The organism is Variovorax sp. PDC80 (assembly GCF_900115375.1).
Classification (GTDB): Bacteria; Pseudomonadota; Gammaproteobacteria; order Burkholderiales; family Burkholderiaceae_C; genus Variovorax.
In genome coordinates, this window is sequence record NZ_FOWG01000003.1 from 109331 (window position 1) to 331532 (window position 222202).

The window sequence follows — 222202 nt, forward strand, 5'->3', positions numbered from 1 at the left end:
CGTAGAACGAGGGCTCGAGTTCGGGAATGGCGGGACGCTCGGCGCGCTTGAGCGGATCGAGGTCGGCCCAGCGGGCGCCGACGTTGCGGTAGGCGGCGATCAGTTGCTGGACGGCGGTGCGCTTGCGGCCGAGTTCGGAATCGGCGCCGCTGGCCTGCACGACCTTGGTCGTGCCCTGCTTCGCCAGTTCGGCAAACGCATTGATGACCGGCTGGTGCGGAACGTCGCGGGTGTTGGTGCCGTCGGCGGCGGGGACGTGCTGCAGCGCGTCGAAGTAGGTGCGCCAGTTGTCGGGCACGCTGCCGGGGTTGGCGAGGTAGTTTTCGTACATCTCCTCGACATAGGGCGCGTTGCCGCCGAAGAGATAGGTGTTGCCTTGGTAGGCGGCATACACCGATGGAGTCGATGAATCGCTCATATTGCGCTGACCTTCGCTTCCCTGTGGGAAGCACGAGCTGGTTTAAGAAACCTTCCGCGACACGGCTGAACCGATTGGCGGATGCGACTGTGGCTGGGGAAGGGCCTGAGTACCGGGCGATTGTGCCACGCCAACCATATGACGGTTGAAAGCGGATGCACAACCCCCAGGCGAGGGCTCAGGCCGGGTTGAGCAACAGCTTGATCTGCTGCAGCGTGGCGGGGTCGTCGATGGTCGTCAGGTCGCCCGGATCGCGGCCCTCGCAGACCGCCTGGATGGCGCGGCGCAGCAATTTGCCGCTGCGGGTCTTGGGCAGCCCGCCCACGAAGCGCACCCGTGCCGGCCGGGCCAGCGCGCCGAGCTGGTCGGCCACGGTCTTCATGATCTCGCCCTCGAGCTTGAGCGCCACCGCCTCGTCGCTCACGGCCTGCCCGTCCTTGGGCACCACGAAGGCCATCGCGACCTGGCCCTTGAGCGCATCGGCCACGCCCACCACCGCCACTTCGGCCACGCCCGCGTGGCCCGAGATGCTCTCCTCGATCTCGCGCGTGCCGAGCCGGTGGCCCGCCACGTTGATCACGTCGTCGGTGCGCCCGAGGATGTAGAAATAGCCGTCCTCGTCGCGGATGCCCCAGTCGAAGGTCGAATAGACCATCTTGCCGGGCACGCTCTTCCAGTAGGTGTTGACGAAACGCGCGTCGTCCTTCCAGATGGTCTGCATGAAGCCCGGCGGCGTCGGGCCCTCGACCACGACCACGCCCTTCTCGTTCGGGGCCGTGAGCTCCTCGCCGGTCGACTCGTGCAGGATCTTCACCTTGTAGCCGTACATCGGCACGCCGGGGCTGCCGAACTTGCTGGGCTTCTTCTCGATGCCGTTGGCGATGGTGATGATCGGCCAGCCCGATTCGGTCTGCCAGTAGTTGTCGATGATCGGCACGCCCAGGCCCTCGGCGATCCAGCGGCCCGTGGGCTCGTCGAGCGGCTCGCCGGCCAGGAACAGCGCGCGCAAGGTGGAGAGGTCGTATGTCTTGAGCAGCGCCGGGTCCTGCTTCTTGAGCACGCGCACCGCGGTCGGCGCGCTGAACATCACCGTCACCTTGTACTTCTCGACCAGCCGCCACCAGATGCCGCCGTCGGGCTGGCCATCGAGTCCCTGCGTGGGCAGCCCCTCGTACATCACCGTCGCCATGCCGGCGATCAGCGGGCCGTAGACGATGTAGCTGTGGCCCACGACCCAGCCGATGTCGCTGGTGGAGAAGTAGGTCTCGCCGGGCCGGCCGTCGAAGATGTGCTTCATGCTCGCGGCCAGCGCCACCGCGTAGCCGCCCACGTCGCGCTGCACGCCCTTGGGCTTGCCGGTGGTGCCGCTGGTGTAGATGGTGTAGCTGATCTCGGTCGATTCGAGCCAGGTGCAGGGCACCTGCGCGTCGAGGTGCTTTTGCCGCAGCTCGCTCGCCAGGTGGTCACGCCCCGCCACCAGCGCCATGGGGGCCAAGCCGCGGTCGGTCAGCAGCACCGCGTCGGGCTTGTGCTTCGACAGGCGGACCGCCTCGTCGAGCAGCGGCTTGTACGCGATCACCTTGCCGCCGCGCGAGCCGGCGTCGGCGCTCACGACCACCTTGGGTTCGGCGTCCTCGATGCGCGTGGCCAACGAGCCGCTCGCGAAACCGCCGAACACCACGCAGTGGATGGCGCCGATGCGCGCGCAGGCCAGCATCGCGAACGCGGCCTCGGGAATCATCGGCATGTAGATCAGCACCCGGTCGCCGCGGCCCACGCCCAGTTCGACCAGGCTGGCAGCGGTGCGCTGCACCTCGGCATGCAGTTCGCGGAAGCTGTAGCTCTTCTCGGTGCCGGTCTCGGTCGAGACGAAGATCAGCGCCGGCTGGTCGCCGCGCTCGGCCAGGTGGCGGTCGACGGCGTTGTGGCACAGGTTGGTGGTGCCGCCGACGAACCAGCGCGCGAACGGCGGCTGGCTGGCGTCGAGGATCTGCTGCGGCGGGCTCTGCCAGTCGATGAGCCGGGCCTGCTCGGCCCAGAAGGCCTCGGGCGCGTCGATCGATTGGCGGTGGAATTCTTCGTAGCGGCTCATCGGTGTTGTCTCCTGATCTTGTGAAATCGGCCCGGCGCCGAACCCGCGAAAGGTTGGCCCCGAAACTGAATTCATAATTATGGAGACCGATCTTGCAGCAGGCTGACGCGCGCCACAAGCGGATGAAACCGGGGCCGGCCGGCTGCCGCCCCTTATTGGATGGAAGGCGGCCCCGCCCTCTCAGCGCACCAGCGCGAGCAGCTCCGGAAAGGCCGGATGCTCGGCCGTGCGCAGCCATTCGAAGCCGACCATCTCGGTCGTCACCAGCTCGGCGCCCGCGCCGGCCAGGCGGTCGAAGGCGGCGTCGCGGTTGCGCTCGGTGCGCGAACCGCAGGCATCGGTGACGACCCAGACCTCGAACTCGTCCTCCAGCAGGTCGAGCGCCGTCTGGAGCAGGCAGACATGGGCTTCGCAGCCGGCGATGACGATGGTGTTGCGCTCCTCGGCGGCCGCGGCCGGCTTCTGCAGGTGCTTGGGCAGGCTGCGCGCATTGCCCTGCGGCGCCTTGGCCGGCACGCGCAGCCATTCGCCCAGTCCCTCTTCAACGCCACTGAAGTGCATCTTCGGCAGCGTGCGGCGGCACAGCGCGCGGATGTCGGGCAGGTTCTCGCCGAGCTTGGACGGGTTGTGCTCGGTGCCGAAGACGGGCACGTCGAACAGCCGGGCCATCTTGCCGAGGCGGACCGCGTTCTGCGCGACCGCCTCCGACTCGAAGATCGCCGGCATCAGTCGAGCCTGATAGTCGACCAGCACGAGTTGGGATTGGGATGCGTCGAGCAGCATGGGCGGGGTTCTTTCTTCTGACGAGGGTTGCGGGGCGGCCGTGCGCCCGAAACCCTGGAAACTAACACCAAAGCACCGGCGCGCGGACCGGCTCAGGCGGCCGGCGCCTCGACGCGGGCCACGAGCTGCCCGATGTAGGCCTCGAACAGCGCATCGGCCGACTGCCCGAACATGCGGATGCGCCCGGTGTGCCGCATCAGCAGCAGGCCCACGCCGTGCGCGAACAGCGCGGTGTTCTCGCGCAGCGCGTCGGCGGCATCGAGGCCCATGGCGCGCAGCGCTTCCTCGCAGGGGTTGAGCGCCTCCTTCAACTGGTCGTTGAGCGCGTGGTCGAGCTCACTGGTCAGGCCGCGCGGCCGCATGCCGTGCACCAGGTAGAAGCCGAGGTCGAGCTCGCGCGGATGGGCCCCGTAGAAGCCGAACCAGGCCCGCGCCTTGGACGCCAGCGTCAGCGCGGGCCGGTCCGCGAAGGCCTCGGCCTCGGCCACCGCGGTGCACAGGCGCAGCAGCGATTCGTCGAGCAGCGCGGCATAGATCGCCTCCTTGCTCTCGAAGTACGAATAGATGGCGCCGGGCGTGTAGCCCGCGCGACGCGCGATCTCGCGAATGCTCGCACCCTCGATGCCGGCCTCGGAGAACACGGCCCGCGCCGCGTCGAGCACCAGCGCGCGGCGCGCGTCGCTCAGGGTCTGTCGTCGTTGGAGCTTGGCCTGCATGGGCTGGACTGTAGCCCTTCTTTTAAGCGTTGCTCATTTTTCTTAACGGTTGATCAATTTTTTGAACAGTGTTTAAATTTAGCTGGGCCGGCGCGTTCCGGCTCCACGACAACCACCGGAGACACCCACGATGAACGCCCCGCTCCCCTCGGCCGCGCTGATGTCCGGCGCCGACTACCGCGAATCGCTGCGCCGCTACAAGCCCACCGTCTACGTCGACGGCCGGCGGGTCGAGAGCGTGGCCGACGAGCCCGCGTTCCGCCCTGGCATCAACGCCATCGCCCTGACCTACGACCATGCGCTGAAGACGCAGTACGAGCCGCTGATGACCGCGATGCAGCACACCAGCGGCAAGCGCGTGAACCGGCTCTCGCACATCAACACCAGCGCCGGCGACCTGCTCAACAAGCTCGAGGCGGTGCGGCTGGTGTGCCAGGAAACCGGCTGCGCGCAGCGCTACCTCACGCACGACGCGCTCAACGCGATCGCCCAGGTGTCGGCGCGCATCGACGACGCGCGCGGCGGCGGCGAGCACACGGCGCGCTTCCTCGAGTACCTGCACCGCGTCCAGGACCAGGACCTGACCCTGGGCGTGGCCATGACCGACGCCAAGGGCGACCGCAGCCGCCGGCCGCACGAGCAGGCCAACGTCGACAGCTACGTGCACGTGGTCGAGCGCAACGCGCGCGGCATCGTGATCTCGGGCACCAAGGCCATCGTGACCGGCGCGCCCTACGTGCACGAGCTGCTGGTCATGCCCTGCCGCAACATGGGCCGCGAGGATGCCGACTTCGCCGTCTGCTGCGCGGTGCCGCTCGACGCGCCGGGCCTGACCATCGTGGCGCGCCCGGCCGGGCGGCCCGGCGAGAAGCTCGAGCATGGCGACGCCCTGTTCAGCCGCAAGTACGGCCAGAGCACCGGCGTGTGCATCTTCGACCGCGTGCTGGTGCCCTGGGAGCGCGTGTTCTACGACGGCTCCGACGGCAGTTGGGAACATTCGGGCCACCTCACCTACAGCTACGCCACCCACCACCGCCACAGCTGCATCGGCGCGCGCGCCGGCTTTGGCGACCTGCTGATCGGCGCCGGCGCGTTGATGTGCGAGGCCAACGGCTTCGACCCGGGCAAGGAGAGCCACCTGCGCGAGCAGATGGTCGAGCTCATCAGCATCACCGAGGGCTTCTTCGCCTGCGGCGTGGCGGCCAGCGTCTACGGCAAGGCCGACGAGCACTGCCCGGTCTTCATGCCCGACCCGGTGTTCAGCAACATCGGCAAGCTGCTGCTGGCGACCAAGATCTACGACATGCACCGCATCGCCCACACCGTGAGCGGCGGCCTGATCGTCACCCTGCCCGGCCCCGACGAGGACCACAACCCCGAGACCGCGGCGCGGCTGTCGGACGTGCTGCGCGCCAATCCGGCCGTGCCCTACGAACAGCGTATCGAGGCGGCCCGCTTCATCGAGGACCTGACGGCCGGCTACCAGGGCGGCTGGTACAGCGTGATCAGCCTGCACGGCGGCGGCTCGCCGGCGGCGATGAAGCAGGAGATCTGGCGCCACTACCCGATGGGCTCGAAGGTGGAACTGGTCGAGCGGCTGCTGGAGCGCGGCATCGCCGCCGATGGCTCGCCCGCGGCCGCGCCGCACGATCCGCAGCGCGCGATCACGCGCAACCGCCAGCCCGGCAAGTGCTGCGACACGGGGTGCACGACGCCCGGGCAGCCGGTGATGGTCGAACTGCCCAAGCCTCATCGCGCCGCCTAGACTCGGCGGGATGAAAGTCCTGACGAAGCGGCTCTGCCTCGCGGCCCTTGGCATCGGTGCCGCGCTGCTGTTGGCCGGCTGCGGCGGCGTGCGCAAGAGCACCGTGCCGCTGGCGACCGTGCTCGAGACCCAGCGCTGCACGCGCCAGGCCGACACCCTGCTCGTGATGCTGCCGGGCGCCTATTCGACGCCCGACGAGTTCGAGCGCGAGGGCTTCGTCGAGGCGGTGCGCGAGAACCGGCTCGCGGTCGACGTAATGCTGGTCGACGCGCACCTGGGCTACTACAACGACAGGACCGTGCTCGAGCGGCTGGACGCCGACGTCATCGCACCCGCGCGGCGCCAGGGCTACCGCCAGATCTGGATCGTCGGCATCTCGCTCGGCGGCTTCGGCGGCCTGCTCTATGCGCAGACGCATCCGGGCGAGCTGGCCGGCGTGGTGGCGATCGCGCCCTACCTGGGCGAACGCACGCTGAGCACCGACATCGCCAACGCGGGCGGCCTCGCGAAGTGGAACGGGCCGCTCGACACGGCCACCGCGCCCCCGCGCACGCCGAACGAAACCCAGCTGTGGCAATGGCTGCGCGGCTACGCGGGCCACACGCAGACGGCGGGCGCGCGGCCGCCGCTGTACCTGGGCTATGGGCTCGACGACCGCTTCGTCTTCAGCCACCGGCTGCTGGCGGGCGTGCTGCCGCCGCAGCGCGTCTTCACCACCGAGGGCGGCCACGACTGGCCCGAATGGCGGCGCCTGTGGCAGCGGCTGCTGCCGACGCTGTCGCTGCCGGGCTGCCCCGGCTGAAGCTCAGTTCGGCCGCAACCGCAGCAGCTTGCCGTTCGACTCGTCGGTCAGCACGTAGAGCAGGCCGTCGGGCCCCTGCTTCACGTCGCGGATGCGCGCGCGTCCGTCCTCGAGCAGCTTGTGCTCGGCCACCACCTTGCCGTTCTTGAGCTCGATGCGGTCGAGGTAGCCGAACTTCAGCGAGCCGACGAAGAGATTGCCCTTCCACGCGGCGCCATAGCGGTCGCTGGTCAGGAAGGCCATGCCCGAGGTCGCGATCGACGGCACCCAGTAGTGCAGCGGCTGCTCCATGCCCTCCTTGGCCGTGATGCCGTCGCCGATCTTGCCGCCGCCGTAGTTCTCGCCGTAGGTGATGACGGGCCAGCCGTAGTTGCGGCCGGCCTGCACGACATTGATCTCGTCGCCGCCCTGCGGGCCGTGCTCGGTCATCCACAGGCGGCCGTCGGGCCCGAGCGCGGCGCCCTGCCCGTTGCGGTGGCCGTAGCTCCAGATCTCGGGCAGCGGACCGGGCCGGCCGGCGAAGGGGTTGTCGTCGGGCACGCTGCCGTCCTTGCGGATGCGCACGATCTTGCCGAGATGGTTGTCGAGCCGCTGCGCGTCCTCCTTGCGGCTGAAGCGGTCGCCGAGCGTGAGGTAGAGCGTGCCGTCGCCGCCGTCGACGATGCGGCAGCCGAAGTGGGCGCGGCTCGCGACCTTGGGCTTCTGGCTGAAGATGATCTGCAGGTTCTCGAGCCGCGTGTCGTCGGGCGACAGCCGCGCCCGCGCGAGCGCGGTGCTGTTGGCGCTGCCACCGGCATCGGGCTCCGAGAAGCAGAAGTACAGCGTGCGGTTGCTGCGGAAGTCCGTGTCGACGACCACGTCGAGCAGGCCGCCCTGCCCGCCCGCCGCAATGGGCGGCAGGCCCGCCAGCGGCGCGCCCAGCTTGCCGTCCTTCGCCACGATGCGGATGCGTCCCGGCTTCTCGGTCACCACGAAACGATCGCCCGGCAGGAAGCCCACGCCCCAGGGACTCTCGAGCCCCGAGGCCACCGTCTCAGATCGCCCCTGTGCCATGGCGGCCGCACCAAAGATCAAACCTGACATGACGAAAACACGGCCGAGGACGCGCCGGGAGGTCTCTGACAGCGATTTCATGTGTTTTCCCCGCAAAACGAATGATCTTGGCGGTTTTTCAAACCCACATGAAGACAGTTGTCGACTTCGAAGGGTCTTGGAGGCCGAACTGTTTATCCGGCATCACCGGTCGACCGTTACATTTTAGTTGTCCGATGATTCAAATTTTTCAAGTAAATCAACGGGTTGGCGGCACAATCTCTAATTCAGATCAAATTGACAGTGCCCGCCGTCATCAATATCCTACGCGCCATGCGTTTTTTCGTCCTACCCGCGTCCCTCCTGATTGCCGTCGCTGCCCACGCAGCTCCCCAACCACCGGACCGGTCCGACGAAGTCGGCCAACTGCTGGCCGAAAAGGGCCTGGTGGGGCAACTGAGGCAAGTCCGCCAGACCGTCACGGAGCGCACCTCCGACCTCGTGATGACTGCCATCGGTTTCCTCGGTGTTCCGTACCGCCGCGGCGGTAATTCGGAAGACACCGGCTTCGATTGCAGCGGCTTCGTGCGCGCCATGTACAACCAGACGGTCGGCCACATGCTGCCGCGCCGCGCGGAAGAACAGGCCGCCGCCACCGAGAAGATCGACCGCAGCGAACTCAAGCCCGGCGACCTCGTGTTCTTCAACACCATGCGCCGCGCCTTCAGCCATGTCGGCATCTACGTCGGCGAAGGCAAGTTCATCCACTCGCCGCGCTCGGGCGCCCAGGTGCGCGTGGAAGACATGAACGGCAGCTACTGGAGCCGCCGCTTCGATGGCGCCCGCCGCGTGCTCGGCGGCGGATCGAACGACGAGATCCGCGCCGCCGCGGCGTCGGCCCGCACCGGCGACTGAATTCCCCTTCTTCGGCCCACTTCGCACTGGGGCCGGGACGAAAAAAATCCCGCAGCCGCGGGATTTTTTCTTTGGGCGAAGGCCGCGAGGCGGCCCCCCCCGATCCCTCAGCGCTTTTGCGGCGGCAAATCGGTGCAGGTGCCGTGCGCCACTTCCGCCGCCATGCCGATGCTCTCGCCCAGCGTGGGATGCGGATGGATGGTCTTGCCGATGTCGATCTCGTCGGCGCCCATCTCGATGGCCAGCGCGATCTCGCCGATCATGTCGCCGGCATGGGTGCCGACGATGCCGCCGCCAAGGATGCGGTGCGTCTCGGCGTCGAACAGCAGCTTGGTGAAGCCCTCGTCGCGGCCGTTGGCGATCGCGCGGCCCGAGGCGGTCCAGGGGAACAGGCCCTTCTTGACCTTCACGCCCTCGGCCTTGGCCTGGTCCTCGGTGAGGCCCACCCACGCCACCTCGGGGTCGGTATAGGCCACGCTCGGGATCACGCGGGCATTGAAGGCCGCGCTCGCCAGTTCCTTGTCGCCCTTGAGCTCGCCCGCGATCACCTCGGCCGCCACATGCGCCTCGTGCACCGCCTTGTGGGCCAGCATCGGCTGGCCGACGATGTCGCCGATGGCGAAGATGTGCGGCACGTTGGTGCGCATCTGGATGTCGACCGGGATGAAGCCGCGCTCGCCCACGGCCACGCCGGCCTTCTCGGCGCCGATCTTCTTGCCGTTGGGGCTGCGGCCCACGGCCTGCAGCACCAGGTCGTAGACCTGCGGTTCCTTGGGCGCGTTCTCGCCCTCGAAGGTGACCTTGATGCCCTCCTTCGTGGCCTCGGCGCCCACCGTCTTGGTCTTGAGCATGAGGTTGTCGAAGCGCGGCGCGTTCATCTTCTGCCAGACCTTCACCAGGTCGCGGTCGGCGCCCTGCATCAGGCCGTCGAGCATCTCGACCACGTCGAGGCGCGCGCCGAGCGAGGAATACACCGTGCCCATCTCGAGGCCGATGATGCCGCCGCCCAGGATCAGCATGCGCTTGGGATCGGTGCCGAGCTCGAGCGCGCCGGTGGAGTCGACCACGCGCGGGTCCTTCGGCATGAAGGGCAGGCTCACGGCCTGCGAACCGGCGGCGATGATGGCGCTGCGGAACTTCACGGTCTGCTTGCTGCCGGTGGTGTCCCAGCTCGTGCCCGAGGTCTCCTCGACCTCGATGTGATGCGGGTCGACGAAGTTGCCGACGCCGCGCAGCACCGTGACCTTGCGCATCTTGGCCATGGCGGTGAGGCCGCCCGTTAGCTTGCTCACCACCTTGTTCTTGTGGCCCAGCAGCTTGGCGCGGTCGACCGTGGGCGCGGCGAAGCTCACGCCGAGGTCGGCGAAGTGCTTGACCTCGTCCATCACCGAGGCCACGTGCAGCAGCGCCTTCGACGGGATGCAGCCCACGTTGAGGCAGACGCCGCCGAGGGTGGCGTAGCGCTCGATCAGCACGACCTTCAGGCCGAGGTCGGCGGCGCGGAAGGCGGCCGAGTAGCCGCCGGGGCCGGCGCCGAGCACGATGACGTCGCATTCGACGTCGACCTTGCCACCGTAGTTCGAGGCCGCGGGTGCCGCAACCGGGGCCGGTGCGGGCGCCGCAGCCTTGGGCGCGGGCGCCGCTGCTGCAGGCGCCGGGGCGGCAGCAGCGGGCGCCGGCGCGGCGGCGGCATCCGCCTCCAGCGTCAGCACCACCGAGCCTTCCTTGACCTTGTCGCCCACCTTCACCGCCAGCGACTTCACCACGCCGGCCGCGGACGACGGGATCTCCATCGAGGCCTTGTCCGATTCGACCGTGATCAGCGATTGCTCGGCCTTCACCGTGTCGCCCACCTTCACCAGCACCTCGATCACCGCCACTTCGTCGAAGTCGCCGATGTCGGGCACCTTGATTTGTTGTTCGCTCATTTGGACACTTTCAGTTTGAGTGTGAGAGAGTCGACCGGTCCGGCCGAATTGCGATCGAATTCGCAGGCGGCGGCGATCCCCGCCTCCGCCACGTCGCGCGCCGAGCGCGACTTCTGGTCGTACACCGCATGCATGGCACCGAGCGCGAAGCTGCGTCCCGAGCCGATGCTCCAGAACTGCTTGAACTCGAACACCTCGCGGTAGCTGTAGATGCCGTAGATCCCGCTCGCGTTGGCCAGCAGCATCGTGAACTGGCTCGACTCGTAGGGCTCGTGGTCGTCTTCCTTGGTCTCCATGAAGAACGAGCTCTTGAGCACCGGATGCAGCATCGTGAAGGTGCGGAACACCTCGTGCTTGCTGCCGAACAGCAGCGACTCGCGCGGCTGCGCGGCCAGCGCATGCTGCAGCACCAGGAAGTGCGCCGCGGCGCCGGCCATCGCGAACAGGCTGTGGCCGGCGGCGTCCTCGATCGAGAAGATCTTCTGGTTCGCCTCCTGCCGATGCGTGAGCCGCGTGTCCCCGAAGGTCACGAGCGCGTCGGCCGCCATGGCGACCTGGCCGTTCTTGCGGACGGCCACGACCGTGGTCATGGGGCCTCGCGCCGGTTCGCCAGGGGCGCCGAGGCCGCCGAAGCAGCCTGGGCGCTCATAGCAGCACGCGGCGGAAGTCGGCGAGCACCTGGCCCAGGTAGGCGTTGAAACGCGCCGCCGAGGCACCGTCGATGACGCGGTGGTCGTAGGACAGCGACAGCGGCAGCGTCAGGCGCGGCACGAACTGCTTGCCGTCCCACACCGGCTTCATCGCGCTCTTCGAGAGGCCGAGGATGGCCACTTCGGGCGCGTTGATGATCGGCGTGAAGTGCGTGCCGCCGATGCCGCCGAGCGAGCTGATCGAGAAGCAGCCGCCCTGCATGTCGGCCGCGCCGAGCTTGCCGTCGCGCGCCTTCTTGGCGAGCTCGCCCATCTCCTGGCTGATCTGCAGGATGCCCTTCTTGTCGGCATCGCGCAGCACCGGCACGACCAGGCCATTGGGCGTGTCGGCCGCGAAGCCGATGTGGAAGTACTGCTTGTAGACCAGCGTGTCGCCGTCGAGGCTGGTGTTGAACTCGGGGAACTTCCTGAGCGCCGAGACCACCGCCTTGATCACGAAGGCCAGCATCGTGACCTTCACGCCCGACTTCTCGTTCTCCTTGTTGGTGGCGACGCGGAAGGCTTCGAGCTCGGTGATGTCGGCATCGTCGTTGTTCGTGACGTGCGGGATCATCACCCAGTTGCGGTGCAGGTTCGCGCCGCTGATCTTCTTGATGCGCGACAGGTCCTTGCGCTCGACCGTGCCGAACTTCGTGAAGTCGACCTTCGGCCAGGGCAGCAGGCCCAGCGCGGCGCCGTCGGCACCGCCACCGGCCGCGGGCTTGGCCGCGGCGGAAGCCTTGGTGGTGGCCTGGCCGCTCATCACGGCCTTGGTGAAGCCCTGGACGTCTTCCTGCGTAATGCGGCCCTTGGGACCGGAACCCTTGACCTCCTCGAGCGGCACGCCGAGTTCGCGCGCGAACTTGCGCACCGAGGGCGAGGCATGCGGCAGGCCGGCCGACGGGCTCTTGGTCGGATCGTGCGGCGCGGCGGCAGCCGGCGCGGGAGCAGCCGGAGCCGGTGCGGGCGCGGAGGCCGAAGCGGTGGCGGGCGCAGCGGCGGCTGCAGCCGCGGGAGCCGGCGCCGGTGCGGGCGCGGCGCCTGCAGCGGGGGCAGCGCCTTCGATCACCGCGATCAGGTCGCCGATGTTGACGACGTCGCCGACCTTGACCTTGAGTTCCTTGAGCGTGCCGGCGGCCGACGACGGGATCTCCATCGAGGCCTTGTCGGATTCGACCGTGATCAGCGACTGCTCGACCTTGATGGTGTCGCCGGGCTTGACCAGCACCTCGATCACCGCGACGTCCTTGAAGTCGCCGATGTCGGGCACCTTCACGTCGACCGGGCCGGCGGCGGCGGCCGGTGCAGCCGCCGCAGCGGGTGCGGGTGCCGCAGCGGCCGGTGCCGGCGCGCTGGCCGCGGGTGCCGGAGCACTGGCCGCGGGCGCCGGCGCGGCGGCCTGGCCGGCCCCTTCGGCCTCGAGCACCAGCACCACCGAACCTTCCTTCACCTTGCTGCCGACCTCGACCTTGAGTTCCTTGACCACGCCGGCGGACGACGACGGAATCTCCATCGAGGCCTTGTCCGACTCCACGGTGATGAGCGACTGCTCGGGCTTGACCGTGTCGCCCACTTTCACCAACACCTCGATCACCGCGACTTCATCGAAATCGCCGATGTCGGGTACCTTGACTTCCACTGCTGCCATATCGTTTGTCTCCCGCCGGAAGGCGCGTCCTGGTTGTGGGGAATCGTGATTACGCGTAGAGCGGGTTCACCTTGTCGGCATTGATGCCGTACTTCTTGATCGCCTCGGCCACCTTGGCGGCCGGCAGCACGCCGTCCTCGGCCAGGGCCTTGAGCGCGGCCACCACGATGTAGTGGCGGTTGACCTCGAAGTGCTCGCGCAGCTTGTTGCGGAAGTCGCTGCGGCCGAAGCCGTCGGTGCCCAGCACCTTGTAGTTGCGGCCCTTGGGGATGAAGGGACGGATCTGCTCGGCGTAGGCCTTCATGTAGTCGGTCGAGGCGACCACCGGACCGGTGCTCGCTGCGAGCTGCTGCGCCACGAAGGGCACGCGGGCTTCCTCGGTCGGGTGCAGCAGGCTCCAGCGGTCGGCATCCTGGCCGTCGCGCGTCAGCTCGTTGAAGCTCGGGCAGCTCCACACCGATGCCGAGACGCCCCAGTCCTGTTCGAGCAGCTCCTGCGCGAAGAAGCTCTCGCGCAGGATGGTGCCGCTGCCGAGCAGTTGCACGGTCGGCGCTTCCTTGCCCTTGGCGGCCTTGATCGCCGGGCCCTGACGCGTCAGGTACATGCCCTTGATGATCTGTTCCTCGGTGCCGGGCTGCAGGCCGGGCATCGGGTAGTTCTCGTTGAGCAGCGTGATGTAGTAGTAGACGTTGTCCTGCTTCTCGACCATGCGCTTCAAGCCATGGTGCAGGATCACGCCCACTTCGTGCGCGAAGGTCGGGTCGTAGCTCACGCAGTTCGGGATGGTGTTGGCCAGGATGTGGCTGTGGCCGTCCTCGTGCTGCAGGCCTTCGCCGTTGAGCGTGGTGCGTCCCGAGGTGCCGCCGAGCAGGAAGCCGCGCGCCTGCATGTCGCCGGCCGCCCAAGCCAGGTCGCCGATGCGCTGGAAGCCGAACATCGAGTAGTACACGTAGAACGGCACCATGATGCGGTTGTTGGTGCTGTACGAGGTCGCCGCCGCGATCCAGCTCGACATGCCGCCGGCTTCGTTGATGCCTTCCTGCAGGATCTGGCCGGCCTTGTCTTCCTTGTAGTACATGACCTGGTCCTTGTCGACCGGGGTGTACTGCTGACCGTGCGGGTTGTAGATGCCGATCTGGCGGAACAGGCCTTCCATGCCGAAGGTGCGCGCCTCGTCCACGAGGATCGGCACCACGCGCGGGCCCAGGGCCTGGTCGCGCAGCAGCTGCGTGAGGAAGCGCACGTAGGCCTGCGTGGTCGAGATCTCGCGGCCTTCGGCGGTGGGTTCGAGCACCGCCTTGAAGGTGTCGAGCGCGGGCACGGTGAAGCTCTCCTCGGCCTTGACGCGGCGGTGCGGCAGGTAGCCGCCCAGCGCCTTGCGACGCTCGTGCAGGTAGCGCATTTCCGGCGTGTCGTCGGCCGGCTTGTAGAACGGCAGCTCGGCGATCTGGCTGTCGGGGATCGGGATGTTGAAGCGGTCGCGGAAGGCGCGGATGTCGTCGTCGTTGAGCTTCTTGGTCTGGTGGACCGTGTTCTTGCCCTCACCGATCTTGCCCATGCCGAAGCCCTTGACGGTCTTGACGAGCAGCACCGTGGGCTGGCCCTTGTGGTTCTGGGCCGAGTGGAAGGCCGCGTAGACCTTCTGCGAGTCGTGGCCGCCGCGCTGCAGGTTCCAGACCTCGTCGTCGCTCAGGTGCTCGACCATCTTCAAGGTGCGCGGATCGCGGCCGAAGAAGTTCTTGCGCACGTAAGCGCCGTCGTTGGCCTTGAACGACTGGTAGTCGCCGTCGTTGCACTCCATCATGATCTTGCGCAGCGCGCCGTCATGGTCCTTCTCGAGCAGGGCGTCCCAGCCCTTGCCCCAGATCAGCTTGACCACGTTCCAGTTGGCGCCGCGGAACTCGCCTTCGAGCTCCTGGATGATCTTGCCGTTGCCGCGCACCGGGCCGTCGAGGCGCTGCAGGTTGCAGTTGATGACGAAGATCAGGTTGTCGAGGTTCTCGCGCGCCGCCAGGCCGATCGCGCCCAGCGATTCGACCTCGTCCATCTCGCCGTCGCCGCAGAACACCCAGACCTTGCGGTTCTCGGTGTTGGCGATGCCGCGGGCATGCAGATACTTGAGGAAGCGCGCCTGGTAGATCGCCATCAGCGGGCCCAGGCCCATCGACACCGTGGGGAACTGCCAGAACTCCGGCATCAGCTTGGGGTGCGGATAGCTCGACAGGCCCTTGCCGTCGACTTCCTGGCGGAAGTTGAGCAGTTGCTCCTCGGTCAGGCGGCCTTCGAGGTAGGCGCGGGCATAGATGCCGGGCGAGACGTGGCCCTGGATGTAGAGCAGGTCGCCGCCGTGGTTCTCGCTCTCGGCGTGCCAGAAGTGGTTGAAGCCGGCGCCGAACATGCTGGCCAGCGAGGCGAAGGAGCCGATGTGGCCGCCGAGGTCGCCGCCTTCGGCCGGGTGGTGCCGGTTGGCCTTGACCACCATCGCCATCGCATTCCAGCGCATGTAGGCACGCAGGCGCTGTTCGATCTCGAGGTTGCCGGGACTGCGGGCTTCCTGCGAGGTTTCGATGGTGTTGACATAGCCCGTGTTGGCAGAGAACGGCATGTCGACCGTGTTCTGGCGGGCGTGTTCCAGAAGCTGTTCGAGCAGGAAGTGCGCACGCTCGGGGCCCTCGCTCTGGATCACGGCGGACAGGGCATCCATCCACTCGCGCGTTTCCTGGGAATCCGCGTCGTTCGCGGCCGGGCCGAATTGCTTCTCGGGATTTGCCGACATGCTTGTCTCTCCTTTTGGGGCTGTGGGCGTAATTTAGGCGCTCTGCGTGTGAGCGCGCGGAGTGTCGCACAGAAATAATGAGATTTCAAATAGTGCGCATAGATTTCTTAATGTGACATTTTGACGATTTTCGGCCAGCCCTAGACCGTGCCGGGACCAGTGCCACCGTCGATAACCCGGGCCTTGGGAAGCCCGCCACCTAATAAACTCCCGCAATGCCTTTTTCCTCCCCGCTGGCCGTGGCCCGCAGTGCTGTCAACGCCTCGCCGCTGTCGTGGTGGCGCCGCTGGTGGCGCCGCCAGACCCCGGTGCTGCAGGACGCCGTCGCGATGCTGGCCCCGATGGCCGCCGTGCTGCTGTTCCTCGCGGCGATCGTCACCGCCTTCTGGTACCTGCGCACCGAGGAGGTCGAGCGCGAGCAGGAATCGGTGCGCCGCGACGTCGAGTACGCCCAGCAGCGCCTGCGGCTGCGGTTGCTGGAACGCCAGGAGCAGCTGATGCGCATCGCGCGCGATGCCTCCAACCGCGAGATCGACCCGATCGAGTTCACCAGCCGTGCCGAATCGCTGGTCAGCCAGTTCCCCGAGCTGCAGACCATCACCTGGATCGACGACCGCCGCCGCTTCAAGGCCGGCTATGCCGCGCCCAGCGTGCATCCGGCGCAGCAGCACCTGATCGGCGACGTGCTGCGCCCCGGCGACATCGAAAGCAACTACGCGCTGGCGCGCGAACTGCGCCAGCCGGTGTTCTCCCAGCCCGCGGCCGGCGGCGATCCGCCGGCCATGCTGCAACTGCACATCCCGCTGTTCGACCAGGGCCTGTTCGCGGGCGTGGTGCTTGGCGAGTTCTCGGTCGATGGCCTGCTGCGCTACGGCATGCCTTCCGAGGTGCAGGCGCGCTACGCGGTGTCGCTGCTCGACGCCAAGGGCAAGGTGATCGCGGGCAACACCGCCAACCTGCGCGAGACCGGCGCGCGCCTCCTGCCCTGGAGCGAACGCACCAACGAATACGAAGTGCCGGTCTCGCCCGTGGGCAACGCACTGGTGCTGCGCGCCCAGGCCTACCGCACCTCGCAGGGCGTGGTCGGCAACGGGCTGTTCTGGCTGGTCTGCGCGCTCAGCGTGCTCACCAGTTGGATGCTGATCGGCACCTGGCGCCACACGCGCCGCAGGCTGCAGGCGCAGCAGCGGCTGGTGGCCGAGACCAACTTCCGCCGCGCGATGGAGAACTCGATGCTGACCGGCATGCGGGTGCTCGACCTGCAGGGCCGCATCACCTACGTCAACGCCGCCTTCTGCGCGATGACCGGCTGGGCCGAGGAGGAACTGGTCGGCCAGACACCGCCCTTCCCCTACTGGCTCGAGTCCGACCGCGAGATCATGAACGAGCGGCTCGAGGAGGAACTGCACGGCCGCGCCCTGCCCGGCGGCTTCCAGGTGCGCGTGAAGCGCAAGAACGGCAGCGTGTTCGACGCGCGGCTGTACGTCTCGCCGCTGATCGACGCGCGCGGCCACCAGACCGGCTGGATGACCTCGATGACCGACATCACCGAGCCCACGCGCATCCGCGAACAGTTGTCGGCCTCGTACGAGCGCTTCACTACCGTGCTCGAGGCGCTCGACGCCGCGGTGTCGGTGGCGCCGATCGGCAGCGAGGAGCTGCTGTTCGCCAACAAGCTCTACCGCCTGTGGTTCGGCTCCGACACCGTCGGCCACCTGGGCATGGTGGCGCAGGCCGGCGTGCCGGCCTCGAACGCGCACGACGAAGGCCTGGACGACGTCGACCCCTACGCGGGCCTGCCGATCGACACGCTGACCGCCGCGCAGGCGGCCAACAACGAGATCTTCGTGCCCGAGCTCGGCAAGTGGCTCGAGGTGCGCTCGCGCTACCTGACCTGGGTCGACGGCCGCCTGGCGCAATTGGTGATCGCCACCGACATCACGCCGCGCCGCGATGCCGAGGAACAGGCCGCCGCGCAGGCCGACCGCGCGCAATCGGCGAGCCGGCTGATCACCATGGGCGAGATGGCCTCGAGCGTGGCGCACGAGCTCAACCAGCCGCTGACCGCGATCAGCAACTACTGCAACGGGATGATGTCGCGCATCAAGAGCCAGTCGATCGACAACGACGCGCTGCTGGCCGCGCTCGAGAAGACCTCGAAGCAGGCCCAGCGCGCGGGCCAGATCATCCAGCGCATCCGTTCCTTCGTGAAGCGCAGCGAACCCAACCGCACGCCGGCCGACGTGGCGACCATGGTCAGCGAAGCGGTGGAGCTGGCCGGCATCGAGCTGCGCCGGCGCAACGTGCGCCTGAACCACTACGTGGCCGCGCGGCTGCCGATGGTGCGCGTCGACCCGATCCTGATCGAGCAGGTGATGGTCAACCTGCTGAAGAACGCAGCCGAGTCGATCGACCTCGCCGAGCGCCCGCTGGCGCGGCGCAGCGTCGAGCTACGCGTGCTGCCGAAGGTGATCGAGGGCCACAACGCGATCGAGTTCTCGGTGCAGGACACCGGCAAGGGCCTCGCGCCCGAGGTCATGGACCGGCTCTACGAGGCCTTCTTCTCGACCAAGCCCGAGGGCATGGGCATCGGGCTGAACCTGTGCCGCACCATCGTCGAGTCGCACCGCGGCCGGATGCAGGCGGAGAACATCTACAATGGCCCGGATGTGATCGGATGCCGTTTCTCCTTCTGGATTCCGGTGTTGGACGCTATCAGTTCCCTAGCAAGTGACGAGGTAAAGGTACCTGCATGAGTTTGATTCCGAAAAAGGGCACTGTGTATGTCGTCGATGACGACGAAGCGGTACGCGATTCGCTCCAATGGCTGCTCGAAGGCAAGGACTACCGGGTCCGCTGTTTCGATTCCGCCGAGTCCTTCCTCTCCCGCTACGACCCCCGCGAGGTGGCCTGCCTGATCGTCGACATCCGCATGGGTGGCATGACGGGTCTGGAGCTGCAGGACCGGTTGATCGAGCGCCGCTCGCCGCTGCCGATCGTGGTCATCACCGGCCACGGCGACGTGCCGATGGCCGTCGACAGCATGAAGAAGGGCGCGATGGATTTCATCCAGAAGCCCTTCAACGACGAGGAACTCGTCGCGCTGGTCGAGCGCATGCTCGAACACGCGCGTGGCGCCTTCACGCAGCACCAGCAGTCGGCCAGCCGCGATGCGCTGCTGTCCAAGCTCACGGGCCGCGAGGCGCAGGTGCTCGAGCGCATCGTCGCCGGCCGCCTCAACAAGCAGATCGCCGACGACCTCGGCATCAGCATCAAGACCGTCGAGGCGCATCGCGCCAACATCATGGAGAAGCTCAACGCCAACACCGTGGCCGATCTGCTGAAGATCGCGCTCGGCCAGGCGGCGCCCGCTGCCAAGGCCTAGAACTCGGCTATCTCTTCGATAGAGATGCATGACTCCCACGCCTGCGCAAGCGGGCGTTTTTACTTGGAAAATCGAAACCGATGACCGCCCAACTGATCGACGGCAACGCCCTCGCCAAAACCATCCGCGCCGAAGTCGCCGGCCGCACCGCGGCGCTCAAGGCCCGCGGCGTGAACCCGGCCCTTTCCATCATCCTCGTGGGCGAGGACCCGGCCAGCCAGGTCTATACCAAGCACAAGGTCAACGACAGCACGCAGACCGGCCTCTCGGCCACGCTCGAGACCTACCCGGCCGACCTGAGCGAGGCCGACCTGCTCGCGCGCATCCGCGTCCTCAACGACGACCCGGCGGTGCACGGCATCCTGGTGCAGCTGCCGCTGCCCAAGCACATGGACAGCCAGAAGGTCATCGAGACCATCTCGCCCGCGAAGGACGTGGACGGCTTCCACGTCGCCAGCGCCGGCGCGCTGATGACCGGCGCGCCGGGCTTCTGGCCCTGCACGCCCTTCGGCTGCATGAAGATGCTCGAGTCCATCGGCTACGACCTGCGCGGCAAGCACGCGGTGGTGATCGGCCGCAGCAACATCGTCGGCAAGCCGATGGCCATGATGCTGCTGGCCAAGAGCGCCACCGTGACCATCTGCCACAGCGCCACGCGGGACCTGGGCGCCATCACGCGCCAGGCCGACGTGATCGTGGCGGCCGTGGGCAAGCTCAACCTTCTCACGGCCGACATGGTCAAGCCCGGCGCGGTGGTCATCGACGTCGGCATGAACCGCAAGGCCGACGGCAAGCTCGCGGGCGACGTCGACTTCGACGGCGTGAAGGAAGTCGCCGGCTGGATCACGCCGGTGCCCGGCGGCGTCGGCCCGATGACGCGCGCCATGCTGCTCGCCAACACCCTTGAAGCGGCCGAACGCGTCGCCAAGTGAACACCATGGCCACCTCGAACAACCCCCTCCTCGATTTCACCGACCTCCCGCTGTTCGACCGCATCCGGCCCGAACACGTCGCCCCCGCGGTCGACGTGCTGCTCGCCGATGCCGAGACCGCGCTGCAGACGGTGACGGCCCCCGACTTCCCCGCGAGCTGGAGCGCGATCTCCAAGGTGCTCGACGTGGCCTCGGAACGCTTCAGCCGCGCCTGGAGCGCGGTCGGCCATCTCAACGCCGTGGCCGACACGCCCGAGCTGCGCGCCGCCTACAACGAGGCGATGCCGCGCGTCACCGCGTTCTGGACCCGCCTGAGCTCCGACGAGCGCCTGTACGCGAAGTACAAGGCGATCGACGTCGCCACGCTCGATGCCGAGCAGCGCCAGGCGCATCGCAACGCGGTGCGCAACTTCGTGCTCGGCGGCGCCGAGCTGCAGGGCGAGGCCAAGCAGCGCTTCGCCGAGATCCAGGAACGCCAGGCCGAGCTGAGCCAGAAGTTCAGCGAGAACGCGCTCGACGCGACCGATGCCTTCGCCTACTACGCGCAGTTCGGCGAGCTCGAGGGCGTGCCCGAGGACGTGGTCAACGCCGCGCGCGCCGCGGCCGAAGCCGAGGCCAAGGACGGCTACAAGCTCACGCTCAAGATGCCCTGCTACCTGCCGGTGATGCAGTTCGCCAAGAGCAGCGCGCTGCGCGAGACGCTCTACCGCGCCTACGTCACGCGCGCCAGCGAACTCGGCGACCCGGCCTTCGACAACACGGCACTGATCAGCGAGATCCTCGCGCTGCGCGAGGAAGAAGCCAAGCTGCTGGGCTACCGAAATTTCGGTGAGCTCTCGGTGGTGCCGAAGATGGCCGAGTCGCCCGAGCAGGTGGTGAAGTTCCTGCGCGACCTGGCCGCCAAGGCCCGCCCCTACGGCGAGCGCGACCTCGCCGACCTGCGCGTTTTCGCGTCCACCCAGCTGGGCCTGGCCGATCCGCAACCCTGGGACTGGAGCTACGTCGGCGAAAAGCTCAAGGAAGCGCGCTACGCCTTCAGCGAACAGGAGGTCAAGCAGTACTTCCCGGCGCCCAAGGTGATGGCGGGCCTGTTCAAGATCGTCGAGACGCTGTTCGAGGTCTCGATCCGCCGCGACAGCGCGCCGACCTGGCATCCGAGCGTCGAGTTCTACCGCATCGAGCGCGCCGGCCAGAAGGTCGGCCAGTTCTACCTCGACCCCTCCGCGCGTGCCGCCAAGCGCGGCGGCGCCTGGATGGACGACGTGCGCGCCCGCTGGCTGCGGCCCGACGACGGCCGGCTGCAGACGCCGATCGCGCAACTGGTCTGCAATTTCGCCGAGGGCGTGGGCGGCAAGCCGCCGCTGCTCACGCACGACGACGTGACCACCCTGTTCCACGAGTTCGGCCATGGCCTGCACCACATGCTCACGCAGGTGAACGAGCGCGACGTCTCGGGCATCAGCGGCGTCGAATGGGACGCGGTCGAACTGCCGAGCCAGTTCATGGAGAACTTCTGCTGGGAGTGGGACGTGCTGAGCCACATGACGGCCCACGTCGACACCGGCGAGCCGCTGCCGCGCGCTCTGTTCGACAAGATGACCGCGGCCAAGAACTTCCAGAGCGGCCTGCAGACGCTGCGCCAGATCGAGTTCTCGCTGTTCGACATGCTGCTGCACACCGAGTACCACGCCGCGGCGGCGAAGCCCGGCGACGTGCTCGCGCTGCTGGCCCAGGTGCGCGCCGAGGTGGCCGTGATGCCCTCGCCGCCCTTCAGCCGCACGCCGAACACCTTCAGCCACATCTTCTCGGGCGGCTACGCGGCCGGCTACTACAGCTACAAGTGGGCCGAGGTGCTGAGCGCCGACGCCTACGCGGCCTTCGAGGAAACCGTGGGCGCCAACGGCGAACCGAGCATCGAGACCGGCCGCAAGTACCGCCAGGCCATCCTCGAGGCCGGCGGCAGCCGCAGCGCGATGGAGTCGTTCAAGGCCTTCCGCGGCCGCGAACCCCAGCTTGATGCGCTGCTGCGACACCAGGGCATGGCCGAGCCGCAGCCGGCTTGATGCGGCGCTGAAGCTTGAGATACTCGGGCCATGCGCCCGATTTACAAATTCTCACCAAGTCGCCTGACCGGTTTCGTCCTCGTGCTCGCCGTCGCGGGCGCGATGGCGCAACCGGTCTACCGGCAGGTCGACAAGAACGGCCGGGTCACCTTCTCGGACCGCGCGCCCACCGCCAGCACCGAACCGGCCGCCAATGCGCAGCCGGCGCCCGGCGCCGCCGCCAACGCGGGCCTGCCCTACGAGTTGCGCCAGATCGCCCAGCGCTATCCCGTCACGCTCTACAGCGGCGACGAATGCAGCCCCTGCGCGATGGCGCGCACCCTGCTCGTCACGCGCGGCATCCCGTTCCAGGAACGCACGGTGAACAGCAACCAGGACGTGGAGGCGCTGCAGAAGCTCAGCGGACAGAACTCGCTGCCGCTGCTGACCATCGGCACGCAGCAGTTGCCCGGCTTCTCCGACACGCAGTGGGCGCAGTACCTCGACGCGGCCGGCTATCCCAGGAGCAACAGCCTGCCCAGCGGCTACCGCAATCCGCCGGCGCAGCCGATGGTCGCGCAGGTCACGCGCGCGCCGGTGCCCGCACCCGCCGCCGCGCGCGCGGCCCCCGACGAGCAGCCGCTGCCCGCGGCACCGCCGAGCGGCCCGACGCCGGAGAACCCGGCCGGCATCAAGTTCTGATCAGGCGAAGTCCAGCGTGCGCACGCCCTCGGGCGTGCCGAGCAGGCACACATGCGCCTTCTGGTGCGCGAACACGCCGACGGTGACCACGCCGGGCCACTGGCTCACCTCGGATTCGAAGGCCAGCGGATCAGCGATCTTCAGGCCCGTCACGTCGATGATGTGCTGGCCGTTGTCGGTCACCAGCGGCAGGCCGTCCTTCTCGCGCACCTGGGCCTGGCCGCCCAGCGCTGCGAACTGCCGCATCACGCGGCGCGCCGCCATCGGGATCACCTCGACCGGCAGCGGAAAGGCACCGAGCGTGTCGACCAGCTTCGAGGCATCGGCGATGCAGACGAAGCGGCGCGACTGGGCCGCGATGATCTTCTCGCGCGTGAGCGCGGCACCGCCGCCCTTCACCATGAAACCCCGCGGGTCGATCTCGTCGGCACCGTCGATGTAGACGCCCAGCTCCTCGACCTCGTTGCTGTCGAACACCTGGATGCCCAGCGCCCGCAGGCGCTCGGTGGAGGCGACCGAGCTCGAGACAACACCGCGGATCTGGTCCTTGATCGTGGCCAGCGCGTCGATGAACTTGTTGACCGTCGAGCCGGTGCCCACGCCCACGATCTCGCCCTTCACCACGTAGGCCAGGGCGGCGCGGCCCACCTGGGCCTTGAGTTCGTCCTGGGAGATGGTGGCGGCTGCGGCGGAAGAAGAAGGAAGGGGTGCGGTCATCGCGGAGAATCCTGGGCTCATTGAAGCCCCGAATTATCCGACGATGTCCCTGCTGCCCTCCTCGCTCTACGGTCTGGCCCGCCCTTTCCTGTTCGGTTTCGACCCGGAGCATGCCCATGAACTGACGCTCGACGGGCTCGCGCGCACGCAGAACACGCCGCTGGCCTGCGCCTACTCGGCACCGCGCGTCGACGATCCCGTCACCCTGGCCGGCCTGCAGTTCCCGAACCGCGTCGGCCTCGCCGCCGGCCTCGACAAGAACGCGCGCTGCATCGACGCCTTCGCCGCCATGGGCTTCGGCTTCGTCGAGGTCGGCACCGTCACGCCCAAGGGCCAGCCCGGCAATCCGCGCCCGCGCATGTTCCGCCTGCCCGAACGCCAGGCGCTGATCAACCGGCTCGGCTTCAACAACGACGGGCTCGCCGCCTTCCTGGCCAACGTGCAGAAGGGGCGCTTCCGCCGCAACGCGGGCCGCGCGAAGGCGCCGATGCTGCTGGGCCTGAACATCGGCAAGAACGCCGCCACGCCGATCGAGCGCGCGGTGGACGACTACATCGCCTGCCTCGACGGCGTGTACCCGCATGCCGACTACGTGACGATCAACATCTCGAGCCCCAACACCGCCAACCTGCGCAGCCTGCAGAGCGACGAAGCGCTCGACGCGCTGCTGGGCGCCGTGGCCGAGCGACGCGAGACGCTGGCGCGCCAGCCCCTCGGCGGCGCGCCGCGCCGCGTGCCGCTGTTCGTGAAGATCGCGCCCGACCTCGACGAGGCCCAGGTGGCGGTGATCGCCGCCACGCTGCGCCGCCACGGCATGGATGGCGTGATCGCCACCAACACCACGCTGGCGCGCGATGCGGTCGAGGGGCTGCAGCATGCGAAGGAAGCCGGTGGCCTGTCGGGTGCACCAGTGCGCGAATCGAGCAACCGCGTGATCGCCCAGCTGCGCGCCGCATTGGGCGCGGACTTCCCGATCGTCGGCGTGGGCGGCATCCTGGGCGCGGCCGATGCCAAGGCCAAGATCGCGGCGGGCGCTGACGTGGTGCAGATCTACACCGGCCTGATCTACCGCGGCCCGGCACTGGTCCATGAAACGGCGCAGGCGCTGCAGCGGGATCGCGGCAGCGCCTGAGTTTTTTCAGCGGGATATCTGGCGAGCGTGGCTCGCCGGCTGTTTCAGCGCATGCGCCAGAGGATCGGCGCGATGAAGGTCGCCCAGCGCAGCAGGCGCTTCGGGCGAACCACCACCAGCGCCGCAGCCACGGCCACACCCGTGGCAACCGGATGCTCGCGCGCGATGCGCAGCGCCGTGGCGGTCGGGGTTTCGTCGGGCGGCGGAGGCGCAGACTGCTCCACACCGTGCGCGGCGGCGGCACCGCCACCCTGCAAGGTCGCGATACGCAGGCGCTGGCGCTCGATGCGTTCGATCAGTTCCTCGCGCGTGGCCGGCCGGCGTGGCGCCGGCTCGTCCTCTTCACCCGGCTCGTCGCCGAGTCCGAAGCGCTCCTGCACCCAGGTCCAGTCGCGCGCCAGTTCCTCGCGGGTCGGCGTGAAGCTGTTCGAGGCACCGCGCAGCTGGGTCCACAGGCCCCAGGCGGCCGCGAGCCACAGCACGATCCAGAGCGCGGCCACCGACCAGGCGGCGGTGGTGCGCTGCGGCGTGTCCCAGAAATGGACCACGACGGCCACGGACAGCAGTGCGACGGCGATCGTCGTCAGGCCCAAGAGCACGATCGCGAGGACCAGCACCAGCTTGAGCCGCTGCTTCTCCTCCTCCCAGGCCATGCGCAGCAGCTGCACACGGTCTTCGGCGGCCATCGCGCCTTCGGCTGCGGCAATGCGCAGCCGGCGCAGGCGCCGGTCCAGTCCGAGCAGGGAGAGCAACCTCATCGGCAGCCCCCCGTCATCATGGTTCGATCAGCGGCGACCAAGCAGCAGGCCCACCAGCACACCGACGGCCAGCGCGCCTGCGGCGATCTGCCAGGGTTCGTCGTGGGCATAGGCGTTGGTGGCCGAGGCGGCTTCGCGGGCCTTCTTGGCGGCGAGGCGGCTCTTCTCGGCGGCGAGCTCGCGGGCGATCGCGAGCTTGGTGTCGATGCGCTGGCGCAGCGCCTTGATGTGGGGAACCGAATCCAGGTCCTTGCTGGCGAGCACGCCACGCACGTCGCTCGCGATGTCCTCGGCTGCCGCCTCGAGATTCTTGGATGCACTCATTGGAAACCTTCCTCCGTGATGACACCGGCACCGCGCCGGCGGCTTCACGCCTACAAATGGCGTGCTGTCATGTTACAGGCTCCATCGGCCACACAGGCCTGCATCCACAAAGAGTTCTGCAAGAGATCGTTCGCCATCGGCTCGGAGTTCAGTCCTCGGCCGCGAGCAGATCCACCACATGGCGGCCGATCGCGAGGCTGCTCGTGAGCCCCGGCGATTCGATGCCGAACAGGTTGACGAGGCCTCGCACGCCATGCGCGCGCGGTCCGTCGATGCGGAAGTCGGCCGCGGGATCGCCAGGGCCCGAGATCTTCGGCCGCATGCCTGCATAGCCCGGGATCAATGCGCCATCGGGCAGCGCGGGCCAGTACTTGCGCACCTCGGCATAGAAGGCATCGCCGCGCGCCGGGTCCACCACCAGGTCGTCGGGCGAGCTCACCCATTGCACGTCGGGTCCGAACTTGGCCTGCCCGCCAAGGTCGATCGTCAGGTGCACGCCGAGGCCGCCGGGCTCGGGCACCGGATAGACCAGCCGGCCGAAGGGCGCGCGGCCCGACAGGGTGAAGTAGTTGCCCTTCGCGAAATGAGCGGTGGGAACGGTCTCGGTGGCGAGTCCTCCGAAGTGGCGCGCCAGATCGGGCGCTCCCAGGCCGGCTGCGTTGACCACGCTGCGGCAGCGCAACCGCGTGCCGTCTTGCGCCGTCAAGACGATGCCGCCCTCCTCCAGGTCAGCCCGCGTTACGGCCGACTTCAACGCCAGCATGCCGCCCGCATTCTCGAGATCGCCAAGCAGGCTCAGCATCAGCGCATGGCTGTCGACGATGCCCGTGCTCGGCGAGACCAACGCGGCCATGCAGCGCAGTTGCGGTTCCAGCGCGACGGCCTGCGCCGCCGAAATCTGTTCGAGGTCGTCGACACCATTGGCCGCGGCCTTGAGACGGATCGCCTCGAGCTCCACCACCTGTTCGACCGAGGTCGCGACGATCAGCTTGCCGCAGCGCCGGTGCGGCACGCCGCGCGCTTCGGCGTAGGCATACAGCAGTTGCTTGCCCTCGACGCACAGCGTCGCCTTCAGCGAGCCTTGCGGGTAGTAGATCCCCGCATGAATGACTTCGCTATTGCGCGAACTCGTGCCGGTGCCGATGGCGCCTTCGGCCTCGAGCACCATCACTTCACGGCCCGCGAGCGCGAGTGCGCGCGCCACGGCCAAACCCACCACACCACCGCCGATGACGGCGCAATCGAGATCGTCCATGCGGCGAGCTTAGCGCGGCCGCCGCGCGTGGGGAGATCAGGTCGCGGTCGGCGGCGGCTCGGGATCGGTGGGCTCGTCGGGCGCCTTGTTCGGCCCCTCGTCGGGCTCCACGGGCAGGCCCGGCGTGGGCGTGATCGGCGTCGGAAGATCGGGTGCGGTCGCCATCATCTTTTCTCCTGGGTTGCGGTCGTGCCATCGGTTCTAGGCGCGAAGGCTTGCGAAACCAGCAGCCCGCGACGGCACTTGGCGTCGGTGCGCGCCGACAGGCCAACGGCAATGCCGTCAGGGCCGATGCGCGCCGACGGAAAAGAGAAATGGAACCGGGAAATTGGTGGGCGGTGGAGGTTTCGAACCTCCGACCCCAGCAGTGTGAATGCTGTGCTCTACCCCTGAGCTAACCGCCCCTGACGCCTCTGCCCGATCTTTTCGATGGGCTTCAGCGCCTGGATGAATCGCGTTCTGCGAAGCCTTAGATTATGCCACAGCTTTTCAAGCGTTTTGGCGAAAGAGTGTGCGACCGTTGCTCGATTTGTCGAGCTGCGACAACACGGCGTCGTGCTCGGCCAGTTCGTGCTCGGTTGCCACCAGCACCGGCAGCTCGATGCTGCGCAGGTCGATGGCAATCACCGTGGTGCCCACTTCGGGCTCGGTGGTGGCCACGTCGATCAGCAGCGCGTCCTGGCCGCGCGTGAGGTTGATGTAGACGTCGGCCAGCAGCTGGGCGTCGAGCTTGGCGCCGTGGAAGGTCCGGTTCGAGCGGTCGACGCCGAAGCGGTCGCACAGCGCGTCGAGCGAGTTGCGCTTGCCCGGGTACACCTGCTTGGCCATGGCCAGCGTGTCGGTCACTTCGCTCACGAAGGTCTTGAGCGGCGGCAGGCCGGCGCGCTCGAATTCCTTGTTGAGGAAGCCCACGTCGAAGGCCGCGTTGTGGATGATCAGCTCGGCGCCGCGCAGGTACTCCACGATGTCGTTGGCCAGGGTGGCGAACTTCGGCTTGTCGCGCAGGAAGTCGGTCGTCAGGCCGTGCACCTTGAGCGCGTCCTCGTGGCTCTCGCGCTCGGGGTTGAAGTAGATGTGCAGGTCGTTGCCGGTGAGCTTGCGGTTGAACAGCTCCACGCAGCCCAGCTCGATGACCCGGTCGCCGTTCTCGGCCGACAGGCCCGTGGTTTCCGTATCGAGAACGATCAGACGACTCATCAGTGGTTTTCCTTCGCGTGGTTGATCGAGTACTTCGGAATCTCGATCGTCACATTTTCCTGCGCCAGGATCGCCTGGCAACTCAGGCGCGATTGCGGCTCCAGGCCCCAGGCGCGGTCGAGCAGGTCTTCCTCGCCCTCCTCGGCCTCGTTGAGCGAACCGCCGCCCACGCGCACGATCACGTGGCAGGTGGTGCAGGCGCAGCTCATCTCGCAGGCGTGCTCGATGTTGATGTCGTTGTCGAGCAGGGCTTCGCAGATCGAGGTGCCCGCGGGCGCGGTGATCTCGGCGCCTTGCGGGCAGTACTCGGGGTGTGGATAAATCTTGATCGTGGGCATGCAGCGCCTGCGTTGTCGTTCTTTGCGGTGTTCTGTCTTAGAGCGATTCGACCTTGCGCCCCGAGAGCGCGCGGGCGATGCCGGCATTCATGCGCTGCGCGGCGAAGGGTTCGGTGATCTCGGCCAGCGCCTTGGTCGCGGCCTCGATCGCGGCCGCGTCGCTGCCCTGGGCGCCCAGGCGCAGCGCGCTCATCGCGGCATCGATGGCCGCGCGCTCCTGCGCGTCGAGCAGGTCGCCGTCGGCATCGAGCGCGCTCTTCGTCGCGAGCAGCATGCGCTCGGCATCGACGCGGGCCTCGACCAGCGCGCGCGCCTGCATGTCCTGCTGCGCGGTCGAGAAGCTCTCCTGCAGCATGGTCGCGATCTGGTCGTCCGAAAGCCCGTAGGAAGGCTTGACGGTGACGCTGGCTTCGACGCCGCTCATCTGCTCCTTGGCGCTCACGCTCAGCAGGCCGTCGGCGTCGACCGTGAAGGTCACGCGGATGCGCGCGGCGCCCGCGGTCATCGGCGGAATGCCGCGCAAGGTGAAGCGCGCGAGGCTGCGGCAATCGGCCACCAGGTCGCGCTCGCCCTGCACCACGTGCAGCGCCAGCGCGGTCTGGCCGTCCTGGTAGGTGGTGAAGTCCTGCGCCATCGCGGTCGGGATGGTCTGGTTGCGCGGCACGATGCGCTCGACCAGCCCGCCCATGGTTTCGAGGCCCAGCGACAGCGGAATCACGTCGAGCAGCAGCAGCTCGCCCGCGCCGTTGTTGCCGGCCAGTTGGTTCGCCTGGATCGCGGCGCCGAGCGCGACGACCTCGTCGGGGTTGAGGTTGACCAGCGGCTCGCGCCCGAAGAACTCGGCAACGGCCTCGCGAACCTGCGGCATGCGCGTCGACCCGCCCACCAGCACGATGCCCTGCAGGTCGTCGGCCTTGAGCCTGGCGTCGCGCAGCGCCTTACGCACGGCGGCCAGGGTGCGGTCGGTGAGCGCCTTGGTGGCCGCGTCGAACTGCGCGCGCTGCAGCGCGAAGCGAAGCGGCTGGCCGCCGACGTCGGCGGCGAAGGTCACGGTGTCGGCATCGGTCAGCGCTTCCTTGGCGGCGCGCGCCGCCACGAGCACGGCGGCCTTGTCGGTCTCGCTCGCGGTCTGGACGCCGCTTTGCGCCAGCACGAAATCGGCCAGCGCATGGTCGTAGTCGTCGCCGCCCAGCGCCGAATCGCCGCCGGTCGCGATGACCTCGAACACGCCCTGCGTGAGCCGCAGGATGGAGATGTCGAAGGTGCCGCCGCCCAAGTCGTAGACGGCATAGACGCCCTCGCTCGCGTTGTCGAGGCCGTAGGCGATGGCGGCCGCGGTGGGCTCGCTGATCAGCCGCAGCACGTTGAGGCCGGCCAGCTGCGCCGCGTCCTTCGTGGCCTGGCGCTGGCCCTCGTCGAAGTAGGCCGGCACGGTGATGACCGCGCCGTAGAGCTCGTCGTCGAAGGTGTCCTCGGCGCGGTAGCGCAGCGTCGCGAGGATCTCGGCGCTGATCTCGACCGGCGACTTGTCGCCGGCCGCGGTGTGCACCTGCACCATGCCGCCGTCGCCACCGCCTATGGCATAGGACATCGCTTCACGATGGGTCACGTCGGCCAGCCCGCGGCCCATGAGCCGCTTGACCGAGGTGATGGTGTTCGAGGGATCCTGCGCGCGCGCGGCGACCGCATCGAAACCGATCTGGCGGCGCTCCTTGTCGAGGTAGCGCACCACCGAGGGCAGCAGCACGCGGCCCTGGTCGTCGGGCAGGCATTCGGCCACGCCGTTGCGCACCGAGGCCACCAGCGAATGCGTGGTGCCGAGGTCGATGCCCACGGCGATGCGGCGCTGATGCGGATCGGGCGCCTGGCCGGGTTCGGAAATCTGAAGAAGAGCCATGCCCTTATTGTCCTAATTGATCCGATTTGGCTTCGACGTCGTGGCCGAAGCGCTCAATGAACATGAGGGCTCTCACCTGCTGCGCGGCGGCGGGGTAGTCGCCCTTCTCGTCGATCAGCCAGTCGAGCGACGAGAGTGCGCGGGCGCGGCCCGCGTCGACCTCGGCTTGCAGGCGATCGAGCGAGGCGATGTCCTCGACCTCGTCGAGCGCCTCGCGCCATTCCATCTGCTGCATCAGGAAGTCGGGCGGCATCGCCGTGTTGTTCTCGGCATTGACCGGGGCACCGTGCAGTTCGCAGATGTAGCTCGCGCGCCGCACCGGGTCCTTGAGCCGCTGGTAGGCCTCGTTGATGCGCACCGACCATTGCATGGCCACGCGCTGGGCTGCTGCACCCTGCGCCGCGAAACGGTCGGGATGGGCTTCGCGCTGCAGCTCTTTCCAGCGCGCGTCCAGCGCCGCGCGGTCCTGCGCGAAAGTCGCGGGGACGGCGAACAGCTCGAAGTCGGTGTCGTTCAGGTTCATGGCAAGAAAAAACCGCCAGCACATGACATGGTGGCGGCTGTTGTCGCGGTCAGCGACTGCGCATCAGATGCGGAAGCTTTCCCCGCAACCGCAGCGGTCGCGCTCGTTCGGGTTGTTGAACTTGAAACCCTCGTTGAGGCCCTCGCGCACGAAGTCCAGCTGCGTGCCGTCGATGTAGGCCAGGCTCTTCGGGTCCACCAGCACCTTCACGCCGTGGTCCTCGAACACCACGTCCTCGGGCGTCAATTCGTCCACGTACTCGAGCTTGTAGGCCAGGCCCGAGCAGCCCGTGGTCTTCACGCCCAGCCGCACGCCCACGCCCTTGCCTCGCTTGCCGAGGTAGCGATTCACATGGCGCGCGGCGGCTTCTGTCAGCGTGACGGCCATCTCAGTGCACTGCCGCGGCTTCGGCGCTCTTCGCGCCGTGCTTGGCCTTGTAGTCGCTCACGGCCGCCTTGATCGCGTCCTCGGCGAGGATCGAGCAGTGGATCTTGACCGGCGGCAGCGCCAGTTCCTCGGCGATCTGCGCGTTCTTGAGCGCGGCGGCTTCGTCGAGCGTCTTGCCCTTGACCCATTCGGTCACGAGCGACGACGAGGCGATCGCCGAGCCGCAGCCGTAGGTCTTGAAGCGCGCGTCTTCGATCACGCCGGTTTCGGGGTTGACCTTGATCTGCAGCTTCATCACGTCGCCGCAGGCCGGCGCGCCGACCATGCCGGTGCCGACCGAATCGTCGCCCTTTTCGAAGGAGCCGACGTTGCGCGGATTTTCGTAGTGGTCGATGACCTTGGAAGAATATGCCATGGTGTACCTCTCAAACTGTGTTCAATCGTGGAGCTTCGGAGCGATCTCGCGTCACTGCCTCAGTGCGCCGACCACTGGATCGTGCTGATGTCGACGCCGTCCTGGAACATTTCCCACAGGGGGCTCAATTCGCGCAGCTTGGCCACGTTGTGCTTGATGGTCGAGATGGCGTAGTCGATCTCTTCCTCGGTCGTGAAACGGCCGATGGTCATGCGCAGGCTGCTGTGGGCCAGTTCGTCGCTGCGGCCCAGGGCGCGCAGCACGTAGCTGGGCTCGAGGCTGGCCGAGGTGCAGGCCGAACCCGACGACACCGCCAGGCCCTTGATGCCCATGATCAGCGACTCGCCTTCGACGTAGTTGAAGCTCATGTTCAGGTTGTGCGGCACGCGGTGCTCGAGGTCGCCGTTGATGAAGACCTGTTCCACGTCCTTCAGGCCGTCGAGCAGGCGCTTCTGCAGCCGCGCGGCCTTGGCGATGTCTTCCTTCATCTCGAGCTTGGCGATGCGGAAGGCCTCGCCCATGCCCACGATCTGGTGCGTGGGCAGCGTGCCCGAACGCATGCCGCGCTCATGGCCGCCGCCGTGCATCTGGGCCTCGAGCCGCACGCGCGGCTTGCGGCGCACGTACAGCGCGCCGATGCCCTTGGGGCCGTAGGTCTTGTGCGACGCCAGGCTCATCAGGTCGATCGGCAGCTTGGCGATGTCGATCTCGACCTTGCCGGTGGCCTGCGCGGCGTCGACGTGGAAGATCACGCCCTTCTCGCGGCAGATGTTGCCGAGCGCCACCACGTCCTGCACCACGCCGATCTCGTTGTTCACGAACATCACGCTCGCGAGGATCGTGTCGGGACGGATCGCGGCCTTGAATTTATCGAGATCGAGCAGGCCGTCTTCCTGCACGTCGAGGTAGGTGACCTCGAAGCCCTGGCGCTCGAGCTCGCGCATGGTGTCGAGCACGGCCTTGTGCTCGGTCTTCACCGTGATCAGGTGCTTGCCCTTGCCCTTGTAGAACTGCGCCGCGCCCTTGAGCGCGAGGTTGTTCGACTCGGTGGCGCCCGAGGTCCAGACGATCTCGCGCGGATCGGCGCCGATCAGTTCGGCCACGTAGCCGCGGGCCTTCTCGACCGCCTCTTCCGCTTCCCAGCCCCAGGCGTGGCTGCGCGACGCCGGGTTGCCGAAGTGCTCACGCAACCAGGGAATCATGGCGTCGACCACACGCGGGTCGACCGGCGTGGTGGCGCCGTAATCGAGATAGATCGGGAAATGAGGAGTTACGTCCATGGCTGGCTCGTGCTGGCGTGGGGGGTTGTTCTTGGTCGCTGTTCGTTCGCTGGCGGCGCCCGGTGGGCGCCGCGTCGGTCTAGGCTCGAGGCTTCGGCGTCGCGCGGTCCTCAGGACTTGGCGAAGACGTTGCCCAGGGCAAACACCGAATTCGGTGCATTGACGCGGATCGGCTTGACCACCGGCTGCGCGGAAATGGCGCGCTTGACGACCGGCTTGTTCTCGATCTGCACGCCCTTGGCGATCTGGTCGTCGACCAGCTTCTGCAGGGTGACCGAATCGAGGAACTCGACCATGCGCTGGTTCAGCGAGGCCCAGAGTTCGTGGGTCATGCAGCGGCCTTGTTCGCCGAGGCAGTTTTCCTTGCCGCCGCACTGGGTGGCGTCGATCGGTTCGTCGACCGACACGATGATGTCGGCCACGGTGATGTCGGCGGCCTTGCGGCCCAGGCTGTAGCCACCGCCCGGACCCCGGGTGGATTCGACGAGTTCGTGACGGCGCAGCTTGCCGAAGAGTTGTTCGAGGTACGACAGCGAAATCTGCTGCCGCTGGCTGATCGCGGCCAGCGTGACCGGACCGGTGTTCTGACGCAGAGCCAGATCGATCATGGCTGTGACCGCAAAACGGCCTTTGGTAGTGAGACGCATCGCAAGCTCCTTTTTAGCGCTTACCGTTGAAATGACACCGTTGCCCGGGAGCCACGGTGATCTCGTCTCCGCCCTGCCCGACTCTTGACACTGGTGAGCCAGTGGTTGTGAGTCGGTCCTTCATCGCGAAGTTTCTTTTTTGTTGAGTGTTTCGCTCAAGTATATCAGAAGCCCCCCGGGTTTGCTCGGGTAAACCCGATTCCGGGCGACCAGGGGCACCGAAGGCGCAAACCTTCGGCCTACTTGGCCGGCGATATCGCGATGTTGTCGCTGCCCGCGGCGCCGAAGGCCTGCTCGCGCAGCAGCGCGAGCTGGTCGCGCACCCGCGCCGCCTTCTCGAACTCGAGGTTGCGGGCGTGCTCGAGCATCTGCTTCTCGAGCCGCTTGATCTCGCGCGCGATGTCCTTCTCGCTCATGTCCTCGACCTTGGCGCGCTCGAGGTCCAGCTTGGCCATTTCCTTGCCAGTCTTCTCGCTGTAGACGCCGTCGATCAGGTCGCGCACCTGCTTCACGATGCTGCGTGGCGTGATGCCGTTGGCTTCGTTGTGGGCGATCTGGCGCGCGCGCCGGCGCTCGGTCTCGCCGATGGCGCGCTTCATCGATTCGGTCATCCGGTCGGCATACAGGATGGCCTTGCCGTTCAGGTTGCGCGCCGCCCGGCCGATGGTCTGGATCAGCGAGCGCTCGGCGCGCAGGAAGCCCTCCTTGTCGGCATCGAGGATCGCCACCAGCGAGACCTCGGGAATGTCCAGCCCCTCGCGCAGCAGGTTGATGCCCACCAGCACGTCGAAGGTGCCCAGGCGCAGGTCGCGCAGGATCTCCACGCGTTCGACCGTGTCGACGTCGCTGTGCAGGTAGCGCACCTTCACGCCGTTGTCGCCCAGGTAGTCGGTGAGCTGCTCGGCCATGCGCTTGGTCAGGGTGGTGATCAGCACGCGCTCGTTCTTCTCGACGCGCACGTGGATCTCCTGCAGCACGTCGTCGACCTGGTGGGTGGCCGGCCGGACCTCCACCTCGGGATCGATCAGGCCGGTGGGCCGCACCAGTTGCTCGACCACCTGCCCGGCGTGCTGCTTCTCGTAGTCGGCCGGCGTGGCCGACACGAAGATGCACTGGCGCATGCGCTTCTCGAATTCCTCGAGCTTCAGCGGCCGGTTGTCGAGCGCGCTCGGCAGCCGGAAGCCGTACTCCACCAGCGTGGTCTTGCGCGCCCGGTCGCCGTTGTACATGCCGCCGAGCTGGCCGATCATCTGATGGCTCTCGTCGAGGAACATCAGGGCGTCCTTCGGCAGGTAGTCGGTCAGCGTGGGTGGCGGGTCGCCGGGTGCCGCGCCCGAGAGGTGGCGCGTGTAGTTCTCGATGCCCTTGCAGTGGCCGATCTCGGCCAGCATCTCGAGGTCGAAACGGGTGCGCTGCTCGAGGCGCTGGGCCTCCACCAGCTTGCCCGCGGCCACCAGCTCCTTGAGCCGCCCGTCGAGCTCGATCTTGATGGTTTCGACGGCGGCCAGCACCTTGTCGCGCGGCGTCACGTAGTGGCTCGAGGGGTAGACCGTGAAGCGCGGCACCTTCTGGCGGATGCGCCCGGTCAGCGGGTCGAACAGCTGCAGCGACTCGATCTCGTCGTCGAACAGCTCGATGCGGATCGCGAGCTCGCTGTGCTCGGCCGGGAACACGTCGATGGTGTCGCCGCGCACGCGGAAGGTGCCGCGCGCGAAGTCCTGCTCGTTGCGCGTGTACTGCATGCGGATCAGCTGGCCGATCAGGTCGCGCTGGCCGACCTTGTCGCCCACGCGCGCGATCAACCGCATCTCCATGTAGTCCTCGGGCGTGCCGATGCCGTAGATCGCGCTCACTGTGGCCACGATCACGGTGTCGCGCCGCTCCAGCACGCTCTTGGTGGCCGACAGTCGCATCTGCTCGATGTGCTCGTTGATCGAGGAGTCCTTCTCGATGAACAGGTCGCGCTGCGGCACGTAGGCCTCGGGCTGGTAGTAGTCGTAGTAGCTGACGAAGTACTCGACAGCGTTCTTCGGGAAGAACTCGCGGAATTCGCTGTAGAGCTGGGCCGCCAGGGTCTTGTTGGGGGCGAACACGATGGCCGGGCGCCCGGTGCGGGCGATCACGTTGGCCATGGTGAAGGTCTTGCCCGAGCCGGTCACGCCCAGCAGGGTCTGGAACACCTCGCCGTCGCTCACGCCCTCGACCAGCTGGTCGATCGCCTTCGGCTGGTCGCCGGCCGGCGGATAGGGCTGGTACAGCTCGAAAGGCGAGCCCGGGAAGCTGATGAATTCGCCCTGGGGAACCGGCCCCACGGGGTCGGCATTGTTCGAGTCTGCTATGGCTTCGTTGATCTCTGGCATGGCTGTACCCGTCAGGTGGCGTGGCGCCGGTAAAATTCAAGGCAACCGCAAAGCTTAAAGCCTCGAGCGGTTGCCAGCGAAGCTTTCATCCCAAAGGACCTTTCCATGTCTATGTTCACCGCGGTCGAGATGGCACCGCGCGATCCGATCCTCGGCCTCAACGAGCAATTTGCCGCCGATACCAACCCCAGCAAGGTCAATCTCGGCGTCGGCGTCTACTACGACGACAACGGCAAGCTGCCCCTGCTCCAGTGCGTGCAGGCGGCCGAGCAGAACATGATGAAAGCGCCCACGGCGCGCGGTTATCTGCCCATCGACGGCATTGCCGCGTACGACAACGCCGTGAAGGTGCTGGTCTTCGGCGCCGACAGCGAACCCGTCACCTCGGGCCGCGTGGCCACGATCCAGGCCATCGGCGGCACCGGCGGCCTCAAGGTCGGCGCCGACTTCCTCAAGAAGCTCAACCCCGCCGCCAAGGTGCTGATCAGCGACCCGAGCTGGGAAAACCACCGCGCGCTGTTCACCAACGCCGGTTTCGAGGTCGAGAGCTACCCCTACTACGACGCCGCCAAGCGCGGCATCGATTTCGACGGCATGCTGGCCGCGCTCAACGCCGCCCCAGCCGGCACCGTGGTCGTGCTGCACGCCTGCTGCCACAACCCGACCGGCTACGACATCACGCCCGCGCAGTGGGACCAGGTCGTCGCCGCCGTCAAGGCCAAGGGCCTGGTGCCCTTCCTCGACATGGCCTACCAGGGCTTCGGCTACGGCCTGCAGGAAGACGGCGCGGCCGTCGCCAAGTTCGTCGACGCCGGCCTGACCTTCTTCGTCTCGACCTCGTTCTCCAAGAGCTTCAGCCTCTACGGCGAACGCGTGGGCGCCCTGTCGGTGCTGTGCGAGAACAAGGAAGAAGCCGCGCGCGTGCTGTCGCAGCTCAAGATCGCGATCCGCACCAACTACAGCAACCCGCCCACGCACGGCGGCGCCGTGGTGGCCGCGGTGCTCGGCAACCCCGAGCTGCGCGCCCTGTGGGAGAAGGAACTGGGCGAGATGCGCGTGCGCATCAAGGCCATGCGCCAGAAGCTGGTCGACGGCCTCAAGGCCGCCGGCGTGAAGGAAGACATGAGCTTCATCACCACCCAGATCGGCATGTTCAGCTACTCGGGCCTGACCAAGGACCAGATGGTGCGCCTGCGCAACGAGTTCGGCGTCTACGGCACCGACACCGGCCGCATGTGCGTGGCCGCCCTCAACAGCAAGAACATCGACCACGTCTGCGCGTCGATCGCCAAGGTCATTTGAGACCCCGCGCCGCGGGCGCGTGAGCGATTGCGGCCGCAGGTGACTCGCTCGAGTCACCTGCGCGACACAACTTGTTCACGGAAGCCCGCGGCCATCTCCGAGGGCCTTCCCGGGCCTAGGGTTAGGCCCCCTGCGCGTGTCGAAATGCGCTGATATATTGCACCGCAACATTCCAACTCGACACAGCGATGCTCTACCAACTCTACGAAGCCCAGCGTTCCCTCATGGAACCGTTCGCGGACTTCGCCCAGGCCGCCTCCAAGCTCTACAGCCCCGGCGCCGTCTGGAGCCAGCTGCCCGGAGCGCAGCGCATGGCGGCGAGCTACGACCTGCTCTACCGCCTCGGCAAGGACTACGAGAAGCCCGAGTTCAACATCAAGTCGGTCAAGGTCGACGGCGACGACGTCGTGATCCAGGAAGTGATCGAGCTGGAAAAGCCGTTCTGCCAGCTGCGGCGCTTCAAGCGCTTCACCGACGAACCGCACATCCTCAAGACGCTCAAGAGCCAGCCCGTGGTGCTGGTGGTGGCGCCGCTGTCGGGCCACTACGCCACCCTGCTGCGCGACACGGTGCGCACCCTTTTGCAGGACCACAAGGTCTACATCACCGACTGGAAGAACGCGCGCCTGGTGCCGCTGTCGGACGGCGAGTTCCACCTCGACGACTACATCAACTACGTGCAGGAGTTCATCCGCCGCCTGCAGGCCGAGTACGGCAACTGCCACGTGGTCAGCGTGTGCCAGCCCACGGTGCCGGTGCTGGCCGCCGTGTCGCTGATGGCCAGCCGCGGCGAGGCGCTGCCGCTCACCATGACGATGATGGGCGGCCCGATCGATGCCCGCAAGTCGCCCACGGCGGTCAACAACCTCGCGATGAACAAAAGCTTCGAGTGGTTCGAGAACAACGTGATCTACCGCGTGCCCCAGGGCTTCCCGGGCGCGGGCCGGCGCGTCTACCCGGGCTTCCTGCAGCACACGGGCTTCGTCGCGATGAACCCCGACCGCCACGCCAGCAGCCACTACGACTACTTCAAGGACCTGATCAAGGGCGACGACGCGAGCGCCGAGGCGCACCGCAAGTTCTACGACGAGTACAACGCCGTGCTCGACATGGACGCCGATTACTACCTCGAGACGATCCGCACCGTGTTCCAGGAATTCGACCTGGTCAACGGCACCTGGGACGTGAAGAGCCCCACGGGAGAGGTCGAGCGCGTGCGCCCGCAGGACATCCGCGCCACCGCGCTGCTCACGGTCGAGGGCGAGCTCGACGACATCTCGGGCTCGGGCCAGACCGAGGCCGCGCACGAGCTGTGCACCGGCATCGCCGATGCGAAGCGCGAGCACTACGAGGTCAAGGGCGCGGGCCATTACGGCATCTTCAGCGGCCGCCGCTGGCGCGAACTGGTCTATCCGAAGATGCAGAAGTTCATCGCCGCCAACGACCAGCCGCAAAGCCGTGCCGGTGAACGCGAGAGCCTGCCGGCCGAGGACAAGGTCAAGCCCGGCCGCAAGCTGGCTACCACCACCGCCAAGGCGCCCGCCAAGAAGTCGGTGCCGGCCAAGAAGGCGGCACCGGCCGCGAAGCGCGCGCCCGCCCCGAAGAAGACCGTGGCGCGCAAGACCGCCGCCGCGGCGCGCTGAGCGCCCTCCTCCTCCCGTGAACGGACTGGCCGCACGCATCCACGACGCACTGCCCCAGACGCAGTGCACCCGTTGCGGCTACCCGGACTGCGAGGGCTATGCGCAGGCCGTGGCCAGCGCCGAGGCCGAGATCAACCAGTGCCCGCCGGGCGGCGCCGAGGGCGTCGAGCGGCTCGCGCGGCTCACCGGCCGCCCCGTGCAGGCGCTCGACCCGGCCTTCGGCACCGAGGGCCCGCGCAGGCTGGCGGTGATCGACGAGGCCTGGTGCATCGGCTGCACGCTGTGCCTCGATGCCTGCCCGACCGACGCCATCCTCGGCATCAACAAGCGCATGCACACCGTGATCGACGCGCACTGCACGGGCTGCGAACTCTGCATCCCGGTCTGCCCGGTCGACTGCATCTCGCTCGAGGACGCCACGCCGGGCCGCACCGGCTGGCAGGCCTGGTCGCCCGCGCAGGCGGCCCATGCCCGCGCGCGCTACGCCCTGCATGGCCAGCATCGGCCCACCGATGCGCGCCAGGGCAAGAAGCGCCCCGAAGTCGAGGTCGCGGCGCCCAGCGCCGAGGCCCGCAAGCGCTCGGTGGTCGAGGCCGCGCTCGCGCGCGCCCGTGCCGCCTCCCAACGTCCTTCCACACCCAAGCCATGAACCTCGACACCCTGCTGGTCTTCGTGCTCGCCTCCCTCGCGCTCGCCGTGATCCCGGGCCCGACCATGCTGCTCGCGCTGTCGAACGGCATCGACGGCGGCATGCGCCGCGCGAGCTGGGGCATCGTCGGCGCCTCGCTCGGCAGCAGCATCGTGATCGCCGTCGTCGCGCTCGGCCTGGGCTCGCTGCTGGCGGCCTCGGAATGGCTGTTCAACGCGATCCGCGTGGCGGGCGTGGCCTACCTCGTGTGGCTCGGCATCAAGCTCTGGCGCAGCGACGCCACCGACCTCGGCGCCGCGCTCGCGAAGTCCTCGCCCGAGAGCCGGCTGCACGGCCGCATCGCGCTGCTGCGCAGCCTCGCGGTGGCGCTGTCGAACCCCAAGTCGCTGCTGTTCTTCGCGGCCTTCCTGCCGCAGTTCGTCGACATCGCGCGGCCGCAGGGCCCGCAGTACCTGCTGCTGGGCGGCATCTTCGTGCTGCTCGACACCTGCGTGATGCTGGCCTATGCCGGCGCCGGCACGCAGGCCGTGCGCTGGCTCTCGAAGCGCGGCCTCAAGGCGCTGAACCGCGGCTGCGCCGTGGGCATGTGGCTGCTGGCGGCCACGCTCGCGGTGTGGCGCCGCCCGGGCGCCTGAGCCACGGGCCCGCTCAGTTCCTGGCCGAGCGCTTGAGCAGCAGCATCAGCACGCCCGCCAGGATCACCGTCACCGCATACCACTCGAAGCGCGTGACCGTCTCGCCCGCGATCCACACGCCCAGCAGCATCGCGATCACCGGATTGACGAAGGTGTAGCTGGCCGCCAGCGCGGCCGGCGCGCGCGCCAGCAGCAGCATGTAGGCGTTGAAGGCGATCAGCGAGCCAAACACCACCAGGTAGAACCAGGCGGCCGTGGCCTGCGGCGCGGGCGGCCACGCGAGGCTCTCGCCCGAGACGGCCGCCAGTATCAGCAGCACCACGCCGCCGCAGATCATCTCGCTCGCGAAGCCCATCGCACCCGGTGCGAGCGGCAGCGCGCGCTGGCTCAGCACGCTGCCGGCCGACCAGCAGACGCAGGCGATGGAGATCGCGGCCAGCCCGGCCGGCGAGGCCTGGAAGCCGCTGCCCTGGGTCAGCATCAGCACGCCGACCAGGCCCAGCGCGATGCCGATCGCCTCGAGCTTCGTCGGCACGATGCCCCAGATCAGGTTGAGCAGCGCGATGATCAGCGGCACCACCGCGATGAAGGCCACCACCAGGCCCGAGCCCACCGAGACCTCGGCATGCGCGGTGCCGCCCATGCCGCCGCCGAGCATCAGCGTGCCGACCACCAGCGCGTTGCGCCACTGCAGCCGGTTCGGCCAGGGCGCGCCGCGCCAGCGCATCCAGGCCGCGAGCAGCAGACCCGCGAACAGGAAGCGCGAGCCCATCTGCAGGAAGGGCGGGAAGCTGATCAGCGCGTACTTGATCGCGAGGTAGGTCGAGCCCCAGACCAGCCAGGTGGCGGCGAGGCAGAGCCAGATGATCGGCGGCAGTCCGCCGCGCGCGGACGGCGTGGAAGTGGCGAGCGAGAGCATGTCGAGGGTGTCTGTTGTTGTGAACCTGGCCGGCTCCATGGTATGAAGGCCGCCGCCGCGCTTCCATGCGCAAATCACGGTTCTGGCGGCTCGCGGCCGTCGATTTGAAGGACTTCGATGGAATCCACCTTGAACCCCACGCTCGATGCCCACGACACCCGCATCCTGGCCGAACTGCAGAAGGATGCGCGCCTCACCATGGCCGAGCTCGGCCGCCGCGTGCACCTGAGCCAGCCGGCGGTGACCGAGCGCGTGAAGAAGCTCGAGGCCGCGGGCGTGATCAGCGGCTACCGCGCCACCGTCAACCTCGGCAAGCTGGGCTACGGCATCCGCGCGATGATCCGCGTCGGCCGCGCCGACTACGACCGCGTCGTGAAGCTGGTGCAGGACACGCCCGAATGCGTGAATGCCTACAACGTGACCGGCGAGGACAGCTGGATCCTCGAGATCGCGGTCATCGACGTGAGCCACCTCGACGCGGTGGTCACCAAGTTCTGCATCCTCACCGAGACCGCGACCTCGATCATCCTGAACCCGGCGCGCGAGCACCAGCCGATGCTGCCGCCGCACCGCTCGGACGTGAAGCCGCCGATACGCAAGGTCGTGAACGCCTGAAGGCGCCCGGGCTCAGCGCCCGGCGAGCGCGTCGAAGGCCTTCACCACCTCGGGCGGCGCCTGCACCATCTCGATCAGCACGCCCTCGCCCGCGATCGGGAACTCGTCGTTCGCCTTCGGATGCAAAAAGCAGATGTCGAAGCCCGCCGCGCCCTTGCGGATGCCGCCGGGCGCGAAGCGCACGCCCTGCGAAGTCAGCCATTCGACCGCCGTCGGCAGGTCGTCGATCCACAGGCCCACGTGGTTGAGCGGCGTGGCATGCACCGCGGGCTTCTTCTCGGGATCGAGCGGCTGCATCAGGTCGACCTCGACCTTGAACGGGCCGGTGCCGATCGCGCAGATGTCCTCGTCGACGTTCTCGCGCTCGCTTCGGAAGGTGCCCGTGACCTCGAGCCCCAGCATGTCGACCCAGAGCTTCTGCAGCCGGGTCTTGTCGGGACCGCCGATCGCGATCTGCTGGATGCCCAGCACGCGGAAGGGACGTTGGATGGCGCTCGTCATTGGCAGGACTCCGGGTTCGTTTCGGTCGAGGTGCGGTGCGAGCGCAGCCCCAGCTTGCGCAGCAGCTGCACGTCGGCCTCCACGTCGGGATTGCCCGTGACCAGCAGCTTGTCGCCGTAGAAGATCGAATTCGCGCCGGCCATGAAACACAGCGCCTGCACCGCCTCGCCCATCTGCTGGCGGCCGGCCGACAGGCGCACGCGCGCGGTCGGCATGGTGATCCGCGCGACCGCGATCATGCGCACGAAGTCGAAGGGATCGATCGGTTCCGAGTCGGCCAGCGGCGTGCCGGGCACGCGCACCAGGCTGTTGATCGGCACCGACTCGGGGTACGGATCGAGGTTGGCCAGCTGCGCGATCAGCCCCGCGCGGTGCACCGGCGCCTCGCCCATGCCCACGATGCCGCCGCAGCACACGCTGATGCCGGCGCCGCGCACATGGGCCAGCGTGTCGAGCCGGTCCTGGTAGCTGCGGGTGTCGACGATGTCGGTGTAGTACTCGGGCGCGGTGTCGAGGTTGTGGTTGTAGTAGTCGAGGCCGGCGGCCTTGAGCTGCTGCGCATGGTGCGGCTCGAGCATGCCGAGCGTGGCGCAGGTCTGCAGGCCCAGGCCCTTCACGGCCTCGACCAGCACCGCCACCTTCTCGACGTCGCGGTCCTTGGGCGCGCGCCAGGCCGCGCCCATGCAGAAGCGCGTGGCGCCCGCGTCCTTGGCGGCCTGCGCGGCGCGCAGCACCTCGTCGACCTCCATCAGCTTCTGCGCCTTCACGCCGGTGTCGAACTCGGCCGACTGCGGGCAGTAGCCGCAGTTCTCGGGGCAGCCGCCGGTCTTCACCGACAGCAGCGTGGCCAGTTCGATGTCGCCCGCGGGAAAGTGCTGGCGGTGCACCGTCTGGGCCTCGAACAGCAGTTCCATCAGCGGCTTGTCGAGCAGCGCCTGGATCGCCTCGACCGACCAGCGGCCCTCGGGCGCCGGCTTCGCGGGCCGGTGCAGCACCACTGCCTGCAGGTCGCTGGCCCCCATCAGTTGAACTCCAGGATGATCTGGTCGACCGCGAGCGACTCGCCCTTGGCCGCGGAGATCTTGCCGACCACGCCGTCCTGCGCGGCGAACAGCACGTTCTCCATCTTCATCGCCTCGATCACCGCGAGCTTCTCGCCGGCCTGCACCTGCTGGCCCGGCTGCACCGCCACCTCGACCAGCAGGCCCGGCATCGGCGACATCAGGAACTTGCTGAGGTCCGGCGGTGCCTTGTGCGGCATCAGCGCGAGCAGGCGTGCGCCCAGCGGCGACAGCACCATGGCCTCGATCTGGCGGCCGTCGTTCGACACCCGCAGCGCCAGCGGATTCTTGCCGGCGCCGCGCTCCACCTGCGCGGTGAAGGGCTTGTCGTTGACGATGCCCTGCACGCGCACCGCGCCCAGCGCGAGGCTGCTGTCGATCTTGTAGGTCTTGCCGTTGACCGTGACCGCGCTCGCGCCGGTCTTGCCGTGGAAGTCGCTCACGGTCACCGGGTGGTGCACGTGCTCGCCCTGCGCGCCGAGCTCGACCACCACGAACTGCTCGCCCACCTTCACGCCGTGGCCTTCGAGCTGGCCGCTGATGCCCGAGGCACGCGCGCGATAGCGGCGGTGCACGTAGGCCGCCAGCGCGACCAGGAAATCGGGCTCGTTGTGCGGCACGTCCTCGGCATGGAAGCCCTTGCCGTAGTGCTCGGCGATGAAGCCGGTGTTGAAGTCGCCGGCCACGAACTTCGGATGCGCGAGCAGCGCCGCCTGGAACGGGATGTTGCTGCTGATGCCGCGGATCACGAAGCCGTTGAGCGCCTCTCGCATGCGGGCGATCGCGTGGTTGCGGTCCTTGCCGTGCACGATGAGCTTGGCGATCATCGAGTCGTAGTACATCGGGATCTCGCCGCCCTCGTACACGCCGGTGTCCACGCGCACGCCCTGCAGGTGCTCGGTGTCGCTCGCAAACATGGTCTCGGCCGGCGGCTGGAACTTCACCAGCCGGCCGGTCGAGGGCAGGAAGTTGCGGAACGGGTCCTCGGCGTTGATGCGGCACTCGATCGCCCAGCCGTCGCGCTTGACCTGCTCCTGCGTCAGCGGCAGTGCCTCGCCGGCCGCCACGCGGATCATCAGCTCCACCAGGTCGAGGCCCGTGATGCACTCGGTCACCGGGTGCTCCACCTGCAGCCGGGTGTTCATCTCGAGGAAGTAGAAGCTCTGGTCCTTGCCGACCACGAACTCCACCGTGCCCGCGCTCTGGTAGTTCACGGCCTTGGCCAGCGCCACCGCCTGCTCACCCATCGCCTTGCGCGTGGCATCGCTGATGAAGGGCGACGGCGCCTCCTCGATCACCTTCTGGTGCCGGCGCTGGATCGAGCATTCGCGCTCGTTGAGGTAGATCACGTGGCCGTGCGAATCGCCGAGCACCTGGATCTCGATGTGGCGCGGCTCCTCGACGAACTTCTCGATGAACACGCGGTCGTCGCCGAAGCTGTTGCGCGCCTCGTTGCGGCAGGAGGTGAAGCCCTCGAAGGCTTCCTTGTCGTTGAAGGCCACGCGCAGGCCCTTGCCGCCGCCGCCGGCCGAGGCCTTGATCATCACCGGGTAGCCGATGTCCTTCGCGATCTCGACCGCGCGCTCGGCGGTCTCGATGGCGTCGTTCCAGCCCGGGATGGTGTTGACCTTGGCCTCGTTGGCGAGCTTCTTCGAGGCGATCTTGTCGCCCATGGCCGCGATCGAGTAGTGCTTGGGGCCGATGAAGGCGATGCCCTCTTCCTCGACCCTCTTCGCGAAGCTTTCGTTCTCCGACAGGAAGCCGTAGCCCGGATGCACGGCCTCGGCGCCGGTCTTCTTGCAGGCCTCGATGATGCGGTCGGCCAGCAGGTAGCTCTCGCGGCTGGGCGCGGCGCCGATGTGCACGGCCTCGTCGGCCAGCTCGACGTGGCGGGCTTCCTTGTCGGCGTCGGAATAGACGGCGACGGTGAGGATGCCCATCTTCTTGGCCGTTTGAATGACGCGGCAGGCGATCTCGCCGCGGTTCGCAATCAGGATCTTCTTGAACATGTTCTTCTCCGTGCGGCTCAAAGCGGAATGTTGCCGTGCTTGCGCCACGGGTTCTCGAGCTTCTTCTCGCGCAGCATCACCAGCGAGCGGCAGATGCGCTTGCGCGTCTCGTGCGGCAGGATCACGTCGTCGATGTAGCCGCGCGCGCTCGCCACGTAGGGGTTGGCGAAGCGGGCCTTGTACTCGGCCTCGCGCGCCGCGAGCTTGGCCGGATCGTTCTTGTCCTCGCGGAAGATGATCTCGACCGCGCCCTTGGCGCCCATCACCGCGATCTCGGCGCGCGGCCAGGCGAGGTTGACGTCGCCGCGCAGGTGCTTGGAGGCCATCACGTCGTAGGCGCCGCCGTAGGCCTTGCGCGTGATGACGGTGATCTTCGGCACCGTGCATTCGGCGTAGGCATAGAGCAGCTTGGCGCCGTGCTTGATGATGCCGCCGTACTCCTGGCCGGTGCCGGGCATGAAGCCGGGCACGTCGACGAAGGTCACGACCGGGATGTTGAAGGCATCGCAGAAGCGCACGAAGCGCGCTGCCTTGATGCTGCTCTTGATGTCGAGGCAGCCCGCCAGCACCAGCGGCTGGTTGGCGACAATGCCCACGGTCTGGCCTTCCATGCGCGCGAAGCCGATCACGATGTTCTTCGCGTAGTCGGGCTGCAGCTCGAAGAAGTCGCCGTCGTCCGCGACCTTGAAGATCAGCTCCTTCATGTCGTAGGGCTTGTTCGCGTTCTCGGGCACCAGCGTGTCGAGCGAATAGTCGGGCCGGTCGGCCGGGTCGCCCTGGCCGTTGTTGCCCAGGCGCACCGGCGGCTTCTCGCGGTTGTTCAGCGGCAGGTAGTTGTAGAGGCGGCGCAGCATCATCAGCGCCTCGACGTCGTTCTCGAACGCCATGTCGGCCACGCCGCTGCGCGTGGTGTGGGTCACGGCGCCGCCCAGTTCCTCGGCCGTCACGCTCTCGTGCGTCACGGTCTTCACCACCTCGGGGCCGGTGACGAACATGTAGCTCGAGTCCTTCACCATGAAGATGAAGTCGGTCATCGCAGGCGAATACACCGCGCCGCCCGCGCACGGGCCCATGATCATGCTGATCTGCGGCACCACGCCCGAGGCCATCACGTTGCGCTGGAACACGTCGGCATAGCCGCCGAGCGAGGCCACGCCTTCCTGGATGCGCGCGCCGCCCGAGTCGTTGAGGCCGATCACCGGGGCGCCGACCTTCATCGCCTGGTCCATCACCTTGCAGATCTTCTCGGCATGCGCTTCGCTGAGCGCGCCGCCGAAGACGGTGAAGTCCTGGCTGAAGACGAACACCAGGCGGCCGTTGATCATGCCGTAGCCCGTGACCACGCCGTCGCCCGGGATCTTGTTGTCGGCCATGCCGAAGTCGGTCGAGCGGTGCTCGACGAACATGTCCCATTCCTCGAAGGTGCCGTCGTCCAGCAGCAGCTCGAGGCGTTCGCGCGCCGTGAGCTTGCCCTTGGCATGCTGCGCGTCGATGCGCTTCTGTCCACCGCCCAGGCGGGCCTGCGCACGGCGCTTTTCGAGTTCGTCGATCAGTTCTTGCATGAGAAAAGCCTCTTTGAAAAATCAGCAGTCATAGGTTTCGCTGTACTGGAACGATGCCCCCGGCATGGTGGCCAGGATGTCCATGAATTGCGCGATCGCGCCGCACCGCTCGCGCGGGCGATAGGGCGACGTGTTGGCGAGCGGGCCGAACGAGAGATCGGTGCTGCCGCCGCCCTTGGCCGGCAGCACCTGCACCCATTGCGCCGCGAGGCTTTCGCCGCGGCGGCAGAAGACGGTGTTGTGGAGATCGGAGACGCCCCAGGCATCGCCCGCGGCCGAGGACCACAGCACCAGCCGGTGGTTGGCGGCGCCATCGCCCTGCAGCAGCTCGAAGCCGGACACGGTGAAGTGCAACGCGGGCATGCGCAGCACGCGCTGCGCCGCACTCCGCGCAAATTCGCGCGCGGGGCCGGCCTCGAGCCTCGCCACCGCATGCGCCCCGCGCAGCATGGCGTCGAGCACCGACTGCTCGCGCTGCCAGGCCTCGGCCCACGGCGCGGCGGCCGCGACCTCGTCGTCCCAGTCGACGAACAGGATGCCGCTGGTCTTCCCGGCCGCCTCGTCGTCGCGCGGCGCGCCGTACCACGAGACGCCCACGCGCACGCCGGCCAGGCGCCACTGGGCGCTGACGGCCACGCTCCAGGCGTTCTCTTCCTTGAAGCGCGCGGGCCGCGCGTCGCCGCGATCGGGCGCGCCGAACCGTTCGACCAGTTGCGCATGCGCCCACAGCGCGAAGTCGACATGCGACTCGCCCGCGGGCAGGTCCAGCCGGTGCCACGCCTGCATCACCGGACGCCCGGGCCGCGGCACCATGAGTTCCATGCGGCTGCTGCGCAGCCCGAGCACGTCCGCGCCCGCCACATGCCAGACATTGACGCCCGCGGCCGCGTACGCGGGCCGCAGCCCGCGTGCCTCCAGCTGCTCGAAGGTCGTGCCCCAGGCAAAGCGTCCCGCCGCGGTGTCGAAACCGCGCGCGAAGCCGTGGTCGTTCAGCTGGCCCATGCGCTCTCGTCGCCTGCATAGAGGCCGAGCAGGCGGCGCGCCGCGGTCGACGGCGCGAGCTCGAGCGCGCCCACCTGGCCCAGCAGCGCCGGCAGCTCTTCCTTCACGCGCGGGTGATGGCGGAAGGCATGGCGCAGGCCGGCTTCGATGCGGTCCCACATCCATGACTTGGCCTGCTGCTGGCGGCGGCCCATGAGACGGCCGTTGGCTGCCTGCAGCGCGCGAAAGCGCTCGACCTGGGTCCAGAACGCGTCGACGCCCTGCCCCAGCAATGCGCTGAGCTGGATCGCCTGCGGATGCCAGAAGCTCTCGTCGTGGCGTGCATGGTCGGGATGGCCATGCTGGCCGAACAGCCGCAGCGCCGAGGTGATCTGCGCCTGCGCGCGCGTGGCGGCGTCCTTGTCGATGTCGGCCTTGTTGATGACGACCAGGTCGGCGATCTCCATCACGCCCTTCTTGATCGCCTGCAGGTCGTCGCCGGCGTTGGGCAACTGCATCAGCACGAACATGTCGGTCATGCCCGACACCGCGGTTTCGCTCTGGCCCACGCCCACGGTCTCGACGATCACCACGTCGTAGCCCGCGGCCTCGCACACCAGCATCGCCTCGCGCGTCTTCTCGGCCACGCCGCCGAGCGTGCCGCTCGAGGGGCTCGGACGGATGTAGGCGCGCTCGTGCACCGAGAGCCGTTCCATGCGCGTCTTGTCGCCGAGGATGGAGCCGCCCGAGACGGTGGACGAGGGGTCGATGGTGAGCACCGCGACGCGGTGGCCCTTGTCGATCAGCAGCAGGCCCAGGGTCTCGATGAAGGTCGACTTGCCCACGCCCGGCACGCCCGAGATGCCGAGCCGGAACGAGTTGCCGGTGCGCGGCAGCAGCGCGGTGAGCAGCTCGTCGGCCTGCGCGCGGTGGTCGGCGCGGGTGGATTCGAGCAGCGTGATGGCCTTCGCGATGGCACGGCGCTGCGCCATGCCGTCCGTCTCGGCGATCGCGCGTTGCAGCGCCTGGGCCGTGTTCAGCACGCGGCCTCCACGGCCAGGCGCCAGCGGTAGTGCAGGTCGACGCCCTCCTCGCCCTCGAGCACGAAGCCGTGCCGCAGGTAGAAGCGGTTGGCATCGCTGCGCACCAGCGCCGTGAGCTTGATGTCGCGCTGCTGCGCGCGCGCCTGCGCCTTGGCCCAGCGCATCACCCATTCGCCGATGCCCAGGCCCTGGAAGCCGGTGCGCAGGTACAGGTGGTCGAGCCGCAGCGCATCGGCGCCCTCGGGCTTGAGCGTGACGAAGCCGATGCGCCCGTCGCCGTCGAGCACGATGTGGTGCATGAACGGAATCACGAAGCCGGCGCTGAGCCGCTCGCGCGAACGCGCGAGGTCGAAGCGGCCGACACGCTCGAGGCTCGGGCGCATCGCGTCGATGCGCAGCGCCAGCATGTCCTCGAAATCGCTGGATTCCACGGGCTGCAGCGACAGCCGCGACAGGAGATCGCCCACGTCGCTCTCGTCAGGCCGCGACCGCCGCGCGGATCTGCTCCAGCACGTCCTTCGCGCTCGCCGGGATCGGCGTGCCCGGTCCGTAGATGCCCTTCACGCCGGCCTCGTAGAGGAAGTCGTAGTCCTGGCGCGGAATCACGCCGCCGACGAACACGATGATGTCGTCCGCGCCCTGCTTGCGCAGTTCCGCGATGATCGCGGGCACCAGCGTCTTGTGGCCGGCCGCGAGCGTGCTCACGCCCACCGCGTGCACGTCGTTCTCGATTGCCTGGCGCGCGCACTCCTCGGGCGTCTGGAACAGCGGCCCCATGTCGACGTCGAAGCCCAGGTCGGCGAAGGCCGTGGCCACCACCTTGGCGCCGCGGTCATGGCCGTCCTGGCCCAGCTTGGAGATCATCACGCGCGGACGGCGGCCCTGCTCCTCGGCGAAGGCGTTGATCTCGGTCTTGAGGTTCTCCCAGCCCTCGGCGGAGTCGTAGGCAGCGGCGTAGACGCCGGTCACCTTCTGGGTGTCGGCGCGGTGGCGGCCGAAGGACTTCTCGAGCGCGTCGGAGATCTCGCCGACGGTGGCGCGCAGGCGCACCGCGTCGATGCTCAGCGCGAGCAGGTTGCCGCTGCCGTTCTCGGCCGCCTCGGTCAGCGCGTCGAGCGCGGCCTGCACCTTGGCGCCGTCGCGCGCGGCGCGGATCTTCTGCAGCCGCGCCACCTGTTGGTCGCGCACCTTCACGTTGTCGATCGAGAGGCTCTCGATCGCGTCCTCGTTCTTGAGCTTGTACTTGTTGACGCCGACGATCACGTCCTTGCCCGAGTCGATGCGGGCCTGCTTCTCGGCGGCCGCGGCCTCGATCTTGAGCTTGGCCCAGCCGCTGTCCACGGCCTTGGTCATGCCGCCCATGGCCTCGACCTCCTCGATGATGGTCCACGCCGCGTCGGCCATGTCCTGCGTGAGCTTCTCCATCATGTAGCTGCCGGCCCAGGGGTCGATCACGTTCGTGATGTGCGTCTCTTCCTGGATGATGAGCTGCGTGTTGCGCGCGATGCGGGCGCTGAACTCGGTCGGCAGCGCGATGGCTTCGTCGAGCGCGTTGGTGTGCAGGCTCTGCGTGCCGCCGAACACCGCGGCCATCGCCTCGATGGTGGTGCGCACCACGTTGTTGTAGGGGTCCTGCTCGGTCAGGCTCCAGCCCGAGGTCTGGCAGTGGGTGCGCAGCATCAGGCTCTTGGGGTTCTTGGGCTCGAACTCCTTCATGATCCGGCACCACAGCAGGCGCGCGGCGCGCATCTTGGCCACTTCGAGGTAGAAGTTCATGCCGATGGCCCAGAAGAAGCTCAGGCGCCCGGCGAAGCCGTCGACGTCGAGGCCCTTGGCCAGCGCGGTCTTCACGTACTCCTTGCCGTCGGCCAGCGTGAAGGCCAGCTCCAGCGCCTGGTTGGCGCCGGCTTCCTGCATGTGGTAGCCGCTGATCGAGATCGAGTTGAACTTCGGCATGTTCTGCGCCGTGTACTCGATGATGTCGCCGATGATCCGCATGCTCGGCGCGGGCGGGAAGATGTAGGTGTTGCGGACCATGAACTCCTTGAGGATGTCGTTCTGGATGGTTCCACTGAGCTGGTCCTGCGCCACGCCCTGTTCCTCCGCCGCCACCACGTAGCCCGCGAGCACCGGCAGCACCGCGCCGTTCATGGTCATCGACACGCTGACCTTGTCGAGCGGGATCTGGTCGAACAAGATCTTCATGTCCTCGACCGAGTCGATCGCCACGCCGGCCTTGCCCACGTCGCCGGTCACGCGCGGATGGTCGCTGTCGTAGCCGCGATGGGTGGCGAGGTCGAAGGCCACGCTCACGCCCTGTCCGCCGGCGGCCAGCGCCTTGCGGTAGAAGGCGTTCGATTCCTCGGCGGTCGAGAAGCCGGCGTACTGGCGGATGGTCCACGGGCGCACCGCGTACATCGTGGCCTGCGGGCCGCGCAGGTAGGGCTCGAAGCCCGGCAGCGTGTCGGTGTATTTCAGGCCCTGCAGGTCGGCCGCGGTGTACAGCGGCTTGACGCTGATGCCGTCGGGCGTGATCCAGTTCAGCGCGGCGACGTCGCCGCCGGGGGCCGACTTGGCGGCGGCCTTGGCCCAGGCCTCGAGAGTGGCGGGCTTGAAGGAGGGTTCGGGTTTGCTGCTCATGGAGGCGCCGCTTCGCAGTGTGTCGTGCAGGGGGTGTGCTGCTGGAGGAAAGGATTCGCTGGAATCGCTGGGGGTCCGCAGGGATTTGCAGGCCGGCCGCGAGTCTAACCGATCCATAATTATTAATTCAAACGCGATTTTTGAAGTACAGTCCCGCCCATGTCCGCCGTCACCCTCACCCCGCGCGCCCTCTATGAAGAGGTGGCCGAGCTGCTGCGCCAGCGGATCTTCCGCCGCGAGCTCGAACCGGGCAGCTGGATCGACGAACTCAAGCTCGCCGAGGAGTACGGCATCAGCCGCACCCCGCTGCGCGAGGCCCTGAAGGTGCTGGCCGCCGAGGGCCTGGTGACGATGAAGGTGCGCCGTGGCGCCTATGTGACCGAGGTGTCGGAGCAGGACCTGGCCGACGTCTACCACCTGCTCTCATTGCTCGAGAGCGATGCCGCCGGCGTGGTGGCCGAGCGCGCCACCGAGGCCCAGCTCGCCGAGCTGCGCGCGCTGCATGCCGAACTCGAGGCCGCGGCCGCGCCCGAAGACCGCGAGCATTTCTTCGCGGTCAACGAGCGCTTCCACATGCGCCTCTTGGCCATCGCCAACAACAAATGGCGCGACCAGATGGTGGCCGACCTGCGCAAGGTGATGAAGCTCAACCGCCACAACTCGCTGCTCAAGGCCGGGCGGATCGGGGAATCGCTGGCCGAGCACCGCTCGGTGATGGCCGCGATCGAGGCGCGCGATGGCGAGGCCGCCATGGCGCGCATGCGCGAGCACTTCAGCAACGGGCTGGAAGCGGCGGCCTAGGGTTCGCCGCGGGGCCGCGCGGCGGCCCGCGCCTCTTCACTCAATCGAGATCGACCGTGCCCGCCTCGGCCGCGATGCGCTGCGCCGTCTCGAGCAGCCGCGGCGCCACGCGCGCGAGCATGGTGTCCTTGGGCAGCAGGTAGGCCGGGCCACCGCAGCTCACCGCGTAGCGCTCGCCGCGCGGACCGCGCAGCGCGAAGCCCAGCGCATGGATGTGCGGATGCCATTCGCCGAACGAGCCGCAGTAGCCCACGCGCGCGTACTCCTCGATGCTGGCGATCAGCCCCGGCTCGATGCGCGGCCAGTTCTCGCCGCTTTCCTGCCGGATCTGCGCCAGCAGCGCCTCCTGCTCGGGCGCCGCGAGCGAGGCCAGGTAGGCCCGTCCGGCGGCCGAGGTGGCGATCGTCATGCGCGAGCCGACCTCGATGCGCGAGCTGATCATCACCGAGCGCGGGCGCAGCGAATCGATGATCAGCATGTCGAGCTCGTCGCGCACGCCCATGTGCACGCTCGCGCCCGCGAAGTCCGACAGCGCCGCGAGATGTGGGCGCGCCACCGTGCGCAGGTCGAAGTGCCGCAGGTAGCGGCTGCTCATGTCGAGCAGCGCCGGCCCCAGGCTGAAACGCTCGCTGTCCTGCGACTGCCGTAGGTAGCCCGCCCCGACCAGGGTGGCCGTGAGCCGCGACACCGTCGCCTTGGGAATGCCCGTCGCATCCGCCAGTTCGCGATTGCCCATCGGCGCCGCCGCCATCCCGATCACCTTCAGCAGGGCCAGTCCCCTGGCGAGCGCGCTCACCTCTTCCCTGCCGCCAATCGCGTCATTCATTTTTAGAAACCTTTGCTTCCCTGATTGATCTTTGTTGCCATTTTTCAGCAAAAACGGGTTGACGCGAGAACTTTGGGAGATCATTATTTCGGAACACAGTTTCAAAATAATGAGATGACGAGACAAAACCCCCACTTCTCCCCGCCGTCGCCGCGCCGCCGCGAGCTCCTTGGCACCGGCCTCGGCCTGCTGGCCGGCGCCGGCCTTCCGGGCTTCGCGCGGGCCGCCGCGCCGGCCGCATTCCCCAAGGGACCGGTGAAGCTCATCGTCCCGTTCGCCCCCGGCGGGCCGACCGACACCGTCGGCCGGCTCATCGCCATGAAGCTGCAGGAGGGCTGGGGCCAGCCGGTCATCGTCGACTACAAGCCCGGCGCCGGCACCGCGATCGGCGCCGACTTCGTCGCCAAGGCGCCGCCCGACGGGCTGACCATCGGCATGGTGAATTCCTCGTTCGCGGTGAACCCCTCGCTGCGCAAGACGCTGCCCTACGACACGCTCAAGGACATCGCGGGCATCACGCAGATCGCCAACCTGCAGCTGGCCATCGTGGCCCGGCCCGACGCGCCCTTCAACACGCTGGCCGAGCTGATCACCTATGCGAAGAAGAACCCGGGCAAGCTGACCTACGGCACGCCCGGTGCCGGCAGCACCACGCACCTGGGGGCCGAGTTGCTCAAGCGCGAGGCCGGCTTCGACATGCTGCACGCGCCCTTCAAGGGCAGTTCGCCCGCGCACACCGAACTCATGGGCGGGCGCATCGACCTCGTGGTCGACCCCTTCCTCTCGGTGCTGCCCTTCGTGAAGGCCGGCCGCATGAAGCTGATCGCCACCCTCGGCGACAAGCCGGTGCCCGGCTTCAGCTATCCGACCGTTGCGCAGACCCTGCCCGGCTTCCACGTCAATGCGCTGCTGGGCTTCATCGCGCCGCACGGCACGCCGCCGGCCGTCATCGAGAAGATCCAGTCGGACACCCGCCGCGTGCTGCTCGATCCCGAGATGCGCAAGCGCGTGGAGGAACAGGGCATGGAGGTGGTCGCCTCCACGCCCGCGCAGTTCGACGCCTACGTGCAGTCGGAGATGAAGCGCTGGGCGCGCGTCATCGCCGACGCGGGCATCCAGCCCGAGTGAGCCCCTCTTCCATCCGGACACCCTTCCCATGCCCCTAGCTCTCACCCCCCTGCATCCGCATTTCGCCGCCGAAGCGCGCGGCATCGACATCGCCCGGCCGCTCTCGAGCGACGAGGTCAGGCAGATCAACGCCGCGATGAACCGCTACGCCGTGCTGGTGTGGCGCGGCCAGCCGCTCACGGGCCAGCAGCAGATCGATTTCGCCAAGGCCTTCGGGCCGCTGGACCTCGGCCTCAAGAAGGTGTTCAAGCGCCCCGAACGGCTCGAGGACGAGCGCCTGATCGACATCTCGAACGTCGATGCGCAAGGCAACGTCGCGCGCCGCGATTCTCCGAAGAACCTCTCGAACTTCGCCAACCAGCTCTGGCACAGCGACAGCTCGTTCCAGAACCCGCGCGCCGCCTATTCGATGCTGCATGCGCTGGTGCTGCCGAGCTGGGGCGGCAACACCGAGTTCACCGACCTGCGCGCCGCCTACGACGCCCTGCCCGCGCGCGACAAGACCGAGCTCGAGGGCCTGAGCGCCGAGCACTACGCGCTGCACACGCGCATCCTGCTAGGCGACGAGGCCTACACCGACGAGCAGAAGAAGACCATCCCGCCGGCCGCCTGGCCGCTGGTGCAGACGCACCCGGGCTCGGGGCGCAAGCTGCTGTTCGTGGGCGTGCATGCGCGCGAGATCGTCGGCTGGCCCGTGGCCGAGGCCCGCATGCGGCTGTCGGACCTGCTCGAGCACGCGACCCAGCGCGAGTTCGTCTACCGCCACGAATGGCAGGTGCACGACCTCGTGATGTGGGACAACCGCAGCACCCTGCACCGCGGCCGGCGCTACGACATCGCCGAGCGCCGCGAGCTGCGCCGCACCACCATCGAGGACGTGCCCGAGGCCACGTTGATGGCGGCCTGAGAAGAAGCAGGAGCGCGGCTCAGGCCGCCTGCGCCACCGGCTCGTGCGCGATCGCCATCACCTCGTGCGGCGATTTGCTCTTCATGCGGTGGTCGCTCCACACCTGGCGCCAGCGGCGCGCGCCCGGCAACCCGTTGCGCAGGCCCAGCATGTGGCGCGCGATGTTCGACCACGGCGTGCCGTGCTCGGCCGCCTCGCGCACCATGTAGTCGCACATCAGGGTCTCGACCTCCTCGCGCGTGCGCTCCAAGGGCGCCGCGCCGAAGAACTCCGCGTCCCATTCGGCCAGCCACCAGGGGTTGTGGTACGCCTCGCGTCCCACCATCACCCCGTCGAGCAGCCGCAGGTGCTCGTGCACCTGTGCATTGAGCGTGATGCCGCCGTTGATCGAGAACTTCAGCGCCGGAAAGTCGTGCTTGAGCCGGTGCACCAGCGCGTAGCGCAGCGGCGGGATCTCGCGGTTCTGCTTCGGGCTCAGGCCCTTGAGCCAGGCATTGCGCGCATGCACGATGAAGGTCTTGCAACCGGCCTCGCTGACCTGGCCCACGAAGTCGCGCACGAACTCGTAGCTCTCGATCTTGTCGATGCCGATGCGGTGCTTCACCGTCACCGGCACGCTGCTCGCGTCGACCATCGCCTTGACGCAGTCGGCCACCAGCTGCGGCTCGTTCATCAGGCAGGCACCGAAGGCGCCGCGCTGCACGCGCTCGCTCGGGCAGCCGCAGTTGAGGTTGATCTCGTCGTAGCCCCATTGCTCGCCGAGCTTCGCGCAGTGCGCGAGATCGGCCGGCTCGCTGCCACCGAGCTGCAGCGCCAGCGGATGCTCCTCGGCATTGAAGCGCAGGTGCCGCGGCACGTCGCCATGCACCAGCGCGCCGGTCGTCACCATCTCGGTGTAGAGCAGCGCGTGGCGGCTCAGCAGGCGGTGCAGGTAGCGGCAGTGGCGGTCGGTCCAGTCCATCATGGGCGCCACGGACAGGCGCATGGCGTCGAGCGCCTGGGCCGCTTCAGGGCCTCGCACTGGATCGGGCCCGGGCCCGGCGTTTTCTGGGTTCTCGTTCGGTGTCATTCGATTTCTTTGGGCGCCGCCGCTTCTCTCGCTCGCGGACGCGCAGGGCGCGAGCGTAGCGCACCCGGCCATTCCGCTCCGTGGCGACGGCGCTTGACCTCAAGCTTGGTTGAGGTTTTACAGTCCGCCGCGCTCACCCGAATACCCGCGTGGGCTTCACCGATGAACCCATGGCGGCAACGAATGTCCCGCCGAAATCAGGAGCTATGTTGATGAGGTCGTGGATCGATGCCGCGTTGGAAAGCCAACTGCTGTGGCTGGCCGCCCGGATACTTCTCGCCGTGGTCTTTGCCGCGTCGGGTCTTGCCAAGGCGCTGAACTTCGCGGGCGGGGTGGGCGAGATGCGCGCGGCGGGCCTCGAGCCGGCCTGGGCCTTCAATGTCGCCACCATCTTCGTGCTGCTGGCCGGCTCGCTGCTGCTGCTGGTCGACCGCGCCGTGTGGCTGGGCGCCGGCGCACTCTCGGTGTTCCTGCTGCTCACGATCGCGATCGTGCACCGCTTCTGGTCGCTGCCTGAACCGCGCGCCACGCTGTCGCTGTACTTCGCGCTCGAGCACGTCTCCATCATCGGCGGGCTGCTCGCGGCGGCGATCGCGAGCCACCTGCGGCGGCAGCTCGGCGGCTGAGCACCACATCGCCTGTATCGCCTATAAGACGCCGATCCGACTCCGAGCCTTTCCTCCATGCCAGAGAACCATCCCGCCGAGCCCGCCAAGGTCCTGACCGTCGGCGAAGTCGCCCGGCGCAGCGGCGTCGCCGTCTCGACGGTGCACTTCTACGAATCGAAGGGGCTGATCAAGGGCTGGCGCAGCGAGGGCAACCAGCGCCGCTATCCGCGCGAGGTGCTGCGCCACATCGCGGTGATCCGCGTGGCGCAGCGCACGGGCATTCCGCTCGAGACCATCCGCGATTCGCTGTCGCGGCTGCCCGAGGGACGCATCCTCAATGCCGCGCAGTGGAAGGCGCTGTCCGCGCACTGGCGCGACGAGCTCGACGCGCGCATCCGCGTGCTGACCCGGTTGCGCGACGACCTCGGCGAATGCATCGGCTGCGGCTGCCTGTCGATGACCGACTGCCCGCTGCGCAATCCCGGCGACAGGCTGGGCGCCACGGGGCCGGGCGCGGTGCTGCTCGACGACCCGCCTTGAGCCCGCGCGCCGCTCGGACATGGCGCGCGCACTAGACTCCCTTCGCGCATGACCCTGCTCGACACCCCCGCCCTCCGCCGGCTCGCCGAAGCCGCCACGCCCACGCGCCCCACCTGCGCCTGCCGCCTGCAGGACGCCAAGGCCTGGGAAAGCATCACCGAGGAACGCTGGCCCAAGGCGCTGATGGAACAGGTCGGCACGCTGCGCGACCCCGAGGCCTACGAACCCACGTTCGAGGAGTTCCATCCCGCCGGCACGCGCTACGACGCGCCCGAGGCGCCGATCTCGGTCGCGCACTTCCCGTACAACCGCTGCGACGTCTACCGCTGCAGGGCCTGCGCGCGGCTGGTGCTGCGCTACACCGAGTTCGGCGGCTACTACATCGACCACCGCGTGCGGGTGGTCGATGCCGCGCTGATCGCCGGCTGATCAGCCCTCGCCCATGAGGTGCGCGGCCAGCGCGCGAAAGGCCGGCATCGAGGTCGGCAGGTGCGCATGGGCCGCCAGCGGATGCGAGGCGAAGCGCGCCACCACCATCTCGGCCACCGGATCGATGTGCAGCGCCTGGCCATGGATGCCCTGCGCGGTGAAGCTGCCATGCGCGTCGTGCGCCACCCACCACATGTTGCGGTAGCTCCAGCCGGCCAGCCGGGTGTAGCCCGCGAGCGCGAAGCGCGCCGGGTCGGCGCCGCGGCGGATATCGGCCACCACGGCCTCGGGCACGATCTGCGCGCCGTTGTAGAAACCGCCCAGGCGCATCGCCTCGCCGAAGCGCGCGAGGTCGCGCAGGCCGGTGCACAAGCCGCCGCCCGCGAATTCGGCGCCCTGGCCGTCGAGCGCGAAGCTGGCGTCCTGCTCGGCGCCCAGGCGCGACCAGATCAGTTCGCCCAGCAGGCTGGCCACCGATTGCCCCGCAGCGCGCGCGATCAGCCAGCCCAGCACATCGGTGTTGACGGTGCGGTAGGCGAAAGCCTGGCCGTGCACGGTGCCGTCGCGCGCCGCGCCCACGCTCTGCAAAAACTGCCGGTAGCCCTCGGCGCCAACATAGCCCGCCGGACGCGGCAGCAGTTCGCCGGCGCGCGCATGCTTCCAAACGCCCGCATCGGGGTCGGCGTACTCCTCCGAATAGTCGATGGCCGTGGTCATGTCCATCACCTGGCGCACCGTCGCGCTGCCGAAGGCGCTGTCGCCCAGCTCGGGGATGTAGTGCGTGACGAAGGCGTTCTCCTCGAGCATGCCGTCGGCCGTGAGCATGGCGCCGAGCGTGCCCACCACCGACTTGGTGACCGACATCGCCATGTGCTCGCCGTGCGCGTCGAGCGCGCCGAAGTAGCGCTCGTAGACGATGCGCCCGCGGTGCAGCACCACGGCGCCGTCGGCATGGATGGCCTCGAGCGCCGCGAGCCAGGTCGTGGGCGCGCCGTCGCCGAAGCGCGCGAAGGGCAGCGCATCGATCTCACTGCGCATCGCGCGCGGCAGCTCGGCCACCGGCGCGTTGCCGCGCCCCACCCTGCGCGTGGGCTGCAGTTCGCGCAGGTGCGAGAAGGCCCAGCGGTTGTGCGGCGGCTGGAACACCGGGCATTCGCGCGGCCTCGTGACGGGCGCGCCGGCCGTGGGGAATCCGTCGCGCCAGCCGGCGGCCAGCGCTGTGTTGTCTTGCGTCATGAGAAGAGAAGAGGAAAAGGGTGGGTTGCGGATTCAGTCAATCGCCGAGCACGCCCATCACCCGCCGCTCCAGCAGGTCGCTGGCGCGGCTCAGGTGCAGCCGCATGCCTTCGGCGGCGCGGGCCAGGTCGCCGTCCTCGACCGCGTCGAGGATCTCGAGGTGCTCGCGGCAGGACTTGTGCAGCAGGTCGACGTTCACGAGCGGATAGTCCGAGAGGTCCGACATGCGGCGCAGCCGGTTCTGCTGCTGCACGGTGTCGAGCACGAAGCGGTTGCCCGAGAAGCTGGCCAGCAGCTCGTGGAACTGCGCGTTGGCCTCGAAGAAGTCCATCCAGTTGTAGCGCGCGGCCTGGGCCAGCAGGCTCTGCTGGCGCTCGCGGCAGGCCAGCAGCCGCTCGTGGTCGATGCGAAAGCCCGGCTCGCGCAGCGCGGCGCACTCCACGATCAGGCGAAAGCGGTAGCTCTCGCGCTCGCTCTCGACCGAGTCGAGGGTCTCGGTGAACTCCCAGCGCTGGTAGTGGCGCCCGCGCAGCACGCCGTCCTGCAGCAGCGTCGTCAGCACGGTGCGCAGCAGGGGCCGCGGCGCGTCGTAGGCCTGCGCCAGCTCGAGCTCGTTGACGCGCGTGGGCAGCTTGCCCGCGAGCCGGTCGCGCAGCAGCCGGTAATAGAGGGTCTTCTCCTCGTCCTCGGGCATCTCGCGCCGCGCGCGGCCCAGCGCCTCGCGGTCGGCCACCAGCGTGTAGCCGCGGTTGGGCACGTGGGCCAGCAAGGCACGCTCGTGCAGGAAGCGCAGCGCGGCGCGCACCGGCGTGCGCGAGATGCCGAGCCGGCTCGCGAGGTCGGCCTCGGTCATGTGCCGGCCGTTCTCGTAGCCGCCGGCCAGGGCCTGGTCGAGGATGTAGCGGCTCACGCGCTGCGCGAGCGGCGCAATCTGCGACGCTGGCGGCGCCGGGGGCGTGTCCATCTGTGCTTCGGCCATCCAAGGTTCTCCGGGGAGGAATCGCGGGATCGGCGCCGATCATCGCGCCGACTTTGTATTTTTGACCGCAAAAAACCATGTACATCTTGCGACAAAAATACAATCCACGCTCCAAGATCGGCCCACGACGACCCGAGCGCCGGGTCGCGTCCCAACGGAGAAAACCCTCGTGGCCGCAGCCGACACCCTTTCGAACCCCGACGCCGCCGCGGCGTCGCCCGCCCTGCCCGCGTCGCTCGACGCGTTCTGGATGCCCTTCACCCCCAACCGCAAGTTCAAGCAATCGCCGCGCCTGATCGTCGGCAGCGAAGGCCTCTACTACGACCTCGCCGACGGCCGCCGCGTGCTCGACGCCATCGCCGGCCTGTGGTGCGTGAACGCCGGCCACCGCAACCCGCGCATCAGCGCCGCGCTGAAGGCGCAGATCGACGTGCTCGACTACGCCTCGAACTTCCAGATCGGCCACCCGGCCGCCTTCACGCTGGCCGAGCGGCTCGCCGGGATGGCGCCCGAGGGCATGAACCACGTGTTCTTCACCAACTCGGGCTCCGAGTCGGTCGACACCGCGCTGAAGATCGCGGTGGCCTACCACCGCGCGCGCGGCGAGGCCGGCCGCTACCGCCTGATCGGCCGCGAGCGCGCCTACCACGGCGTGGGCTTCGGCGGCATCTCGGTCGGCGGCATCGGCCGCCAGCGCAGCACCTTCGGGCCGCTGCTCAACGGCGTCGACCACCTGCCGCACACGCACGACCTGGCGCGCAACGCCTTCTCGCGCGGCGAGCCACCGCACGGCCTCGACAAGGCCGACGCGCTCGAGGCGCTGATCTCGCTGCACGACGCCTCGACCGTGGCCGCCGTCATCGTCGAGCCGGTGGCCGGCTCCACCGGCGTGCTGCCGCCGCCGCGCGGCTACCTGAAGCGCCTGCGCGAGATCTGCGACCGGCACGGCGTGCTGCTGATCTTCGACGAGGTCATCACCGGCTTCGGCCGCCTGGGCACCAACTTCGCGGCCGACCTGTTCGGCGTGAAGCCCGACATCATCACCACCGCCAAGGGCCTGACCAACGGCGCGGTGCCGATGGGCGCGGTGCTGATGCGCGACGCGGTGCACGACGCCTTCATGCAGGGCAGCGTGAGCGCGGTCGAGCTCTCGCACGGCTACACCTACTCGGGCCATCCGCTGGCCTGCGCGGCCGCCATGGCCACGCTCGACGCCTACCTGCACGACGGCCTGATCGCCCAGGCTGCGGCGCTGTCGCCCTATTTCGAGGAAGGCCTGCACGCGCTGCGCGGCCTGCCCGGCGTGATCGACGTGCGCAACGTCGGCCTGCTGGCCGGCATCGAGCTGCAGCCCTGGGCCGCGGGCGCGGGCACGCACGCCCAGGCCGTGGCACAGCACTGCCTCGACGCCGGCGTGCTGGTGCGCTCGGTCGGCGACACGATCGCGCTGTCGCCGCCGTTCACGCTCGAGCGCCGGCACGTCGACCAGATCGTCGACAGCCTGCGCCAGGCCATCGCCCAGACCGCCCAGCCCACCGACACGCCCGCCTGAATCCCCGAGGACCGCACCCCATGGACATCGACTCCTTCCCCCTCTACGACATCGAGGGCGACGCCGCCCAGTGCGGCCGCCAGTACGGCCGCGCGGCCGGCGACCGCATCGACCTGAGCCTGCGCACCTACCGCGCCGCCTTCGAACGCGTGGGCCTGAACTGGGAGCGCACGCGCGCGCTGGCGCGCCGCTTCATGCCGCTGGTCGAGGCCTTCGACGCCGGCATGCTGCGCGAGATCGAGGGCGTGGCCGAGGGCGCGGGCGTGCCGGCCGAGGACATCGTGGCGCTCAACGCGCGCAGCGAGATGCTCTATGCCTTCCAGCAACTCGAGGCCACCGAGCCGCCCGACGGCTGCACCGGCGTGGTGGTCATGCCCTCGGCCGCGCGCGACGGCAGGCTGATCCACGCGCAGAACTGGGACTGGCGCGTCGAGAGCCTCGAGCTCGGCGTGGTGCTGCGCATCCAGCCGGCCCAGGGCCCGGCCATCCTGACCTTCGCCGAGGCGGGCACGCTGGCGCGCGCCGGCCTCAACAGCGCGGGCATCGCGGTCACCGGCAACTTCATCAAGGCCGACAGCGACGGCCGCCAGCAGGGTGTGCCGCTGGCGTTGATCCGCCGCGGCATCCTGCAGTCCGAGCTCTATGCCAATGCGCTCGGCGTGGTCTGCCGCAGCGCGCGCTCGATCTCCAACAACATGATCCTGACCCATGCCGAGGGCGAGGCCGTGAGCCTGGAGACCTGCCCCGAGCAGGTGTTCTGGCAGCAGCCCGAGGACGGCGTGCTGGTGCATGCCAACCACTTCAAGACGCCGGCCGCGCTGGCGCGCGTGGTCGACCGCAGCCTCGAGACCACGCCCGATTCGCTCTACCGCGACCGCCGCGTGACCGAGGCGCTGCGAAAGCGCGCCGGCGACCTCACCGAGCAGGACGTGCTCGACGCGCTGCAGGACCGCTTCGGCGCGCCGCGCGCGGTCTGCCGCAGCCCGAGCGCGGGCCCGGGCGGCGCCTCCTCGGCCACCGTGGCGACCATCGTGATGGACCCGGCGGCACGGAAGATGCGCATCGCGCCCGCGCCCTTCAAGGCCCACCGCTTCACCGAGTATTCCCTCTGAGTTCCTCCCGATCCGATCCCGACCGGCCCAGCCCCCGCCAGGAGTGTTTGCCATGAACCCACCCGTGCCCCCCGCCCGCCCGCCTTCCGTCTCGCGCGCCGCCGCCCTGCTGGCGCTCGGCCTCGCCGCCGGCACCGCCTTCGCCCAGGGCGCGCCCGGCGCCGGCCAGACGCTGCGCATCCAGATCAACTCGGACATCCGCAGCACCGACCCCGGCGGCAACCGCGACGACAACACCGACAACGTGCTGCTGCACGTCGGCGAGGGCCTGGTCGCGCTGCGCGAGGACACCTCGGTCGGCCCCATGCTCGCGAGCAAGGTCGACACCTCGGCCGACGGCCTGAGCTACACCTTCACCCTGCGCGACGGCGTGAAGTTCCAGAACGGCGCCACGCTCACGGCCGACGACGTGGTCTGGAGTTGGCAGCGCTACCTCAAGCCCACCAGCGGCTGGCGCTGTCTCAGCGAGTTCGACGGCAAGGGCATGACCAAGGTGCTCTCGGTGGAGGCGCCGAACCCGAAGACGGTGGTGTTCAAGCTCGACCGCGCGAGCGCGCTGTTCCTCACCATGATGGCGCGGCCCGACTGCGGCGGCGCGGCCATCCTGCACCGCAGCTCGGTCGGTGCCGACGGCCAGTGGAAGGAACCGGTGGGCACCGGCCCCTACAAGCTCAAGGAATGGAAGCGCGGCCAGTACGTGGAGCTGACGCGCTTCGACGGCTACAGCGCGCGCGCCGAGCCGCGCGACGGCCTCACGGGCGGCAAGAAGGCCGAGGTCGAGAACCTGCGCTTCGTCGTCATCCCCGACTCGGCCGCGGCCAAGGCCGCGCTCTACAGCGGCGGCATCGATGCCTTCATCAGCCCCAGCCCGTCGGACGTGATCGAGATGCGCGGCCGCGCCGACGTGCGCGTGGACACCACGCCCGTGATGACCATGGTCGCGCTGCTGCTGCAGACCAACGACCCGGTGCTCAAGGACGTGCGCATCCGCCGCGCGCTGGCGCTGGCGCTCGACACGCCCGAGATCGCGCGCTCGGTCACCGAGGGCCTGTCGGCCGTCAACAACTCGGTCGTGCCCTCGACCAGCCCCTACTACGACGCGGCGCAGGCCGGCGGCTTCAAGCGCGACATCGCCGCCGCGAAGAAGCTGCTGGCCGAGGCCGGCTACCGCGGCCAGCCGATCCGCATGATCGCCAACAAGCGCTACGAGGCGCTCTACTCGGCCGCCGTGCTGGTGCAGGCGATGGCGACCGAGGCCGGCATCAACATCGAGCTCGAGGTGCTCGACTGGGCCACCCAGCTCGACCGCTACACCAAGGGCCAGTACCAGAGCATGGCCTTCGTCTACTCGGCGCGCATCGATCCCGCGCTCAACTACGAGATGGTCTCGGGCGACAAGGCCGCGCAGCCGCGCAAGGTCTGGGACAGCGCCTTCGCCCAGACCCGGCTGGCCGAGACCATGGTCTCGCGCGACAAGGCGCGCCGCCAGGTGCTGTTCGACGAGATGCACCAGCAGATGCTGCAGGACGTGCCGATGATCGTGCTGTTCAACGCCAGCGACGCCACCGCCATGCGCAAGAACGTGGTCGGCTTCAAGGGCTGGGCGCCGGCCAAGCCGCGCTTCTGGAACGTGCGGCTGGCCGCCGCCGGCGGCTGAGCGGAGGCCGCGCCTTCATGCCCGCCTACCTCCTGCGCCGGATCGCGATGACGATCCCGACGCTGCTGCTGGTCTCCATCGCGGTCTTCGCGCTGATGCGGCTGATCCCGGGCGACCCGGTGCTGCTGATGCTCGGCGAAGGGGCCGACCCGGCCCAGCTCGAATCGATGCGCCGCCAGATGGGCCTCGACCAGCCGCTGCCCCTGCAATACCTGGTCTGGCTGCGCCAGGCGCTGGGCGGCGACCTCGGCGTCTCCACCACCAACGGCCTGCCGGTGCTGCCGCTGATCTGGGAACGCTTCCAGGTCAGCGCCGTCATCGTGCTGGTCGCGGTGGCGCTGGCCTCGCTGATCGCCGTGCCCGCGGGCCTGGTCGCCGCCTGGCGCAAGGACCGCCCCACCGACCTCGCCATCATCGGCGCGGCCACGCTGATGCTCTCGGTGCCGAGCTTCTGGCTCGGCCTGCTGCTGCTGATGTTCTTCGGCCAGTACCTGCACTGGCTGCCGGTGGTGGGCTACGTGCCGCTGTCCGAGAGCTTCTCGCAGGGCGTGCTCTACGTGATCCTGCCGATCGTCACGCTGGTGCTGGTCGAGACCGGTGTGCTCACGCGCATGTCGCGCGCCAGCACCATCGAGATCCTGCGGCTCGAGTACGTGACGCATGCGCGCGCCAAGGGCGTGCCCGAGTCGCAGGTGCTGCGCCGCCACGTGCTGCCCAACGCCTTCAATCCCACGCTGACCATGATCGGGCTGATCCTCGGCCACCTGCTCAGCGGCATCGCGGTGCTCGAGACGGTATTCACCCTGCCCGGCCTCGGTCGCCTGATGATCGATTCGATCTTCGCGCGCGACTACCCGGTGCTGCAGGGCTGCCTGCTGTTCACCGCCTGCATCTACGTGGTCATCAACCTGGTCGTGGACATGTGCTATCCCCTGTTCGATCCGCGGGTGTCGGTGCAGTGATGAAGATCAAGACCCATACCCTGGTGGGCGGCGTGCTGATCGCCACGCTGCTGGTGCTGGCCGTGGTGGCGGCCGTCTGGACGCCCTACAACCCGGTCGGCATCGACCTCAAGTCCAAGCTGCAGGCGCCCTCGATGGCGCACTGGCTCGGCACCGACGAGTTCGGCCGCGACGTGGCGAGCCGCGCGATGCGCGCCGCCTCCACCAGCTGCCTGGTGGCGCTGCTCACGGTCGCGCTGGCCACCGCCATCGGGCTGGTGGTGGGCGTGGTCGCGGGCTTCGTGCGCGGCTGGACCGACCGCGTGCTGATGGCCTTCAACGACACGCTGCTGGCCTTCCCGGGCCTGCTGCTGGCGCTGGCCGTGATGGTGATCGTGGGCGCCAACCAGTGGGGCATCGTGCTCGCGCTGAGCCTGGCCTACGCGCCCTCGGTGGTGCGCGTGGTGCGCGGTACCGTGCTGTCGCTGCGCGAGCGCGAATACGTCGAGGCCTCGCGCATGATCGGCAACGGCGAGATCTACACCATGTGGCGCCACATCCTGCCGAACTGCGTGGCGCCGGTCGCCGTGCTGGCCACCAGCATGTTCGGCTGGGTGCTGCTGTCGGAGAGCGCGCTGAGCTTCCTGGGCCTGGGCGTGCCGCCGCCCGCGCCCACCTGGGGCAACATGCTCTCGAGCGCGCGGCCCTACATGGTCTCGGCCGTCTGGCTGTGCGTGGTGCCGGGCCTGTGCATCGCGCTCACGCTGCTGGGCATCAACCTGCTGGGCGAATCGCTGCGCGACCGGCTCGATCCGCGGACGGAGAAGTCATGAGCGCGCCTTCCAACCCCTCTCCCGTTCTTTCGGTCGAGCACCTGAGGATCGCGCTGCGCCACGGCGCCCAGCCGCTGGTGCACGACCTCTCGTTCGAGGTCCGGCCCGGCGAGTTCCTCGCCGTGGTCGGCGAATCGGGCAGCGGCAAGACCATGGCCGCACGCGCCATCCTGCAGCTGCTGCCGCCGGGCATCGCGCAGACCGGCGGGCGCATCGTGTTCGACGGCCAGGACCTGAGCCGGCACGACGCGCAGGCGATGCGGCCGATCCGCGGCCCGGGCATCGGCATGGTGTTCCAGGAGCCGATGGTCTCGCTCAACCCGGTGCACCGCATCGGCGAGCAGATGGCCGAGGGCCTGCGCATGCACCACCGGCTGTCGGCCGCCGAGATCCGCGCGCGCAGCCTCGAGATGCTGCGCCGCGTGCAGATCGCCGACCCCGAGCGCTGCATGCAGGCCTATCCGCACGAGTTCTCGGGCGGCATGCGCCAGCGCATCATGCTCGCGAGCGTGATGCTGTTGAAGCCGCGCCTCCTGATCGCCGACGAGCCCACCACCGCGCTCGACACCCTGAGCCAGCGCGAGGTGCTCGACCTGATGGTCGAGCTCGCGCGCGACAACGGCACGGCCGTGCTGCTGATCACGCACAACCTCGGCCTGGTGGGCCGCTATGCGCAGCGCGCGATCGTGCTCGAGAAGGGCCGGCTGGTCGAGACCGGCGAGGTGCCGTCGATCCTGGTCGCGCCGAAGCAGGCCTACACGCGCAAGCTGGTCGACGCGCTGCCGCGCCGCCAGGCCGCCAAGCCTGCAGCCACCGAAACCCGCCAGCCGCTGCTGCAGGTACGCGGCCTTGGCGTGAGCTACCCCGGCGCGCGCCTGGGCTTCTTCAAGCGCCAGCCGCCGGTGCCCGTCATCGATGCGCTCGACCTCGACATCCACCCCGGCGAGATGGTCGCGCTGGTGGGCGGCAGCGGCTCGGGCAAGACCACGCTGGGCCGCGCCATCCTGCGGCTCGCGCCCTCGAACGCCGGGCAGATCCTGTTCCGCGGCGAGGACGTGCGCACCGCCGGCCGCGCCGCGCTGCACCGCTTCCGGCTGGCCTGCCAGCTCGTGTTCCAGGACCCCTTCTCCTCGCTCGACCCGCGCATGCGCGTGCAGGAGATCGTGGCCGAGCCGCTGCGCCACCTGCCCGAGCTCGATGCCGCGGCACGCCTGCGGCGCGTGGCCGAGACGCTCGACGAGGTCGGCCTCGACGGCCTGGGCGCGCGCTATCCGCACGAGCTCTCGGGCGGCCAGCGCCAGCGCGTGGCGATCGCGCGCGCGCTGGTGCGCCGGCCGGCCTTCGTGGTGGCCGACGAGCCGGTCTCCGCGCTCGACATGACGATCCAGGCCCAGGTGCTGCGCCTGTTCCAGAGCCTGCAGCAGCACCATGGCTTCGCCTGCCTGTTCATCAGCCACGACCTCGCGGCCGTCGAGCAGATCGCCGACCGCGTGATCGTGATGGAGCGCGGCCGCATCGTGGAGCAAGGCGCGCGCGACGCGGTGTTCGACCGGCCGCGCCATGCCTACACCCAGGCGCTGCTGGCAGCCACGCCGCGGCCGCTGCACGAGCTGGCCGAACCCGCCATCGACATCCACCCCGTTCCCGAGAAAGCCTTCGCGTGACCTCCCCCTTGCCCTACAGCTGGCAGCATCCCAGCGCCCCGCCGCCGCTCGATCCGCAGATCGTCGAGTTCATGCGCCTCATGGGCGCCGAGGGCGCGCGCTATCCGAAGCGCCACACCATTCCCATCGCCGAGGGCCGCGCCAATGCCGAGAAGGTGCGCGCGCCGTGGACGCAGGGCGGGCCCGAGATGGCGCGCAGCGTCGACCACCGCGTGCCCACGCGCCACGGCGAGGTGCGCATCCGCGTGCACTATCCCGCGCAGCGCGCGCTGCAGGGTGCGCTGGTCTACATCCACGGCGGCGGCTTCGTGCTGTTCAGCCTCGACACCCACGACCGCGTGATGCGCGAGTACGCGGGCCGCGCCGGCATCGCGGTGATCGGCATCGACTACACGCGCGCGCCCGAAGCGCGCTTTCCGCAGCCGCACGACGAATGCGTGGACGTGATGCGCTGGCTGGCCGCCCATGCGGGCACGCTCGACATCGATCCCGCGCAGCTCTTCATCGGCGGCGACTCGGCCGGCGCCAACCTCTCGGTCGGCGCCTGCCTGGTGCTGCGCGACGAGGGCGACGCGCTGCCGCGCGGCATGCTGCTGAACTACGGCGCCTACAGCACCGAGCTCTACCGCGACTCGGTGGTGCGCTACGGCGCGGGCGAGTACGGCCTGTCGCTGCACATGATGCTGTGGTTCTACGGCCTCTACGCGCGCGGGCCGGCCGACTTCACCGACCCGCGGCTGCACAGCCTCTCGGCCCGGCTCGAGGGCCTGCCGCCGGCCTGCATGGTGGTCACCGAATGCGATCCGCTGTACGACGACAACCGGCTGATGGCCGCGCGGCTGCGCGAGGCCGGCGTCGCGGTCAGCGAGACGCTCTACCCCGGCACCATCCACGGCTTCCTCGAGGCCGTCTCGGTCGCCGACGTGGCCGGCCGCGCCTTCGACGATTCGGTGCGCTGGCTGCGCGACCTCGCCACGCGCTGAGACGCCGCATGTACACGCCCAAGCCCTATGCAGAGGCCGAGCTCGCGACGCTGCACGAAGGCATGCGCGCCTGGAGCTTCGCCACCCTGGTCACGGTCGGTCCGGCCGGCGCCAGTGCCACCCACCTGCCCTTCCTGCTCGATGCGCGGGACGGCGAGGCCGGCCTGCTCACCACCCATCTCGCGCGGAAGAACCCGCAGCTCGAGGACCTGCGCGCGGGCCGCGAGGCGCTGGTGATCTTCCAGGGCCCGCATGCCTTCGTCACGCCGAGCTGGTACGTCAAACAGAGCACCTTTCCGACCTGGAACTACAGCGCGATCCATGCGCGCGGCACGCCGCGCGTGATCGAGGAGCGCATGGCGATCCACGCCGTGCTGCGCCGCACCGTCGCGGTCTACGACACGCCGCTGCGCGCCGAATGCGCGGGCAGCTGGGACTTCGACGCCATGCCCTTCGACTTCGTCGCGCCGCGGCTCGACATGATCGCGGCGGTGGAGATTCCCGTGCAATCGCTCGAGGGCAAGTTCAAGCTCAACCAGGACCGCTCGGAGGAGGACCGGCGCGGCGTGATCGCCGCGCTCGAGCGGCTCGGCGAGCCGCAGGGCGTGGCCGTGGCGCGGATGATGCGCGAGCGGATGGAGACCGCCACGAGCGCGTGAAGCGTCGCGGCACAATGGTCCGCGTGCCGCTTCTTCACCGCCTGTTCGCCGGCCTCGCGCTGGCCTCCCTCTTCGCCACCGCCCACGCGGCCGAGCCGCTGCTGCTCGTCACCGAGCCCGCAGTGCTGCAGGCCGCCGAGAAGTCCGGCGCCGACTTCGCCCACTGGCTGGTCGAAACACCGGCCGCCGACGGCATCGCGAGCAACGAGGTGCTGATGCGCTCGAAGGCGTGGCGCTCCATCGCCGAGCCCCTCGGCGCCAGCCTCGCGGCCATCCAGCGCCGCGACAGGCAGGCCGGCGTCGGCATCGCGAAGTACCCGCACCGCCTGTTCGACGCGCGCTGGCTCGCGAGCCCCGATGCCTTCTTCGAACTGGTGGGCGTGGCCAACCGCATGGACCGCCGCTCGTTCCAGGACGGCGCCTGCGGCGAGACCCGGCTCGTGTACCGCCTCGCCTACCGCACGAGCGCAATGCAGTCCCGCCTGCCGATGACCGTCAACGTCGAACTGCGCGGCGACGCGCCCGATGCCGACGGCGGCTGCGCCTCGGCCGCGAAGCGCTGGCAGCCGCCGCAGGCCGCGATGGCCGACGAGGCGCTGGGCCGCTGGCTGGTGTCGGCCGACGGCCCGCTCGCGCCGCAGCGGCTCGCGCCCGCACGCATCTCCCAACTCACGGTGAACCTGCAGAGCGTGCGCTGGCCCTCGGCCGTGCGGCCCGATCTCGGCGGCCATGCCGAATACATGCTGCGTGCCTTCCGCTGGAATGCCGGCGCGAAGCGCTACGACGTGGGTCCGCTCGAGAACACGCCCGACGTCGCGAAGCTCAAGGCCAGCGCGCCGCTGCGCCAGGAACTCGAGCAATGGCTTCGCCAGCCCGAGAACCTGCGCGCGCTCGACGAAGCCACGCTCAGGATCCCCGAGCGCTTCCTCGCCACCGAGGCCATCTCGGTCGCGCCGCGCGGCCTCGAGCGCCTCGCCAACCGTCCGTTCGAACAGCTCTTCCCCGAAAGCGAATGGCAGGCCGTGCCCGGCAGCCGCACGCTGCAGACGCCGCGCGCCCTGCTGCGCCGGCTCGACGACCTCAGTTGCATGGGCTGCCACCAGAGCCGCGCGGTCGCGGGCTTCCACCTGCTGGGCGTCGATCGCCGCGGTGCCTCGCGCAGCTTCACGCCCGGCAATGCGCTCGCGGTGCCGCACTCGCCGCATCTGCAGGACGAACTCGCGCGCCGTGCGCGCTACCTGCAGGCAGCGTTGACCACGCCGAAGCCCGATCCCTTCCGATCGCTCGCCGAGCCGCTCGATGCAAACACGCAATCCGAGCCGGCGATCGTCGGCGCGCGCTGCGAGCCCACGCGCATCACGGCCTCGGCCAACCCCTGGCTCGACCGCGCCGAGAAGCTGCCGCGCACCGCCTGCGAAGGCGCCGCCTCGGTCTGCGAGAAGACCTCGGTCGGCTTCCCGGGCGGCATGTGCTCGGGCCCCTACGATCCCAGGGACCCGAACGGCACGTGCGGCGGCATCGCGATCCTCAGCGACTTCAACCAGTGCCTGGCGGCCAAGCGCCCGTTCGGCGAATGCCTCGCGAAGCACACGCGCCCCGGCAAGCTGCGCAGCTGCTCGGCCACCGCGCCCTGCCGCGACGACTACATCTGCGCGCAGGCCGAGGGCCAGGCCGAAGGGCGCGGTGCCTGCATCCCGCCCTACTTCCTGTTCCAGATGCGCGTGGACGGCCACTCCTGAACGGCGGGCCCTTCACTCGTTCGCCGCCGGCCGCATCTTCCACGCCGACAGCGCCGCCACCGCCCCCAGCACCGCCACGTACGCCCCCACCGGCACGATGCTGCCGAACTTCGCGACCAGCGTCGCCGCGATGATCGGCGCCAGCCCGCCGCCGAGCGCGGCCGCCATCTGGATGCCGATCGAGATGCCCGAGTAGCGCAGCTCGGCCGGGAACTGCGCCGCGTAGAGGTTCGACTGCGGCGCGAACATCAGCGGGTAGTTGAGCGCGAGCGCCACCACCATCGCCACCGTGTAGGCCGTGAGCGAGCCGCTGCCGATGGCCTGGAACAGCGGCAGTGCCATCAGCGCCAGCAGAGCGCCGCCGAACACGTAGAGCCGCCGCGCGCCGACACGGTCGGCCAGCCAGCCGAACAGCGGGATGGTCAGCACCATCAGCGACGAACCGAGCACCAGCGCATGCAGCGCATCGCCGCGCGAGAAGCCCAGCCGCGTGACCGCATAGGAGATCGAGAACACCAGGAGGGTGTAGATCAGCGTGACCTCGGCCAGCTTGCCGCCGATGGTCAGCAGCAGCGGCCGCCAGTGCGCCAGCACCACTTCGCGCGCGGGCAGCGCGGCGGTCTTGCGGTGCGCCTTCACGGCCTCGAACTCGGGCGACTCGTCGATGCGCGTGCGGATGAAGATGCCCACCGCGATCAAGAGCGCGCTGGCCAGGAACGGCAGCCGCCAGCCCCAGTGCAGGAAGGCGTCCTCGGGCAGCTGCGTGACCAGCGCGAAGGCACCCGAGGACAGCAGCACGCCGATCGGCGCGCCCATCTGCGGCATGCTGCCCACCAGCGAGCGCCAGCGCGGCGGCGCATGCTCGACCGCCATCAGCATCGCGCCGCCGAGCTCGCCGCCGAAGGACAAGCCCTGGCCGATGCGCAGCAGCACCAGCAGCACCGCGGCCCAGAGCCCGATCGACTCGTAGGTCGGCAGCACGCCGATCAGCACCGTGCAGATGCCCATCATCAGCAGGCTCAAGGTGAGCATGGCCTTGCGGCCCAGCCGGTCGCCGTAGTGGCCGAAGACGATGCCGCCGATCGGCCGCGCGAGCATGCCGCTCGCGAAGGTGCCGAAGGCCGCGAGCGTGCCCGTGACCGGATCGAAGTTCGGAAAGAACAGCTTGTTGAAGACCAGCGCGGCCGCCGTGCCATAGGCCAGGAAGTCGAAGCCCTCGATGGCGGTGCCGGCCATGGTGGCGGCGCCGACCTTCCAGACGCTCTGCGGCTTGGCGGCCGCGGGCGCGGCGGCGCCCACCGGGGTGGCGATGGTGTTCATGCCTTGTGCTCCTCGTTGCGGTCCTGAATCGATGCCGGATGGCGCCGGTGCCAGTCGGTCGCGCCCTGGTAGGCGCGGCCGGCGCGCAGCATGGTGGCTTCCTGCAGATGCGCCGCCACGAGCTGGAAGCCGATCGGATGGCCCTCGGGCGTGAAGCCGCAGGGCAAGGTGAGCGTCGGATGGCCGCTCATGTCGTAGGGCGCGGTGAAGCGCAGCAGCTTGAGCAGGTCGCCCTCGTCGGTGCCCAGCGTGGCCATGCGTGCATTGCTGAAGCCCGCGTCGCAGGTGACGGGAATCGCGAGCAGGTCGATGTCGCTGAACAGCTTGGTCAACGCGCCGCGGAAGTTCAGCCGCTGCATCAGCAGCTTCTGCAGCTCGATGCCCGACTGCGCGCGGCCCACCTCGATGAAACCCGAGAGCACCGGGCCGTAGCGCTCCTTCTGCGCCGGATAGGTGGCCTCGTGCGCGGCCGCCATCTCCACGGCCGAGAAGCGCAGCCAGCCCGCGATCACCTCCGATGGATCGGGCAACCGCACCTCGCGCAGCGTGGCGCCCAGCCCGGTGAGCGTGGCCAGCGCCGCCTGCATCGCGGCGCGCGTGGGTGCATCGACGTCGCGTGCGATGTAGTCCGCATCGATGCCGATCCGCAGCCCCGCCGCGCCCTGGGCCGACAGCGCCAGGTAGTCGGGCACGGCATCGGGCAGCGCGGTGGGATCGTCGTCGTCGGCACCGGCCAGTGCGGCGAGCATCGCCGCCGCATCGGCCGCGCTGCGCGTCATCGGCCCCACGTGGTCGAGCGAGGCCGAGTTCTCGAACACGCCGAAGCGCGACACGCGGCCCCAGCTCGGCTTCAGGCCCGTGAGGTTGTTGGCCGCGCAGGGAAAGCGGATCGATCCGCCCGTGTCGGTGCCCAGCGAGCCGAAGCACAGGCCCGCGGCCGTGCCCACGCCCGAGCCGCTCGAGGAGGCGCCGGGCCACTGGTCCGCGTTCCATGGATTGACAGGCGCGACGATGCTGCGGTGGTGCTCGGCGAACGCGCCCTCGGTGTGCTGCAGCTTGCCGAGGATCACGGCGCCGGCCTCGCGCAGCTTGCGCACCACGGTCGAGTCGCGCTCGGGCCTGAAGTCGGCGTAGACCTCGGTGCCGTTGGCGCAGACCACGCCGGCCGCATGGCAGTTGTCCTTGACCGCCACCGGCACGCCGTGCAGCGGGCCGCGCGAGCCGCCACGCGCGATCTCCTCCTCGGCACGGCGCGCCTCGGCGCGCGCGCTCTCGGGCATGGTGCGCGCATAGGCGTGCAGCGCGGGGTCGACGGCCTCGATGCGCGCGAGCATGCGCTCGGTCAGCTCGATGGGCGACAACGCGCGCTCGCGCAGCCGCTGCGCCACCTCGGTGAGTTCCAGGAAATGCAGGTCCTCGCTCATCTCAGATCTCCTTGGCGTCGAGTTGCCGCGCGAACATCGCGAAGCTGGCTTTCACGATGCTGGGCTGCAGCAGGAAGTCGTGCGATTCGCGGGCCAGCGCCGGATCGACCAGCTTGAGCCGCCCGTAGGCACTCTGCGCGATCAGCTGGTTGCGCGCGGCGCGCTCGATCAGCACCGAGAGGTAGAGCGACTCCTCCACGCTCGAGGTGGCGGCCAGGAAGCCATGGTTGGCCAGCAGCACGCAGCGCTTGGCGCCGAGCGCGGCCGAGATGATCTCGCCCTCCACGTCGGCGATCGGCAGGCCCGGCCACTCGGCGAGGAAGGCGCAGTCGTCGAAGAAGGGCGTGGCATCCATGTGCGCGACCTGCAGCGGCTCGCCGGTCATCGACAGCGCCGACACATAGGGCGGGTGGGTGTGGATCACGCAGTTGACGTCGGGCCGGCGCCGGTACACCCAGAGGTGGAAGCGCACGGCCGGGTTCGGCACGCCGTGGCCCTCGAGCACGCGCAGCGAGTCGTCGATGCGCATCACCGAGCCCGCGCGGATCTCGCCGAACGCATGCGCCAGCGGCGTGGTGAGGAAGCTGCCATCGGCCTGGCGCACCGTGATCTGGCCGGCCAGGGTTTCGGAATGGCCCTCCTTCGCGAGGATGCGGCAGCTCAGCGCGAGCTTCTCGGCATCGCTCCAGTGGCCGACGGTGAGGCCGTCGAGCTTCAGGGGCGCGTCGGCGGAGGGGGCGTCTGTGACGGTGGGGTTCACGCGGTTTTCCTTCATCGGTGGTCGATGGCCGCCAATGTAGGAAGCGATGCCGCGCCGGGCCTTGCGCCTGCGCGCACGCGCATTGATCCAGCGCGCCAACGCGACGAGCCCCCGCCCCGCCCGCTAGTGGAAAGTCTCGATGTGCGGCCGCGGCGCGCCCTCCAGACTGCGGGCGCGGACCGCCCTTGGCACGAACCATGCACGCGGCCCGGCTCCCACCCCACCATGCACCACGACCCGACCCCGCACCTGAGCTTCGCGCCGCACCTGCGCCCCTTCTACCCGGGCGACCTGCGCGGCTACTCGACCACGCTCGACGCGCTGGTCTACCCCGGCGAACTCAGCGTGCAGCACAGCCATCCGCGCATGAACCTCGAGGCCTGCCGGCTCGTGGGCGGCGGCATCGCGGTCAGCTTCGATTCCACGCCGATGCAGGTGCGCCATGCGGCGGGCCAGTCCGGCCACGACGGCGCGGGCGAGGTGCTCGCGATGATCGCGGTCGACGGCCAGGGCACGATCGAGCAGGCCGGCCGCCGGCTGCCCTTTCGCAAGGGCGACATCGTGTTCCGCACCACGCGGCTGCCTTCGACCTGCGCGCTCGACGAATCGGGCCGGCTGGTGCAGCTGCGGCTGCCGGCCGGGCGCTTCTTCGGCATCTATGCCGACCTGCGCGACCACTTCGAACCCTCGCTGGCCCAGGCCGACTCCACGCTGGCCGAGTCGGCGCGCCAGCAGCTCGACCGCCTGTTCGCGGTGCAGGCGCAGCCGCATCCGGCGCTGGCCTATTTCTCGGAGCAGTCCTTCGTCTCGCTGCTCGCGGCCATCTACTGCGAAGCGGTGGCCGGCGCGCCGCAGGCCGGCGATGCGGGCGCGGCCAAGCGCCACGAACGCGACCGCTGGCAGCGGCTCGCGTCCTACGTCGAGGCCAACCTCTGCGACCCCGAGCTCTCGGTCGAGGCGATCGCGCGCGAGCTGTGCATCTCCAAGCGGCTGGTGCACCGCCTGTTCGCCACGCAGCAGACGCAGTACGGCGCCTACCTGCGCGAGCGCCGCCTCGAGCGCGCGGCCGAGGAACTGGCCAATGAGCGGCTCGCGCAGCTCAGCGTGACCGAGATCGCGTTCCGCAACGGCTTCAACGACCCCAGCCATTTCAGCCGCGCCTTCCGCGACCGCTTCGGCACTACGCCGGGCGGCTACCGCGCGGCCCGCCCGCTGGCCTGATCAGGCCAGGTAGCCGCCGTCCACCGTCAGTGCCGCGCCGGTGACGAAGCTGGCGTCGGGTCCCGCGAGGTAGGCCACCATGCCGGCGATCTCGCTGTCGTGCCCCATGCGGCCCAGTGCCATCAACGGTTCCAGCCGCTCGCCGTAGGCCGACTTCGGCGCCATGTCGGTGTCGGTCGGCCCAGGCTGCACCACGTTCACCGTGATGCCCCGGGGCCCGAGATCGCGCGCGAGGCCGCGCGCCATCGAGGCCACCGCGCCCTTGGTCATCGCATAGACCGACGAACCCGCGAAGCCCACGCGCTCGGCCACCACGCTGCCCGTGATGACGATGCGCGCGCCACGCTCCATGTGCCTGGCCGCCGCCTGCACCGCCACGAAGGCCGAGCGCACGTTGACCGCGAACATGCGGTCGAAGTCGGCGAGCGCGTAGTCCTCGACCAGGCCGCCGACCAGGATGCCGGCGTTGTTCACCAGCAGGTGCAGCCCGCCGAAGGCCTCGGCCGCGGCGTCGACCGCCTGCCGCACGGCCTGTGCATCGGCGCTGTCGGCGCGCAGCGCGAGCGCGCGGCCGCCCTGCCCTTCGATCTCGGCCACGAGCGCGCGCGCCGCCGCGTCCGACGACGCATAGGTGAAGGCCACGGCCGCGCCGTCGTTCGCGAGCCGCCGCACGATGGCCGCGCCGATGCCGCGCGAGCCACCAGTCACGAGGGCGGCCTTGCCGGAGAGAGATTTCGTCATGTCGACTTCCTTTTTTTAACGGATCGATCGATCCAGAATAGAGCAAAAAAAAGCGCACCCGAAACCGGGCGCGCACATACGCATTCAACGCAGGCCGCGCATCGCCATGCGCGCGATATCGCGCAGGTCCTCGACCGAGGCGCCGCCGCGGCCCGAGATCTTGAGTCCAGACAGCGTGGCCATCAGGAACTGCGCGGCCGCGCGCGGCGCGAGCGCGGCATCGATCTCGCCCGCGGCCTGGGCCTCGCCGATGCGGCCCTCGATGGCCGACTGCAGCATGCGGCCCGCGGTGTCGGTCAGCAGGCTCACCTCGGCATCGCCGCGGCCGAACTCGCAGACCGCGCCGATGCCCATGCAGCCCGGCTGCCCCTGCGCGCCGAAATGGGTCGCCATGCCGTCGAGCATGGCCGCTAGCCCCGCGCGCGGCGAGGCGCCGCCATGCAGCGCGCGGATGTGCTGCGACACATGGCCCACGGCGTACTGCTGCAGCGCCTCGAGGTAAAGCCTGCGCTTGTCGCCGAAGGTGTCGTACATGCTCTGGCGGCTGATGCCCATGGCGGCGAGCAGCATCTCGGTCGAGGTGCCGTCGTAGCCGTGGTCGCAGAACACGGCGATCGCGCCCTGCAGGGCGGCGTTGCGGTCGAAGGCTTTGGGTCGGGCCATGGCGGGCGAGTCTAGCGATTCCGGATCACCCTGTCCAAAACAGGTGATTCCGGAATCGCCCTCGCCCTTCCTCCTCAGGCCGGCACCGCCTCGCGCGCCACCGGGTCCGCTTCGGCGCGCGGCGCCACGAGGCGCGAACGCAGCGCGTCGCGCCTCACCTGCGCGGCGGCGATGCTCGCGTCCTTCACATGGCCGTAGCCGCGGATCTGCTCGGGCAGCTTGGCGAGCGCCAGCGCCGTCTCGGCATCGACCTCGTCCCAGCGCGCGAGGATGTCCTCGATGCCCGCGCGGTACTCCTCGATCAGGCGGCGTTCCGTCCTGCGTTCCTCGGTGCGGCCGAAGGGATCGAAGGCCGTGCCGCGCAGCCGACGCAGCACGGCCAGCACGCGGAAGCCCTGCAGCATCCACGGCCCGAAGGCGCGCTTGACCGGCCGGCCCTGCGCATCGCGCTGGCCGAGGATCGGCGGCGCGAGGTGGAAGCGCAGCTTGGGCGTGCCCTCGAATTCCTGCTGCAGCTTCTTCATAAAGTCGCCGTCGGTATAGAGGCGCGCGACCTCGTACTCGTCCTTGTAGGCCATCAGCTTGAACAGGTTGGCCGCCACCGCGCGCGTGAAGCGGTCGCCGCGGCCGCGCGCCTGCTCCACGCCGCGCACCCGCGCCACGAAGTCCGAGAAGCGCCGCGCATAGGCCGCGTCCTGGTAGGCCGTGAGGAAGGCCGTGCGGTCCGCGAGCAAGGCGTCGAGCCCCTGCGGCAGCTGCAGCGCCACCGGCTGCGCGGGCGAGGCCTCGCGCGCCACGGCCGCGAGGTCGAGCGCGGCGCGCCGGCCCCAGTGGAAGGCCTGCTGGTTGGCCTTCACGGCCACGCCGTTGATCTCGATCGCGCGCAGCAGCGCGGCCGAACTCAGCGGCACGCAGCCCTTCTGGAAAGCGAAGCCCAAAAGGAACAGGTTGGCCGCGATGGCGTCGCCCATGAGCCGGGTCGCGAGACCCGTGGCGTCGATGAAGTCGGCCTTGCCGGCCACCGATTCCTCGATCAGCGCGCGCACCTGGCCGGCCGGGAAGGTCCAGTCGGGGTCCTGCGCGAAATGGCCGGTGGGCTGCTCGAAGGTGTTCACCAGCGCATAGCTGCGGCCCGGGCGCATCTTGGCGATGGCATCGGGCGCGCCCGCGGTCAGCATGTCGCAGCCCAGCACCAGGTCGGCTTCGCCGGTGGGAATGCGCTGCGCCTTGAGCTGGGCCGCGTCGCGCGCCAGCCGCACGTGCGAGGTCACCGAGCCGTTCTTCTGCGACATGCCCGTCATGTCGAGCACGCTCGCGGCCTGGCCCTCGAGGTGCGCGGCCATGCCGATCAGCGCGCCGATGGTGATGACGCCGGTGCCACCGATGCCGGTGATGAGGATGTTGTGCATGCCCTCGATCGCATGCACGGGCGGCTCGGGCAGCGCCGCGTCGGCCTCGGGGCCGCGCGCGGCCACCGGCTTGATGCGCCTCGGCTTCACGCCTTCCACGCTCACGAAGCTCGGGCAGAAGCCCTTGACGCACGAGTAGTCGGCATTGCAGGCGCTCTGGTCCACGCGGCGCTTGAGGCCGTGGGGCGTGGGCTGCGGCAGCAGCGAGGTGCAGTTCGACTGCTCGCCGCAGTCGCCGCAGCCCTCGCACACGGCCTCGTTGATGAACACGCGGTGCGAGGCCTGCGGGAACTCGCCCTTCTTGCGGCGCCGCCGCTTCTCGGCCGCGCAGACCTGGTCGTAGATCAGCACCGACACGCCCTCGTAGTCGCGCAGCGTGCGCTGCACCGCGTCCATCTCGTCGCGGTGGTGGATGGTGAGGACGAAGCCGCCGCCATCGGCCGGCAGCGGCGAGCGGTCGCGCCAGCGCGTCGGGTCCTCGGCCACCAGCGCGATGCGGCGCACGCCCTCGGCCGCCACCTGGTGCGCGATGCGCGGCACGCTCACGGGCCCGTCGACGGGCTGGCCGCCGGTCATCGCCACCGCGTCGTTGTAGAGGATCTTGTAGGTGATGTTCACGCCCGCGGCCACGGCGGCGCGGATCGCCATCGAGCCCGAGTGGTAGTAGGTGCCGTCGCCGAGGTTGGCGAACACGTGGTGGCGCTTCGAGAACCAGGCCTGGCCGAGCCAGGGCGCGCCCTCGCCGCCCATGTGGGTGGTCGTGCGGTTGTGCTCGGGATAGATCGCGGTCGCCATCACGTGGCAGCCGATGCCGGCCAGCGCCAGGCTGCCCTCGGGCACCTTGGTCGAGGTGTTGTGCGGGCAGCCCGAGCAGTACCAGGCCGGCCGCGCCGGCGTGGCCACGGCCTTGCCGAGCACCACGTCCTTGGCGTCGAGGATCGCCAGCCGCGTGCGGATCATGTCGCTGGTGTGGAAGCGCGCCACCCGCGCGGCGATCACGCGCGCGATCTGCGCCACCGAGAAGTCGGCCGTGGCCGGCAGCAGCCACTGGCCGCGCGGATGCGCGCCCCATTCGCCGCGCTCGTCGAACTTGCCGATCACGCGCGGGCGCACGTCCTCGCGCCAGTTGTAGAGATGCTCCTTGAGCTGGTACTCGACGATCTGGCGCTTCTCCTCGATTACCAGGATCTCGTCGAGCCCGTTGGCGAACTCGCGGATCGAGTCGGGCTCCAGCGGCCAGGGCATCGCCACCTTGAACACGCGGATGCCGATGCGCGCCGCCTCGGCCGCGTCGATGCCCAGCTCCTCGAGCGCCTCCAGCGCGTCGCGGTACGACTTGCCCGAGGCCACGATGCCCAGCCGCGCCGAGGGCGCGTCGATGGTCACGCGGTTGAGCCGGTTGGCGCGCGCATAGGCGATGGCCGCGTAGATCTTCGCGTCCTGCATCAGCGCCTCCTGCTTGCGCGCCTGCACGCCCAGCGTGTCGGTCGACAGCCGTGCATGCATGCCGCCCGCGGGCGGCACGAAGTCCTCGGGCAGCAGGGTGCGCACGTTCTGCGCGTCGGCCGGGATCGAGCCCGACGATTCCACCGTGTCGGCCAGCGCCTTGAAGCCCACGGGCAGCCCCGCGAAGCGCGACATCGCGAAGCCGTGCAGGCCCAGCTCGATGTACTCCTCCACGCTCTGCGGATAGAGCATCGGGATCATCGAGGCCGCGAACAGGTGGTCGCTCTGGTTCGGCAGGGTCGACGAATAGGCGCCATGGTCGTCGCCCGCCACCAGCAGCACGCCGCCATGGGGCGAGGTGCCCGCGTGGCTCATGTGCTTGAAGACGTCGCCGCAGCGGTCCACGCCGGGCGCCTTGCCGTACCACATGGCGAACACGCCATCGACCGCGCTCTCGCCGGTCAGGTGCACCTGCTGCGTGCCCCAGACGGCGGTGGCCGCCAGTTCCTCGTTCACGCCGGGCAGGAACTTGACGTGGTTGGCATCGAGATGCGGCTGCGCCTTCCACAGCGCTTCGTCGAGCCCGCCGAGCGGCGAGCCGCGGTAGCCGGAGACGAAGCCGGCGGTGTTAAGGCCGTTGGCCTGGTCGCGCCATCGCTGCACGAGCATGAGGCGTACCAGCGCCTGGATGCCGCTCAGGTAGACGCGGCCGGACGTGGAGGTGTACTTGTCGTCCAGCGAGACGCTGGCGAGATCGTGGGACATGAAAGAAGGCTCCGGTAAGAGTCGCGAGAGATGCCCGTTCGGCCACCGGTAAGCGGCCTGCGGGCGGAACACGCGCCGCGGGTAAGCGGCGCGCGTTGGGGAAGATAGCGCACAGCGGAGGATCGCGGGCTCAGGCCTCCTTCGGCTGGTACCAGCGGTCCTTGGCCAGCATCACCTCGTTGTGCGCCGCGCCGGTCGGCATCATCGGAAAGCAGTTCTCCTGCGCCGCCACCTGCACGTCGAGGAAGAACGGCCCCTCGCTCGCCAGGCATTCGGCCAGCGCCGCGGGCAGCTCGGTGGGATCGCTCACGCGCCGCGCGCCCCAACCGAAGGCCTTGGCCAGCGCCACGAAATCGGGCAGCGCCTCGTTCCAGCTGTGGCTCAGGCGGTTGCCGTGGTTGAGCTCCTGCCACTGGCGCACCATGCCCATGTAGCCGTTGTTGCACAGCACCAGCTTGACCGCCGCGCGGTGCTGCACCGCGGTCGAGAGCTCCTGGATGTTCATCAGCACCGAGGCGTCGCCGCTCACGCACACGGCCAGCGCCTCGGGATGCGCCACCTGCGCGCCGATCGCGGCCGGCAGGCCGTAGCCCATGGTGCCGGCGCCGCCCGAGGTGAGCCAGCGGCGCGGCCGGTCGAAGCGCAGGTACTGCGCGGCCCACATCTGGTGCTGGCCCACGTCGGTCGAGACGATGGTGTCGCGGCCCGTGTCGCCGATCGCCTGCTGCAGCGAGGCCATGAGCCGTTGCGGCAGGATCGCGTCGGTGCGCGGCGCGAAGCCCAGGCAGTCCTCGGCGCGCCAGCCTTCGATGCGCTGCCACCAGGGCGCGAGCCGCGCGGCCTCGAAGCGCTCGGGCAGCAGCGCGAGCAGCGCCTCGAGCACGGCCGCGCAGTCGCCCACCATCGGCACGTCGACCTGCACCACCTTGTTGATGCTGCTCGGGTCGATATCGATGTGGATCTTGCGTGCATGCGGGCAGAAGCGGTCGAGCTTGCCGGTCACGCGGTCGTCGAAGCGCGCGCCCACGCAGACCACGAGATCGGCCTCGTGCATCGCGAGGTTGGCCTCGAGCGTGCCGTGCATGCCGAGCATGCCGAGGAAGGCCGGGTCGGAAGCCGGGAACGCGCCCAGCCCCATCAGCGTGAGCGTGCACGGCGCATGCAGCCTGCGCACCAGCTGCGTGAAGGCCTCGCAGGCCGCGGGGCCGGCATTGATGAGACCGCCGCCGCCATAGAGCACCGGCCGGCGCGCGGTCGAGATCAGGTCGGCCGCGCGCTGCATGCAGGCGCGCGGCGGCACCGGAGCGCGGTGCGTGCGCAGCGGCCGCGGCACGGGCACCGGCGCGCCCTGGCCCGGCAGCGCGAGCTGCACGTCCTTCGGCACGTCGAGCAGCACCGGGCCCGGCCGGCCCGCGGCCGCGATCTCGAGCGCGCGCCGCACCATCGTCGGCACCTCGTCGGGCATCCGCACCTGGTGGTTCCACTTGGTGACCGGGCGCGACATGCCCAGCGCATCGCTTTCCTGGAAGGCCTGCGTGCCGATCACCGCGGTCGACACCTGGCCGCTGATGCACAGGAGCGGCACCGAATCGCTGATCGCATCGAGCAGGCCCGAGATGGTGTTGCCCACGCCCGGCCCCGAGGTGACCAGCACCACGCCCACGCGACCGGTGGTGCGCGCATAGCCCTCGGCCGCGTGCACGGCCGCCTGCTCGTGGCGCACCAGCACGTGGCGCAGCCGCGGCTCGCCGTGCAGCGCGTCGTACAGCGGCAGCGCGGCGCCGCCCGGGTAGCCGAAGAGGGTGTCGACGCCGCAGGCCACCAGCGTGTCGAGCAGCGCCTCGGCGCCGTTGCGCACGCGCGGCGCGGTGTCGATGGCGAGCGCGGCATCGAGGGGCAGGTCGGTGGCTGCGTCGATGTCCGAAAGATTTTCGGCATCCAGCGTCAGGGCGAGGTCGTTGGGGAGGTCGAGCAGTCTCATGCCGTCAATTCTTCCGGGTTTGAGGCAGAATTTGCTTCTGATTTTTGGACATTCAGGCCTCAAACATGAAAATCAATCGCAAATCTTCGCAAGATGACGAAGGACTTTTCGACAAGATCGACATGGCGATCCTCCGGGTGCTGCTGCTCGATTCGCGCAAGACCCTGCAGGACATCAGCGCCGAGGTCGGCCTCTCGCCCACCAGCTGCTGGACGCGCATCAAGAAGCTCGAGGCACAGGGCGTGATCAAGCGCTACACGGTCGACATCGATCCGGCCAAGCTCGGCTACCAGGACTCGGTGATCGTGCAGGTCACGCTCGAGAGCCACACCGACGAGACGCTCTACGACTTCGGCCGCACCCTGGCCACCATCCCCGAGATCCAGGAGGCCTACCTGGTCTCGGGCGACTACGACTACTACATCCGCATCGCGGTGCGCGACACGCGCGACTACGAGCGGCTGCTGCGCGAGAAGCTCTACAAGATCCCCGGTATCCGGCACAGCAAGTCGCACTTCGTGCTGCGGGTGCTGAAGGAAGCGAGCATGCCGATCCTCTGAAAAGAAAAAAAGCCGCCCGGGGCCGGCAGGTCCGGCCCCGGGCGGCTCGGGCGCTCGCGCCGCGGCCTTACTGCTGCACCGTGATCGCCTTCGCCGTCAGCGAGGCATCGAAGTTCAGCATCGCCGGATACTGCGGCCAGTTCACGCCCAGCGCCGCGTTGTTCGGATCGCCGCCGCGCGCGAACGCCGCCAGGCTCTTCATCATCGCGTCCGACAGCTGCAGCCGCCCCGGCTCATTGGCCTTCGAGTTGGCGAACTTCGAATACAGCGACGGCCCGAAGTTGCCGAACACGAACGGCAGGTCGAAGGTGTGGGCCGCGCCGAAGATGTCGTTGAACGGCGCCGGCGACTTGTCCCAGTTGAACTGGTACCACCACAGCGGCACCTTCTGCGCCGCGAGCACCGGAAAGATCTGCTTGCGCAGCGCGATGAAGAAGTACTGGTTGTAGAGATCGGTGCGCGCGTTGAAGCCGGTCACCGGCGTCGTCACCGGCAGGTACTGGCCCGGGATCCACTGCTCGAGCGAGGTCGTCGGGGCCGCGTTCGAGTCGTAGTTGTAGGCCATCGAGAACACCGTCGGGTCGTCGAGCAGCCGGCCGCTGATGCCGCCGAAGGCGGGCGAGGTCGCGAGGTTCTGCGGGAACAGCTTGGTCTCGTCGCGCGTGTAGCCGGCCAGCACCGGCACCTTGAGGAACTCGCCCGCGTTGATCGCCGCGATCGGGTTGGTCGGCACCACCACGCCGTCGTTGAGCGGGTTCGAGGCCGACAGCCCCTGCGGCGCCAGCTTGTTGAGCACGGTCTGCAGCAGCGTGTCGGCGCTCTTCGAGCGCAGGTAGGCCGCGAGGTCGGCGTTGCTCTGCGACGCGATGTAGGCGGTGGCCGCGGCCGTGTCCTTCACCGTGCCGTCGGCCACCAGCAGCGCCGCCAGCAGCGCGTTGTTCTGGTTCGGCACCGTGGTCGCGGTGGCGACACCGCCGCTCAGCGGCACCAGGCGCTGGAACAGCGCGGGCTTGGTGTTGACCACCAGCGGCGAGACCATCAGCGCATAGATGTTGACCGCGCCGGCCGACTGGCCCATCAGCGTGACGTTGGCCGGGTCGCCGCCGAAGCGCGCGATGTTCGCGTTGACGAACTTCATGCCCTTGATCAGGTCGAGGATCGCGTAGTTGCCCGAGTCGTCGTTCGCATCCACGCCGGCCTTGAGCTGCGGCGAGGCCAGGAAGCCGAGGATGCCAAGCCGGTAGTTGATCGACACCACCACCGCGTTGGCCGCCTTCGCGAGCGCCGCGCCGTCGTAGACCGGGTCGCCGGTGTAGCCCGTGATGTTGCTGCCGCCGTAGACGAACACGATGACCGGCAGCTTGTCGGTCGCGGCCGCGGTCGAGGGCGTCCAGATGTTGAGGTAGAGGCAGTCTTCCGAGCCCGTGGTCTTGCCGATCGAGCTGCCGATGGTCTCGTCGTAGCGGTTGTTCTGGCCCGGGCCGTAGAGCCGACCGGTTTGCGCGCAGGCATTGCCGAGCTTCTGCGTGGTCTTCGTCGCGGTCCACGGCTCGGGGTCGACCGGCGCCTTCCAGCGCAGCGCGCCGACCGGCGGCTTCGCGAAGGGCACGCCCTTCCAGCTGTAGGTGCCGTTGGTCGCGGAGTCGTCGTTGCCCTGCACGGGTCCGTAGGCCGTGGTGCGCAGCACCGGGGACTGCGCGGGCGGCGTGTCGGGCGGCGGGTTGCTCGTCGTGGGCGGGGGCAAGGCCACGAAGCCGGCACCGCTGCCTCCGCCGCCGCCGCAGGCCGTGAGTTGCAGCAGGGCGAGAACGGCGCAGGCGGCACCGGCGCGCAGATGGCGAATCGTCATGAAGTCTCCTGTTTTTTCCAGTGGTGATGGCCGCCGGTCCCAGGGACCGACGACCATCCACGAGTCTCGGCACGGTCGGCTCCGATTCCAATGTGGCGCGCGCACACCTTTGGCCCGCGTTCTATGTGAGGGCAAGGGCCGCGGGGGCGATAGCGCGCCGATAATTGCCGTCGACCCGCGAAGACGGGACAACGAACGAGCCGCCGGTGCGCGCGGCCGTTCGATCGGGGAGAAACCGGCGGCCCACGGGTGCGCCCCTCGCTGCAAACGGCCGGCGCCCGTCCGGCGCACGCCGCGAGCCGACAGCGAGTTCCAAGGCGCAAGCGTTCGATGAGACAGGGCAACAACGACGGCGGGCGAACCGGTCGGGGGATCGCGGCCTTCTGGCGCGCGCTGCCGCTGATCGTGCTGCTGCTGTGCTGTGCGCGCGCTCCCGTCGCGGCGCCCGTGCTGCCCGGCGACCAGCCCATCCACATCACCGAAGCCGAGCTGCAGTCGGTGCCCGGCTCCGGCTTCACGGCCCCGCCGCTGCTGTCGGTCGATGCCGAACTGCCGCGCGGCGGCTGGAAACCGGTCGGCCTGCCCTACACCGCCGACCGCGAGCTCGTGCCCACCGCTTCCAGTGGCATGCGCACCGTCACCGACTGGTACCGCCTCGACCTCGGCAGGCTGCCGCCTTCGACGCAGCCGCGCCTGCTCTACCTGCCGCGCTGGAAGACCCTGGGCCACATCGCCGTGTACGGCGACGGCGTGCTCATCTACCAGTCGCACGGCAGCCCGATCCACAACGGCTACAACCATCCGCTGCTGCTGCCGCTCAATCCCGCGGCCCAGGCACCCACGCCCGCGTCGGTGCTGATCCGCGTCGACCGGCTGCGCAACAGCGGCAGCGGCGTCTCGACCGTGTGGGTGGGCCACGAGGAAGACCTGTCCTGGCGCTACCAGGCGCGCCATCTGCTGCAGGTGCAGCTGCCGTTCATGGGCAGCGCCGCCTTCCTCGCGGTCGGCGCCTTCGCGTTCGCCGTGTGGCTGGGCAAGCGGCGCGAGCCGCTCTACCTGCTGTTCTTCGCCATCTCGGCGGCCGCTTTTTTGCGCATGCTCCATTACTACGTGGGCGGCAGCTACATCCCCATGTCGGACGACTGGTTCGAGTGGATGACCGTGGCCAGCCTGCTGTGGTTGATCCTGTTCGTCCACCTGTTCCTCGAGCGATTGCACCGGCAACCCTCGCCCTGGCTCACGCGGCTGTCGGTCGGTCTGGTGCTGGCCTGCAACCTCGCGACCCTGCCCCACGTCTCGCGGTCGATCGTCAGCCTCTACCTGTTCACCCCGCTGCTCAACCTCGCCGTGCTGCCCGTGGCCGTGCTGATCTTCTCGGTGAACCTGCGCAAGGCCTACCGCGTGCAATTGCCCGAGGGCCGGCTGGTTGCGGCCTGGACCATGATCGCCGTCGCCTTCACCGGCTACGACGCCCTGCTGCAGAACAACCTCGTGGGCCCCGAGAGCGTCTACACCTCGCCCTACGCCATCATCGGCCTGTTCTTCGTCTTCTCGTACATCATGTTCCTGCGCTACACCGGCGCCTTCGCCGAGGTGGCGCGGCTCAACAAGGGCCTGGCGCACCGGCTGCGCGAGCGCGAGGACGAACTCAAGCAGAGCTACGAGCGGCTGCGCGTGGTGGAGAACGAGCAGATGCTCAACGCCGAGCGCCGCCGCCTCATGCAGGACATGCACGACGGCCTCGGCTCCTCGCTGATCGGCGCCATCCGCTCGGTGGAGCAAGGCAGCATGAGCGACGCCGGGATCGCCGACATGCTCAAGGGCTGCATGGACGACCTCAAGCTCGCCATCGATTCGATGGAGAGCGTCGACGCCGACCTGCTGCTGCTGCTCGCGACCCTGCGCTTCCGGCTCGCGCCGCGCATCGAGGGCGCCGGCATCGCGCTGCGCTGGGAGGTGCAGCCCGTGCCGCCCCTGCCCTGGCTCGACCCGGGCAGCGCGCTGCACATCCTGCGCATCATGCAGGAGTGCATCGCCAACGTGATGCGCCACACGCGCGCCACTACCCTGCGCGTGAGCACCGCGGCCACCGACGACCTCGTGTGCGTGACGATCGAGGACAACGGGCCGGGCTTCGACGTGGCCGAGGCGCTGCAGCATGGCGGGCGCGGCCTGCGCAATCAGCAGCAGCGCGCACGCGCGATCGGCGGAACGGTGGGATGGCAGTCGGGCAGCGAAGGCACGCGCTTCACGCTGTGGCTGCCGATCGAACGCGAGACCGCGCCCGCCACGGCCTGAGCCTCGGCCGCGCTGTTGCTCAGAGACGTGCCGCGGCGTTCGGCTGGCTCGGCAGGCGCAGCGTGCTGGCCTGGGCATCGGGCGGGCACGGTGCATCGGAGTAGACCGCATCGCCTTCGGGCATGACGCATTTCTGGACCTCGATGAAGGCCGGGGCGGCCTTCTTCACGGTCGCTTCGGCGCTGGCCATCGCGGTGTCCATTCTGGCGATCGGTGGCGCGACGGATGCGCGGACCGATTCGACCGGATTGTTGTTGTCGATGGTCGGGCTGGGCGCCTTCACGTGCTCCGGCATGATCGACGGCGGCAAGCGAGGCGCGCGCCCGGCGCTCTCGCGCACCAGGCTGCTGAGCGCGAGGTAGAACAGAAACACCGCGAGCAAGGCGACCCCCAGCCCCACGGCCCAGTACCTGGGCGCGCGAACGGCGCGCAGCGATTCCATCAGCGGCGCGGCCATGCCAGACCTCCGGACTGCAATGCGCCCGCCAGCTTCGCGATGCCACCCGTGCCGCTCGCGGCCCGGCCGATCAGGGCGCCGCCGGCCGCACCGGCGACGATGCGCGTGAGGAACGAACGGCTACGGCCGGCGGCCAGCAGCAGCAACACGCCGGCGCCGAGCACGATCAGGTGCTCGCCGGGGTAGTCGGCGCGGGCGGCGTCGACCTGCTTGAACTTGTCGATGGTTTGTTCGAGGGTCATGGCTGAAGGTCCTTCCTGTCTTCAGCCGTTGTACGGTTCCGATGTCGCCTGGCCTTGTAGGCGCGCGCCATCTGGCCCCTAGGAATCCACCTCGAAAACGCCGCGGATGGCGCCTCGCGGCAGTGCCGGCAGCTACTCGGGCTCGACCGCTGGTTCGGCCTGCTGCCCGTCGACCAACACACACAGCTCGAAGGGCTCGGGGCCGAAGGCGAGGACGCTCATACGCTTTTGCGATGGCCCCACCAACCATGGCGACTCATCACGGTCTTTCCGGATATCCCATGAAATGCAGCGATGCATAGGCGCCCGCCCCCGGCTCTTCCGCAACAGGATGAACGGGTCCCTTGGGAAGATATTCCATGCGATTGTTCGCGACGGCCGCCACGTGGATCTCGGCCTCGGCGACGCCATGCGTCTTCAGGAGTTCGACCACATACTCCGCCCTCGCCACGGCGAGATTGCGGCGGTGGGTGCTCTTGCCTTCCGCGCAGGACGAGCCGGCCATGACCATGACAACCAACCTGGTCTGAGGCCAAGCTCGGGTCTTCAGGAGTGCTGCGACGACTCGCGCACGCTGGTCTTCCTCGAGAGCTATGCCTTGGGGCGGGTAGCCGATCTTCAGTTCTTCGCTGGACTGGGCCGGCGACAGGCCATGGGCCGACGCAGTGAAGACAAGCAACGCAGCGCAGAACGCCCGGCCGAGTATCGAGAAGGCTGTCATGGTCTTGGATGCGTAAGAAAAACTTCATCGCCATCATTGCCGTGCCGGCGCTCCGAGCGAAGCATGACGGTTGCCGCATGCCGATGCGGCGCGCGACTCTATCAGCGCTGCGTGACGATACGTCTCGCGGTTCACGACGCGGAGCGCGACCCGAAAAAACGGACGGCCCACGCTGCAAGGTCGGTGCCCCGCGAATGCGCCTTGACGCATACTGACCGCCACCTCCAAACACGCGTTCAAAGGAAGTGATCGATGCTGAGAGGAAGCTGCCTCTGCCAAGGCGTAGCGTTCGAGATCGACGGCACGATCAAGGACCCGCTGTACTGCCACTGCTCGATGTGCCAGAAGGCGCACGGCACCGCCTTTCGCGCGCGCGGCAAGATCCTGGCGAAGGACTTCCGCTGGCTCAGGGGTGAAGAGCTGGTCCGGTTCTACGAGTCTTCGCCGGGCGACCACCGCGGTTTCTGCTCGGTGTGCGGCTCGAGTCTGATCAGCAAGCTCGATGCGAAGCCGGCCGTGTTGGGTGTCGCGCTCGGTGTGCTCGATGGCGATCCGGGTGTGCGGCCGCTGTGCCATGTGTACGTGGGGTCGAAGGCACCGTGGTTCGAGATCACCGATTCGTTGCCCCAGTACGAGACACGGCCTCCCCACAGCGCCTGATCGCACCATCCAACGAACACCGACGCATGAAACTCCCCCTCTCCAAATTCCTGACCGCAGCAATCACAGTGGCCGGCATGGTCGCGCCGGCGCCCGCCCAGCCTGTCTCGCAGAACATGGAACTGATGGGCGCGATCGCCCGCGAGATCGTGAACAGCGGCGAGCCGCAAGGCGTCGATTGGGTCGAGGTCTCCGCGATCTTCTCTCTCGATGCCGATGGCGATGTCAACGGCAGCTACGGCTACGTCTACGACGCCCAGGGCCAGGCCCATGCGGCCGCCTTTCTCGAGGACCCGATCGAGCGCGAGGTGAAGGCCTATCGCGACTGGCTGCTGCACAAGGGCAGGAAAGGCGACAAGGGCCTCATCAAGATGCTCTTTCAATTCAACCGGCAGACGCGGCGGGTCCGCGCGGATTTCGAGTACGAGGATCCCCGGCGCTGGCAGGTCACGCCGGCCAACCTCGATGCCAGGATCAAGGAGCTTCGGCCCCGTCTCGGTACCGCGGACGGCAAGTAGCGCGCCCGCGCCGAAGGCCCCGTGCGATGGCTCGCGCGGGGCCGCACCGCATCAAAGCAGCTGATAGATGCGGAAGTCGACCCGCCCTGCCGACAGCTCGTTGTAGCCCACGAGCACCAGGTCGTTGACCCACGTGTAGCGCTCGTCCGAAGTCTCGAGCTTGGGCGTGGTGCGCAGGTAGGTCTCGCCGAAAGCGAGCCGCTCGCCCTTGGCCAGCCGCGCCCTGCCGTCGGGCGGCAGCCTGGCGATGCCCTTGCTCTCGAAGTAGATGAGCGCGCCGTCGTCGGTGCGCAAGGCGCCGCGGATGTCGAGCCGGCTGATGCCGTCCGCGCCGATCACGACCCAGTCGACGCTGCCCGGCAGGAACTGGCCGTGCAGCTTCGGCCCGTCGAGCCGGCCGCCCTTGCCGATGTAGGGCACCAGCGTGCCGCGCGGCGTGGGCACGACGATCGGCGTTTCGAGATCGACCTGCAGGTCGCACAGATGGCGGATCGGCAGCGCTTCGAACAGCGGCTGCTCGAAGAGTGGCTGCTTGTGGAGGATGGCGCTCATGGGGTCAGCTCAGGGCGGCCTTGATTTCCGCGTAGTCGAAGAAGGTGTCCTTGCGCGTGACGAGCCCGTCGCCGTCCACCTCGACCACGTCCAGCGCATGGAAGCCGCGGCGCTCCTTGCCCGGCGGCTGGAAGGTCAGCGTCCAGTCGAGTGTCCAGTGCCGGTCGCCGAGCAGCAGGCGGCGCGTTTCCACGCCGAAGCCCGGATAGCGCTCGAAGACTTCGCCGAACTCCTTCAGCAACGCGTCGTTGCCCCGCACCGCCGTGCCGCGGCCGTGCGCCTGGAAGGTCGAGTCCGACGCGTGCAGCGCCACGATCGCCTCGGGGTCATGGGAGAGCCAGGCCGAGGCGTAGCGATCGGCGATGGCGGCGAGATCCAACTTGACAGGTTCAGACATGAGAAGCCTTTCGATGGGGTCGATTGCATTCGCGGAAGTCCTATCGACTCCGCGGTGCGCGAGGCGGTTTTCAAGTCGCCTCGCGAACGGTGGTGACTATACCTATGATTTTCATAGTGACAAGCGGTATGATGCCGGCAATGACCAAGAAATCGCCCCCACCCGCGTCCGCCGAGCACGAGGCGACGCATGCGCACTCGACCCTGTGCCCGATCGCGCGCGCGCAGGTCATCGTCGGCGACCGCTGGACCGTGCTCGTGCTGCGCGAGCTGTTCCTCGGCAATCGCCGCTTCGAGGAGATCCAGGTCCAGACCCAGGCCACGCCGCAGATGGTGGCGAGCCGTCTCAAGAAGCTGGAGGCCGAAGGACTGATCGAGCGCCGCCTCTACAGCGAGCGCCCGCCGCGGCACGAGTACCACCTCACGCCGATGGGCATCTCGTTCCACCCGGTGTTCCTCGCACTGCGCGCCTGGGGCGAGACATGGTGCAAGGGCGAGCACGAGGAGGTCGCGATTCGCTATACGCACATTCCTTGCGGGCAGGACCCGGGGCTGGGGCCGGCCTGTCAGTCGTGCGGGAAGGAGATGCGGCGGGAGGAACTGTCGGCGCGGCTCAGCGGGTCGTTCGATGCGGAGCGGCGGGAGCGGTTGCAGGCGTTCAAGGCGGGGCGGGTGTAGGCGAGCCCGCAGCTCTTTGCAAAAAAATCAGTGCCTGGCCGTAGATTCAGCCCCAGGCAACGAGCGTCTCCTTGCCCTCCTGCAGATTCAGAAAAATGTTCGAGTAGGGTGAAACCTCTGGAAACTCAGAACCTGGATCGCAGCGGACTTGGCAGTCCAGTGCTCCGGCAACGAACCGGGCGAAATCGACGTCGGAATTCCATCGGGTAGCACCGTGGAGAGAGATGCTTAGAAAGTCATCTTCGCTGGGCATGACCACGAGCGCCACGCGCCCGCACTCGTAGATTCTCAAGTCGGAGTTGTTCCGTGAGTCCGGGACAAGAAGCCCCACGTCCAGCACAAGAGCGGCGATCAGCGGTGCCTCGTCAGGCATTCGAACAAACGCCTCCACTTCGTTTGGCTTCTTGTTTTCCATGGCACACGAAACCCTGGGCGGTCCTGCGCTCACCGCTTCCCCCCCACCCCACGCTGAATCACCTTCCCCGTCTCGTTCCCCTCCTCCCGCCCGTCCGCATAGCGCCGCATGTAGTCGAACACCTTCGCCTGCGACACCTTCACCATCTGCCCCGCGTGCAGGTCGGCCACTTCGACCGGCTCGTTCTTCAGCATGCCGTCGATCGCATCGCTCTTCCAGCCCGTGACCTCGACCCACATCCACTCATTGCCGCCGCTGCGGGTGATGAAGGGCGCCTTCACGAGGATGTATTCGCCGGGCGCGAGGCCCTTGGCGAACGCGTCGCGCAGCACGGGCAGTTGCGCCCGGGCGAGCTTGCTGGCCGCGAGGATCTCCTCGTTGTGCTTGATGCGCGACACCGAATCGTCGGCGGCGCCGAAGGTGCTCTTGAGCAGGGCCACCTGCTGCGCCGAGCGGTCGGGGCCCGGGTAGCGGTCGAAGCCGATCTCGTAGAGGCGGTTGCGCGGATCGCCGCTCTCCCAGGTGCCCGCCACCAGCGACAGCCTCGCGGGCGTGGTGCCCTTGGCCTCCTTGTCCTTCGGGTCGCGCAGGCCGCCCTGCTTGAGCGTGCGCAGGTCCAGGTCGAACTGGCCGGGCCGCGCGATCTGCGCGCCCTCCACCATCGCCTGCGCGAAGCCGTTGACCAGCGTTCCCATCGGCCCGTTCATCGACCACGAGAACTGGCTCACCACCACGTCGGGCAGGCCGAACTTGCCCATGCCGAGCGTGATGGCGCGCGCGAGCTTGTTGTCGGCCTGGTAGGCGTGGATCACGATCTGCGAGGCGATGTCGGGAATGCCACCGGCCCAGGGGTCGACACGCCGCTTCTGCCATTCGTCGGGCGTGAACAGCTCGCGCGTCTCCTCGTCCCAGACGAAACCGTTGGTGTCGCGCGCCACCTGCAGCGTGAGTTCGAGCGCCTTGCGCATGGCCGGCAGCGCCAGCTTCGAGGGATGCGCGAAATCGATGATCAGCGCCTGGCTGCTGCCCTGCAGCGCCTCGGCCTGCTCGCGCGTGATGCCATGGCCGAAGCGCTGCAGCATCTCCATCTCGGGTGCACGATAGGTCTGTTGCACGGTCGTGGTGTTCCAGTTCGCGAACAGCACGGGGGCGGTGACCTCGGAAGGCTTCGGCATCGATGCCAGCAGCTTGGGAGCATCGCCGAGCTTGGCAAGCCGGCTGCGCAGCGTGTCCATGGGATCGGCCTTGGTTCGTGGCGCGTAGTAGATCGCGAACTGCGCGTGGACCGGGCCGGCTTGCAGCGGCGAGCCTGCGGGCACGGGGGTGCCGGGCTTGGGGGCGGTGGCGGGTGCGGCGGCCTGTTGTGCCTGTGCGAACGCAGGCAGCGGTGCAAGCGCCGGGGCGCACAGCAGCAGGGCCGCGAGCAGGAGAGGACGGAGCGACTTGGGCGGGAGGCGCATGGTTCCGAGTCTGGGTGGTGAAGGGTTGGCGGATTGTCGGGGGAGTTTCGTGACGAACGCCCAACCGATGTGGCGCACTACCCACGAGGGAGATCTGGCCATCGGCGGCAGGCCGCCATACTGCTGACTCTCAAAGCCTGTCGTTCGCGGTGCCGGCACAATGCGGCCCATTGCGCCCCCTTCGCTCGCGATCATCATGCGGAGATCTTTCGTGTGGAACCACGACCACGAGAAACGGTTTGCGTTCCCACCGTTTTAGGCGGTCGAGTGACCCATTTGCCGTTCTCCCAGCGAGCATGACCGATGACCCCGACTCCTCCCGCGCTTCCCGACCGCATCCAGACCGCGCGCCTCGAACTCCGCGCACCCGAGCTTTCCGACGCATCGGCGATCTATGCCTCGTACACGCAGGATGCGGAAGTCGCACGGTACATGGTGTGGCGTCCCCACGCGTCCGAGGATGCAACGCGCGATTTCATCGCCGCATGCGTCGCTCATTGGCACGCCGGTTCAGCCCGTCCCTACGTCATCACCCTGAAGGAAAGCGGTGAACTCGTGGGAATGCTCGAAGCGCGCCCCAAGGGCCACATCGTGAACATCGGCTACGTGCTTGCACGCACTCAATGGGGTCAGGGCCTGATGCCGGAAGCCGTTCGTGCCTTGACGGCAGAGGCGCTAGGACTGCCAGAGATATTCCGTGTCGAGGCGACTTGCGATGTCGACAACCGCGCGTCGGCGCGGGTGCTGGAGAAAAGCGGCTTCCTGCGAGAAGGTCAACTCGCCCGCTTCACGGTTCATCCGAACCTCGGTGCCGAGCCACGCGACTGCCTCCTGTATGCGGCCTGCCGGTAGTGGTGAGGACGTCGACACAGAAGTGTTGCCTTGGCTCGACGCCGGGTTCGCCAAGGTTCATGGATTGCAAGCAGGCAGAGCAGAAACGACCCGCGTTCGCGTTCGATCGCCTCAAGCCGCCTTGCGTCGCAAAAACATGTGCGTAGCCCGCTCCCCCGCCACCTGCCGCTCGCAGCTGTAGCCCAGCGCCGGCAGATCCAGTCCTTCGAACAGCGCCTCGCCCTGGCCCAGCAGCACCGGCCGCACGGCTAGGTGCAGCTCGTCGATCAACCCGGCCTTCAGGTATTCACGCACCGTCGCCACGCCGCCACCGACGCGCACATCGCGCCCGCCCGCCGCATCGCGCGCCAGTGCCAGCGCCTCGTGGATGCCACCGGTCACGAAGTGGAAGGTGGTGCCGCCTTGCATCGTCAGCGGCGCGCGCGCATGGTGGGTCAGCACGAAGACCGGCACGTGGTACGGCGGCTCGTCGCCCCACCAGCCCTTCCAGTTCTCGTCGGGCCAGGGACCGCGCACCGGCCCGAACATGTTGCGCCCGAGGATCCAGGCGCCCATCGAGGCGAAGCCCTGCTCGGCGATCTCGTTGTCGACGCCGGTCTCGCCCTTGGCCTCGCTCCCCTTCTGCATCCGCTGCCAGACCTGCGTGGGCATGAACCAGCTCATGAGTTCGGGACCGCGAACGCCCAGTGGGTTCTGCAGGCTCTGATCGGAGCCGGCGGCGAAACCGTCGAGTGAAACGCCGAAGCTGCGCACGAGCAATCGGGACATGCTGTCGTCTCCTGCAAAAAGAGGGAGGAGCAGTCTAGCGCTCGGTGCTCCTGAAAGGCGACGACGTTGTTGGTAATAAGAAGGTTCGAAAAGCCGAACGCGTCACGGGGTCGGCTAGGATGAAGAACGCGTCCCGGGTCTGCCATGGCTCGGGAAACCATGAGATTCATTCGTTGGCCTGCCGCGCTCGCGCCGGCACCACCCGCTCCGAACAGATCCCCATGTCCCTGCGCTCCCTCTTCTCATCGCTCGGCAAGAGCAAGCCCGCCGCCCCCCAAGCCGAGACCGTCCACACCACCCAGGGCTGCCAACGCTTCGGCCACCCCGAGTTCCGCATTCGCGTCAGCAACAAGGCCATTCCCGATGCGGACGTCGCCTGGTTCCTCCACTTCCTCGAAAGTCGAGTAGCGGAGGGAGAGACGTTCAGCGGCGGCCAAAGCCTTCAGGTCGGCTGGATGTACACCATGATCGAGGAGACTGACGACGGTTTCTTGCGGATCACCGAGCCGGACATGCAGCAGATCCCCGTGCGCTTCATCGATTCGGTGGACAGCACCTTGATGCACCTGCGCAACCAGAAGGACGTCGTCGAGAGCCTCGTCGCGGAGGTTGAGCCGGAGTTTCCTTCCTTGCAGAACAGCGTCGTGGTGCACGTGGACTACAAGTCGGCGTCGCGCATCCTACTCACGCGCGCGGAACCTCATGACGCAAGCGATTCGGGCTGGTGGCTCAGCGATCTCGACGACAAGGAAGGTTCTCAAGACCCGTCGCGCTTCAAGAAGACCTCGCTCTATCAACTGGCCATCGACCGGCCTGACTTGGTGAAGTTCTTCGCCGTGCCGGCGGAGCTTCAGGTCTACATCAACGGGCCGGTCATCACCGTGCTGGGGCCCGAGAGCGAGATTGAGCAGAAGCCCGGCTCCTACCTGAGCGAACTGAACCGCGCCAGACAGGCGCACGCCTGACAAAGGAACCCCAGCCATGACCATCAAGCGAATGGACAACGTCCTGATCGTCGTTGACGATCTCGAAGCCGTGAAGGCCTTCTTCATCGAACTGGGCCTCGCGCTCGAGGGCCAGACCACGGTGGAAGGGCCCGACGTCGGCAAGCTCGTCGGGCTCGGCAACGTGAAATCCACCATCGCGATGCTGCGCACGCCCGACGGGCAAGGCATCGAGCTCGACAAGTTCCACACGCCTGAGGCCGTGAGGTTCGGGCCCGTGGAAACGCCGGTGAACGCCCTGGGTCTTCGCCGCGTGATGTTCGCCGTCGATGGCCTCGATGATGTCGTCGCGCGCATCAAGGCCCATGGTGCCGAGATCATCGGCCAGATGCAGTATGGGGAGTCGTACCGGCTCGCCTACATTCGCGGGCCCGAGGGCATCATCGTGGGGCTGGCCGAGCAACTCGGCTAGGAGCTGGCACACCGCTCAAGCACATACTTTCTCGAGTCAGATGATTTCACTCCGCATCGATCAGTTCGAATTCGACGATCCTGGCAGCGAGGAATCCCTTGAAATCGATGTATCGGGTCGATTCAAGTTTCCACACCCGAACGTGAAGGCGTTTGTCGAATCGACCGTCGACTGCCCAGATCGACGTACCGCCGCATTGCGACTGGCCTGCTTACCTTCTGTCGAGGGAGCTGTGGAACGAAACGCATTTGGTCATATGCGCGCCAACGAAAATTCATTCGATACCGCTGGTCGACAACGGCTTAAGCGCCCCGATCAAGCAAGTCAGGCGGAGCATCCAGACTCCCTGCCGGAATCTCTTAAAGAGTTCCGGCACAAGCACCACTTTCCTCGACGCACGATGCCTTGAGCCACCGACCGACTCGCCTAGAGGGAAGGCCAATCCCCGAACATACAGGCGGCACCGAGGCGCCGTTCCAAGATGACCACGTCTCCATTCGCTAGTGCTCCCGACCATTTCACACTCTCCCTCAACCGCCACATCGAAGGCTTGGTCATCACACCATTCGAATCAGACTGGGGCACGACTGACGAGTTGCTTTGCAGATTTCGCGGCGTCCTGATCGGTGGGTCAACAGATGAGGAGCCACTTGTCATCCGACTTGCACCGACCCTGGACCGGCGGCGTACATACGATTGGCCGTCAGGACAGGATTTCCTTGAGGCAACGTTGGCATTGTTAGCAGTGGGTCATGACTGGTGGTTGCGCTGCGAGGGGGATTCCGATCAAGTAGCGCCAGACCAAGTGACAGAATTTCGACATCTGCAGTCGCTCGTGACTCAGGTTGTCGAAGTTTGTTGTTCCGGAATCGGGGTTTTTCCAACCTTTGTCGCAAGCGCTTCCTCTTCTGACGCGAACTGACCAGTTGCGGTCGATTCATCTACGAATGCCTTGCCGGCCCGATAGATATCCGCCACTCCTCCAGCACTCTCTCTCCGCTCTCTGCAGGGCCACGCATGTGCGTCTGGCCGGTATATAAAAACCCCTGCCGCCCGCCAAGCGGACGACAGGGGAAAACAGGCCTCAGCCCCTCAGCCCAGCACCTCGGTCACGATCCCCGCGCCGACGGTCTTGCCGCCTTCGCGCATCGCGAACCGCATGCCGTTCTCGATCGCCACAGGCTTGTTCAGCTCGAAGCTGATCTGCGCCTGCGCGCCCGGCTCGACCAGGCCGGTCTCGGTGTCGACGCGGATGACACCCGTCACGTCGGTCGTGCCGAAGAAGAACTGCGGCTGGTAGCCCGAGCCGAACGGCGTATGACGACCGCCCTCGTCCTTGCTCAGCACGAAGACCTGCGCACGCCCCGTCCGATATGGCTTCAGCGCACCGGGCTTCACGACCACCTGGCCTCGCACGACATCGTCGCGCTTGACCCCGCGCAGCAGCAGGCCGACGTTCATGCCGGCACGTCCCTCGGCGACGTCCTTGTGGAAGGACTGCACGCCGGTGACGACCACCTTCTCGTCGCCCACCGAGCTGAGCCCGACGATCTCCAGGCTGTCGCCCACGCGGATCACGCCGCGCTCGACACGGCCGCTGATCACCGTACCGCGGCCCGTGATCGTGTGCACGCCTTCGACGGGCATCATGAACGGCGCGGCGTAGTCGCGCACCGGATCCGGAATGCGCGAGTCCAGCGCGTTCACGAGCTCGACGATGCATTGCACGTCGGCACCTTCGAGGTCGCCGCGTTCGGCGGCAGCCAGCGCCTTCAGCGCGCTGCCGAAGACGAAGCTGGCGTCGTCGTAGCCGTGCGTTGCCAGCAGCGCGCCGATCTCCATCTCGATCAACTGCTCGATCTCCGCGCGGTCGCTCGCGGCCACCAAGTCCATCTTGTTCACGAACACCACCATGTGGCCGACGTTCACCTGGCGCGCCAGCAGCACATGCTCGATGGTCTGCCGCGCGGCGCCTTCGGTGCCGTCCACCAGCAGGATCGCGCCGTCCATCTGCGAGGCGCCGGTGATCATGTTCTTGATGTAGTCGGCGTGACCGGGGCAGTCGATGTGTGCGTAATGGCGGCTTTCCGACTCGTACTCGACGTGCGAGGTATTGATCGTGATGCCGCGCTCGCGCTCTTCCTTCGCGTTGTCGATCTGCCCGTAGGACAGCGCACGGCCACCGATGCGAGCGGCCTGCACGAAGGTGAGCGCAGCCGTCAGCGTCGTCTTGCCATGGTCGACGTGACCGATGGTTCCGACATTCACATGAACCTTGTTGTTCATCATTTCTTTCTCCAGTTTCAGAGTTGAAAAGCCGATGCGATTCGCTGGCCAGGTGAAACGCTCGGCGGGTTGTCGGTGCGCGCGCACCAAACTCGCGATGCCCGCCATGCGGGCGAAAAAAAAGCCTGCCGGGTGGACCACCCGACAGGCTTTCTTTTCGGCCTGAAGGATGGACCTCCAGGCACACGAGGGCCTAGAAGCTCTACACGAACCACTCCACGGAGTCGACGCACGGCACCGCGCCGGCAGCGAATGCGGCGGAAAGAAGACGTTCTCGTTCGAGGCTCATGTCCGGATCTCCAAAAGGGGCAGGCGAAAAACAAAAAAACCCGGTGGCTCGAGGCCTACCGGGTCTTGTGGAACACGGAGGCCGAGCCTCCAGGTGTGAAAGGCTCTAGGAAAGCGGTTCTGCGAATTCGGCACGCAGCGAGACGGCCGCGGCTTCGCGGGTCTTCGGTGCTTGTTCGGTGGTTGGGAACTGCTTCATGGTGTTCTGGTGCGGCTTTTCCTACCGCAACGCAATGGCGAATCAATGTTTGGGTACCGAAGGCTAACACTGCTTTAGAAAGCCGGCAATTGGAGCGTTGCGTACGCGCCGCAGCAACGAAAAGACGTCCCGCTGAGGTTGCTGACGGGTCTCGCTCGAATAGAGTCCGCCGAGAGCAAACCTACGATCCGACACAACGCTCAACCTCATGATGCTACGAAGCTTCTATCAATGCAGCAGTTGTCGCGAGCGGTTCGATGTCGCGCCTAGCGACGGCTGCTATCACTTCAACTTCGATCGCACTCCATTTGGTTCGCAGATTCCATCCAGCGAGTTGTACAGGGTCCCTGTCAGGCCGTGCTGGTGCAAGGACTGCGCAGCGGTTGCATTTGCCGAGGACATTCCAGCGGTGCGCGTGTTCGAGGAGGCCTATGCAGCAGTCCGCGCGGGTCGGCCGGTGGAGTTCCCTCTCGAGACAGGACATCTGGACCCGCCACTTGTGCAGGAGCAAGTCGCAACGTATCTACGGTGGCGACTTCTCCGCCGCCATCCACCTCGTTCGCTCTGTTGCGGCGGGACCAACTACTTGTTCATGGATGTCCCGCAGCCCTTGTTCAAGCACGAGGGATGCGACTTCGGGTTCATCGAATCATGGGGATTCATCGGTGGTGGAGTTTATAGGGCACCGACTGCGCTGAACCCCGCGAACATCCGTGTCTACAGCGAAGAAGGCGACCTGATCGGCCTGCTGACCTGGCAACCCAATGGTCCGGGTTCATGGAACGTAATCCCCGCCGCGTACGAACCACGCGAGCGGACAGATGAATGTTGATACTGCCTGCGACATTCATCGCGACCCGGCGGTAGTCCGGCTCGACGGCGATGACCGACGCCGGCCGCGCACGCCCACGATGGGAAACAAGCGCGCCCGCGTCGTGTAGAGTCCCCCCACCCGAGTCCACAAACTCGACGCGTAGCAAATCGCACGCCCCCTCATCCAGCCCCAAAGGCCCGATGAACCCCAGCTCCTGTTGACCCGACGAGAGCCACCACGTACCCATCCTCGACGGATGGCTCTTGTTGTCAGGTCACCGCATCCCCGCAAGAGGAATGCGCGCAAAGGAGTTGCCCCGTGCCGCCCCATCATCGAAACGCCCCACCCCTCTGGCTGCTGATAGCCCTGTCGGCGCTCGGCGTTCTGCCGCTGAACATGTTCGTTCCTTCCCTGCCGAGCATCGCGAGGGAGTTCGACGCCGAGTTCGCGACGGTCAATGTCGCCGTGGCCGGGTACGCCGTCGTCACCGCGTTGACGCACCTGATCGCCGGCGCGCTGTCCGACAGGTTCGGGCGTCGGCCCGTGCTGCTGGTCGCGCTGCTCGTCTTCGTGATCGGCTCCATCGGGTGCTTCTTCGCGCACAGCATCGAAGTGTTCCTGGCCTGCAGGCTGCTGCAGGGTAGCGCCATTGCCGGATACGCCATGTCGCTGGCCGCGATCCGGGACACGGCGGGCGAAGGGATGGTCAGCCAGATCGGCTATGTCTCGTCCGCCTGGGCGATTGCCCCGATGCTCGGCCCCACCGTGGGTGGCGTCCTCGACAGCTGGCTGGGCTGGCGCGCCAACTTCGCCGCTTTCGCGCTCATGGGCGCCATGGCGTTTTGCCTGGCGCTGCGCTGCCTGCCGGAGACCCACCACCATCGCTCCACGGCGATGTCGAAGCAGCTCGGCGGCTACGGCCAGTTGCTTCGCTCCGCGCAGCTTTGGGCTTATGGACTCTGCATGGCCTCTTCCATCGGCACGCTCTACGTCTTCATCGGCGGCGCGCCAGCCGTGGCCATGCAGACCTATGGAACCTCCGCCGCGATGGTGGGCGCCTACATGGGACTGGTTCCCGCGGGCTTCATCGTCGGAAGCTTCACGCTCGCGCGCTGCGGGCAACGGTGGCAGCCCATCCGGTTCATCATTGCAGGGCGGCTGTTGACTTGCGCCGGCCTGCTGGCGGCCGTGGCGTTGGCGGTGCTGGGGATTTCTCATCCACTCGCGTTCTTCGGCCCCTGCGTGTGCGTGGGACTCGGCAACGGATTGACGATGCCCGCGGCCAACAGCCGGGTGCTGTCGATCCACGCGGGCTTCGCAGGCACCGCCTTGGGCCTGGCTTCGGCCATGACGGCCATCGGTGCCGGTGCCATCGCCTTTGCGGCCGGGCTGTTCGTCGACGAGTCCCATCCACGTACCGCCCTGCTCGCGGCAATGTCGACCACGTCGCTGCTCTCGCTGGGCATCGCCGTGTTCATCGCTCGTTCGGAGCGGCGGCAACGGTGCATTCGATCGCAACCAGACTGAGGCTTTCCAGATGAACGTCAATCCGACCACCGATCCCACGCTTCGTGTCGCGTTGGTCACGGGGTCCACTTCCGGCATCGGTGCCACCATCGCGCGCAAGCTGAATCACGCGGGCTATGCCGTGGTCCTTCACTCTCGAAGTTCCGCGGAGACAGGTCGCGCAATGGCTGCCGAGATGAAGCAGGCCATCTATGTACAAGCCGACCTTTCCTCGGAAGCAGACAGGGTGCGGCTCGTCAGCGAAGCAATCGCCGCGTGGGGCCAACTCGACGTGCTGGTGAACAACGCCGGCATCAGCAAAGTCATTCCGCACGCAGACCTCGCCGCCGCCACTGCCGCGGTGTGGCACGAACTCCACGAGGTCAATGTCGTGGCGCCGTTCCATCTGGTTACGTTGGCCGAGTCGGCCTTGCGCGAGGCCGCCCTGCGCCGTCGCGCGGGCTGCGTCGTCAACATCAGCTCGCACGCGGGCGTTCGCCCCAAGGGCGCATCCATTCCCTATGCGGTCAGCAAGGCCGCGCTCAATCACATGACCCGCCTGCTCGCACTGTCGCTGGGGCCGGACATTCGCGTCAACGCCGTGGCGCCAGGTCTGGTCGACACGCCGCTCACAGCAGACTGGACCGCCGCACAGGCGCTGTGGCGCGAGCGTGCGCCCATGCACCGGGCCGCCAGCCCGGACGACATCGCACACGCCGTTGCGATGCTGGTTGCCTCGGACTACCTCACTGGCGAAGTGCTGCTGTCGGACGGCGGGTTGAATCTGACCTAGGTGGGGTCGCAGGCACCTGTGATGGCCGCCGGCACTTTGCGTGAGAAGACTAACCGGCCTTCGAAGGAGGCTTCGCAATGAAGGCCTGCTTTCCGTGCCGATCGAAGCCGGCCGACTCGTAGAACTTCAACGTCGCCTCGTCCTTGCGGCCGGTCATCAGCATCACTTTGTAGCAGCCTGCAGCCCAGGCAGTGTCGAGCGCTTGGGCCAACAAGTCTTTTGCGTAGCCTCTGCCGCGGTACGCCGCATGCGACACCACGTTCTCGATGACCCCGTACGGCCTGCAACCGCGCGTGAGGTTGGGGATCAAGGTCAGATTGCAGCTGGAGACCAGCTCGGCGCCCTCGAATCCCCCGAAGTAGTGGAAGTGACGACTTGCCAGGATCTCCTGCCAGACTGCCTCGACGACAACCGGGGCGGGCCGCGGATCGTCCGTCTCGTGAAGGTGCTTGTAGAGATCGAGCAACGCTGGCAGGTCGGTCTCGAGGAGCTTGCGAGTTTTCATGTTCGGCGTGGACAGTGGGTCGAGTACCTTACAGCGCGCGGGCCATGTCCGCGATTCTCGCCAGTACACCCGCACCAGGCCAGCACCACGCCGCCGTGGAGATCGCTGCAATCGCGACATAGACCGCCCGTTCCGTACTCCCCAATGCAGGCGCCGGGAGAATGCACACTGGGAGAGGTTCTTGCGCGACGTCTTGCAGCGACTCCGAGCAGGTACCCAGGTCGGCCGCCGATAAGCGAGGCAGCCTTCCGAGACGAGAGCCGATCAGCGTCAGCAGCAGCATCGGCCACCAGAGCAGCGAGATCAACAGCAACGCGGCTGAAGACAGCACCCTCCCCAGCACGGATCTTTCATCCCATGGCCGATAGTTCGTCATCTGCGTCCACAGGTTGTTGCTGAACTCCTCCAACAGCGGCCTTCTGATGCCTTCCAGGCATTCGACCTTCGGCAGCCACTGCCAGTCGCCGGCCATGTACCTGCGCAGAAACTCGTAGTGCGCGAGGCAATCGGCGGGGCTGTTGCTTGCGTTGCTCACGAGGAGCATCTTCGCGGCATCGACTTCCGTTGGCGCCTTCAGGCAAAGACGGTAGCGCAGCGCGCCGCCCACCGTGATTGAGTCCACCTGGGGAACCAGTTGCGCCCACGGCGCCTCGATGCGCTCCCTGCCCCTGAGCTGAACGACCTTGCCGGTCGCCCGATTGAAGAGCGTAGGAAACGCATAGGGCGCGGTCACTGCCTGCACCAGCGCGGCAACTGCAATCAGCGCAAACACCGCGATCGATACCGACATGATGAGCACGAAGGCCGTGTCGGCCGTGTCTTGTCGAAATGCGTCGGCGAGCATCGAGCAGAACCACGCCGCGATCCCCAGCGGCATGAGCCCTAGAAAAAGAGCGATGCTCTTGATCGCCGAAGACATGTTGCCGTGCGGCAGCGTCTGCAGCCGTACCGAATCCATCGACAGGACAAGCCCATCGCCGGAAGGGGCCGGCGGCACGGGGTCGACGTCCAACTCCTCATCCTCTCTGTTTTGACGATGCGCAAGGTGGGCCCGATGTTCTCGCCAGATCGGACATAGGCGGCAGCCGCCCCGCAGACCTGCAGGCAGCCCGCTCATCTCGGGCACCAACGAAGCTAGCTTCTTTTTCATGAGCCTCCCAGTGCCTAAAGTCATTCCTCTGTGCGACTCGCGAGTTCTGCCACGGTTGGCCTTGTCCGATGGTTCCGATGCGGCGATCATTCCTCGCGCCAGGTACAAGAAATCACTGACGCCACACACCGATGACTGCAAAGCGATTCCCCACGATAAGCATTGCGGTGACGGTGGTCCTGGCCGTCGTTCTCACCGCATCCAACACGATATACGAGCGCTACTGCGCCTTCGGCTTCGGTGGCTTTCAGTGCAACGATCCCGTTTCCGGCTATGGCAGCGCGCTGATCACGACATCACTGGTCTCCATCGCCCTCCTCGTCGTATCGGCGGCAATTGCGGTATGGAAGCTCATCGCTTGGGCTCGAAGCTAAAAACGGCGGCCTACAGCCATTGCTCACGTTGGGCCTCAGGCAGCAGCGAGGCGGCAAAGGCCGGCGTGACTTTCGATACTGGCGCACGCCAGCCGCCGTGCGCACAGTGACGCGCTGTGACATCGCACAAGAGACTCCGATGGCTTCTGGCAGCCATATGCCTGGGCATCATGGGCATGCCGTTGTCCCAGACATCGGCGTGCGCGCCGGCCGCCCCTCGCGATCCGGGGTGGCAAGGCATCGTCATCGAGGCACCTCCCCTGGTCCGGACGAAGCCTGGCCAGGCCGCAGTTGTGTGGGTGTGCGGGCTGGCAGTCATGCCCATCGTCGTGCCCGCCCCGCCCGAGATGAGGCTTGTTGCGGTCAACAGCACCACCGGCCAGCGCTACGCTGGCCCCGTTCCCGCGCCGACACCGCAGGACAACGAGATACCCAATCCCATGCAGCGCCCACCCAGGCAGCCACATGAGGTTTTCGGGATGACGGGACAGGTGCGCTTCTACCTGGACCTGATGGCGGTACTTCGCTTACCTCAGAGGAATGCGGACTACCGGGTGCATGTTGAAAGAGGCACGCTTTCGTCCAATGAGGTACAGGTGCGGGTTCGAGTCGCCGGCTGAGACAACCGCGGCGAGCCCGTCGAAAGATCCGCTGGACGCCGTTTCGTCTTCGGCGGCGCGACGACTTCAATCTGGCGAAAGCAAGGCTCGGCAGCTTGCGCACCTAGCCAGACCGCACGACGAATACCATTTTTCAACGCCCATGTGCGTCGAGTCTCTTCCTCGTGCTCTTTGGCGCGTTTGAAACCCGCTGCGAGAGGGAGCTCAGCCAAGAGTAGCCGTTCGCGCTGGCGGCAAACTCGGCCATGATGATCCCTGGAATTGATCCGCGGTCTCTGGAGCCGAGCCCAACAGGAGCAACGATGAATGATCGCAAGAGCGAAGTGACGATAGATCTGATCGACGTAGCCAGTCCACTCGAACTCCAGCAACGGCTCTCGACATCTCTCGAGTTTCCGGGCTGGTACGGTAAGAACTGGGACGCTTTCTGGGACGCCATCACCGGCTTGGTGGACATGCCGCATCAGCTACGACTGGTCGGATGGCAGACTCTCAAAGACCGCCTGCCGCTCGATGCCGAGTTGCTCCAGGCATGTCTCGAGAGGATGCAGAAGGAGCTGCCCGGCTCGGCTTCGACCGTGGTCTACGAGAGCGAACGCGATGCCCTCCCCGATGCAGTTCGGTCGGGCGGTCGAGTGAAAGGTCTTTGATGTCAGTCCTCCCCCGAGGAGTTCCGGGCAACGATCCACCCGGCGTTGTGGACGCAAGCTTCGATCGCTACAGCGGTGGCGAATTCGTCGGCAAGAAGCACATATTGCGGTCGATCCCGGCCGCGCTGGAGCGGGTGCTCCCGGACTTCCGCTACATGAGCAGCATGGCCCAGTACCGGCGACCATTCGAAGGTGGAACCAGCTACATCATCCTCGGCGTTTCCAAGATGGTCCTGACCCTCGATTTCGGCACGAACATCGATGCAGTGGAGGACATCAGGAAGCACCTTTTCTCATGCACTCAGGTCAAGAACAGCCCCAACACCATATCGCTGAGAACCGGGACCATGGGACTGGACAGCACACGATGGCGACAACCTGAACACGCGATCTGGCCCATCACGGGTTCCGAAGGCTTGCAGCTCGCTGGGCCGGAGATCGCTGCTGTCGTCGAAGACATTGTTCTGCCGTACCTTGCGCGTCACGAGCAGCCCGAACATGTCCGAGAGACGCTTCTGAATCATCCGGGCAATGCATCTGGCGCCCACCTCTACCGGGCAGTGCCTTTCGCCATCGATGTGCTTCGCGGAAGAATGGATTGGCTCGAGGATGACTTTGCGCATTACAGAGCATTGCTTCCCTCCCACGGTGCGGAAGCCCACTCCGCCCTCGAAGAACGCTACAAGCTCGCGAAAGAGGCCATACGGGTACGCGGCTGACGCTCCTGCGCTATTCGATGCGTTGAAGGCCGGCCTTCAATGGAACCGCATCCATTTCCCCTCAGGCCATCTTGGTGACTTCGCACTGAGTTTGCATTCCACCACCTTTTCCGCGCTCTAAATCTCTACCGCTGAGTTTTTCAATCCGAGCAAGGAGAACGGAAATGACGAAGACAAAAAGAGCGCGCTATCGTGCAGGATCGCTCCCGACGGCAATAACCTTCAGCAACTCGATGAAGCGAGGGCTGTCGTAGTTCAGAGATGCCACGAACTGTCGGGCTTCAACCCAGGTCAGCACCTGCACCACTTTGCCGCCATCCACCCCTTCTAGATAAATCACTGGTGGATGGTGGGTAGACCGCCTACTCCGGTGGAGTTGGACCCGCAAGAACAGTTCGTACCAACGCCCGTCATCCGCGTCGAAGCACAGGCTGTAGGAACCCCCATCCCGACAGACGTCGACCTCCCAGATCCTTTGTACGTTCACGGCGATTTTCGCTCTCGATCGCTTTTTCTGACCGCTACGGGACAGGCGCGTAAAAGACAACCGTCAGATCCACGTCGTCGACGATCGCAAGGAGTCCACATTGTGAACATATCGCAACGATAGGCGACTGGGCGACGATGTGGTCCAAGAGAGCATCAACACTCGTCGACTCGCTTGCAACATCAGTGAGCTCTTCGGGAACCAGCAAACGCAGGCCGCTTCCTTCATAAAGGTTCTTGCGGATCAACGCACCGCACCGACACTCGAATTTGCTTGCCATGGATCGTGAAGGGATTTTGAATTTCCTGCGCAATTATCTCAGTCAGCGTTCGCTGACGCTGGTTTTCCCCCGTCAAACTCCCTCCGTCAGTCGCGCACCACGCGCCCTCCGACCGTCAACGGCAAGGCCACTTTAGTGACTTCGCACCGAGTTTGCATTCAGCCCTTCTCCACGCCGTAAATCTCGACAGCAAATTCCCCTACCCCAACGACCCGCCATGTAGGCAAGGAAGGCAGCACGCACGACACCCTGAACGGATAGATGAACGAATCAACCGCTGTGCTCGCACCGCTGGCAGGCCTTCGCACACGTTTGAGCTACTACACTCGCTCGCGTGGCAGACAGTCTGTTCATCCCCATCTCGCAACCGCCCGCCGACGTCTTGGAAGTTGAGTCGCTCGTCGCCGAGGTGTTCCTCGAACTGGGGAGAGCGCCTCCACGGTTGTCTCTACGCAGAAATGATGACGTCCTGGCTACCAACTTGATGACCTCCTTCCTCATGTTCGAGGGAGAAGGCCCCAACGACTTCTGCTGGACCTCCATCAGCGATGGTGCCGATAGAGATCACGGAAGATTCCAGTCGACCCTACATGGTCAACGTCACCACCCGAGGCGACTGGAAGTTCGGAGGCGCCGTTGCATATGCCTTCTGCAAGCACGAGGGAAGCTGTGTATTCAACGATTCAGGGGTGCTCGATGGCTCACCTCGATTCGACGCCGATTCGCTGCGAAACGCACTGCTGGCTGATCCCTGAGACGGTCGGGACGGTGAAGCCGATGCCCCGCCAGCGCCCCAACCTCACTCCCGCCCCACCCCCTCCACCACCCTCTCCCTCACCCACCGATGCCCCGCATCCCGATGCTTCCTCTCATGCCAAAGCATCGCCATCTCATACCCCGGCACCTCCAGCGGCGCCTCCACCACGCGTAGCCCCGCAGCCCCGCGCGCCAGCCGTTCGGGCAGCATCGCGACCATGTCGGTGGTCTGCAGCACCGAGATCATGAAAAGGAAATGCGGCACCGAGAGCGCCACGCGCCGCGTGAGGCCCTTCTCGGCCAGGGCCTCGTCGGTGGGCCCGCTGAAGCCGCCGCCGCCGAGCGACACCACGACGTGCTCGAGCGCGCAGAACTGCGCGAGCGTTGGCCGACTCTTCAGCCGCGGGTGGCCGGCGCGGCCGGCGAGCACATAGCGTTCGTGGAACAGCACGCGCCGGTGCAGGCCCGGCGGCGCGCCCACGCTGGTGTGAAAGAACAGGTCGACCTCGCCCTGCTCCAGCTGCCGCGCCATGCGCAGCGGCACTGCCTCGACCACGGCCAGACGGGTGTGGGGCGCGGCGGCGCGGATGGCGGCGAGCGCGGGCAGCAGGATGGCCGACTCGGCATAGTCGGCGGCGGCCACGCGCCAGGTGGTGGTGGCCTCGGCGGGGTCGAAAGGCTTGCTGGGCGCGACGGCGCGCCCCAGCGATTCGAGGGCCTCGCGCAACGGCTCGCGCAACTCGTCGGCGCGCGCGGTGGGCCGCATGCCGCGCTGGGCGGGCACGAGCAGCGGGTCCTTGAACACCTCGCGCAGCTTGGCGAGCTGCACGCTCACCGAAGGCTGCGAGAGGTTCAGGCGCTCGGCGGCGCGGGTGACGTTGCGCTCGGCCAGCAGGGTGTCGAGGGTGAGCAGCAGGTTGAGGTCGAGGCGACTCAAATTGTTCATGGCAATTTCTGGAATTCGAACTATTCATTTCCAATATATCGCCACGCTGCCTAACCTGCGGTCATCGCTCCTCTTCTTTCCTCATGACCTCAGGTGAATCCATGAACGTACTCCTCGTGCTCGCGCATCCCGAACCCGCCTCGCTCAACGGCTCGCTGCATCGCTTCATGCGCGATCGGCTCGAGGCCCAGGGCCATTCGGTGCGCACCTCCGATCTCTATGCGATGCGCTGGAAGCCCACGCTCGAAGCGGCGGACTTTCCGGCGCGCGACGCGGCCGCTCCCTTCGACCCCGCGCTCGATTCGCTGCGCGCCTTCGAAACCGGCACGCAGGCGGCCGACATCGAGGCCGAGCAGCAGAAGCTGCTGTGGGCCGACGCGATGATTCTGCAGTTTCCGCTCTGGTGGTATTCGATGCCGGCGATCCTCAAGGGCTGGATCGAGCGCATCTATGCCTATGGCTTCGCCTACGGAGTCGGCGAGCATTCCGACAGCCACTGGGGCGACCGCTTCGGCGAAGGCTCGATGGCGGGCAGGCGCGCGATGGTGGTCACCACGACGGGCGGCTGGGCCTCGCACTACGCGCCGCGCGGCATCAACGGGCCGATGGACGACCTGCTGTTCCCGATCCATCACGGGATCCTCTACTACCCGGGCTTCGAGGTGCTGCCGCCCTACGTGGTGCACCGCACGGGCAAGGTCGACGCGGCCGCCTATGCACGCATCGAACAGGAGCTGGGGGCGAGGATGGACACGCTGTTCAGCACGGCGCCGATCCCGTTTCGCCGCCAGAACCATGGCGATTACGAGATTCCCGCCCTCACCCTGCGGCCCGACATCGCGCCGGGCCGCTCGGGCTTCGGGGTGCACCAGGCACCGGCCGAAGCCCAGGCTGCCACCGAGGCTTAGGGCAGCACCGGCGTGGCGGCCGCGGCGGCGATCGCGGCGTCGGCATCCACGCGCAGCATGAAGCGCCGGGCGACGAGGTCGTTGGCGGCGGCGGTCACGGCCGACACGTAGCCCGCCTGGTCGGTGTAGCGCTCCTGCAGCGACAGGCGCGGATCGCCGCTGCCGGTGCGCGCGGCGGTGGTCTTGGCGAACGGGAAGTACGCGCCGAACAGGCCGGCCTGGTCGATGGTGGCGGGCTTGCTGGTGTAGTTCCAGCCGGTGTTGGTGCCCAGCGGCACGGCCACGTCGAGGCTGCGGATGCCGGCGATGTCGTTGCCGTCGGCATCGACCTGCGGCACGAGGATGGCGTAGTCGCGGCCCAGGTAGGCCGGCGGCACCTGGGTGGGGATGCCGCTCTCGTCCTGCGGACGGTAGCTCGGACCCCAGTCGAGCAGCGAGAAGGTGTTGACCAGGCCGGTGTAGCTCACGCCCGGAATGGCCGGGAACTTCACCTGCTGCGGCCGCACCAGGGTGCTGTCGGCGAGCCTGGGCACCTGGCTGTCGGGCGGGTTGGTGCCCTTCACGACCCAGTCCTCGAGGTTCTGGTAGAGCGCGCGCACCACGGGGATCACGCCGGCATTGCCGTTGGTGGCGTAGAGCGCGCCGGCCGCGCTGCCGGGCATCGAGGGCAGGCCCAGCAGATGATGGCTGCTGGCGTAGTAGTACACGCGCGCATTGGCGGGCTGCGCGAGGTCGGTGGTGCCCCAGGCGTCGGTCAGGAGCGGCGAGCCCTGCAGCACGTAGAACTCGGTGCCGCTGAAGCCGATGAAGAGCTTGGGGCAGGTGCCGCTGGCTTCGCAGCGCGACAGGATGCCGCCGCGGCGCTGGGCCACGTCGTCGACGTAGTCCTTCGACAGGCCGCGCGTGCCGGCCTGGCCGAAGGCGGTGTGGTCGCTGCGCACACCACCGCCGCCGCCCGGAATGGCGAAGCGGGTGTTGATGTTGGTCTGGCGCGCGGCGATCTGCGCGAACACGCCGTCGAACACCTTGCGGCCCGCGCGGTCCTCGTTGAAACCGAGGTGAACGAAGGTCTTCATGAAGTTGCCGCACTGCGACACGCCCGATGCAATGGTGTTGCGAATGGCGCTGGCCACGGGATTGGCGGTGCCGGCGGCATCGCTGGCCTCGTGGTGGAAGAAGGCGATCATGTCGCGCAGCGCCGCGAGGCCCAGCCCCATCACCTTCGGGTCCTTGGCGACGTAGACGAGCTCGTACATGTAGGCCGGGTCCCAGCCGGCCTTGAGGCACACGCTGGTTTCGTCGGGCGTGCCCGGGAACGGGGTGCCGGCAGCGCACTTGGCGAACTTCCATTCGCTGGCCGGGATGAGCTGGCGCGCGTCTTCCTCGTTGATGCGGCGCGTGAGCACGTAGCCCGGCTTGGTGTTGTCGAGGCTGGCGGTGGCATAGGCCTGCATCGCGGCATTGAACGGACCACCGGGCAGCGGCAGCGAATCGCCGGTGGCCACGGTGGGCAGCAGCTCGGCGCGGTAGGGGCCGGTGATGGTGCTGCCATCGGGGTTCTTCGCCACGGGCACGGTCAGCGTGACCTTGCCGGCGGCGGCGGGCACGTCGCCCTGCCAGGCGGCGGTGAGGAACACGTAGCCGCGCGATGCGAAGTAGGGATCGAGGTTGACGATGTTGCCGCGATTGGGCGCGTCATAGCGCAGCACGCCGCTGGCCTTGCTCATGTCCTTGGGCTTGAAGAGCACGAACTCGGACTTGTATTCGACCTTGCCGTTGGCATTGGTCGGCGCGAGCGCGAGGTCCTGGATGATGGCGTTGTGCGTGTCCTTGGGGTCGACCTCGCCGGTGAAGGTGCCGGTGATCTTCTCGTAGGCGCCGGCGCTGCCGAAGCTGCCGGGCACGTCCTCGGTCTTGGCGATCGAGAGCGTGTACTTGGGCGCGCTGGCCGCGGGCGGTGGGTTGGTGGCGGGCGGGTTGCTGGCGGGCGGGGGCAGCAGCAGGCCGCCGCCTCCACCGCTGCCGCCGCAGGCGGTCAGAAAAAGCGCGGCCGTGACCGCGCTGGCAGCCGCGAGGCTCCATCGATTCATGTCTGTCTCCTGTGGTTGTGATGTATCGGCGCCGGGCGCCTGTGTGCGGCACGATGCGCGCCGCCGCCGCGCGGCCGGCAAGCCGGTCGGCGGGTGTCGTGGGGCCGGGGAAGAATCCCCCGGCCCTGGAACTCGTTTACTCGGCCTCGATGCCGGCCGCCTTCACGATGCGGCCCCACTTCTGCGATTCGCCGGCCTGGAACTTCGCCAGTTCCTCGGGCGTGGTGGTGAAGACCTCGGTGCCGCTCGGCTCGTAGAAGGCGGTCTTCGCGCTGTCGCTCTTCGCGGCCTTCACCAGCAGTTCATTGAGGCGCTTGACCACGGCCGGCGAGGTCTTCGCGGGTGCGTAGGCGGCGAACCAGTAGCCCATCTCGTAACCCTTGACGCCGGCCTCGGCGATGGTGGGCACGTCGGGCGCGAGCGGCGAGCGGCTGGCGCTCGACATGCCGAGCGCGCGCAGCTTGCCGCCCTTGACCTGCGGCAGGCCGGTGGCGGTGTCGGTGATCATCATGTCGATCTGGCCGCCGAGCAGGTCGGTCACGGCCAGGGTGTTGCTCTTGTAGGGCACGTGCAGCAGCTTGATGTCGGCCATCTGCTGCAGCAGCTCGCCGGCCATGCGGCTCGACGAACTGCCGCTGCCGAAGCTCAGCTTGCCCGGCTCCTTCTTCGCGAGCGCGATGAAGTCGGCCACGCTCTTCACGTTCGAGGCCGGGTTCACCACCATGATCTGGCCGCCCTTGCCCAGGCCGGCGACGGGCGCGAAGTCCTTCACCGGGTCGTAGGGCAGCTTCTTGTAGAGATGCTCGTTGGCCGCGTGCGTGGTGTTGGTGGTGACGAGCACGGTGTAGCCGTCGGCCGGCGCCTTGGCGACGAACTGCGAGGCGATGAAGCCGCTGGCGCCGGCGCGGTTGTCGATGACGACCGCCTGCTTGGTCTCCGCCGTGATGACGTTGCCGAGGGCGCGCGCGATCTGGTCGGTGGCGGTGCCGGCCGCGAAGGGCACGACGAAGGTGATCGGCTTCTCGGGGAAGGACTGCGCCTGGCCCAGCAGCGGGGCCAGGGCCAGCGCGGCGCCGAGCAGGGTGAGGGAACGTCGGTTCATGGTCTTGTTGTCTCCGGGATCGATGGTTGGAAATTCGGTGAAGGGTTGCTTCGGCGCTCAGGGGCCGGCCAGGTGATGCGCAAGCTCGCTCGGCACGCGCACGGGCATGTCGAGCAGCAGGAACGAGAGCGCCTTGCCGTGGGTGTCGAGGTTGAGCGCATCGTTGACGCCGCCGTCGAGCACGGCATCGAGCACGAAGTTCATGGCGTGCAGCTTCGGCAGCAGGAAGCGCTGCACCTGCGAGGGCGCGCGGTGGCGGAACTGCTCGGCCACGCGCTCGGGCGTGAGCTGCTCGGCGAGCACGGGATAGAGCGCGGGATGCCAGGCGATGACGCTGATGTTCGAGCGATCGCCCTTGTCGCCGGTGCGGCCGTGGGCGGCGCGGTAGAGGGGGACTTCGAGGTACGGGTGTTCGGTGCTCATGCGCCCTCTCCTTCGTCGAGCAGCTCGAAGCGCACCGGCACCGCCTCGCGCGGCAGCAGGCACGAGATGGTGTTGAGCCGCGGCGTGAGCGCGGTGCGCACACCACCGCCGCCCGCGGGCCCGCAGGTGTAGAGGGCCGTGACCTCGCGCGCCAGCCGCTCGGCCTGCGCGCGCTCGGCATGGGTGGCTGCCACGCGCAGCCGCACGTCGCGCAATCCGCTGTCGGGCGTGGCCGCGAGCGCCTGGCCGGCGTCGTCGCCGAAGATGCTCAGCGCGCCGATCAGGTCCACGCGCAGCGCGAGCCCTTCGAGCCGTTCACGCAGCACCTGTGCCGCGAGCCGTGCCCGTGCCTCGGCACGCGGGCCGGCATAGGAGATCTCGCCCTCGGCAAGCCAGCCGCCCTCGTGGCAGACGTTGACCTTGTAGTGCGCGGGCCGCGCATGGCCGCGCACGCCCGAGAGCGCCACGCAGTCAGGTCCGGGCAGCGCATGCACCTCGGCCTCGGCGATGTCGGCCACCACGTCGGGCGTGAGGTAGGCGGCGGGGTCGTGCACCTCGTAGAGCAGCTGCTCCTTCACCGTGGCCTCGCTCACGAGGCCGCCGGTGCCGTCGGCCTTGCCGATGGTGCAGTGGCCGTCGGCATCGATCTCGGCAATGGGAAAGCCCACGGCCGCGAGGCCCGGCACGTCCTTGTAGCCGGGGTCGGCGAAATAGCCGCCGCAGACCTGCGCGCCGCATTCGAGCAGATGCCCGGCCATGGTCGCGCGGCCGAGCCGGTGCCAGTCGTCGGCGCGCCAGCCGAAGTGCGACAGCACGGGGCCGACGGTCAGCGAGGGATCGGCCACGCGGCCGCACACCACCACCTGCGCGCCCGCGTCGAGCGCGGCGGCGATCGGCTCCGCGCCGATGTAGGCATTGGCGCTGACCACCTGCAGCCCGTCCATTGCGGCGCCGAGCGCTTCGCGCAGCAGCGCGCGGTGGGCCGGGCCCGAGAGGTCGTCGCCCTCCACCACCGCGATGCGCGGCACCGGCGCGCCGAGCTCGCGGGCCATGCGCGCGATGTGGCGCGCGGCGGCACGCGGGTTGGCGGCGCCGAAGTTGCTCACGATGCGGATGCCGTGGGCGAGGCAGCGCGCGAGCACGGGGCGCAGCATGGCGTCGAGCAGCGGTTCGTAGCCGGCCTCGGGGTCGGCACGGCGGCGCAGCTGGGCCAGCGCGAGGGTGCGCTCGGCCAGCGTCTCAAAGATCAGGAAGGCGCGCTGCCCGGCGGGGCCGTGGCGCAGGCGCGCGATCAGGGTGTCGACCACCGGTCCGGCGGCGTCGGTGCGGTCGCCGGAGAAACCGGCGGCGCATCCGATCAGGAGGGGCGGCGATGCGGGGGAGTCCATGGCCGGCGACTGTAGGCACCCGTACCTGATCCGTAAAATCGAAAGTTCAGATCGATTGATCTGGATTTCGAATAACAACGACCGAGCCTCGGAGACAAGCGATGAGCACCAGCAGCACCGCCGCGCGCAAGACACCCGATCTCTCGACCCGCCAGCTGCGCGCCTTCCTCGCGCTGGCCGAGCTGCGCAGCTTCACGCGCGCGGCGCAGGCCAGCCACCTGTCGCAACCGGCCTTCAGCGCGCTGATCCGCACGCTCGAGGACGCGGTGGGCACGCGGCTGTTCGACCGCGACACGCGCAGCGTGCAGCTCACGCCCGAGGGCCGGCTGTTCGAGGGCTCGGCGCGCCGCCTGCTCGACGACATGGGTGGCGCCATGGCCGACCTGGCCGACCACGTGGAGCGCCGCAAGGGCCGGGTGCGCGTGGCCGCCCTGCCCTCGCTGGCCGCGGGCTGGCTGCCGAGCGTGTTCGCCGAGTTCATGCAGACCTGGCCCGGCATCCGCGTCGACCTCGACGATGCGCTGTCCGACGCCTGCATTGCGCTGGTGCGCAGCGGCCAGGCCGACTTCGCGCTCGCGGCCTCGGGCGCGGGCGAGGCGGCCTACAGCGACCTGCGCGGCCAGCGGCTGTGCGCCGACCGCTTCCACCTGGTGTGCCGCACCGACCATCCGCTCGCGCGCGAGACCCGGCTCACGGCCAAGAAGCTCGCGCCCTGGCCCTTCATCCAGATGGCGCGCAACAGCAGCGTGCGGCAGGCGCTCGACGTGGCGCTGCATCCGCTGCGGCTCAACGCGGTGTTCGAGGTCGAGCACCTGGCCACGGTGATGGGGCTGGTCGAGGCCGGGCTCGGCATCAGCGTGGTGCCGGCGCTCACGCTGTTCCACTTCCGGCGCGACACGCTGGTGACGCGGCCGCTGCCGCTGCCCGCGCTCACGCGCACGGTCTACCTGGTGCAGCGCAGCGAGGGCAGCCTGTCGGTGGCGGCGCAGACGCTGCACGACCTGATCGTGGCGCGGCTGGGCAAGCTCAAGCTCGACGACTTCTGATCAGCCCTCGCCGCCGGCCGCCCTGGCCGCCGCGGCCACCATCTCGCGCAGCCAGGCATGCGCGGCGTCGTGGTCGTTGCGCCCGTGCCAGACCGCGCGCGTGACCACGGTGGCGGCACGGTACGGCGGCTGGCGCTGCAGCAGTTCGCCGGCGCGCGCGAGGTAGGCACCGAGCGAGGCCGGCACGATCGACAGCATGTCGCTCTCGCGCAGCAGCGCGGGAATGGCCAGCGAATGCGGCACGGTCACGCGCAGGCGCGGCGCCTGGCCGATCGCGGCCAGGGCCTCGGCGAGCGCGGAGCGGTCGAACATCTCGGACTGGCGCGCGAGGCCGCGCTCGAGGATGAAGCCGTCGACGGCGCCCTCCTCCTGCCCGCCGAGCGAGGTGGTGACCAGCGCGTACTTGGCGAGGTCGCGCACCGCGAGCTTGCGCCTGGCCGCCGGATGGCCCTTGCGCATCAGGATCACCTCGCCCTGCGACAGCAGCGTGCGCGCGTTGAGCCGCGCCGGCACCTGCGAGAAGGTGCCGATGGCGAGGTCGATGCGGCCCAGGTCGATCTGCTCGGCGAGGTCGAGCCGGGTCGAGGGCCGGATCACCAGGTCGACGCCGGGCGCGGCCTGCTGCAGCGCGCGCGTGAGGCCGGCGACGATGACCGCCGTGATGTGGTCGTTGGCCGCGATCGTGAAGCGGCGCGAGGACAGCGCGGACTCGAAGGGCTCGACACCGAGCGTGGCCTCGATGCGGCGCAGCGCATCGCGCAGCGCGGGCGCCATCGCGCTCGCGCGGCCGGTGGGCTGCATGCCCTTGCCGGTGCGCACGAACAGCTCGTCGCCCACCAGCTCGCGCAGCCGCGTGAGCGCATGGCTCACGGCCGACTGGCTGAGGTTGAGCCGGCGGCCGGCCAGGATCAGGTTGCGGTCCTCGAAGACCGCGTCGAAGACCTTCAGCAGGTTGAGGTCCATGCGTCCGATGCTCATGGCGCGCTTCTTCGTGAGTTGAATGCCGTGCATTCTGCGCTTGCAAAAGCGCCAGTTCCATTCAATTCGGGGCCGGCCGATCATTCGGCCACTCCACACCCACGAGGCCCGCCATGAACGCACTCACACGCCGCCGCTTCACGCAGGCCGCGCTCGCCCTTCCGGCCGCCGGCTGGCTGCCGCGCGCCTTCGCGCAGTCGCAGGGCAGCCCGGGCAAGCTGCTGGTCGGCTACCCGGCCGGCGGCACGCTCGATACCACGGCGCGGCAGCTCGCCGAGGCCTGGCGCAAGCAGGGCCGGCACTACCTCGTCGACAACCGCGCGGGCGCGGCCGGGCGCATCGCGAGCGGCCAGCTCAAGCGCGAGAAGCCCGATGCGAGCGTGCTGCTGTGCACGCAGGCCTCGGCGCTCACGATCTATCCGCATGTCTACAGCAAGCTGGCCTACGACCCGGCGACCGACTTCGTGCCGGTCTCGCCGCTGGTGATCGCGACCTGCGCACTCGCGGTAAGCGCAGCGGTGCCGGCCTCGGTGAAGACACTGCAGGACTACGTGGCGTGGGTGCGCGCCACGCCCACGGGTGCCAGCTACGCCTCGCCGGCCGCGGGATCGGTGGCGCACTTCCTCGGCTGGCAGCTGTCGGAGGCCGGCGGGCTGAAGCTGCAGCACGTGGGCTACCGCGGCTCGGCGCCGGCGATGCAGGACCTGCTGGGCGGCCAGATCCCGGCCTACCTCGGCTTCGTGGCCGACTTCCTGCCCTACCTGCAGCAGGGCAAGCTGCGCATCCTCGCCGTGAGCGGCGAGCAGCGCTCGCGCTTCATGCCGGCCGTGCCCACCTTCGCCGAGCAGGGCTTCGCGCAGATCCGCGGCGCCGAGAACTACGGCGTGTTCGCGCCGCCGGGCACGCCCGAGGCCGGCGTGCGCGCGCTGCACGAGGCGATGGTCGTGGCCAGCAAGGACCCGGGCCTGCGCGCGGCCTTCGACCAGGTCGGGCTCGAGGTCCACACGCTGGCGCCCGACGACTACGCACGCCAGATCCGGCGCGAGCGCGAAGCCTGGGGACCCGTGGTGCGGGCCTCGGGCTTCCGCTCGGACGAATGAACCCTCCAACCCCCACGAGCAAAGACATGAGCACGACACACACCGACCGCGAGGAACTGATCGAGCGAAGCCTTCCCTTCCTCGAGGAGATCAAGGACATGACCACGGGCACCGAGGTCGAGCAGTGGCTCAACCGCACCCATGGCCCCGACAGCGCGCTCTACCGGTCGCTCGCGCGGCTGGTGAGGCAAGGCGTGCGCGACGGCTGGGCCGCCAATGTCGAGCTCGACGGACCGGTCTACCGCCGCAGCCGCATCGCCGAGCCCTCGGAGCGCACCTTGGGCTTCAGCATCACGGCCGTCTACATGGACAGCACCGGCAACACGCAGGGCAACCCCGGCCACGCCTACCGCGGCCAGTACCACGCCCATCCCTACGGCGAGTTCAACATGGTGGTGCCACTCAACGAAGGCGCCGCGCTCAACGGACCCAACGGCTGGTGCGAAGCCGGCTGGACCGCGCCCGCGCCGGGCAGCCACCACTATCCCGAGGCGCGCGGCGGCGCGGTGATCGCGCTGTTCTTCCTGCCGGCGGGGCGCATCGCCTACCACCCGGCGCCACGGGACTGAGCGATGCAGCGGGCCGACGCTCCCACCGACAGCGCACGCCATGTCGACGCGGTGCTGCGTGCGCGCCGCTCGGTGCGCGCCTTTGCGCCGCGGCCGCTGCCGCAGGCGCTGGTGCGCGAGATCCTGCAGGTGGCGGCCACGGCGCCGAGCAATTCGAACACCCAGCCCTGGCGCGTGCACGTGCTGGCCGGCGCGCCGCTGAAGGCGCTCGGCGCTGCGCTCGACGCGGCCTTCGTGGCCGGCGATTTCGAGGCGCCTTCGCACTTTCCCGATCCGCTGCCCGGTCCCTTCTGCGAGCACCAGTCGGCCTTCGCGGCGTGCTACTACGGCGCGCTGGGCATCGACCGCGCGGACGCCGCGGCCCGCGCGCGGCAGACGCGGCGCAACTACGGCTTCTTCGGCGCGCCGGTCGGGCTGATCTTCGGCATCGATGCGCGGCTCGCGCGCCACAGCTGGCTCGACCTCGGCCTGTTCGTGCAGAACGTGATGATCGCGGCCAAGGCGCGCGGCATCGACACCTGCCCGCAGGTGTCGTTCGCGCCCTTCCATGCGCTGATCGCGGCGCGGCTGGGCATGCCACCCGAGGAGGTCACGGCCTGCGGCATGTCGATGGGCTGGGGCGATCCGTCGGCCGAGGTCAACCGGATGGCGATGCCGCGGCGGGCGGTCGAGGACTTCGCGCGCTTCGAGGGATTCGAGGGATTCGACGAAGCCTCGACCAGTTGAGACAAGCCGCGCCGGGCGCCGCTGGCCACAATGAAGCCCCCACCCGTGGAGGCCGCATCGATGGCACAGGCGCATGCAGCATGACGAACAGAAGGCGCTGATCCGGCGCGCGCTGGCATTGATCGCCAGCGGCGGCAGCGAGCGCGGCGAACCTTCGCTGAGCCCGGTGTCGCGCTACCTCGACCCCGAGCGCCATGCGCGCGAGATCGAGCGCATCTTCCGCCGCCATCCGCTGGCGCTGTGCCCCTCGGCCGCGCTCGCGCGGCCCGGCGACACGCTGGCCATCGACGCGGCCGGCATGCCGCTGCTGCTGGTGCGCACGCGCGAGGGCGAGCTGCGCGGCTTCGTCAACGCCTGCCGCCATCGCGGCGCGCGGCTGCGGCCTGCCGGCGCGTCGAACCAGCGCGTGTTCGTGTGCCCGTATCACAGCTGGACCTACGGGCTCGACGGCAGCCTGCGCGGACGGCCCGGCGAGGCCGACTTTCCGCATGCGCCGGCCGCGGACTGCCAGCTCGCGCGCGTGCCCGTGGCCGAGGCGCTGGGTTTCGTCTGGGCGATTCCGCGCGTGGCCGATGGCGAGGACGATGCGCGCATCGACATGGAAGGCTGGCTCGGCCGCTTCGGCGCCGACCTGCGCCACTGGGGCTACGACCGCTGGGTGCCCTTCGACCAGCGCGAGTTCGCGAACGCCGCCAACTGGAAGATCCCGTTCGAGGCCAACCTCGAGACCTACCACTTCCAGTACGCGCACCGCGACAGCATCGCGCAGATGTTCCACGACAACCTGCTGATCGCCGACCACGAGGGCGCGCACCAGCGCCTCTTCCTGCCCAAGCGCGGCATCGAGCGGCTGCGCGAACTGCCCGAGGACCAGTGGCAGCTCGGGCCGCATTCGAACGTCATCTACTACTTCTTCCCGGCCACCTTCATCCTGCACGAGGGCGACCATGCGAACGCCTTCACCGTGCTGCCCGAGGCCCCCGAGCGCTCGCGCGTGATCGCGACCATGCTGATCCCCGAGCCGCCCGCGAACGAGAAGGCGCAGCGGCACTGGCGCCGCAACCTCGATTCGTACTGGGGCGCGCTGGCCGAGGACTTCGCGCTCGGCGTGTCGGTGCAGTCCACGCTCGCGAGCGGCGCGCAGTCATCGCTGTACCTCGGCGCGACCGAGTGCTGCTCGGCGAAGTTCCACGCGGACGTGGAAGCGGCGATCGCCTGAAGCAAGCCCTCGGCCATCGGTCGCAGCACGGGCCGGCTTGACATGCAGGTATTTGCCTGCATATCATCCGCTCACGCACGAACAACGACGAATGGACGCTGACAAGGTTTTCAAGGCACTGGGCGACCCGACCCGCAGGAAGCTGCTCGATCTGCTGCACGACCACAACGGGCAGACGCTCGGCGAGCTCTGCGAGCACCTGGACATGGCGCGGCAATCGGTCACGCAGCACCTCGGGCTGCTCGAGGCGGCCAACCTGGTGACCACGGTCTGGCGCGGCCGCGAGAAGCTGCACTTCATCAACCCGGTGCCGCTGCACGAGGTCTACGAGCGTTGGGTGCGCAAGTTCGAACATCAGCGGCTCACGCTGCTGCACGACCTCAAGAAGGAACTCGAAGGAGAGTGACGATGAAGCCAGAGAAGATCAGCTATGTCTACGTGACCTACATCCGCTCGACGCCCGAGAAGGTGTTCGAGGCCATCACCCGGCCCGAGATCGCGCGGCGCTACTGGGGCCACGAGAACGTCTCCGACTGGAAACCCGGCTCGCCGTGGCAGCACGTGCGCGCCAGCGACGAGCGCCCGGTCGAGCTGGTGGGCCAGGTGGTCGAGATCGCGCCGCCGACGCGGCTGGTCATCACCTGGGCCGGCGCCTCGCAGGCGGCCGACCCCGAGGCCTACAGCCGCGTGGCCTTCGACATCGTGCCGTACGAGGACATGGTGCGGCTCACCGTCACGCACGACGAACTCACGGCCGGCAGCGGCATGGCCAAGGGCATCCAGCAGGGCTGGCCGATCGTGCTGTCGAGCCTCAAGTCGCTGCTCGAGACCGGCGAGGGCATCGACGTCTTCGCGAAACCCAAGGCGGCCTGAGGCCGCGCACCAGGAGAAGCGCCATGACCCAGCCCTACACCGGCGGTTGCGCCTGCGGCGCGATCCGCTACAGCACGCCGCATGCGCCGATCTTCCAGAACCATTGCCAGTGCAGCGACTGCCGGCGGCGCAGCGGCACCGGGCATGGCTCGTACCTGACCTTTCCGGCGCGCGCCGACATGGCGATCACCGGCGAGGCCAGCGAATGGGCGATCGCGGCCGACAGCGGCCAGCGGAAGAGCCATGCCTTTTGCCCGATCTGCGGCACGCCGCTGTTCGTGCGTTTCTCGGGCATGCCCGAGCTGATCGCGGTGCATGCGGGCAGCCTCGACGAGCCCGAACGCTTCGCGCCGCAGGTGCTCACGTACCGCGTGCGCGGGCTGGCGTGGGATGCACTCGATCCCGCGCTGCAGGCCTTCGAGCGGATGCCGACGGCTTAGGCCAGCGCGTCGGGCACGCCCGGCACCGCGGGCTTCACGCTGGCCTCGACGGGCGGAATCGGGATCATCGTGTCCCCTGCTTCGGCAGCAGCGACCGCCGAAGCCACCGATCCCGCGGCCTCGGCCAGCGCCGCCTGCGCGGTCGGGTTCGGCGTCGGCTCGCCGATCTTGCGCAGCGTGTTGCGGTCGGTATGGGCGAAAGGCTCGGGCTTGCCGCGCACGTCGAGCAGCGTGGTCTGCTCGTACGACCAGCTGCCGTCGTCGTGGATCGTCACGTCGATGGTGTAGCGCAGGGTCTTGAACGCATGCTCGAGGAAGGGGTTGGCGAGGATGCCGTTGGTGTCGCCGCCGCGCACGGCCTCGAGGCGGAAGCTACGCGCGTCGGGCGCGGCCTGGCCGGTGGCCATGGCCGTGAGGCCGCGCGGGATCGACAGGGTCTGCACCAGCGCGCCGGTGGCCGGCTCCCAGAGCCAGTAGCCGACCTGGTCGTGGAAGGTCTCGACGTCGTCGGGCTTCACGATGCGCAGGTGGTAGCGCAGGCCGTAGAAGATCTGCGGGCCGTTGGTCTGCGCATCGATCGGCTGGAACTCGGCATGCTCGATGAAGGCCTCGGCCTCGGGGCCGTCCTCCTTCGGGCTCACGTCGTGGCCCATGGTGCCCATCCAGATGCCGGCCAGGCCGGTCAGCGGGCCGAGGTTGGCGAGCGTGTGCGGATCGGGCTCGGGTTCGGTGTAGATGTCCTGCGGAAAATCGGCCATGGGGCACTCCTCTTGTTCGTTGTTCGTGATGCGATGAAAAACGGATCGGGGGCCGCCATCATTGGTCGAGCCGGATGCCGACCTTGGCGATGATCGCGCCCCATTTGCGGCCTTCGCTGTCGATGAAGGCCCTGAACTCCTCGGGCGAGCCGCCGCCCACGGCCAGCCCCTGGTTGGCAAGCAGCTCGCGCACGGCGGGATCGCGCAGCACGGCGTTGACGTCGGCATTGATGCGGCGCACCACCTCGCCCGGTGTGCCGGCGGGCGCGAACAGGCCGTTCCAGGCCAGCGACTCGAAGCCCGGGTAGCCCAACTCGGCGACCGTCGGCAGATCCTTCATGAGCTCGAAGCGCTGCGCGCTGGTGATCGCGATCAGCTTCACGCGCTGGCCCTGGATCAGCGGCAGCAGCGCGGGCGCCACGGTGAACAGCGCCTGCGTGTCGCCCGAGGCCAGCGAGAGCCCGGCCGGCGGCGAGCCCGCGTAGGGCACGTGCACCGCCTCGATGTGCGTGACGCTGCGCAGCAGCTCCATCGTGAGGTGCGAGGAACTGCCCGCGCCCACCGAGGCATAGCTGAAGCGGTCGCGCTGCCCCTTCACCCAGGCGATGAACTCGGGCAGCGTGTTGGCCGGGTTGCTCGCCTGCACCGCGAGCACGTTGGGCTGCGAGGTGGTCAGCACGATCGGCAGCAGGTCGCGCGCCGGTGCGTACGGCATGCGCGCGTACATGTAGGGGCCGAAGGCGATCGGTCCATTGAAGCCGATGCCCAGCACATGGCCGTCGGGCGGCGCCTTCGCCACCGCGTCCATGCCGATGAGCCCGCCGGCGCCGGCCTTGGTCTCGACCACCACCGGCTGCTTCCACACGGTGCGCAGGCGGTCGGCCAGGGTGCGCGCGATCAGGTCGAGCGAGCTGCCCGCGGGCGCGGGCACGACGATGCGCACGGGCTTCACGGGCCAGTCCTGGGCTTGCGCGCCCAGCGACAGCGTGCAGGCGCACAGCAGCGCGGCGAGGCGGTGGAGCAAGCGGGCCATGGCAGTCTCAACGCGCGGGCGACGCCGCGTGGAAGCGCTCGCGCGCCTGCCCCAGCAGCTCGACGCAGCGCGCATCGAACTCCGGCGTGTAGCGCACGTCGGGCACCACGATGTTGAAGGCCGCGGGCGCGGCCGGGTCGCCCGAATCGATGGCGATGGCAATGCCCACCACGCCCGGCGTGTGCTCGCCGCGCGAATAGGCGATGCCGCTTTCGCCGACCTCCTCGAGCTGGCGCTTGAGCACCGCGAGCGTGGTGGCGGTGGCGGGCGTCTGGGCCTGCAGCCGCACGTTCTTGAGGTAGGCCTGGCGCCGCGCCACGGGCATGGCCGCGAGGATCGCCTTGCCGGCCGAGGTCGAGTAGAGCGGGAAGCTGTCGCCCACCGCCATGCGGTAGGACAGCGGCGCGCGCGACTCGGCCACGCAGGCGCGCTCGACCTCGTCGCCGCGCAGCACCGAGAACGAGGTGGCCTCGCCCGCGGTGCGCGCGAGCCAGTCGACGATGGGTCGGGCCTGCGCCATCAGCCGTTCGCGCAGGCCGCTGCCCCGCACCAGCTCGAACACGGCCGGGCCCAGCGCATAGGTGCTCTGCGCGCCGTCGAAGCCGAGGAACTCGCGCGCCACCAGGTTGCGCAGCAGGTGCGTGAGGCTGCTCTTGGGGATGCCGAGCGCGATGCCGATCTCGTGATGGGTCAGCGCCCCGCCCTGGCGCGCGAGGAGCTGGAGGATGTCGAGCACCCGGTCCGCCGACTTCACGGCGGCCGATTCGGGGGGCTTGCTGTCTGCTGCGTCCATGGGTGCCTGTGCTGTGAGGTGCGCCGATTCTAGGAAGCGCGCGGCCGAAGCCCTGCCAATCGGCGCGCCGGGTGTTTGACAGCCGCGGTTTGCGTGTTTATATTCTGGAACAGTTCATATATATGAACAAACACCGATTCCAGGCCACCCCGCGTTCAAGCATCGAAACACCTCGCCGTCTTATGCAGCGCCTCTATTTCCACGAAATCCTCGACCCCGTGCGCCAGCCCGGCGCCCACACCCGCTACCTCGAGACCCTGGGCCGCCTGGTGCGCACCGAGGGCAATGCGCGCGGTTCGGCCAGCAACGGCTGCATGGCGGCCTGGGTGCCGGTATTCCTCACCGGGCGCTGGCCCGAGATCGTGACCTTCTGGGAGATGCAGGGCGGCTGGGAGGGCTTCGGGCGCCACTTCGACGCCACGCCCGACCTGTTCCACGAGCCGCTCGAGCGCTTCTACGGCGAGCGCACGGGCGGCTTCGACCGCGTGCTGGTGGCGGCCGACTACAGCATCGACCGCGCACGGCTGCTGGCCGAGGGCGTGCGCGCGCCGGTGGTACTGCAGCAGACCATCGGCCTCGAGGCCGGCGGCGCATCCGACTACCTCGCGCGGCTCGGCGAGGCCGCCGCGCGCATCGAGGGGCCGGGCGCGCCGCGCCTGTTCGGCGCCTACGAGACCGCGCTGCGCAACGGCAGCGAGGCGCTGGTGCTGTGGGCCTTCGACGACTTCGCCGCGCTCGCCGCCTTGCAGGCGCGGCCCAATGCGGTGCCCGGCTGGGCCGACTGGGCGCGCACCGCGCGGCCGCTCGAACGCACGCACACCGGCCTGGTGCTGCGGCCGGCCGACTGGTCTCCGCTGCGCTGAATCCCCTTTTTCTTTTTCATGACCTTCGAACCTGGAGACAACGCAATGGAACGCAGACGATTCCTCGAAAGCAGCGGCGCGCTCGGCGCCGCGGCGGCGGCCACGGTCGCCTCGGCGGCCGCGACCGCCCTGCCCGGCTGCAGCAGCGCCGCGCCGGCAGCGCGCCCCTCGGGCAAGACCTTCGTGCTGGTGCACGGTGCCTGGCATGGGGCCTGGTCGTGGGAGCGGCTGACGCCGCTGCTGCGCGCCCAGGGGCACGAGGTGCGCGTGCTCACGCTGGCGGGCGTCGGCGAACGCATCGGCGAGATCTCGACCGCCATCGACCTCGAGACCCACATCGCCGACGTGACCGGCTTCATCCGCAGCCAGGACCTGCGCCAGGTGGTGCTGGTGGGCCACAGCTACGGCGGCTACCCGATCACGGGCGCGCTCGACCGGCTCGCGGCCGAGCGCCGCATCGACACGGTGGTGTACCTCGATGCCTTCGCGCCGCACAACGGCGAACGCATGCTCGACTACCTCGACGCCACCGGCAAGGCCGAGTTGCAGGCCGCGCACCGCGCGGGCAATCCGCACTGGCCCAAGCTGCCGGCCAAGGCCTTCGGCCTCGGCAATCCGGCCGACATCGCCTGGGTCGACGCGCGCCTGACCGACCACCCGAACGGCACCTACCTGCAGCCGATCTCGCTGCGCGCCGCGCCCGGCGCGGCCGCGCGCAAGCGGCTCTACATCGCGGCCTCGGCGCCCGCCATGCCGGTGTTCGATGCATACAAGGCGCGGCTGCGCAACGACCCGGCCTGGACCTTCGTCGAGGTGCAGGGCGGCCACGACGCGATGGTCGACCACGCCGACACGATCGCGCGGCTGCTCGATGCGCATGCCTGATTCCCCTCACCTCCTTCTCTTGCTCCCATGAAGCTCCTTCCCCAACCCGCCGCCGCGATCGCCTACCTGGCACTGGCCGGCGCCGCGCACGCGCAGCCCGCGCCCATGCCCACGCTGCTCGAGGCCGCCACCGCGATCCGCGAGAAAACCACCACCAGCTGCGAACTGGTCGAGCGCTCGCTGCGCGCGGCCGACCTGCACCAGGACCTGCATGCCTTCATCACCATCGACCGCATCGGCGCGCGCCGCGCCTGCGCCGAGGCCGACCGCGCCGTGGCGCAGGGCCGCAAGCTCGGTCGGCTGCATGGCGTGCCGGTCGCGATCAAGGACAACATCCTCGTCAAGGGCCTGCCCTTCACCGGCGGCACGCGCGCGCTGCAAGGCTACGTGGCGACGCAGGACGCGCCGGCCGTGGCGCGGCTGCGCGCCGAGGGCGCGATCGTGATAGGCAAGCTCAACCTGCACGAACTGGCCTTCGGCGCCACCGGCAACAACTTCGCCTATGGCGCGGTGGGCAATGCCTACGACCCGAGCCGCTTCGCGGGCGGCTCCAGCGGCGGCTCGGGCGCGGCCGTGGGCGCGCGCATCGTGCCGGCCGCGCTCGGCACCGACACCGGCGGCTCGGTGCGCATCCCGGCCGCGCTCAACGGCATCGTGGGGCTGCGACCGACCGCGGGCCGCTATTCGGGCGAAGGCGTGCTGCCGGTCTCGACCGCGCGCGACACCATCGGCCCGCTGGCGCGCAACGTGGCCGACCTGGCGCTGCTCGACGAGATCCTCTCGGGCAGCCGCGGCGAGGTGCAACCCAGGCCACCCGCCGGCCTGCGCCTGGGCGTGGCGCGCGCGGCCTTCTACGACAACGCCGACGAGGCCACGCGCCGCGCCTTCGATGCCGCGCTCGACAAGCTCAAGGGCGCGGGCGCGCAGATCGTCGAGATCGAGATCCCGCAGCTGCGCGAGGTCGCGGCCAGGGTCGCGCCGGTCACCGACTACGAAGCGCGCGTGGGCATCGCCGCCTTTCTCGCGAAGCACAAGACCGGCGTGAGCCTCGACCGGCTGGTGGCCGACATCGCGAGCCCCGACGTGGCGGCGGGTTTTCGCAACCGCATCGTGTCGGCCAGCGCGCCGACGCGCGAGGCCTACGACACCGCGCTCAAGGTCGAGCGGCCGAAGCTGCAGGCGCTGCTGCGCGGCGCGTTCGAGAGCAACCGGCTCGACGCCCTGCTCTACCCCGTGACGCTGGCGCCGGCGCTGCCGATCCGCGGCACCGAGATGAGCGTGACGATCAACGGCCGCACCACCAGCACGCTGGCCGCCTACATCGCCAACACCGGCCCCACCAGCACGGCCGTGCTGCCGGGCGTGACGGTGCCGATCGCGTTGTCCGACGAAGGCCTGCCGATCGGCCTGGCCATCGACGGCCTGTGGAACAGCGACCGCGCGCTGCTCGCGATCGCGATGGGCATGGAAACGATCTTCCCGGCGCTGCCGGCTCCCAAGCAATGAAAGAAGGCATGAAGGACAGACAAGACATCCCCGGCGAGAACCGCTTCGACGTGATCGTGATCGGCGGTGGCAGCGCGGGCGTGGCGGCCGCGATCTCGGCCGCGCGCGGCGGCGCGCGCACCCTGCTGGTCGAATCGGCGCCGATGATCGGCGGCGAGCTGATCAGCGGCATCTCGATGCTCGGCTGCCTCTCGACACGCGGTGACTGGATCGTGGGCGGCGTGGTCACCGAGCTGCTCGACCGGCTCAAGCCGCTGGGCGGCTACATCGGCCCGGTGTTCGACTACCGCGCGCTGCACCTGGTGTGCTTCGACACCGAGCTCATGAAGATCGCCGTGATGCAGGCCGTGGCCGAGGCCGGCGTGCACCTGCGCGTGCAGGCCTTCTTCTGCGGCATCGAGACCGGTGGCGATGAAACCCGCGTGCGGCTGATGCACAAGGGCGGCGAGGCCTGGTACGCGGCGCGCGTGGTGATCGACTGCTCGGGCGATGGCGACGTGGCGGTGGCCGCGGGCGCACCGAGCGAGAAAGGCGCGCCCGGCACCGGCGCGCTGCAGCCGCCGAGCCTGGTCTACCGCGTGTGCGGCGTCGAGACCGAACCGCTGCTGCGCTTCGTGCGCGACAACCCGGCGCACTTCGGACTCGGCGACTACCCAGGCCTGGGCATGGATGCGCGCCAGTGCGCCGAGGCGCTGTACGCCCAGGGCCAGCCCAAGGTGCTGCTGCGCGGCACGCAGGGCCTGCTCAAGCAGGCGATCGACGCCGGCGAGATGTACCCGACCTCGGTGCTCGCGATCGTGCCGACCTCGACCGCGCGCAAGGAGGTCAGCATCAACTCGACCCAGCTCGCCGGCGTGGACGGCACGCGCGCGGCCTCGCTGAGCGAGGCGCTGCCGCGGTTGATGGCGCAGGTGTCGCAGGGGCTGGCCTTCCTGCGCCGGCGCGTGCCGGGCTTCGAGCAGGCGGCGCTGGCGGCGGTGGCGCCGAAGATCGGCGTGCGTGAAACGCGGCGCATCCTCGGCGAGCACGTGCTCGACGAGGCCGACATCATGCAGGGCCGCAAGCGCGCCGACGGCATCGCCAAGGGCGGCCACGAGCTCGACATCCTCGCGGTCGACGGCCACCGGCACGAGACCATCGCCGAGGGCGGCTCCTACGACATCCCCTACGAATGCCTGGTGCCGCGCGGCCAGCGCCGGCTGCTGGTGGCGGGGCGCTGCATCTCGAGCACGCGCGAGGCGCAGAGCTCGGTGCGCGTGATGGGCACCTGCATGGCGATGGGCCAGGCCGCCGGCACCGCGGCGGCGCTGTGCGCGCTCGACGACGGCTGGAGCGGCGACGTGCGCGACGTGGACCGCGCGCGACTGCGCCGCACCCTGATCGCCGACGGCGCCGTGCTCGAGGGGACGCTGTAGTGGGCCGCACGCTGTCGCTCGCGCACCTGAGCCTGATCGACGCCACGCCGAGCGAGCTGGTGCGCGCGGCCGGCGAGGCGGGCTTCCGCTCGGTCGGCCTGCGCCTGCATCCGGCCCGGCCGGGCGAGGCGCCGCACCCGATGCACGAAGGCTCGCCGATGCTGGCCGAGACACGCGCGCTGATGAGCGCGCTGGACGTGAAGGTGCACGACGTCGAGGTGGTGCGGCTGTCGGCCGGCTTCGAGGCGCGGCGCTTCGAGCCGATGCTGGCGGTGGCGGCGTCGCTGGGCGCGCGCTGGCTGGTGGTGAACGGCGACGACGACGATCCCGCGCGGGCCGCCGCACACCTCGCGGCGCTCGGCGAGATCGCGGGTACGCATGGCCTCTCGCTCGGGCTCGAGTTCATGGTCTACACGGCCGTGCCCACGCTCGATGCCGCGCTGCGGCTGGTGCGCGAGACCGAGCGATCGAACGTGCATGTGCTGGTCGACACGCTGCACTTCTTTCGCAGCGGCGCGACGGCCGATCGCATCGCGCGCACGCCGGGAATCGCGCGCGGCTGGGCGCAGTTCAGCGATGCGCCCGCGCGGCGCCATCCGGCCCTGTCGCCCGGCGAGGAGGCACGCGCGCACCGCCTGCTGCCGGGCGAAGGCGCGCTGCCGCTGGCGGATGTGCTCGATGCGGTGGCGCCCGACGCCGTGCTGTCGATCGAGGCGCCCTCGGCCGCGCGCCGCCATCACCTCGGCATGGCAAGGCGCGCCGAACTGGCGTACACCACGGCCAGGCGCTGGCTCGATGCCGTCGCACGACCGCAGCAGGAACACGCACATGCCCTCCACTGACACGAAGGTCTCTCTTCAACCCGCGCTGTGGCTCGACGGCCGCACCGCGGTGCTCGGCATCCTCGGCGACCCGGTCGCACAGGTGAAGGCGCCCGCGCCGCTCACGGCCCGGCTGCAGCAGACAGGCCTCAATGCCGTGCTGGTGCCGATGCATGTGCGCGCCCGCGACGTGGCGGCCCTGCTGCCCGCGCTGCTCACGCTGCACAACCTCGCGGGCTTCATCGTCACCGTGCCGCACAAGCAGCGCGTGGCGGACCTGCTCGGCGATGGCCTGCTGCCCGGTGCCGAGCGTGCCAACGCCGCCAACGTGGTGCGCCGCACCGCGCAGGGCGGCTGGCAGGGCGAGCTGCTCGATGGCACCGGCTTCGTGGCGGGACTGCACGCCGCGGGCTTCGATCCGCGAGGGCGCGCGGCCTGCGTCGCGGGCGCGGGCGGCGCGGCCTCGGCCATTGCCTTCGCGCTCGCCGATGCCGGCGCGCGCTCGGTGCGTGTCTGCGACATCGACGCGGCAAAGGCCGAAGCACTCGCGCGGCAGTTGCAATTGCACGGCGTCGAGGCCGGCACCTGGAACGGCCGCGAGCCCGGCGAGGCCGAACTGCTGGTGAACGCCACGCCCGTCGGCATGCGAATCGACGATCCGCTCCCCGTGCCCGCCAGCGCGCTGCGCGCCGGCCTCTGGGTGGCCGAGGTCATCATGGCGCCGGCCGTCACGCCACTGCTGCAGGTGGCGCGCGATCGCGGCTGCATCGCGCACGAGGGCCGCCACATGATGGAGCGGCAGCTCGGGTTGATGGCCGACTTCTTCGAACCCGCGATCCTCGCGATCACGCCCGAGCGGCTGGAGGTGGCGGCATGACGCGCGCCTTCATCGACGGCTTCGAGCCGCGCCTCGTCGACGTGGGCGAGGCCCGGATCTTCGCGGAGATCGGCGGCTCGGGCCCGCCCCTGCTGCTGCTCCACGGCTACCCGCAGACGCATGCGGCCTGGCACCGCGTGGCGCCGGTGCTCGCGCGCCACTACACAGTGGTGGCGGCCGACCTGCGCGGCTATGGCGACAGCCTCGGCCCGCCCGGCGATCCGCTGCATGCGGCGCACAGCAAGCGCGCGGTGGCGGCCGACCAGGCGGCGCTGATGCGCGCGCTGGGCTTCGAGCGCTTCGCGGTGATCGGCCACGACCGCGGCGCGCGCGTGGCGCACCGGCTGTGCCTCGACCATCCGGAACGCGTCGCGGCCTTCGGCTCGATCACCGTGATTCCCACCGTCGACATGTGGGCGCGCGCGAACAAGGACTTCGGACTCAAGAGCTGGCACTGGTTCATGCTGGCCCAGCCCTTCGACCTGCCCGAGCGCCTGCTCGCGGCCGACCCGGCCTTCTTCCTCGACTGGACGCTGCGCAACATGGTGCGGCGCTTCGACGCGGTGACGCCCGAGGCCCATGCCGAGTACCTGCGCGCCTTCTCGCGCGAGAGCGTGCGCCACGCGATGATCGAGGACTACCGTGCCGCCGCGTCGATCGACCTCGAACACGACGAACACGACCGTGCCGCCGGCGAGCGCGTGCGCTGCCCGGTGCATGTGCTGTGGGAGCGCGGGCGCTTCCCGGCCGAACGCACGCCGGTCCACATCTGGCGCGACGCGGTCGCCGAAGGCACGCCCGTGAGCGGCGGCGAGATCGACTGCGGCCACCTGATGATGGAAGAAGCACCCGAGGCGGTGCTCGCCGAGCTGCTGCCCTTCCTGCGCGCGCACTGGCCTTCGCCAAGCGCCGCGCATCCAAGCCACATCCCCTGAACACGAACCCGAGGGCGCATCGCACGCCCTCTTGCTGGAGACATGCCATGACTTTCCGCCACCGCCCTTCCTCGCCGCGCCGCGCGCTGCTGCTCGCCGCCGGCCTCGCGCTGACCGCGCCCCTGCACGCCATCGCGCAAGGGGCCTATCCCTCGAAGCCGATCCACCTTGTGGTGGGCTTCCCGCCCGGCGGGCCGGCCGACCTCGCGGCGCGCATCGTCGGCGAGAAGCTCGCGCAGGACCTGCGCCAGCCGGTGCTGGTCGAGAACCGGCCCGGCGCCTCGCAGAACATCGCGGCCGACTACGTGGCCAAGAGCACGGCCGACGGCTACACGCTGCTGATGGGCAGCACCGCGGTGGTGGTGAACCACTTCCTCTACAAGGACATGCGCTTCGACGTGTTCAACGACCTGGTGCCCGTGGGCACGGCCGCGCGCACGCCGCTGATGGTGGTGGCCAATCCGCGCTTCGCCGCGAAGAACATGAAGGAGCTGGTGGCCGCCGCCAAGGCCGCGCCCGGCAAGATCAACTACGGCTCGGGCGTGCGCGCGAGCACCACGCACCTGGCGGTGGAAGCCTTCAAGGCGCAGGCCGGCATCGAGGTCTCGAACATCCCCTACCAGGGCGCGGGCCCGATGCTCACCGACCTGATGGGCGGCCAGGTCAGCTTCGCCTTCGACACCATGGTGACCTCGATGCCGCTGGTGAAGGCCGGCCGGCTGCATGCGCTGGCGGTCACCAGCGCCACGCGCTCGCCGATCGCGCCCGAGCTGCCGACCGTGGCCGAGTCGGGCTACCCGGGCTTCGAGGCCATCGGCTGGTTCGGCATCCTCGCGCCCAAGGGCACGCCGCAGCCTGTGGTGCAGCGGCTCAATGCCTCGCTGCAGAAGGTGCTGGCCGCGCCCGACGTGGCGCAGCGCCTGGCTGGCGCGGGCGGCGACGTGATGCCGGGCACGCCCGAGGACTTCGCGCGGCTGATGCGCAGCGAATCGGAGAAATGGGGCGGCGTGATCAAGCGCGTGGGCATCACGCTGGACTGAACGCCAGCTTCAGAGCGCGGCGATCGCGGCCTGCCGCGCGCGGTCGATCTCCGCATGGTGGGCCTCGGCCCAGCGGTCGACCGCGATCAGCGTGCGGCTCAGCGACAGCCCCAGCGGGCTCAGCCGGTACTCGACGTGCGGCGGCACGGTCTGGTGGTCCTCGCGCAGCACCAGGCCATTGATCTCGAGATCGCGCAGGGTCTGCGTGAGCATCTTCTGCGAGATGCCGCCGACCCGGCGCAGCAGCTCGTTGTTGCGCAGCGGCTCGTCGCGCAGCAGCGGAATGATCAGCAGCGCCCACTTGTTGGCGACGAGCTCGAGCACGCGGCGCGAGGGGCAGCCGGCGCTCCAGACGTCGGCGGGCGCGGGCTCTGCCACGGCGGCGGGTTTCTTCGATGCGGGCATGGCGATTCCCATGGTTACCAGAAGGTGCGTACTTGTGGCTTGGTGCCTGGGCCGGAATTATCCGTTTCCACATCAACCCTGCACACGACGGAGGAACGGATCATGGGATGGTTGTTACTGCTGGCGGCCGGCCTGGTCGAGATCGCGATGGCCGCGGCGCTCAAGCGCTCGGAGGACTGGACCCGGCTCTGGCCCTCGGTCGTCGGCGTGGCGAGCGCGCTGCTGAGCATCTTCCTGCTCGCCAGGTCGCTGCGCTATCTGCCGCTGGGCCTGGCCTATGCGGTGTGGACCGGCATCGGCTCGGTCGGCGTGGTGCTGATGGGCGTGCTCGCCTTCGGCGAGGCGCTGTCGGGTCCGCGCCTGGCCTGCATCGCGCTGGTGGTGGCGGGAACCGTCGGCCTGCGCACGCTGGAGGGCTGAGCGGCATGGCTTCGACGATCCTCCACATCCAGGCCTCGCCCTCGGGCACGCGCTCGCGCTCGATCGACACGGCACGGCATTTCCTGCAGCGGCTGCGCGAGCGCGACCCCGCGGCCGAGATCCGCACCCTCGACGTCTGGGCGCTCGACCTGCCGCCCTTCGACGCCACCATGATCGATGCCAAGTTCGCGGTGCTGCGCGCGCAAACCGCCACCGACGAACAGCGGCGGCACTGGCAGCGCGCCGTGCGCCTCGCGCAGGAGTTCAACGCGGCCGACAAGTACGTATTCAGCCTGCCGATGTGGAACTTCGGCCTGCCCTACCGGCTGAAGCACTACATCGACGTCGTGACCCTGCCGGGCGAGAACTGGCGCTGGTCGGCGCAGGAGGGCTACACGGGCCTGCTGCACGGCAAGCGCGCGGCGCTGGTCTATTCGAGCGCGGCCGATTACCCGGTGGGCCTGCCTTCGCATGCGCGCGATTTCCAGAAGCCGTACATGCGCACCTGGCTCGAGTTCCTCGGCATCGTCGATGTGGTGGAGCTGGCCGTGGCGCCGACACTGGCACCGCCCGAGGCGGTGGCCGCGAACCTCGCGCGCGCCAGGGCGCGAGCCGACGCACTCGCGCGCGACTTCTAGCGCGGCGGCTCGTCCACGCCGTCGAAGCGCTGCGCGAGCCACACCAGCAGCGGCATCGCCACGGCCCAGACGACGGCCAGCACCGCGAGCGCCGGAACCCGGTCGACGAACTGGGCCGCGCCCAGCTTCACGCCCGCGACGAACGACGCCGGCCCGCACACCGCGCCCAGCACCGCCGCGAGCAGGTAGCGCCGCCGCAGCCAGCGCAGGGTGACGTTGAGCGCGATCGCGAACAGGCCCCACAGCGCGACCATCCAGTACGGCGCGAGCTGCGCAACCGGCTGGCCCGAGGGATAGCGCACCAGCCCGCCGAGCGCATGGCCGGTTTCGATCACCACGCCCAGCGCGCAGGCGATGGCCACCAGCCGGGCCTCCTGCGCGGGCCGGGCCGACACCCACAGGTGCCAGGCGATCGCCGCCGCGACGCAGGCCGTGCCCCACAGCGGATGGCCATGCGCCGCGCCGAGCACGGCCGCGAACCAGGCGAGCTGGAACACGACGAAATTGGTAATCCGAACGGCGGTCATGGCAACAGGTACGCGCGCCGCGGCGCTTCGGATGCCGCGATCTACATCGCGGGCGCGTGCGTGCGCGCCGCCGCGCGGCGCAGGCTCTGCGGCGGCTGGCCGAAGGCGCGGTGGAAGGCGCGCCGCATGCGCTCGGGATCGGAGAAGCCGGTCTGCGCCGCGATGCGGTCGACCGACTGGCCGCCCTCCTCGATCAGGATGCGCGCGGTCTCCACGCGCAGCTTCTCGATCGCGCGCGCCGGCGACTGGCCGGTTTCGGCCAGGAAGGCACGGCTGAACTGGCGCGGGCTCAGGTGCGCCACCTCGGCGAGCTGGTCGACCGAGAGGTTCTTGTGCAGGTTCTTCTTCGCGTAGTCGAGCGCCTGCTGGATGCGGTCGGTGCGCGGCTCGAGCTCGAGCAGCGCCGAGAACTGAGACTGCCCGCCCGCGCGCCGGTGGTAGATCACCAGCTTGCGCGCCACCGAGCGCGACAGCTCGAGGCCCAGGTCGCCCTCGACCAGCGCGAGCGCGAGGTCGATGCAGGCGGTCATGCCGGCCGAGGTCCAGACCGGGCCGTCCTGGATGAAGATGCCGTCCTCCTCCACCCGGATGGCCGGGAAGCCGCGCTGCAGCTCGCGCGCGAAATGCCAGTGCGTGGTGGCGCGGCGACCGTCGAGCAGGCCGGCCTCGGCCAGCACGAAGGCGCCGGTGCAGATGCTGCCCAGGCGCCGCGTGCGCGGCAGCGCGCGGCGCAGGAAATCGAGCAGCCCGCCCGAACTCGGCGGCACCGTGGTCGAGCCCGCGACCAGCAGGGTGTCGAAGCGGCGCCGGTCGAAGGCGCGCGAATCGACCGTGACGCCGGCCGTGCTGGCCACCGGGCCGCCGTACTCCGACAGCACCTCGAGTTCGTAGACCGTGCGCCCCGCCTCGGCGTTCGCGAGCTCGAAGACCGAGAGGGCCACCAGGTCGAGGATCTGGAAACCGGGAAAGACGACGAGGCCGATGCGCTGGGTCATGATGTCTTTAAACGATGGAAACATGTCATTTGAGACATCAGTGTCCGACCCAAACTCCTGGCTGTCAAACCACCTTTCCTCATCCCCTTCGACATCCAAGGACCTTTCCCATGAGCTCGCAAGACATCGCCATCTCCGCCCCCGGCAAGGGCACCGCGCTGATCACCGGCGCTTCCACCGGCATCGGCGCCGTCTACGCCGAGCGCCTCGCGCGCCGCGGCCACGACCTCGTGCTGGTCGCGCGCAACAAGGAGCGCCTCGAGGCACTGGCCGAACGGCTGGTGCGGGAGACCGGCCGCCGCGTCGAGGTGCTCGCGGCCGACCTCACGGCCACCGCCGACCTGCGCCGGGTCGAGGAGCGGCTGCGCAGCGACGAGCGCATCACCCTGCTGCTCAACAACGCCGGCCTCGGCGCCACCGCGACCCTGCTCGATTCCGACCCCGACCAGATCGACGCCATGATCCAGCTCAACGTGGTCGCGCTCACGCGCCTCACGCGCGCCGTGGCGCCGGGCTTCGTCGCGCGCGGCGGCGGCGCGCTGATCAACATCGCCTCGATCGTCGCGCTCTCGCCCGAGCTGCTCAACGGCAGCTACAGCGGCAGCAAGGCCTACGTGGTCAACCTGAGCCAGTCGCTGCACCACGAGCTCGGCGCCAAGGGCGTGAAAGTGCAGGCCGTGCTGCCGGGCGCCACGCGCACCGACTTCTGGGGCATCGCGGGCGTGCCGGTCGAGCACCTGCCGCAGGAGATCGTGATGTCGGCCGAGGACCTGGTCGACAGCGCCCTGGCCGGTTTCGACGCGGGCGAGCTGATCACCATCCCCTCGCTGCCCGACGTGGAAGACTGGCAGCGCTTCGACGCCGCGCGCCAGGCGCTGGGCCCGAACCTGTCGCGCAGCGTGCCGGCCGCGCGCTACGCGAACGCGGCGGCCACAGCAGCCTGAGCGGCGCGCGCTCGCGGCCCGCGCCTTGACCTTGGCGCGGGCAGGTGGATTCGCGCGGGCGGCGCGGCCCGCGCCCGGCCGGCGGCAAGATGGCCGGCCATCCTCAGGAGCCCGCCCCATGAACAGCCCCCGAAGCATCAAGATCCCCGGCCCCGACCATCCGATCACCGTCGCGCCCAACCCCGCGCGCGTGGTCGTGACCCTCGGCGGCCGCACCATCGCCGACACCCGCGCCGCCCTCACCCTGCGCGAGGCCTCGTACCCGGCCGTGCAATACATCCCGCGCGCCGACGTCGACATGTCGCTGCTCGAGCGCAGCACGCACACCACCTACTGCCCGTACAAGGGCGAGTGCAACTATTTCAGCATCCCGGCCGGCGGGGAGCGCTCGGTCAACGCGGTGTGGACCTACGAGTCGCCGTATGACGCGGTGGCGGGGATCAAGGACCACGTGGCGTTTTATACGGATCGGGTGGATGGGGTCGAGGAGCGGGCGGGCTGAGTTGTTCGCCTGATCCGCAACGTCCCCCTTGTGCAAAACCCCGGCGATGAGCCAGCATCGGGGCCACGAACAGGGGAGGACGTGCCATGTGCACCAGAGAGGCGGCGGTCGTTTCATCCACGGGGGCATGGGCGAATCGTCGTCTGGGTCTCGCTGAGCAAGAAGAGCTTCGATCGCCATGACGAGACCTTCGACGATCCGGTCGAGGGAGAAGGATTCTTCGGTTGGGTCTGCAATGACATCGACGTTTATCCGTATCCGTCGACGCGGCCCGCCGATGTCCGGGTTCAACTCGGCAACCAACGCCCCAAGGTGATCCTGCACAAGAGAGACTCGGAGGATGACCCCTTGGTCATCGACCAGACCCGAGGTATCTCGGTGGCACGTGCGCAAGAGCTGGCCGAGCAGGTGCTGCACAGGACTTGAAGAGAGCGGCGTGCGGAAGAGACGTTACGGACCGTTTCGTTCACCGGCTCTTTCCAGAGGGGCCACAGACTCACTTCAGCGCTTCATGCCCGTACTGCACATCACGAAGAACGACATCCACCTCTGCAGCGTCGGCTCGGACGACGTGTGGATGTTCTCCGCCTCCGTCCACGCAGACATCTGGGGGCCGGCTTGCTCCGAACTCACGGTCACGGGCGGCGGAAAACGACGCTCCGACGGCTCGTTCGACTTCCTGATCTGGGAAATGGCGCATGCGTTGCGCAAGGGTGACCGCATCGTCTTCTCGTTCGAGGAGGGTTCGGCTTCATCGCCCAGGCAGCCCGCCATCGATGACGAGACGCCGGCAGAGGACATGCCGACCGATCTCGTCGCTTCCGGGGAGGACATCACCCGGCTGGCGGCGCGACCGAAGTCGAACCAGGATTGCAGGTGGCGATGCGTCGTGTACGGCGAACCGGAGATCCTCGTGCTTCCGGACGACCACCGCCAGAACCTGGACCTCCACTTGCTCTGGAACGAAATGCGCGCCCACCGGGTTCGGGTCGGCCTGTCCAGATCGTCGCTGGACGAGGTCATGAGCCGAAGCGGGGGCGAGGACGTCTTTCTCGAGTACATCGAGGAAACTGCTCGCATCGAGCTCGGCATCGAATGAACCCCGCCCTCCGCCACGCCCTCCAGGTCTTCCTCCGCGCGATCCTGGCCCTGTGCGTGGCCGCCGCGCTGCCCTTGGCACATGTCGAATGGGGAGAGCCCTATCCAGGCGAAGGCCAGAAATCCTTCGGGATGGTGCTGATGTTTTTCCTGGTCGGCATGGGCGTTGCGCTCGTCTACTTCATCGTCGGTACGGTGGCGCAAGTGCTCCTGCAGCGAAGACCGCCCAAGGTCTCGCTGGGCATCGATCTAGGGCTTGCCTTGCTGCTGGGTTTGCTGCTCGCCTACGGCGGCGTCACGGCCCACTATCTCAATGAATCACCCACCCAGCCCGAAGCCGACACAACCGCTCACGCACCCCCACCCCGCCGATAGACCCCCGGCGCGCTCCCGGTCCAGACCTTGAAGGCCCGCTGAAACGCCGAGCTGTTGGCGAAGCCGAGTTCGTCGGCCAGCTCGGCCAGCGGAACGGCGCTGGTGCTGAGCCGGACGATGGCGGTGTCGCGGCGCAGCTCGTCCTTCAGCGCCTGGAACGAAGTCCCCTCCAGCGCGAGCCGCCGCTGCAGGGTGGAGACCGTGACGTGCAGCGCGTTCGCCGTGGCCACGAGGTCGGACCATGCGGGCTGCATGAACTGAAGATGGGCCCGCACGCGCGCACTGACCGCGTCGCTGCCCCGGCGCGGCACGAGCATGTGGAGCTGCGCATCGGCGAGGAAGCTGCGCAGCGCGGCCTCGTCGCGGCGCACGGCGTCGTTCAGGCGCCTGGCATCGAACCAGAAGGCCGAGCGCTCGCTGTCGAACTGCTGCAGCGCGGGGAAGATCTTCCCGTAGCCGCCGGCATGCGCGGGCGGACCGAACGCGAAGTCGAAGCGCACGACCGGCAACTGGCCACCCACCACCCAGGCCATCAGGCGCCAGGTGGTGCGCAGCAGCACCTCCTGCAGGAACACGGTCTGCAGGGCGGCGGGACCGTTGAAGCGCATCACCACGCCGGCCAGGTCGTCCCTGCACACGGCCTCCAGCACCACGTCGTCCTGCAGCAGGTGAAAGGTTCGCGTGGCGCGGCGGATCGCTACCTCCAGCGTCGGGGCGCCCAGCGTCGAGCGTGCGATCAGCGCGAAGCTGCCGCGCTTGAGGGGGCGACTCAGCAAGCCGATGAAGTCGTCGTCCAGGCCTTCGGTGAGCGCACGGAACAGCTTCGCGTACTGCTGCGCCGTGACGCGCGCATCGGCCTGCGCGAGCAGTTCGGGGGCGATGCCGGCCTCGGCGAGGAAGAGCTCGCAGGGCCGGCCGCTGGCGAGGACGCCCGACAGCATGCCGTGCACGAAGCTGATGGAGACCGTCTGGGGAGGATGAAGCATCGAGGGCAAGGCGCTGGAACGGAACGGCATCGACTGTGCACCGGCAGGCACCGCCGAGGCAAGCGCCGCGACCCGCACAGGGGCGCGAGGGCGACATCGGATTGAGGTCTTCTGACATCCGAACAACGCAAAGCGGCATCGTGCAAACGGCGATCGATTCCTAGCATTGGCGGCATGGGCATGAGCCCGCGAACCAAGACCAAATAGAAGGAGACGATGCCATGTACGTGACCCAGGCACTGCACCGCGCGGTGCAGCAGCACCCCGACAAGGTGGCGGTGCGCTTCGCCGGCCGCACGCGCACTTTCGGCGCCTATGTCGAGCGCGTCGCCCGCCTCGCCGGTGCGCTGCAGCAGCTCGGCATGCGGCCGGGCGACCGCGTGGCCATGCTGGCGCTCAACTCCGACCGCTACCTCGAATACCAGATGGCCGTGCCCTGGGGCGGCGGCGTGCTCAATCCCTGCAACATCCGCTGGTCGGCCGCGGAGATCCTCTACTCGCTCGAGGACTCGGGCTCGACCCTGCTGCTGGTCGACGAGACCTTCCGCCCGATGGTCGAGAAGATGCGCGCCGAGTCCGGGAGCCTGCGCGAAGTGATCTATTGCGGCAGCGGCGTGGAAGACGGCGAGGTGCCGCGCGGCATGCATGGCTACGAGGCGCTGCTGGCGGCGGCCTCGCCCGTCGCCGACGCGGTCCGGCGCGACGAGGACCTGGCCGGCATCTTCTACACCGGCGGCACCACGGGCTTCCCCAAGGGCGTGATGCTGAGCCATGCCAACCTGTGCAGCTCGGCGATGGCGATGCAGGCCGAAGGGCTGGCGGCATCGGGCGGCAACTACCTGCATGCGGCGCCGATGTTCCACCTGGGCGACATGGGCCTCGCGATGCCGCACTGGCCCGCGGGCAACACGCACACGATCATCCCGATGTTCAGCCCGCAGGGCGTGCTCGATGCGATCGAGCGCGACCGCGTGACCAACACGCTGCTGGTGCCGACCATGATCCAGATGCTGGTCGACCACCCATGCATGAAGGAGCCGCGCGACCTCTCCAGCCTCAGGTGCATCTTCTACGGCGCCTCGCCGATGCAGGAGGCGGTGCTCGAACGCGCGATGGCCGCGCTGCCCCACGTGGCCTTCGTGCAGGGCTACGGCATGACGGAGCTGGCGCCGCTGGCCACCATCAATCCGCCGAGTTCCTACACGGCCGAGGGCCACGCGCTGGGGCGCCATCGCTCCGCGGGGCGTGCGAGCGTGTGCATGGAAGTGCGCATCCTCGACCCCGAGGGCATCGAGGTGCCGCGCGGCACGGTGGGCGAAGTGGCGGTGCGCGGTCCCAACGTGATGCAGGGCTACTGGGGCAAGCCCGAGCAGACGGCCGCCGCGGTGCGCGAGGGCTGGATGCACACCGGCGACGGCGCCTGGATGGACGACGGCGGCTACATCTACGTGGTCGACCGCATCAAGGACATGATCATCAGCGGCGGCGAGAACGTCTACTCGGCCGAGGTCGAGAACGCCATCGCCCAGCACCCGGCCGTGGCGGCCTGCGCGGTCATCGGCATCCCCAGCGACGAATGGGGCGAGAGCGTGCACGCGGCGCTGATCCTCAAGCCGGGGCTCAACGTCACCGGCGACGAGGTCATCGCCCACTGCAAGGCGCTGATCGCGGGCTACAAGTGCCCGCGCAGCGTGGCCTTCGTCGATGCCCTGCCGATGTCGGGCGCCGGCAAGGTGCTCAAGACCCAGCTGCGCGAGCCGTTCTGGCAAGGACGCCAGCGCAACGTCGCCTGAGCCTTTTCACCCCTCCCCTTCCTCTCCACTTTCAGGAAATCTCCATGCATCACGATGTGTTCGTCAGCGGGGTCGGCATGATCCCCTTCACCAAGCCCGGTGCCAGCGAGTCCTATCAGGCGATGGCCGCCGAGGCCACGCGCCGCGCGCTGGCCGATGCCGGCATCGGCTACGAGCAGGTGCAGCAGGCCTACGTGGGCTATGTCTATGCCGACTCGACCGCGGGCCAGAGCGCGCTCTACGCGGTCGGCATGACCGGCATCCCCGTGGTCAACGTCAACAACAACTGCTCGACCGGCTCGACCGCGCTGTTCCTGGCACGCCAGGCCGTGGCCAGCGGCGCCGCCGACTGCGTGCTGGCCCTGGGCTTCGAGCAGATGACGCCGGGCGCGCTGGGCGCGGTGTTCAAGGACCGGCCCAGCCCCTTCGAGCGCTTCGACCGGGCCACCGACGAACTGGTCGAGGAAGCCGGCATTCCGCTCGCGCTGCGCTACTTCGGCGGCGCGGGGCTGGCCCACATGCAGCAGTACGGCACCAAGCTCTCGACCTTCGCGAAGATCCGCGCCAAGGCCAGCCGCCATGCGGCCAACAACCCGGTCGCGCTGTTCCGCAACGTGGTGAGCGAGGACGAGGTGCTGGCCACGCCCGTGATGTGGCCCGGCGTGATGACGCGGCTGATGGCCTGCCCGCCGACCTGCGGCGCGGCCGCCGCCATCGTCTGCTCGACCGGGTTCGCGCAGCGCCACGGCCTGGACCGCCGCGTGCGCATCAAGGCCCAGGCCATGACCACCGACCGCCCGGTGAGCTTCGAGGCACGCGACATGCGCGAGGTGGTCGGCTTCAGCATGGCGCGCGAGGCGGCGCAGCAGGTCTACGAGGCGGCGGGTGTCGGCCCGCAGGACATCGACGTGGTCGAGCTGCACGACTGCTTCGCGCACAACGAGCTCATCAGCTACGAGGCGCTGGGCCTGTGCCCGGTGGGCGGGGCCGAGAAGTTCGTCGTCAATGGCGACAACACCTACGGCGGCAAGGTCGTGACCAATCCGTCGGGCGGGCTGCTGTCCAAGGGCCATCCGCTGGGCGCGACCGGCCTCGCGCAATGCACCGAGCTGGTCGAGCAACTGCGCGGCACGGCCGACAAGCGCCAGGTCGAGGGTGCACGGCTCGCGCTGCAGCACAACCTGGGCCTGGGCGGTGCCTGCGTGGTCACGCTCTACGAACGCGTCTGAACCCCCTCAACGACAAAGGAGACCTTCCCATGATCGACAAGAAATGGATCGGCCACGAGCTGCCCGCCTCGGTGCTGCCGATCGAGCGCAGCCGGCTGCAGTTCTTCGCCAAGGCGATCGGCGAGACCGACCCGGTCTACACCGACGCCGCCGCCGCGCGCGATGCCGGCTACCCCGACCTGCCGGCGCCGCCCACCTTCCTGTTCGCGGCCGAGCTCGACTCGGGTGCGTCCGACCGGCTGCTGGCCGACCTGCAGATCCCGCTGGCCAAGCTGCTGCATGGCGAGCAGAGCTTCAGCTACCACCGCCCCGCCTGCGTGGGCGACACCGTGACGGTGCGCTCCACCATCGGCGACATCTACGACAAGAAGAACGGCGCGCTCGAGTTCGTGGTGAAGACCTCGCGCGCCACCAACCAGCGCAACGAACTGGTGGCCGAGCTGCGCACCGTCATCGTCTGCCGCAACTGAAGTAACACGCCCATGACCTCCCCCACCTTCGACACCGTGCAGGTCGGCGACGCGCTGCCCGCCGTGCAGTTGCCGGCCGTGAACCGCGGCACGCTCGCGCTGTTCGCGGGCGCCTCGGGCGACCACAACCCGATCCACATCGACACCGACATGGCGCGCCGCTCGGGCATGCCCGACGTGTTCGCGCAGGGCATGCTGGGCATGGCCTGGCTCGGCCGCGTGCTCACGCAGTGGGCGCCGCAGAGCCGGCTGCGCCACTTCGAGGCGCGCTTCCAGGGCATCACGCACCTGGGCAACGCCATGCGCTGCAGCGGCCGCATCGCCGAGAAGACCGAGCGCAACGGCGAACGCGGCGTGCGCATCGAGCTGCAGAGCACCAACCAGTTCGGCCAGACCAGGATCGTCGGCGAAGCCTTCGTCGCCCTGCCCTGACATCCCATCCCCCGCAAAGAAAAGAGAACACCATGACACGCAAACTCGAAGGCAAGGTCGCCCTCATCACCGGTTCGGGCCGCGGCATCGGCCGCTCGATCGCGCTCAAGCTCGCCAGCGAAGGCGCGCGCATCGTCGTCAACGACCTCGACGCCGAACCCGCGCAGGAGGCGGTGCAGGCCATCCGCGAGGCCGGCGGCCAGGCCGTGGCCTGCGTGGGCAACGTGACGGCGCCCGACTTCGCCGAGCGCTTCGTCGGCACGGCGGTGAGCGAATTCAAGGGCCTGGACATCCTCATCAACAACGCCGGCTACACCTGGGACAACGTGATCCAGAAGATGACCGACGAGCAGTGGTACGCGATGATCGACTGCCACCTGACGGCGCCGTTCCGCATCCTGCGCGCCGCGCAGCCGGTGATCCGCGCGCTCGGCAAGGCCGAGACCGAGGCCGGTCAGCGCGTGATGCGCAAGGTGGTCAACATCTCGTCGATGGCGGGCCTGTTCGGCAACCCGGGCCAGACCAACTACGCGGCGGGCAAGGCCGGCATCGTCGGCATGACGCAGACGCTGGCCAAGGAATGGGGGCGCATGAGCGTCACCGTCAACTGCGTGGCCTACGGCCTGATCAAGACCCGGCTGACCGGCAATGCGGCCGAGGGCGGCACGGCCCATATCGACGGCCGCGACATCAAGGTGGGCGTCAACCCCGACCTGATGGCCGCGATGGAGCGCGGCATTCCGCTGGGCCGCGGCGGCACGCCCGAGGAAGCGGCCGGCGCGGTGTACCTGCTGTGCATTCCGGAATCGGACTACGTGAGCGGCCAGACGCTGGTGTGCAGCGGCGGCCTCACGGGGTTCTGAGCGATGGCTGCCGCTGTGCACAGCGAGGTGCGCGAAGGCATCGCGACCCTGGTGCTCGACCGGGCCGAGGCGCTCAACGCGCTGGGCCCGCCGCTGCTCGACGCGCTGCTGGCGGCGCTGCGTGCCTGCCAGGCCGATACGCAGGTGCGTGCCATCGTGCTGACCGGCGCGGGCCGCGCCTTCTCGGGCGGCGGCGACATCGGCTACTTCGCCGACGTGCTGGCCGGTGGTCCGCAGCATGCACAGGAGCAGATCGGCCGCGGCATGGAACAGGTGGGCAACCCCATCGCGCAGGCCATCGCCGACAGCGCGGTGCCGGTGGTGGTGGCCGTCAACGGGCCCTGCGTGGGCGCGGGCGTCGGCATCGCGCTGGCGGCCGATGTCGTGATCGCGGCACGCTCGGCCTACTTCCTCGTGCCGCAGGTGGCGCAGCTCGGGGCCGTGCCCGACCTGGGCGCGACCTGGTCGCTGCCGCGGCTGGTCGGGCGCAGCCGGGCGCTCGGCATCGCGCTGCTTGGCGAACGCATCGACGCGGCGCGGGCCGAGCAATGGGGGCTGGTCTGGCGCTGCGTCGACGATGCCGCCCTGCTCGACGAGGCGCACGCGCTGGCCCGGCGGCTGGGCAGCGCATCGGCCGCGGCGCTGCGCGACACGCGCCAGCTGATCGACGCGGCCACCGACCGCACGCTGGCCGAGCAACTGGCCGGCGAATGCGAAGCCCAGCGCCGGCACGTCGCCGGCGCATTCTTCAACGACGCCTGCGCGCGCTTTCTCGCGCGCGCCAGGGCCTGAACGAATACCCGAAAGAACCATGCTGCCCCAACTGCTGCGCCATCGCTGGATGGACGAAGACATCGATGCCTTTCGCGAACAGGTGCGCCGCTACATCGCGGCCGAGCTCTCGCCGCAACTGGAAGGCTGGCGCCGCCAGGGCTTCATCCCGCGCGAGGTCTGGCGCCCGTTCGGCCGGATGGGCTTCCTGCTGCCCGAGATCGACGAGGCCTACGGCGGCGCCGGTGCCTCGCTCGCCTACCAGATGGTGGTGCAGGACGAACTGGCGAAGGCCGAGTTCCCCGCCAACACCGGCGTGCACAACCTCGCCGCGCACTACATCCTCGACTACGGCACCGAGGCGCAGAAGCAGCGCTGGCTGCCGCGGCTCGCGAGCGGCGAGCTGCTGGCCGGCATCGCGCTCACCGAGCCCGGCTGCGGCTCGGACCTGAAGGCGCTGCGCACCCGCGCGCGGCGCGAAGGCGAGCACTACGTGATCGACGGCGCCAAGACCTTCATCACCAACGGCTTCTCGGGCAACCTGCTGGTGGTGGCGGTGCGCACCGGCGAGGCGGGCAGCCGCGGCGTGTCGCTGGTCGTGCTCGAGACCGAAGACCTGCCGGGCTTTCGCGTGGGACGGCGGCTCGAGAAGCTGGGCCAGCATGCGTCGGACACGGCCGAGCTCTTCTTCGACGGCGTGCGCGTGCCGGCCGACCATCTGCTCGGCGGCAAGGAAGGCGACGGCTTCATCCAGCTCATGAGCCAGCTCTCGTACGAGCGGCTGTTCCTGTGCGTGCCGGCCGCGGCGGTGATCGAGCGCGCGGTGGAACTGACGGTGGAATACACGCAGCAGCGCAAGGCCTTCGGCCACAGCGTGTTCGATTTCCAGAACACGCGCTTCAAGCTCGCCGAGTGCGCCACCATCGCGCACGTGGTGCGCAGCTTCGTCAACGACTGCATCCAGCGCCTGGTCGACGGCACCCTCGACCAGGAGGCCGCCTACATGGCCAAGCTGTGGTGCACCGAGCAGCAGGGCAAGGTGACCGACGAGTGCCTGCAGCTGTTCGGCGGCTACGGCTACATGGTCGAGTACCCGATCGCGCGCATGTATGCCGATGCGCGCGTGCAGCGCATCTACGGTGGCACCAGCGAGATCATGAAGGACCTGATCGCGCGCAAGCTGGGCGCGTGAAGCGCGCGGCGCGCGGGCGCCCCCCATGAAAAAGCCGGCCCCTGCTTTCGCAAGGGCCGGCTTCTTGTTGGCTGAACCGCTGGCCTCAGTGCGGGGCCGACCCCGCGATGCGACCTGGTTCTATGCGCCGATTACAGCGGCAGCGAGTCGCCGCGGGCAGCAGCGCGGGCTTGTGCGCGCACTGCGTTGCGGTCCACGGTGCTGGCGACCAGCGGGGCCACGCCCGACGAAGCGCCTTCGGCGTACGGGTTGTCGCTGTGTGCCGCGGCAACCGCTTCGGCACGCACGGCAGCACGGCTGGTCTGCGACACGATCACCTGGGCCGGGCCGGCGTTGGCGCCTTCGGCATAGGGATCGGCGCTGCGGGCGGCGATGACGGCCTGACCGGCGACTTCGGCGCGGCTGGCGGCCGAGGTCAGGGGATGCACGCCCTCATAGGTTTCTGCATGGGCTGCACCGGCAGCGGCCAGCAGGGAGAGGGCAACGGCGGAGAGGAGCTTCGAGGCGTTCATTTGAGTATTCCTTCAATTCTTGTGACTTGACTTTGGATGATTCGAACCGGTCTTGGTGGGGCGCCGTCCCTTCGGGGGCGGCCACCTCGTCAGTGCCTGTTCACCCAGATCAGTCGCTGCCTTCTGCTTGTCTTGGAGTCGGCGGCTGGTCCGTGAGATGAATTGTGCGCCTCGAACCTAGGTAAAAACCCTAGGCAAATGGAACCGCGGCGTTCACGGGAAGGAAACAATCGATCGCCCGCGCCCCGCCTGCCCTCTCCTGCCTCCTCTTCAGCGGCCCTCGAGGAAATCGACCACCGCGCCCACGAACTCCTTCGGAAACTCCACGTTCGACAGGTGCACCGCGGGCAAGGTCAGCAGCCGCGCGCCCGGCACGGTGGCCGCGATCAGCTCGCCATGGCTCGCGGCCGTGACCGGGTCGAACTCGCCCGCGATCACCAGCGTGGGCCGCTCGATCAGCGCGATGGGCCGGCGCAGGTCGGCGTCGCGCACGGCGGCGAGCGCGCCGGCCAGGCCCTGCGGGTCGATCTCGAGCAGCACCTGGCGCAAGGCCTGCACCACGGGGCCGTTCTCGATCAGCAGCCGCTCGGGGAACCAGTTGCGCAGGAAGCCCTCGGCCGTCTCCTGCATGTCGGGGGCGGCGAGCACGCCGACGATGCGCTCGTCGAACACGCGGGCCGGGCCGAGCCACGAGGAGGTGTTGGCCAGCACCAGCCGGTCGATGCGCTCGGGCGCATGCACGCCCAGCCACTGGCCGATGAAGCCGCCGAGCGAGAGGCCGAGGAAATGCGCGCGCTCGATCTTCAGCGCGTCGAGCAGCTCGATCACGTCGCGGCCGAGCCGGTCCATCGAATAGGCGCCCGGCGTGACGCCCGAACCGCCATGGCCGCGCGTGTCGTAGCGCAGCACGTGGAAATGCCGGCCCAGTGCCTCGACCTCGCCGTCCCACATCGAGAGCGTGGTGCCGATGGAGTTCGACAGCAGCAGCACGGGCTTGCCGGCATCGCCATCGAAGCGGTAGGCGATGCGGGCGCCGTCGCCGGCGGTGGTGGTGTGGGTGAAGTGGCTCATGGCGTGCTTTCCTTGACATGGCTTCGGAGCCTCGGCCCCTGCAACGGCGATCACCGTGGCACAAATCGTAGTTGCGCTCCCTGGCGAAAGAAATTACAAAGTTCGATCAATCCTTGTCATCAAATCGAACATGAGCGAATTCACCCTGCACGACCTCCAATGCTTCGACGCGGTGGTGCGCGCGGGCGGCTTCCAGGCCGCCGCCACGCAGTTGCATCGCTCGCACCCGGCGGTGTTCGCGGCCGTGGCCAAGCTCGAGCGGCAGCTCGGCCTGGTGCTGCTCGACCGCGGCGGCTACCGCGTGCAGCCCACCGAGGCCGGCCGCTCCTTCCATGCGCGCGCGCAGTCGCTGCTGCGCGAGCTCGAGGGCCTGCGCGGCCATGCGCGCCAGCTCGCGGTGGGCGAGGAAAGCGAGCTGCGCGTGGTGATCGGCGACCTGTGCCCGCGGCCGCAGGTGCTGGCGATGCTGGCGCGCTTCTTCGCGCAGTGCCCGGGCACGCGGCTCGCGCTGTACTTCGAGGCGGTGGCCGGTCCGGCCGAACGGCTGTTCGACGGCGAGGCCGACCTGATCCTGCACGGCATCGACAAGCGCGATCCGCGGCTCGAGTGGATCGACCTGTGCAAGGTGCCCTTCGTACCCGTGGTGGCGCCGGCCCTGCTGACCGAGCCGCTGCCGCGCGCGCCGGGGCCCGAGCGCATGCGCGCCTACACCCAGTGCGTGATGCGCGACACCGCGCGCCACACGCCGCCCCAGGACCACTTCCTGATCGAGGGCGCGCACCAGTGCACCGTGGCCGACCAGCTCATGAAGAAGGAAGTGATCCTGCTGGGCCTGGGCTGGGGCCACATGCCGCGCTTCCTGATCGAGGAGGAACTGCGCGACGGCCGGCTGCGCTCCATCGCGGGCCGCCACCTGCCCGGCAGCGTCGAGGAGCTGGTGGCGGCACGCCGGCGCGACCGCTCGCCGGGGCCGGTCGCGAGCCGGCTCTGGGCCCACATCGAGGCCGAGGCGCCGGCACTGCGCCGCGCGCTGGCCGGCACCGGCACCGGCACCGGCGAGGCTGCTAGCGCCCCAGGTCCTTCGCCGACACCCCGGCGATCCCCCAGTTCTCCTTCGGCACGTCGTGCAGCCACACGCGCACGTTCTCCTTCGGCGCGTTGACGGCCTCGACGATGGCGGCCGTGACCTTCTCGATCAGCGCGCGCTTCTGGTCCTCGGTGCGGCCTTCGATCAGGTAGATCTGTGCAAACGGCATGGTCCGGCTCCTTCCGTGTTCAGACGAAGCGCAGCCCGACGCTGCCCATGCCCTGCACCTTGAGCGTGACCGCGTCGCCCGCCTGCACGGCCACCGCCTCGGTGATGCCGCCCGACAGGATCAGCGTGCCGGCAGGAATCTCCTCGCCGCGCGCGCCCAGGTGGTTGGCCAGCATCGCGATGGCCGCGGCCGGATGGCCGAGCACCGCCGCGCCGGCGCCGAAGGCCACGGGCTGGCCGTTCTTCTCGAGCACGATGCCCACGGTGCGCAGGTCGACCTCGCTCGCGGGCACGGCCCGGCCGCCGACCACGAAGCGCGAGGCCGAGGTGTTGTCGGCCACCACGCTCTTGAGGTCGAACTTGAAGTCGCGGTAGCGGCTGTCGATCACCTCGATGCCGGGCAGCACGAAGTCGGTGGCCGCGAGCACCGCGCCGATGTGGCAGCCCGGGCCCCTGAGCGCGCGCTTAGTCACGAAGGCGATCTCGGGCTCGACCTTCGGATGGATCAGCTCGCTCACCCTGCACTCGCCGCCCTCGGGCACGGCGTAGTTCTCGGCCATGAAGCCGAAGACCGGCGTGGTCACGCCCATCTGCTTCATCTTGGCGTGCGAGGTCAGGCCGGCCTTGAGGCCGACGATGCGCAGGCCGCGCGCGGTCTTGCGGCGGCGGATCTCGTCCTGGATCGCATAGGCGTCGTCCCAGTCCATCTGCGGGTATTCGTCGGTGATCTTGGGCGTGTCGCGCGCCTCGAGCTCGCAGGTCTCGAGGTGCTCGGCGAGCGCGGCGATGGTCTTCGCATCGAGCTTCATGCCGCCACCTCCTGACGCGAGCGCGCCAGCGTGATCGCCGTGTCCTCGATCATGTCCTCCTGCCCGCCGACCATGCCGCGCCGGCCCAGCTCGACCAGGATCTCGCGCGCCGGCACGCCGTACTTCTTCTCGGCGCGCTTGGCGAACAGCAGGAAGCTCGAGTACACGCCCGCGTAGCCCAGCGTCAGCGAGTCGCGGTCGACGCGGATCATGTGGTCCATGATCGGCACCACGCGGTCCTCGGCCACGTCCTGGATGCCGAACACGTCGACGCCGGTCTCGATGCCCATGCGGTCGCAGACCGCGACGAACACCTCCATTGGCGTATTGCCCGCGCCTGCGCCCAGCCCCGCGGCGGCGGCGTCGATGCGGTTCGCGCCCGCCTCCACCGCGGCGATCGAGTTGGCGATGCCCATGGCGAGGTTGTGGTGGCCATGGAAGCCCAGCTCGGTGTCGGGCTTCAATGCCGCGCGCACCGCGCCCAGCCGCGCCTTCACGTCCTCGGGCAGCATGTGGCCGGCCGAGTCGGTCACGTAGATGCAGTTGGCGCCATAGCCTTCCATCAGCAGCGCCTGGCGCACCAGCAGCTCGGGCGAGGCCATGTGGGCCATCATGAGGAAGCCGACCGTGTCGAGGCCGAGCTTGCGCGCCATCGCGATGTGCTGCTCCGACACGTCGGCCTCGGTGCAGTGCGTGGCCACGCGCACCGTGTGCACGCCCAGGCCGTGCGCCATGCGCAGGTGGTCGACGGTGCCGATGCCCGGGATCAGCAGCGCCGAGACCTTGGCGCGCTTCATCAACGGGATGACGGTGCCGAGGTACTGCTCGTCGGAGTGGGCCGGAAAGCCGTAGTTGACCGAGCTGCCGCCCAGGCCGTCGCCATGCGTGACCTCGATCAGCGGCACGCCCGCCTCGTCGAGGCCGGTGGCGATGTGCTTCATCTGTTCGAGCGTCATCAGGTGGCGCTTGGGATGCATGCCGTCGCGCAGCGTCATGTCGTGCACGGTGACGCGGCGGCCCTTGAGGGTGTTGGTGTTCATGGGGTGGGTGCTCCTATGCCGCGACGGCTTCGGGTTGCGTGGCGCCGGCGAGCATCGCCTCGGCGAACATCTCCGCCGTGCGCGCCGCGGCGGCGGTCATGATGTCGAGGTTGCCGGCGTACCTGGGCAGGTAGTCGCCCAGGCCCTCGACCTCGAGGTAGATCGACACGCGCTTGCCGTCGAACACCGGCCCGTTGACCAGCTTGTAGCCCGGCACGTAGCGCCGCACCTCGGCGATCATGGCGTGCACCGAGGCGGTGATGCGCGCCTCGTCGGGCGTGTCCTCGGTCAGGCAGTGCACCGTGTCGCGCATGATCAGCGGCGGCTCGGCGGGGTTGACGATGATGATCGCCTTGCCCTTCGCGGCGCCGCCCACGCGCTCGACCGCGTCGGCCGTGGTGCGGGTGAACTCGTCGATGTTCTTGCGCGTGCCCGGGCCGACCGAGCGGCTGGCCACCGTGGCCACGATCTCGCCGTAGGCCACGGGCTGCACGCGCGACACCGCCGCCACCATGGGGATGGTGGCCTGGCCGCCGCAGGTGACCATGTTGACGTTGGCGGGCCGCTCGCCGGCATCGGCCATCAGCGCCTGCAGGTTCACCGGCGGCACGCAGAACGGGCCGATGGCCGCGGGCGTGAGGTCGATCATCAGCACGCCGAGCGCATGGAGCTTCGCGCTGTTCTCGGCATGCACGTAGGCGCTGGTGGCATCGAAGGCGATCCGCACGCCGTCGGCCTTCACGTGCGGCAGCAGGCCGTCCACGCCCTCGGCGGTGGTCTTCAGGCCCATCTCGCGGGCGCGCTTCAGGCCGTCGGACTCGGGGTCGATGCCCACCATCCACACGGGCTCGAGCACCGGGCTGCGCTGCAGCTTCGCGAGCAGGTCGGTGCCGATGTTGCCCGGGCCGATCAGCGCGCACTTGATCTTGTTCGTCATGGTTTTTTCTCCGTCAATGGAAGCGCACCGAGCAGCCGCCGAGGCCGCCGATGGAGACGCGGAAGTTGTCGCCGGCCTTGGCCGGGAACATGGCGGCGAGCGCGCCCGAGAGGATCACCTCGCCGGCCTTGAGGCCGATGCCGAGCGCGCCGAGGGTGTTGGCCAGCCACGCGACCGCGTTGACCGGCGAGCCGAGCGCGGCGGCGCCCGCGCCGGTGGCGATGATCTCGCCGTTCTTCTCGAGCACCATGCCGCAGGTCGAGAGGTCGACGCGGCGCGGATCGACCGCGCTGTCGCCGAGCACGAACACGCCGCACGAGGCGTTGTCGGCCACGGTGTCGGCGATCCTGATCTTCCAATCGCGGATGCGCGAATCGACGATCTCGAAGCAGGGCATCACGCATTCGGTGGCGGCCAGCACGTCGGCGTTGACTATGCCCGGGCCCATCAGGTCGCGCTTGAGGATGAAGGCGATCTCGCCCTCGGCCTTGGGCTGGATCAGCGTGGTGCTGTCGATCGACTCGCCCTCGCCGACGATCATGCCGTCGAGCAGGTAGCCGAAGTCGGGCTGGAACACGCCGAGCATGTTCATCACGGCGCGCGAGGTCACGCCGATCTTCTTGCCGACGATGCGCTCGCCGGCCTCGAGGCGGCGCGCGATCATGCGCTGCTGCACGCCGTAGGCATCGGCCACGGTGATGCCCTCGTGGCGGCTGGTGAGCGGATCGACGACGCCGCGCGCGCGCAGCGCCTCGTAGAGCTCGTCGCCGAGCTGCTGGATCAGTGTGGGGTCCATGGTCTCTCTTTGCGTTGGGATGGAAGAAATCAGTCGGCCTCGGCCAGGAAGTCGCCGACCAGCCGCGCGAAGCGCGCGGCATGCTCGATCTGGGTCCAGTGGCCGCAGCGGCCGAACACATGCAGCTGGCTGTCGGCGATCCACTGGGACAAGGTCAGCGAGGTGGCGAGCGGAATCACGCGGTCCTCGCGGCCGTGGATCAGCAGCGTGGGATGCGGCAGCGCGCGGATGTCGGCCTCGGCACTGGCGAGCGCATCGACCCAGCGCTGACGCGGTGCCGGGAACATGGCACCGAACGACTCCTGGAAGCCGGGCCGGATGCTGGCCTCGTAGCGCAGCTGCGCGAGTTCGTCGCTGACCAGCGTGCGGTCGAAGGCGAACACGTCCATGATGCGGCGCATGTTCTCGAACGAGGGCGTGTAGCCCCAGACGGCATCGAGGCCCGGCGTGATCGCGAAGGGCACGCCCACGCTGCCCATCAGCACCAGCCGGCGCACGCGCTGCGGCGCGCGGATGGCCAGCGCCAGCGCGAGCGCGCCGCCGAAGGAGTTGCCGATCAGGTCGGTGCGTTCGATGTCGAGCGCATCGAGCAGGTCGAGCGCCTGGCGCACCCAGCCTCCCATGTCGTAACGCGCGCCGGGCACGCGCTCGGTGAAGCCGAAGCCGGCCATGTCGGGCGCGATCGCGCGCCGGCTCTCGGCCAGCACCGGCAGCACGAGCCGCCAGTTGGCCCAGGCGCTGACGCCCGGGCCCGAGCCGTGGATCAGCAGCACGGGCGCGCCCTGCCCCAGGTCGTGCACGTTGGTGGCGAAGCCGCCGGTGCGCACGCTGTGGGCGATCTCGGGATGGGTCACTGCCGTGTCCTCAGAGCTTGATGCAGACATTGCGGAGCTCGGTGTAGAACTCCAGCGAATGCACGCCGCCCTCGCGGCCGATGCCCGAGGCCTTGGCGCCGCCGAAGGCGGTGCGCAGGTCGCGCAGGAACCAGCTGTTGACCCAGCAGATGCCGACCTCGACGCGCTTGGCGACGCGGTGCGCGCGGCCGAGGTTCTCGGTCCACACGGTGGTGGCGAGGCCGTAGTCGGTGGCGTTGGCGAGCGCGATCGCCTCCTCCTCGGTGTCGAAGGGCGCGATGTGGCAGCAGGGGCCGAAGATCTCCTCGCGTATCACCGCGGCCGTCTCGGGCAAGCCGGTCCAGATGGTCGGCTGCACCCAGTTGCCTTCGGCCAGCGCCCCCTTCATGGCCGGCACGCCGCCGCCCGTGACAACGGTCGCGCCCTCCTGCACGGCCTTCTCGTAGTACGAGAGCACCTTGCGCTGGTGCTCGCGCGAGATCAGCGGGCCGAGGCCGACGCCGGGTTCTTCCGAAGGTCCTGGCTTCAACGCCTCGGCCTTGGCCTTGAGCGCCGCGACGAACCTGTCGAAGATCGGCCGCTGCACATAGACCCGCTCGGTGCCCAGGCAGACCTGGCCACAGTTCTCGAAGGCCGAGCGCGTGATGCCGGCCACGGCCTTGTCGAAATCGGCATCGGCGAACACGATGCCGGCGTTCTTGCCGCCGAGCTCGAAGGACACGGGCCGCACGCCCTTGGCGGCCGCGGCCATGATGGCCTCGCCGGTGCGGGTCTCGCCGGTGAAGGTGATGCCGTTCACGCCCGGATGCCGGGTCAGGAACTCGCCGGCCGAGTCGGGCCCGAAGCCGTGCACGACGTTGTAGACGCCCGGCGGAATGCCGACGGCGTTCATCACTTCGCCGAGCAGGGTGGCGGTGGCGGGCGTTTCCTCCGAGGGCTTGACGACGACGGTGTTGCCGCAGGCCAGCGCGGGGCCGACCTTCCAGGTCATCAGGAGCAGCGGCAGGTTCCAGGGGCAGACGACGCCGATCACGCCCAGTGGCGAGCGCACTGCGTAGTTGAGCGCCTGGCCGCCGTCGGGCGTGGCCATCTCGAAGCTCTCGGTGGGCACGTTCTTCACGATGTCGGCGAACACCTTGAAGTTGGCCGCGCCGCGCGGGATGTCGACATGCGAGGCCAGCGCATGCGGCTTGCCGGTGTCGGCCATCTCGGCGGCGAGAAAGTCGTCGAAGCGCCGGTTGATCTCGTCGGCCACCGCATGCAGCAGCTCGACGCGGCGCGCGACGCTCATGCGGCCCCACTCGCCGTCGAGCGCGGCGCGGGCCGCGCGCACGGCGGCATCGACCTCGGCCGCGCCGGCCTCGTGCACGAGGCCGATCAGGCGGTTGTCGACCGGCGCCCGGTTCTCGAAGGTCTTCGCGCCGGCGACGAACTCGCCGCCGATGAAGTTCATGAACTGCTTCATCGCCCGTTCCTCAGGTCAGCACGCTCAGGAAGTTCTCGTTGAGCTTGCGGTCGTGATAGAAGATCGCGCGCCCGAGCTCGTCGTCGGTCCACACCAGCGGCGGCTTGTCCGGGTAGTAGATGTAGCCGCCCGAGAACACCTCGTTGCGGTTGCCGCTCGGGTCGAAGAAGTAGATCGTCTCGCCGCGCGTGATGCCGTGGCGCGTGGGGCCGATGTCGAGCGACACGCGCTTCTTCGAGATGATGTCGGCCGCCTTCAGCACCTCGCCCCAGTTGTCGAGCAGGAAGGATGCGTGGTGGAACTTGTTCTTCTCGGCATGGCGGATGAAGGCGATGTCGTGCGGCTTGGTCGAGCAGGTCAGGAAGGCCGCGATGTACATGCGCTCGGGACCGGCCACCACGCTCTCGGCGAGCTGGAAGCCCAGCACGTCGATGAACAGCTTCATGGTGCCGTCGAGGTCGTCGCCGTACAGCAGGCAATGGTCGAAGCGCGAGGGCGCCATGCCCTTGAGATCGTCGGGATAGACCTCGGGGTTCTCGTAGGACATGCCGTTGCCGACCTTCTCCTTCTCGGCAAAGAGTTCGATCGAATGGCCGGTGGGCACGGTGAAGCGGAAGCGCCGGCCGGTGCGCAGATGCTCGCCGGCCTCGATCCACTGCGGCTCGGTCGCGAGGCCGCTGGCCTTGACGTCGGCCGCGAGCTTCTCGAGCGTGGCGGGCGAATCGACGCGAAAGCCCATGAAGTCCATGCCGGCCTCGTCGGCCTCGCGCAGCACCACGCTGTGGTGATCGTGCTCGTCCCAGGCCTTGAGGTAGATGCGGCCCTGCGGATCGCGCGCGGTTTCGATCAGGCCCAGCACGTCGCGGTAGTGCTTGAGCGCGGCCTCGATGTCGAGCACGCGCAGTTGCACGTGTCCGGGACGGATGACGCCGGTGATTGCCATGAGAGTCTCCTTGGTGGTTGAAAAGTTCAGGTGGGGGAACTGGAATTTCTGGAAGTCGTTGCTGCATGCCGTTCGATGCAGCGGGCCAACTTGTCGACGGCGCGCAGGGCGAGGTCGCTTTGCGGATAGGCCCTGCAGGCGAGCACGTAGCCCTGGGCTTCTTCCGCGGCGCTGACGTGGCAGCGGCTCATGCGGTCGTGGCGCACATGGCCCGATTCGATGCGAACCTTGCAGACGCCGCAGCCGCCGCCTCGGCAGCCGACGGGGATGCCTTTGCGGCCCAGTTGCTCCATGCCGCCGAGCAGGGTCTGGTCGGGTTTGCAGGGGTAGCGTTCGCCGGTGTTGTCTATGGCTACTGAGAAGGTCATGAGGGTTCTCGTTTGGTTGGCCGGGGGCGCGTGCACAGGACAGCGGGTACTTCCCTCCGCGAATGTCCCCCGGCCTTCGGCCTCCTCCTTGATTTCGCTGCGGGAAGCACCCACTGCCCTGTGCACGTGGGCGCAGCGGTGGTGCGGGCGGTTCAACAACCGTTGCGTCCAGGCGCACGTCGATGGGGTACTCCCCGCAGCGAAATCAAGGAGGAGCCGAAGGCGGGGGACATTCGCGGAGGGGAGTACCCCGTCGGCGTGCGCCCGCCCCGACGCCTCCTCGATGAAACGAAGCCACAGCATCTAGAGCGCCTTGAACAAAGGACTGCGAGGCGCAGCAGAAGCCGCATCAGCCGCCGTAAAGAACTTCTCGGTATAGATATCGCGCTCGAACAGCCGCCCCTGCATCAGCGTCGCGATACAGGCCTCGGTCATCGGCGGCGGCCCGCACAGATAGGCCTTGTGCCCCCGAAAGTCGTTCGCGAAATGCGCCTTCAACGCTTCGTGCGCATAGCCCCGCGCACCAGCCCAGTCCGAGCCTTCGGGCAGGTCCGACAGCACCGGCAGATAGGTGAAGTTCGGATGCGCGTCCGCCAGCTGCTCGAACAGCTCGCGGTAGTACAGCTCCTCGGGATTGCGCGCCCCCTGGATCAGCGTGATCGGCAAGGTGCAGCCCTCGGCCAGCAGGTCGAGCACCATCGACTTCGGGCTCGACAGCCCCGAGCCGCCGGCCACGAAGATCATCGGCAGCCGCGCCGACTTGCGCACGAAGAAGCGGCCGTTGGGGGCCGTGAAGCGCAGCCGCTGGCCCGGCTGCAGCGCGTCGTGCAGCCAGCCCGTGGCGCGGCCGCCGGGCACGCGGCGGATGTGCAGCTCGATCAGGTCCTCGCCGGGTGCATTCGCGATCGAGAAGGCGCGCTCCCCTTCCACCCCCGGCACCTGCAGCATCACGTACTGCCCGGCCTGGAACGAGGCCGCGCGCTCCGTGCGCAGCCACAGGCCGCGGATCGTCGGCGTCAGCATGCGCGCCTCCACCACCTCGGCATCGAAGTCCTCGAGCGGCAGGAAGCGCGCGTCGGGGTCCTCGTCGATCTCGGCCTCGATCACCAGGTCGGCCTGCGCCATCGCGCAGCACGCCAGGATCTTGCCTTCGTCGCGCTCGAAATCCATCAGCGCGAAGTTCGAGGCATCGCCGTGGTCGCACTCGCCCTCGAGCACCTGCACCTTGCAGGTGCCGCACACCCCGTGGCCGCAGGCGTGCGGCAGCCACACGCCGGCGCGCAGGCAGGCATCGAGCACCGTCTGGCCGTCGCGCGCCGCCACGCCCTGGCCCAGCGGCTCGATCATGATCTGGAAGCTCATGGCATCGCTCCTTGCTCGGTGCGCGGCCTCAGCTGCACGAGCCCTCGATGCCGCGCAGGCCCGGCGTGCGGAAGCGGATCGCCGACTTGTGGACCAGCCCGTTGTCGGCCAGCGACTTCGCGGCGTCGGGCACGAAGGGCTTGCCCGAGTCGAACCACTCGGCCGTGGTCCAGTCGATCTGTTCGAAATCGGGATGGCTGCCGTAGACGCCGGGCAGCACCTGCGACAGCAGCGCGCCGAAGGGCATGGCCGCGGGCAGCGGCAGGCACACGGGCGAACAGAACAGCAGGTGGTCTTCCCAGCCGATGTAGAGCAGGCGGTTGCCGTGGAAGCGCTCCTCGGCATCGGCGACGGTGCCGGTGTAACCCGGGGCGAGTGCAATGACGGACATGTTTTTTCTCCTGGATGAAAGACGGCTTCGGCAGCGCGGCTTCGCCTCGTGGCTCAGGCGACGATCGCCTCTTGCTCGGGCGGGGCGCGGCGCTCTGTCGAGGTGTCCTGTCCCGTCCACCGGTCCCAGTTCGCCTGGTCCGGGGAACCGTTGAACTCGCCGTTGTCCGCGCCCGCGTTGATGTGGTAGTAGTCGAGCACCGCCGCGAGCGGGTTGAAGCCCTCGACCGTCGGGTCGGTGCCCTCGGGGAAGCAGTTGCCCTGGTAGATCTGGTGCACCGGCAGCCAGGCCTGCACGTACTTCTCGGGCTCGCCGTCGAACACGTCCTTGCAGCCGTCGGAGCAGAAGTGGTACTTCATGCCGTGGTAGCTGCTCTCGCGATAGCAGATCTTGGTCGGGTCGTCGGGCTCGGTGAAGGCCATCGGGATCTGGCAGGTCTGGCACAGCATCGGCAGCGTGTTGTTGAACCAGCGCTTGCCCTGCTGCTCCTGCGCGGCCAGCCATTCGAAACGCGGGCGGTACAGCGCATCGAAGGTGTCGGGGTACTTGGCCGACAGCCACTCCATCTCGTCGGGGCGCGGCGCCCACACATTGATGTTGGCCGCGTGGCCGTAGTTGTTGAAGATGGCCCAGGCCTCGTGCGAGAGGCGGCCCTTCTCCTTGCTCGCCACCTCGTGGTACTTGGGCATGCGGATGCCGTAGCGCGAGAGGTCCTGGAACAGCGCGCCGCCGTTCTTCTCGAAGTACATCTCCCAGGCCTCGGACCAGCTCATCACGCGCTTGGGCAGCATGTAGTCCATCATCATCGACACCAGCGTCAGCAGCCGGTAGCCGCGCCAGAACCACTTGTCGACCCACTTCTGCACGATCGGCACGTTGCCCGGGTCCTGCTCGAGGATGAACTTCACCACCTCCAGGCCCAGCGTCATGTGGCGCGACTCGTCGCTCTGGGCCGAGAAGCCGAAGGTCACGGTGGCCATGTCGCCGTTGTAGGCGGCGCCGCTCATGAAGGGCATGAACAGCAGGTTGGTCAGCACGTACTCGAACGAGAACGAGATCGCGGTCACGAACTCGAAGGGCCCCGCGCTCATCGCGTCCTCGAAGTAGCTCTTGGGCACCGACAGGTACCACACGCGGTCGTGCATGTGCTGCGGATCGTGCAGGCCGTTGAAGTACTTGTTGAAGTGGCTGATGGTGTGGAACTGCGTCTGCGCATGGCGCAGCTCGTCGATCGACTGCATCTGGCAGGCCACGCGCGCGCCCACGCCGCGGAACGACCGCCCGGCCATCGCGTAGCCCCGGTGCGCCGCGTACTCGAGCGGCGACACGCCCGTGAGGAACAGCTTCAGCGTGTTCAGGTAGCGCGGGTCGCTGATGTTGAACTGGCCGTTGTTCTGCTGGAACGCGTCGATGATCGCGTAGAGCTTCTTCTCCTTCTCGCCCTGGAACTTCCAGTAGGCGTCCATCGTGAGGCGGAACGGGTCCTCCCACTGGTCCCAGTCGTGGATCTTGATGCCCTCGAACTGGTCGAAGGGGAACACGTCGTCCATCGACTGGTAGCTGGTCTCCCAGCCGAGGCCGCGGGTCATCATGGCGTAGCGTTCCTTGAGGCCGAGGCGCTTGCCGGTGCTGCTGTTGGGGGTCGTCATGGCGTTGTCGTCCTGTGCGTTGTCGTTGTGGGTGCGGTGGTCGTCGGGGTGCGCGCGCTCAGGCGCCCCAGTGCAGCGTGAACTCGTCGTCGGTCTCCTCGATGCTTCCCGACAGCGAGATCAGGCTCAGGTGCAGCTCCTGCAGGTCCCAGCGGCGGCCGAGCAGCGACTCGACCGTGGCGCGGCGCAGCGTGAGCCGGCCGGGCGCGTCGATCTTGACCATGGCGGGGTACTCGCTGACGATGGCCTCGGGGTTGTCGGCCACGATGGCCTCGACGATGGCGCGGGCGCTCTCGCTGATCTGCAGCGCGATGAAGACCGGCGTGCGGGAGAGTTCTGCGGTGGCGGTGGTCATGGGATGGGTCTCCTTGCGGTGGTGATTCAGGCAGTGCGCACCGAGCGCGCGAAGCGGGCGTCGAGCGCCGTGGCGAGCTCCTGCAGCGCCGGCGCGCCCTGGGCGCCGAGCGCCAGCGCGGCCAGCGGCGCGAGCGCCTCGGCGATCTGCGCGCGCCAGTCGGCGTACCAGGCCGCGAGCTTCTGGGCATTGGCCGGCGACTCGTCGGCCGCGGTCTTCAGCGTGGCATCGACCCAGCGCGCGTTCTCTTCGAACCACTCGTTCATGAACTCGGTGAGCATCGCCAGCGCATGGCCGGTGGCCGCGCCCTGAGCGTTCACGTAGTGGCGATAGACCAGCGGATACAGCAAGCCGTCGAACACCAGGTTCTGCGCCACGAACAGCTCGAACCAGTCCTTGGTGACGAACAGGTTCTCCATCGTGCGGCGCACGCCCTGCCAGGCCGGATGCGACATCCAGGCCTCCTTGCCCGCGTCAAGCGCCTGGCCCGAGTTGCCGTCGAGCTGCAGGCCGATGCGCGAGAGGTACTGCGCGATGCCGAGCCGGTCCATGGCCGCGAAGACGAAGGGCTGCGTGATCGCGGTGCCGTAGCCGTAGCCGCAGCAATAGCTGTGGTTCATGTTGGCACCCCACTCGTAGTGGCGCAGCGGCACCAGCACCTGCTGCAGCGACTCGCGCACGCCGGCATCGGCCTGCGCCAGCAACTGGCGCTTGTCGGCGAACTCGAACTGCCGGTCGGCGCCCTCCTGCTGGCGCGCGCGCGTCATCGTGTAGACGCCGTAATAGAAATGGCGCGGGTCCTTGAACGCATACCAGTCGGCCATGACGATCGCGGTGCGACGCTTGTCGTAGAGCTCGTGCTGCGGATCCCACAGCGGCCGGTAGTGGAAGTTGGCCGTGGGCTGCATGTCCAGCGTGGCTTCCTGGTAGCGCGAGGCCGGCTTGTCGCCGAGCCGCCGCGCCACGTGCGAGAAGGTCTGGCGGATCGGCCGGATGTCCGAGGTTTTGATGTCGACTTGCACGGTGGGGTCTCCTGGGGTTGTCTCTTTGGAAAAAACGGTGGGTGGGCGTGTCAGTGCTCGATGCCGGGCGCGCCGAAGCGCCACTTCATGCGCTCGAAGTCCAGGCGCGCGCCCTCCTCGGTCGTCAGGTGGCGCACCTCGTGGCGGGTGCAGAACTCGCGGAACTGGTCGAACAGCAGCACCAGCTCGACCGCAAGCTCGGGGTCGCCGATGGCGAACTCGAACTCCACGAAGCGGGCATCGCGGGTACCGGTCACGCGCACGAAACAGGGCTGGCCGGTCATCCGGGCCGCGCTGTCGCTGGGGTGGCTCGCAGGCATCGAAGGCATCACTTGTTCAATCCATCACTTGGTGGACGACAACGGCGCCGCCCGTGCCTACAGGGGCAACGGGCGTGCCAACGCGGCTAAGTGATTGATTTGCAAAGGCCCGCGATGCCCGCGGGCCGCGAGCACCGGGTAGTCCCGGATGCTCGTTTGATCATTTGCTGCGGTGCAGCTTGATCAAATGGTGAAAAGGCCGCGAACGGCTCAGGAGGCCGGCAGGCCTTCCTTCTTGAGGCGGTAGGCCAGCTGCGGCCGCGTGATGCCCAGCAGGCGTGCCGCCTGCGAGAGATTGCCCTTGGCGCGCTGCATCGCGGTCTGCATCAGGCGCCGCTCGAGCGAGGCGATGTCGATGTTCTGCTCGAGCACGCGCTGGCACAGCGCGTCGAGCTCGCTGCCCTCGCCCACGGCTTCGGCCGGCGCGCCGACCTGGCCCTTGGCATCGAGCCCGCTGCCGTCGGGCGTGCCGGGCGGCGACATCCACAGGTGGCTGGCCTCGATGTCGCCGTGGTCGGGTGCCAGCAGCACGGCGCGCTCGATCACGTTCTCGAGCTCGCGGATGTTGCCGGGCCAGGCGTGCTTCTGAACGTCGCGCGCGGCCTTGTCGGTCAGGCCGCGCAGCTTCTTGCCATAGAGCGCGCTGTACTTCTCGACGAAGCGCGTGACCAGCGCCGGGATGTCGGCCGTGCGCTCGCGCAGCGGCGGGATCGAGATCGGGAAGGTGTTGAGGCGGTAGAACAGGTCGGTGCGGAAGCGCCCGGCCTGCATCGCCTGCTGCAGGTTGACGTTGGTGGCGGCGACGATGCGCACGTCGACCTTGATCGGCTGCTCGGCGCCCAGGCGCTCGACCTCGCCGGTCTGCAGCACGCGCAGCAGCTTGACCTGTGCGGCCAGCGGCAGGTCGCCGACCTCGTCGAGGAACAGCGTGCCGCCGTGCGCGCGCTCGAAGCGGCCGGCGCGCGCATGGTGGGCGCCGGTGTAGGCGCCCTTCTCCACGCCGAACAGCTCGGCCTCCATCAGCTCGGCCGGGATCGCGGCGCAGTTCACCGCGATGAAGGGCTGGCGCGCGCGCGGGCCGTTGTCGTGCAGCCAGCGCGCGAACACCTCCTTGCCCACGCCGGTCTCGCCGAGCAGCAGCACCGTGATCGCGCTGTCGACCGCGCTGCGCATCAGCTCGAAGGCGGCGCGAAAGCCCGGCGACACGCCCACCAGCTTCTGGTCGTACTCGCGCCGCGGCTGCAGCCGGCGGATGTGCTGCAGGCCGAGGTTGAACTCGATCAGGTTCTCGGCCACGTGGTGCTGGCGGAAGTAGTCGAGGTAGTGGTCGTCGTGCCAGTCCTCGGCCGGCTGGCCGACGATGCGGCAGCGGCTGTCGCCCATGCTCGTGCACTCGACCTCCTTGAACACCACCATGCGCCCCATGAAGGCCGTGGTGTAGCCCGAGGCATAGCCGATCTGCGACCAGCACTGCGGGTCCTCCCCATAGCCGAAGTCGGCCACGTGGGCCTCGCACTCCCACGAGTTCTCCCAGAGGAACTCGCCGTAGAACTGCCTGGTCGCGATGTCGAACTCGAGCTGCGTCTTCTGCACCGAGACGATGCCCTCGATGGAATGCAGGCGTGGCCCGAGCATGAAGGCGTCTTCCGCGCGCATGCCGGCGCGGCGCTCGCGCACCGCCACCTCGCCGTCGCGCAGCCCCGACGCGAAGCCCATGCGCACCAGCAGGCCGCGCGCGCGCTCGATGCCGAGCGAGTCGAGCAGTTCCTTGCGCAGCTCGGCAAAGGCGCGCGCATGCAGGAGCAGCATGCGCTGCTCGTCCAGCCAGATGTGGCCCGAGCCGGCGCTGAAGCGCAGGAGCGAGAGAAGTTCTCCCACGGGGTGTCTCCTAGTTTTTGGGGGCGTTCGGTGCGCATTGTGCGGCACGCCCCGCGGAAAACGCCACGCCCTTTCAGTCCGCCCCGTCGAGCGGCAGCAGCCTGTTCGACACCAGCGTCGACTTGACGATCGAAGTGCTGGTGGTCGCGAAACTGGCGATCTTGCGCAGGCAATGGTCGAGTTCCTCGATGCCGCGCAGGTGCATGCGGCAGACGAAGGCATCGTCGCCGGTCACCTTGTCGCACTGGACGATCTCGTCGATCTCGGTGATGAGCTTTTCGACCCGGGCCAGTTCTCCGGGCAGCGGACGAACGCGGACAATCGCCGCGATGGGGAAGCCCAGGGCCTTGGGCGAGACCTGGATCGAGCACTTCTCGATGATTCCCTGCTCGATCAGGCGCCGCAGCCGCTCGGCACAGCTGGGCTGCGACAGATGGACTTTCTCACTGAGCGCCTTGACCGTGATCCGGCTGTCCTGGTGCAGGATCTTGAGGATTCTTCTGTCGATTTTGTCCATCGTCATTAAATAAGGAGAAGCGGGAAGAGAAGGTTATTTAAATGAGGCGATTCATTCCACATCGAAGATAAATCGATTCCGCCGCCAGCCGGCGCTTCATAGGATCAGGCCTCACTTTTCGAGTCCTTCCATGAAGCAATCCGGTGTCTTCGAAATGCTCGCCGCCATGGCCATCTGCGGCACCATCGGCATCACGGTCCTGATGTCCGGCCAATCCGAAGTCAGCCTCATCTTCTACCGCTGCTTCTTCGGCGCGCTGGTGCTGCTGGCGATCTGCCTGCTGCGCGGCTACATCAGCGCCTCGATCCTCAAGCCCAGGCTCATCGCGTATTCCCTCGTGGGCGGCGCCGCGCTGCTGGCGAACTGGTATTTTCTTTTCGCAGCCTACGAGAAGACCTCCATCGGCGTTGCGACCACCGTCTACAACACGCAGCCGATCATCATGATCGTGCTGGGCTTCCTGATCTTCAAGGAACGCATCACCGCCAACATCGCGCTGTGGACGGCGGTATCGCTGACCGGTCTCTTCTTCATCTCCAATCTCACTGCAGCTCCCTCCATCGACGCTCACGGCGCTGGTTCGCCTGCCGGCAACTCCGCCGATGCTCGTTATTTCCTGGGCGTACTTCAAGCGTTGGCAGCCGCCTCGCTCTATGCCGTGGCCGCGCTTTTCGCACGACTGCTCAAGGGTAATCCGCCAACGCTCATCGCGCTCCTTCAGATGGTGCTCGGGGCAGTCGTTCTGTGGCCTTTCGCCGATTTCGGCGCGCTGCTTTCGCAGGGATTCACCCGTCAGGCCATCGCCACGGTGCTGCTGGGCGTCTTCCACACCGGCGTCATGTACATCCTTCTTTACGGTGCGCTGCAGAAACTCGAGGCCTCCCAGGCCGCCTCCCTCTCGTTCCTGTATCCCGCGCTCGCCATCTTCATCGATTCGACCTTCCTCGATGTGCAGCTGTCGCTGCATCAGTACGTCGGCATCGCATTGATTCTGCTGGGTGCGGCGGGGATCAATCTGAAATGGAATTTGACTGCGGTTTTGACAACAAAGGGAGCGTTAGCGAATGATGAGAATGGTAGAAATTGACGGCGATCACGAACAAAAACTGATCGGCCGTGCCGCGCACGAACTGGTACGAAACAGGGTCGATGCCGTCTGGATTCATGGTTTTGCCAAAGGCGATGTCTGCGACGCGATCGCTGGAAACTTCCGAAAATCCAGCGCCCTCCTTCCCCCGCAAGGACAATGTTCCGGGCCTGATGGTCGGAGAGTCTCACTATGCCAAGACGCCATCCGCCTACTACGAGACGTGCAGGCAATCCTGCGAATCCGTCGATTCGTTGTTCGACGGCACGGAAGACCCGGGGCGCCGGCTGTACACGACCGTCGGACGGCACCTCGAACGAAACGTCCGCGCCGCCCACTTTGCGCACGGCGAAGCGCTACACACGCGGGCCATCGCATGGCAGGACCGCCCCTCCTCCAGCTTTCTGCTCCAGCCTCATGACGATGTCTCGCAGGTCTTCTGCGAACGCAACAAGGGCTGGGAGATCGTCGACATACGAACCTTGCTCGCCGTCAACTTCTATGCAAGCTGCAAAGCGGGCCAGGGCATGCTCCGGGTCTACGACCTCCGGCACTCGCCGGAACTTGCGATGCAGGCCAAGGTGGAAGGCGTGGGCTATCCCTATCCCGCGGAGCTTCTTTCGAGCACCCGCTACACGGACCTCGCCGTTCGAACCGGCGATCTCGTGCTGCTCAACGGCGCGTTCATCCACGGCGTCACGAGAAGCCAGGAGCACCGCATCGTGCTGAACAGTTTTCTGGGTGACCTGCGCGACGGTGAGCTGATCTACTGGACTTGAGTGGGAGACATGGCGCTCGGCGGCGTTAAGCCTGTTCCTTGCGCGTCTCGATCCAGTGCACGATCTTGCCCGCATGGCTGTGCGGTGCCTTGGCGCCGACGCGCCGGGCCAGGTCGGCCAGCGTCTGGGAGGACAGCACCTGGCGCATCCGGTCCTCGGCCTCGAGCATCACTGCATGGATCGAGCAGACACCGTCCATCGCCCAGCGCGGCGCCGCGCCGTCGAAGACCGCGCAGCGTCCGCGGATCTCGCGGCACTCGAACAGCGCCTTCGGTCCGTCGATGGCTTCCACCACGTCGAGCACGCTGATCCGGTCGGCGGGCTTGGCCAGGCGGAAGCCGCCGTTCTTTCCCTCGGTCGCCTCGGTCAGGCCGGCCTTGCGCAGCTTGGTGAAGAGCTTGGCCACGAACTCCACCGACAGGCCCTGGAGCTCGGCGAGGTCGCGCACGCTGGCTTCGGTGCCTCCGGTGGGAGGCCCCGACAAATAAAGAAGGCAATGCAGTCCGTATTCGACACCGGCACTGATGTGGCTCAAGCTGGCTCCCGTGGGAATGGAGGGGCGGATCGTAACTGAGCCACCCCTCGCGCAGCGCGACGCGCGGCGGCGCTCACTTCTTGTCGAGCGTGACCAGGTTCTTCTCCTTCGAATCGGCCACGAAGATCGCCAGCAGCTTGGCGGGCTCGGTGGCGCTTGCGTTGTCGCTCACCGCGTGGTGGGCACCGGGCTGCTCGGTCCAGCTCTCGCCCGCGCGGTAGACGACCTCCTGGCCGTTGTCGAGCTTGCTGCGGATCGCGCCTTCCAGCACATAGCCCACGACGAAGGCCTGGCCGTGGCGATGCGCGGGCGTCTTCGCGCCGGGGGCGTAGCTGACGACCAGCGCCGTGAGCGTCTTGCCGGGCACGTTGGCGATCGCATGGGCGAAGGCCGGAACGATGACTTCTCGTTGCGGCTCGGGCGGTGCCGCGACGGCGGTGCCTGTGCTTGCTGCGGTGAAGGCGAGGAGCGCGAGTGCGAGCGATGCGGTTTTCATGGGAGGTATTCCTTGGGTTGACGTTGCGGATGTGCACGAGCCGATGCCGTGCGTCTAACTCGGGTCGTTGGCGGCGACCCGCATGGATTCGCCGTCGACATGGACGTCGACCACCAGCCGCTCGAACGCCCGCTGCTCATCGGCGCTCAGGCCCTGGGCCAACACCTTCAGCGCATTGCGATAGCACGGCAGCATCAGCGCGGCGATCGTGCGCCAGGTCTCGTCGCCCGCCGCGATCGCGGACTCGCATCGAAGGATGTTTGTGTACGCGCCCAGCATGGCGAGGGGTCGGTTCATGAAATCGGCGATTGAATTTTTTACTACGACCAGTATAGTCGTAGTTAAGCGATCCACACCGGATCGTCTTGAAGACCCCGCGCGCACCGCACCCTTCGCGGTGCGCCGCGGGACATGAACCTCACAGAACCGAACCATCCAAAATGACCCAACGAATCCTGGTTGTAGGCGCCGGCTTTGCCGGCATGTGGAGCGCCTTGAGCGCGGCGCGCGCCCTCGACATGGCAGGCCATGCGAACGACGGCGTGGAGATCCTGCTGGTCGCGCCCGAGCCCATGCTGCATGTGCGCCCTCGCCTCTACGAAGTGCCGCAGGAGGCGATGAAGGCGCCGCTGCAGTCCGTGTTCGATACCGTCGGCGTGCGCTTCCTCGCGGCACGCGTGGACCACATCCGCACCGATGCGCAGGAGGTCGACGTGATCGACGCCGCGGGCGCGCGCCAGACGCTCGCCTACGACAGGCTGGTGCTCGCGGCCGGCAGCCAGCTCTTCCGCCCGCCGGTGCCCGGCCTGCATGCGCACGCGTTGAGCGTCGACCAGTACGAGGACGCCGTGGCGCTCGACGCGCACTTGCGCAAGCTCGCCAAGCAACCCTCCTCGCTCGCGCGCAACACCATCGTGGTGGTCGGCGGCGGCTTCACCGGCATCGAGACCGCGGCCGAGATGCCCGCGCGGCTGCGCGAGATCATGGGCGGCGACATCGAGCCGCGCGTGATCGTCGTCGAGCGCGCCGATGCGATCGGTCCCGACCTCGGACCGGGCCCGCGACCGGTGATCGAGAAGGCGCTGAAGTCGCAAGGCGTCAGCTGGCGGCTGGGCGTGGAGGTCGAGAGCATCGACGCCGAAGGAATAACCACCTCGGGCGGCGAGCGCATCGAGGCAGCGACGGTGATCTGGACCGCCGGCATGCGCGCGACCGCATTGACGCAGCAGATCCCCGCCGAGCGCGATGCCGCGGGCCGGATCCTCGTCGACCGCAACCTGCAGGTGCCCGGCGTTCCGAATGTCTTCGTCACCGGCGATGCCGCGCGTGCCGCCACCGACGACGAGGGGAACGTCGCGATGATGTCGTGCCAGCACGCGATGGCGCTCGGACGCTCGGCCGGCCACAACGTCGCGGCCGATCTGCTGGGGCTGCCCAAGATCGCCTATTCGCAGCCGAAGTACGTGACCTGCCTGGACCTCGGTCCCTGGGGCGCCGTGTACACCGAAGGCTGGTCGCGCGAAGTGAAGATGGAAGGTGCCGAGGCCAAGGCGCTCAAGCACCAGATCAACACCGAGTGGATCTATCCGCCCACCGGCGACCGCGCCGAGATCCTGCGCTCGGCGGACCCGGGCCGCATCGTCGTGGCCTGAGGCGCGTCGCGGGTGCCGGGTGTCAGTACCCGGTCCGCTTCCAGGCGATGCCGTCGGTGGAGCGGTAGGTGCCGCCGGTGGCGCAGCAGCCGCCGGCACCGATTGCCATGCGGCCCAGCCGGGCCGTCATCACGCTGCCTTCGACCTGCAGCGACTGGCGCTGGCAGACGCTGAAGAAGGGATAGAACTCGGGCTTGAGCACCGAGGTCCATTCGACCTCGCCGCCCTCGAGGCTGCGCACGCTGTAGACCTCGCAGTCGTTCACGACCAGGTGGATCGGCCGCCCGGCAAAGGTGCCGCGGAACATCAGCTCGGGCGGTGCGTCGCGCGTGATCTGTGCTTCTTTGCTCAGCGGCGGTGGCGGCGGCGCGGGCTTCTCGCAGCCCGCGAGCGCGACGGTTAGGGCCAGGCCGCAGGCGATGCGATGCGCGCCCTTCACGCGGCCTCGCTCCCATCGTCGCGTTCTTCTTCCGCGACGGCACTGCGGTCCTTGATGCGCGTGACCTGCGACAGCAGCGCATCTTCGGCCGCCATGTCGGGCCGCTGCCCGCGATAGACCGGCTGCTCGAAGCTGCCGCCCGCATAACGATAGAGATAGCGCACCTCGACCAGCGTGCCGGGCGCGGGCAGCGCCTCGTTCGGCGGCACGGTGACGTTGCCGAGGTCGACCAGCACGCCGGCCTCGTCGCGCAGGCCCACGGCCACCGAGCGCTGCGCATTGACGCGCAGCACCTCGCAGGTCGCGCTCTGCTGGAACTTGAACTTGAGGCTCGCGGCACTGCGCCCCGCGGCGAAGGGCGCGGCCAGCGCCTTGAGCACGAAGCCCTCGCCATGCGCGGCGCGCAACTCGGCCGCGCGCCGGTGCTTGGCCGAAGCCTCGGTCTCGAGCGGCAGCACGGCCATCCATGGCAGCGCGGTCGCGAAGGCCTCGAGCCGGCGGAAGCGTTCGACGAAAGCCTGCGCGCGCATATCCTCGCCGCCGGCCTCGAGCAGGTCGAAGGCCAGGAAACCATCGCCCACGTGTTCGCCCGCGATCACCGCGCGGCCGGCCGGCAGCGCGGCGGTCGCGACCCAGGCCTGCGGGATGTCGACGAACAGGCCGCGGCGGTTGGTGCCGCGCACGGCGCCTTCCTCAATCAGCAGCATGCGGTTCTCGCCATCGGCCTTTTCCTGCAGGCCCCAGCCGGGGTCGTCGAGGTAGCGCACGAGCTGCGTCTCGGCGATGAGGGTCGGCAGCTGCGGCAGCTCGCCGCTCCTGCGGCCCGCGAACTCGGAGGCCGTGTAGAGCGCGCCCGAGGCATCGGTGGTGTAGCCCTTGCCGGTCTTCTCCTTCACCACCTTCTGGTAGATCTTGAGCGCGGCCTCGTAGCCGACCGGGCTGCTGGTCTTGGTGCCGGTGGCCAGCGTGCCGCCGCGCCGGCCATTGCCGTAGTCGACCACCCAGCCCTCGTCCTTCGGCCGCAGGTGGACCTGATAGACCTTGTCGGAGCCCTGGCCCGTGAAGTAGAGGAAGCTGGATTGCGCGAGAGGTTCGGTGCTGGACATGGCGGCGGATGCGATGGAACGAACGGCGCCGTGGCATTGCACGACGCTGCGATGCTACACAGCACGCGCCGCGCCGCCGAATGACTTTAGGCACTGGTGCCGCACGCCCGGCGCACCTAGCCTACGCCCGCACAGGCGAATACAAGGGGACGGCGCCATGGGATTTCTGGACAAGGTCCGCAAGCTTTTTTCATTCAGTTTCAATCGGCTCGAGGACGGCACGCCGCTGACGCCCGCGCAGCATCGCGGCCTCGCGCTCGGCGCGGTCTATGCGGCCGAGTCCTACCTGCCGATCAATGCGCTCACCGCGGAATCCGACCGCGCCACCGCCGTGGCGCTGCTGGCCTCGGCCTGGGGCGTCACCGGTGCCGGCAGCGCGCGCGAGGTCACGGAGTCGCTGCTCTCGCAAGGCCATCGCGCCCACTACGCGGTGGTGAACCCGCGCGTGGAGCGCCTCTACCGCGGCAGCCGAAGCGATGCGGCGGCGGTGGCGCAGGCCAACCTCGCGGCGCTGCCCGGCGAAGCGGTGGCGCGCGGCCTCGACCTCGAAAGCACGCGCGACTACTACGAAAGTTGGCACGAAGCCGCCGAGGAAGGCCTGTTCGACAAGCTGCCGCGGCCGCTGCCCGCGAGCATCATGGCCTGGGACATGGGCCGGCTGGTGCAGTTGCACCGGCTGATCCAGGACGCGCGGCTGCTGCGCGCCGAGGAATCGTGGAACGCGATCGCGAGCGCGGCGCGCCTCGCGCAGCCCGCCTACCAGTCGTGGCGCGACTTCGGCGACAGCTTCGTGGTCGGGCGCGCGTTCTGGCTCGCCACCCACGACCTCGACCGCATCGCCGAGGACACCGACACCTTCCAGCGCGCCACGGCCCACCTGCTCTCGCACGAGCACAGCCCGTGGCGGCAGATGGCGTGGTGAGCCGGCGCTCATTCGAGCGTCATCGAAGCATGCGCGCATAGGGCCTAAGATAGGCGGATGCCCCGATCGGCCACACCGCGCGATCGAGGGCATTCAACCGAAGGCAGGGAGGCCTCCGCGTGAAGCGCATTCGATCCGAGACACTCACACGAACGAGACCGGGGACATCGACGGTCACGGAACACGTCACCATCGAACTGTTCGAGCTGCCCGCCGATGCCGGGCACGTGGTGCACCTGAGCAGCAGCCGCGACGGACTGCAGTGGCGCGAGACCGTGCTGACGCCCGCGCCGCTCGCGCTCGACAAGGCGATGGCGGTGTTCGGCGATGCGCTCGCCGCGCAACTCGCGCGCGGCCTTGCGCTCGAAGGCGCGCCCATCGTGGCATCGGCACCGGCTGCACCCATCGCCGCCGCCGCTTCCCTTTCCCCTGCCGACACCCTTCTTCTGAACCGCATCGCGCCCGATGCCTGGCGCCTGCTGCCGCCGCTGCGCCGCAGCCGCACCGTGTGGCGCCTCGGCGAACGCCGGCTCGCGCAGGCGGTGCCGCGCCTGGTCGAGCTGATCGAGACCGGCGACGCGATGCTCGACTACTGCATCGCCTGGGCCATCGGCCGCTGCGGCGACGCGGGCGCGTTCGAGGCGATGGTCCAACTCTCGCGCCGCGCGACCGACCCCAAGGTGACGCGCATCGCGCGCTGGGCCACGCTCGCGCTGTGGCCCGCCGAACGGCGCGCCGCGGAAGCCGAGCGCATCGTCGACGACTGGCCCGGCTCGCTGCGCCGCGCCTGGATCGAGGCGCAGGTCGTGCCGGTGGCCGAGGCCGCCGCGCTGCTGCGCGAGCGGCTCGCCGATCCCGCGCACTGGCAGAGCCTCGCGCACACCGACTGGACGCAGCAGCTGTTCGAACTCGCACTGCTCGAAGGCCTCGACGAGGACCAGGCCACTGGACTGGCGCGCAACGCGCTGCATGACGTGGCGCAGCAGCTGTCGCTGGCCGCGGGCAGCTTCCGCGCCTGGCGCCGGCTCTACAAGGGTGCCGAGTTCGCGGGCGACTACCGCCTGCTGGGCCTGCTGAACCAGCGCCTCGAAACGCAGCGCGCGGGCTTTCGCGGCACCAGCCAATGGGCCATGCTCAACGGCCGCTACGTCGACATCGCGAAGGAGATCGTGCGCCCCGACAGCCGGCTCGCGCTGAGCCAGCGCACGCACGACTACCTGCGCCGCCGCACCTGGCGCACCCTGCGCCGGCTCGCGCTGCGCGGCGCGGCCGACGAGCGCGACTGGCTGCGGCTCGCGATGGGCGTGCTGCTCGCGGCCGACGATGCGAATGCGGCCGTCGCGGCGCGCCATGAGGATGCGGGCTGGAACCGCGAGACGCGCGTCTGGCACAGCGGACCCTACAGCCGCTGGCTGGTCGTGATGCAGCTGCTGCACCGCCACGATCCCGAATGGACCGCGCTGGCCGGCGGCCTCTACTGGCGCCGCGAGACGCCCCCGGCCGAGCGCCGCGCGCAACGCGGCGAGGCCTGGCCCGAGCGCTGGGACCGCCATCCCGAGGCGCTGCTGCAGCTGATGCAGCAGTCGCGCTGCACCGGCGTGCATGCCTTCGCGGCGCGCGCGCTGCAGGACAACCGCAGCTTCTGCCAGGCGCTCGATGGCTCCGTGCTGCGCGAGCTGCTCGCGAGCACCTGGAGCCACACGGCGCGCTTCGCCCTGGCGCTGGTGCGCGAGCGCATCGAGGCCGGCGAGCCCGCCGGCCCCTGGCTCGTGCCGCTGATCGATTCGCCACTCGATGAAGCACGTCGCCATGCGCTCGACCTGATCGCCGAGGACCCGGCGCGCTACAGCCGCGATGTCGAGCTGCTGCTGCGCCTGCTGGTCTCGGCCGATGCCGAGGTGCGCCGTGCCTCGCGCCTGCTGCTGCAGGCCGCGGCCGGCCAGCCCGAGGCCGCCGACGGTTTCGACCCACTGTGCACCGCGCTGCTCGACTGGATTGCGCGCTGCAATGCGCAGGCGCCCGAACTGGCAGCCATCTGTGAGAACCTGCAATGGGCGCTGCAGAACCCGCTGCGCGAAGCCGGCTCGAAGGCGCCGCTGGCCGCGCTGCTGGCGCTGTTCGACCATGCGAGCCCCGACGTGGTGGCACTCGCGGCCGAGTGGCTGCTGCTGCATCCGGCGTCCGTGCAAGGCCTGCCGATCGAGGTGCTGACGCGGCTGCTGCAGTCGGACGACGAGCGGCTGCGCGGCGCCGGCGTGCGCTTGTTCACCGCGCTGCCCGACGACACGCTGCTCGCGCAGCCGGCGCTGTTTGCCGTGTTCTGCGCCAGCCCGATGCCGCGCGTGCGCGGCGCGGTCGCGCCCAAGCTCGCGCAGCTGCTGCCCGGCCATCCGGACTTCGGCGCGGCGCTGATGCCGATGCTGCGCGACGAGTTGTTCCGCACCGAAGCGGCCGAGGGCGTGTTCGATTCGCTGCTGCAGTGGCTGTGCGGCCCGCTCGCCGACCACACGCGCGCGGGCGACAGCGCCACCACCGTGCGGCTGCTCGAGGCGCGCAGCAAGGGCGCGCAGCGCCTGGGCGCCTGGCTGCTGCCGCAGCAGCCGGCCGAAGCCTTCGACGTGCTGCAGACCGCGAGCCTGGGGCTGGTCGATGCCGCCGCCGCGCGGCGATGGGCCTGCGAGCAGCTCGCCGCGCAACCCGAGCGCACGCTCGCGCAGCTCGACGACGCGCTGCGCATCTTCGACAGCCGCTGGGACGACGCGCTCGCCTGGGCGCGCCAGTGGTTCGCATCGCAAGGCCAGTCGCCGCAATGGACACCCGCGCTGCTGGTGCGCCTGTGCGACCACAAGGATCCCGGCGCGCAGCGCCTGGGCCGCGAACTGCTGACCGCGCATTTCGAACTCACCGACGTCACCACCTACATGCTGCAGCTGAGCCAGCATCCCTCGAGCGGCATGCAGCTGTTCGTGACCAACTGGCTGGCGGCCGCCGCGGGCGGCAAGCCCGAGGTGCTGGCGCGGCTCGAGCCCTACTTCCTCACCGTGCTGTCGCAAGCCAACCGCGGCCGGCTCGCCAAGGCGCGCGTGAGCGAGTTCCTCGCGGCGCAGGCCGAGCAGTCCGAGGAGGCGGCGCGCATCGTCGCGCGCGTGTTCGCGCGCCAGGCCGTGAGCGGCGCCATCACCGAGCGCGCCCGCTACGTGGCCGGCCTGCGCAGCATCCAGCAACGCTATCCGGCGCTCGAGAACCCGCTGCAGGCCGCGCCCGTGCGCGCCGTCGCGCCGCGCCGGGCCGCCGTCGCCGGAGGTCCCGCCGCATGAAGTTCCAGTACCGCTATTTCGGCCACTCGGGCGCGCAGCAGACGCCCACCAGCACCGCGCTGCAGTTCGCGCCCGACACCCTGCGCGCGCCCGTGCACTTCATCGGCGAGGTCAACCGGCACCTGCCGTTTCGCGAAGGCATGTCGGCGCTGCACGACGTGGTGGTGGGCGACCTGCGCTTCCAGCCGCGCGACAAGAGCGCCTACCTCGAATGGCTCGCGAGCCAGGAAGGCGAGCTGCTCGCGCAGTACATGGCGCGCAGCGACGAGCTCAAGGCGCGCATGGCGCCGCTGCGCGAGGAGCTCGACGTGCTGCGCCAGCGCAAGTCGGCCATGCTGCAGCCCTTCTACCGGGCACAGAAGCGCTACTTCGATCACCTCTACAAGGTCAACCGCGAAGCCTGGTTCGTGCTCGACCCGGTGATCACGGTGCATCCCGACCGCGTGTTCTTCGAGTGCTTCAGCCAGGACGAGTCGAGCTACGGCATGTTCTCCTGCGGCCACGAGGTCTTCGACCGCGTGAGCGACCATGCCTTCGGCACCACCAACGTCGACTACTCCGAGTCGCTCTACGACGAGTTCCAGAAGATCCGCGACTACAAGGCCACGCGGCTGGCGATCGATCCCGGCGGCTTCCAGGTGCAGAGCGGCAACGACCCGGCCTTCCACGAGCCCAAGATCGAGGTGCCCGACAGCTGGGTGCGCGGCTTCCTGCAGGTCAGCAGCGCGATGCTGCTGCCCGCGCACCGGCTGCAGCTGCATCCGATGGACGTGCACAACATCTGCCTGGTGCTGCGCCGCCGCAAGGAGCGCGCGGGCCCGCGCTCGCTGCGCTTCATCCTGCGGCCCGGTCAGCCGGTCCGCATCCTGTTCGAGCCCTGGGGCCATGAACTGGTGTGCCCGCGTTCCTCGCACGACGCGCCCGCCGATATCGACATCCGCGTCTGGGGCCGGCGCCGGCTGCTGCAGCTCGAGCGGCTGGTGCCGGTGGCGCAGGGCTTCACGGTGCACCTGCTGGGCACCGGCATGCCGAGCTTCTGGGTCGCGCGGCTGCCCGACATGGAATTCACGCTGGGCCTGTCGGGCTGGACCGCCAACGACTGGTCGCGCAACGGCCACTTCGAGCTGCTGCAGCCGCGCCACGACGTCGACCAGGACAGCCTGCTGCGCGTGTTCGCGGCGCTCGGCGAGCGCTGGCGCGCCACCACCGCCGAGCTGGCCGCGGCCACCGGGCTCTCGCCGCTCACGGTCGAGTCGGCGCTCGGCGGCTATGTGCAGGCCGGCCGCGTGGTGTACGACATCGCGCATGGCGTGTGGCGCCTGCGCGAGCTGAGCCGCGAGCCGCTGCCGATGGAACGGCTGCGCCATGCCAGCCCCGAGGAAGCGGCCGCCGCCGAACTGGTGCAGGCCGGGCGCCTGAAGGACACGAAGGTCGAGGCCCGTGCCGACGGCGGGCTGCTGCTCAGCGGCCTGTGCGGCACCCAATCCTCGCGCCAGTACCAGGTACGGCTGCAGCTCGATGCCGACCAGCGCGTGGCCACCGGCGAATGCCAGTGCGACCACTTCATCCGCCTGCGCATGACGAAGGGGCCGTGCGAACACATGCTCGCGCTGCGCCTGGCCACGGCCTCGGCCGCATTGGCCCTTGGCACCACCGCGGGCGCAACGACGCCCGCGACCGACTCGGAAGAAAGGACTGCAAGCATCGGCTGATACACTGGTTTTGCGAACGGGGCGGGAAGGCTCTTGCAATCCGGATGGCGCATCGCCATCCTCGATCTCAGCACTTCCCAGGCTTCACTGGACATCTCTTCACTGTGCCGTACGCGCATGGTGGCGCGATGACGGTGCGGCTTCTTCGAAGCTCATCGCGCCACCATGCGCGTACGGCGTCGAGTGGAGCTGTCCAGTCTTCAGGCTCTTCGACGAGATTCCCGTCCCGTTCGCATCTTTTTCTTCCAGTGCATCGGTCCATGCGGCGCACACCGCCCATGACCCCACCCTCTCCCTCCTCCGTACCCGATTCGGCGCTCACGCGCGAGCAGCTCTACGAGCGCATCCGCGGGAGCTCCAAGCAGGAGGTCGTGCTCGAGGAGATGCAGCGCCTGGGCTTCTGGCCGCGCGACACGGCGCAGCCCACGGTCGAGGCGCAACTCATCCGCCGCGAGGGCGAGCTGCAGACCGCGCTGCGCGATCTGGGCGACGAGCTGCGTGGCATCGAGGACCGCGAGACCGCGCTCAAGGCCATGCGCAAGGAGCGCATGGCGCGGGCGCGCGAGCGCCGTGAAGAAACCCGCCAGCGCCTCGCGCAGCAGCGCCATGCGCGCGCGCTCGACTGGCACGGCCGGCGCCAGCGCGAGCTGCTGTACCTGGGCGAAGGCGTCTCGGGCGGGCTCAACGCGGCGCGCAGCGACGAACAGGCGCTCGCGCGCCATGCGCTGCCGGCGCTGCACGACGCCACCGACCTCGCGCGCGCCATGGGCCTGGAACTCGGGGAGCTGCGCTTCCTGGCCTGGCACCGCGAGGTCGCGCGCGTGAGCCACTACCAGCGCTTCACCGTGCCCAAGAAGACCGGCGGCGAACGCCGGATCTCGGCGCCGATGCCGCGGCTCAAGCGCGCGCAGTACTGGGTGCTCGACAACGTGCTGGCCAAGGTGCCGGTGCACGAAGCGGTGCACGGCTTCCTGCCGGGCCGCTCGATCCTCAGCAATGCCGCGCCGCACGTGGGGCAGGCGGTGGTGGTCAACCTCGACCTCAAGGACTTCTTTCCCTCGATCGGCCTGCGCCGCGTGCGCGGCGTGTTCCGCCAGCTCGGCTACTCGCCGCAGGTCGCGACCCTGTTCGCGCTGCTCGCGACCGAGGCGCCGACCGACGAGGTCGAGCTCGACGGCGAACGCTACTTCGTCGCGCGCGGCGAGCGCGTGCTGCCGCAGGGCGCGCCCACCAGCCCGATGCTCACCAACGTGCTGTGCCGCCGGCTCGACGCGCGGCTGGCCGCCTGCGCCGCCAAGCTGGGCTTTCGCTACACGCGCTATGCCGACGACCTGAGCTTCTCGGCCGATGCCGAGCATGGCCGCGACGTCGGCAAGCTGCTGTGGCGCGCCAAGCAGATCGTGGCCAGCGAAGGCCTCGTGGTGCATCCCGAGAAACAGCAGGTGATGCGCCGCCACCAGCAGCAGCACGTGACCGGCATCGTGGTCAACGACAAGCTCTCGACCGACCGCGACACCTTGCGGCGCTTTCGCGCGGTGCTGCACCAGGCCGAACGCCACGGCCCGCAGGGCCTGCACTGGAACGGCCAGCACGACCTGATCGCCGCGCTGCGCGGCTATGCGAACTTCATCGCGATGGCCGACCCGGCGCGCGCCGAGCCCTACCTGCGGCGCGTGAAGGCACTGGCCGCGAAGCACGCATCGGCGCCCGCGACGGTCGCGACGCCGGCCCGCGCGCCGCTGCCCGCGGGCCACTTCCGCCAGCAGTCGGCCGCCGGGCTCGCGCCGCTGCCCACGTGGTGGCAGCCCGCGCGCGCGCCCGAGCCGGTGCTCGAGAAGACGCCCGAGCAGATCGCGGCCGAGAAGAAGGCGAAGCGCGAGGCCGAGCGCGAACGCCAGCGCGCGCTCGACGACACGCAGCGGCGCGAACAGGCACCGCCACGCAACGACACGCGCACGGCCGAGCCCGCGGCGGCTCCGCAACCCGCGAAGCCACGCAGCGCGCTGTCGCTGCTGGGCCTGTGGGTCAGCATCGCGATACAGGGCACCTACGTGCTGGGCTTCCTGCTGTCGCTGCGCGATGCCTGGCTGATCGGCCTCGTGACGGGCGCGATCTGGGTCGCCAACATCTACCAGCGCAAGGCCGGCTGGATGCGCTTCTTCATCGCGCTGATCGCCGGCTCGGGACTCTCGGCGGTGCTGCGCAAGATGTGGTCCTGAAAAGGCCGGCCCCCAAAGAAAAATCGCCCCGAAGGGCGATTCGCTTCTAGGACGCGGCCGATGTCGATGGCCGCGACGCCACCGCGGGTGCCTGCGCCTGCGCTGGCGCGCGCATGTCGAACAGCCGGCACTCGGTGGTGGCCTTGGCATACAGCGTGCCGTCCGGACCCACGAGGCTGGCTTCGGCCAGCGCCACGCGGCCTTCGATGCGCGTGACCGTGGCCTCGGCGCGCACGCGCCGCACATCGAGCGTGAGGCCTTTCAGGTAACGGGTCTCGAGGCTGGCCGTGGTGTAGACCTGCCCCGGCGGCAGCGATGCGAGCACCGCGCAGCCCAGCGCCGAATCGAGGATCGAGGTCATCCAGCCGCCGTGGATGGTGCCCATGGGATTGAGGTACTCGCGCTGCGGCGTGCCCTGGAACACGGCCGAGCCCGGGCGCGCGACGATCGCATAGAAGGTCAGGTGCTTGGCGAACTCCGCATAGGGAAGCTGGCCGTTCATCATCGCGTGCATCACCTCGAGGCCGCTCTTGCCGACGAGCTGCGCGGGCCGTGCCACACCGACACCGGGACCCGAATTAAGCAGTTCGACTACCTCGCGTTCCTCGGAGAGCCACAGGTCCAGTCGTTGTTCAGGCGTCATTTGAAAAGATCTCGAAAGCAATGCGGATCGGATCGGGAGAAGTGGCACGCAACGGTGCTTTCTCATGCATCTTCTTGTCGCGGCCAGTTTAGCAATTGCCTGCTGCGAAGACGATGCTTTCAAGCGCCTGCACCACGCATTCCTTGTCGAATCCTTAAGCCGCGTGCGTTAAGTGGCGCTGTCGCGCGCCGAACACAGCGCCGGCCCCGCGCGAACGATGGGCTTCACAGTTCGCGCGCATGCGACTACATTCGCATCCCTCGACAACCACGCACCATAGGAGGTACGCAATGAACAAGCCAGTCCTTGCCCCCACCACCGTCTCGGTGCCCGGCCGCTCGATCGCGTTGCGCACACGCCGCTGATGCCTTCGCCTCGCTGAACGTCGCAGCCCCCGCGCTGCACGCGACGCCGCCCCGCCCGAGATTCGCCAAGCCCGCCGCGCGCGCCATCGCGTGCGGCGCCCGGTCTTTCGTTTCCGAATCAAGGTGCCCACACCCATGCTCGATACAGCAGCCGCCCACGCGCGGCATCGTTTCGTTTTTCTCTCGACCGTCCGCATCGCCATCCTCCCCGCCCGCGCAAGGAAGGAGGTGGCCCCATGAAGATCCCGCCCCGACTCCAACCCCTGGTCGACGAAGGCCTGATCGACAGCGTCAGCCGCCAGCTCATGAGCGGCAAGGAGGCGATGGTCTACGTCGTGCACAGCGGAGACGAAGCCCGTTGCGCCAAGGTCTACAAGGAGGCCGACAAGCGCGCCTTCCGGCAAGCGGTGGACTACACCGAGAACCGCAAGATCCGCAACTCGCGCGAGCGCCGCGCCATCGCCAAGGGCACGCGCTTCGGCCGCCGCATGACCGAGAGCCACTGGCAGAGCGCCGAGGTCGATGCGCTGTACCGGCTGGCCGACGCGGGCGTGCGCGTGCCCGAGCCCTTCGGCTTCTGGGAGGGCGTGCTGCTGATGGAGCTCGTGACCGATGCCGAGGGCGCGGCCGCCCCGCGGCTCAACGACGTCGAGTTCACGCCCGACGATGCGCGGCGCCATCACGCCACGCTGGTGCGCGAGGTGATGCGCATGCTGTGCGCGGGCATCGTGCACGGCGACCTCTCGGAGTTCAACGTGCTGCTCGGCGCCGGCGGCCCGGTGATCATCGACCTGCCGCAGGCCGTCGATGCCGCGGGCAACAACCATGCGCAGCGCATGCTGCTGCGCGACGTGGCGAACCTGCGCGAGTTCTTCGGCCGCTTCGCGCCCGAGCTGCACGAGACGCGCCATGGCGAGGAGATCTGGCATCTCTACGAGCGCGGCCTGCTGCGGCCCGAGACGCAGCTCAGCGGCGCGCCGCCGCGCGACACCGGGCCGGTCGACCTCGGCGAGGTGCTGCGCGCGGTCAACGATGCGCGCGCCGAGGAGGCGCTCCGGCGCGAGCGGCTGGCGAACCGGGGCGAGCCCTGAGCCCGGCGGCGACAATCGGCGTAGCACCGCCCACCCTCCTCCACGATGTTCCAGCCCCCCGACCTCGCGCCCTCCCCGCGTCCCGCGCGCCACTTCGCCTCGGCGCTCTCGCTGGCCGCGGCCTTCGCGCTCGGCGGACCGGCGCTGGTCCATGCGGGCGTGCGGCTCGACGACGACCGCGGCAGCGTGCTCGAGCTGCCGGCGCCCGCGCGGCGCATCGTCTCGCTGATGCCTTCGCTGACCGAGACCGTCTGCGCGCTCGACGCCTGCGACCGGCTGGTGGGCATCGACCGCCATGCCAACTGGCCGGTGGCGGTGCAGCGGCTGCCGCAGGTGGGCGGCATCGACGACGCGAACATCGAGCGCATCGTCGCGCTCAAGCCCGACCTGGTGCTGCTGCGCCCGCGCAGCCGTGCCGCCGAACCGCTCGAGCGGCTCGGCATCCGCGTGCTGGCGCTCGATGCCAAGACCCATGCCGACATGCGCCGCGTGATGGAGACCGTGGCGCGCGCCACCGGCCAGCCCGGCAAGGGCGAGGCCTACTGGCGCCGGCTCGATGCCGGCCTCGACGCGGCGCGCGCGCGCGTGCCCGCGGGCTGGCAGGGCCGGCGCGTCTACTTCGAGGTGCATGGCGGCATGGCGGCCGCGAGCGAGAGTTCCTTCATCGGCGAGACGCTCGCGCGCCTGGGCCTCGCGAACGCGGTGCCCGGCACGCTGGGGCCGTTCCCGAAGATGAGCCCCGAGTTCGTGGTGCGCGCCGACCCCGACGTGCTGATGGTGTCGGCGCTCGGCGAGCTGTCGGCGATGGCCGCGCGGCCCGGCTGGTCGGCGATGAACGCGATCAAGCGCGGCCGCGTCTGCAGCTTCGCGTCGGCGCGCTTCGACCTGATGATGCGGCCCGGTCCGCGGCTGGACGAGGCGGCCGATGCGATCGTCGACTGCCTGCTGCGGCTCGGCGATCCGCGCTCCTGAAGACGGCGGGCCGCGCTCAGTCGGGCGCGTGGCGCACGACGAATCCGCGCACGGGCGCGATCCATTCGACCGCCACGTCATCGGGCCACGCCACGGTCGCGCCCTGCGCGCTGCCCGAGAACAGCAGGCGCTCCTCGACCAGCAGGAAGCGCCGCGCTGCGGCCTCGTCGCCGCCCAGCACCCGCAGCGTCGCGCCGCCGAGGTCCAGCGACTCCCCAGGCTTCGGCGCGACCGCACGCGCCTCGGGCCAGCCGGCGGCCGATGCCTCGCCGCGCGTGGCCAGCACCCAGCGCACCGGCCCCGGCGCCGCGGCGCGCAGCGCCTCGCCCGGCACCGGATCGATCAGCGCCCAGCCTTCGTCGCCACCGACGAAATGGCTGTGCGTTCCATCGCCGCCCGTTACGCGCCACACGCGCGGCGACAGCCGCATCGAAAGCCCCGCCTCGTGCGCATAGCGCCCGCCGCCCTGCCCGTCGGGATCGACCAGCGCCACCTCGTCGTAGGGCGCCTCGTCCACATTCACCGGCCGCCGGCCCTCGGGGCCGTCGGCCAGCCGCGGCATGTTGAGACGCACGCGCGCACGAGCGCGCGCCTGCGCGAGGCAATCGGCCACCGAGGCGAAGCCCGCGAGTTCCAGCAGCACGCGCCGCGTCACGTTCATCAGCTTGAGCCCGAGTGCCGGGCTCGCGGCCTCGGCCGGCGGCAGCCAGCGGTGCTCGACGATCTCGAAGCCGTCGACCTGCACCTCCTGCCCCGGGGGCATGGCCGCGACGAAGAAGCGCGTGTCGAAGCGCCGCGGCATGCCGGGCGGCGTCAGCCAGTGGCTGAAGTAGGCGAGCTGGTCGACCGCGAGCCGCCAGCCCTGGGCATCGCACAGCGCGAGCAGCGCCTCGGTGCTGTCGGCCACCGCGGCGCGCATCGCTGCCAGCCGCTCGGGATCGACGCGCTCGAGCGCGACCAGCGCGCCGTCGGCGTCGCTCGCGAACAGCACGCCGGCCTCCTCGAAGCATTCGCGCACCGCGGCGGCGTAGTAGTCGAGGCCGCCCGCGGGCAGCGCGAGCCGCGCGCTCGCGGCCGCATCGTCGAGCCCGGCACAGCGCGTGTGCAGTTCGCGGTCGTGCGCGTCGACCACGCCGCCCGGGAACACGCTGGCACCGCTGTTCTGGTCGTCGGGCTTGTCGGCCCGGCGCAGCATCAGCACCTCGAGGCCGCCGGGCCCGTCGCGCAGCAGGATCAGCGAGGCGGCGGTGCGGATCGGGCGTGGCTTGGGCGGCGTGGCGTTCATGGGAAGCGATTGTCGGTCCGCGGCCGCCGGCCTGCTGTCACGCACGTCCACGGCTGAGCCGGGGCCCGGCCGCGCCGTCCTCGACCTGCCAGCCCTGCGCGCGCAAGTCCTCGCGCAGCCGGTCGGCCCGGGCCCAGTCGCCCGCGGCACGGGCCTCGAGCCGCTCGCGCGCCAGGGCCGCGATCGCCTCGGGCACCGCGTCGCCCTCCTCGCGCCATTCGGCCAGCCGCAGGCCCAGCACCGCCTCGAACACATCGACCGTGGCGCGCCGCGTGGCCGCCGGCAGGTCGCTGCGTACCAGCTCCCACAGCACGGCCAGGCCGCGCGGCAGGTTCAGGTCCTGCTCGACCTCGGCGCGGAAGCGCGCGACGAAGCCCGCGTCGGCCGCGCCGCCCACCGGCCAGCCCGCATAGGCGCGGCGCAGCCGGTCGAGCGCCGACTGCGCGCCCGCGATCGCGGCCTCGTTGAAGCGCAGGCTGCTGCGGTAGTGCGCGCCCAGGCACAGGTAGCGGTAGGCCAGCGGATCGATGCCGCGGTCGACCAGCGTCTGCAGCCGCACGAAGTCGCCATCGGACTTCGACATCTTCACGTCGTCGTCGAGCGTGAGGAAATGGCCGTGCAGCCAGAAGTTGGCGAGCCGCGTGCCGTGGCAGGCCTGGGTCTGCGCGATCTCGTTGCTGTGGTGCACGCCGATGTGGTCCTCGCCGCCGCAGTGGATGTCGAACCAGGGCCCGAGGTAGCGGGCCGACATGGCCGAGCACTCGATGTGCCAGCCCGGGAAGCCGCGGCCCCAGGGGCTGTCCCATTCCATCTGGCGCTGGCTGCCGGACGGGCTGAACTTCCAGAGCGCGAAGTCGGTGGCCTCGCGCTTGTCGCCCATCGCCACGCGCTGGCCCGCGCGCAGGCCGGCCTTGTCCAGCCGCGCGAGGTGGCCGTAGTCGTCCTGCTTCGAGGTGTCGAAGTACACGCCGTCGGCGGTGCGGTAGGTGAAGCCCTTGCGCTCGAGCTCGGCGATGAAGGCGAGCTGCTCGGGGATGTGGTCGGTGGCGCGCGGCCATTCGGCGGGCTCGCGCAGGTTCAGAGCGCGCCAGTCGGCGCGGAAGGCGGCCGTGAAACGCTCGGCGATGGCCCAGGCCGATTCGCCCGCGCGGCGGCTGCCCTTCTCCATCTTGTCCTCGCCCTCGTCGGCGTCCGAGACCAGGTGGCCGACGTCGGTGATGTTGACCACGTGCCGCACCTCGTGGCCGCCGAATTCGAGCACGCGGCGCAGCAGGTCCTCGAACACGTAGGTGCGCAGGTTGCCGATATGGGCATAGTCGTAGACGGTGGGACCGCAGCAGTAGAGCCCCACCGGGCCGGGGCGCAGCGGAACGAAGGGGCGCAGGGAGCGCGACCAGGTGTCGTGAAGGACGAGGGACATGCGTGTGGACTCTCGAGGTCGTTGCAGAAAACAAAAAGGCCACCGGTCTTGCAACGGGTGGCCATCGGGCATGCGGGTTCGCGCGAAGTCGCTCTAGCCGCCATCTCCCCATGGCAGAACGCGACAGCAGGTGCCGGCGATGTGGAGCGAAGGACGGGTGGACATGGCCGGCATCCTAGCCGCTAGGCCTGGGCCGGGTCAAACGCGGCCGCGTCGAGGTAGCGCGCGTCCCACGCCGCGGCCAGCGACTGCGCGCGATGCAGCGGCACGCGCGCGGTCTCGAAGCCGACCACGCAGGCCACGTCGGCCGACCCGGGCCGCGCGGGCGATTCGGCGCTGCGGCCATCGGTCAGCAGCCAGAGCCAGCGCCGATGATCGACATGGCGCTTGAGCAGTTCGTCGGCGCGCTGCACGCCCAGCGCCAATGGCGTGCCGCCGCCGGCACCGATGGGCGCGATCCAGTCGTCGTTCCAGGCGCTGGCGCGGCGCGGCGGCAGCCGCAGCTCGACCACCGAACCCGCGAAGCACAGCAGCGCGACATGGTCGCGCCGGCGGTAGGCCTCGTCCATCAGCGCGAGCAGCAGGCCCTTGGCGCGCGCGAGGCCGCCGTCGTTGCGCATCGAGGCCGAGGCATCGAGCAGGAAGCAGTGCAGTGCGCCCTCGCGCGTCTCGCGTGGGCGGCGGCGCAGGTGCTCGCGGCGCAGCGGGCCGGCACCGCGCGCGGCGAGCGTGCGCGGCCAGTCGAGCGCCGCGTCGGCGGCGGCGATGCCGTGCCATGCTTCGCGGCCCGGTCCCGATGACGCCTGCCTCCGGTCACCCTGGCGCGCGCCAGCGGGTGCGGTGTTCCGGAGGCTCAGGCTTTTTTTGCGAGCGAGGCGGCCGGGATCAGCGGGCGCAGCGGCTTGACGCGGGCGACGCCGACGGGCTCGGGGGGCAGCGCGCCCCAGTCACCGTCGCCGGTATCGACGCCTTCATCGATAGCGTTTTCACCCTCGGCGGCCGATGGCGGTGGCGCGCTCGGCACCCGCGCGGGCGGCGCCGCCTCGACACCCGGCTTGCGCCGATGCAGCAGCACGGCCTCTGCCACGCGCCGCACATGGTCCTCGCCGATGGCCTCCGCCCCTTCGAGCGCGGCCAGCGCGCGCGCCGCGCGCAGCATCACGAGGTCGGCACGCAGGCCATCGACCTGCGCGGCAATGCACAGCGCGCCCACGGCCTCATGCACCGCATCGCCATACGGCAGCGCGGTGGCATCGGCCAGCGTCGCACGGGCGCGCCGCAGCGACGCGGCGAGCTCGGCCTCGGCCGCCGCATGCCGCGCGCGAAAGCCCTCGGGATCGCTGTCGAAGGCCAGCCGCGCGCGCACCACGGCCTGGCGCTCGGCCCGGTCCTCGAGGTTGCGCAGCTGCACGCAGAGGCCGAAGCGGTCCAGCAGCTGCGGGCGCAGGCTGCCCTCCTCCGGGTTCATGGTGCCCACGAGCACGAAGCGCGCGGCATGGCGGTGCGAGATGCCGTCGCGCTCGACCACGTTGACGCCGCTGGCGGCCGCGTCGAGCAGCGAATCGATCAGCGCATCGGGCAGCAGGTTGATCTCGTCGACATAGAGCACGCCGCCATGGGCGCGCGCGAGCAGCCCCGGCGCGAACTTCAGCGCATGGCCGGCCAGCGCCTGGCCGAGGTCGAGCGTGCCGATCAGGTGCTCGAGGCTGGCGCCCAGCGGCAGGGTGACGAAGGGCGCGCCGGGCAGCAACTCGGCCAGCGCGCGCGCGGCCGTGGTCTTGGCGGTGCCGCGCGGGCCCTCGATCAGCACGCCGCCGAGCGCGGGATCGGCCGCGGCCAGCAGCAACGCCTCGCGCAGCAGCGGCTGGCCGGCGATGGCGGAAAAGGGGAACGACGCCGGCAGCGGCGCAGCCTGTGTGGTCATCGTGTGTGTCCTTCCATCCGCTGCTCGTGCGCGAGCAGCAGGTTCTCGATGCGTTCGCGGTAGTCGCCGGGCGACTGCCAGAGGCCGCGCTGCATGGCCTCGAGCAGGCGGCTCAGCATGTCGTGCAGCGCGCGTGGATTGTGCGTGTCGACGAAATCTCGGTTATCGGCGTCGAGCACGTAGGCGTCGGCCACCATCGCGTACTGGTGGTCGCCGACCACGCGCGCGGTGGCGTCGAAGCCGAACAGGTAGTCGACCGTGGCCGCCATCTCGAAGGCGCCCTTGTAGCCATGGCGGCGCGCGCCCGCGATCCACTTGGGATTGACCACGCGCGCGCGCACCACGCGGCCGATCTCCTCCTTGAGCGTGCGCACGCGCGGCGCCTGCGGATTGCCATGGTCGCCGTGGTACATGGCCGGCTGGCGCCCGCTCAGGTGGCGCACGGCGGCGGCCATGCCGCCCTGGAACTGGTAGTAGTCGTTGGAGTCGAGCAGGTCGTGCTCGCGGCTGTCCTGGTTCTGCAGCACCACGTTCATTTCGCCGAGGCGCCGCACCAGCGCCTCGGTGGCGGGCACGCCCTCGCTGTCCTGCCCGTAGGCATGCGCGCTGCCGCCGACATAGGCGCCGGCGAGGTCGTCGTCGCTCTGCCAGTCGCCGCTGTCGAACAGCGGCTGCAGGCCCGAGCCGTAATGGCCCGGCGCCGAACCGAACACGCGCCAGCCGGCCTGGGTGCGCGCGGCCTCGGCCGGCAGGCCGCCGGCCTCGAGCGCCGCGGCCTCGCGCAGGATGCGCGCGCGGATCGGGTTGCGTTCGGCATCCTCATCCTCCTGCGCGGCCACGGCCTGCACGGCCGCGTCGAACATCTGCACCGCGGCCGGGAAGGCATCGCGGAAGAAGCCCGAGATGCGCAGGGTGACGTCGATGCGCGGACGCCCGAGGCCGACCGTGGGCAGCACCTCGAAGTCGACCACGCGCTGGCTGCCGGCGGCCCACTTCGGCCGCACGCCGATCAGCGCGAAGGCCTGCGCGAGGTCGTCGCCGCCGGTGCGCATGGTGGCCGTGCCCCAGACCGACAGGCCGATGCCCGCGGGATAGTCGCCATGCTCCTGCAGATGCCGCTCGACCAGCTGGGCGGCCGACTTGAGGCCCAGCATCCAGGCGGTGGGGGTGGGAATGGCGCGCGTGTCGACCGCGTAGAAGTTGCGCCCGGTCGGCAGCACGTCGGGCCGGCCGCGCGAGGGCGAGCCGCTGGGCCCGGGCGGCACGAAGCGGCCCCGCAGCGCACGCGACAGCTGCAGCAGCTCCTGCGCGCCGCAGGCATCGAGCGCGGGCGCGAGGCGCTCCGTGATGCGCCCCAGCACGGCGGCGGTGCGCGGCATGCCGGCCGGGCATTCGCCGTGCTCGACAAGCCGCGTGGCCAGCAGCTCGAGCCGCTCGCGCGTGTCGCCCTGGTGGCGCCAGGGGTCGTCGCTCACCGCTTGCAGCAGCGCGGGCCGCGCGCCCTGCCAGGGCATCGCGGGCTCGATGTCGAGCGGATCGAAATGCTCGCCGGGCAGCAGGTCGTGCGACAGCGCGCCGAGCAACCCCGCATCGGCGCCACTGCCGTCGCCCGCCGGATAGCGCGCCAGCGCCAGCAGCGTGTCGCGCCGCAGCCGGCCCTCGGGCGAGGCACCGAACACATGCAGGCCGTCGCGGATCTGGGTTTCCTTGAGCTCGCAGAGGTAGGCGTCGACGCGCGCGAGCACGGCATCGTCCGCCGCGCCCGCCGCGTCGAGCTCGTCGACCAGGTGCTGGGCGCGCACGGCCGCGAGGATCTGCGCGCGCAGCACGCGCGCGCGGCGCGCATCGACCAGCAGCGCGTCGTAGTACTCGTCGACCTGGCGCTCGAGGTCCTGCATCGGGCCGTGGTTCTCGGCGCGCGTGAGCGGCGGCATCAGGTGGTCGACGATCACGGCCTGGGTGCGGCGCTTGGCCTGCGCGCCCTCGCCGGGGTCGTTGACGATGAAGGGATAGACGTTGGGCAGCGGCCCGAGCACCGCGTCGGGCCAGCAGGCCTGCGTCAGCGCGATGCTCTTGCCCGGCAGCCACTCGAGGTTGCCGTGCTTGCCGACATGCACCACCGCGTCGATGCCGAACACGTCGCGCAGCCAGAAGTAGAAGGCCAGGTAGCCGTGCGGCGGCACGGCCTCGGCGTCGTGGTAGCTCGCGTAGTCCTGCGAGCCCGAGAGGTTCAGCGCGCGCGCGGGCTGGATGCCGACGAAGACCTGGCCCAGCCGCAGGCCCGCGATCATGAAGCGGCCCTGGCGCAGCATCGGGTCCTGCTCGGGCGGGCCCCAGCGTTCGTCGATGGCCGCGGCCATGCCTTCGGGCAGCGCGGCCAGGCGCGCGCGGTAGTCGGCCAGCGCGTAGCTCTGCCAGGCGGGCCGCGCGGGCCATTCGCGCGGATCGTTGGCGATGCCCTGCTGCAGGGTCTGCATCAGGCTGTCGCCATCGGCCGGCAGCGCCTTCGGATCGCCGAGCATGTAGCCCTCGGCGCGCAACGTTCCGAGGATCGCGATCACCGAGGCCGGCGTGTCGAGCCCCACGCCGCTGCCGATGCGGCCCTCGCTGCCCGGGTAGTTGGCAAGCACCAGCGCGAGCCGCTTGTCGGCCGCCGGCAGGCTGCGCAGGCGGCACCAGCGGCGCGCGAGCTCGGCCACGAAGGCGACGCGGTCGGGCTCGGCGCGGTAGCCCACCACCTCGGTCTGCGTCAGCTCGCAGCGATGCAGCAGGCCCTTGAAGCTCACGGCGCGCGTCACGATGCGGCCATCCATCTCGGGCAGCGCGACCTGCATCGCGATGTCGCGCGGCCGCAGGCCCTGGCTGTCGGCCAGCCAGTCCTCGCGGTTGCCGCCGCTCACGATCACCTGCAGCACGGGCGCGTCGCCGGCCAGCGCGAGCTCACCGCCCTCGCCGCCGTCATGCCCCAGCGCCGCGAAGGCGGTGGTGTTGAGCACCAGCTGCACCGCATGCGTGGCGCAGAGTTCGCGCAGCGCCGACAGGCACAGCGGGTCCTTGAGCGAATCGAGCGCCAGCGGCAGCGGGTTCAGGCCCTCGGCCTGCAGCGCCTCGGCCAGCGCGTCGAAGGCGGCCGTGTTGCCCGACAGCAGGTGCGAGCGGTAGAACACCAGCGCCACCACCGGCGCGCCGGGCCGCCAGCGCGCGCGCAGGTCGTCGATGCCGGGCACGGCCGAAGTGGCGGGCAGCCCCGGCACGTGCAGCGCCACCTGCGGCAGGCTGCGCGGCGGCAGCGGCTCCTCGCCATGGCGCAGGCCATGGAAGGCCACCGCGCGCAGGAACTGCAGCGCATTGGCCGGGCCGCCCGCGCGCAGGTACTGCCACAGCCGGTGGCAGACGGCGCGCGGCGCGGTGCTGCGCGCGAGCAGGTCCTCGTCCTCCTGCAGGTCGCCCGAGAAGATGGCGAGCTGCTGGCCGTGCCGGCGCGCGAGCTGCTCGAGCTGCTGCAGGCCGTAGGGCCAGGCCGAGGCCGCGCCCAGGTGGTCGACCACCACCACGCGCGCATGCCGCAGCACCTCGTCGGCATAGAGGTCGAACGAGGCCGGCTGGCGCAGGTACATCAGGTTGGCCAGCCGCAGCGAGGGATAGCCGGGATCGCTGGCCGCGAGCGCGCCGCGCGCGGCCGACAGCAGGGCCAGCGTGGTGTCGGCCGAGCTGAGCACCACGATCTCGCCCGGCGTCTGGTCGAGCCGGGTGACGACGCCCGGGTCGTCCTCGACGAAGCGTCCGGGCTGGGTGCTCAGCAGGTGCATCGTCAGGCCGGCAGCGCCGCGCCCTCGAGCACCTCGCGCAGCGCGGCTTCTTCGAGGTCCTCGCCGATGAAGACCAGCTGCGTGCGCGGTGCCTCGCCGTCGCGCCAGCGGCGGTCGAAGTGATGGTCGAAGCGCCGGCCCACGCCCTGCACCAGCAGGCGCATCGGCTTGCCCGGCACGGCGACGAAGCCCTTGACGCGGTAGATGGTGTGGCGCTCGACCAGCGCGGCCAGCGCGGCCAGCAGCCGGTCGCGGTCCATCGCGGGCAGGTCGATCACCAGCGAGTCGAACTCGTCGTGGTCGTGGTCTTCCTCGTGGTCGTGGTGGCTCTCGCGCAGGTGGATGGTGGTCTCCGCCGCGCGGCCCTGACCCAGCAGCAGCGCGAGCGGCAGCTTGCCTTCGGTGGCCGTCACGATCTTGACCTCGGGCGGCAGTTCCTCGCGCACCAGCGCCTCGACGCGCGCGCGCGCGGCTTCGTCGAGCAGGTCGGCCTTGTTGAGCACCACCAGGTCGGCGGCCGAGAGCTGGTCCTCGAACAGCTCGTGCAGCGGCGACTCGTGGTCGAGATTGGGATCGGCGCGCCGCTGCGCGTCGACCGCCATCGGGTTCTCGGCGAACTGGCCCGCCGCGGCGGCCGGGCCGTCGACCACGGTCACGACCGAGTCGACGGTGAAGACGTTGGCGATGTCGGGCCACTGGAAGGCCTGCACCAGCGGCTTGGGCAGCGCCAGGCCCGAGGTCTCGATCAGCACGGCGTCGAGCTGGTCGCGGCGCTCGGCGAGCTGCAGCATCACGGGCAGGAATTCCTCCTGCACGGTGCAGCAGACGCAGCCGTTGGCGAGTTCGTAGAGCGCGCCCTCGCGCTCGTTGCCCTCGTCGTCGCAGCCGATGCCGCAACCGCGCAGGATCTCGCCGTCGATGCCGAGCTCGCCGAACTCGTTGACGATCACCGCGATGCGGCGGCCCTCGGCGTTGCCGAGGATGTGGCGCATCAAGGTGGTCTTGCCGCTGCCGAGGAAGCCCGTGACGATGGTGACGGGGATTTTTGCGTTGCTGGTGGTCATGGAGATTTCTATTTCTTTCAGGCGCCGGTGTAGAGGCGACGTTCGACGAAGGCCGAGCCCTGCAGCCGGCGCCAGGCCTTGGCACCGGCGAGCACGCCGAGGTCGACCAGCGGCTCGACCAGCACCACCGTCATGTAGGCCGCGCCGAAGCTGGCGATCTCGCCGAGGTTCGCGAGCCCGGTGCCGCGGCCGTAGAGCGCCCAGAAGCCGACCCACACCACGATGCCCCCCTGGTAGGCCACCGACAGCTTGAAGGCCTCGCGGTAGCCGATGTCCACATAGGCCAGCTTCTCGGGAATGATGCGGCGCGCGAGCACGGCCGTGGCGAACAGCGGCACCAGCAGGGTCGTGACGTTCATGCCGTACTGCGGCAGGTCCTGCGGCTCGAAGAACAGGCTCTGCACCAGCAGCCCGCCCGCCAGGCCGATGGACGCGGGCGCGAGCCCGAACACCAGCAGCAAGGTGGTGCCGAGGATCAGGTGCACTTCCGACACGCCCACCGGGTGGTGCGGCAGCACCTCGAAGAAGCAGAACACCAGCGCCACGGCGATCGCCGAGCGCAATGCGAGAGCGGCCAGGCCGTCCTTCAGCAGGGTGTCGAACGCCACCTTGCCGGTGTAGGCGAGCGCCGCGGCGCCGGTGGCATAGCTGAGAAAGATCTTGGATCCGTCGACGAGACCGGGTTCGATGTGCATGGGACAGCTCCTGAAAGGCACCGCAGTGCGAAAGTGGATTGGATCATGGACCCGCGATGGCAGGTCCGCGTCATGAACGTTGCGACAGGCGCCGCGCGAGCGTCACGGTGGGAGAACGCGAGCGCGGCCGCAGCCGGCGCCAGCCGATCACCACGCCGCTGGCCGAGGCCACGGCGCCGACGATCGACAGCAGCCACACCACCAGGTCCCAGGCCGGCCGGTACTGGATCAGCCAGGGGAAGTCGAGGCTGTGGGCCGCGTTGAAGAGCCAGCGCCGCAGCCGCGCATTGCGGTCGCTGCTGCCGGCCAGCTGGCCGTTGGCCGGGTCGATGTAGAGCCGGGTGCGCGCGGGGTCGTCGAACGCGAGGCGCCAGACCGGCAGCACGCGCTCGCGGTGGTGGCCGTACCAGTGGAAGTCGTAGTCGGTCTGCAGGACGGCCTCGCTCACCGTGGCGCCGGGCCGCAGCCGGGCGGCCGCGCGCACGATGTCCTCGCGCGCGATCGAAGCGGGCGCGCCGCTCGCGGCATCGACCACGCGCACGCGCGCCTGCGCATCGCGCAGCTGCAGCAGCGGCCGGCCGTCGAACCATTGCAGCAGCGCCTCGCGCGTTGCCGCTGCGCCCTCGCCTGCCGGCAGCGTGGCGGGCGGCCACGGAAAGGTCGATATCTCGCCGCCGGTGTAGCGCGCCATCGCGGCCGCGTCGACCGGGTTGCGCTCGAACCAGCGGTTCGGGTTCATCGAGAGCCAGCCGCTCACGATCCAGGTCAGCACGAAGAAGCCGCCGACCAGGCCCGCGATGTGGTGCCAGGCCATCCAGCCGGTGTAGGGCGTGACGGCGCCGTTGCGGAAGCGCCGGCGCAGCCGGAGACGCAGGATGCCGATCACGATGCCGGTCACGGCCGAGACGATGCAGGCGGCCGAGAGCCACACCACCACGTCGTGCCACAGTGGCGGGTCGGCGCGCAGCGGCGTGAAGTAGATCCAGTGCGGCACCGAGCCGAGCCAATTCCAGAAGCGCTCGGAGCGCGTGGTGTCGCGCACCACCTCGCCGGTGCGCGCCGACACGTAGAGCTCGGTGCCCGCCGCGTCGTTGAGTTCGATGCGGTGCAGCGGGCGCAGCGGGTTGAGGCCCTGCGGCACGGTCCACTGGTCGCGCTCGAGCGTCTCGGCCCAGCGCGCGCCGGGCTGGCCCGAGAAGTCGCGCGCCACCGCCTCGGCCTGCGCGGCGTCGGTGCCGGCCAGCAGCCGGCCGTCGCGCGCCGACACCGCATGGCGGCCGCCACGCGCATCGACGATGCGCCACACCGGCTGCGGCTGCGCGCCGCCCTGCATCTCGAGCGCGACGCGGCGCGGCGGCTGCTGGCGCGCTGCTTCGGGCAGGGCCTCGAGCGCGGCCACGGGCGAGACCCGGGCCTGGCCGACATCGAGCGCGCGCAGGCCCGCGAGCCGCTCGGCCTCGGTGAGCGTGGGATAGCCCACGTACATCATCACCACGCCCGAGACGAACCACATGACGAACAGCAGGCAGCCGCCGATGCCGAGCCAGCGGTGGGTCCAGTAGAGCCAGTGGCGCACGAGCGGCCACGCGCGCTGCCAGGCAGTGCGGTCGGCGCGGGCGCGGCGCGCGGCGTGCGTCATCTCAGAAGTTCACCAGCGCCGACAGCTCGAAGGAGCGCGGACGGCCCAACAGCCACTGGTTGCCGCTGTTCGAGAACGACAGCGGATAGCGGCGGTCGCCGAGGTTGTAGCCGCGCAGCGCGAGCTTGAGCGACTTGTTGGCCTGCCAGCTCACCGAGGCGTCAGCCACGGTGTAGGAACCGATCTTGCGCGAGTTGGCCGCGTCGACCTGGCGCGAACCGACATAGCGCACACCGAACTCGGCCTCCCACTGCGGCAGGAAATGCCAGTGCAGAAACACGTTGGCCGCTTCCTCGGGCACGCCGAACGGCGTGTTGCCGGCGCGCGAGACCAGCCGGCCGCTCACGACCTCGTTGAAGTCGTCGTAGCGCGCGCGCAGCCTGGCCGCATTGGCCTCGAGCCGCAGCGTCGGGGTCAGCGCGAGGTCGAGCGTGGCCTCGATGCCCTCGGACGACTGCTTGCCGACCTGCTGCGAGACGGTGGGATTGTTCTGGTCGCGCGACAACAGCTTCTTCTTCTCGATGCGGTAGGCGGCCACGGTCCAGGCGCCGCGGTTGTCGGCCAGCTGGCGCTTGTAGCCGACCTCGACCTGGTTGCCGGTGCTGAGGTCGAACGGCGCCTGCGTGGTCGAGGTGCTGATCAGCGAGGTCAGCGGATCGGCCGCGTGCGCCAGCTGCGCATAGAAAGACTGCGAGGCATCGGGCGCATACACCGCGCCGATGCGGCCGGTGGCGTACTCGAAGGTCTTGGTGAGGCTGTTGGCCGCGTTGGCCAGGTCGGTGCGCGCCACCTTGGCATGGTCCCAGCGCAGGCTGGTGACCAGCGACCAGCGCTCGTCGAAGGCCAGCTTGTCCTCGGCGAACACGGCGTGGGTGTGGGTGCGGGTCTTGTAGCGCGGCGTGTAGGCCACGGGCGAAGCGTAGTAGCCGGGCAGGAAGACGAAGGGATCGACCACCGAGCGACCGCCGTAGGGCGAGTCGCTCGAGTTCAGGAAGTCGATGCGGTTCACGTCGAAGCCCACCAGCACCTGGTTCTTCATGCCGAACAGTTCGTGCCGGAAGGTGGCGTCGGTGCGGTTGCCGACCTGCTCCTGGTCGTGGCCGATCTCGAGGTAGTCGCCGCGCGTCACGCGGCGCGTGGCGGCATTGAAGGTGTAGGTCTCGCTGTTGCGCCAGTGGCGCTGGCTCGCGAGCCGGTAGAGCTGGTTGTGCACGGTGACGGCATCGCTGGGCGTCCACAGCGCATCGAGGCGGGTCCACTTGTCGTCGTACTTGAGCTCGGCGTCGTCGACGTTGTAGTTCTGGCGCAGGGTCTGGTCGTTCAGGCGCCCGTCGATCAGCGGCACGCCCTGGTAGCGCTGCGGCGACTGGCGGCCCTCGTCGTGCGACAGGGTGAACTGCAGCTCGGGCGAGACGTCCAGCCGCAGCGCACCACCCACGGCCAGGCTCTCGCCCTCGCCGCGCGCCATGAAGCCGTTGGTGGCGCGGTGGCTGATGTCGAAGCGGTACGAAAGCTTGTCGTTGATCGCGCCGCCGCTGCCGAAGGCGGCCTGGCGCGTGGCGTCGGAGCCGTAGCTCAGCAGCGCCTCGTTATGGATCGGTCCGCGCGTGGGCTTCTTGGGCACCACGTTGATCGCGCCGCCGATCGCGCCTTCGCCGTACATGACCGAGGCCGCGCCGCGCAGCACCTCGATGCGGTCGACCGACCAGGTGTCGAACGGGAAGGTGACGGTGCCCGCGCCCGCGAACAGCCGCGTGCCGTCGAACAGCTGCATCACCGAGCCATGGCCCGAGAAGCCGCGCGCGGCCATCGAGGTACTGCCGTTGCCCGGCGCGGGCGAACCCGTGATGCCCGTGGCGCGGGTGGCGGCCTCGATGACGGAGACATCGCCGCGCGCGCGGATGGCCTCGCCGGTCAGCACCTCGATGCTGGCGGGCGTCTCGAGCGGCGTGAGGCCGAGGCGGCTGCCGGTCTGCGTGGGCTCGGCGAGCGACAGCGCGGTCTGGGCGCCGGCCTCGACCTGCACCGGCGGCAGGCTAGTGGCGGCCTGTTGCGCGAAGCCGCTGCCGGCGCCGAAGGCCAGGCCGATGGCGGCGGACATGCCGCCGAGGCGGCGGGCGGCGGGGCGACCCCGGTGGCGGTGCGGGCGGCGGCCGGCCGCGCCCGTGCGATCGCCCGACGGCGATGCGTGATCCATGTGACTTCTCCTCCGACCCGCGTCCCCGCAGGCTCTCTGACCGAACGTGGACGCGGCGGGAAGTCGATCGATGGCCGGGACCGGCGGCGGGAAAAGCAAGCGCTTCGCCGGCCGGCGGCCCGGACACGCACTCCCGCAGCGTCCGAGGCGGTGACGAAGGCCGGTATCCGGGCTCGCGGAGCGCAGCGGCGCGCAGTCGAAACTGCAGCGCCGTTGCGGAAGCCCTCGCCTTCCCACGCCTTGGGGGCGCAGTGGCTGCCGATGCCCTGGGGGCATGGCGTGAGGACTTCCAGATCCGCTGACCGTTGCGGGGGCAGCGCAGGAATGGAGGCGTCCGGACGACGCGTCGCACCTGCTTCCCGTTTAACCCCGTGGCCATGGCATGCATGGCTGGCGGGGCACCTTCGAACCGTGGTGCCGGTGCGGTCTTTGCTTTTAGAAGAAAGACTGCACCGAACGGCGGGGATTATAGGGAGCGGGTGCCGCCGGGAACGTCCGGCGTGCGGGTGTCCTGCGGCCGGCCCGGGCCTTCGGTGCCGAACAGCCGGCGCAGCACGCTGACGCCGGCCACCAGCGCATTGGAATAGCTGGAATGCGGCTCGATGGCCGCCTCGAGCGGCAGGTAGGAATGCACCACGCCCTCGCCCGCGGCATCGTCGACCGCCTCCATCAGCACCCAGTAGAACTCGCCGGGCTCCAGCTCGTGGACGGTCAGCGCGAGGTTGCGGGGCGACGGCGACAGGGTGGCGGGGATGGTGTTCACGCGAAGCTCTGGAAGGTGGGCGTTGGCGAAAGCGGCGCAGCGCCGGAATCGTAGACACGCCCTGTCACAACGCGCGGGCACTTCATCACGTTCACCGCCGGCGAAAACCCTGTGTGCTTCCTGCGGCAGGCGGTGGCCCCGACCGTTCCCAGCTTCCGGGCTTCTCCTACAGGCGGGCGTTGGTGCGCGACCTAAGTTTTGCCCATGGATCAAACACCCGCGGCACGCCGCAAGCCCAGACGACAGGAGGCCCCATGAAGCGATTCACCCTGGATCCCTCGATGCGAGCGACCATCGGCGGCGCGTTCTATCCCACCGGTTACTCGGTGGTGATGTTCGCGAGCGCCGAGGACGCCGAGCGCATCGGCCGCCAGCTCGTCGAGCAGGGCGTGAGCGCGGACGACATCTTCCTGCTGCCGCCCCGGACGGTGCTGGCCGAGATCACGCCCACGGTGGCCGATGCGGACAACCCCCTGCCCTCCGCGGGCACCGAGGGCGCGACGGTGCGCGCCTACACCAAGCTGGCGCGCGAAGGCCACACGGCACTGCTGGTGCGCACCGAGGAACAGGACGATGCCGAACGCATGATGGAGGTGGTGCGCACGGTGCCGTACTCGATCGCCCAGCGCTATCGCATGCTGGTGATCGAGGACCTCTAACTAGCGCACGTTCAGGCCGGCGCGCCCGGCACGGTGGGCGCGCCGTTCGCGCCATGGGGCGCGGGCGGTGCCACGGCGCGGCGCACCACGTCGCGCGCCATCGCCTGGGCCAGCTCGTGCTCGCCGAGGAACACGGTAGCCGAGACCTCGCGCGTGAGCAGATCGGCTTCCGCTTCGTTGTGGCTGCGGATGACGGTCTCGATGCTGGGGTTGAGGGTGCGCGCGGTCTCGATCATCTGCCGCACGTTGAGCGCGGCCGGCGTGGCCACCACCAGCACGCGGGCGCGCGCGATGTGGGCCTGGATCAGCACGGCGGGATCGGCCGCGTCGCCATAGACGGCGGCACCGCCCTCCTCGCGCAGCTTCTCGACCAGCTCGCGGTTCTGCTCGGCCACCACGTAGGGGATGTCGTGCGCCTTGAGCTCGGCCGCGATGCGGCGCCCGACCCGGCCATAGCCGACCAGCACCACCTGGCGCGAGAGGTAGCGCGCCTCGGTGCTCATCGGCAGCTCGGCCAGCGGGTCGTCGCGCGCCTCGAGGCGGCGCGCGAACGAGGAATGGGCATGCAGCCATTTCTGCAGCGGCGCGATCAGGCTGAACCACAGCGGGTTGGTGGCGATGGAGATCAGCGCGCCGGCCAGGATCAGGCTCTGGCCCTCGGCGGGCATCAGCCCGAGCGAGACGCCCAGGCCCACGAGGATGAACGAGAACTCGCCGATCTGCGCCAGGCTGGCGCTGACGGTGAGCGCGGTGGCCAGCGGATAGCGCAGCACCAGCACCAGCGCGGAGGCCGCGAGCGACTTGCCCAGCACGATGACCAGCACCACGGCCAGCACCTGCAGCGGGCGCTCGATCAGCACCGAGGGATCGAACAGCATGCCGACCGAGACGAAGAACAGCACGGCGAAGGCGTCGCGCAGCGGCAGCGATTCCTGGGCTGCGCGGTGGCTGAACTGCGACTCGCGCATCACCATGCCGGCGAAGAAGGCGCCGAGCGCGAAGGAGACGCCGAACAGGGCGGCCGAGGCGAAGGCGATGCTGACGGCGGCGGCCACCACGCACAGGGTGAACAGCTCGCGCGAGCCGGTGCGCGCGACCTGCCAGAGGATCCACGGGAACACGCGGCGCCCGACGATCAGCATCAGGGCGACGAAGCCGCCGACCTGCAGCAGCGTGAGGCCCAGGGTCTGCCACAGCGGGGAGGCGTCGGTGCCGGCGGCGCGGCCGCCGAGGGTTTCGGCGAGCGGGGGCAGCAGCACGAGCACCAGCACCATGGCGAGGTCTTCGACCACCAGCCAGCCGACGGCGACGCGGCCGGTGAAGGAATCGAGGATGCCCAGGCTCTCGAGCGCGCGCAGCAGCACGACGGTGCTCGCGACCGACAGCGCCAGCCCGAACACCAGCGCCGCGCCCAGGTTCCAGCCCCACCACAGCGCGAGCCCGCCACCGAGCAGCGTGGCCACGGTGATCTGCGCCAGCGCGCCGGGCAGCGCGATCTTGCGCACGGCCAGCAGGTCGTCGAGCGAGAAATGCAGCCCCACGCCGAACATCAGCAGCATCACGCCGATCTCGGCCAGCTGCGCGGCGATGCCGGCATCGGCCACGAAACCGGGCGTGAAGGGACCGATGATGACGCCGGCCAGCAGGTAGCCGACCAGCGCCGGCAGGCGAAGGCGTGCGGCGAGAAAGCCGAACACCAGGGCCAGGCCGAGGCCGGCGGCGATCGTGTTGATGAGTGAGACGCTGTGGGGCATCGGCCGATTTTGCAGGAACGTGGGAGGTTCTTTCATTACACGTATGCAAGGCAGTTGCATTTCTTGGGGTATGGCCGTGGGTGCGTGCACAGGACACCGGGTACTCCCCTCCGCGAATGTCCCCCGGCCTTCGGGCTCCTCCTTGATTTCGCTGCGGGGAGTACCCGGTGCCCTGTGCACGGGAAGCGCTGTGCTCCGGTTGTCCGCTTGGGAAGCCGCGGGCATGAAAAAACCCGCCGAAGCGGGTTTGTGTGTTCTCGCGAAGCTCGCTCAGTGCATGTGCAGGCCGCCGTTGACCGAGAAGTCGGCACCGGTCGAGTAGCCGCCCTCGTCGGTGGCCAGCCACGCGATGATGGAAGCGATCTCGCTCGGTTCGCCCAGGCGCTTGACCGGGATCGTGGCGACGATCTTGTCGAGCACTTCCTGGCGGATGGCCTTCACCATGTCGGTGCCGATGTAGCCGGGGCTCACGGTGTTGACCGTCACGCCCTTGCCCGCGAGCTCTTGCGCCAGCGCCATCGTGAAGCCGTGCATGCCGGCCTTGGCCGCCGAGTAGTTGGTCTGGCCCGCCTGGCCCTTGGCGCCGTTGACCGAGCTGATGTTGATGATGCGGCCCCAGCCCTTTTCGACCATGTCTCCCACCACCTGCTTGGTGACGTTGAACATGCTGTTGAGATTGGTCTCGATGACCGCGCTCCAGTCCTCGGGCGTCATCTTGAGGAACATGCGGTCGCGCGTGATGCCGGCGTTGTTGACCAGCACGTCGATGGCGCCGTGCGCCGCCTTCGCGGCCGAGAAGGCCTCGACCGTGGATTGCCAGTCGCCGACGTTGCCGACCGAGGCGTGAAACTCGAAGCCCAGGGCTTTCTGTTCGGCCAGCCACTTCGAATAGTCGCGGGTGGGACCGCAACCGGCGACGACGCGGAAGCCGTCCTTGTGGAGACGCTGGCAGATGGCTGTTCCGATGCCACCCATGCCTCCAGTGACATATGCAACTTTCTTGCTCATGAGAAATTCCTTGTGTGTACTTGTCGAAAGCCTTTGAACGGCCGCCTTCACTCTAGCGAGTTTCGGACCACCCTCCGTCTCGGGAAAAACACTGACCCGCCGTGTTTATCGGGTGTCACGATGTATTCGCGGTACGGCGTTCCATCCATTCTCCACGCGGGCAGATACGCTCTTGCGTTCGCTTCGTTTCGAAGGAGTTCCAAAGTATGAATGGCGATGTCAGCGTAAGTCCCGAGGCGGCAAACCCTGAGCCGCTCGCGGTGCTCGCCGCGCGCGTCGGTGTGCTGCTGCGCGAGCGCGGCCAGACGGTGGCGGTGGTCGAGTCCTCGGCCGGTGGCCTGGTGTCGGCCGCGCTGCTCGCGATCCCCGGTGCCTCGGCCTACTTCCGTGGCGGCGCGGTGGTCTATTCGCGGCGCGCGGGCCGCGCGCTGCTCGGGCTCACGGCCGAGGACATGACCGGACTGCGTGGCGAGACCGAGCCCTATGCCTTGCTGGTGGCCGGCCGCGTGCGCGACAACCACCATTCGGGCTGGGGCATCGCCGAGAGCGGCGCGGCCGGTCCCTCGGGCAGCCCCTATGGCGATCCGCCGGGGCGGGTGTGCCTCGCGGTGGTCGGCGGGCCGGACGCGGTGTCCCGGAGCCGCACCATCGAGACCGGCGGCAACGACCGGCCCGCGAACATGGACCTGTTCGCGCGCCACCTGCTCGCGCTGTTCGAGCAGGTGCTGCGCGCGGGCTGACCTACCTCATGCCTTAGTCGGCCTGGACGCCGGCCGCCTTGATCACCTTGCCCCACTTGTCGATCTCGGCCACCAGATGGGTGCGCAGCCCCTCGGGCGTCTGCTTGTCGAGCGGCACGATCTCCGAGCTCAGCTCGGCCAGCCGCTGCTTCACCATGTCGTCCTGCAGGGCCGCGCGCAGCGCGACGTTGAGCTTCTCGAGCACCGCCGGCGGCGTGCCCTTGGGTGCGTAGATGCCGTGCCAGACCTTCACCTCGAAGCCCTTGAGGCCCTGCTCGTCGAGCGTGGGCAGGTTGGGCATGCTCGACAGCCGCTTGGGCGTGGTCACGCCGAACACCTTCACGCGCGTGCCGTCCTTGATCACCGGCGCGGTCTGCGTGGTCTGGTCGCACAGCAGGTCGACCTGCCCGCCCATCAGGTCGTTGAGCGCGGGGCCGGCGCCCTTGTAGGGCACGGTCGTGAGCTGCACGCCGATCTGGTGCGCGAACAGCATGCCGCAGAGCTGCGAGACCGCGCCGATGCCAGCATTGGCGAGCGAGACCTTGTCGCGGTTGGCCTTCACGTAGGTCAGCAGCTCCTGGAAGTTGTTCGCCGGGAAGTCCTTGCGCGACAGCAGGGTCATCGGCACGTCCATCACCTGGCCGATGTACTCGAAGTCCTTGAGCGGGTCGTAGTTGAGCTTCTTGTAGAGCGCGGGCGCGGTCGCCATGCCCATGTGGTGGATCAGGATGGTGTTGCCGTTGGGCGCGGCCTTGGCCACGCGCGTCGGCGCGATGGTGCCGCCCGCGCCCACCGTGTTCTCGACCACCACCGTCTGGCCCAGCGACTTGCCCATGGGCACCGCGAGCATGCGCGCCACCACGTCGGTCGGGCCGCCGGCCGAGTACGGCACCACCATCACGATCGGCTTGTCGGGCCAGGCGCCCTGGGCCGAGGCGCTCCAGGGCGCGGCCACGAGGCCGATGGCCAGGGCGGCGGCCGCGGCGAGGCGCAGGGGGCGGCGCTGGCGCGCGGGGTTCGATGCATTCATGTCTCTTGTCTCCTTCTTCTTGCCTTGGGTTGATGAACGAATGAATGTCCTGGAAAGGCTCAGGCCTGCGCAGCGAGCGCGAGCAGGCGCTGCGCGAGCCTGACCACCGGCGCGTCGACCATGCGGCCGTCGAGGTTCACGACCCCGCCGCCGGCCTGCGCCACGGCCTCGACCACGCGCCGCGCCCACGCCACCTCCTCGGCGCCGGGCCCGAGCGCCGCATGCACCGTAGCGACCTGCGCGGGATGGATGCAGAGCTTGGCGCCGAAGCCGCCGCGCCGCGCGCGCGCCGCCTCGGCCGCGAGCCGCTCGGGGTCGCGCCAGTCGGTCGCGATGCCGTCGATGGGCGCGGCCAGGTTGGCGCGGCGCGAGGCCAGCACCAGCGCGAGCCGCACCGGCACCAGCTCGGCCTCCTGCGCGTCGCAGGCCATGCCGAGGTCGGCCTGGAAATCGAGGTGCCCGAAGGCCAGCCGCAGCACCTGGGGCGCGGCGGCGATCGCATCGATGGCCGCGAGGCCCGCGGCCGATTCGATCAGCGGCACCAGCACGGCTTGCGGTCCGGCGGCCTCGGCCAGCCGTGCCAACTGGTCGGCGCTCTCGGCCTTGGGCAGCACCACGCCCGCGATGGCGCGCGCCGCCGCGAGCCGCGCGACCAGCGCGAGGTCGTCGGCATGCCAAGGCGTGCCGGGCGCATTGATGCGCAGCAGCAGGCGCGCGCGGTCGGCCGCGGGCAGCGCGCCGAAGACTTCGGGCAGGGCCTCGCGCGCGGCGGCCTTGCGCTCCGGCGCGACCGCGTCCTCGAGATCGACGATGGCCGCGCCGGCGCCGCTGGCCAGCGCGCGCGCATGGCGCTCGGGCCGGTCGGCCGGCACGAACAGGAAGGTGCGCGCGAGCCCCAGGGCCTGGGCGCTCATACGGCCTTGGTCTCGCGCAGCGCCGCGATCTGTTCCTCGCTGCGGCCCAGCGCGCGCAGGATCGCGTCGGTGTGCTCGCCCACGGCGGGGATGGCGTCCATGCGGTAGTCGAAGGCGCTCTGGCGCCCGGCCGGCAGCAGCGCGGGAATGGGCCCGGCCGGCGAGTCCACCTGGCGCCAGCGCTCGCGCGCCTGCAGCTGCGGATGCGCCCAGAGCCCGGCCATGTCGTTCATGCGCGCGTTGGCGATCTGGGCGGCGTCGAGGCGCTCGAGCACCTGGGCAGTGCTCAGCGCGCCGAACAGGCCGACGATGATGGCGCGCAGTTCCTCGCGGTGTTCGTTGCGCCGCGCATTGCTGTCGAAGCGCGCGTCGGTGGCCAGCGCGGGCTGCAGCAGCACCTTCTCGCAGAACAGCTTCCACTCGCGCTCGTTCTGCAGCCCCAGCATCACCGTGCCGCCGTCGCCCGCCGGGAACGGGCCGTAGGGATAGATGGTGGCGTGCGAGGCGGCACTGCGCGGCGGCGGCGTCGCGTCCTGGTAGGCGTAGTACATCGGAAAGCCCATCCACTCGGCCAGCGACTCGAGCATCGAGACGTCGATGTGCGAGCCCTTGCCGGTCTTGCCGCGCTGGAGCAGCGCGGCCAGGATGCCGGTGTAGGCATACATGCCCGCGGCGATGTCGGCGATGGAGTTGCCCGACTTGCAGGGGTCCTCGGGCGTGCCGGTGACCGAGAGGAAGCCGGCCTCGCTCTGGATCAGCAGGTCGTAGGCTTTCTTGTCGCGGTACGGGCCGTCCTCGCCATAGCCCGAGATGTCGCAGACGATGAGCCGCGAGTACTTGGCCTGCAGCGCCTGCGCGCCCAGCCCCATGCGTGACGCGGCGCCCGGCGCGAGGTTCTGCACCAGCACGTCGGCGCCAGCCACCAGTTCCTGCAGCACCTCGAGCGCGGCGGGCTGTTTGAGGTCGAGCGAGATGCTTTCCTTCGAGCGGTTGACCCAGACGAAGTGCGAGGCCTCGCCGGCCACGCGCTGGTCGTAGGCGCGCGCGAAGTCGCCCACGCCCGGGCGCTCCACCTTGATGACGCGCGCGCCGAGGTCGGCGAGCTGGCGGGTGCAGAAAGGCGCCGCGATCGCATGTTCGAGCGACACCACCGTGATCCCGTCGAGGGGTCTTGTCATGGCTTGATTTCCCGAGAAAAGAAGAAGCTCAGGCCAGCACCGCGGTGGCCTGCATCGTGAGCCAGCCCTCGGCGTCCTCGCCCCAGAGTGCGAAGCTCTTGCCGTCGGCGCCGGGCTTGCCATGCACGCGGAACGGCGCGATGTCGAAGGTGGGCCGCACGGCGCGGAACTCGAAGCGCGCGAGCGGCGCATCGCCCGTGTGCCGGCGCAGCAGGTCGACCAGCAGGGTCGCGATCAGCGGGCCGTGCACGATCAGGCCCGGATAGCCCTCGACCTCGGTGACGTAGCGCCGGTCGTAGTGGATGCGGTGGCCGTTGAAGGTCAGTGCCGAGTAGCGGAACAGCAGCACGTCGTCGGGCACGATGTCGCGGCTGAAGGTGGCGTCCTTCGGCGCGACCTTGGGCGCCGGCGCGGCCTCGCCGGGTTGCGGCGCGGCGCGGTAGACGATGTCGTGTTCCTCGGTCAGCGCGAGGCCGCGCGCGTTGTGCACCTCGTGGCGCACCAGCACGAACACCAGCTCGCCGCTGCGGCCGGTCTTGTGCTCGACCGAGACGATGGTCGAGCGCCGCTCCACCGTGTCGCCCACGGCCAGCGGATTGCCGGCCTCCCAGCGCAGCCGGCCGCCGCCCCACATGCGGCGCGGCAGCGGCACCGGCGGCAGGAAGCCGCCGCGCTTCGCGTGGCCATCGGGGCCGATCTCGGACTGGCGGTGGTGCGGCAGGAAATAGAGCCAGTGCCACAGCGCGGGCAGCGGCGTGCCGGCGGCCGGCGAGGGATCGTCGCGGTCGAGCGTGGCCGAGAGCGCGCGCACCGGGCTCGCGACGATCTGGTCGTGCAGGGTTTCGCTGCGGCCCTGCCAGGCCTGCAGGCCGGCGAGCGCGGCGGCGTCGATGGCGGGGGTGTCGTGTGGGGTCATCCGTTCTCCTGAATCCGGGTCAATCGACCGAGGCGCCCGATTGCTTGACGATGCGCGCCCACTTGCCGAGGTCGTCGTGCAGCAGCGCCGCGAACTGCTCGGGCGAGGTCGGCGGCGCGACCTCCACGCCCTGCTGCTCGAGCTTCTCGCGCAGGTCCTTCGCGGCCAGCGCCTTGTGCATGGTGTCCTGCAGCTTCGCGAGCACCTCGCCCGGCACGCCGGCGGGCGCGAACAGGCCGATCCACAGGGTGCCGTCGTAGCCCGGCACCGCCTCGGCGATGGCGGGCACGTCGGGCAATGCCGGCGAGCGCTTCGCGCCGCTGACGGCCAGCGCGCGCAGCTTGCCGGCCTTGATGTGCGGCAGCGCCGAGGGCAGGCTCGCGAACACGATCGGCAACTGGCCGCCGAGCACGTCGTTGATGGCCGGTGCCACGCCCTTGTAGGGCACGTGCTCGAGCGAGAGGCCGGCCATGCTGTTGAGCATCTCGCCGAGCAGGTGGTTGAGCGTGCCGTTGCCGGCCGAGGCGTACTGGTAGTGCGCGCCCTTCTGCCGCGCGAGCGCCAGCAACTCGGGCAGGGTCTTGGCGGCGAAGCCGGGGTTGACCAGCAGCACGTTGGGCACGGCGCCGATCAGGCCCACGGGCTTGAAGTCCTTCTCGGGATCGAAGCCCGGGTTGCGATAGAGCGCGGGGTTGATCGCCTGGCTGCTGCTGATGGTCATCAGCAGCGTCTGGCCGTCCTTCGGCGCCTTGGCCGCGAGCTGCGTGCCGATGTTGCCGCCCGCGCCGGGGCGGTTGTCGACCACCACGCCGACGCCGAGCAGTTCGCCGAGCTTCTGGCCCACGAGCCGGCCGACGATGTCGTTGGTGCCGCCCGCGGCCTGCGGCACGATCAAGGTGACGGGGCGCGTGGGATAGGTGCTGGCCGCCGGCTGCGCCGAGGCGCCGGCCGACAGCACGGCGATCCATGCCCCGGCGAACCACGAGAAAAGAGAAGAAGAAAGCGCCGTTGCGCGAGAACCCATGCCTGTCTCCGGTGTGTTGTAAGGGCCGCGGTGCTCCCCGGCCATGGCGGCATGGTGCGCCGCGCCTCCACGTCGGCGCAATCTCCGATTTCGGAACCCAGCCTTCGGCCTTGCCGAAGCCTCGCGGTCGCTTGCTACCATCGGGCCATGCTTTTCGACCTCACCGACCTGCGGCTGTTCGTGGCCACGGCCGAGCTCGGCAGCCTCACGCGCGCGGCCGACCGGCAGCACCTGTCGCTGGCCGCGGCGAGCGCGCGCATCAAGGCGCTCGAGAACCAGGCCGGCCTGCAGCTGCTGCAGCGCGAGGCGCGCGGCGTGCGCCTGCTGCCGCCGGGCGAGGCCTTCCTGCACCACGCGCGGCTGCTGCTGAACCAGACCGACCAACTGCGCAGCGACCTGCTCGAGTACGGCGGCGGCCTGCGCGGCCACCTGCGCGTGTTCGCCAACACCACGGCCGTGACCGACTTCCTGCCCGAGATCCTGCCGGCCTTCCTCGCCGCCAATCCGCGCATCAACGTCGACCTTCAGGAAAAACCGAACGCTCAGATCCCGCGCGGCGTGCGCGACGGACGCGCCGACATCGGCATCGTCGCGGGCAGCGTCGACACCCTGGGCCTGGAATCGATCCACTTCAGCACCGACCGGCTGGTGCTCGTGACCTCGCGCCAGCACCGCTTCGCGCACCTGCGCACCATCGCCTTCGCCGAGACGCTTGACGAGGACGCCATCGGCATGCAGCAGGGCAGCACGCTGCAGGCTTTCCTGGGGCAAGTCACGGACCGCATCGGCAAGCGCCAGAAGCTGCGCATCCAGCTCGGCAGCTTCGACGCCATGTGCCGGATGATCGGCAGCGGCGTGGGCATCGGCGTCGTGCCCGAGTCGGCCGCGCGCCGCAACCAGGAGGGCATGAAGCTCGCGCTGATCGAGCTCAGCGACGCCTGGTGCGTGCGCGAGCGCTATCTGCTGGTGAGGGAACGCGCGGCGCTGCCGGTGTATGCGCAGGCGCTGGTGGCCACGCTGTGCCGCCACTACGCGGCCGATGCGGCCGGCGCCTGAGGGAGGTTTTCCGTGGGACTGCGCCTACTTGCGCGCGACTCCTGAGTTCCGCCGCTTCATCCCCACTTTCTGTGCACAACTTTGGGGACAACTCATGTGGAGCCTTGTAAAACGAATTTAAGTCGTTGTTTTATAAAGAGATTCCACACTTTGCTCAAAAAACGGGCGGTGTACAAGATCAACAGGCTCAGCCCCGGTTGGCGCCGAGCTTGTCCTGCGTGCGGGTCTGGAAGTCGCCTGCGTCGTGGCGCTCGTGCAGCTGGCTCTCAGGCTGGCCCCAGGCGCGGTTGACCATGCGGCCGCGCTGCGCCGCGGGGCGTTGCGCGATCTCGTCGTTCCAGCGCAGCACGTTCCTGTATTCGCTCACCTGCAGGAACTCGCCCGATTCGTAGAGCTGCCCCTTGGCGAGGGCGCCGTACCAGGGCCAGACCGCGATGTCGGCGATGGTGTAGTCGTCGCCCGCGAGGTAGCGGCTCTCGGCCAGCCGGCGATCGAGCACGTCGAGCTGGCGCTTGACCTCCATCGCGAAGCGGTCGATCGCGTACTCGATCTTGGTCGGCGCGTAAGCGTAGAAGTGGCCAAAGCCGCCGCCCAGGTAGGGCGCGCTGCCCATCTGCCAGAACAGCCACGACAGGCATTCGGCGCGCGCCGCGCGCTCGGTCGGCAGGAAGGCATTGCCGAACTTCTCGGCCAGGTACTGCAGGATCGCGCCCGACTCGAACACGCGGATCGGCGTGGCGCCGCTGCGGTCCAGCAGCGCGGGAATCTTGGAGTTGGGATTGACGGCCACGAAGCCACTGCCGAACTGGTCACCCTCGCTGATGCGGATCAGCCAGGCGTCGTATTCGGCGCCCGCGTGGCCCAGCGCCAGCAGTTCCTCGAGCATCACCGTCACTTTCACGCCGTTGGGCGTCGCCAGCGAATAGAGTTGCAGCGGATGCCGTCCCACCGGCAGGTCCTTCTCATGGGTGGCACCCGCGATCGGGCGATTGATGTTCGCGAAGCGGCCGCCGCTTTCCTTGTTCCAGGACCAGACGGTGGGCGGCGTATAGGCGGTCGTGCCATTCATGCAATGAGTTCCAGGAGTTGGACAGACGATGATCATTCTCTATGACTGCGCCACAGCGCCGAGTCCGCGCCGCGCGCGCATCCTGCTGGCCGAGAAGGGCATTGCCCACGAGACGGTGCAGGTCGACCTGGTTCGTGGTGAGCAATTGGGCGCGGCCTACCGCGCGATCAATCCGCAATGCACGGTGCCGGCGCTGCGCACCGAAGAAGACGGCCTGCTGACCGACAACGCCGCCATCGCGGCCTGGGCTGAGGCGCGCCATCCCGAGCCGCCGCTGATGGGCCGCACGCCGGTCGAGAAGGCCGAGGTCGCGAGCTGGCACTGGCGCGTGGAATTCGAGGGCCTGCTGGCGATCGCCGAGACCCTGCGCAACGGCTCGCCGGCCATGGCCGACCGCGCGCTGCCGGGCCCGGTGAACTACGCGCAGATCCCCGAGCTCGCGCAGCGCGGGCTGGCGCGGGTGCAGCATTTCTTCGAGACGCTGAACGACCGGCTGGCCGGCCGCGAGTTCATCGCGACCGACCGCTTCAGCCTGGCCGACATCACCGCCGTGGTGGCGGTGGATTTCGCGCGCATCGTGCGCGTGAAGCCCGGGGAACAGCACCCCGAGCTGATGCGATGGCGCGCGGCGATGGCGCAGCGGCCGTCGATGTCGCTCTGAGCGACGACGGCAGCTGCTGGGGGATCAACGCTCGATGGTGAGCGCCACGCCCATGCCGCCGCCGATGCACAGCGAGGCGATGCCCTTCTTGGCGTTCTGGCGCTGCATCTCGTGCAGCAGCGTCACCAGGATGCGGCAGCCCGACGCGCCGATCGGATGGCCAATGGCGATGGCGCCGCCGTTGACGTTGACCTTGTTGATGTCCCAGCCCATTTCCTTGTTCACGGCGCAGGCCTGCGCAGCGAAGGCTTCGTTGATCTCGAGCAGGTCGAGGTCGGCGGCCTTCCAGCCGGCGCGCTGCAGCGCCTTGGTCGAGGCGGGCACCGGGCCCATGCCCATGATCGCGGGGTCGAGGCCGGCGGTGGCATAGCTGGCGATGCGGCCCAGCGGCTTGAGGCCGAGGGCGGCCGCCTTCTTGGCGGTCATCACGAGCACGGCGGCGGCGCCGTCGTTCAGGCCCGAGGCATTGCCCGCGGTCACGCCGCCGGCCTTGTCGAAGGCGGGACGCAGGCCGGCCAGGCCTTCGGCGCTGGTCTTGCGGTTGATGAACTCGTCCTTGTCGAAGACGACCGGGTCGCCCTTCTTCTGCGGGATGGTGACGGGAACGATCTCGTCCTTGAACTTACCGGCGTCCTGCGCGGCGGCGGCCTTGGTCTGGCTGGCGAGCGCCAGTTCGTCCTGCGCGGCGCGGTCGATGCCGTACTTCTTGGCCACGTTCTCGGCCGTGATGCCCATGTGGTACTGGTTGTAGACGTCCCACAGGCCGTCGACGATCATGGTGTCGACCAGCTTCCAGTCGCCCATGCGCTGGCCGTTGCGCGAGTTCGGCAGCACGTGCGGCGCGAGGCTCATGCTCTCCTGGCCGCCGGCCACGACGATGTCGCTGTCACCCGTGGCGACCGCCTGGGCCGCGAGCATCACGGCCTTCAGGCCCGAGCCGCAGACGGCGTTGATCGTGAGCGCGGGCGTTTCCTTGGCGCCGCCGCTCTTGAGCCACGCCTGGCGCGCGGGGTTCTGGCCGGCACCGGCCGCGAGCACCTGGCCCATGATGGCTTCGCCGACCTGCTCGGGCGTGAGGTTGGCACGCGCGATCACTTCCTTGATGACGATGGCGCCCAGTTCGGTGGCCGCGATGCCGGCGAGCGAGCCGCCGAACTTGCCGACGGCGGTGCGCGCGGCCGAAACGATGACGATGTCTTCCATGAGGTTCTCCGTTGAGGTGATTTGAAATTCGCGAATGCGGTGCGTCAGGCACGGGCCTTGACGTAGCGACCCGGGGCGGGCTCGATGGCCTGGTAGGCCTTGCCCTTGCCGTAGGTCTTGGGCGCGGGGATCTGCTTGCCCGCGTGGCCCTTGAGCCACTGGGACCAGTCGGTCCACCAGCTGCCCGGATGCTCCTGCGCGCCGGCCAGCCATTCGGCCTGCGTCTTCGGCAGCTTGCCGTCGGCGCGGATCCAGTGGCTGCGCTTGTTCTTGGCCGGCGGGTTGATCACGCCCGCGATGTGGCCCGAGGCGCCCATCACGAAGCGCTTCTTGCCCGGCAGGATCTGGGTCGAGGCGTAGGCGCCGCCGATCGGCACGATGTGGTCCTCGCGCGAGCCGTAGACGTAGGCCGGGATGTCGATGCGGCGCAGGTCGATCTTCTCGCCGCAGACCGTGAGCGCATCGGGCTCTGCCAGCTTGTTCTCGTGGTACGTGTTGCGCAGGTACCAGGCGTAGAACGGGCCCGGCAGGTTGGTGGCGTCGCTGTTCCAGTAGAGCAGGTCGAAGGGCGGCGGGGTCTCGCCCTTGAGGTAGTTGCCCACCACGTAGTTCCAGACCAGGTCGTTGGGACGCAGGAAGCTGAAGGTGGAGGCCAGGTCGCCGCCGGGCAGCAGGCCGCCCTTGCCGAGCTGCATCTCGCGGTACTGCACCATGGGCTCGTCGACGAAGATGTCGAGGATGCCGGTGTCGCTGAAGTCGAGGAAGGTGGTCAGCAAGGTGACCGAGGCGGCCGGCTTCTCGCCGCGCGCGGCCAGCACCGCGAGCGCGGTCGACAGGATGGTGCCGCCGACGCAGAAGCCCAGCGTGTTGATCTGCGGGCTGCCGCTGATCTCCTGCACGCGGTGGATGGCCTCGATCGCGGCCTGCTCGATGTAGTCGTCCCAGGTGGCCTGCGCGAGCGACTCGTCGGGATTGCGCCAGCTCACCACGAACACGCGGTGGCCCTGCTCGTTGGCATAGCGGATCAGCGAGTTCTCGGGCTGCAGGTCGAGGATGTAGAACTTGTTGATGCACGGCGGCACCAGCAGGAACGGGCGCTCGTAGACCTTGGCGGTCAGCGGCTTGTACTCGAGCAGCTGGAAGAACGCGTTCTCGAACACCACCGCGCCCTCGGTGGTGGCGACGTTGCGCCCCACTTCGAAGGCGCTCTCGTCGGTCATGCTCAGGTGGCCCTGGCGCACGTCGTGCAGCAGGTTCTGGATGCCCTTGGCGATGCTCTCGCCCTGGGTCTCGATGGCCTTCTTCTGCGCCTCGGCATTGAAGGCCAGCGAGTTGCTCGGCGACGAGGCCGCCATCCACTGCTCGACCGCGAAGCGCAGCCGCGCCTTGGTCTTCTCGTCGGCATCGATGGCCTCGGCCATCTTCAGCAGCGTGCGGCCATTGAGCAGGTAGATCGCGGCCGAGAAGGCCGACAGCGGGTTGCCGCTCCAGGCCTCGCCGGCGAAGCGCCGGTCGCCCTCGGGCCTGGCCTGGAAGCCCTGGCCCCAGAGCGCGGTGGCCTCGGCGATGTACTGCTGCTGGATGGCCTGCAGCGCCGCGGGATCGATCGAGAACTTGGGCAATTCCGGCATCGCGCCCAAGGAAGGCATGCCGGGCATCTCAGGTATTTGCGGCATCTGCCATAGGGGCTTGCCATTGCCGGTCCAGGCGCCCTGCCCGGCCGGCTGCTGGAAGGACTCCAGCGCCTTGCGCCACCCCTGGGTGAGCGCCTGTTGAAAGGGTTCGAACGCGTCGGCCCCCGTTGCTTTCGTCATGGTGTCTCCTGCTCCTCGCCTGAAATCGATCCGGATGGCTTTGCGTCGTTTGAGTATGCTGCATTCGCAAGACGCTCACAACGCCGCGCCGGCGCGGTCCGGACCCCGGTGGCCGTCATCGCACGGCCGGTGTGGAAACACGCTTTACTTCCTCTTTCGTTCGCCCCGCTCTCCTTTTCCCATGTTCATTCATCTCGTCGTGATCGGCTGGCTCTACGTGGTGCTGATGATGGCGGTGGCCGAGGCCACCAACACCACCGGCACCGTGCTCGGCGCCATCATCACCTTTCTACTGTACGGGCTCGCCCCCGTGACACTGGTGGTTTACCTGATGAGCACGCCCGCGCGGCGGCGGGCGCTGAAGGAAAAGGAGCTGGCCGCGCAGGAGGCGGCACGGCGCGCGGCCGCCGAGGAACTGGCGGCGCAGGCCGGGCATTCAGACCTTCCAGACCAGCGCGGCGAAACGCCCGCTGACCCCGTCGCGCCGGTGCGAAAAGAACCCTGAGGCATTGCGCACGGTGCACCAGGCGTCGCCGCCGTCGTTGCCGTGGATCCGATCGATGCCGAGCGCGCGCAGCCGCTGGCGCGCGAGCGCGGGCAGGTCGGCCAGCCACTTGCCTGGCGCGGCGCCCGGCCGGAAGCAGCCGGCCGCCTCGAGCGCATGGGCCTCGAAGGCGGCCTTGACCTCGGCGCCGACCTCGAAGGCCGAGGGGCCGATGCAGGGGCCGAGCCAGGCGATGACCTCGCTGCCGGCTTGCCCGTCGTCCTCGAAAGAGCGGAAGGCCTGCTCCAGCACGCCGCCCGCGAGCCCGCGCCAGCCCGCATGGGCGGCCGCCACGCGGTGGCCCGCGGTGTCGCAGAACAGCACCGGCAGGCAGTCGGCGACCATGATCGTGCAGGCCGTGCCCGGCACCGTGGCGGTGCAGGCATCGGCCGCGGTGCCGTCGGCCACGCCTGGCACATCGAGCGACACCAGGCCCGTGCCGTGCACCTGCTGCAGGAACACCGGCCGCGTGCCGATCGCCTCGCGCAGCCGCGCGCGGTTGGCCGCGACATGGGCCGGGTCGTCGCCGACGTGGTCGCCGAGGTTGAAGCTGGCGTAACGCCCCTGAGGCCCCTGCGAGACGCCGCCCTCGCGCGTGGTGCAGACCGCGCGCACATGGGCCGGCACCGGCCAGTCGGGCACCAGCCAGGGCTGCGCCATCAGGCCTCCGCGTCGGGCGACTGCGAGGGCTGCGCGCGCTGGAAGGCGTCGAGCTGCATGCAGGCGTCGAAGGCGGCCATGCTGCGCGGCAGGTCGCTGAAGTCGCAGTCGAAGCGGCGGCCGTTGAAGACCTGCGGCACCAGGCAGCAGTCGGCCAGCGTAGGCTTCTCGCCCCAGCAGAAGGTGCTGGCGGGCTGCAGCGCGAGCTGGCGTTCGAAGGCCAGCATGCCGTCGCGCACCCAGTGGCGGTACCAGGCGTTCTTGGCCTCCTCGTCGAGCTTCAGGTCCTTCACCAGGTACTTGAGCACGCGCAGGTTGTTCAGCGGATGGATCTCGCAGGCGATCGACTGCGCCAGCGCGCGCACGTGGGCACGGCCCGCGGGATCGCTCGGCAGCAGCGGCGGCTCGGGATGCACCTCGTCGAGGTACTCCATGATCGCCAGCGACTGCGAGAAGCGCTCGCCCTCGTCCTCCAGCATCGGCACCAGCTTGTCGGCCGAGATCGCCGCGTACGGGCCGGTGCGGTGCTCGCCGCGCGCGATGTGCACGGGGATGTATTCGTAGTCGAGTCCCTTGAGCTCGAGCGCGATGCGCACGCGGAACGAGGAGGAGGAGCGGAAGTAGTTGTGCAGCTTCATGGTCATGGTTTCGAGGATAGCGTCGGTGCGATTCATGAGCGGGGCGCTGCGGCAAGCACGCAGCGCAGGTCGCGCGGGGCGGCCGCGGGATGTTCCCGCTGCCAGTCGTCGAGCAGGGCGCGCGCCGCGGCCTCCCCGCGCGTGGCCAGGCCCAGGCGCCAGGGCCCGCGCGGGCCCACGGTCTGGTCGGCCGGATGTTCGTGGCCCTCGCCGTCGCCGTAGGGCCGGCCTTCGGAACAGGCCGCGCACAGCATGCGGATGCCGAGACTCCAGTTCTCGGCGCCGTCGCCCACCGCGTGGAAGCGCGTGATCAGGGTGGCGATCTCGTCCTGCGACGCCTCCTCGATCCAGAGCTCGAAGGTGGCGTAGTCGGAAGGCGCGATCAGCGCGAGCGCATCGAACACCGCCACCTCGCGCCCCTGGTGCAGCCGGTAGCCGTTGGGCGCGCCGTCGTGCAGCACGAGATCGCCGTAGCGGTGGCCCGAGCCCGGCAGCGGCACGTTGCGCAGGATGGCGCGCGCGGGATCGATGCGGTCGGCCCACAGCACCTCGCTGGCCTCGTCGCCATGCACGCGGATCGGCGTCAGGCCGGCGAAGTGGTCGACCGGGCCCTCGCCCTCGGCCAGCGGGATGCCGTAGAGGCGCCAGGCGCGCCGCGCCGTGGCCCAGTCGCCGAGCGCGGTGGCGGCGATGCCGAGGTTCCAGACCGCGCCCTCGTTGCCCGGATCGCACTGCACGGCGCGCGCATTGGCCTCGAGCGAGGCGGCCCAGTCGCCGCGGTACTTGTGGATCAGGCCGGCGTTGTACCAGGGCACGGCCCAGTCGGGACGGTGGCTGCTGGCCTCGGCATAGGCCTGCAGCGCGCCGTCCTCGTCGCCGTCGTCCTGGCGCGTGTTGCCGAGGTCGTTGCAGGCCTGGGCCTTGCCGGCTTTTCCGAATCGAAGGGGCATGGGGAGGAGCGAAGCGGTGGCGGGGCGGAAAACGGGCCGTATTCTGCGCCCTGAACGCGGCACCTCGGCCCGCATACCCTGATGGCCGGCCCCGGTGCCCGGCGGCCGGCCGGCGCCTCTGGCACACTGCCGGCTTCCCCCTCTCCCGCTTCGCCTCCAAAGGATACTTTTCCATGGCCTCCGAGTTCGTCTTCGCCCCGCCTGCGACCGTTTCCGTTCCCGTCGTCGGACAGACCGCCCGCTTCCCGGTGCACCGCATCTACTGCGTGGGCCGCAACTACGAAGATCACGCCAAGGAAATGGGCTTCACCGGCCGCGAACCGCCGTTCTTCTTCATGAAGCCGGCCGACGCCGCCGTGGTGGTCGAGGCCGGCCAGACCGGCACCGTGGACTACCCCACGCTGACCAAGAACCTGCACCACGAGATCGAACTGGTGGTGGCGATCGGCACCGGCGGCAAGAACATCGCGGCCGCCGACGCGCACAAGCACATCTTCGGCTACGCCGTGGGCCTGGACATGACCCGCCGCGACCTGCAGAACGAGATGAAGAAACAGGGCCGCCCCTGGGACATCGGCAAGGGCTTCGAGCAGAGCGCGCCGATCGGCCCGATCGTGCCGGTGGCACAGGCCGGCGATGCCGAGAAGGCCGAGATCTCGCTGCAGGTGAACGGCACCGATCGCCAACGCAGCAACGTGAGCAAGCTGATCTGGAACGTGGCCGAGACCATCGAGCACCTGTCGGCCGCCTGGGAGCTGCAACCCGGCGACCTGATCTACAGCGGCACGCCCGAAGGGGTGGCGGCGGTGGTCGCGGGCGACACGCTGGTGGGCGAAGTCGCCGGCCTGCCCGTGCTGACCGTCAAGATCGTCTGAGGCCGCGAGCACGCCCGCCCCATGCTGCTGCGCATCCCCATCAAGCATTGCAAGAACTGCGGCACCGCGGTGGTCTACCGCGTGCCCGACGACGGCGACACCAAGGAACGCGCCGTCTGCCCGGCCTGCAACACGATCCACTACGAGAACCCGCTCAACGTGGTGGGGACCATCCCCGTGCTGGGCGACAAGGTGCTGCTGTGCAAGCGCAACATCGAGCCGCGCTGGGGCAAGTGGACGCTGCCGGCGGGCTTCATGGAGCTCGAGGAAACCACGGCCCAGGGCGCGGCGCGCGAGACCGACGAGGAAGCCGGTGCGAATTTCGAGATCGAGGGCCTGTTCGCGGTGATGAGCGTGCCGCGCGTGGGACAGGTGCACCTGTTCTACCGCGCACGCCTGCTCGACGACCGCTTCGATCCGGGCCACGAGACCATCGAAGCGAAGCTCTTCGCCGAAGAGGAGATTCCCTGGGACGAGATCGCCTTCCGCACGGTGCGCGAGGCGCTGCAGCACTACTTCGAGGATCGGCGCCGCGGCAGCTTCGACCGCGTCCACACGATCGACATCGTCTGAACCGATGAAGCACGCCATCTCCCTTCGACGCGGCGCGGCGCTCGCGTTCGCCACCGCCCTGCTGGCCGCCACCGCGGCCCGCGCCGAGACCGTGGGCGAGGTCGACACCGCCTTCAAGCTGATCGGCCCCGACCACAAGATCGTGATCGAGGCCTACGACGACCCCAAGGTCAACGGCGTGACCTGCTACGTGTCGCGCGCCAAGACCGGCGGCATCGCGGGCGCCTTCGGCGTGGCCGAGGACAAGGCCGAGGCCTCGATCGCCTGCCGCCAGGTCGGCCCGGTGAACGTGACGCAGCCGCTGCCCAAGCGCGAAGAGGTCTATAGCGAGCGGCTGTCGGTGCTGTTCAAGCGGCTGCGCGTGGTGCGCATGGTCGACGCGCGGCGCAACACGCTGGTCTACCTCACCTACTCCGACCTGCTGATCGACGGCTCGCCGAAGAACAGCGTCACCGCGGTGCCGATCGACCGCGGCACGCCGATCCCGCTGAAGTGATCGCCTGAAGCCGCGCGCGGGAAGTCCCTGCCGGCCCGATGGGAACGTGCCGGCGACTTTGCTAGCATCGACCGGCCGGGACCACCCGGCCCCGAGATCCGAAGGAACCCTTCAGAACGCCCCCGTTCCAACCGAGCGCCATGCACCTTCAGACTTCCGTTTTCCGAATCGGCGCCGCGGCGCTGCTCGCCGCCGGCATCGCCGCCTGCACAACCACGCCGCTGCCGCCCATGCAGCAGCCCGGTCGCACCACGACGGCCCCGCCGCAACGCCAGGCCATGTTCATCCGGCCCGCCGCCGGCACCACCATCGGCCGCTTCGACGGCGTGCGCAACAAGGGCGTGGACATCGCCGGCAACCTCGGCGACCCGATCGTGGCCTCGGCCGACGGCCGCGTGGTGTACGTGGGCAACGAGCTGGCCGCCTACGGCAATATGGTCATCGTCAAGCACAACGAGACCTTCCTCACCGCCTATGCCCACGCGAGCACCATCCTCGTGAAGGAAGGCGCGGTGGTGCGCCAGGGCGAGAAGATCGCCGAGATGGGATCGGGCGGCGATGCCAACCGCGTGAAGCTGCGCTTCGAGATCCGCAAGAACGGCGTGGCCGTCGATCCCGAGCCCTACCTGAGCGGCCGGCTGCAGCAGTAAGCGAGCCTCACAGCAGACTCTCGGGCACCAGCGGAGCGAGCAGCTCGAGCCGCCAGCGCGCCCAGAAATTCGTCTCGGGCTCGGTGTGCAGGATGGTGTCGGCGCCATCGCCCGCGGCCGGGCTCACCCATTCGATGCCACCGCGCGGCCCGAGCTGCAGCTGGTAGGCGCCGTCGAGTCGGATGAAGCCGATCAGGCTGTTGAGCTGCTGCGCGATCTGCGGGCTGAAGATGAAGAGGCCGATCTCGGTGTTGTGCAGCACCGAGCGCGGATCGAAGTTCATCGAGCCGATGAAGACCGTGCGCCCGTCGATCACCGCCGACTTGCCGTGCAGCCGGCCGCTCGAGGTCTCGTACATGCCGAAGCGCCGGCTCTGCTCGACCCGCTTGGGACTGAGCTCGTAGAGCGCCACGCCCAGGCGCAGCATCTCGGCGCGGTATCGGCGGTAGCCGATGTGCACCAGCGACTCGTCGGTGGCCGCCAGCGAGTTGGTGACCATGATGTAGCCCACGCCGTTGCCGCGCACGTGCCGGATGGTTTCCATGCCGCCGCGCCCCGGGATCAGGTAGGGCGTGGTCTGCATGATTTCGGTGCGCGCGCCGCGCAAGTGGCGCTGCAGGTTGAACTGCACGCTGTCGGGCGAGACGTCGGCCGGCGCGCCGCGGCTCTCCTCGGGCGCCAGCGCCTTGGCGGGCGCGTCCGCGTAAGCCTCGGCGCGCGCCCAGGCCAGTTGCAACTGGCCTGCGTCGAGGTCGGCGGCCAGCGGATGGTGGCCCAGCAGATCGGTGGCCGAAGGCTGTTCGGGCTCGGGCGTGCCCGGCCCGCTCGTGAGTTCGTCGAAGCGCGAGCGCAGTGCCTGCGGCGATGCGCCGTCGGCCGACACCAGCGACTCGATCGGGTAGACGTAGGGGCTGTTCCAGTAGATGTCGAACAGCGAGGACAGCTTGTGGACCACGGGCCCGGCCACCAGCGTGTCGATGTCGATGAAGTTCGAGCCGCCGTCGCGCAGGAAGTACTCGTTGGCGATGTTGCGCCCGCCCATCACCGCCATCGTGTCGTCGACCACGAACAGCTTGTTGTGCATGCGGCGGTGCACGCGGTTGAAGTCGAGCAGCGACGCGGTCCAGCGCGTGCCGAAGTGCTCGCGGCCCGCGGGGAACGGATTGAACATCCGCACCTCGACGTTCGGATACGCGGCCAGGCCCCGGAACAGCGGATCGGCGCCGGCCGTGTAGAGATCGTCGACCAGCAGGCGCACGCGCACGCCGCGCCTGGCCGCATCGCGCAGGTGGCGCAGCAGGTAGCGGCCGGTCTCGTCGTTCTGCACCAGGTAGTACTGCACGTCGATCGAGCGCTCGGCGCGGCGCATCAGCTCGATGCGCGCATGCAGCGAGAACTGCGCCATCGGCAGCAGGCGGAAGCCGCTGAGCGGCTCGTCTTCGCTGCGCGGCGCGGTCGCCGCCACGAGGCGGCCGAGCGTGGTGTCGGCGCCGTTCGGGATCGTCACCGACGACCGGCGCGCGACCTCGGTGGGCAGGCCCGCGCAACCGCCCAGCAGCAGCGCGAAACCGAGCGTGAACCAGAGGACGAGCGTCGGCCATGCGCGGCCAATGCGGTCTGCGGGCAAGGTGGCGGACGAAGCGGATGGGTGTGACAAAGGGGATGGACGCACCGGAAGGCGATGCGGGCGGCGGTTTCTACCACGAGGCGACGGCCCACGCAGCCTGCGTAATGTTGAGGCAATGCGCCTGCCTAGCATCGGTGGCCGACGCGCATCGCCCACGGCCATGGCGTCTCGCACCTGGCGGCCTGCCGCGCCATGCCGGGTTCCCTCCATCGCTTCGCAGACCCTGCCGCACATCGATGACCCTCGGACTCGCCACGCCGCCTCTTCCTCTTTCTTCGACCTGGCCGATGGCCCGCACTGCTGCCGTCGCGGAAGCCGCCAGGCCGCGCCGGCTCGAACTCGTCGATGCCTTGCGCGGCTTCGCGTTGTTCGGCGTGCCGGTCGTGGGCCTGCGCGGCTTCTCGCCGCTCGACTTCACGGGCGCCGCCGTCTCGTGGCCGCTCCTCGTGCTGGCGGGACTGTTGGCCGGCCTTGTCTTCGGCCATGCGGAGGTGCTGCGGCAGTCGGTGGCCCATCGGCGGTTCTGGCGCCGGCTGCTGCTGGCGAGCCTCGCGACGGGCTTGCTGCTCGCGATGCACGTTCCGGCAGGTCGACTCACGACCGGCCTGCCGCACGCGGTGGCGGCGCTGGCCCAGGGGCTTTTCTGCATCGCGGCCTTCGTGCTGCTGTTCCAGCATGCCGCCTGGCGGCGCCGGCTGCGCAAGCTGACACCGCTGGGGCGCATGGCATGGAGCAACGGTCTCGTGCAGATGCTGGTGGGCCTGAGCCTGTTCTACGGCGTCGGCCCGGGCCTGTGCCCGAAGTTCGGCGTGGCGGGCCTGGCCGTGGCCTGCATGGCGATCCTGGCACTGCAAGCGGCCGCGAGTTGCTGGTGGCTGCGGCGCTACCGGCTCGGCCCCCTGGAATGGGCCTGGCGCAGCCTGGTGCAGGGGCGCATGGCGCCGATGCGATCGAAGCGGGAAGGACAGGTCTGATGCCGGCGGGCGCCTCTAAGAGAGATTTAACAATGCACTGCAACAATTCTCGGCGGATGGCCGGAGAGCCTCCCAGGGACCACGCAACACCGCGCCCGCGCCGGGAATTTCATGGCCAACCCGTTTTCGCCCTGCCCCTGCAGCATCGAGCATCTGGACAGCAGCCCGCAGCAGGCCTGGATGCGCTTCTTTCCGTGGCTGAAACCCTACCGCTGCAAGAACTGCGGCAAGTCGCAGCTGCTGCCCCAGCGGGACGTGGAACGAGCCCTCGCCAGCCTGAGCAGCAGGAAGCCTCCGCGCCGAGGCCCACCCAAGCGGGCCAGGGTTCTGTAGCACGCCCGTCACGGGTGGGGGCTCTGCTCTTCCGGTCCCTGCTGGCTTGCGGTACAAACGTATATGTGTAACCCCCTGTAAACCGTGGGGTGCGAACTTACGTTAGGACCGCATGCGAGCATCCGACCCTTTCTTTATTGCTTTCGTTTTCATAGCCGGCATCGGTGCCGGCGCCGCCCTCATGGCCATGCTGGCCATCCTGCGGGCGGAGAAGCCGCGACGACAGCCGAAGCCTCGGGTCGAACGCGAGCATGTCGTCATCGGCCAGACCGGCTTCGGCAGTCTCTGAGAGGCCCGGCGGCGGCTCGGTGAGCGTCGAGCGCGGCGCTGTGAGCGTGCGCGCTACCTGAGAGTGCGAGGGCCCAGCGTCGAGGCCCAGCGGTTCAGAGGCGAAAGCCCGTCTTTCCTTCGTCGATCATGCGATGGGCAAAGGCGACGCAGTTCGAGAGAAGCTCTTCTTCGGACCTGAAGGTGCCGATGCCGTGGCGGATGCGCCGAGTGGCCTGGCCTTCCTTCTCGAAAGTCACCCACGCGGGCCATTCGCCATTTTCTCGGTCCTGGATGTGGCGGCGTGCAACGAAGCCGCCCTTCTTGAGGATTTCGATGTGCTGCATCGGATGTCCATTTTTTTCTTGAGTGCGGGATTATTCTCGCGACAAGGTCTCAGGAACATGTCAGGCGCCGGCGGAGTTGTGACGGTCGGTAAAGGGTTGGCGGCGATATCGCGCGGGCGCGCGGCTTCAGGCGGCACGGATCGGCGCATCGCTTTCGGACATCTGCTTGTCGCGAAATCACTGTATATTCAAACAGTATTTCCACGCCGATTCTTCCCATGACCCAAGTTGAGCTGTTCCATCAACCGGCCATCGTCGATGGCGCCCTTCCAGAGCCCTTCGAAGAAGCACCGCCAGCGCGGCAGAAAGCCGGGCCCGCGCTGTCTTCCACGGAACTCGACACCGAGCCTCCCGCCGCTTACGAGGTGCTCCTGGCCGACTATGCCCACGCCAGCGACGAAGCCATCGGCCTGGCGCAGCGGCGTTTCCAGCGCGAGCTCGAGCGGCAACTGGGCGGCGACGTGCTGCCGGCGCTGCGCGCCTTCCAGAACGCGAGCGAATCGAGCGAGAACGAACTCTCGAAGGCCGACATCGTGCTCGCGCGCCGCTGGGCCAAGGCCTACGACACGGCCAGGACAGCAGGCTTCCGCGATCTGGGCGATACGGACGAGGCGTTCTTCGAAGTCCGGGCGACGGCGTAGCGCTCGAGGGAGGGGCTCGGTCGGCCCGGCACAATGACCTCCCATCCCAGTTTCGAGGAACCTCCGCCTATGGCCGACGACGTCTCCATGGTCTTCTTCGCATCGAGCGACTCCAGCCCCGGTCTGAACGAGGCCTCGCGCCTGTTGACCGAGCAAGGCCTGGATGTGGCCGCCGATGGCGAGGCGCTCGTCGTTCGATGGGAGGACGACGGGCCCGCCCTTCGGATCAGGCTGTCCGCCGCGCCGCACGTGAACGCGGAGGCCATCGAGATCGCCGAAGGCACGGCGCATGCCGCCGGCATGCGCCGGTGCAATGCACGCTTCGAGATCGACATCGACGACCTCGACGAAACGCTCGACGAGATCAACACGCTGATCGAGGTCCAGGCAACGCTGCAGGATGCGACGGGCGGCTACCTGTTCAATTCATGGAACGGCGAACTGAGTGCGCCGGATTCATCGCGCGACTGATCGCGGCTCGACGAAACGAGCATCTCTCGAAGACGACAAAAAAAACGGGTCAGAGCTTGTGGCTCTGACCCGTTGTTCCATCTGACGATGATTGTTGGTCGGTGTGAAAGGATTCGAACCTTCGACCCCTTGCACCCCATGCAAGTGCGCTACCAGGCTGCGCCACACACCGAAGCTCTCGATTATAGCCTTCTCTTTTCAGCGTCCGACAGTCAGCAACTCACGAATTTCAAAAAGCTCGCGGCGAAGCTGCAACAACTGCGACAGGTCGACACTGCGGGCCGCGTTCGGTGCAGCTTCTTCGTCGTGCAGCGCGGCCTCGAACGCCTCGTGATCGATCTCGACGGCCTCCATGCCTTCGAGCGGAACCTCGCCGGCCTTGCGGCGGTCGCGTTCGTGCTGCACCAGTTCCTGCAGCTTGTTGCGTGCACCGCTGATCGTGAAGCCCTGGTCGTACAGCAGGTCGCGGATGCGGCGGATCATCAGCACCTCGTGGTGCTGGTAGTAGCGCCGGTTGCCGCGCCGCTTCATCGGGCGCAACTGCGTGAACTCCTGCTCCCAGTAGCGCAGCACATGCGGTTTCACCCCGCAGAGTTCGCCGACCTCACCGATGGTGAAGTAGCGTTTGACGGGAATGGGCGGGAGTGCCTTGTCGGCCATGTTCTCCATTGAAATCAAGTCTGCGCGCGGCAAACCTCAGAGGTTACTCCACGGAAGCGCGCCCGAACAAGTCCTATTCGGAACCCAGGCTCCACTCGACCTCGGGTGCGGCGTTCGGATCGATGTTTCCGTGAATCTGTTCCTTGAGCTTCGCGCTCGCATGGAAGGTCGCGACGCGACGCTCGCCGATCGGAATGGCTTCGCCGGTGCGCGGATTGCGGCCCGGACGCGGCGCCTTCACGCGGATCTGGAAGTTGCCGAAGCCCGAGATCTTCACGTCGGTGCCTTCGATCAGGCTGTTGGCAACCAGGTCGAAGAAAGCCTCGACCATGTCCTTGGACTCG

At 69.1% G+C, this 222202-nt stretch carries 218 protein-coding genes, 2 tRNA genes, 2 pseudogenes and 1 riboswitch (2 of these 223 cut by a window edge); of the genes and pseudogenes, 100 read left to right on the forward strand and 122 right to left on the reverse strand.

Annotated features, from left to right (window positions below; translation table 11 throughout):
• From BM109_RS10310 to BM109_RS10325, 4 genes are all read right to left on the reverse strand, one after another.
• Nucleotides 1-418: the 5' portion of a 2-oxoglutarate dehydrogenase E1 component gene (locus tag BM109_RS10310; protein WP_093342634.1), read on the reverse strand. 2459 nt of this gene lie to the left of the window's left edge; only the first 418 of its 2877 coding nucleotides appear in the window; it begins with the start codon at nt 416-418; its stop codon lies off the left edge, out of view.
• A gap of 178 nt (nt 419-596) precedes the next feature.
• Nucleotides 597-2585 carry a propionate--CoA ligase gene (locus BM109_RS10315; RefSeq protein ID WP_256222486.1) on the reverse strand — a complete coding sequence of 663 codons (1989 nt, stop codon included), beginning with the start codon at nt 2583-2585 and terminating at the stop codon, nt 597-599.
• Between the two features lie 105 nt (nt 2586-2690).
• Nucleotides 2691-3293 (reverse strand): isochorismatase family protein, encoded by a 603-nt coding sequence (locus BM109_RS10320; protein WP_093342637.1) that lies wholly within the window; start codon nt 3291-3293, stop codon nt 2691-2693.
• Between the two features lie 92 nt (nt 3294-3385).
• The gene (locus BM109_RS10325; protein WP_093342639.1) at nt 3386-4009 is read right to left on the reverse strand and encodes a TetR/AcrR family transcriptional regulator; all 624 of its coding nucleotides are present in this window, start codon (nt 4007-4009) and stop codon (nt 3386-3388) included.
• 130 nt (nt 4010-4139) lie between these two features.
• Between BM109_RS10325 and BM109_RS10330 the strand changes: the two genes are divergently transcribed.
• A complete protein-coding gene (locus BM109_RS10330) occupies nt 4140-5774 on the forward strand; it encodes a 4-hydroxyphenylacetate 3-hydroxylase family protein (RefSeq protein WP_093342640.1) in 1635 nt (544 codons plus the stop codon).
• 10 nt (nt 5775-5784) lie between these two features.
• Entirely contained in the window at nt 5785-6576 is a 792-nt protein-coding gene (locus BM109_RS10335) for an alpha/beta fold hydrolase (RefSeq protein ID WP_093342642.1), read from the forward strand.
• A gap of 3 nt (nt 6577-6579) precedes the next feature.
• Here BM109_RS10335 and BM109_RS10340 read toward each other — a convergent pair whose 3' ends face one another.
• Nucleotides 6580-7659, reverse strand: a complete 1080-nt coding sequence (locus BM109_RS10340; RefSeq protein WP_177239306.1) for a PQQ-dependent sugar dehydrogenase — start codon at nt 7657-7659, stop codon at nt 6580-6582.
• A 282-nt stretch (nt 7660-7941) separates the two neighbouring features.
• Here BM109_RS10340 and BM109_RS10345 point away from each other — a divergent pair, with 282 nt between their 5' ends.
• Complete coding sequence (locus BM109_RS10345) at nt 7942-8523, forward strand: C40 family peptidase (protein ID WP_093342645.1); 582 nt, start codon at nt 7942-7944, stop codon at nt 8521-8523.
• Between the two features lie 107 nt (nt 8524-8630).
• Here BM109_RS10345 and lpdA read toward each other — a convergent pair whose 3' ends face one another.
• Genes lpdA through aceE form a run of 4 tightly spaced genes read right to left on the reverse strand, consistent with a single transcriptional unit; the run spans nt 8631 to nt 15564 of the window.
• Nucleotides 8631-10451 (reverse strand): dihydrolipoyl dehydrogenase, encoded by a 1821-nt coding sequence (lpdA, locus tag BM109_RS10350; protein ID WP_093342646.1) that lies wholly within the window; start codon nt 10449-10451, stop codon nt 8631-8633.
• Entirely contained in the window at nt 10448-11041 is a 594-nt protein-coding gene (locus BM109_RS10355) for an Ntn hydrolase family protein (protein WP_057593671.1), read from the reverse strand. Before BM109_RS10355 ends, lpdA begins: the two co-directional genes overlap by 4 nt.
• Before the next feature lie 55 nt (nt 11042-11096).
• Nucleotides 11097-12788, reverse strand: a complete 1692-nt coding sequence (gene aceF, locus BM109_RS10360; RefSeq protein ID WP_093342648.1) for a dihydrolipoyllysine-residue acetyltransferase — start codon at nt 12786-12788, stop codon at nt 11097-11099.
• Between the two features lie 49 nt (nt 12789-12837).
• The gene (gene aceE / locus BM109_RS10365; RefSeq protein ID WP_093342649.1) at nt 12838-15564 is read right to left on the reverse strand and encodes a pyruvate dehydrogenase (acetyl-transferring), homodimeric type; all 2727 of its coding nucleotides are present in this window, start codon (nt 15562-15564) and stop codon (nt 12838-12840) included.
• A 215-nt stretch (nt 15565-15779) separates the two neighbouring features.
• On the opposite strand from aceE, the gene BM109_RS10370 reads away from it, so the two are divergent.
• The 5 genes from BM109_RS10370 (at nt 15780) to BM109_RS10390 (ending at nt 22625) form a co-directional block, all read left to right on the forward strand.
• A complete protein-coding gene (locus BM109_RS10370; protein ID WP_093342651.1) occupies nt 15780-18320 on the forward strand; it encodes a PAS domain-containing sensor histidine kinase in 2541 nt (846 codons plus the stop codon).
• Nucleotides 18317-18949, forward strand: a complete 633-nt coding sequence (locus BM109_RS10375) for a response regulator transcription factor (RefSeq protein WP_057593667.1) — start codon at nt 18317-18319, stop codon at nt 18947-18949. Before BM109_RS10370 ends, BM109_RS10375 begins: the two co-directional genes overlap by 4 nt.
• 80 nt (nt 18950-19029) lie before the next feature.
• Entirely contained in the window at nt 19030-19881 is an 852-nt protein-coding gene (gene folD, locus BM109_RS10380) for a bifunctional methylenetetrahydrofolate dehydrogenase/methenyltetrahydrofolate cyclohydrolase FolD (RefSeq protein ID WP_093342652.1), read from the forward strand.
• Between the two features lie 5 nt (nt 19882-19886).
• Nucleotides 19887-21944 (forward strand): M3 family metallopeptidase, encoded by a 2058-nt coding sequence (locus BM109_RS10385; protein ID WP_093343431.1) that lies wholly within the window; start codon nt 19887-19889, stop codon nt 21942-21944.
• Nucleotides 21945-21974: 30 nt separating this feature from the next.
• Nucleotides 21975-22625, forward strand: a complete 651-nt coding sequence (locus BM109_RS10390; RefSeq protein WP_093342654.1) for a glutaredoxin family protein — start codon at nt 21975-21977, stop codon at nt 22623-22625.
• On the opposite strand, the gene rpiA is transcribed toward BM109_RS10390, so the two are convergent.
• Nucleotides 22626-23342 (reverse strand): ribose-5-phosphate isomerase RpiA, encoded by a 717-nt coding sequence (gene rpiA / locus BM109_RS10395; RefSeq protein WP_093342655.1) that lies wholly within the window; start codon nt 23340-23342, stop codon nt 22626-22628.
• A 43-nt stretch (nt 23343-23385) separates the two neighbouring features.
• On the opposite strand from rpiA, the gene BM109_RS10400 reads away from it, so the two are divergent.
• The gene (locus BM109_RS10400; RefSeq protein WP_093342657.1) at nt 23386-24474 is read left to right on the forward strand and encodes a quinone-dependent dihydroorotate dehydrogenase; all 1089 of its coding nucleotides are present in this window, start codon (nt 23386-23388) and stop codon (nt 24472-24474) included.
• A gap of 44 nt (nt 24475-24518) precedes the next feature.
• Here the strand turns inward: BM109_RS10400 and BM109_RS10405 are convergent, their stop codons facing one another.
• The 14 genes from BM109_RS10405 to uvrB form a co-directional block, all read right to left on the reverse strand.
• Complete coding sequence (locus BM109_RS10405; protein WP_093342658.1) at nt 24519-25232, reverse strand: phage holin family protein; 714 nt, start codon at nt 25230-25232, stop codon at nt 24519-24521.
• 27 nt (nt 25233-25259) lie between these two features.
• Nucleotides 25260-25556, reverse strand: coding sequence for a glycine zipper domain-containing protein (locus BM109_RS10410; protein WP_057593661.1), 297 nt, complete (start codon nt 25554-25556; stop codon nt 25260-25262).
• A gap of 148 nt (nt 25557-25704) precedes the next feature.
• Nucleotides 25705-26811 carry an NAD(P)/FAD-dependent oxidoreductase gene (locus BM109_RS10415; RefSeq protein ID WP_093342660.1) on the reverse strand — a complete coding sequence of 369 codons (1107 nt, stop codon included), beginning with the start codon at nt 26809-26811 and terminating at the stop codon, nt 25705-25707.
• A 36-nt stretch (nt 26812-26847) separates the two neighbouring features.
• Nucleotides 26848-26976, reverse strand: coding sequence for a stereocilin (locus tag BM109_RS10420; protein WP_093343433.1), 129 nt, complete (start codon nt 26974-26976; stop codon nt 26848-26850).
• A 164-nt stretch (nt 26977-27140) separates the two neighbouring features.
• Nucleotides 27141-27215 (reverse strand) — tRNA-Val (locus tag BM109_RS10425).
• 85 nt (nt 27216-27300) lie between these two features.
• A complete protein-coding gene (dnaQ, locus tag BM109_RS10430) occupies nt 27301-28008 on the reverse strand; it encodes a DNA polymerase III subunit epsilon (protein WP_093342661.1) in 708 nt (235 codons plus the stop codon).
• Nucleotides 28008-28346, reverse strand: coding sequence for an ISC system 2Fe-2S type ferredoxin (gene fdx / locus BM109_RS10435; RefSeq protein ID WP_093342663.1), 339 nt, complete (start codon nt 28344-28346; stop codon nt 28008-28010). Before fdx ends, dnaQ begins: the two co-directional genes overlap by 1 nt.
• 37 nt (nt 28347-28383) lie before the next feature.
• Nucleotides 28384-30243, reverse strand: a complete 1860-nt coding sequence (hscA, locus tag BM109_RS10440; RefSeq protein ID WP_093342664.1) for a Fe-S protein assembly chaperone HscA — start codon at nt 30241-30243, stop codon at nt 28384-28386.
• A gap of 4 nt (nt 30244-30247) precedes the next feature.
• Nucleotides 30248-30766, reverse strand: a complete 519-nt coding sequence (hscB, locus tag BM109_RS10445; protein ID WP_093342666.1) for a Fe-S protein assembly co-chaperone HscB — start codon at nt 30764-30766, stop codon at nt 30248-30250.
• A gap of 63 nt (nt 30767-30829) precedes the next feature.
• Complete coding sequence (iscA, locus tag BM109_RS10450; protein WP_057593654.1) at nt 30830-31153, reverse strand: iron-sulfur cluster assembly protein IscA; 324 nt, start codon at nt 31151-31153, stop codon at nt 30830-30832.
• A 1-nt stretch (nt 31154) separates the two neighbouring features.
• Nucleotides 31155-31568, reverse strand: coding sequence for a Fe-S cluster assembly scaffold IscU (iscU, locus tag BM109_RS10455; RefSeq protein ID WP_093342667.1), 414 nt, complete (start codon nt 31566-31568; stop codon nt 31155-31157).
• A 59-nt stretch (nt 31569-31627) separates the two neighbouring features.
• Nucleotides 31628-32848 carry an IscS subfamily cysteine desulfurase gene (locus BM109_RS10460; RefSeq protein WP_093342669.1) on the reverse strand — a complete coding sequence of 407 codons (1221 nt, stop codon included), beginning with the start codon at nt 32846-32848 and terminating at the stop codon, nt 31628-31630.
• Nucleotides 32849-32958: 110 nt separating this feature from the next.
• Nucleotides 32959-33495 (reverse strand): Fe-S cluster assembly transcriptional regulator IscR, encoded by a 537-nt coding sequence (iscR, locus tag BM109_RS10465; protein ID WP_056580055.1) that lies wholly within the window; start codon nt 33493-33495, stop codon nt 32959-32961.
• Between the two features lie 239 nt (nt 33496-33734).
• A complete protein-coding gene (uvrB, locus tag BM109_RS10470) occupies nt 33735-35855 on the reverse strand; it encodes an excinuclease ABC subunit UvrB (RefSeq protein WP_256222488.1) in 2121 nt (706 codons plus the stop codon).
• A gap of 105 nt (nt 35856-35960) precedes the next feature.
• On the opposite strand from uvrB, the gene BM109_RS10475 reads away from it, so the two are divergent.
• The 4 genes from BM109_RS10475 to BM109_RS10490 all read left to right on the forward strand — a co-directional run bounded on the left by BM109_RS10475 (nt 35961) and on the right by BM109_RS10490 (nt 40084).
• Nucleotides 35961-37157 (forward strand): amino acid aminotransferase, encoded by a 1197-nt coding sequence (locus BM109_RS10475; protein WP_093342670.1) that lies wholly within the window; start codon nt 35961-35963, stop codon nt 37155-37157.
• A gap of 188 nt (nt 37158-37345) precedes the next feature.
• Entirely contained in the window at nt 37346-38800 is a 1455-nt protein-coding gene (locus tag BM109_RS10480) for a polyhydroxyalkanoate depolymerase (protein WP_093342672.1), read from the forward strand.
• A gap of 16 nt (nt 38801-38816) precedes the next feature.
• Nucleotides 38817-39449, forward strand: coding sequence for an RnfABCDGE type electron transport complex subunit B (locus tag BM109_RS10485; protein WP_093342673.1), 633 nt, complete (start codon nt 38817-38819; stop codon nt 39447-39449).
• Nucleotides 39446-40084: a LysE family translocator gene (locus tag BM109_RS10490; RefSeq protein WP_057593647.1), complete on the forward strand. Its 639-nt coding sequence runs from the start codon at nt 39446-39448 to the stop codon at nt 40082-40084. The genes BM109_RS10485 and BM109_RS10490 overlap by 4 nt, the downstream gene beginning before the upstream one ends.
• Nucleotides 40085-40097: 13 nt before the next feature.
• Here the strand turns inward: BM109_RS10490 and yedA are convergent, their stop codons facing one another.
• The gene (yedA, locus tag BM109_RS10495; RefSeq protein ID WP_093342675.1) at nt 40098-41003 is read right to left on the reverse strand and encodes a drug/metabolite exporter YedA; all 906 of its coding nucleotides are present in this window, start codon (nt 41001-41003) and stop codon (nt 40098-40100) included.
• A gap of 117 nt (nt 41004-41120) precedes the next feature.
• Between yedA and BM109_RS10500 the strand changes: the two genes are divergently transcribed.
• Nucleotides 41121-41618 carry an Lrp/AsnC family transcriptional regulator gene (locus BM109_RS10500; RefSeq protein WP_057593645.1) on the forward strand — a complete coding sequence of 166 codons (498 nt, stop codon included), beginning with the start codon at nt 41121-41123 and terminating at the stop codon, nt 41616-41618.
• A gap of 12 nt (nt 41619-41630) precedes the next feature.
• On the opposite strand, the gene BM109_RS10505 is transcribed toward BM109_RS10500, so the two are convergent.
• From BM109_RS10505 to scpA, 8 genes are read right to left on the reverse strand one after another with little or no spacing between them, the layout of a single operon-like run.
• Nucleotides 41631-42119 (reverse strand): VOC family protein, encoded by a 489-nt coding sequence (locus BM109_RS10505; RefSeq protein ID WP_057593644.1) that lies wholly within the window; start codon nt 42117-42119, stop codon nt 41631-41633.
• Nucleotides 42116-43141, reverse strand: coding sequence for a biotin synthase BioB (gene bioB / locus BM109_RS10510; RefSeq protein WP_093342676.1), 1026 nt, complete (start codon nt 43139-43141; stop codon nt 42116-42118). Before bioB ends, BM109_RS10505 begins: the two co-directional genes overlap by 4 nt.
• A complete protein-coding gene (locus tag BM109_RS10515; protein ID WP_093343436.1) occupies nt 43141-45189 on the reverse strand; it encodes an acetyl-CoA carboxylase biotin carboxylase subunit in 2049 nt (682 codons plus the stop codon). Before BM109_RS10515 ends, bioB begins: the two co-directional genes overlap by 1 nt.
• 17 nt (nt 45190-45206) lie before the next feature.
• A complete protein-coding gene (locus tag BM109_RS10520; protein ID WP_093342678.1) occupies nt 45207-46751 on the reverse strand; it encodes an acyl-CoA carboxylase subunit beta in 1545 nt (514 codons plus the stop codon).
• 21 nt (nt 46752-46772) lie between these two features.
• On the reverse strand, nt 46773-47753 hold the full coding sequence (locus tag BM109_RS10525; protein WP_093342679.1) for a hypothetical protein: 981 nt from the start codon (nt 47751-47753) through the stop codon (nt 46773-46775).
• Nucleotides 47741-48775, reverse strand: a complete 1035-nt coding sequence (gene meaB / locus BM109_RS10530) for a methylmalonyl Co-A mutase-associated GTPase MeaB (RefSeq protein ID WP_093342681.1) — start codon at nt 48773-48775, stop codon at nt 47741-47743. Before meaB ends, BM109_RS10525 begins: the two co-directional genes overlap by 13 nt.
• A complete protein-coding gene (locus BM109_RS10535) occupies nt 48769-49242 on the reverse strand; it encodes a GNAT family N-acetyltransferase (protein ID WP_093342682.1) in 474 nt (157 codons plus the stop codon). Before BM109_RS10535 ends, meaB begins: the two co-directional genes overlap by 7 nt.
• A gap of 10 nt (nt 49243-49252) precedes the next feature.
• Nucleotides 49253-51415: a methylmalonyl-CoA mutase gene (gene scpA / locus BM109_RS10540; RefSeq protein ID WP_093342684.1), complete on the reverse strand. Its 2163-nt coding sequence runs from the start codon at nt 51413-51415 to the stop codon at nt 49253-49255.
• Between the two features lie 159 nt (nt 51416-51574).
• On the opposite strand from scpA, the gene BM109_RS10545 reads away from it, so the two are divergent.
• The gene (locus BM109_RS10545; RefSeq protein WP_057593638.1) at nt 51575-52216 is read left to right on the forward strand and encodes a GntR family transcriptional regulator; all 642 of its coding nucleotides are present in this window, start codon (nt 51575-51577) and stop codon (nt 52214-52216) included.
• A gap of 40 nt (nt 52217-52256) precedes the next feature.
• Here BM109_RS10545 and BM109_RS10550 read toward each other — a convergent pair whose 3' ends face one another.
• On the reverse strand, nt 52257-53042 hold the full coding sequence (locus BM109_RS10550; protein WP_057593637.1) for an IclR family transcriptional regulator: 786 nt from the start codon (nt 53040-53042) through the stop codon (nt 52257-52259).
• Nucleotides 53043-53156: 114 nt separating this feature from the next.
• Between BM109_RS10550 and BM109_RS10555 the strand changes: the two genes are divergently transcribed.
• Both BM109_RS10555 and BM109_RS10560 read left to right on the forward strand, forming a co-directional pair.
• On the forward strand, nt 53157-54170 hold the full coding sequence (locus BM109_RS10555) for a tripartite tricarboxylate transporter substrate binding protein (RefSeq protein ID WP_093342685.1): 1014 nt from the start codon (nt 53157-53159) through the stop codon (nt 54168-54170).
• A 28-nt stretch (nt 54171-54198) separates the two neighbouring features.
• Nucleotides 54199-55077, forward strand: a complete 879-nt coding sequence (locus BM109_RS10560) for a TauD/TfdA dioxygenase family protein (protein ID WP_093342687.1) — start codon at nt 54199-54201, stop codon at nt 55075-55077.
• Between the two features lie 19 nt (nt 55078-55096).
• On the opposite strand, the gene dusA is transcribed toward BM109_RS10560, so the two are convergent.
• Nucleotides 55097-56146: a tRNA dihydrouridine(20/20a) synthase DusA gene (gene dusA / locus BM109_RS10565; RefSeq protein ID WP_093342688.1), complete on the reverse strand. Its 1050-nt coding sequence runs from the start codon at nt 56144-56146 to the stop codon at nt 55097-55099.
• Between the two features lie 212 nt (nt 56147-56358).
• Here dusA and BM109_RS10570 point away from each other — a divergent pair, with 212 nt between their 5' ends.
• Genes BM109_RS10570 through BM109_RS10580 form a run of 3 tightly spaced genes read left to right on the forward strand, consistent with a single transcriptional unit; the run spans nt 56359 to nt 57723 of the window.
• Nucleotides 56359-56772: a DoxX family protein gene (locus BM109_RS10570; protein ID WP_093343438.1), complete on the forward strand. Its 414-nt coding sequence runs from the start codon at nt 56359-56361 to the stop codon at nt 56770-56772.
• A gap of 57 nt (nt 56773-56829) precedes the next feature.
• Nucleotides 56830-57294 carry a redox-sensitive transcriptional activator SoxR gene (soxR, locus tag BM109_RS10575; RefSeq protein WP_093342690.1) on the forward strand — a complete coding sequence of 155 codons (465 nt, stop codon included), beginning with the start codon at nt 56830-56832 and terminating at the stop codon, nt 57292-57294.
• Between the two features lie 48 nt (nt 57295-57342).
• Nucleotides 57343-57723: a hypothetical protein gene (locus tag BM109_RS10580; RefSeq protein ID WP_093342691.1), complete on the forward strand. Its 381-nt coding sequence runs from the start codon at nt 57343-57345 to the stop codon at nt 57721-57723.
• Here BM109_RS10580 and BM109_RS10585 read toward each other — a convergent pair whose 3' ends face one another.
• Both BM109_RS10585 and BM109_RS10590 read right to left on the reverse strand, forming a co-directional pair.
• Nucleotides 57724-58959 carry a serine hydrolase domain-containing protein gene (locus BM109_RS10585; RefSeq protein ID WP_093342693.1) on the reverse strand — a complete coding sequence of 412 codons (1236 nt, stop codon included), beginning with the start codon at nt 58957-58959 and terminating at the stop codon, nt 57724-57726.
• A 37-nt stretch (nt 58960-58996) separates the two neighbouring features.
• Nucleotides 58997-59938 (reverse strand): GntR family transcriptional regulator, encoded by a 942-nt coding sequence (locus BM109_RS10590; protein WP_057593630.1) that lies wholly within the window; start codon nt 59936-59938, stop codon nt 58997-58999.
• Nucleotides 59939-60188: 250 nt separating this feature from the next.
• On the opposite strand from BM109_RS10590, the gene BM109_RS10595 reads away from it, so the two are divergent.
• From BM109_RS10595 to BM109_RS10635, 9 genes are read left to right on the forward strand one after another with little or no spacing between them, the layout of a single operon-like run.
• Nucleotides 60189-61490 carry an omega-aminotransferase AptA gene (locus tag BM109_RS10595; RefSeq protein ID WP_093343439.1) on the forward strand — a complete coding sequence of 434 codons (1302 nt, stop codon included), beginning with the start codon at nt 60189-60191 and terminating at the stop codon, nt 61488-61490.
• A 20-nt stretch (nt 61491-61510) separates the two neighbouring features.
• Nucleotides 61511-62602: a C45 family autoproteolytic acyltransferase/hydrolase gene (locus BM109_RS10600; protein WP_093342694.1), complete on the forward strand. Its 1092-nt coding sequence runs from the start codon at nt 61511-61513 to the stop codon at nt 62600-62602.
• Between the two features lie 52 nt (nt 62603-62654).
• Complete coding sequence (locus tag BM109_RS10605; protein WP_177239307.1) at nt 62655-64259, forward strand: ABC transporter substrate-binding protein; 1605 nt, start codon at nt 62655-62657, stop codon at nt 64257-64259.
• A gap of 17 nt (nt 64260-64276) precedes the next feature.
• Nucleotides 64277-65221, forward strand: a complete 945-nt coding sequence (locus tag BM109_RS10610) for an ABC transporter permease (protein WP_093342696.1) — start codon at nt 64277-64279, stop codon at nt 65219-65221.
• A complete protein-coding gene (locus BM109_RS10615; protein WP_057595421.1) occupies nt 65221-66033 on the forward strand; it encodes an ABC transporter permease in 813 nt (270 codons plus the stop codon). Before BM109_RS10610 ends, BM109_RS10615 begins: the two co-directional genes overlap by 1 nt.
• Complete coding sequence (locus tag BM109_RS10620; protein ID WP_093342697.1) at nt 66030-67697, forward strand: ABC transporter ATP-binding protein; 1668 nt, start codon at nt 66030-66032, stop codon at nt 67695-67697. The genes BM109_RS10615 and BM109_RS10620 overlap by 4 nt, the downstream gene beginning before the upstream one ends.
• Entirely contained in the window at nt 67694-68680 is a 987-nt protein-coding gene (locus BM109_RS10625; protein WP_256222491.1) for an alpha/beta hydrolase fold domain-containing protein, read from the forward strand. The genes BM109_RS10620 and BM109_RS10625 overlap by 4 nt, the downstream gene beginning before the upstream one ends.
• An 8-nt stretch (nt 68681-68688) precedes the next feature.
• A complete protein-coding gene (locus BM109_RS10630; RefSeq protein ID WP_093342698.1) occupies nt 68689-69339 on the forward strand; it encodes an FMN-binding negative transcriptional regulator in 651 nt (216 codons plus the stop codon).
• A gap of 23 nt (nt 69340-69362) precedes the next feature.
• Complete coding sequence (locus BM109_RS10635; RefSeq protein WP_371268798.1) at nt 69363-71078, forward strand: hypothetical protein; 1716 nt, start codon at nt 69363-69365, stop codon at nt 71076-71078.
• Nucleotides 71079-71090: 12 nt separating this feature from the next.
• Here the strand turns inward: BM109_RS10635 and BM109_RS10640 are convergent, their stop codons facing one another.
• The 3 genes from BM109_RS10640 to BM109_RS10650 are packed head-to-tail and all read right to left on the reverse strand — an operon-like array spanning nt 71091 to nt 74582.
• Complete coding sequence (locus BM109_RS10640; RefSeq protein WP_093342701.1) at nt 71091-72398, reverse strand: MFS transporter; 1308 nt, start codon at nt 72396-72398, stop codon at nt 71091-71093.
• A complete protein-coding gene (locus BM109_RS10645) occupies nt 72395-73822 on the reverse strand; it encodes an amidase (protein WP_093342703.1) in 1428 nt (475 codons plus the stop codon). The genes BM109_RS10640 and BM109_RS10645 overlap by 4 nt, the downstream gene beginning before the upstream one ends.
• Nucleotide 73823: 1 nt before the next feature.
• On the reverse strand, nt 73824-74582 hold the full coding sequence (locus BM109_RS10650) for an aldolase (RefSeq protein ID WP_371268799.1): 759 nt from the start codon (nt 74580-74582) through the stop codon (nt 73824-73826).
• A 225-nt stretch (nt 74583-74807) separates the two neighbouring features.
• On the opposite strand from BM109_RS10650, the gene BM109_RS10655 reads away from it, so the two are divergent.
• Nucleotides 74808-75803, forward strand: coding sequence for an AraC family transcriptional regulator (locus BM109_RS10655; protein ID WP_177239308.1), 996 nt, complete (start codon nt 74808-74810; stop codon nt 75801-75803).
• Here the strand turns inward: BM109_RS10655 and BM109_RS10660 are convergent, their stop codons facing one another.
• The 4 genes from BM109_RS10660 to ilvB form a co-directional block, all read right to left on the reverse strand.
• Entirely contained in the window at nt 75804-76544 is a 741-nt protein-coding gene (locus BM109_RS10660; RefSeq protein WP_093342708.1) for a 3-oxoacyl-ACP reductase family protein, read from the reverse strand. It lies immediately after the preceding gene.
• Between the two features lie 84 nt (nt 76545-76628).
• Nucleotides 76629-77207 (reverse strand): TetR/AcrR family transcriptional regulator, encoded by a 579-nt coding sequence (locus BM109_RS10665; protein ID WP_093342709.1) that lies wholly within the window; start codon nt 77205-77207, stop codon nt 76629-76631.
• A gap of 74 nt (nt 77208-77281) precedes the next feature.
• Nucleotides 77282-80827: an indolepyruvate ferredoxin oxidoreductase family protein gene (locus BM109_RS10670; RefSeq protein ID WP_093342711.1), complete on the reverse strand. Its 3546-nt coding sequence runs from the start codon at nt 80825-80827 to the stop codon at nt 77282-77284.
• A 130-nt stretch (nt 80828-80957) separates the two neighbouring features.
• Nucleotides 80958-82808, reverse strand: a complete 1851-nt coding sequence (ilvB, locus tag BM109_RS10675; RefSeq protein WP_093342712.1) for a biosynthetic-type acetolactate synthase large subunit — start codon at nt 82806-82808, stop codon at nt 80958-80960.
• Between the two features lie 122 nt (nt 82809-82930).
• Here ilvB and BM109_RS10680 point away from each other — a divergent pair, with 122 nt between their 5' ends.
• Nucleotides 82931-83368 carry an Lrp/AsnC family transcriptional regulator gene (locus BM109_RS10680; protein WP_057595424.1) on the forward strand — a complete coding sequence of 146 codons (438 nt, stop codon included), beginning with the start codon at nt 82931-82933 and terminating at the stop codon, nt 83366-83368.
• A 67-nt stretch (nt 83369-83435) separates the two neighbouring features.
• On the opposite strand, the gene BM109_RS10685 is transcribed toward BM109_RS10680, so the two are convergent.
• Nucleotides 83436-85217 (reverse strand): carboxylesterase/lipase family protein, encoded by a 1782-nt coding sequence (locus BM109_RS10685; protein ID WP_093342714.1) that lies wholly within the window; start codon nt 85215-85217, stop codon nt 83436-83438.
• Between the two features lie 330 nt (nt 85218-85547).
• On the opposite strand from BM109_RS10685, the gene BM109_RS10690 reads away from it, so the two are divergent.
• On the forward strand, nt 85548-87515 hold the full coding sequence (locus BM109_RS10690) for a sensor histidine kinase (protein WP_143129138.1): 1968 nt from the start codon (nt 85548-85550) through the stop codon (nt 87513-87515).
• A 19-nt stretch (nt 87516-87534) separates the two neighbouring features.
• Here BM109_RS10690 and BM109_RS10695 read toward each other — a convergent pair whose 3' ends face one another.
• The 3 genes from BM109_RS10695 to BM109_RS10705 all read right to left on the reverse strand — a co-directional run bounded on the left by BM109_RS10695 (nt 87535) and on the right by BM109_RS10705 (nt 88935).
• Nucleotides 87535-87972 (reverse strand): hypothetical protein, encoded by a 438-nt coding sequence (locus BM109_RS10695; protein ID WP_093342715.1) that lies wholly within the window; start codon nt 87970-87972, stop codon nt 87535-87537.
• A complete protein-coding gene (locus BM109_RS10700) occupies nt 87957-88214 on the reverse strand; it encodes a hypothetical protein (RefSeq protein WP_057595408.1) in 258 nt (85 codons plus the stop codon). Before BM109_RS10700 ends, BM109_RS10695 begins: the two co-directional genes overlap by 16 nt.
• Before the next feature lie 259 nt (nt 88215-88473).
• Nucleotides 88474-88935, reverse strand: a complete 462-nt coding sequence (locus tag BM109_RS10705; RefSeq protein ID WP_093342717.1) for an OmpA family protein — start codon at nt 88933-88935, stop codon at nt 88474-88476.
• 252 nt (nt 88936-89187) lie between these two features.
• Between BM109_RS10705 and BM109_RS10710 the strand changes: the two genes are divergently transcribed.
• The gene (locus BM109_RS10710) at nt 89188-89595 is read left to right on the forward strand and encodes a GFA family protein (RefSeq protein ID WP_093342718.1); all 408 of its coding nucleotides are present in this window, start codon (nt 89188-89190) and stop codon (nt 89593-89595) included.
• A 26-nt stretch (nt 89596-89621) separates the two neighbouring features.
• Entirely contained in the window at nt 89622-90113 is a 492-nt protein-coding gene (locus BM109_RS10715; protein ID WP_093342720.1) for a hypothetical protein, read from the forward strand.
• Nucleotides 90114-90164: 51 nt separating this feature from the next.
• Here the strand turns inward: BM109_RS10715 and BM109_RS10720 are convergent, their stop codons facing one another.
• Both BM109_RS10720 and BM109_RS10725 read right to left on the reverse strand, forming a co-directional pair.
• Nucleotides 90165-90665: a DUF3237 domain-containing protein gene (locus BM109_RS10720; protein ID WP_093342721.1), complete on the reverse strand. Its 501-nt coding sequence runs from the start codon at nt 90663-90665 to the stop codon at nt 90165-90167.
• Between the two features lie 4 nt (nt 90666-90669).
• Complete coding sequence (locus BM109_RS10725) at nt 90670-91062, reverse strand: nuclear transport factor 2 family protein (RefSeq protein ID WP_093342723.1); 393 nt, start codon at nt 91060-91062, stop codon at nt 90670-90672.
• 140 nt (nt 91063-91202) lie between these two features.
• Here BM109_RS10725 and BM109_RS10730 point away from each other — a divergent pair, with 140 nt between their 5' ends.
• On the forward strand, nt 91203-91739 hold the full coding sequence (locus tag BM109_RS10730) for a winged helix-turn-helix transcriptional regulator (protein ID WP_093343445.1): 537 nt from the start codon (nt 91203-91205) through the stop codon (nt 91737-91739).
• Nucleotides 91740-91785: 46 nt separating this feature from the next.
• On the opposite strand, the gene BM109_RS10735 is transcribed toward BM109_RS10730, so the two are convergent.
• Nucleotides 91786-92154: a hypothetical protein gene (locus tag BM109_RS10735; RefSeq protein WP_143129139.1), complete on the reverse strand. Its 369-nt coding sequence runs from the start codon at nt 92152-92154 to the stop codon at nt 91786-91788.
• A 29-nt stretch (nt 92155-92183) separates the two neighbouring features.
• On the reverse strand, nt 92184-93614 hold the full coding sequence (locus tag BM109_RS10740) for a DUF2314 domain-containing protein (RefSeq protein ID WP_143129140.1): 1431 nt from the start codon (nt 93612-93614) through the stop codon (nt 92184-92186).
• Nucleotides 93615-93917: 303 nt separating this feature from the next.
• On the opposite strand from BM109_RS10740, the gene BM109_RS10745 reads away from it, so the two are divergent.
• On the forward strand, nt 93918-94466 hold the full coding sequence (locus BM109_RS10745; protein WP_093342726.1) for a GNAT family N-acetyltransferase: 549 nt from the start codon (nt 93918-93920) through the stop codon (nt 94464-94466).
• Between the two features lie 111 nt (nt 94467-94577).
• On the opposite strand, the gene BM109_RS10750 is transcribed toward BM109_RS10745, so the two are convergent.
• Nucleotides 94578-95234 carry a dihydrofolate reductase family protein gene (locus BM109_RS10750; RefSeq protein WP_093342727.1) on the reverse strand — a complete coding sequence of 219 codons (657 nt, stop codon included), beginning with the start codon at nt 95232-95234 and terminating at the stop codon, nt 94578-94580.
• Between the two features lie 221 nt (nt 95235-95455).
• Between BM109_RS10750 and BM109_RS10755 the strand changes: the two genes are divergently transcribed.
• Genes BM109_RS10755 through BM109_RS40720 form a run of 3 tightly spaced genes read left to right on the forward strand, consistent with a single transcriptional unit; the run spans nt 95456 to nt 97059 of the window.
• Nucleotides 95456-96199 (forward strand): immunity protein Imm33 domain-containing protein, encoded by a 744-nt coding sequence (locus BM109_RS10755; RefSeq protein ID WP_093343447.1) that lies wholly within the window; start codon nt 95456-95458, stop codon nt 96197-96199.
• A gap of 16 nt (nt 96200-96215) precedes the next feature.
• Complete coding sequence (locus BM109_RS10760; protein WP_093342728.1) at nt 96216-96650, forward strand: VOC family protein; 435 nt, start codon at nt 96216-96218, stop codon at nt 96648-96650.
• A gap of 40 nt (nt 96651-96690) precedes the next feature.
• On the forward strand, nt 96691-97059 hold the full coding sequence (locus BM109_RS40720; protein ID WP_143129141.1) for a hypothetical protein: 369 nt from the start codon (nt 96691-96693) through the stop codon (nt 97057-97059).
• A 683-nt stretch (nt 97060-97742) separates the two neighbouring features.
• Here BM109_RS40720 and tuf read toward each other — a convergent pair.
• The gene (gene tuf / locus BM109_RS10765; RefSeq protein WP_093342729.1) at nt 97743-98939 is read right to left on the reverse strand and encodes an elongation factor Tu; all 1197 of its coding nucleotides are present in this window, start codon (nt 98937-98939) and stop codon (nt 97743-97745) included.
• Nucleotides 98940-100555: 1616 nt separating this feature from the next.
• On the opposite strand from tuf, the gene BM109_RS10770 reads away from it, so the two are divergent.
• Complete coding sequence (locus BM109_RS10770) at nt 100556-101764, forward strand: Bcr/CflA family efflux MFS transporter (RefSeq protein WP_093342731.1); 1209 nt, start codon at nt 100556-100558, stop codon at nt 101762-101764.
• Between the two features lie 10 nt (nt 101765-101774).
• Entirely contained in the window at nt 101775-102536 is a 762-nt protein-coding gene (locus BM109_RS10775; RefSeq protein WP_093342732.1) for an SDR family NAD(P)-dependent oxidoreductase, read from the forward strand.
• Between the two features lie 49 nt (nt 102537-102585).
• Here BM109_RS10775 and BM109_RS10780 read toward each other — a convergent pair whose 3' ends face one another.
• Nucleotides 102586-103041, reverse strand: a complete 456-nt coding sequence (locus tag BM109_RS10780) for a GNAT family N-acetyltransferase (protein WP_093342733.1) — start codon at nt 103039-103041, stop codon at nt 102586-102588.
• 28 nt (nt 103042-103069) lie between these two features.
• Nucleotides 103070-104053 carry a hypothetical protein gene (locus BM109_RS10785; protein ID WP_143129142.1) on the reverse strand — a complete coding sequence of 328 codons (984 nt, stop codon included), beginning with the start codon at nt 104051-104053 and terminating at the stop codon, nt 103070-103072.
• A gap of 269 nt (nt 104054-104322) precedes the next feature.
• Between BM109_RS10785 and BM109_RS10790 the strand changes: the two genes are divergently transcribed.
• From BM109_RS10790 to BM109_RS41180, 5 genes are all read left to right on the forward strand, one after another.
• Nucleotides 104323-104565 carry a hypothetical protein gene (locus tag BM109_RS10790; RefSeq protein ID WP_093342736.1) on the forward strand — a complete coding sequence of 81 codons (243 nt, stop codon included), beginning with the start codon at nt 104323-104325 and terminating at the stop codon, nt 104563-104565.
• 317 nt (nt 104566-104882) lie between these two features.
• Nucleotides 104883-105185 carry a hypothetical protein gene (locus tag BM109_RS40725; protein ID WP_143129143.1) on the forward strand — a complete coding sequence of 101 codons (303 nt, stop codon included), beginning with the start codon at nt 104883-104885 and terminating at the stop codon, nt 105183-105185.
• A 302-nt stretch (nt 105186-105487) separates the two neighbouring features.
• The gene (locus BM109_RS10795; protein WP_093342737.1) at nt 105488-105835 is read left to right on the forward strand and encodes a barstar family protein; all 348 of its coding nucleotides are present in this window, start codon (nt 105488-105490) and stop codon (nt 105833-105835) included.
• Nucleotides 105835-106554 carry a hypothetical protein gene (locus BM109_RS10800; protein WP_143129144.1) on the forward strand — a complete coding sequence of 240 codons (720 nt, stop codon included), beginning with the start codon at nt 105835-105837 and terminating at the stop codon, nt 106552-106554. Before BM109_RS10795 ends, BM109_RS10800 begins: the two co-directional genes overlap by 1 nt.
• Before the next feature lie 1357 nt (nt 106555-107911).
• Nucleotides 107912-108076, forward strand: coding sequence for a hypothetical protein (locus tag BM109_RS41180; RefSeq protein ID WP_177239309.1), 165 nt, complete (start codon nt 107912-107914; stop codon nt 108074-108076).
• A 44-nt stretch (nt 108077-108120) separates the two neighbouring features.
• Here the strand turns inward: BM109_RS41180 and BM109_RS10805 are convergent, their stop codons facing one another.
• A complete protein-coding gene (locus tag BM109_RS10805; protein ID WP_093342740.1) occupies nt 108121-109023 on the reverse strand; it encodes a LysR family transcriptional regulator in 903 nt (300 codons plus the stop codon).
• A gap of 101 nt (nt 109024-109124) precedes the next feature.
• Between BM109_RS10805 and BM109_RS10810 the strand changes: the two genes are divergently transcribed.
• Nucleotides 109125-109931, forward strand: a complete 807-nt coding sequence (locus tag BM109_RS10810; protein WP_093342742.1) for an NAD(P)H-dependent oxidoreductase — start codon at nt 109125-109127, stop codon at nt 109929-109931.
• On the opposite strand, the gene BM109_RS10815 is transcribed toward BM109_RS10810, so the two are convergent.
• From BM109_RS10815 to BM109_RS10830, 4 genes are all read right to left on the reverse strand, one after another.
• Complete coding sequence (locus tag BM109_RS10815; RefSeq protein ID WP_093342743.1) at nt 109928-112021, reverse strand: alpha/beta hydrolase domain-containing protein; 2094 nt, start codon at nt 112019-112021, stop codon at nt 109928-109930. The two genes, BM109_RS10810 and BM109_RS10815, sit on opposite strands and share 4 nt — an antisense overlap.
• A gap of 136 nt (nt 112022-112157) precedes the next feature.
• Nucleotides 112158-113123, reverse strand: coding sequence for a Bug family tripartite tricarboxylate transporter substrate binding protein (locus BM109_RS10820; protein WP_093342745.1), 966 nt, complete (start codon nt 113121-113123; stop codon nt 112158-112160).
• A gap of 57 nt (nt 113124-113180) precedes the next feature.
• Entirely contained in the window at nt 113181-113546 is a 366-nt protein-coding gene (locus BM109_RS10825; RefSeq protein WP_093342746.1) for an AtuA-related protein, read from the reverse strand.
• Nucleotides 113543-114934 carry an acyclic terpene utilization AtuA family protein gene (locus tag BM109_RS10830; RefSeq protein ID WP_093342748.1) on the reverse strand — a complete coding sequence of 464 codons (1392 nt, stop codon included), beginning with the start codon at nt 114932-114934 and terminating at the stop codon, nt 113543-113545. The genes BM109_RS10825 and BM109_RS10830 overlap by 4 nt, the downstream gene beginning before the upstream one ends.
• Nucleotides 114935-115035: 101 nt before the next feature.
• Here BM109_RS10830 and BM109_RS10835 point away from each other — a divergent pair, with 101 nt between their 5' ends.
• Nucleotides 115036-115980 (forward strand): LysR family transcriptional regulator, encoded by a 945-nt coding sequence (locus tag BM109_RS10835; protein WP_093342749.1) that lies wholly within the window; start codon nt 115036-115038, stop codon nt 115978-115980.
• Here BM109_RS10835 and BM109_RS10840 read toward each other — a convergent pair whose 3' ends face one another.
• Entirely contained in the window at nt 115981-116958 is a 978-nt protein-coding gene (locus BM109_RS10840; RefSeq protein ID WP_093343448.1) for a LysR family transcriptional regulator, read from the reverse strand.
• A gap of 113 nt (nt 116959-117071) precedes the next feature.
• On the opposite strand from BM109_RS10840, the gene BM109_RS10845 reads away from it, so the two are divergent.
• The 7 genes from BM109_RS10845 (at nt 117072) to BM109_RS10875 (ending at nt 121885) form a co-directional block, all read left to right on the forward strand.
• Nucleotides 117072-118058, forward strand: coding sequence for a tripartite tricarboxylate transporter substrate-binding protein (locus BM109_RS10845; protein WP_093342751.1), 987 nt, complete (start codon nt 117072-117074; stop codon nt 118056-118058).
• A gap of 26 nt (nt 118059-118084) precedes the next feature.
• Nucleotides 118085-118627: a 4-hydroxylaminobenzoate lyase gene (locus BM109_RS10850; protein WP_093342752.1), complete on the forward strand. Its 543-nt coding sequence runs from the start codon at nt 118085-118087 to the stop codon at nt 118625-118627.
• Nucleotides 118628-118630: 3 nt separating this feature from the next.
• The gene (locus BM109_RS10855; RefSeq protein ID WP_093342754.1) at nt 118631-119353 is read left to right on the forward strand and encodes a nitroreductase; all 723 of its coding nucleotides are present in this window, start codon (nt 118631-118633) and stop codon (nt 119351-119353) included.
• Nucleotides 119354-119426: 73 nt separating this feature from the next.
• Nucleotides 119427-120572 carry an aromatic ring-hydroxylating oxygenase subunit alpha gene (locus tag BM109_RS10860; RefSeq protein WP_093342755.1) on the forward strand — a complete coding sequence of 382 codons (1146 nt, stop codon included), beginning with the start codon at nt 119427-119429 and terminating at the stop codon, nt 120570-120572.
• 91 nt (nt 120573-120663) lie between these two features.
• Nucleotides 120664-120978, forward strand: a complete 315-nt coding sequence (locus BM109_RS10865) for an ArsR/SmtB family transcription factor (RefSeq protein WP_093342757.1) — start codon at nt 120664-120666, stop codon at nt 120976-120978.
• 2 nt (nt 120979-120980) lie between these two features.
• Nucleotides 120981-121445, forward strand: coding sequence for an SRPBCC family protein (locus BM109_RS10870; RefSeq protein ID WP_093342758.1), 465 nt, complete (start codon nt 120981-120983; stop codon nt 121443-121445).
• Between the two features lie 23 nt (nt 121446-121468).
• Nucleotides 121469-121885: a GFA family protein gene (locus BM109_RS10875; RefSeq protein WP_093342760.1), complete on the forward strand. Its 417-nt coding sequence runs from the start codon at nt 121469-121471 to the stop codon at nt 121883-121885.
• 125 nt (nt 121886-122010) lie between these two features.
• On the opposite strand, the pseudogene BM109_RS10880 reads toward BM109_RS10875, so the two are convergent.
• The 3 genes and pseudogenes from BM109_RS10880 to BM109_RS10890 all read right to left on the reverse strand — a co-directional run.
• Nucleotides 122011-122643: pseudogene (locus BM109_RS10880) on the reverse strand (FABP family protein); the annotation flags it as partial.
• A 58-nt stretch (nt 122644-122701) separates the two neighbouring features.
• A complete protein-coding gene (locus BM109_RS10885; RefSeq protein ID WP_093342763.1) occupies nt 122702-123676 on the reverse strand; it encodes a Bug family tripartite tricarboxylate transporter substrate binding protein in 975 nt (324 codons plus the stop codon).
• Nucleotides 123677-123683: 7 nt separating this feature from the next.
• The gene (locus BM109_RS10890; protein WP_093342764.1) at nt 123684-124469 is read right to left on the reverse strand and encodes an IclR family transcriptional regulator; all 786 of its coding nucleotides are present in this window, start codon (nt 124467-124469) and stop codon (nt 123684-123686) included.
• Nucleotides 124470-124651: 182 nt separating this feature from the next.
• On the opposite strand from BM109_RS10890, the gene BM109_RS10895 reads away from it, so the two are divergent.
• From BM109_RS10895 to BM109_RS10930, 8 genes are read left to right on the forward strand one after another with little or no spacing between them, the layout of a single operon-like run.
• A complete protein-coding gene (locus BM109_RS10895) occupies nt 124652-125332 on the forward strand; it encodes an NIPSNAP family protein (protein WP_177239310.1) in 681 nt (226 codons plus the stop codon).
• A 45-nt stretch (nt 125333-125377) separates the two neighbouring features.
• Nucleotides 125378-126217: an alpha/beta hydrolase gene (locus BM109_RS10900; protein ID WP_177239311.1), complete on the forward strand. Its 840-nt coding sequence runs from the start codon at nt 125378-125380 to the stop codon at nt 126215-126217.
• 27 nt (nt 126218-126244) lie between these two features.
• Entirely contained in the window at nt 126245-127723 is a 1479-nt protein-coding gene (gene iaaH, locus BM109_RS10905) for an indoleacetamide hydrolase (RefSeq protein ID WP_093342769.1), read from the forward strand.
• Between the two features lie 8 nt (nt 127724-127731).
• Nucleotides 127732-129138: an FAD-dependent oxidoreductase gene (locus BM109_RS10910; RefSeq protein ID WP_177239312.1), complete on the forward strand. Its 1407-nt coding sequence runs from the start codon at nt 127732-127734 to the stop codon at nt 129136-129138.
• Nucleotides 129138-129980 (forward strand): sugar phosphate isomerase/epimerase family protein, encoded by an 843-nt coding sequence (locus tag BM109_RS10915; protein ID WP_177239313.1) that lies wholly within the window; start codon nt 129138-129140, stop codon nt 129978-129980. Before BM109_RS10910 ends, BM109_RS10915 begins: the two co-directional genes overlap by 1 nt.
• Nucleotides 129967-130836 carry a shikimate dehydrogenase family protein gene (locus BM109_RS10920; RefSeq protein ID WP_177239314.1) on the forward strand — a complete coding sequence of 290 codons (870 nt, stop codon included), beginning with the start codon at nt 129967-129969 and terminating at the stop codon, nt 130834-130836. Before BM109_RS10915 ends, BM109_RS10920 begins: the two co-directional genes overlap by 14 nt.
• Nucleotides 130833-131771: an alpha/beta fold hydrolase gene (locus tag BM109_RS10925; protein WP_093342773.1), complete on the forward strand. Its 939-nt coding sequence runs from the start codon at nt 130833-130835 to the stop codon at nt 131769-131771. The genes BM109_RS10920 and BM109_RS10925 overlap by 4 nt, the downstream gene beginning before the upstream one ends.
• A 47-nt stretch (nt 131772-131818) precedes the next feature.
• Nucleotides 131819-132811 carry a tripartite tricarboxylate transporter substrate binding protein gene (locus BM109_RS10930; protein ID WP_093342775.1) on the forward strand — a complete coding sequence of 331 codons (993 nt, stop codon included), beginning with the start codon at nt 131819-131821 and terminating at the stop codon, nt 132809-132811.
• A 9-nt stretch (nt 132812-132820) separates the two neighbouring features.
• On the opposite strand, the gene BM109_RS10935 is transcribed toward BM109_RS10930, so the two are convergent.
• Nucleotides 132821-133216: a winged helix-turn-helix transcriptional regulator gene (locus tag BM109_RS10935; protein WP_093343451.1), complete on the reverse strand. Its 396-nt coding sequence runs from the start codon at nt 133214-133216 to the stop codon at nt 132821-132823.
• 102 nt (nt 133217-133318) lie between these two features.
• Between BM109_RS10935 and BM109_RS10940 the strand changes: the two genes are divergently transcribed.
• Nucleotides 133319-133636 (forward strand): DMT family transporter, encoded by a 318-nt coding sequence (locus BM109_RS10940; RefSeq protein WP_093342776.1) that lies wholly within the window; start codon nt 133319-133321, stop codon nt 133634-133636.
• 5 nt (nt 133637-133641) lie between these two features.
• On the forward strand, nt 133642-134274 hold the full coding sequence (locus BM109_RS10945) for an FMN-dependent NADH-azoreductase (protein ID WP_093342778.1): 633 nt from the start codon (nt 133642-133644) through the stop codon (nt 134272-134274).
• Here the strand turns inward: BM109_RS10945 and BM109_RS10950 are convergent.
• Both BM109_RS10950 and BM109_RS10955 read right to left on the reverse strand, forming a co-directional pair.
• On the reverse strand, nt 134271-134801 hold the full coding sequence (locus BM109_RS10950) for a DUF2878 domain-containing protein (protein ID WP_093342779.1): 531 nt from the start codon (nt 134799-134801) through the stop codon (nt 134271-134273). The genes BM109_RS10945 and BM109_RS10950 overlap by 4 nt on opposite strands.
• A 41-nt stretch (nt 134802-134842) precedes the next feature.
• The gene (locus tag BM109_RS10955; protein ID WP_093342781.1) at nt 134843-135796 is read right to left on the reverse strand and encodes a GlxA family transcriptional regulator; all 954 of its coding nucleotides are present in this window, start codon (nt 135794-135796) and stop codon (nt 134843-134845) included.
• 110 nt (nt 135797-135906) lie between these two features.
• On the opposite strand from BM109_RS10955, the gene BM109_RS10960 reads away from it, so the two are divergent.
• The 5 genes from BM109_RS10960 (at nt 135907) to BM109_RS10980 (ending at nt 138715) form a co-directional block, all read left to right on the forward strand.
• Nucleotides 135907-136740 carry an SDR family NAD(P)-dependent oxidoreductase gene (locus BM109_RS10960; protein WP_093342782.1) on the forward strand — a complete coding sequence of 278 codons (834 nt, stop codon included), beginning with the start codon at nt 135907-135909 and terminating at the stop codon, nt 136738-136740.
• A gap of 118 nt (nt 136741-136858) precedes the next feature.
• Nucleotides 136859-137242 carry a DUF427 domain-containing protein gene (locus BM109_RS10965; RefSeq protein ID WP_057596307.1) on the forward strand — a complete coding sequence of 128 codons (384 nt, stop codon included), beginning with the start codon at nt 136859-136861 and terminating at the stop codon, nt 137240-137242.
• A gap of 30 nt (nt 137243-137272) precedes the next feature.
• On the forward strand, nt 137273-137668 hold the full coding sequence (locus tag BM109_RS10970; protein WP_177239315.1) for a DUF2199 domain-containing protein: 396 nt from the start codon (nt 137273-137275) through the stop codon (nt 137666-137668).
• 85 nt (nt 137669-137753) lie between these two features.
• Entirely contained in the window at nt 137754-138341 is a 588-nt protein-coding gene (locus tag BM109_RS10975) for a hypothetical protein (protein ID WP_093342785.1), read from the forward strand.
• Nucleotides 138338-138715 (forward strand): hypothetical protein, encoded by a 378-nt coding sequence (locus BM109_RS10980; protein ID WP_093342787.1) that lies wholly within the window; start codon nt 138338-138340, stop codon nt 138713-138715. The genes BM109_RS10975 and BM109_RS10980 overlap by 4 nt, the downstream gene beginning before the upstream one ends.
• Here BM109_RS10980 and BM109_RS10985 read toward each other — a convergent pair.
• Entirely contained in the window at nt 138691-139701 is a 1011-nt protein-coding gene (locus BM109_RS10985) for an AraC family transcriptional regulator (protein ID WP_093342788.1), read from the reverse strand. The genes BM109_RS10980 and BM109_RS10985 overlap by 25 nt on opposite strands.
• A 221-nt stretch (nt 139702-139922) precedes the next feature.
• On the opposite strand from BM109_RS10985, the gene BM109_RS10990 reads away from it, so the two are divergent.
• Genes BM109_RS10990 through BM109_RS11020 form a run of 7 tightly spaced genes read left to right on the forward strand, consistent with a single transcriptional unit; the run spans nt 139923 to nt 146451 of the window.
• Nucleotides 139923-141494: a long-chain-fatty-acid--CoA ligase gene (locus BM109_RS10990; protein WP_093342790.1), complete on the forward strand. Its 1572-nt coding sequence runs from the start codon at nt 139923-139925 to the stop codon at nt 141492-141494.
• A gap of 44 nt (nt 141495-141538) precedes the next feature.
• Entirely contained in the window at nt 141539-142723 is a 1185-nt protein-coding gene (locus BM109_RS10995) for a lipid-transfer protein (protein ID WP_093342791.1), read from the forward strand.
• Nucleotides 142724-142752: 29 nt separating this feature from the next.
• On the forward strand, nt 142753-143193 hold the full coding sequence (locus BM109_RS11000; RefSeq protein WP_093342793.1) for a MaoC family dehydratase N-terminal domain-containing protein: 441 nt from the start codon (nt 142753-142755) through the stop codon (nt 143191-143193).
• Between the two features lie 12 nt (nt 143194-143205).
• On the forward strand, nt 143206-143625 hold the full coding sequence (locus tag BM109_RS11005; RefSeq protein WP_093342794.1) for a MaoC/PaaZ C-terminal domain-containing protein: 420 nt from the start codon (nt 143206-143208) through the stop codon (nt 143623-143625).
• Between the two features lie 32 nt (nt 143626-143657).
• A complete protein-coding gene (locus BM109_RS11010; RefSeq protein ID WP_093342796.1) occupies nt 143658-144488 on the forward strand; it encodes an SDR family NAD(P)-dependent oxidoreductase in 831 nt (276 codons plus the stop codon).
• 3 nt (nt 144489-144491) lie between these two features.
• A complete protein-coding gene (locus tag BM109_RS11015; protein WP_093342797.1) occupies nt 144492-145280 on the forward strand; it encodes an enoyl-CoA hydratase/isomerase family protein in 789 nt (262 codons plus the stop codon).
• 19 nt (nt 145281-145299) lie between these two features.
• Nucleotides 145300-146451, forward strand: a complete 1152-nt coding sequence (locus tag BM109_RS11020) for an acyl-CoA dehydrogenase family protein (RefSeq protein WP_093342799.1) — start codon at nt 145300-145302, stop codon at nt 146449-146451.
• 131 nt (nt 146452-146582) lie between these two features.
• Here the strand turns inward: BM109_RS11020 and BM109_RS11025 are convergent, their stop codons facing one another.
• Together BM109_RS11025 and BM109_RS11030 are read right to left on the reverse strand one after the other, a co-directional pair.
• Nucleotides 146583-146963 (reverse strand): hypothetical protein, encoded by a 381-nt coding sequence (locus BM109_RS11025; protein ID WP_057598380.1) that lies wholly within the window; start codon nt 146961-146963, stop codon nt 146583-146585.
• A gap of 270 nt (nt 146964-147233) precedes the next feature.
• Nucleotides 147234-148034, reverse strand: a complete 801-nt coding sequence (locus tag BM109_RS11030) for an alpha/beta fold hydrolase (protein WP_093342800.1) — start codon at nt 148032-148034, stop codon at nt 147234-147236.
• A gap of 130 nt (nt 148035-148164) precedes the next feature.
• On the opposite strand from BM109_RS11030, the pseudogene BM109_RS11035 reads away from it, so the two are divergent.
• Nucleotides 148165-149070 (forward strand): annotated as a pseudogene (locus BM109_RS11035) (LysR family transcriptional regulator); the annotation flags it as partial.
• Between the two features lie 28 nt (nt 149071-149098).
• Here BM109_RS11035 and BM109_RS41605 read toward each other — a convergent pair.
• The 17 genes from BM109_RS41605 to BM109_RS11120 all read right to left on the reverse strand — a co-directional run bounded on the left by BM109_RS41605 (nt 149099) and on the right by BM109_RS11120 (nt 164001).
• The gene (locus BM109_RS41605) at nt 149099-149290 is read right to left on the reverse strand and encodes a 2-hydroxymuconate tautomerase (protein ID WP_057597602.1); all 192 of its coding nucleotides are present in this window, start codon (nt 149288-149290) and stop codon (nt 149099-149101) included.
• A 19-nt stretch (nt 149291-149309) separates the two neighbouring features.
• On the reverse strand, nt 149310-150098 hold the full coding sequence (gene dmpH / locus BM109_RS11045) for a 2-oxo-3-hexenedioate decarboxylase (protein WP_093342803.1): 789 nt from the start codon (nt 150096-150098) through the stop codon (nt 149310-149312).
• The gene (gene dmpG / locus BM109_RS11050) at nt 150095-151138 is read right to left on the reverse strand and encodes a 4-hydroxy-2-oxovalerate aldolase (RefSeq protein WP_093342805.1); all 1044 of its coding nucleotides are present in this window, start codon (nt 151136-151138) and stop codon (nt 150095-150097) included. The genes dmpH and dmpG overlap by 4 nt, the downstream gene beginning before the upstream one ends.
• A gap of 13 nt (nt 151139-151151) precedes the next feature.
• On the reverse strand, nt 151152-152075 hold the full coding sequence (locus tag BM109_RS11055; RefSeq protein WP_093342806.1) for an acetaldehyde dehydrogenase (acetylating): 924 nt from the start codon (nt 152073-152075) through the stop codon (nt 151152-151154).
• A gap of 13 nt (nt 152076-152088) precedes the next feature.
• Nucleotides 152089-152871: a 2-oxopent-4-enoate hydratase gene (gene dmpE / locus BM109_RS11060; protein ID WP_093342807.1), complete on the reverse strand. Its 783-nt coding sequence runs from the start codon at nt 152869-152871 to the stop codon at nt 152089-152091.
• A gap of 29 nt (nt 152872-152900) precedes the next feature.
• Nucleotides 152901-153755 (reverse strand): alpha/beta fold hydrolase, encoded by an 855-nt coding sequence (locus BM109_RS11065; RefSeq protein ID WP_093342808.1) that lies wholly within the window; start codon nt 153753-153755, stop codon nt 152901-152903.
• Complete coding sequence (locus BM109_RS11070) at nt 153736-155190, reverse strand: 2-hydroxymuconic semialdehyde dehydrogenase (protein ID WP_093342809.1); 1455 nt, start codon at nt 155188-155190, stop codon at nt 153736-153738. Before BM109_RS11070 ends, BM109_RS11065 begins: the two co-directional genes overlap by 20 nt.
• Nucleotides 155191-155200: 10 nt before the next feature.
• Nucleotides 155201-156133 carry a catechol 2,3-dioxygenase gene (locus tag BM109_RS11075; RefSeq protein WP_093342811.1) on the reverse strand — a complete coding sequence of 311 codons (933 nt, stop codon included), beginning with the start codon at nt 156131-156133 and terminating at the stop codon, nt 155201-155203.
• 26 nt (nt 156134-156159) lie between these two features.
• Complete coding sequence (locus tag BM109_RS11080) at nt 156160-156501, reverse strand: 2Fe-2S iron-sulfur cluster binding domain-containing protein (RefSeq protein WP_093343453.1); 342 nt, start codon at nt 156499-156501, stop codon at nt 156160-156162.
• A 303-nt stretch (nt 156502-156804) separates the two neighbouring features.
• Nucleotides 156805-157863, reverse strand: a complete 1059-nt coding sequence (locus BM109_RS11085) for an NADH:ubiquinone reductase (Na(+)-transporting) subunit F (RefSeq protein ID WP_093342812.1) — start codon at nt 157861-157863, stop codon at nt 156805-156807.
• A 28-nt stretch (nt 157864-157891) separates the two neighbouring features.
• The gene (locus BM109_RS11090) at nt 157892-158254 is read right to left on the reverse strand and encodes a phenol hydroxylase subunit P4 (RefSeq protein WP_093342814.1); all 363 of its coding nucleotides are present in this window, start codon (nt 158252-158254) and stop codon (nt 157892-157894) included.
• A gap of 53 nt (nt 158255-158307) precedes the next feature.
• On the reverse strand, nt 158308-159903 hold the full coding sequence (locus tag BM109_RS11095; RefSeq protein ID WP_093342815.1) for an aromatic/alkene/methane monooxygenase hydroxylase/oxygenase subunit alpha: 1596 nt from the start codon (nt 159901-159903) through the stop codon (nt 158308-158310).
• A gap of 58 nt (nt 159904-159961) precedes the next feature.
• The gene (locus tag BM109_RS11100; RefSeq protein WP_093342817.1) at nt 159962-160258 is read right to left on the reverse strand and encodes an MmoB/DmpM family protein; all 297 of its coding nucleotides are present in this window, start codon (nt 160256-160258) and stop codon (nt 159962-159964) included.
• 26 nt (nt 160259-160284) lie between these two features.
• Nucleotides 160285-161280 (reverse strand): aromatic/alkene monooxygenase hydroxylase subunit beta, encoded by a 996-nt coding sequence (locus BM109_RS11105; RefSeq protein WP_093342818.1) that lies wholly within the window; start codon nt 161278-161280, stop codon nt 160285-160287.
• Between the two features lie 50 nt (nt 161281-161330).
• Nucleotides 161331-161609 (reverse strand): phenol hydroxylase subunit, encoded by a 279-nt coding sequence (locus BM109_RS11110; RefSeq protein ID WP_203205410.1) that lies wholly within the window; start codon nt 161607-161609, stop codon nt 161331-161333.
• A 201-nt stretch (nt 161610-161810) separates the two neighbouring features.
• Nucleotides 161811-163478, reverse strand: a complete 1668-nt coding sequence (locus BM109_RS11115) for a sigma-54-dependent Fis family transcriptional regulator (RefSeq protein ID WP_093342820.1) — start codon at nt 163476-163478, stop codon at nt 161811-161813.
• Nucleotides 163479-163551: 73 nt separating this feature from the next.
• Nucleotides 163552-164001, reverse strand: a complete 450-nt coding sequence (locus tag BM109_RS11120) for an Lrp/AsnC family transcriptional regulator (protein WP_256222501.1) — start codon at nt 163999-164001, stop codon at nt 163552-163554.
• A gap of 124 nt (nt 164002-164125) precedes the next feature.
• Here BM109_RS11120 and BM109_RS11125 point away from each other — a divergent pair, with 124 nt between their 5' ends.
• The gene (locus BM109_RS11125) at nt 164126-165082 is read left to right on the forward strand and encodes a DMT family transporter (protein ID WP_093342821.1); all 957 of its coding nucleotides are present in this window, start codon (nt 164126-164128) and stop codon (nt 165080-165082) included.
• A gap of 29 nt (nt 165083-165111) precedes the next feature.
• The gene (locus BM109_RS11130) at nt 165112-165861 is read left to right on the forward strand and encodes a 2OG-Fe(II)-dependent halogenase WelO5 family protein (protein WP_143129146.1); all 750 of its coding nucleotides are present in this window, start codon (nt 165112-165114) and stop codon (nt 165859-165861) included.
• A gap of 25 nt (nt 165862-165886) precedes the next feature.
• Here BM109_RS11130 and BM109_RS11135 read toward each other — a convergent pair whose 3' ends face one another.
• The 3 genes from BM109_RS11135 to BM109_RS11145 all read right to left on the reverse strand — a co-directional run bounded on the left by BM109_RS11135 (nt 165887) and on the right by BM109_RS11145 (nt 167189).
• Nucleotides 165887-166396, reverse strand: coding sequence for an RrF2 family transcriptional regulator (locus tag BM109_RS11135; RefSeq protein WP_093342824.1), 510 nt, complete (start codon nt 166394-166396; stop codon nt 165887-165889).
• A 73-nt stretch (nt 166397-166469) separates the two neighbouring features.
• Nucleotides 166470-166892 carry a cupin domain-containing protein gene (locus BM109_RS11140; RefSeq protein WP_093342826.1) on the reverse strand — a complete coding sequence of 141 codons (423 nt, stop codon included), beginning with the start codon at nt 166890-166892 and terminating at the stop codon, nt 166470-166472.
• A 54-nt stretch (nt 166893-166946) separates the two neighbouring features.
• On the reverse strand, nt 166947-167189 hold the full coding sequence (locus BM109_RS11145; protein WP_143129147.1) for a hypothetical protein: 243 nt from the start codon (nt 167187-167189) through the stop codon (nt 166947-166949).
• A 143-nt stretch (nt 167190-167332) separates the two neighbouring features.
• Between BM109_RS11145 and BM109_RS11150 the strand changes: the two genes are divergently transcribed.
• A complete protein-coding gene (locus BM109_RS11150) occupies nt 167333-168544 on the forward strand; it encodes an NAD(P)/FAD-dependent oxidoreductase (protein WP_093342829.1) in 1212 nt (403 codons plus the stop codon).
• Between the two features lie 22 nt (nt 168545-168566).
• Here the strand turns inward: BM109_RS11150 and BM109_RS11155 are convergent, their stop codons facing one another.
• Nucleotides 168567-168983, reverse strand: a complete 417-nt coding sequence (locus tag BM109_RS11155) for a hypothetical protein (RefSeq protein WP_093342830.1) — start codon at nt 168981-168983, stop codon at nt 168567-168569.
• Entirely contained in the window at nt 168980-170089 is a 1110-nt protein-coding gene (locus BM109_RS11160) for a hypothetical protein (RefSeq protein WP_093342832.1), read from the reverse strand. Before BM109_RS11160 ends, BM109_RS11155 begins: the two co-directional genes overlap by 4 nt.
• A 157-nt stretch (nt 170090-170246) precedes the next feature.
• Here BM109_RS11160 and BM109_RS11165 point away from each other — a divergent pair, with 157 nt between their 5' ends.
• From BM109_RS11165 to BM109_RS11180, 4 genes are all read left to right on the forward strand, one after another.
• Nucleotides 170247-171011: a DUF1266 domain-containing protein gene (locus BM109_RS11165; RefSeq protein WP_177239316.1), complete on the forward strand. Its 765-nt coding sequence runs from the start codon at nt 170247-170249 to the stop codon at nt 171009-171011.
• Between the two features lie 119 nt (nt 171012-171130).
• Nucleotides 171131-174328: a hypothetical protein gene (locus tag BM109_RS11170; RefSeq protein ID WP_143129149.1), complete on the forward strand. Its 3198-nt coding sequence runs from the start codon at nt 171131-171133 to the stop codon at nt 174326-174328.
• Entirely contained in the window at nt 174325-176040 is a 1716-nt protein-coding gene (locus BM109_RS11175; protein ID WP_093342836.1) for a hypothetical protein, read from the forward strand. Before BM109_RS11170 ends, BM109_RS11175 begins: the two co-directional genes overlap by 4 nt.
• A 278-nt stretch (nt 176041-176318) precedes the next feature.
• The gene (locus BM109_RS11180; RefSeq protein WP_093342838.1) at nt 176319-178259 is read left to right on the forward strand and encodes a reverse transcriptase family protein; all 1941 of its coding nucleotides are present in this window, start codon (nt 176319-176321) and stop codon (nt 178257-178259) included.
• Nucleotides 178260-178305: 46 nt separating this feature from the next.
• On the opposite strand, the gene BM109_RS11185 is transcribed toward BM109_RS11180, so the two are convergent.
• A complete protein-coding gene (locus BM109_RS11185; protein ID WP_093342839.1) occupies nt 178306-178902 on the reverse strand; it encodes a PaaI family thioesterase in 597 nt (198 codons plus the stop codon).
• A gap of 601 nt (nt 178903-179503) precedes the next feature.
• On the opposite strand from BM109_RS11185, the gene BM109_RS11190 reads away from it, so the two are divergent.
• A complete protein-coding gene (locus tag BM109_RS11190) occupies nt 179504-180358 on the forward strand; it encodes a PA4780 family RIO1-like protein kinase (protein WP_093342841.1) in 855 nt (284 codons plus the stop codon).
• Between the two features lie 45 nt (nt 180359-180403).
• Complete coding sequence (locus BM109_RS11195; RefSeq protein ID WP_093342842.1) at nt 180404-181330, forward strand: ABC transporter substrate-binding protein; 927 nt, start codon at nt 180404-180406, stop codon at nt 181328-181330.
• 16 nt (nt 181331-181346) lie between these two features.
• On the opposite strand, the gene BM109_RS11200 is transcribed toward BM109_RS11195, so the two are convergent.
• From BM109_RS11200 to BM109_RS11245, 10 genes are all read right to left on the reverse strand, one after another.
• Nucleotides 181347-182615: an NUDIX domain-containing protein gene (locus BM109_RS11200; protein ID WP_093342843.1), complete on the reverse strand. Its 1269-nt coding sequence runs from the start codon at nt 182613-182615 to the stop codon at nt 181347-181349.
• Nucleotides 182616-182652: 37 nt separating this feature from the next.
• Complete coding sequence (cysS, locus tag BM109_RS11205) at nt 182653-184035, reverse strand: cysteine--tRNA ligase (RefSeq protein WP_093342845.1); 1383 nt, start codon at nt 184033-184035, stop codon at nt 182653-182655.
• 182 nt (nt 184036-184217) lie between these two features.
• Nucleotides 184218-184802, reverse strand: a complete 585-nt coding sequence (locus BM109_RS11210; RefSeq protein WP_093342846.1) for a vWA domain-containing protein — start codon at nt 184800-184802, stop codon at nt 184218-184220.
• 86 nt (nt 184803-184888) lie between these two features.
• Nucleotides 184889-185959: a magnesium chelatase ATPase subunit I gene (locus tag BM109_RS11215; protein WP_093342847.1), complete on the reverse strand. Its 1071-nt coding sequence runs from the start codon at nt 185957-185959 to the stop codon at nt 184889-184891.
• Entirely contained in the window at nt 185956-189768 is a 3813-nt protein-coding gene (cobN, locus tag BM109_RS11220; protein ID WP_093342848.1) for a cobaltochelatase subunit CobN, read from the reverse strand. The genes BM109_RS11215 and cobN overlap by 4 nt, the downstream gene beginning before the upstream one ends.
• Nucleotides 189769-189770: 2 nt before the next feature.
• Nucleotides 189771-190832: a cobalamin biosynthesis protein CobW gene (gene cobW, locus BM109_RS11225; protein ID WP_093342849.1), complete on the reverse strand. Its 1062-nt coding sequence runs from the start codon at nt 190830-190832 to the stop codon at nt 189771-189773.
• Nucleotides 190833-190849: 17 nt separating this feature from the next.
• Nucleotides 190850-191527 carry an energy-coupling factor ABC transporter permease gene (locus BM109_RS11230; protein WP_093342851.1) on the reverse strand — a complete coding sequence of 226 codons (678 nt, stop codon included), beginning with the start codon at nt 191525-191527 and terminating at the stop codon, nt 190850-190852.
• Between the two features lie 70 nt (nt 191528-191597).
• The gene (locus BM109_RS11235) at nt 191598-193166 is read right to left on the reverse strand and encodes a PepSY domain-containing protein (protein ID WP_093342852.1); all 1569 of its coding nucleotides are present in this window, start codon (nt 193164-193166) and stop codon (nt 191598-191600) included.
• A 1-nt stretch (nt 193167) separates the two neighbouring features.
• Nucleotides 193168-195363, reverse strand: a complete 2196-nt coding sequence (locus BM109_RS11240) for a TonB-dependent receptor (RefSeq protein ID WP_093342854.1) — start codon at nt 195361-195363, stop codon at nt 193168-193170.
• A 140-nt stretch (nt 195364-195503) separates the two neighbouring features.
• Nucleotides 195504-195784: riboswitch (cobalamin riboswitch) on the reverse strand.
• Nucleotides 195785-195829: 45 nt separating this feature from the next.
• Nucleotides 195830-196126, reverse strand: a complete 297-nt coding sequence (locus BM109_RS11245) for a hypothetical protein (protein ID WP_256222502.1) — start codon at nt 196124-196126, stop codon at nt 195830-195832.
• Nucleotides 196127-196380: 254 nt separating this feature from the next.
• Between BM109_RS11245 and BM109_RS11250 the strand changes: the two genes are divergently transcribed.
• Nucleotides 196381-196785 (forward strand): hypothetical protein, encoded by a 405-nt coding sequence (locus BM109_RS11250; protein ID WP_093342855.1) that lies wholly within the window; start codon nt 196381-196383, stop codon nt 196783-196785.
• 11 nt (nt 196786-196796) lie between these two features.
• Here BM109_RS11250 and ybaL read toward each other — a convergent pair whose 3' ends face one another.
• The gene (ybaL, locus tag BM109_RS11255; protein ID WP_093342856.1) at nt 196797-198539 is read right to left on the reverse strand and encodes a cation:proton antiporter domain-containing protein; all 1743 of its coding nucleotides are present in this window, start codon (nt 198537-198539) and stop codon (nt 196797-196799) included.
• Between the two features lie 270 nt (nt 198540-198809).
• Nucleotides 198810-199547, reverse strand: coding sequence for an acetoacetyl-CoA reductase (gene phbB / locus BM109_RS11260; RefSeq protein ID WP_093342858.1), 738 nt, complete (start codon nt 199545-199547; stop codon nt 198810-198812).
• Between the two features lie 206 nt (nt 199548-199753).
• Here phbB and BM109_RS11265 point away from each other — a divergent pair, with 206 nt between their 5' ends.
• Nucleotides 199754-200287: a CinA family protein gene (locus tag BM109_RS11265; protein ID WP_093342860.1), complete on the forward strand. Its 534-nt coding sequence runs from the start codon at nt 199754-199756 to the stop codon at nt 200285-200287.
• 13 nt (nt 200288-200300) lie between these two features.
• Here BM109_RS11265 and BM109_RS11270 read toward each other — a convergent pair whose 3' ends face one another.
• Genes BM109_RS11270 through BM109_RS11290 form a run of 5 tightly spaced genes read right to left on the reverse strand, consistent with a single transcriptional unit; the run spans nt 200301 to nt 205349 of the window.
• Complete coding sequence (locus BM109_RS11270) at nt 200301-201317, reverse strand: tripartite tricarboxylate transporter substrate-binding protein (protein ID WP_093342861.1); 1017 nt, start codon at nt 201315-201317, stop codon at nt 200301-200303.
• A 59-nt stretch (nt 201318-201376) separates the two neighbouring features.
• On the reverse strand, nt 201377-202231 hold the full coding sequence (locus tag BM109_RS11275) for an HpcH/HpaI aldolase/citrate lyase family protein (protein ID WP_093342863.1): 855 nt from the start codon (nt 202229-202231) through the stop codon (nt 201377-201379).
• Nucleotides 202228-203409, reverse strand: coding sequence for a CaiB/BaiF CoA transferase family protein (locus tag BM109_RS11280; RefSeq protein WP_093342864.1), 1182 nt, complete (start codon nt 203407-203409; stop codon nt 202228-202230). Before BM109_RS11280 ends, BM109_RS11275 begins: the two co-directional genes overlap by 4 nt.
• Before the next feature lie 28 nt (nt 203410-203437).
• Nucleotides 203438-204325, reverse strand: a complete 888-nt coding sequence (locus tag BM109_RS11285; protein ID WP_093342866.1) for an HTD2 family dehydratase — start codon at nt 204323-204325, stop codon at nt 203438-203440.
• 19 nt (nt 204326-204344) lie between these two features.
• Complete coding sequence (locus BM109_RS11290) at nt 204345-205349, reverse strand: tripartite tricarboxylate transporter substrate binding protein (protein WP_093342867.1); 1005 nt, start codon at nt 205347-205349, stop codon at nt 204345-204347.
• Nucleotides 205350-205496: 147 nt separating this feature from the next.
• Between BM109_RS11290 and BM109_RS11295 the strand changes: the two genes are divergently transcribed.
• Nucleotides 205497-206405 carry a LysR family transcriptional regulator gene (locus BM109_RS11295; protein WP_093342869.1) on the forward strand — a complete coding sequence of 303 codons (909 nt, stop codon included), beginning with the start codon at nt 205497-205499 and terminating at the stop codon, nt 206403-206405.
• Nucleotides 206406-206592: 187 nt separating this feature from the next.
• On the opposite strand, the gene yghU is transcribed toward BM109_RS11295, so the two are convergent.
• A complete protein-coding gene (gene yghU / locus BM109_RS11300; protein ID WP_093342870.1) occupies nt 206593-207474 on the reverse strand; it encodes a glutathione-dependent disulfide-bond oxidoreductase in 882 nt (293 codons plus the stop codon).
• A gap of 28 nt (nt 207475-207502) precedes the next feature.
• Here yghU and BM109_RS11305 point away from each other — a divergent pair, with 28 nt between their 5' ends.
• Complete coding sequence (locus tag BM109_RS11305) at nt 207503-208135, forward strand: glutathione S-transferase family protein (protein WP_093342872.1); 633 nt, start codon at nt 207503-207505, stop codon at nt 208133-208135.
• A gap of 24 nt (nt 208136-208159) precedes the next feature.
• On the opposite strand, the gene BM109_RS11310 is transcribed toward BM109_RS11305, so the two are convergent.
• Nucleotides 208160-209338, reverse strand: coding sequence for an acetyl-CoA C-acetyltransferase (locus BM109_RS11310; RefSeq protein WP_057596639.1), 1179 nt, complete (start codon nt 209336-209338; stop codon nt 208160-208162).
• A 44-nt stretch (nt 209339-209382) separates the two neighbouring features.
• Entirely contained in the window at nt 209383-211152 is a 1770-nt protein-coding gene (gene phaC, locus BM109_RS11315; RefSeq protein ID WP_093342873.1) for a class I poly(R)-hydroxyalkanoic acid synthase, read from the reverse strand.
• A gap of 181 nt (nt 211153-211333) precedes the next feature.
• Here phaC and BM109_RS11320 point away from each other — a divergent pair, with 181 nt between their 5' ends.
• A complete protein-coding gene (locus BM109_RS11320; protein WP_093342874.1) occupies nt 211334-211657 on the forward strand; it encodes a hypothetical protein in 324 nt (107 codons plus the stop codon).
• Here the strand turns inward: BM109_RS11320 and pgeF are convergent.
• The 3 genes from pgeF to BM109_RS11335 are packed head-to-tail and all read right to left on the reverse strand — an operon-like array spanning nt 211589 to nt 213944.
• On the reverse strand, nt 211589-212356 hold the full coding sequence (pgeF, locus tag BM109_RS11325) for a peptidoglycan editing factor PgeF (protein WP_093342876.1): 768 nt from the start codon (nt 212354-212356) through the stop codon (nt 211589-211591). The genes BM109_RS11320 and pgeF overlap by 69 nt on opposite strands.
• Nucleotides 212356-212994, reverse strand: a complete 639-nt coding sequence (gene maiA, locus BM109_RS11330) for a maleylacetoacetate isomerase (RefSeq protein WP_093343457.1) — start codon at nt 212992-212994, stop codon at nt 212356-212358. Before maiA ends, pgeF begins: the two co-directional genes overlap by 1 nt.
• Before the next feature lie 32 nt (nt 212995-213026).
• On the reverse strand, nt 213027-213944 hold the full coding sequence (locus tag BM109_RS11335; RefSeq protein WP_093342877.1) for a tetratricopeptide repeat protein: 918 nt from the start codon (nt 213942-213944) through the stop codon (nt 213027-213029).
• Between the two features lie 173 nt (nt 213945-214117).
• Between BM109_RS11335 and BM109_RS11340 the strand changes: the two genes are divergently transcribed.
• The 4 genes from BM109_RS11340 to BM109_RS11355 all read left to right on the forward strand — a co-directional run bounded on the left by BM109_RS11340 (nt 214118) and on the right by BM109_RS11355 (nt 216538).
• A complete protein-coding gene (locus BM109_RS11340) occupies nt 214118-214819 on the forward strand; it encodes a fumarylacetoacetate hydrolase family protein (RefSeq protein WP_093342879.1) in 702 nt (233 codons plus the stop codon).
• A 21-nt stretch (nt 214820-214840) separates the two neighbouring features.
• Nucleotides 214841-215392, forward strand: a complete 552-nt coding sequence (locus BM109_RS11345; protein ID WP_093342880.1) for an NUDIX hydrolase — start codon at nt 214841-214843, stop codon at nt 215390-215392.
• 4 nt (nt 215393-215396) lie between these two features.
• A complete protein-coding gene (locus BM109_RS11350) occupies nt 215397-215888 on the forward strand; it encodes a CreA family protein (protein WP_093342882.1) in 492 nt (163 codons plus the stop codon).
• Nucleotides 215889-216028: 140 nt separating this feature from the next.
• On the forward strand, nt 216029-216538 hold the full coding sequence (locus BM109_RS11355) for a murein hydrolase activator EnvC family protein (RefSeq protein ID WP_093342883.1): 510 nt from the start codon (nt 216029-216031) through the stop codon (nt 216536-216538).
• 7 nt (nt 216539-216545) lie between these two features.
• Here BM109_RS11355 and BM109_RS11360 read toward each other — a convergent pair whose 3' ends face one another.
• Nucleotides 216546-218165 carry a phospholipase D family protein gene (locus BM109_RS11360; protein ID WP_177239317.1) on the reverse strand — a complete coding sequence of 540 codons (1620 nt, stop codon included), beginning with the start codon at nt 218163-218165 and terminating at the stop codon, nt 216546-216548.
• A 236-nt stretch (nt 218166-218401) separates the two neighbouring features.
• Here BM109_RS11360 and BM109_RS11365 point away from each other — a divergent pair, with 236 nt between their 5' ends.
• The gene (locus BM109_RS11365) at nt 218402-219139 is read left to right on the forward strand and encodes a DUF418 domain-containing protein (RefSeq protein WP_177239318.1); all 738 of its coding nucleotides are present in this window, start codon (nt 218402-218404) and stop codon (nt 219137-219139) included.
• A 445-nt stretch (nt 219140-219584) separates the two neighbouring features.
• Nucleotides 219585-219761: a hypothetical protein gene (locus BM109_RS41185; RefSeq protein ID WP_177239319.1), complete on the forward strand. Its 177-nt coding sequence runs from the start codon at nt 219585-219587 to the stop codon at nt 219759-219761.
• Between the two features lie 94 nt (nt 219762-219855).
• Here the strand turns inward: BM109_RS41185 and BM109_RS11370 are convergent, their stop codons facing one another.
• Nucleotides 219856-220086 (reverse strand): hypothetical protein, encoded by a 231-nt coding sequence (locus tag BM109_RS11370; RefSeq protein ID WP_093342886.1) that lies wholly within the window; start codon nt 220084-220086, stop codon nt 219856-219858.
• A 218-nt stretch (nt 220087-220304) separates the two neighbouring features.
• Between BM109_RS11370 and BM109_RS11375 the strand changes: the two genes are divergently transcribed.
• Nucleotides 220305-220727, forward strand: a complete 423-nt coding sequence (locus tag BM109_RS11375; RefSeq protein WP_256222503.1) for a hypothetical protein — start codon at nt 220305-220307, stop codon at nt 220725-220727.
• A gap of 69 nt (nt 220728-220796) precedes the next feature.
• Nucleotides 220797-221198, forward strand: a complete 402-nt coding sequence (locus BM109_RS11380; RefSeq protein ID WP_093342888.1) for a hypothetical protein — start codon at nt 220797-220799, stop codon at nt 221196-221198.
• A 95-nt stretch (nt 221199-221293) separates the two neighbouring features.
• Here BM109_RS11380 and BM109_RS11385 read toward each other — a convergent pair.
• The 3 genes from BM109_RS11385 to BM109_RS11395 form a co-directional block, all read right to left on the reverse strand.
• Nucleotides 221294-221370: transfer RNA gene (locus tag BM109_RS11385), tRNA-Pro, on the reverse strand.
• A gap of 26 nt (nt 221371-221396) precedes the next feature.
• Nucleotides 221397-221858, reverse strand: a complete 462-nt coding sequence (locus BM109_RS11390) for a MerR family transcriptional regulator (RefSeq protein WP_093343462.1) — start codon at nt 221856-221858, stop codon at nt 221397-221399.
• A 73-nt stretch (nt 221859-221931) separates the two neighbouring features.
• A protein-coding gene (locus BM109_RS11395) for an integration host factor subunit alpha (RefSeq protein ID WP_093342889.1) crosses the window boundary here: on the reverse strand, nt 221932-222202 show its 3' portion. It continues 101 nt past the right edge of the window; only the last 271 of its 372 coding nucleotides appear in the window; its start codon lies beyond the right edge, outside the window; it ends in the stop codon at nt 221932-221934.

Coding starts and splice junctions, on each gene's coding strand:
- BM109_RS10815 (WP_093342743.1), bottom strand. CDS start 112,021: ATGAATCGATGGAGCCTCGCGGCTGCCAGCGCGGTCACGGCCGCGCTT.
- BM109_RS10890 (WP_093342764.1), bottom strand. CDS start 124,469: ATGGACGCAGCAGACAGCAAGCCCCCCGAATCGGCCGCCGTGAAGTCG.
- BM109_RS10750 (WP_093342727.1), bottom strand. CDS start 95,234: ATGTCCCGATTGCTCGTGCGCAGCTTCGGCGTTTCACTCGACGGTTTC.
- BM109_RS10505 (WP_057593644.1), bottom strand. CDS start 42,119: ATGACGAGCGCCATCCAACGTCCCTTCCGCGTGCTGGGCATCCAGCAG.
- lpdA (WP_093342646.1), bottom strand. CDS start 10,451: ATGAGCGAACAACAAATCAAGGTGCCCGACATCGGCGACTTCGACGAA.
- BM109_RS11080 (WP_093343453.1), bottom strand. CDS start 156,501: ATGACCTTCTCAGTAGCCATAGACAACACCGGCGAACGCTACCCCTGC.
- BM109_RS11190 (WP_093342841.1), top strand. CDS start 179,504: ATGAAGATCCCGCCCCGACTCCAACCCCTGGTCGACGAAGGCCTGATC.
- tuf (WP_093342729.1), bottom strand. CDS start 98,939: ATGATGAACAACAAGGTTCATGTGAATGTCGGAACCATCGGTCACGTC.
- BM109_RS10555 (WP_093342685.1), top strand. CDS start 53,157: ATGACGAGACAAAACCCCCACTTCTCCCCGCCGTCGCCGCGCCGCCGC.
- BM109_RS11305 (WP_093342872.1), top strand. CDS start 207,503: ATGATCATTCTCTATGACTGCGCCACAGCGCCGAGTCCGCGCCGCGCG.
- BM109_RS10870 (WP_093342758.1), top strand. CDS start 120,981: ATGAAGCCAGAGAAGATCAGCTATGTCTACGTGACCTACATCCGCTCG.
- BM109_RS11175 (WP_093342836.1), top strand. CDS start 174,325: ATGAAGTTCCAGTACCGCTATTTCGGCCACTCGGGCGCGCAGCAGACG.
- BM109_RS10525 (WP_093342679.1), bottom strand. CDS start 47,753: ATGGGCCAGCTGAACGACCACGGCTTCGCGCGCGGTTTCGACACCGCG.
- BM109_RS11090 (WP_093342814.1), bottom strand. CDS start 158,254: ATGTCCGTCATTGCACTCGCCCCGGGTTACACCGGCACCGTCGCCGAT.
- BM109_RS10665 (WP_093342709.1), bottom strand. CDS start 77,207: ATGGCCCGACCCAAAGCCTTCGACCGCAACGCCGCCCTGCAGGGCGCG.
- BM109_RS10500 (WP_057593645.1), top strand. CDS start 41,121: ATGGAATCCACCTTGAACCCCACGCTCGATGCCCACGACACCCGCATC.
- BM109_RS11285 (WP_093342866.1), bottom strand. CDS start 204,325: ATGACCCCACACGACACCCCCGCCATCGACGCCGCCGCGCTCGCCGGC.
- soxR (WP_093342690.1), top strand. CDS start 56,830: ATGCCAGAGAACCATCCCGCCGAGCCCGCCAAGGTCCTGACCGTCGGC.
- pgeF (WP_093342876.1), bottom strand. CDS start 212,356: ATGGCGCAGCCCTGGCTGGTGCCCGACTGGCCGGTGCCGGCCCATGTG.
- BM109_RS10550 (WP_057593637.1), bottom strand. CDS start 53,042: ATGAATGACGCGATTGGCGGCAGGGAAGAGGTGAGCGCGCTCGCCAGG.
- aceE (WP_093342649.1), bottom strand. CDS start 15,564: ATGTCGGCAAATCCCGAGAAGCAATTCGGCCCGGCCGCGAACGACGCG.
- BM109_RS11100 (WP_093342817.1), bottom strand. CDS start 160,258: ATGACCACCGCCACCGCAGAACTCTCCCGCACGCCGGTCTTCATCGCG.
- cysS (WP_093342845.1), bottom strand. CDS start 184,035: ATGTCCCTCGTCCTTCACGACACCTGGTCGCGCTCCCTGCGCCCCTTC.
- BM109_RS11215 (WP_093342847.1), bottom strand. CDS start 185,959: ATGACCACACAGGCTGCGCCGCTGCCGGCGTCGTTCCCCTTTTCCGCC.
- BM109_RS10835 (WP_093342749.1), top strand. CDS start 115,036: ATGAGCACCAGCAGCACCGCCGCGCGCAAGACACCCGATCTCTCGACC.
- BM109_RS10630 (WP_093342698.1), top strand. CDS start 68,689: ATGTACACGCCCAAGCCCTATGCAGAGGCCGAGCTCGCGACGCTGCAC.
- BM109_RS10860 (WP_093342755.1), top strand. CDS start 119,427: ATGCAGCATGACGAACAGAAGGCGCTGATCCGGCGCGCGCTGGCATTG.
- BM109_RS11270 (WP_093342861.1), bottom strand. CDS start 201,317: ATGAATGCATCGAACCCCGCGCGCCAGCGCCGCCCCCTGCGCCTCGCC.
- BM109_RS11125 (WP_093342821.1), top strand. CDS start 164,126: ATGAAGCAATCCGGTGTCTTCGAAATGCTCGCCGCCATGGCCATCTGC.
- BM109_RS10920 (WP_177239314.1), top strand. CDS start 129,967: ATGCCCTCCACTGACACGAAGGTCTCTCTTCAACCCGCGCTGTGGCTC.
- yghU (WP_093342870.1), bottom strand. CDS start 207,474: ATGAATGGCACGACCGCCTATACGCCGCCCACCGTCTGGTCCTGGAAC.
- BM109_RS10410 (WP_057593661.1), bottom strand. CDS start 25,556: ATGAGTGCATCCAAGAATCTCGAGGCGGCAGCCGAGGACATCGCGAGC.
- BM109_RS10720 (WP_093342721.1), bottom strand. CDS start 90,665: ATGAGCGCCATCCTCCACAAGCAGCCACTCTTCGAGCAGCCGCTGTTC.
- BM109_RS10830 (WP_093342748.1), bottom strand. CDS start 114,934: ATGGACTCCCCCGCATCGCCGCCCCTCCTGATCGGATGCGCCGCCGGT.
- BM109_RS10685 (WP_093342714.1), bottom strand. CDS start 85,217: ATGACGATTCGCCATCTGCGCGCCGGTGCCGCCTGCGCCGTTCTCGCC.
- phbB (WP_093342858.1), bottom strand. CDS start 199,547: ATGAGCAAGAAAGTTGCATATGTCACTGGAGGCATGGGTGGCATCGGA.
- BM109_RS10590 (WP_057593630.1), bottom strand. CDS start 59,938: ATGGCCGAAGCACAGATGGACACGCCCCCGGCGCCGCCAGCGTCGCAG.
- BM109_RS11265 (WP_093342860.1), top strand. CDS start 199,754: ATGAATGGCGATGTCAGCGTAAGTCCCGAGGCGGCAAACCCTGAGCCG.
- BM109_RS10855 (WP_093342754.1), top strand. CDS start 118,631: ATGCAGCGGGCCGACGCTCCCACCGACAGCGCACGCCATGTCGACGCG.
- BM109_RS11055 (WP_093342806.1), bottom strand. CDS start 152,075: ATGACGAACAAGATCAAGTGCGCGCTGATCGGCCCGGGCAACATCGGC.
- BM109_RS10800 (WP_143129144.1), top strand. CDS start 105,835: ATGTCAGTCCTCCCCCGAGGAGTTCCGGGCAACGATCCACCCGGCGTT.
- BM109_RS10490 (WP_057593647.1), top strand. CDS start 39,446: ATGAACCTCGACACCCTGCTGGTCTTCGTGCTCGCCTCCCTCGCGCTC.
- BM109_RS10415 (WP_093342660.1), bottom strand. CDS start 26,811: ATGGACGATCTCGATTGCGCCGTCATCGGCGGTGGTGTGGTGGGTTTG.
- BM109_RS10985 (WP_093342788.1), bottom strand. CDS start 139,701: ATGCTTCATCCTCCCCAGACGGTCTCCATCAGCTTCGTGCACGGCATG.
- dmpG (WP_093342805.1), bottom strand. CDS start 151,138: ATGAACACCAACACCCTCAAGGGCCGCCGCGTCACCGTGCACGACATG.
- BM109_RS10745 (WP_093342726.1), top strand. CDS start 93,918: ATGACCCCGACTCCTCCCGCGCTTCCCGACCGCATCCAGACCGCGCGC.
- BM109_RS10895 (WP_177239310.1), top strand. CDS start 124,652: ATGCAGCGCCTCTATTTCCACGAAATCCTCGACCCCGTGCGCCAGCCC.
- BM109_RS10615 (WP_057595421.1), top strand. CDS start 65,221: ATGAAGATCAAGACCCATACCCTGGTGGGCGGCGTGCTGATCGCCACG.
- BM109_RS10965 (WP_057596307.1), top strand. CDS start 136,859: ATGAACAGCCCCCGAAGCATCAAGATCCCCGGCCCCGACCATCCGATC.
- BM109_RS40720 (WP_143129141.1), top strand. CDS start 96,691: ATGATTTCACTCCGCATCGATCAGTTCGAATTCGACGATCCTGGCAGC.
- BM109_RS10315 (WP_256222486.1), bottom strand. CDS start 2,585: ATGAATTCAGTTTCGGGGCCAACCTTTCGCGGGTTCGGCGCCGGGCCG.
- ilvB (WP_093342712.1), bottom strand. CDS start 82,808: ATGAGACTGCTCGACCTCCCCAACGACCTCGCCCTGACGCTGGATGCC.
- BM109_RS11085 (WP_093342812.1), bottom strand. CDS start 157,863: ATGAGCTTCCAGATCATGATCGAGCCGCTGGGCCAGGGCGTGGCGGCG.
- BM109_RS11000 (WP_093342793.1), top strand. CDS start 142,753: ATGATCGACAAGAAATGGATCGGCCACGAGCTGCCCGCCTCGGTGCTG.
- iaaH (WP_093342769.1), top strand. CDS start 126,245: ATGAAGCTCCTTCCCCAACCCGCCGCCGCGATCGCCTACCTGGCACTG.
- BM109_RS10820 (WP_093342745.1), bottom strand. CDS start 113,123: ATGAACCGACGTTCCCTCACCCTGCTCGGCGCCGCGCTGGCCCTGGCC.
- BM109_RS10780 (WP_093342733.1), bottom strand. CDS start 103,041: ATGAAAACTCGCAAGCTCCTCGAGACCGACCTGCCAGCGTTGCTCGAT.
- BM109_RS10775 (WP_093342732.1), top strand. CDS start 101,775: ATGAACGTCAATCCGACCACCGATCCCACGCTTCGTGTCGCGTTGGTC.
- BM109_RS10705 (WP_093342717.1), bottom strand. CDS start 88,935: ATGACAGCCTTCTCGATACTCGGCCGGGCGTTCTGCGCTGCGTTGCTT.
- scpA (WP_093342684.1), bottom strand. CDS start 51,415: ATGAGCAGCAAACCCGAACCCTCCTTCAAGCCCGCCACTCTCGAGGCC.
- hscB (WP_093342666.1), bottom strand. CDS start 30,766: ATGAACCTGAACGACACCGACTTCGAGCTGTTCGCCGTCCCCGCGACT.
- BM109_RS10355 (WP_057593671.1), bottom strand. CDS start 11,041: ATGACCACGGTCGTGGCCGTCCGCAAGAACGGCCAGGTCGCCATGGCG.
- BM109_RS10955 (WP_093342781.1), bottom strand. CDS start 135,796: ATGACCCAGCGCATCGGCCTCGTCGTCTTTCCCGGTTTCCAGATCCTC.
- BM109_RS11160 (WP_093342832.1), bottom strand. CDS start 170,089: ATGTCCAGCACCGAACCTCTCGCGCAATCCAGCTTCCTCTACTTCACG.
- bioB (WP_093342676.1), bottom strand. CDS start 43,141: ATGGGGGCCAGCGACCTGCAGGCAGTGGTGCTGCACCGGCCCGCGAAG.
- dmpH (WP_093342803.1), bottom strand. CDS start 150,098: ATGAAGCTCGATGCGAAGACCATCGCCGCGCTCGCCGAGCACCTCGAG.
- cobN (WP_093342848.1), bottom strand. CDS start 189,768: ATGCACCTGCTGAGCACCCAGCCCGGACGCTTCGTCGAGGACGACCCG.
- BM109_RS10995 (WP_093342791.1), top strand. CDS start 141,539: ATGCATCACGATGTGTTCGTCAGCGGGGTCGGCATGATCCCCTTCACC.
- BM109_RS10885 (WP_093342763.1), bottom strand. CDS start 123,676: ATGGCCCGCTTGCTCCACCGCCTCGCCGCGCTGCTGTGCGCCTGCACG.
- BM109_RS11065 (WP_093342808.1), bottom strand. CDS start 153,755: ATGTCTGCATCAAGCTCTGAGGACACGGCAGTGACCCATCCCGAGATC.
- BM109_RS10600 (WP_093342694.1), top strand. CDS start 61,511: ATGGACATCGACTCCTTCCCCCTCTACGACATCGAGGGCGACGCCGCC.
- BM109_RS10845 (WP_093342751.1), top strand. CDS start 117,072: ATGAACGCACTCACACGCCGCCGCTTCACGCAGGCCGCGCTCGCCCTT.
- BM109_RS41605 (WP_057597602.1), bottom strand. CDS start 149,290: ATGCCGTTTGCACAGATCTACCTGATCGAAGGCCGCACCGAGGACCAG.
- BM109_RS11025 (WP_057598380.1), bottom strand. CDS start 146,963: ATGAACGCCTCGAAGCTCCTCTCCGCCGTTGCCCTCTCCCTGCTGGCC.
- BM109_RS10640 (WP_093342701.1), bottom strand. CDS start 72,398: ATGAACACCATCGCCACCCCGGTGGGCGCCGCCGCGCCCGCGGCCGCC.
- BM109_RS11335 (WP_093342877.1), bottom strand. CDS start 213,944: ATGCCCCTTCGATTCGGAAAAGCCGGCAAGGCCCAGGCCTGCAACGAC.
- BM109_RS11310 (WP_057596639.1), bottom strand. CDS start 209,338: ATGGAAGACATCGTCATCGTTTCGGCCGCGCGCACCGCCGTCGGCAAG.
- dusA (WP_093342688.1), bottom strand. CDS start 56,146: ATGACACCGAACGAGAACCCAGAAAACGCCGGGCCCGGGCCCGATCCA.
- BM109_RS10735 (WP_143129139.1), bottom strand. CDS start 92,154: ATGGAAAACAAGAAGCCAAACGAAGTGGAGGCGTTTGTTCGAATGCCT.
- BM109_RS10865 (WP_093342757.1), top strand. CDS start 120,664: ATGGACGCTGACAAGGTTTTCAAGGCACTGGGCGACCCGACCCGCAGG.
- BM109_RS10655 (WP_177239308.1), top strand. CDS start 74,808: ATGCACCACGACCCGACCCCGCACCTGAGCTTCGCGCCGCACCTGCGC.
- BM109_RS10325 (WP_093342639.1), bottom strand. CDS start 4,009: ATGCAGGCCAAGCTCCAACGACGACAGACCCTGAGCGACGCGCGCCGC.
- BM109_RS10755 (WP_093343447.1), top strand. CDS start 95,456: ATGTCCCTGCGCTCCCTCTTCTCATCGCTCGGCAAGAGCAAGCCCGCC.
- BM109_RS10945 (WP_093342778.1), top strand. CDS start 133,642: ATGGCTTCGACGATCCTCCACATCCAGGCCTCGCCCTCGGGCACGCGC.
- BM109_RS11375 (WP_256222503.1), top strand. CDS start 220,305: ATGACCCAAGTTGAGCTGTTCCATCAACCGGCCATCGTCGATGGCGCC.
- BM109_RS10645 (WP_093342703.1), bottom strand. CDS start 73,822: ATGAGCGAGGACCTGCATTTCCTGGAACTCACCGAGGTGGCGCAGCGG.
- BM109_RS10595 (WP_093343439.1), top strand. CDS start 60,189: ATGCCCTTCACCCCCAACCGCAAGTTCAAGCAATCGCCGCGCCTGATC.
- BM109_RS11075 (WP_093342811.1), bottom strand. CDS start 156,133: ATGGCAATCACCGGCGTCATCCGTCCCGGACACGTGCAACTGCGCGTG.
- BM109_RS11165 (WP_177239316.1), top strand. CDS start 170,247: ATGGGATTTCTGGACAAGGTCCGCAAGCTTTTTTCATTCAGTTTCAAT.
- BM109_RS11070 (WP_093342809.1), bottom strand. CDS start 155,190: ATGAAGCAGTTCATGAACTTCATCGGCGGCGAGTTCGTCGCCGGCGCG.
- BM109_RS11020 (WP_093342799.1), top strand. CDS start 145,300: ATGCTGCCCCAACTGCTGCGCCATCGCTGGATGGACGAAGACATCGAT.
- BM109_RS11340 (WP_093342879.1), top strand. CDS start 214,118: ATGGCCTCCGAGTTCGTCTTCGCCCCGCCTGCGACCGTTTCCGTTCCC.
- BM109_RS11235 (WP_093342852.1), bottom strand. CDS start 193,166: ATGACGCACGCCGCGCGCCGCGCCCGCGCCGACCGCACTGCCTGGCAG.
- BM109_RS11195 (WP_093342842.1), top strand. CDS start 180,404: ATGTTCCAGCCCCCCGACCTCGCGCCCTCCCCGCGTCCCGCGCGCCAC.
- BM109_RS41185 (WP_177239319.1), top strand. CDS start 219,585: ATGCGAGCATCCGACCCTTTCTTTATTGCTTTCGTTTTCATAGCCGGC.
- BM109_RS10460 (WP_093342669.1), bottom strand. CDS start 32,848: ATGGACGTAACTCCTCATTTCCCGATCTATCTCGATTACGGCGCCACC.
- BM109_RS11345 (WP_093342880.1), top strand. CDS start 214,841: ATGCTGCTGCGCATCCCCATCAAGCATTGCAAGAACTGCGGCACCGCG.
- BM109_RS10700 (WP_057595408.1), bottom strand. CDS start 88,214: ATGACCCTCGAACAAACCATCGACAAGTTCAAGCAGGTCGACGCCGCC.
- aceF (WP_093342648.1), bottom strand. CDS start 12,788: ATGGCAGCAGTGGAAGTCAAGGTACCCGACATCGGCGATTTCGATGAA.
- BM109_RS10405 (WP_093342658.1), bottom strand. CDS start 25,232: ATGAGGTTGCTCTCCCTGCTCGGACTGGACCGGCGCCTGCGCCGGCTG.
- yedA (WP_093342675.1), bottom strand. CDS start 41,003: ATGCTCTCGCTCGCCACTTCCACGCCGTCCGCGCGCGGCGGACTGCCG.
- BM109_RS10850 (WP_093342752.1), top strand. CDS start 118,085: ATGAGCACGACACACACCGACCGCGAGGAACTGATCGAGCGAAGCCTT.
- BM109_RS10950 (WP_093342779.1), bottom strand. CDS start 134,801: ATGACCGCCGTTCGGATTACCAATTTCGTCGTGTTCCAGCTCGCCTGG.
- BM109_RS10900 (WP_177239311.1), top strand. CDS start 125,378: ATGGAACGCAGACGATTCCTCGAAAGCAGCGGCGCGCTCGGCGCCGCG.
- BM109_RS10580 (WP_093342691.1), top strand. CDS start 57,343: ATGACCCTGCTCGACACCCCCGCCCTCCGCCGGCTCGCCGAAGCCGCC.
- BM109_RS11110 (WP_203205410.1), bottom strand. CDS start 161,609: ATGCCTTCGATGCCTGCGAGCCACCCCAGCGACAGCGCGGCCCGGATG.
- BM109_RS11290 (WP_093342867.1), bottom strand. CDS start 205,349: ATGGGTTCTCGCGCAACGGCGCTTTCTTCTTCTCTTTTCTCGTGGTTC.
- BM109_RS10790 (WP_093342736.1), top strand. CDS start 104,323: ATGACTGCAAAGCGATTCCCCACGATAAGCATTGCGGTGACGGTGGTC.
- BM109_RS10385 (WP_093343431.1), top strand. CDS start 19,887: ATGGCCACCTCGAACAACCCCCTCCTCGATTTCACCGACCTCCCGCTG.
- BM109_RS10840 (WP_093343448.1), bottom strand. CDS start 116,958: ATGAGCATCGGACGCATGGACCTCAACCTGCTGAAGGTCTTCGACGCG.
- BM109_RS10345 (WP_093342645.1), top strand. CDS start 7,942: ATGCGTTTTTTCGTCCTACCCGCGTCCCTCCTGATTGCCGTCGCTGCC.
- BM109_RS10660 (WP_093342708.1), bottom strand. CDS start 76,544: ATGACGAAATCTCTCTCCGGCAAGGCCGCCCTCGTGACTGGTGGCTCG.
- phaC (WP_093342873.1), bottom strand. CDS start 211,152: ATGACGAAAGCAACGGGGGCCGACGCGTTCGAACCCTTTCAACAGGCG.
- BM109_RS10760 (WP_093342728.1), top strand. CDS start 96,216: ATGACCATCAAGCGAATGGACAACGTCCTGATCGTCGTTGACGATCTC.
- BM109_RS10515 (WP_093343436.1), bottom strand. CDS start 45,189: ATGTTCAAGAAGATCCTGATTGCGAACCGCGGCGAGATCGCCTGCCGC.
- BM109_RS11240 (WP_093342854.1), bottom strand. CDS start 195,363: ATGGATCACGCATCGCCGTCGGGCGATCGCACGGGCGCGGCCGGCCGC.
- iscR (WP_056580055.1), bottom strand. CDS start 33,495: ATGCGTCTCACTACCAAAGGCCGTTTTGCGGTCACAGCCATGATCGAT.
- BM109_RS11230 (WP_093342851.1), bottom strand. CDS start 191,527: ATGCACATCGAACCCGGTCTCGTCGACGGATCCAAGATCTTTCTCAGC.
- BM109_RS10715 (WP_093342720.1), top strand. CDS start 89,622: ATGAAACTCCCCCTCTCCAAATTCCTGACCGCAGCAATCACAGTGGCC.
- BM109_RS11005 (WP_093342794.1), top strand. CDS start 143,206: ATGACCTCCCCCACCTTCGACACCGTGCAGGTCGGCGACGCGCTGCCC.
- BM109_RS10960 (WP_093342782.1), top strand. CDS start 135,907: ATGAGCTCGCAAGACATCGCCATCTCCGCCCCCGGCAAGGGCACCGCG.
- BM109_RS11140 (WP_093342826.1), bottom strand. CDS start 166,892: ATGAAAACCGCATCGCTCGCACTCGCGCTCCTCGCCTTCACCGCAGCA.
- BM109_RS10420 (WP_093343433.1), bottom strand. CDS start 26,976: ATGGCGACCGCACCCGATCTTCCGACGCCGATCACGCCCACGCCGGGC.
- BM109_RS10570 (WP_093343438.1), top strand. CDS start 56,359: ATGAGGTCGTGGATCGATGCCGCGTTGGAAAGCCAACTGCTGTGGCTG.
- BM109_RS11030 (WP_093342800.1), bottom strand. CDS start 148,034: ATGAGCCACTTCACCCACACCACCACCGCCGGCGACGGCGCCCGCATC.
- BM109_RS11350 (WP_093342882.1), top strand. CDS start 215,397: ATGAAGCACGCCATCTCCCTTCGACGCGGCGCGGCGCTCGCGTTCGCC.
- dnaQ (WP_093342661.1), bottom strand. CDS start 28,008: ATGAGTCGTCTGATCGTTCTCGATACGGAAACCACGGGCCTGTCGGCC.
- BM109_RS11200 (WP_093342843.1), bottom strand. CDS start 182,615: ATGAACGCCACGCCGCCCAAGCCACGCCCGATCCGCACCGCCGCCTCG.
- BM109_RS11010 (WP_093342796.1), top strand. CDS start 143,658: ATGACACGCAAACTCGAAGGCAAGGTCGCCCTCATCACCGGTTCGGGC.
- BM109_RS11180 (WP_093342838.1), top strand. CDS start 176,319: ATGACCCCACCCTCTCCCTCCTCCGTACCCGATTCGGCGCTCACGCGC.
- iscA (WP_057593654.1), bottom strand. CDS start 31,153: ATGGCCGTCACGCTGACAGAAGCCGCCGCGCGCCATGTGAATCGCTAC.
- maiA (WP_093343457.1), bottom strand. CDS start 212,994: ATGAAGCTGCACAACTACTTCCGCTCCTCCTCCTCGTTCCGCGTGCGC.
- BM109_RS10610 (WP_093342696.1), top strand. CDS start 64,277: ATGCCCGCCTACCTCCTGCGCCGGATCGCGATGACGATCCCGACGCTG.
- BM109_RS11365 (WP_177239318.1), top strand. CDS start 218,402: ATGACCCTCGGACTCGCCACGCCGCCTCTTCCTCTTTCTTCGACCTGG.
- BM109_RS10730 (WP_093343445.1), top strand. CDS start 91,203: ATGACCAAGAAATCGCCCCCACCCGCGTCCGCCGAGCACGAGGCGACG.
- BM109_RS10375 (WP_057593667.1), top strand. CDS start 18,317: ATGAGTTTGATTCCGAAAAAGGGCACTGTGTATGTCGTCGATGACGAC.
- BM109_RS10585 (WP_093342693.1), bottom strand. CDS start 58,959: ATGACGCAAGACAACACAGCGCTGGCCGCCGGCTGGCGCGACGGATTC.
- iscU (WP_093342667.1), bottom strand. CDS start 31,568: ATGGCATATTCTTCCAAGGTCATCGACCACTACGAAAATCCGCGCAAC.
- BM109_RS10320 (WP_093342637.1), bottom strand. CDS start 3,293: ATGCTGCTCGACGCATCCCAATCCCAACTCGTGCTGGTCGACTATCAG.
- BM109_RS11095 (WP_093342815.1), bottom strand. CDS start 159,903: ATGACGACCCCCAACAGCAGCACCGGCAAGCGCCTCGGCCTCAAGGAA.
- BM109_RS11280 (WP_093342864.1), bottom strand. CDS start 203,409: ATGACAAGACCCCTCGACGGGATCACGGTGGTGTCGCTCGAACATGCG.
- BM109_RS10620 (WP_093342697.1), top strand. CDS start 66,030: ATGAGCGCGCCTTCCAACCCCTCTCCCGTTCTTTCGGTCGAGCACCTG.
- BM109_RS10990 (WP_093342790.1), top strand. CDS start 139,923: ATGTACGTGACCCAGGCACTGCACCGCGCGGTGCAGCAGCACCCCGAC.
- BM109_RS11015 (WP_093342797.1), top strand. CDS start 144,492: ATGGCTGCCGCTGTGCACAGCGAGGTGCGCGAAGGCATCGCGACCCTG.
- cobW (WP_093342849.1), bottom strand. CDS start 190,832: ATGACCACCAGCAACGCAAAAATCCCCGTCACCATCGTCACGGGCTTC.
- fdx (WP_093342663.1), bottom strand. CDS start 28,346: ATGCCCACGATCAAGATTTATCCACACCCCGAGTACTGCCCGCAAGGC.
- BM109_RS10695 (WP_093342715.1), bottom strand. CDS start 87,972: ATGGCCGCGCCGCTGATGGAATCGCTGCGCGCCGTTCGCGCGCCCAGG.
- BM109_RS10370 (WP_093342651.1), top strand. CDS start 15,780: ATGCCTTTTTCCTCCCCGCTGGCCGTGGCCCGCAGTGCTGTCAACGCC.
- BM109_RS10805 (WP_093342740.1), bottom strand. CDS start 109,023: ATGAACAATTTGAGTCGCCTCGACCTCAACCTGCTGCTCACCCTCGAC.
- BM109_RS11120 (WP_256222501.1), bottom strand. CDS start 164,001: ATGACGATGGACAAAATCGACAGAAGAATCCTCAAGATCCTGCACCAG.
- BM109_RS10480 (WP_093342672.1), top strand. CDS start 37,346: ATGCTCTACCAACTCTACGAAGCCCAGCGTTCCCTCATGGAACCGTTC.
- BM109_RS11380 (WP_093342888.1), top strand. CDS start 220,797: ATGGCCGACGACGTCTCCATGGTCTTCTTCGCATCGAGCGACTCCAGC.
- BM109_RS10680 (WP_057595424.1), top strand. CDS start 82,931: ATGGCGATCCTCCGGGTGCTGCTGCTCGATTCGCGCAAGACCCTGCAG.
- BM109_RS11150 (WP_093342829.1), top strand. CDS start 167,333: ATGACCCAACGAATCCTGGTTGTAGGCGCCGGCTTTGCCGGCATGTGG.
- BM109_RS10710 (WP_093342718.1), top strand. CDS start 89,188: ATGCTGAGAGGAAGCTGCCTCTGCCAAGGCGTAGCGTTCGAGATCGAC.
- BM109_RS11275 (WP_093342863.1), bottom strand. CDS start 202,231: ATGAGCGCCCAGGCCCTGGGGCTCGCGCGCACCTTCCTGTTCGTGCCG.
- hscA (WP_093342664.1), bottom strand. CDS start 30,243: ATGGCTCTTCTTCAGATTTCCGAACCCGGCCAGGCGCCCGATCCGCAT.
- BM109_RS10925 (WP_093342773.1), top strand. CDS start 130,833: ATGACGCGCGCCTTCATCGACGGCTTCGAGCCGCGCCTCGTCGACGTG.
- BM109_RS11185 (WP_093342839.1), bottom strand. CDS start 178,902: ATGACGCCTGAACAACGACTGGACCTGTGGCTCTCCGAGGAACGCGAG.
- BM109_RS10810 (WP_093342742.1), top strand. CDS start 109,125: ATGAACGTACTCCTCGTGCTCGCGCATCCCGAACCCGCCTCGCTCAAC.
- BM109_RS11370 (WP_093342886.1), bottom strand. CDS start 220,086: ATGCAGCACATCGAAATCCTCAAGAAGGGCGGCTTCGTTGCACGCCGC.
- BM109_RS10335 (WP_093342642.1), top strand. CDS start 5,785: ATGAAAGTCCTGACGAAGCGGCTCTGCCTCGCGGCCCTTGGCATCGGT.
- BM109_RS10400 (WP_093342657.1), top strand. CDS start 23,386: ATGTCCCTGCTGCCCTCCTCGCTCTACGGTCTGGCCCGCCCTTTCCTG.
- BM109_RS10875 (WP_093342760.1), top strand. CDS start 121,469: ATGACCCAGCCCTACACCGGCGGTTGCGCCTGCGGCGCGATCCGCTAC.
- rpiA (WP_093342655.1), bottom strand. CDS start 23,342: ATGACCGCACCCCTTCCTTCTTCTTCCGCCGCAGCCGCCACCATCTCC.
- BM109_RS10520 (WP_093342678.1), bottom strand. CDS start 46,751: ATGCAAGAACTGATCGACGAACTCGAAAAGCGCCGTGCGCAGGCCCGC.
- BM109_RS10795 (WP_093342737.1), top strand. CDS start 105,488: ATGAATGATCGCAAGAGCGAAGTGACGATAGATCTGATCGACGTAGCC.
- folD (WP_093342652.1), top strand. CDS start 19,030: ATGACCGCCCAACTGATCGACGGCAACGCCCTCGCCAAAACCATCCGC.
- BM109_RS10725 (WP_093342723.1), bottom strand. CDS start 91,062: ATGTCTGAACCTGTCAAGTTGGATCTCGCCGCCATCGCCGATCGCTAC.
- BM109_RS10545 (WP_057593638.1), top strand. CDS start 51,575: ATGTCCGCCGTCACCCTCACCCCGCGCGCCCTCTATGAAGAGGTGGCC.
- BM109_RS10605 (WP_177239307.1), top strand. CDS start 62,655: ATGAACCCACCCGTGCCCCCCGCCCGCCCGCCTTCCGTCTCGCGCGCC.
- BM109_RS10670 (WP_093342711.1), bottom strand. CDS start 80,827: ATGTCCCACGATCTCGCCAGCGTCTCGCTGGACGACAAGTACACCTCC.
- BM109_RS10740 (WP_143129140.1), bottom strand. CDS start 93,614: ATGCGCCTCCCGCCCAAGTCGCTCCGTCCTCTCCTGCTCGCGGCCCTG.
- BM109_RS10690 (WP_143129138.1), top strand. CDS start 85,548: ATGAGACAGGGCAACAACGACGGCGGGCGAACCGGTCGGGGGATCGCG.
- BM109_RS10330 (WP_093342640.1), top strand. CDS start 4,140: ATGAACGCCCCGCTCCCCTCGGCCGCGCTGATGTCCGGCGCCGACTAC.
- BM109_RS10975 (WP_093342785.1), top strand. CDS start 137,754: ATGCCCGTACTGCACATCACGAAGAACGACATCCACCTCTGCAGCGTC.
- BM109_RS10825 (WP_093342746.1), bottom strand. CDS start 113,546: ATGAGCACCGAACACCCGTACCTCGAAGTCCCCCTCTACCGCGCCGCC.
- BM109_RS10935 (WP_093343451.1), bottom strand. CDS start 133,216: ATGCCCGCATCGAAGAAACCCGCCGCCGTGGCAGAGCCCGCGCCCGCC.
- BM109_RS10910 (WP_177239312.1), top strand. CDS start 127,732: ATGAAGGACAGACAAGACATCCCCGGCGAGAACCGCTTCGACGTGATC.
- BM109_RS10390 (WP_093342654.1), top strand. CDS start 21,975: ATGCGCCCGATTTACAAATTCTCACCAAGTCGCCTGACCGGTTTCGTC.
- BM109_RS11250 (WP_093342855.1), top strand. CDS start 196,381: ATGAAGCGATTCACCCTGGATCCCTCGATGCGAGCGACCATCGGCGGC.
- BM109_RS11390 (WP_093343462.1), bottom strand. CDS start 221,858: ATGGCCGACAAGGCACTCCCGCCCATTCCCGTCAAACGCTACTTCACC.
- BM109_RS10940 (WP_093342776.1), top strand. CDS start 133,319: ATGGGATGGTTGTTACTGCTGGCGGCCGGCCTGGTCGAGATCGCGATG.
- BM109_RS41180 (WP_177239309.1), top strand. CDS start 107,912: ATGGTCAACGTCACCACCCGAGGCGACTGGAAGTTCGGAGGCGCCGTT.
- BM109_RS10930 (WP_093342775.1), top strand. CDS start 131,819: ATGACTTTCCGCCACCGCCCTTCCTCGCCGCGCCGCGCGCTGCTGCTC.
- BM109_RS11355 (WP_093342883.1), top strand. CDS start 216,029: ATGCACCTTCAGACTTCCGTTTTCCGAATCGGCGCCGCGGCGCTGCTC.
- ybaL (WP_093342856.1), bottom strand. CDS start 198,539: ATGCCCCACAGCGTCTCACTCATCAACACGATCGCCGCCGGCCTCGGC.
- dmpE (WP_093342807.1), bottom strand. CDS start 152,871: ATGGACCCCACACTGATCCAGCAGCTCGGCGACGAGCTCTACGAGGCG.
- uvrB (WP_256222488.1), bottom strand. CDS start 35,855: ATGCCAGAGATCAACGAAGCCATAGCAGACTCGAACAATGCCGACCCC.
- BM109_RS10340 (WP_177239306.1), bottom strand. CDS start 7,659: ATGTCAGGTTTGATCTTTGGTGCGGCCGCCATGGCACAGGGGCGATCT.
- BM109_RS10980 (WP_093342787.1), top strand. CDS start 138,338: ATGAACCCCGCCCTCCGCCACGCCCTCCAGGTCTTCCTCCGCGCGATC.
- BM109_RS40725 (WP_143129143.1), top strand. CDS start 104,883: ATGCCCATCGTCGTGCCCGCCCCGCCCGAGATGAGGCTTGTTGCGGTC.
- BM109_RS10560 (WP_093342687.1), top strand. CDS start 54,199: ATGCCCCTAGCTCTCACCCCCCTGCATCCGCATTTCGCCGCCGAAGCG.
- BM109_RS10475 (WP_093342670.1), top strand. CDS start 35,961: ATGTCTATGTTCACCGCGGTCGAGATGGCACCGCGCGATCCGATCCTC.
- BM109_RS11320 (WP_093342874.1), top strand. CDS start 211,334: ATGTTCATTCATCTCGTCGTGATCGGCTGGCTCTACGTGGTGCTGATG.
- BM109_RS11145 (WP_143129147.1), bottom strand. CDS start 167,189: ATGAACCGACCCCTCGCCATGCTGGGCGCGTACACAAACATCCTTCGA.
- BM109_RS11295 (WP_093342869.1), top strand. CDS start 205,497: ATGCTTTTCGACCTCACCGACCTGCGGCTGTTCGTGGCCACGGCCGAG.